The sequence below is a fragment of the Bradyrhizobium sp. STM 3562 genome (assembly GCF_045571435.1).
In the GTDB taxonomy this organism is placed as follows: domain Bacteria; phylum Pseudomonadota; class Alphaproteobacteria; order Rhizobiales; family Xanthobacteraceae; genus Bradyrhizobium.
Window position 1 is genome coordinate 2,739,719 of the sequence record NZ_CP120694.1, and the last position, 230,686, is coordinate 2,970,404.

A 230,686-nucleotide genomic window follows, 5' to 3' on the forward strand; every position below is an offset into this window, starting at 1 on the left:
CCGTTCCAGGGCGCGTCGCGTAAGCGAGAATTGGGTGTCAGGCTCCGGCGCACCAATCCACGAAATTAGTCCCAGGACTGTTCCAACCAAACCGCCACTGGGGCCACCGAATTCGGGGTCCTTTGTCAGCTCCAGAGTGTGGATGATGGAAAGAGCAATCTTTTCAGATTTCAGGATTTCGACCTGGCTATCCATAATCTGCGCTGCCGATGCAACATCTCCTGATTGTGTGGACCCATCGCTTCGTTTCGGTTCGACGAGAAGCACCGCCTCAGCGGTAAACTTGGGGGTTGCAGTAGCCAGATACAGCAGTGCGATGGTGACGCTTAGGATCGGAAAAAATAGCAGAATTGGCGCCTGGCGGCGGACGAAGGCCTTCGATGCCACGACGAATTCGGCCAGAGAAAGAACGTTCCCTGGGGCGCTTCGGTGATTTATGAGATGACTGTCTTGTCCAACGTGCAGCATATTCGGAATCGAGGACAGCAGCTTCAGGTGGACCTGCCGGGAGACGACAATGCGCTCCCGAAAATGTCGCCTCACGCGTTGCCGTATCGCTGACGGAGTACTTGTCTTCTTTCAAACTCTCAATATGCGTTCATGTAGACCTCCCTGGAAAAGAGCGTGAGGAGGAGGATGCGTAGATCGAGAAGAAGCGACCAGTTGTCGATATAGTATAGATCATGCTCGACGCGACGTTGCATCTTCTCCAGGGTATCGGTGTCGCCGCGATACCCGTGGACCTGAGCCCAACCTGTAATGCCGGGCTTGACATTGTGGCGACGGGAAAATGACGAAATTAGCTTAGAGAACGCTTCGTTTTGCGCGGTCGCATGTGGACGGGGTCCGACGATCGACATGTCGCCGACCAGGACATTGAGCAACTGCGGAAGCTCATCGATGTTGGTGCGGCGCAGGAGGCGTCCCAATCGGGTCACGCGTGGATCGTGTCGGGTGACCGGTTTGAAATTGTCGCCATCCTCCATCACGGTCATTGATCGGAATTTCAGCACGCGAATGGGCTCGTTGTTGTAGCCGTGCCGCGTCTGTCGGAATAGGACCGGCCCACGGGACTCGAGCTTGATTGCGAGCGGAACGATGACGAAGAGGGGGCTAACCAAAATAAGGCCGACGATTGCAGCCGCGAGATCGAATGCTCGCTTAACCGCTCGGTTGAAGGGAGTCAGCGGGGAACGGAAGATGCGCATTGTCACCATGTCGCCGAACTGAGTAATCCGCGACACCGCCATCAGATCAAGAGATCCCACAGGGACGACGTGAACATCGACTGGCAGGTCTGATAGAGCGCTGGCAAGGGCGAGTGCGGACGGAACATCCTGTTGCGAAATCAAAATGATAATGTCATCTGCTCGGAGGGGCCGACAGTCCGCGACGAGTTGGCAGGCATCGGGGGGCACTTGGATAGCGCCGGGGAAGGCAGGGAGTGAGGGGCAGGTGGTGACGGTCGGAAATTCGAACGAGTGGATGGTCCGAATGCCAGTGGCCATCGCCCGAGCGGAAAAATGCGAACAATGGCCCGGGTCTCCTATGAGAATGACGCGCCTGGCGTCGACCAGACCCGACGCAATGGCGGACTGCAGCAATGAAAACCACATTGCCCGTGCGCAGAGGACTGCGAAACCGACACTCACAGCTTGAACCATGACGCTGGCGCGCGAGTAGTCTTCGGAGATTTTCAGAAGGAATGTCGTCGAGAGAAAGCAAGAGAATACCAGGAAGACGCCGCTGGCGCCGTTCCATAGGAACACGTGGCGCGGCTGCGTTTGAATCCGTGAATATTGCCGGAGCCCTATAGAAACGAGCAGATCTAGTGTGGAAATCAGAAGCGATTCCGGAATGTACTTGGCGGGATCCGGCGATTGCAGCAGCACCATGCGATGATAAAGGACGGCAGCGAAATAGGCCGCAACGGTTACGAGTAGAAACTCGGTAGTCGCGGCCAATACTAATAGGACAGCCAATCGGCCCCTACCGACGCGTGCTGGAGCTGCCCTGCCGAGATCGACCGAGTGTGCCGGAAAACTGGTAGAGGCTGGCAAATTGGTAAGGGACGCGTAGCTCATAGCACTCTGCCACCCAGCCACTCCGTCTCGCTAGCCAAATCAGTAGCATTCGGATCACTGGCTGAGAATTGGCAATAAATGGGTAGAGTATGAGGGGTAACTACGATGGTCCGTTGAGCCGCGGGAGTGTGGGATTAAAAATGGTAGACGCAATCAGTTTTGCAGCTCGCCTGTCTGGACGGTTGCTCGCAGGGTAGCGATATCGATGCGCTGCTTCCCGCGGACCGACTTGGAATTCACCCGCTGACTACGTCCGTAGAGGAAGTTGCCGACATGCCGAACTCAAGTCTGCGGAATTCTTTCCATATCGATGCGATCGGAAATGGCCTGGGTCGTTGCATCAAATGGTGCTTGGTGGCCGTTGGCCTGACAATTTCCGCCAACCAAGCAAAGGCCGAATATCAAGTAAACATCGGAGATGTGCTGGAGGTTGCGGTGGCGGGCGTGCCGGAGCTACTGCATCGTGCGGCCGTCCAAATCGACGGGAACGTTTCGTTGCCGCTCGTCGGAACGCTTCCGGTGGCCGGCCTGCCCCTATCGCAGATGCGTGCCAAAATCCGGGCTGCACTGGCGAGCAAGGTGTTTCGCCGCAGGACGCCAGATGGCCATGAGACCGTCATCATGATAGACGCAGATGAGGTCACGACGACCGTGGCGGAATACAGGCCGATATACATTAATGGGGACGTGTCGAAGCCGGGTGAATATCCTTATCGTCCGTCCATCACCGCACGGCAAATCGTCGCTGTGGCCGGCGGCTACGATATCATGCGCATCAGAATGAATAACCCGTATCTCGAGTCGGCAGACTTGAGAAGCGAGTATGGATCGCTTTGGACAGAGTTCGCCAAAGAACAGTCGCGTATGTGGCGCATCAAAAATGAGCTCGGAGAAGGGTCGCAGATCAGTCCAGGCGTTCTGAGGGACGTGCCCATAGCTCGCTCCGCGATTTCGGAAATCGTCAATGCAGAAACGGAATATTTGAAGACGAAGCAGAGCGACTATCAGCGGGAAAAGGCGTTTCTTCAGCACGGCGTCCGAGAGGGGGACAACGAACTCAGCGTTCTATCAGAACAGAAGAAGAAAGAGGAAGAGGGATTTCAGTCAGACCTCGAAGAACTGCAGAAAGTGACTGATCTCTTCAGCAAGGGTTCCTTGGTCAGCCCTCGCGTTACCGATGCGCGTCGCGCGGTGCTGCTGTCCTCAACTCGGAAGCTACAGGCCGCTGCTCAGCTGATGGTTGTCAGAAAGCAACAGGACGAGCTCACCAGAAAGCTGGAAAAGCTCGACGATCAGCGGCGGCTCGACTTGCTCCGTGAGCTACAAGACACCAGCGTGAGGCTGAACGAAGTTCGCGAAAAGCTACAGAGTGTCGGCGAGAAGCTTCAGTACACTGCGATGGTGCGATCACAGCTCGTACGAGGAGCCGTCAATAAATCGGAAATTGTCATCTTTAGAAAAGGTGAAAAAGGGCAGGAACGGGTTATCGCAACCGAAGATACCGAGTTGCAACCCGGTGACGCCGTCGAGGTCACCCTAGGATATCAGCAGGGTCCTGACGTGCCTCCGCGAACACTAGGCAGTTCGAACATCCCATCAGGAATAGGCCGGACCGACGCGGCCGGGGACGATTCAATGCGCGTCGGGACCAGGTGACGAGGCGTGCGCTACTCGGGAACGGAATGCTGTGGCGATATAAGCCTCATCGGTTGGCGTTGTTGCAATTGCGGTGAACTCATGCTGTCGAGCAATCTCGAGGCCGCTGGCCTCGCGGGCTGGACTCCTCCTCGATCCGAAGCTTCGTGAGCGTCATCCAGGGACCACGGGCTGAGGGCTGATCTGGTCGGCTAGGAAGATCTCGTGGAATGATTTGTCACGAGGTCACCATGTCAAAGGATAGTCGTAAGGATGGCGATAAGGATAGGCATACGCCTATCCTCGAGGACGGCTCCGACACACTGCAGCGTGTCGAGATCATCACCGGGACCGGCCGGCGCCGCGCTGGTCGACCGATGCGAAGGCGGCGATTGTCGCGGAGAGTTTTGCGCCGGGTGCAAGCGTGTCCGCGGTGGCACGACGACACGACATCAGCCCAAGCCTGTTGTTTCTGTGGCGTCGTCAGACAACGCGGGCGAAGGTCGCGGCGTGCGGGGACGGAGCCGTGCCACCTGGCTTTGTGCCGGTCGCGATCACCGGCTGCGGAGGCAAATTGCCGTCGTGCGAGGAGCAGGCGGCGATCGAGATCGAGGTCGGCGCGGTTCGCATCCGCGTCAGGGGGAGGGTCGACCGGCGGGCGCTGTGCGAGGTGCTGGCGGCAGTCGGGACGGTTGGCCGATGATCGGGCTGCGACCCGGGTTGTCGATCTGGATCGCGACGCAGCCGGTCGATTTCCGTCGCGGCATGGACTCGCTTGCGATGCTGGTGAGCGAGGCGTTTGGAGCCGATCCGTTCGACGGCGGACTTTACATCTTCCGCTCCAAGCGCCGAGATCGCGTGAAGATCCTGACCTGGGACGGAAGCGGCCTTGTCCTTTACTACAAGAGAATCGAGGGGCAGTTCACCTGGCCGCCGATCAAGCAAGGCGTCATGCCGCTATCTCATGCTCAGCTCTCGGTGCTGCTCGATGGCTCAGACTGGAAGCGTGTGCCGATGCGGGTTGTGGATCAGCCAGCACGAGCTGGTTGATCCGTATCAAAGTAGTTCGTCACTCATGCGGAGCTGTTGTAGAACCACTCTGCATGAGTGATTTGCCTTCCGATCCAGCATTGCTTCGACAAACCGTGACGACGCTGTCGTCACGGCTTGCGGCGTTGTCGGCGGAATGCAGCACGCTTTCGGCCGAGCGTGATGCGGCGATCGCCCAACGCGACGCTGCAGTCCAGGAGAACGACAAGCTTCTGATGATCCTGTCCCAGTACCAGCGCACGATCTTCGGTCCCCGCTCCGAGACACTGGATCCCGGACAACTGTCTCTCTTCACCATCACGGCACAGGTGGCTCGTGCCGCCAACGACGACGTGACCGGAGGCAGGCTGCCTGACGGAGCGGAGGGCCGTGGAAAGCGACCGGCGCGACGCAACCGGGGACGCTCCCGGAGCATTTGCCGCGCATCGATGTCGTGATCGATATCGAGAGCCACATCTGCCCCTGCTGCGGCGAGCGGCTGCACAAGATCGCGGAGACCGTCAAGGAAGCCTTCGACGTCATTCCGATGCAGTACCGGGTCAAGCGCATTGTGCGTCCGCGGTACGGCTGCCGGGGATGCCGCCAGGGTGTGCTGCAGGCACCCGCGCCGGCCCAGGCGATCGATGGCGGGATGGTGACGGAAGCCTTGCTGGCCCACATCGCGGTGATGAAATACGGCTACCAGCTGCCGCTGTATCGGCAGGAACAGATGTTCGCCGCGCAAGGCATCACGCTCGACCGGCAGACGCTGGCCTCGTGGATGGGCCGCGTTGCCTGGTGGCTGAAGCCGCTTCACGCGCTGTTGCGCGACACGATGATGTCCTATCCACGGCTGTTTGCCGATGAGACGCCGCTGCCGGTTCTCGATCCCGGCCGTGGCAGGACCAAAGTCTGCCAGTTCTGGGCAATCGCCATCGATGACCGGTCGTGGGGCGGCCCGGCACCGCCGGCGGTGGTCTACGTGTTTGCCGAGGATCGCAAGGCGATCCGCGCCAAGCAGCTGTTCGGGGACTACCACGGCATCCTGCAGGTCGATGGCTATGCCGCCTACAAGGGCCTGATCAAGAGCGGCGGCCGTCTGATGCAGCTGGCGTTCTGCTTCGCGCATGCGCGGCGGAAGTTCTGGGACGTTCACGTCGCGACCAAGTCGCCGATTGCCGCGGAAGCGCTGCAACGGATCGCGATGTTCTACGCTATCGAGGATCGCATCCGCGGTCTGCCGGCGGCGCATCGGGCTGCAGTGCGGCAAAGCGATACCAGGCCGTTGATCGAGGACTTCAAACCCTGGCTCGAGGCGCGGCTGCTGGAAGTCTCGAAGAAATCCGGTCTGGGCAAAGCCATCCGCTACACCCTCAACCACTGGGACGGCCTGACGCGCTTCATCGATGACGGACGCATTGAAATAGACAACAATACGGTCGAGCGCAGCATCAAGCCGATAGGGCTTGGAAAGAAGAACTATTTGTTCGCGGGCAGCGAAGGCGGCGCCGAGACATGGGCCATTCTCGCGTCGCTCATCAACTCGGCAAAGCTGCAAGATATCGACCCACGGCACTATCTGACCGACGTTCTTGAGCGCATCGTCTCTGGACGCACAAAGATCAATCAGCTGCACACGCTGCTGCCGTGGAATTGGAAGGCCGAGCGCGATGGTTCGGAGACAAAGCTCGCCGCCTGATCAGTTCGACGGCAGAGCATCTGGAACTTCCTGCGCGTCGCTGGTGTCGTCATAGATTTCCTCGCGGATCACGCGCAGCGTCACCTCGTGTAGATAGACTTGCAGCGCCCTCTCCAGCTCGGTGAACTCCGGCAACAGAATCTTGTCGACGAAGCCCCGCGACGCGCGGACCATCACCGTGTTGCGTCGCTGGCGGTGGTAACGAAACGGCCGTAGCCCGTACCGGCGGCAAAGCGCCAGAAACAGATGCCGCGACCATTGGTCAGGAAGTGAGAATTGCTGCTCGATCGGCGGATCGTGACGCGCCAGCTCCTCGACCCGGGCGCGCACCCGCTGCAGCGCAGCTTCCGCCGCAAGGCGCTCACCAGCAGTTCCAGCACCCACGAACAACGCCTCGATCTTCCGAAGCTTCTCGCGCAGCTGAGAATCGCTGGTCATTCTGATGCCCCGTTGCCCGCTCCAACCCGGGATCACCCCATCACCGCGCAACGGTAGCGTCAATCACCCTGACTGCGCTATCCAGAGCATTCCGCGCTAGTCAAGGCCGGACACGGCGATCCTCCCATGACGCTCACGAAGCTTCTCGGCTATCGTCCACCGCCATCGCTGCTTCGGACTGGGTAGAACCGCAACCGTCGTCACGTTCGCTTACGAGGCCACTCCGCGCCAGATCTTGTCCTCGCCGAAAGCCTACTTAGCTGCTCGCTCTGGTCACGTCGCTCTTCATCGACCGATATCACTACTGAACGACTCCAAGCAACTTTCAGAAGTTGCTAGAGCCAATGAGCAAGGTTGCCTGAGCGTAGCGATCCTCGACTACTTGCTAAACCGTACCGTGCCGGCAGCCTTTCCATTAATGACATTGCGAAGCGGATGGTCGTTGATGCGAACTATCTCGAGCTGATCTATTTCATGACGGACGACGCGTAACGGTCCCGGTAGCTCGGCGATCGCGCCGCTGGATTTCGGAAGGGACGTGCCCACCTCGGCGATTGTGGGCGGAAGGCCCTTGTCCATCGACCGTGTCAGAGAACCGTTGTTCATCGCCCAAATAGCCGCCTGAGTCCGGTTCTGAACCCGGATCTTGCGAAGGATCGCCTTGACGTGAACCTTCACGGTCGCTTCGGCGATATCGATCTTGCGCGCAATGCATTTATTGGTGTCACCCTTTATCAAGCAACGCAATATCAATTGTTCTCTCGGCGATAGCTGTGGCGCGGTTGAATTCTCTGCGGTCGTGCGCCCCTTCGCAAAGGGAATAGCGCGGTCGTTTTGGCTCTGCGCCCCAGTCTCGTTGGGAGGCGGAGAGCCGACTTCGCGAACGAACGAGAGCAAGGCCGGTGGGAAGATTGTTTGGCCCAGCATCACAAGCTCGATGGACTTTACAAATGCATCGCACGTCGCGACGTCGACGAAATAGCCGTGTGCGCCTGCCCGAAATGCTGAGAGCAATTCGTTCAACCCATAGTGATCGGCCACGATCGCGATGCGCGCATTCGGGTACTGCTGGCGGACAAGTTCAATCTGTTCGAGAGTGAAATCAAAGTCTTCACCAGTATGGATAATAAGAAACAGCGGCTGGTGTTGTCGGAGCGCGATCGGGATCAGATCACGCGCGCAGGTTACGGACGCCTGGATACGGAAGTTTTCGGTGCGCAAAATTTTTGAAAGCCCTTCTCGAAGCAAAACACTTTTTCCGATGAGTATAGTCGCAAAAGACTGCCTCCTCCGCATGATAACCCTCCCAGCCTGCACGCAATTAAAATCTCTCCGGACCGTTTAAGTATACGGCTCTTCCGATTTGACGTAATGATTTGTCGACGGCCTAAAATCTTGATGTCGAGATATTCAGAATGTTCAGTCCGGGATCTCTATCTCTAGATCTTTCATGAATCCATTTCGGTCTGACCGTCGAAGCGTCTCCTGGCCTTTGTGAACGTTTTTGGGAGATGTTAAATTCGAATTCCCGATCTCCCTATATATCTTAAGTTATATGCGACCATTGGTAGTAGCGCTCTCTGAGCTGGCGTTAACGAGATGCGAGCCTTGCTTTTTGATGCCAAGTCCGACTGCGGAACAAGCGGAGATCGGTAATAGAGGACATTCAACAGCAGCCGGCCCAGACCAATCGTGCGCGCCAACCCGTATTGGGTCAAGATTGCATGCTATTTGTGTATTTTTAAATTTCGGGTGTAGGAAACCTGCGTGAACGAGCGGTGTTTCACTAAGGGGCATGGGTTGAGGACCGCCCATGCATTGTGTCAGCGTAGTGATTGCGGACCGTCATCCTGTGGTTCTGCTCGGTTTGACCTACGCACTCGGCGCAGGGAGCGGTTTCAAAATTGTTGCGCGTTCGACTGACGGGACAAGCTGCATAGAAAACATTCGGCGTTTGATCCCCGACGTCGCAATTTTCGACATCTCGATGCCGGGTCTGACGGGATGGGAAGTTCTCGCCGCCGCAAAGTCCGAGAGCCTACCCACTCGGCTTGTTCTTTTCACCGCATCGGCCGGCGAGCGCGAAATTGCCATGGCCGCCGCTGCCGGCGCCCACGGTGTCATTTCCAAGGATGTGACGCCCGAGAGTCTGGTGCAGTCGTTGCGCCAGGTCGCGGATGGTCAGAGGCAGCTACCGCTACGGCCCTCCAAGCAGGTGGTATTCCGTGAGCAGGGAAGGGTCACGATTTCGGAGAATGTGCTGACGGTGTTAACAGACCGGGAGCGTCAGATCATGCGTCTAGTGTCCGAAGGATTGTCGAACAAAGAAATTGGACGCAAATTGAACATTACTGACGGGACTATCAAAGTCCATCTTCATCACATGTTTCAGAAGCTTGACGTCAGCAACCGGACAGTGCTGGCGGCGCTCGCCATCTTGACAGAGCGGAATGTTGAATAGATTGCGGCGCTCTAGAAGCTCCGCTCGGCGGCACAGCATGGCGCAGTCATTACCAATAGCGGTCGCGGATCCAGCAGCAATGCTTCGGCTTAGGTGGTCACGCCGGTCGTTCACGATCGCAGCGACCAACTCCTGATGTGCATCCAGAGTTGCCGCCCGCCTCCATGACAGGCGCAAGGCGTTGACTTCCCTTCTGCGACATTTCGGACAATCGCCAAGGTTGCATTGAACAAAGCGAACGTGCTAGAGACGTATCGGGTCACGAGCGCACCGGTCGCGGTGCGATATAAGGGGGCAAGAAGACACCGCTTTCATGAAATGATGGCTATTGGGCTTGGAGATTCGGCGCTCCCATTATCACTTGGTGTTAATCGCGGCCTCGCTAGCTACGGATCGGATGGTCGTGGACTTGCCCTTTTGTCTCGCGACTAGATTCTAAAATCATTGAGTCGTCTTCCCGATCTTAACTGCGCAACCAGCCAACGGGGCTGCTTGCCTCTACCAGCCCAGGTTTCTGAGGGGCGATCAGGATTGCGATATTTTGGGAGTACAGGCGGGTATGGCCGACGCCCTGCCGCTCGACCGCCCAACCGGCTGAGGCGATCTTCAAGCACCAATTTCTCCTGTTGGATTCTTTGTTGTAAGATCTTGGAAATCTCGACGTGCAACTTCCACAATTTGTCAATACTTAACCGCTCTAGTTCGACTGGTTTCATGACAATCACTCCATCATGATCCCAAGCACGATGACGACACGATTATATGCCAAATTATATTTCATTTAATCCGGATGAGCCTTGGAAGCGGAAGTCTTCCCTGCGCAAGATCTTTGAAGGTCCTTGTCGGAGCAAAACAGTTTTGAGTGTGGTCGAAAGACGGCCTTCGCATGGTACCCCTCCCAGCCCGCACGCAATCCGACGCTCGCGAGGCTTTCTGCAGCGCCTCCGAGTTGGCGTCATGATTTGCCAATGACCTAGAATGTTGATGTCGAGTTATTCAGGATCTTCGGTCCGTGTACCCCCTAGACCTTGCATGAAACCGCTTTCGTCGGAACTCCTCGCGGCTGTCCGTCGAGCCTTTTTAAATTCGAATTTTCGACATCTCTATATAGCTTAGGTTATATGCGGCAATATTGCGCGCTTATCGAAAATCGATGCCAGAATGGCCAGACAATTATGTAGCCTCGGTTTGGTGGTTTGAGCCATTGTCTTGGCCGGCGCCGAGGCGAACTGCGTGAGGTTCGGTTCAGGCTGTCGGTGTGTCCACGGGCATCGCCGTGAGTAGCAATCGTGCGCAACTGTACGAGAGATGAAGGAGGCGATTCGGGCTCCGCAGGCGGGTGTTGATCTCAGGCCACTGAAGCGGGTGCGCCCAAAGTTATGGTGGCGAGCATTGCGGAAACTCCGGGATGAGATTGCGATAGGGACGATCGAAACGCTCGGCCAGATAAGCGTGCCAGCAAAGGCACGCGCCAGGGAAGGCCAGGATTCATTCCCATTTGCGGAGGTCGCCCCGTAGTAGCAAGTCTCTCCCATGAGGTCCAAACATGCCCAAGATGCGCGTTATCCAGGTTCCGAAAATGGAAAAGAGGGCGGGTGGTTCGAGTTGGTCGAGCGGGAGCTGCGCAAACATCTACGGTTGAGATGCGGCTCAAAGCGCAGGCATGTGGATTTGTCAAAGGGACGATATCGCCAACAAGGGGCTGCTTCCGTCGGTGCTCTATTGGACCGTACCCGCCACGAAAGTCGCAGGCACCATCGACGCGGGTCGGTAAGGGCGCTGGAATGTCGGTACTTACGTTGGCTGATTTGGAAGCCACTACGGTATCAACCCTGCCGCCGCGCGGGAATCCGGTGGATTGCCGCAATTTGCGGATCCAGGCGCCAACTAAGACGGCGGTTACTTCTGAGGTTACGGTAGCCCGGTTGGATGCGCTAGCGTCGATTGCCGACGAATTGTCGCCGGTGGCGGCCGTGCCGCTGCTCTTTGCCGACGTCACCACTGAAAGGTGTTGCTGACTGTTACTAGTCGTCCGTTAAGAAGCCCATTTGAGCGCGGTTGGGGCGGCGAGCAGTCGCATCAAGGCGTTCAAGATCAAGCGTAGCAGAAGGCTAAGCCAGGCGAGGACGAGGCGGAGATTGTGGCCGACGGCAGAGAGGATGACGTTGGCCGCATCGCCCTCGCGGCCCTTGAGATAGCAGCGGCCGAGTTGACCGTCGGTCTTCATGTGTCCGATCACGGGCTCGATGGCTGAGCGGCGCTTGAGCTCGCGTTTGATTGCGCCGAAGACGCCCCGCTTCTGGCCGGAGATGAAGACGCGGCGCGGGTTTTCGGTTTTGTGGCCGCGATAGCCCTTGTCGACATAGCCGCGCTCGATCGCGCAACCGGTGAGCTTCTCGGTGGCCTCGATGACGTCACCGAGCGTGTGGCCGTCATATGGGTTGCCCGGCAGCGCCTGGGCGTGCAGCACAAACTGGCCGCCCGGAGCGCGGGCGTTAGTGGTCACGATCGAGGCTTTGACGCCGAACTCATAAGGCGCCGAGGCCTTGCCCTTGCCGATGCATTCGACCTCGGGCGCGTGGAAGGAATAGAGCTTCCAGCCACGCTGGCGCTGCTCCTGGGAGCGGATTTGCGCGGCGCGCAAAAGCGCCTGCTCGAAGGCAGCCTCAAGCTCCGACTGACCTCCGATCTTACGGCGGATGTCGCGGATAAGCCGGCCGAGCCAGGTTCGCAAGCTGCGCAACTGCCGACGATGGCGCTTGAACTGCTTGGCGTGGGCATAGCGCCCGGCCATCATCGCCGCCCGCTTGGCGATACGCAGATAGGACTGCCGCAGCCGCACGCCGTGCGCGCGTGCCAGCCGATTGAGGCCCTTGATCGCCGCATGGACGAGCTTGGCGTCGGTCGGGAAGGTGATGGCCTTGGGCTGAACGGTGGTGTCCACCGTCACCCGCTTCAGATCGCGCGTCCGCAACGCGCCAGTCTCATGCGCTACCCTCAGGCTCTCGGCCAGCAACAGCTCCAGTTTGCTACCAAGCCGCTTGCGCCAATGGCTGAGGCCGGAACGCTCGTGCGGGAACTCATGCTGGAAAAATCCAAAGCCGGTGAAGTGCTGGAAATACGGGTCGTAGACCCAGCGCTCGCAGACGCCTTCGTCGGACAAGCCGTAGATGTGCTTGAGCAGCAGCAGCCCGATCAGGAAGCGGCTCGCCACGCCCGGCCGGCCCTTGTCGCTGTAGAGCGGTGCGATCTCGCGATCGATCCAATCCCAGTCGATCTTGGCGCCGAGCTGCACCAGCTCGTGCTTCAGATTGATGATCTGATCCAGCCTGGCGCGAAACAGATCGCCTTCCGCTGTCGGTTCCGACTTTTTCGGTCGCATCGGTCCCCTCCGCTGCGACCACAGAATCATGCCCGGCGATTCGAGGGAATCTCGAAAACGAAATTGCAAGCTTTCGAGGCCTCAACCCTCGAAAGCTTGCAATCTCAAAACCGCAACCGGCGCCAAAAACCGATTCCCGCTCAACGGCCTCGGCTCATTTTCACGGACGACTTACTAGGATGATGCAAACGAGGCTCGGTTCTGCGTGGTGATGATCATGGGGCATGATCCGGAAAACTGGGAGATGATGCTCAATCAGAAAAAGGTGCGATGACGAGCCAACCCAATCTCATCGGGCCTAGCGCGCCGTTGGTCGCGGTATCTAGTTCCGCCATCAATCTCTGATAAGGGTCCAAGAGCCCCAATTGGCCGCCGCGAGCCCTTTCGTCGGCCTCCGCGGCAATAGATTCGGTATTGCCAGCGACGACCTCAAAATGGCCCTTGTCGCGAACTGCGGCCATTGGGCCCGCGATAGCCAATCCCGCACAGGCCCCCAGGTGTCGACCTTCCGGAGTGCTTTCGGCGCCATTTCTGATGAAGAGAATTCTCTGGCTCTCATGCGCGAGCGTTCGCTCCGGCGAGACGATACAAAGCGCCCGCTGACCAACCTAGGAAGGAACGCCGTTTCGTTCGCGTATCGTGTCGAACGATCGAACGATCGCGTACGAGACCTGGCCTGAACCGGTCCGGCCGGCAGCGGCAAGCGCACGATCCGCCAGCTCATAAACCTACCACTCTACCTTCACCGGTTCCTGTGCGTCCCTCGATGAGGGAATACGCCTTACCTACTTATTTCCGTATTCTACCGACCTTTTATTTCGGGTCTCGAAGTTGCAAAATGCAAAGCGCTCCTGACCCATGTTTTGTATTTTCTGTCATTTTTGTCAGTGAGGTAAACCAGTGCATAGTCGTGGAGAGCTTTACAACCGCTCAAGTATTCTGCGCCAAACGCTTAGCGAGCTCATCAAACAATTGACGGAGGTCGAGATGCTGCGAGGGAAATTACTTGCAGCGGAGAGGAGAGGGACCGGCGAAAGGCAAACAGTCCCGGCGTGCACAAAACCGACTGCTCGTCGAAAGGGCTTGAGGTTGATCGGTCGATAGCTCCGATCTGCCCTAGCAGCAAGAGAGTAGGACGAGGCGCAACGTTTAATGTGCTTGCCGCCTGCGGTGCGCGCGCCATATCCAGACGACCCACGACCGTGAAGTGCCAAGCGATGTCCGGATTTAACCTGACATATTGCCTCAGATGACATGTTGCCGAAGCGGATCTTGCTTTCCTTCTGGATGAGCCCCCTCGCGAGTCGGAGCAAGCCGCTTGCGAAGCGACGTCCATTGTTGATGCTTGAGTAGTTCTCCCCAGAGGTGCCGTTTGAACTGGGGCCGGACGAATCTCGCGCAGCACATCCGTGACGGCGTGTCGCCGCCGATCAAGGACCTCGCTGTCAACGGTCCGAACCGGCTTTGGACTCCGATATCACCTATGTTGCTGTCGTGGGCGGCTTCGCCTATGTCACGGTAACGCCTGATGCTTGGTCACGTCGCGCTGAAGAGCTGCCTCACGCGCGATTAGCAGAAGCATGACCGCGCGGGCGCGCACCGAACTGCCGCCTCACGACAGGCAAGTCGTCCGGTAATATTTGTAGCGAGGCAATACGGGGCTAACTTTCATTCGGCTCGAAAGTAAGCGCGTAGGTCACCCCACGTAGCGGATGATGTTCGATTGTCAGAGAATCTCCTGGTGATTTGTCCGAGGAGTTCATGAGAGCGAACATATGTCTGATAGCAAGAATTTCGAAGTTATTATGGCTACAGCTGAGCGGCTTTCGGTCAGTCCTGGGCGGAGCTACCGCACCTGGTCGCGGGAGGAGAAGGAACGGATCGTCGGGGAAACGTTTGCACCGGGAGCGAACGTTTCGGCGATCGCGCGCTCCCACGGGCTCGATCCATCGCAGTTGTTTGCGTGGCGACGCAAGGCGCTAGCCTCGGGGCTGGTTGCGCCAGCGTCTGGGGCGCGAGCGCAGGCGGTCAAGTTCGCGCGGTTTGAAGCCGTGGCGGGCGAAATGCTGGAAATTGTCGTCGGCGATGTTGTGGTGCGCATTGGCGGAGAGGTGGAGGCAGAGCGGCTTGCCACCGTGATCCGGGCGGTTCGGCAGGCATGATCCCGGCGGGTGTTCAGGTTTATGTGGCCAGCACGCCGGTCGACTTCCGCAAGGGAGCGATGGGGCTGATGGCGCTGGTGCGGGATGGTGGCATCGATCCGTTCTCAGGGGCGCTCCACGTCTTCCGCTCGAAACGAGCGGACAAAATCAAGATCGTGTGGTTTGATGGAACTGGGGTTTGCCTTTTTGCCAAGACGCTTGAGGAAACAAAGTTCTGCTGGCCGAAGATTGCGCCGACCCGAGTGCAGCTGAACCACGCGCAATTGCTTGCCCTGATCGACGGGCTGGACTGGACGAAGGTACGTCCGGTGGCGATAAAGCGCCCGGAATCGGTGGGCTGACGAGCTGCGGCGAATTGAATCAGGGTGCTGAAAAGTTTGGGAGATTGGCGGCGACTCTGCTGTGATGGCGGCGATATGACGACGCCTGATGCAGAGCTTCCGACGACCCTTGCCGAAGCCCACGCGCTGATCCTGGCCTTGGCCGCGGAGCGGCAGGCGATCGAAGCCGAGAACAGCCGCATCGCCTCCGAGATTGCAACACTGACTGCGGCCAACGCCGATCTTGCTGCGGTCAACCAGACGGCCGACGCGCGGATCGTGGAGCTGACGGCGATTGTGAAGATGTTGGAGCGCACGCTTTACGGCACGCGCTCGGAACGCTTGCGTAGCGACACGCCGAGCGATGAGCAGATCGCCTTCGTATTTGACGAGATCGCCACCGGCGTGGCGGCCATTGAAGCCGAACTGGCCAAGGCAGGCGGCCCGGACAAGCCGAAACGCGCGCCGCGGCCGCGCAAGGAGTTCGGCGCGCATCTGGAGCGGGTGGAGATCGTCATCGAGCCCGAGGTGCCCCCTGGTTGCGAGGGGTTGGAGAAGGTCCTGATCGGCGAGGACGTGTCGAAGCGCCTGGACGTGACGCCGGCCAAGTTCCGCCTGATTGTGACGCGCCGCCCGAAATACGCGTATCGCACCCGCGATGGCGTGGTTCAGGCGCCAGCGCCGCCGCATCTGATCGAGAGCGGCCTTCCGACCGAAGCGCTTCTCGCCCATATCGCGGTGGCCAAATATGTCGACGGGCTGCCGCTCTACCGGCAAGAGGCGATACGCGCGTGACGGCGTCGATCTCGACCGATCATTGATGGCGCAATGGATGGGCAAGGTCGGCTTCGAATTGCAGCCGTTGGCCGACTACGTGCTGGAGAAGATCAAGCAGGGCGAACGGGTCTTCGCCGACGAAACGACCCTGCCGACACTCGCTCCCGGATCCGGCAAGACGCAAACGGCCTGGCTGTGGGCCTAGGCGCGCGACGATCGGCCATTTGGCGGCATCGGTCCACCGATGGTCGCTTATCGCTTCGAGGACAGCCGCAGCGGCGAATGCGTCGAGCGCCATCTGGCGGGCTTTACCGGCATCCTGCAGGTCGACGGCTATGCCGCCTACAATCGGCTCGCCAGGTCAGCGGGTGCCAACGAGGAAGTGAGGCTGGCAGCGTGCTTTGCCCACGTCAGGAGACGGTTCTACGAGCTTCACGTCAACGAGAGCTCGCGCCTGGCGACCCAGACCGTCACCACCATGGCCGGGCTGTGGGAGATCGAGGCCGACATCCGCGGCCAGGATCCTGAGACGCGGGTGAAAGCGCGCCAGGAAAGGTCCGCCGCGATCGTCGCGGCGCTGTTCGATCTGTGGGACAAGGAGCTGCCGCGCCTGTCGGGCAAATCCAAACTCGCCGAGGCGATCCGCTACGCCACATCCAGACGCGCCGCGCTCGAGCGCTTTCTAAGCGACGGCCGTATCGAGATCGACTCCAACACCGTCGAGCGGGCAATCCGACCGCAAACCATCACAAGAAAAAATGCGCTCTTTGCGGGTAGCCATGGCGGCGGCCGGACCTGGGCGACCATCGCCACGCTTCTGCAGACCGCGAAGATGAATGATGTCGATCCGTACGCCTGGCTCACGCAAACTCTCGAACGGATCGCGCAGGGCTGGCCGATCTCTCAGATCGATGCTCTCATGCCCTGGCACTTCAAAGCCTGAACGGCCTCAGCTTCGCGCTTACGCTCGAAATCGGGGGGTTTCGCCTTTGTCCGGCGGAATTTTGGTGAATTCCGGCCGCGTCACAATTTTCGGACTTTTGTTTTTGCCCGTTTCGCAATGTCCGTCAGATTGTGGCGAGCTCAATTTATCTGCCCGCACCCATTCATGAACTCGCGCCCGCACCTTAGAGAGTGTTGGTTTTGCTCTCAGTGGTCGATGCGGAAGCCCATATTGGCGTTGTGAGAAAGGTCCATGCCGTGACATAATGCGATAGAGCCTCTCGGGGCAAGCAACGCGCCTCATCTTAGGAATGTAGTAATGAATTATGCGTTTTGAGTGCCACGTTCGCTTCCAGATGAGAGGGGTTTTTCGTGGAAAGCAATACCTTGAAATCGATGTCGATCGATGAGCTCTGGAATCTTCACGAGCAGGTATCGTCGTTGTTGGCTCGCAGGATATCGGAGGAGAAAACCAGGCTCGAGGAACGCCTGCGCAAGATCGAAACGGCGTCCGACATCGTCAAGCTGGATCGCGAGCGTCGGCCATACCCGAAGGTGCTTCCGAAGTATCAGAACCCGAAAAATCCGGCCGAGATCTGGTCAGGGCGTGGCAAGCAGCCACGCTGGTTCAAGGCCCAGCTCAAGGCGGGGAAGAAACCCGAGCACTTTCTGATTGATCGATCCTCGAACCAAAGGCGCGGGGTAGGGCAGTAAAGTCATCTGTCAATGCCGCTTCCAATCTCCCCAGATGTGCCGAAGTAAAATTCCCCAGATGGGCGGCGTCTCTGTGATCAGCCGGCTGGATGGTGATCCTTGGCTCCAGCTTTGGATGGTCGACCGCGGCTGCACGGCGGCTGGCCGGGATTGGCGAGTTAAGCGGACGTGCTCGGGCATGAGATCAGCATGCTGTCGCAGCCGGTAAGCTTGGTCCTTCGATCTGGATGGCGGCGGCGTGGTGAAGGAGCCGATCGAACAGCGCCGTAGCCACCCCATTCGGCGAAGCCACGATCAGAGGTGAGGATCATGGCGCCGCGCTCATAGCGAGCGTTGACGAACTGGAAGAACAGATTGCCGCCACCGGGCATGACGGGCAGGTATCCGATTTCGTCGACAATCAGCAGCGAGGTCGGGCACAGGAAGCGGATCCGCTCGCGCGGTTGCCCCTCTCGTTCGGCCTTGGCGAGAGCGCTGATGATGTCGGCAAGACTTGCAAAATAGACGCTGCGACCGGCCTTCACAGCCTCTACGCCGAGGGCTGTGGCGAGATGGCTCTTGCCGGAGTGGATCACCTCATCGCGGTCGACAAACTCGAGCTGGGCCAGCGCGAGAATGCAAGTGCGATCAAGCGACGGCTGGAACGAGAAGTCGAATCCTGCGAGCGTCTTGATAGTCGAGAATTTAGCCATCCGCAGTGCCATCTTGATGCGGCGGTTCTCGCGAAGTTCCTCGGCGAACAAGGTATGGACGACCTCCAGCGCAGTGGCTTCGCCGCGCTCGAGTTGACGCACGGTTTGGTCCAGCACCTCCAGAGCTCTCGGCATCTTCAAGCCGACCAGGGTCTTGCGGATCCGGTCGAGGATGGACGGTACGATCTCGATGGTCACGTTCATAGCCCGTCTCCCTGACCAGCCAGGTGCCGGCCGACGGCCTGATAGAAGTCGAGCGGGCGGGCAGCGACGACATCGCCGGTGCGCAGGATCAACACTGGTGTGTCGCGACGGAGATCGGTGATCCGCGGCACTTTCCGATGCCCCGCGGTAACCCGGCGCTGATGGCGGCCCTCCAGCACGGGGCGCGTGGCGATCAGAGCCCCGTCTTCGAAGATCTGAACTTCATTGGCGAGCGTATGCAACTTCCGGCTCGTAAGCGTAGCTTTGCGGCCCTTTTGATTGGCGCTTGACGTCTATTTTGATCGTAGCTTGTGCCGGCGTGGCTTCCAAATTGCGGGCAAAGAAGTTGACGGCGGCCTCGAGCGCCTTCCGGTCGACGACGTTAAGCGAGGCGTCGATGGCGTCGATCTCGCCGCGTTCGATGCCGCGCAGGGTGGCATCAAGGATTTCCAGCGCGCGCGGCATTTGCAGGCCGACGAGACGGGTCCTGATTCGCTCGACGAGGGAAGAAGCACTCATCACACGACCTCCTGGGCTGCCAGGCGGCGGCCGACGGCCGCGTAGAAGTCCAGCGAACGACGCGTGGCGTGGTCACCGGCTCGCGTGAGAATGATTGGTTCTACATTGCCTGAGCGGCGTCGGCCGAAGCTGGCGAGCTTGCGATGCGCAGGATCGAGCCGCTTCTGGCCACGCTCTTCGAGCGGAGCATGGCTTGCCACCAGCACGCCGGCCTCGAAGATGCGGATTTCGTCGGCAAGGACATGGACGTCGAAGATCCGCCGCCGCGTCGTGTCCGGCAGGCTGTAGAGATTGCCGCCGACACTCACCATGCCTTCATGCGAGGCCCGTCGCTCCAGTCGCAACACCGCCCGATAGGGCGCGCTCGGCAAGGCTTGCAAGGACACCTTTTCCTCGGCGAAAGCCTCGTAGACGACCCGACGGGTCGTGGCATGCACCCGCGGATTGGCGACCGTATCCAGCCAATGGCGGAGCTGACCGTTGAGGTCGTCGAGATTGTGGAAGACGCCGCCAAGGAAGAAGTCCTCGCGGATGTACCCGGAACGGCCGCTCGACCTTACCTTTGGTCTTGGCCCGATAGGGCCGGCAGGCTCTCGGCTGGACGCCATAATGGCGAGCGAGATCGACGAGTGCGCGGTTGTAGACCACGAGCCCGTCAGGGTTCTCGCCGAGGACCGCGGTCTTCATCCGGTCGTAGAGGATCTCGCGCGGAACGCCGCCGATCGCCTCCAGAGCGGCGATATGACAGCGCAGGACCGTTTGCCAACCCTGATGGACAACGAAGCGCGCCCAGATCAGCCGTGAGTAGCCGAGCACCATCGAGAACAGCCAGACGATGCGCTTGACCCCTGGCTCATCGACGAACTCGACCTCGAACCTGGCGAAGTCGACTTGCGCCTGCTCACCCGTTGGCATTTCAAAACGCACTTCGAAGCCCGCCAGCCGGGGAGGCCGCAGCTCCCGCACGCGATCGCGTACGACGGTGTAGCCGCCAGCGAAGCCGCGGTCCTTGAGCTCACGCCACAGCCGCACGGCCGTGAGCGCGGGATAGGCCGTCAGTCGTTCGCGCAAATAGGTTTCGAAGTGATCGACGATTCCTGGCCTTGTGCCCGCTTTTTGTAGACCGGCGGCTCCAACCCTTTGGCGATTTAGGCCCTGACTGTCTTTCGATCGACACCAAGTTGCCGGCGATGGCGCTGACCGACAGACCTTGACGATGCAAATCCAGGATCATGACAAGTTCCCCAAGTTTGATCACCGCGCCCTCCCTCCCGCCTGCAGGAGGAGCGTCAGCGATTCGGCGCGCCGGCCGACCGTCCAGGGCATGCCCTGGACGGTCGGCCGTCACGAAAACTGGGGAATTTTCAAATGCCATAAGTGGCGAGAATTACTGCGCCACTCACACCTTCAAATCATCCGGCCAGTGCTTTCGGCCCCCGCCAGCAGACACTTCGATACGCGGCGACAACGGTCGTCTTATGTCGTCCGAATGGTCGTCCATTAAGAGCATCCTTTCCGAAGATGACTCTTCTAGCGGTGCTCGCAAATCTACGCACAAACCACCTGAAGGGCCGCGGGGCCACGCTTACTCCGGGTCGCGTCCGGAACACTGTAGAGATTGCCGCCGACGCTCACCATGCCCTCATGCGAGACCCGGCGTTCCAGCTTGGGGACCGAACCGAACGGGGCCAGCGGCAGCATTTTGAGGTGAGCCTTCTCCTCGGCGAAGGCCTCGTTGACGACGCGCTGGCAGGAAGCTGGAGGATTTCCTTGTCCCCAGTTCTCCTTCCATCGCTGGACGGCCCAGCAAGGTAAAAACTGTGAGCTGAAGTTCCGGGTTGTGTGCAGAGCCCGCCGCTCGCGCGTACAAGCTAGCGCAAACCCCATCGCAGAGATCTGCGTTGCCGATCAAGCCGCGGCCCTCCTCGTGCGAAGGAAGGGGATGGCAGCAATACGCGTTTGGGCTATCAACGCGTGCAGTTGAGGCAGTCTTTTCCGAGCGGGCCGTTCAGGACCTCAGGTCGGTCTGAGCAGATTTTCGAACGCCGTCGGCCTTCCTGAACGCCCCAAAGGGGGCCGCATCAATGGCCTTGGCGTTATCGTCCTGTGCGCCGCAACACGGTTCGCGCCGAGCGTCGGGACCTGCGGAAGATGTACTTGGATTCGGCGTCAGAAAAAAATGGAAACTTCCGATTCGGCTTGAACCGAATAACCCTCTCCGTATCCTAACAACATACTAGTTCTTTTGCCTCTTGAATATAGTTTGCTTCCCCCCGGGGCTGAAAATGCGGAAGATTGGCGATTGTTCTGATGATCCTTTTGATCGCGGGCTTAGGCATTCGCTGAGCGCGATCAAGGAGGCTCATATTCGGCTGCATGGGATGACCAGTGTTTCGACAACGGCGACTTCGCTCGCTTCGCAAATCGCGCTCTGCGACGTCCTGTTGATCGAAATCTCCGACATCCGCAGTAGCCTTGCCAAGGATATCAAGCACACGCTGGAAGTCCGCAACAAATCACCGGTGACATGGCGGTAATTGGCGTGCCTCATCAGGAGCGCTGGTCTCATCGAAGCTTCTCTCCAGCCTCATCTTCAGTTTCGGCAATCCGGAATTCCTCGAGCTGGCGTCCGGACTGGAGCGCAGCGACGAGCCACCTAGGCTGCTTGCCTCGACCTGACCATGTCTCTGTTGGCGAGGACGGATTAAAGTATTTTGGCAGGACTTTCGGGTATTTGCGGCGTGGCCGGTCACTTCCTGTCGGTTCACCCGAGGGAATTGCCGGCTCACTCCTCTGCTCAGCGCGGTTCAGCTGCGCGAGGCGCTTTTCGAGTTCGCGCTTTTCCGCGCTGATCTTCTCTGCGAGTATCTCTGTCAACTGCTCGTGCAGACGCCAGAGCTCGTCAAAGTCCATAGCCTCCAGGTCTAATTTACGCATCGCACTCTCGTCATTACCAGATTTACGATCTGGCCGGAGTAAGCTCGGCTGCGAACGACGTGTTCAGACCAACGGGGGGGGACGGGAATAAGGAAGTGGCCGCCATTTAAAAAATCCCCCAAACCAAAAATATGGATTTATCTTTATTATTATCTCGGTTATAATTTAAATGGTGTCAAGCCAAGTTCATTTATTTGTAACATAAAAAGATGTTGGCCGCGTCAATGGCCTGTTCCGACTGATTAATTTTGGTCGGTGCGTTGCGTAGGGGAAACGAAATGGATTTAATTGAAATCTCTCTCTGTCGTCTTCACGATAGTGTCAGCCGTTTTATTGGTCCTTCCGCTGCGTTGCGGGACGTCCAGTCCCTGAAAATGCAGATCGAACTTCGGCAACTGGCCTTGAGAGACATTGCCGCTATTCGTTGCCGGTTGCGCCCATTGCTTGGCCGTCAGACGCAGGAGCCGCGTCGCCGGCTCCGGGGCAGACGCGTTGGGCGGGTGCGTCAGGTTCCCGGTCAGGTTCGCGGTTGAGGGACTCTGATTCGGTTCCCTCCGGTCGTGCGAGGACGACAACTTCAGGTGGTGTGTCGAATGCGGGGCGCCTGGTTGTGTCGATTTTCTGGCGCGCGGTGTTTTGACGCTATTTTAAGCCGGGGTGCTGCTGCTATACTCTTGATTAATCTCGGACATGGACATATGACAGCGATTATAAGGGAAGGTACCGCAAGGCTGCAGCATGTCGGCGAAGCAACCCCAATTAGAATCTATGTCCCTGGATGATCTCTGGGCTCTGCACGAAAGAATTACCGGGATTCTGTCGGCTCGGATCAAGGCGGAAAAGCACGAACTGGAGAAGCGGCTCGCTATTCTCAATCGCGGTATGGATGTCACGGTTAGTGCCGGCGAGCCTAGGTCAGTTGGCGAGAAGCCTCGGCGGAAATATCCGAGAGTGCTACCGAAATATCGCAACCCGCAGACCTCCGAAACCTGGTCGGGGCGCGGAAAGCGGCCGCGCTGGCTGGTCGCGGCAATGAAGTCCGGACATAAGATCGAGGAATTTCGTATCAACGAGAATAGCGCGAGCAGGGCACGCCAGAGGGCCTGATTCGAGCGATTACGCGCTAATGGGCGGATTCATTCCAGGCGCCAGCGCGCCAGCTCCTGCTTGTTCGCCTTTTTGCGCTGCTGCTGGTAATGGAGCTTGAACCTCGGAGCCGTTTAAGGCGATATAAATCTCGCAAAGCGCTTCGATCGCACGATCTTCTTGGAATGGCCCTTTCCGTCGTTTGTAAGTGCCGACGAGTAGGTGCAGAACTACTTCTCCACAGAAGATTGCTGCGCCCGCGCGATCTCGAAACCAGCTTTTGGAATACTCCCAAACGCCCAGCGGTTCCCGTTGTGCGCGAAGATCGTCACCACGTACCCATCTTGATAATGAGTTGGATGGCCTCGGACCTGATCCGACGGGCGTACCGACGCCGGTAACGATTTGGTCGGCCGCCCGGGCCCGGTGAAGATGCAAGACCGGCGGTGGATCCTTGTCATTAAGTCGGCATGTTGCCGGTTCAGGAACGGCAGGATTCGTCAGCGGCTTTCGGGGCAGTTCTCGTCGGCAGGTTGAGTTCCGGGTTGTTTTTATTTAATTTTAAATATAAAAAATAAATCCAAAATTTGGAGGAAACAGATGTTTTCAATTCTAAAAGTTGTCCTCATCCTGCTCGCGGTATCCGGGATCGCGACGGCTGGCTATGTGTTTTATAACGCGGCCCTTTCACCGGATCACTGGGTCTATCAAGGTGGTTCACCGACGAACTGGAAGGATGGGGGTGTTCATGGCGCGCCCGGTCCCATTGCCGGCGCGGGACTCTCTGGCGTCGCTGTCGCCTACGGCGTCTACCGGCTGATAAAGCGCCGTCGCAATTCGGCTTGACCTATTCAGGTTTCGAACGGTCTGGATCTTAGCGGCGGTCCGTGCGACCATTCCTGGCACGCTGATCAACCGCGTCGTCGCCTCTTGTTGCTGAGAGAAACCATTCCCTGAAGGAGATACCGATTAAGCCCTCCGGCGAAGTGGATGCACGCCGGATGGCAGGTTGTCCCAGGTTGGATCAGAAGCGCAGTTCGCTCCAGGGCAGGTGCTCGGCATTGCACGACGAAACGACAGCAATCACCGGCGGAATTTGTTTCACGAGACCGAGCTCGCGAAGAAATCGGGACCAGAGATAGGTGGCGGTCGTAAGATTCACCGGTTGCTCGTTATACACCGTTCCTCGAAAAACGTAGGAGATATGGTCGTTCGACGCTACTATACGTCGGACGAGATCCGTCTCGAACCCAAGCGGTGAAACCCTTGCCACCCACAAATGGCAGGAGTCCGAGGTGGCCTCAATGATGCCGGTGGACTCAACCGACTTGTCTGTGACCGAAGCCTCAAACTGGTGATCATCCAAAAACTTGAGAATTGCGTTGCTGATGTCGGTCGGAGTCCCGGGCTTGATCGCGAACTTCCATGCGATCGTTGGCAGAAGCACCAGGATGACAAGCCACTTAAGGCCAGGAGATCGCATCATCCTTCACACCCCAGAAGCTGATTCCCACGATGAGACCCAACGTCGCGATGTTTACAATGCTCTCACCCAAAGGGTCGTGAAGTGCGTCGTAATGCGAAAGGCTCAATCCCATCACACTAAGGCGCAGCACGTTTACGCCGACCACGCTCGCGCAGGCCAGGAAGCACCAGAGAAAGTCTGACGGACTTGGTTTATGCCGCGTCAATTGGCTAACCGTGACCCAGCAGAGCAGGGCCAGCGACATGTTGGCGAGCGACGAGCACCTCTCAAATATCACCAATGTCCCGGAATGATCGGCAAATTCCAGCATGTTTCCGGTTCTGTGCGTGTCCAGCATCCATGCGACAAGCGATGCGTCCGCCATCAGAATTGGCTTGGCGAACAAATAAAACAACATTCGACTCCAGAGCATCGGCACAGTCGTGGCAAGGAGAATAACCGCACCTCGGCGCCCTGAGTCGTCGAAGTTGGCAAAGATCAAAATATAAAGACTAAGAGCGGTGACGGCTGCCCAAGCCAGTGCCGCAACTGGAAGGGTGACAAGCAACAAGAGTACGGCGCCAACCGCGAGGTCGGCCGCGCGGATTTTGCCTGCCGTGCTACGGAGCACGAGCCCTATGCCCGCGATGCAAGAGGCAAGGACGATCGCGCTGATGTCGAATGTACCGAGAGCGGCATTTGCCCATCCCCTCAGATCGGCCGACGCAACGATCTTCCCTGCCAAGCCATTGGCGCAGCCTATGATAAAAAGGCCTGCAAAGAACTCGGCTCGAGACAATCGCATCTGAAGACTTGGGCGCTTGATGCTTTCGCGTATCCACGCGTGAGAGCCGAGAAGTGAACGCCTCCGGTTGCTCATTGGGAAATCCCGAAGCGCGACTGCGCAAGTTGTACCTAGTAGGCGTTGCGTCCGCGCAGAACCTCGATTGGAGTTTGAAGCAAGATCGCAAGATCAAGCCCGAGGCTCCAGTTGTCGATATACCAGAGATCATATTCGACACGTCGTTCGACGAACGCCGGAGTTGGGGTCGGCCCTCGGCATCCGTGTATCTGCGCCCAGCCAGTCAGACCGGGTTTGACACGGCGGCGGAAGGCATAATTCCGGACGATCTTGTCGAACTCACCGTCCTGCGCGACGGCGTGAGGCCGAGGTCCCACAAGAGACATGCTGCCGTCGAGTACGTTGAGTAGCTGCGGTAATTCGTCGATACTCGTCCGGCGCAGCCACTTGCCGATGCGCGTCACGCGACTGTCGCCTGGTCTGGCCTGAGTAATTGATTGGCCATCTTCCAAGACGACCATGGTGCGGAATTTGTAGATGCCAAAGCTGCGGCCGTTGAACCCGCAACGCTGTTGCTTGAAAAGGACAGGTCCGCGTGAATCCAGCTTGATGGCAACAGCGACTGCTGCGAGCAGCGGCGAGAGCATGATCAAGGTCAATCCCGCGCCAAGCAGGTCAGTGAGCCGCTTGGCCGCGCACTCTACGAGAGAAAGTGGTTCGCGCTGTAGTTCGACGCATATTGCGTGCCCTAGGCCCCGCGTGGGTCGCTTCAAAATCTCCGACGCCACCCCGATGGGGACGAAGACCACAGGAAAGGGCAGAACCCGCAAATCGGCGACGAACTTCCGCAGCTCGTGCCACCTATTGGCATCCGCCTCCAGGACAATCTCCTCTATATCCGAGCCGCGAATATGTTCGATGACACGGGAACTGAATCGTTTGCGGTAACCCGACCCAGCGTGCGGCGGCGGCAAACTGAAGCATCCGGTGATTGAGAACCCGAACGTCGCCAGGGCCTGCGCCAAGCCGGAGTCCTGCGATTGCGAACGGTCGGTGATGAGGACAACCTTGCCGCCCGCAAATTTTCTGCCGCTGAGACCCTTCATGATCAGAGCTCTGATCGCGGCTCGGTCCGCGATCAGCAGGATGAACCCAAGCAGGATGAAAATGAGATTGGTTCCATGGAAGAGCTGCTGGCCGAAGTTGAGCGCACCCACCGCAGCGGCGAGCAGAAGGAGCGCGAACGTCCAAGCGAGGCCAGCGACGCGTATCTGGTCACGGAAAACCAGGAGTTCTGTCGGCTTGTATCTGCCGTAGATCTTTAGCAAGGAAACGAACAGCGACGCCACCACAATGGCCGAGCCGAGGGCTTTGCCGACATGGGCCAGGGTCCCGCCATCGTCAATCGGATATAGCAAGGCGGAAAGGAGGCTGGCCAAAAGGATCGCGGCAAGGTCGATCGAGATCGCAAGCGTCTCGATCGAGCGATATCGGATCGGCCATTTTTGCTCGGGTTGTAGGCGAGGAGCAAAAGTGCGAGAGACGACCTCGCTTGGGACGTTCACTGCTGCATGGCGGCTGACAAAATTCATCGTCCGAACCGGCGCGTGAGGATAATCCGTGCATTAAATAAATTAGAACTCTATTAATCTACATTTAATAAATCAAGGCCATCATATTCCCGAATTAAAGTTTGTGACGGAAATAATTTTTGATCTTTTTCGGCTTTCCGCCGCCGCTGACGCAAGCCGCTTTTCGGGAGGGCCCATGTCGGCTCTGATCCTCTATGTTGTCGTAGGACTGATCGCTGGCGCTCTTTTCCGCGTCCAAACACTGGTGGTCTTGGCCGCTTTGGTCTTCTGTGAGGACCTGGTCTCTTTCATCCTCAGTGGCAGCTCTGATGGCCTGGTGCGGCTGCCGACGAGCCAATGCGCTCTCCAGACCGGCTATGGTGGCGGCCTGTATCTCCGCAGCGTCTTGGAACGGGCGGGACTATTGCCGCTCACCCATGTCCACGATCGCAAAGCCGCCATTCCCGGTGAAGACGAGATCACGAGCGACGCTATCGGCTAGGAGGCATGCGCATCTTCCCAATATTCCTCCCAATCTCCCTGGAGCGTGATGATCCCACGGTTACGCTCTTCGGCTCATGGAATAGAGAGGGGGGGTTGCTTTCAACTATCCCCTTTTGTTGAAACTCGTTCTCATGGCGCTCGCCTTGGAACCGGAGAGGCCATAATGAACGTAGTGGCTATCGCTGTAGTAATCGCTGCAGTAGCTATCGTAGCGGGCCATGGCCTTGATATCGGTCTTGTTGAGGACCGTTCCGATCAGGCACTCACAGATGGTTGGCGCGGTGTGCAGGGCATGTTGGACGACGTCAATTTTCGTGCGTCCCCATTCGACCACCAGAATGAACGAGTCGATGAGCGGAGCCGTCACGCGAACATCGACGAGCGGCGTCAGCGGCGGCAGGTCGACGATGATGTAATCATAACTCGCCCGCAATCCATCGAACAGGTTGCGGATGGCGTCATCCGCAAGGATCTCGCTGGTATGGAAGAGGGGGCTCCGCAACACGGCCGGGAGAAATGCCAGATTGGTCTTGGGATCTCGCCAGAGGGTTTCCTCCACTGAGTGGGTGCCGTTGAGGACTTCGACGAGGCCGGCAGAGGCATCAGGAGCAAGGCTGGCGGAGAGCGACGGATTCCTCAAATCGCAGTCGACAATGAGGACCTTCTTGCCGCTGTGCCCGATAAGCTCGGCGAGTGAGGCAGCAATCGTAGTCTTGCCCTCATTCGGGAGGGCCGAGGTGATACCGATCACGTGATTGGAACCTCTGCCGGGATTGAGGTCGATCGCGAGCTTGATCGAGCGGATTGCCTCAACGAAGCGCGACAAAGGCATGCCAACAATGGCCCGGTGAACTGCCGAACGGTTTGAAAGCAGGCGGGGCCCCACCTCGTTACAAGAATTGCGTGAAGAAACGGTCTGCTTGGTGACATTCAGATCACGGAGCCGGGGCACCAGCGTCAGGCACGGCAGATCGAGCGTGCCCTCGAGCTGCGTGGGCGTCCGAAAGACGCGGTCCATTATCTCCCTGAGGAAGCCCAGGCCGATTCCGAACACGAGGCCGCCAATCGCGCCGAATGCCATGACGAGATGCGGCTTTGGCTTGCTCTTATTCTGCGGAGGTGAGGCGGGAGAGATCACTCGCGTTTCCGAAACAGGAAAGCTCTCCTGCTGCATCGAGCCCATGTAACGCTGCAGGAAGGTTTCATACAGGTTGCGCAATTCCTTCGCCCGGGTTTCCAGCTCCCGTATCGTCAGCTCGGCGGAACTCGTTGAGCGGGACTGAGAGACTGCGCCGGCCAGTTGTCTTTCAACGTCCTGCTGCTTTTGCTTGGCGACCTCGAGCTCGCTTCGACTGATCTCTGCGAGCCGTCTGACCTCGTCGAGAATGGACGTGCGAAGCTGCTGCATCTGCATCCGCAGATTAACGACGGCCATATGGTTATGTCCGAACCGGGCCGACCACTCACTCTCGCGCCTTGCTAGTTCGAGATATTGTTGGCGGAGATTGGTGATAATTGGGCTGTTCAGGGTGTCTACGCTCGCCGCATCCAAGGTCCCGATGGTTTGCGAGTTCTCTGAATTGACGCGAAGGATTGCTTCGTAACGGTTCAACTTGGCCAGAATATCGGCGGATTGCGCACGAGCTGCCACCAATCGGCTGTTGAGGTCTGTGATCTGCTGGTCATCGATCGGCTTTCCCCCTGGCGACACGATGTTGTGCTGGGATTTGTAGGCGCTGACGGCGCGTTCGGCTGCGAGCGCCTGCTCGCCAAGGGCGCGAAGCCTCTCCTGCAGCCAACCCGTTGCGCTGCGATTGGCTTCGGACTTAGCGCTTACGAGGTCGGCGATGTAGGCCTTGGCAATTGCATTGACGATTTCGGCCGCCCGTTGGGCTGTACTGGCGCTATAGCTCAACTCGATCACATTGCTGACACTCACCCGGCCAACTCCGAGCCTGTCTTGAAATGCATTGATCACTGCTTCGGGAGGTTGGTCAGGAGTGCTCGATTGTGGGCGCTCCGGAGGAGGCGCAATCCAGACGCGAAGCTGGTGCAACAACGATAGGAGCGGAGATCCAGGCCGGTTTAAGTCGGGATCATTTGCCAGGTCGAGCTTATTGATAACGGCGACTGCGATGCCCCTCGATTTGAGGATCTGAAGCTGCGTTTCAATCTGGCTGAGATCGAAGGTTGGCTCCGCGACCAGCGACTGTTGCTGGACGAATTGCGCCTTGTTGTTGGCAAGCAGGATCTGAACCTGAGCTGTATAGGTCGGCGGAGTGATCTTTAAGTAGATCACGCAGCCCGCCATCGCGAGCGCGGCAGTGAGGATGATCACCAGGTATTGACGTCTAAGGAATCCAAGCGTGAAGTTGACAAGAGCGCCGACGCCATCTTCGGTCTGACTGCTCAGTGCTCCGCCGTTGGACGACATAATCGCTCTGTCGGTCTGCAGTATATTCCTCTGAAGCATTGGGTGCTCGCTTGCGCCGCTTGTCAAACGCGTTCGGCCGCGGGCCCGGCCAAACCATTAAGGACTGCCGAATGTCGATCGACGCTCCGGCAGATACTCTCTTGCATTTAATAGAAATATATCCGATAAAATTGCAGGTGTCCAAATTAAATATACGATGCTTAATTTGATCGAGCGGTGTCGATAGACCAATCCCTGGAGATGCTGCCCAGCCTGCCATGCTCGATCACGGAACTTGTTTTTACCGGAATGTCGTTGCGGACGTATTTAATGCGAATTTAAAACCCGCCGCGGTGCGCACGGGAAGTCGTGTCCGCCATGGTCCGATGGCGCGCTGACAGAGGCATTGCTGATGCTGGACTGCGATCTTTGGCGATCCTCGACGTCAAACCGATCAGGACGAGGCGGCTCTCAGGTGATCACAGATACTTTTGTGAGAGATTTCAACGAGCTGATCTGCCGGCGCACGGCACTCACCCATTTTCGGCAAGCGCGTCGAGGTGGAGTCGGAGCGCGAAGGGGACGTGCGGCTGCTCGTATGCGTAGCCTTTGCGCGAACAGGCATTCGTGTCTCGACCAATAGGTCGAAGGAGGAGGCCGATGTTGAAGGGAATCGTTTTGGCGGGCGGGAGCGGAACGCGGCTCTATCCAATCACACACGCGGTGAGCAAGCAGTTGCTTCCGATCTACGACAAGCCGATGATCTATTATCCGCTCTCGACTTTGATGCTGGCCGGTATCCGCGACATCCTTGTCATTACGACGCCTGCAGACCGGTCCCAGTTCGAGCGGCTTCTGGACGATGGCAGCCGGTGGGGCATCAGGCTGAGCTACGCCGAACAGCCGCGTCCCGCAGGCCTTGCCGAGGCCTTCATCATCGGAGCCGATTTCATCGGCGGCGACCGCGTGGCCATGGTGCTCGGTGACAATATCTTCTTTGGGCACGGCTTGCCTGAATTGCTGGCGCGGGCGGTCCGTCGCGAGGAAGGGGCCACGGTGTTCGCCTATCACGTCCGCGACCCCGAGAGATATGGAGTGGTCACTTTCGATGAAGCGGACCGGCCGGTGCGGATCGATGAGAAGCCGAAGAACCCGGTCTCGAACTGGGCCATTACGGGTCTGTATTTCTTCGACAATCGCATCGTGCGCTATGCCCGGCATGTCGAGCCCTCGGCGCGGGGGGAACTGGAAATCACGGATCTTCAAATGCGTTACCTTGCGAGTGATGCCCTTCACGTCGAGCGCATGGGTCGCGGCTTTGCCTGGCTCGATACCGGCACGGTCGAGTCGCTGATCGAGGCGGCGAGTTTCGTCCAGACGCTTGAAACCAGGCAGGGGATGAAGGTTGCGTGCCTAGAAGAAATTGCATTCAGGCAGGGATTTATCGATCGTGATCAGGTGATGGCGGCGGCGAGGTCGTTGGTAAAGACCAGCTACGGCAGATATTTGGTCGAGATTGCCAGCTCGTCCTCGCGCGTCGAGGACAAGAAAGCGGTCATGTCGCGGGCTGTCGTTAAATAATTTAAATTAAATGAATTGACCTTTGATTTAATACGGTATTAAATATTTGAAGGCCGGTTCGAATAGAGGGCTTTGCCATGTTGAGACAGAAGCCAGATGCATTGTTCGATGCGAATGTCCAGGCTCTGTCGTCTTCGGAGGTAAATTATACGCTCGATGATTTGGCCGTTACGGTGACCGGCTTGCCGCCTGCCGGTGCGGTGCTGAAAGCGGACGGCCTCACGCAGGTCGCCATTGGCGATACTCTGACGGCTGCCGAGCTTGCCGAATTGAGCTATTCGGATCCGTCCGTTGAGGTTGGAAGGTCGACACCCTGGCAGGGCGCGCGCATCTATGTCCCACGGAACTTCGGGCGCCTGCCGCTGTCGCTGTTGGCCGATCTTCCCAACGGTTTAACCGCTGATAGCACCATCGAGATTGCGGAGTTGCCGTCGAACGGGTCGCTGTTCCTGGCCGACGGAATAACGGCCGTTGCTGGTGGTCAGGCGATCACCGCCGCCCAATTGTGTGGATTGACGTTTCGTCCGAACGCCAGTGCGTGCGGTCAGATTTCGTTGCTGCGCTATCGCAGCTTGGACCAGACATTGACCGGAGAGGTGCTGCTGGTTGTTGGTCCCGACGCGCCCTGTCGGGCCTCTGCAGCGTCGGATGCGGCTGACAGCGTCGGCTCCGTTACGCCCGTGGCCGTGGCCTTGCTGCTGGAAGCGGGTCTTTCATCTGTGAACTCGACGGCCGCATCGGCCGCCGTCGATCCGAGCGATGTGATCGCCCAGCATGCGCCTGGGCGAGCGGATGTTTGGGCCAAAGTCGCAACCCAGATCGCTGATCGGCCGGCGGCGGCTGTGCGTGACGGGATGGGCCCGGCGGATATCGACATTTCGGCTTCGACGATTCTCGCACATTCCGCAGTCGCCGGAGCCGAGGCGACCGGTTCGACCGAACCGGACACCAATTTGCCGCGACACCATATAGGTTCGAGCACGCCTCCGGATTTGGTGAGCCCGAAACCCGCGTCTCTGATACAAAGCCTCGATTTAGTCGGACCCAAATTGGTGGCTCCGGCACAGAATAACCCTCAGTCCGCTACGGGCGGTTCAGGCTCTTTCCAAATTGCAAACAATGCCGTCCTCGAGATCCGAGGCGCCTCTACGGCAACGGTGACTTTCGCTACCAGCAATGGTGAGCTCATCCTCGATCATTCGGCCAATTTCCACGGTGTGATTGGAAGCGCGTCGCCCACCACACCGCTTTCGCCGAACGATCTGATCGACTTGAAGGACCTCGCGTTCACCTCGTCGATGTCGGCGTCCGTCCACTATGATAGCGCCACAAACATCAGCTCAGTCGATTTCAGCAACGGCTCCAAGACCATCACGCTGCAGTTCTCCGGTCAGGATCCGAACTGGATTTTCGCGAGCGATGGCCAAGGCGGAACTCTTGTCGCCGATCCATCCAACACTAATCCCATCTCGCTCGAGAACTCGCTGCCGGGGACGCCTCAGAGCGTTTGGCAGATCAGCCCGGGCCAGGATTCCACGAAGCTCGAGGGATTCACGACTGCGATCAGTACCAACGTCGGTGGTACGGTGCAGTTCAAGATCGATAATCTGACGGGTAACCCGAACTATCAGATCCAGATCTACCGGCTCGGATATTACGGTGGAGATGGCGCGCGCCTCATCACCACCCTGCAGCATACGACATCGGTCGTCCAGCCTGCGCCGATCACCAATCCTGCGACGGGTGAGGTCGACGCCGGCAACTGGAGCGTCACCGATTCCTGGAATATTCCCAGCACTGCTGTTTCAGGTGTCTATATCGCGAACGTGGTCCAGGGCAGTCAGGTTTTCCAGATTCCGTTTGTCGTGAAGAATCCCAGCTCCACGAGCGACATCGTCTTTCAAACGGACGACGAGACCTGGCAGGCCTACAACGGGTGGGGCGGCGCCAATCTATACGGCGGAAACGGCCCGTCCGCCGGTGGTCCGCAGGGTGGAGCCGGGGCGGCCTATGCGGTCAGCTACAATCGTCCCATCACGACGTATGACAGCTCCGGTGCCGAGTCGGGGGTGCAGGATACCGTATGGGGTGCGGAATATTCGGCGATCTATTGGCTGGAACAGAATGGTTACGACGTCTCGTACATTTCCGGCATGGATACTGCCACCAACGGATCTTTGCTGCTTAACCACAAGATCTTCATGGATGTCGGCCACGACGAGTACTGGACGGACAGTCAGGTCGCGAATGTCCAGGCAGCGGTGAATGCCGGCGTCAATCTCGCATTCATGAGCGGCAACGAGATCTTCTGGCAAACGCAGTTCGCACCGAGTATCGACGGCAGCAACACCGCCAATCGAACGCTCGTCACTTATAAGGACAGTCATTTCCAAAAGTTGGTCAATCCGAGTGGGCAGGGGACCGGTTCGTTTGAAGCTCCGACCAGTTGGGGCGGCGCCGGTATGCCGTCAAACGCGCTGACCGGCACTGTTTTCCAGGTTGACCAAGTCCCCAACCTTGCGGCGATCACGATTCCCTACGGTCAGACCCTGCTTCGGGTCTGGCGCAACACCAGTGTTGCCAACACGACGCCTGGCCACACCGCAACATTGTCGTCAGATCTTCTTGGTTATGAATGGGATTCCGCTCCGGACAACGGCTTTCAGCCCATCGGTCTCGTAGACCTCTCCTCGACGACCCTGACGACGTCGGGGTCTTACAATACCGAATTTGGCAACATCGATACGTCCGGCACCGCAACGCATAACCTCGTCGAATACCGCGACCCTGTTAGCGGCGCTCTCGTTTTCGGAGCGGGGACGGTGTTCTGGTCGTGGGGCCTTTCCAATCAAATATTCGGAACAAGTTGGGGAGGCTCTACGCCGGACCTGAACGTTCAGCAGGCGACGGTGAACCTGTTCGCCGACATGGGAGTTCAGCCGACAACGCTGCAAGCGAGCCTTAAGATCGCAACTGCATCGACTGATCACACGGCGCCCACGTCAACGATCTCAAGCGTCTCCAGCACCAAGCCCGTCGAGGGACAGTCGGTCACAGTTACGGGCACTGCTACGGACAGTGGTGGCGGCGTAATTGCGGGCGTCTATGTCTCGACAGACGGTGGGAAGACCTGGCACCCTGCAAGCAGTCCGGTCGGCGCGGCCAGCGAAAATTGGAGCTACACTTTTAATGCGCCAGCGCCCGGGACGTATACGATCCAATCGCGCGCCGTTGACGACAGCATCAATCTTGAGACGCCCGGTTCGGGCGTGTCGTACACCGCGGCGCCCTCCACAGCGCTGAGCCTATTTAGTGCGAGTGCGACGCCTGCTACGGCGGACGCGGCTGATAAAAACGCGGTGGAAGTTGGCTTTAAGTTCACTTCAAGCACCAACGGTCAAATCACCGGGATCCGCTTCTATAAGGGATCGACGAACACCGGGACCCATGTGGTCGATCTGTGGAGCGCGACCGGTACCTTGCTCGCGACCGCCACGTCCTCTAACGAGACCGCCAGCGGCTGGCAGCAGGTCAATTTTTCAAGCCCGGTGAACATCACTGCAGGCACGACCTATGTCGCTTCGTACCATATGACGAATGGCGGATACTCGGATACGCCCTACTATTTCGACACCCTGCAAAACCCGACCAACGGATCCCTCTCGGCAATAGCGAGCGGTCAAAACGGGCTTTTCGCATATTCATCCGGCAGTGTTTTTCCGAACAATGTTCCGTCGACGGGAGATAATTATTGGGTCGATGTCGTTTTCAACGACTCTAGCCAGAATCCTCAAGTGAAGAACGTCGGCGGCTTCACGGTTGCCGAGAACGGGACTTTGACGATCGCCGCGTCGACGCTGCTGGCTAATGCCACTGATCCGAAGGGCCTGCCGCTATCGCTCGCGAGCGTCAGCAACCCCGTCAATGGGACGGTAAGTTACAACGCCAGCACGCAAACGGTCACCTTTACGCCAAATGCCGGATACGCCGGTGCGGCAGACTTTACCTTCACGGTTTCGGATACCAGCGGCGCCACAGGATCTGGCCAGGCATCGATCAATGTAACCTATCCGGTTTCCGCGCAAAGCCTGTTCGGGACCAACGATACGCCGAGCCAGGTCAACTCCAATGACTCAAGTGCTGTTGAGCTCGGCGTCAAGTTTACCGCATCTACAAGCGGGTACATTACAGGGATCCGCTTTTACAAGGGATCGGCGAACACCGGGCCTCATATCGCGGATCTGTGGAGCTCGACGGGAACGCTGCTGGCGACGGCGAATTTCACCAACGAGACCGCAAGCGGGTGGCAGGAGATCAATTTCGCGAACCCGGTGTTTGTCACCGCCGGTACGACATATGTCGCTTCATATCACACCGCCAGCGGCAACTATTCGGATAGTCCAAATTATTTCGCAAACCCTGTGGTCAACGGCGAGCTGACCGGCACTAACGGCGTGTACGCCTACGGTACGAACCAGATATTCCCGACCAACAGCTTCAATTCCACGAACTATTGGGTCGACGTCGTCTTCAACGGAACGGCTAAGGCGATTGCCAATGGCGACAGCGGCTTTGTGGTCAACAAGAATGGCTCGATATCGATCGCGGCCTCGACGCTCCTTGCCAACGATACTGATACGGCTGGCCTACCGATCTCAATCGCGAGTGTCGGCAATCAAACGAATGGGACGGTCTCCTATGATCCCAACGCGAAGACCGTGACGTTCGTGCCTACGGCCGGATATACCGGGCCCGCGAGCTTCACATATACGATCAGCGATACCGGTGGGAGCACAGCCTCGGCTGCCGTCTCGCTTTTCGTCAATGACCCCTCTGCCGAGACGCTGTTCTCCTTGTCTTCCACCCCGAGCATACAAAACGTGAATGATGCAAGTTCGGTGGAGCTGGGGGTGAAGTTCACCGCCGACGCGAGCGGAGTGATTACCGGCCTCCGCTTCTACAAGGGGGCACAGAATACCGGAACGCATGTTGCGGACCTCTGGAGCTCAAACGGGACGCTGTTGGCCACCGCGACCTTCAGCAATGAGACGGCGAGCGGCTGGCAACAGGTCAATTTCGCAACACCGGTGAGTATCACCGCTGGCACGACTTATGTGGCCTCGTACCACACAAGTGGCTTCTACTCCATGGATTCCAATTATTTCACCAGCCCGGCGGTGAGTGGTGACCTGACCGCGCAAGCGGGCGTCAACGGAGTCTACAGCTACGGTTCGGGCAGCATCTTCCCGGCCAATACTTCGGGCAATGAGAGCAACTATTGGGTCGATGTGGTTTACACCAAGACTCTGTTGCCTCCAGTCGCCCATGACGACAGCGGCTTTGTCGTTGGCGAAAACGGCTCGATCACGATATCTGCGTCGACCTTGCTCGCGAACGATACCGACCCCAACGGGCTGACGATGTCGATCAAGAGCGTCAGCAACGGGAGCAATGGCAGCGTCAGTTACGACCCGAATTCGCAATCAGTGACCTTCACGCCAAGCTCCGGTTACACTGGCACGGCGAGCTTCTCCTATTCGATCACCGACAGTGGGGGAGGGGTGGGGTCGGCCAACGCCTACCTTCTCGTCAACGATCCGACGACGGCCAGCCTGTTCAGTCCGACGAGCACTCCGAGCATCGTGACTGCGAACGATTCCAACGCGGTCGAGCTTGGCGTGAAATTCACTTCCTCGCAGAACGGGCAGATCACTGGACTGCGCTTCTACAAGGGGCCGCAGAACACCGGAACGCATGTTGCCGATCTCTGGAGCTCGACTGGCACGCTGCTGGCGACCGCAACGTTTACCAACGAGACGCCGAGCGGGTGGCAACAGGTGAATTTCGCGACGCCGGTCGCGATCACCGCGGGCACAACCTATGTGGCCTCCTATCACACCAACACCGGCGAATACTCCGTCGATCCGAATCTGTTCGCGACGGCGCTCACGAACGGTCCTCTGACCGCTCCTTCCAGCTCGAGCAGCGGCGGCAACGGTGTCTATGCATACGGCAGCTCGAGCCTCTTCCCGACCAACAGTTTCAACTCCTCGAGCTACGGGGTTGATGTGGTCTTCAAGCCACAGCTCGCTGCATAGAGGTGACGGAATGCACGCTGAACTCTATACGGATGGAGTGGACGAGATCACGGTCGGCGGCTCGATCGTTCGGGTTGATCTGGTCACACTTTCTCCGACAGAACGCGACGCCAACAACGCGCCAAGGCGGGTGCTCTGCCAGCGCCTGATCTTTTCGGTCGAGGCCTTCGCCAATTCGGTCGACGTGATGCAGAATGCTCTTCAGGGATTGGTGGACGCCGGCGTGGTCCGGCGCAACCAGCCGAGGACGCCGCCCGGATCGTCACCCACTACGTTGTCAGCCGAGCGCGGTCCGACAACTCCGACCACCCCTCCACGGTCTCCGAATGTCTCAAGCAATTTCCGCTGAGATCGAGGTCGCCGCTGCCGCGGAAGCGCCGCCCTCGACGCCCGACGAAGCGGGTGCGGTCCCACGAACGGCACTCGATTGTCTATCCAGGATCGCCGCCCACCATGGCATCGACCTACCGGCCGAACGCCTGCAGCACGCCTATGCGCTCGATGGCAGCCCGATTTCGCTGAGCCTTTTGCTTCGCATGGCCAAGGAAGCCGGCCTGCGTGCCCGGGGCACGCGGATTGACTGGGGCGCATTGTCCCGGCTGGGCGAGGCCTATCCGGTTCTTGTGCAGCTTACGAACGGAAACTGGATCATCGTTCTTGGCGCTGGGCAAGGACCCGATGGCGCGGAGGCGGTCAATGTCTTGGATCCGTTGGCCGATCGTCAGGACGAGCCGCTTTTCGTTGACCGGGACCTGTTCTGCGCGCGGTGGACCGGAGACGCGATCCTGATCAAGCGGGAGCGCCCGTCATCCGAGGGCCGGAGGTCTTTCGGCCTGCGCTGGTTCGTCCCGGAATTGCTGCGTCAATGGCGGCTGTTCGCCGATGTCGCCATTGCGGCGGTCCTGCTCTACGCGCTGGGCCTCGCTCTTCCGATCTTCTTTCAGCTCGTCATCGACAAGGTCCTCGTTCACGAGAGCTTCACCACGCTCTACGTGCTCGCCGGCGGGGCGACCACCGCGCTGGCGTTTGATGCGATCTTCGGATTTCTGCGCCGCTACCTGCTGCTCTATGCAACCAACAAGGTTGACATAAGGGTAGCCACCAAGACCTTCGGTCACCTGCTCGGTCTTCCCGTAACGTTCTTCGAGCACATCTCGGCCGGTGTCCTGGTCAAACATATGCAGCAGGCTGCACGAATCCGCGAATTCCTCACCGGCCGGCTGTTCCTGACCACGCTCGATGCTCTCTCGTTGTTCGTCTTCGTGCCCGTGCTGGCGCTCTATAGCGTCAAACTGACATGCGTGGTGCTGGCATTCACCGGCGCAAGCGGACTCGTTGTCGTGCTGCTGATGGGGCCGTTCAGACGTCGCCTGTACGATCTTTACCAGGCGGAGGGCGCCCGCCAGGCCCTTCTGGTCGAGACCGTGCACGGCATGCGCACGGTCAAGTCGCTCGCCATGGAACCACGACAGGGCAAGGTCTGGGACGATCGCTGCGCGCAGTCGGTGACCATGCGTTTCGGCGTCGAGAAGATTTCCGCCGGAGCTCAGGCGATCACCGGATTTCTGGAGAAAGTGATGACGCTCGGGATCATCTCCCTGGGCGCGCTCGATGTCTTCAGCGGCGAAATGACCATAGGTGCGCTGGTCGCCTTCAATATGCTTGCGGGCCGCGTCTCGGGGCCCCTGGTCCAGCTCGTGACGATGGTCCACGAATATCAGGAGGTTGCGCTTTCGGTTAAGATGCTAGGCGAGGTGATGAACCAGAAGCCGGAGCGCGATGGCAATCGCGACGGACTGGCTCCCGAGGTGGTGGGCAAGATCGAGTTCGAAAATGTCTCGTTCCGCTATGGGCCCGATGGCGCGCCGGCGCTCGATGATGTTTCCTTCTCGATCGCTCCAGGCTCCATCTTCGGGATCGTCGGGCGGAGCGGCTCCGGCAAGACGACGCTGACGCGGTTGATCTCCGGGATGTATCCGGTGCAGCAGGGCTTGCTGCGCATTGACGGCTACGATTCCCGGGAGCTCGATCTCGTGCATCTGCGCCGGAATCTCGGGCTGGTTCTTCAAGACAATTTTTTGTTCCGTGGCACGGTTCGCGACAATATCGCCTGCGTCAAGCGGGATGCCACGTTTGCCGAAGTGGTGCGGGCGGCTCAGCTTGCAGGAGCCGACGAATTCATCGAGCGGCTGCCGCGTGGGTTCGACACCATGCTCGAGGAGAATGCTTCGAATCTGTCGGGCGGGCAGAAGCAACGGCTCGCAATCGCGAGGGCGCTCATTGTGAACCCGCGTATTCTGATCCTCGATGAGGCAACTAGCTCGCTCGATTCCGAGAGCGAGATGATCATTCGGCGCAATCTGCGCCGCATCGCGGAGGGGCGGACCGTCATCATTGTCTCGCACCGCCTCTCGATGCTGTCCGACGCGAACCAGATCCTGGTGATCGATCGGGGGCGGATCGTCGATGTGGATCATCATGATCGGCTGCTGTCGAAATGCACCATTTACCGCCATCTTTGGAATCAGCAGACGAAGCACATCGCATGACAACAGCAGACGGATCGCGTGCTGATGCGAGCGCCGATGGCCGCCGAGCCAAGCTCAAAACGGTCGAGCGGCGTCGGAGGCGGCTGTTCAGACCTGCCGCCCGGCGCCCGGATGTGGTGAGGGAGTTCCAGTCTGACGCGATCGAGATCGAGCAGCAAACGCCTCCGCGGGTGGCGCGCTTGACCCTTTACTGCGTTGTCGCGCTCATTCTCGCGGCGATCGGCTGGGCGACAGGTTCGCAGGTCGACATGATCGTCACGGCGCAGGGCAAGCTGATCACCACACATCCCAATCTCGTCGTGCAGCCACTGGAGACCTCGGTCATCCGCGAAATCCACGTCAAGGCTGGCGACCGGGTGAATCAGGGGGATCTGCTGGCGACCCTCGACCCGACATTTTCCCAGGCAGACCTTGACCAGTTGCGCAACAAGGTTGCCGTTTTTGATGCGTCGATCAATCGGCTTCGGGCCGAGCTGGATGGCCGCGAGTACGCAGCGGCTGACCCTGCAAATGCCGAGCAGGCCCTGCAGCGCAAGATGTTCCTGCAGCGGAGGTCGTCCTACGAGGCGCAGATGCAGAATTATGATGCGCAGATCGCATCCGCGCGCGCCAACCTGAAGACTGCGCAAGACGAGGAAGCGGTTTTGGTGCAGCGGCTCGAAACCATGAGGTCGATCGAGACCATGCGCAGCACTTTGATGGACAAGGAGGTTGGCTCGAAGCTGAACCTGCTGCTCTCCCGCGATGCTCGGCTGGAGGTCGAAAGCAATCTGGCGCGTGTCCGCGGAAATATTGCGGACTACAAGCATCGCGTCGACAAGTCCCAGGCGGACCAGAAGGTGTTCGCCGAGGACTTTCGCAAGACGGCCTATCAGGATCTGGTCGAAGCGCTCGCCAAGCGAGACAGCGCGGCGGAAGACCTCAAGAAGGTGGAGCTCCGCCGTCAATTGATCGCTTTGAGGGCGCCGGCCGACGCCATCGTGCTGGAGATCGCCAATCGCACCGTCGGTTCGGTGGTTCGCGAGGCCGAGACGTTGTTCGTGCTCGTCCCCCGTGATGTGCCGCTGCAGGCAGAGGTCAATGTCGAGGGCAGGGACATCGGCCAGGTGGCGGTGGGCCAGCCGGTACGGATCAAGTTCGAGGCGTTCCCGTTTCAGAAATACGGGACCGGATCCGGCGCGGTCCGCGTCATCAGCCAGGACTCATTTTCCCCAGATCCCAAGAGCGAAGCCGCGCGCCATACCGCGCCATACTATCGCGTTCTGGTCGACCTGACCGATACGCATCTTCGGCTGCCGGAGGATCGAGTCCAGTTGATCCCCGGCATGGCGGTCACCGCCGAACTGAAGGTCGGGCGGCGCAGCGTGATCTCCTATTTCCTGTATCCGCTGCTTCGTGGTTTGGATGAAAGCATCCGCGAGCCGTAAGAGTTGCGAGGCGCAAGCGCCCCGCGCCATCGGACCGGCTATTCAACCGGCGAGGAGAGGCGCATCGCGGTGAAGTGTGGTTTTTGTCGCGACGAAATCCGTGAGAGAGCCGACGGTCTCAAGGATGTCGCCCGTAAATTCGCTGCCGTCGATTTCGAACCCGAACTGCTCCTCGAGTGAGGTGAGCAGTTCAAGGACCGCGAAAGAGTCAAGCTCGGGCATACTGCCGAACAAGGCGGTCGACCGATTGAGCGTGCCGGCCCGGTCCTCGATGCCGAGTGTCTTCACGAGAACTGCTTTGACGGCGTCAAAGGTACGATCATTGATGTCCATTTTGTCTTCCCATTTTCGAATCTATATAAGCACTTCGAGCGGCGGCGGGTGTCCAAGGAAAGCGGTGGGGCTGGCGGTGAGCCCATATGCGCCGGCCTGAAACAGGACGATCAGATCCCCGATTTCGGCGCGCGGCAGCCTGACATTGTCCCCCAGCAGGTCGAGAGGCGTGCACAGGCAGCCGACGACGGTCACGGCTTCGCCCACATCTTCACAAAGGCGGTTTCCGACCGCAATCGGATAGTTTCGCCGGATCACCTGCCCAAAGTTACCGGATGCAGCGAGTTGATGATGTAGGCCGCCGTCGACCACCAGATACTCACGCCCTCTGGATTCCTTCCGATCGACAACCCGGGTAACATACACGCCGCACTCGCCCACAATGTAGCGGCCGAGTTCGATCACCACGCGTGCCTCGGGCAGATTCGGTTGGATCGCGGTCTCGAGCAGTTGCGCGAGGTTAGCCCCTATGGCGCGCAGGTCCAGCGGCTGGTCCTTGTCGAAGTAGGGGATGCCAAAGCCACCGCCGAGATTTACGTAACGGACCGGTGGGGACTTGTCGGCCAGCCGCAGTATAAGGTCGACGGTCCGGCGCTGAGCCAGGCAAAGGAAATCTGCGTTCAAGTTCTGCGAGCCGGCAAATACATGGAATCCAAGAAACTCGACATCTGCGGCCGCGAGATCGGCGAGTAACGACGGCACCTTTTCCGCGTCGATCCCGAACTGTTGCGGTCCGCCGCCCATGCGCATACCGGAGCCTTTGACCTCGAAATCGGGGTTCACTCGTATCGCTACTCGCGGGCGCAGCCCCAACCGCCCGCCGGCCTGGACAATTCGGCCGGCCTCCGTTGCCGACTCGATTTCAATGGTGACCCCGGCCGCGACGGCTTGTGTGATGCTTGCTTCGTTTTTCCCTGGACCGGCAAAACTGATGTTTGCCGGCGGCAGCGGCGTGTCCAGTGCCGTCCGCATTTCGGATGCCGACGCGACATCGAAACAATCGACCTGTGTGGCAAGATGCTGGACCACCGCCGGCATCGGATTGGCTTTGATGGCGTAGCTCAGACGGATTCGCGGCGGCAAGGTTGACCTTAGGAGTTTGACCCGACCGGTGAGCAAGGCGCGGTCATAGGCAAAAAAAGGAGTCGAACCCACCCGCTCGGCGAGCCTCTCGAGCGGGACGCCGCCGACGGCAAGTTGGCCATCGATCTGGCCAAAAGCGGCTATGGTTGGTCGCAAGGGCAAGACGCGAACTCCTTCCTCAGTGCGGCGCGGTCAAACTTGCCGTTTGGAGACCGCGGAATTTCATTTTGAACGACCACGATTGACGGCACCATGTAGAGCGGCAATCTGCGCTTCATCGCGGCGATCAGCGCGGCGTGATCGAGTCCGCCCGATCCGGCCGGGCTCGCGATGAGCAGGATGCGTTGACCGAGGGTGGCGTCCTCCACGCCGAGGGCGACTGCATCCCGCACGAGCCCGGTCGCGTAAGCCTCCTCCTCTATTTCCGTCGGGCTGATCCGATATCCTGATGTCTTGATCATCTCGTCCTTGCGTCCGACGAAGTATAAAAAACCATCTTCATCGGAGACGACAGTATCGCCGGACCAGACCGCGATCTCCGGCGTCCGCCAAGACCCATCTCGGCCCGGCGCCGGTCGGAATCTTACGGCCGTGCGGTCTGGGTCGTTCCAGTATCCCATTGCAACCAGCGCGCCCCGGTGAACCAGTTCGCCTTCCTCCCCCGGACCGCAAGGTCTGCCATCGGGCCGGACCACAAGGATCTCGGCGTTCGGAATGGCCTTGCCGATGGAGTTGGGTCGGCGGTCGATCTCGGCGGGGTCGAGATAGGTGGAACGGAACGCCTCAGTCAGGCCATACATGAGATACGGCTTGGCGTGCGGAAAGTGGCTCCGCAGCTTGTCGAGGACAGGCTTGGGCATTTTACCGCCGGTGTTCGCAAAATACCGTAGGGTCCCCGCAGCTTCGGCTGTCCATGGCAGATCGGCGATCTGAATCCAAAGGGGGGGCACGCAGGTCAGGCCTGTGACGCGGTGCCTCGTGCACAGCCGCACAACGTCGCCCGGCAGCAGATAGTTCATGAGCACGACGTGCGCGCCAACACTGAAGGCGGTGGTAAGCTGGCTAAAGCCTGCATCGAAACTCAGTGGGAGTGCGGCCAGGATCACGTCCTCGGCAGTGTTCTCCAGATATTGGCCCACGCTTTCAGCGCCAACGATCAAGTTTCGATGACTGAGCACAACGCCCTTGGGCTTGCCCGTACTGCCGGACGTGTAGAGAATCGCCGCCATGTCGAGATCGATGCCATTGTTGCGCAGGGGAGCGGGAGGCTCGACGTCCGGCCGCAGCGGCCAGCCGTGCAGCCTCTTGTCACGCGGTGGATCGTTCCCGTCGATCGCATCGACCACCAGGATGTGCTGCACGGTAGGGCACGCAGCGAGCGTTTCGGCGAGCCACTCCAGCCGTTCCGACGAGGTGACCAGTACCCGCGCCCCGCAGTCGTTCAGGATATGTGCAACCTGGTGAGATCGCAGGACGGGATTGATCGGCACGAAGGTGCCGCCGGCCAGCGACGTCGCGAAGATCGCCGCGACCGTCTCGATGCGCTTTTCGAGGAAGACGGCCACGCGTTCCTCTCGTTGAAGGCCGAGCCCGGCGAGCTTGGCCGCTACGCTGCAAACCTGGGCCCACAGCTCGGCGTAGGTCAGCGTCGCGTTTTTAAACGTCAGCGCCGGCGCCGCTCCATGCGAGATGGCGCGATGCTGAAGCAGGTGGTGCAAGCAGGTCCTCATCGGCATCTGTCCAGTTTCCACATCGGCTCGTTGTCACCAGGCCACGCAGGTGAGTTCGCTGTAAAGGTCATCGATCTGATCCGGGCGCAGGCTCGCGCTCCGATACATCTTCGGTCTCGGCGATTTCAGCATGACCGATGGGCGAGGACGGGCGCCCACTATGCGCAGCTCCGCCAGCGTTACGGGAATTCCGTGCCGAAGCAGCAGGTGCCGAAAGATGTACCTGGCCACGGTGCGGAATAGCGCTCGGTTTCCGACATAGAGAATTGAGGCAAACAGCGGGAGATTCTTCCGTCGCACCCTCCGGAAAATGGCGTAGCAGGCTCCGCGGCCTTCAACGGCGACCACGACGTGGTGCGTTGCGTTCGCCCGCGCATGGTCGCGGTAAATATCCAGGTCACGACCGGACAGCGCGCGCTCAATCTCCTGCGGCTTGGTTAGCACGCGGACCTGCCTGGACCACGCTGGCCACGGCAGATTTGGCACCAACGCGGTCGCCACGTCGAGGTGAGAGAACTTAAGTCGGGCGTTGAGTGGGATCACGCTTCCGCTCGGCGACAGATCGGTGAAATGATAGCCCTTCTGCGCCAGAAGCGCGTTTAGCAGCAGCAGGCTATACGAACGGTATTCGTCGAGAACGCACCACGCAGCCAGATTGCAGAAGCGCTCTATTCGGCCCTCTATCTCCCGCTCGGAATAGAACGCCAAATACGCGCCCACTATTCCTGCGCGGACACGTAGGAAGAAGCCGTGGTTCGGCTGGTGGCAGGGCCACGGTGGGATGATCGCGGCCTCCCAGTCAGCCGCCGCAAGGCGCTTGTTCAATTTGGCGTGCAGAAACTCGGCCACCGCATGCACATCCGCAGCCGTTATCGGACAAAGCTCCACGGCCCTTGCTGATCTGCTCAATGACCACCTATGCACGGATCTTGTGGCTCTCGACGAGACGATTGCGATGCGTGGCTCGAGATCGATCGCGTTTTCTCAGCTTCCTCTTCAACGAAGATGCTCGCGAAACCCATGCATAAGCGCCATTGTACTTCAGGAAGTATTCCAGCCGCCCATCAAACGGATCCACCTTTACCCGCCCTCTCACGAATGCCGAGCTCGCGGCATCAATGGGCGTTGGCATAGTGGTGAAAACGTAGTCGTAGCCGGCCTCTCTGCACAATTCGACCGTACCCGCATCGTGGTCGCCATACGGAAAGGCGAAGAGCCGAACATCTCGTGTTGTCAGATTCTGCAATTTGACCCGCGAGCCTTGTATCTCCGTTCGGGCGTCGCTCGGGGCGAGTTGCGAGAGACGAGGATGGCTGCAGCTATGGGAGCCGACCGTCACCAGTGGCGAGGGTAGCTTTGCTATCTGTTCGGCCGACATGATCGTTTCCTGGAAATCCGGACTACCAGGCTCCATTTGCCAGGTGGGAGGGCTCCCCAAAGGGCCGACAGGCACAAAAATTGTCGAATGAAAACCTCGCGAAGCAAGCTCCGGCAACGCGTTGTGGGCAACGCTGACATACGCGTCGTCAAATGTGATTGCGACGTTCGGCTTGTCCGAAGGCAAGCTTCCGCGGTGACACGCCGGCCACACCCGCGCTCTGCGCTGCAGCGATTCCATCTGGCGTACGAAATTCGGTCGATGCACGAGTGGTATTCCGTGATAGTACAACACAACCAGTTTGCGTTCCGGCGAGCCGCCCGACAGTTGCAGTGCGAAGCGCCATACCTCCTGTGCGATGTAATAAAACAGGCTTATGGTCAGCTTCGCAAACTGCTTCGTGCCTGCTCGAACGGAGATATGTCTAGTCACGATCGCTACTCGCGTAAGAGGCCAAACTTTGCTTGTGCTCGCTCGGGCGCACATTGGGTCCGTCCCGCATTGCAACCGGGCCGCGCGCAAGTGGCGGTGGCCGGGAGGCTCTCGACGAGCGGCCTGCATCTGCCTTAACCCTTAATTTGTCTCCTATATCAAATTAAATAATTTAAATCCAGTTTAATTTCGAATATTTAATATCGCGGTTCCCCGAGGCGCGCAGGACGGCCTTGCCGAAGTACCGCCCTCAGGCCGCGATGGTGTCACCCCCTAGGAAAGCAAAAGCCTACAATAGGTGCGGATTCAGGCTTTTCGCCTTGACGGCCGCAGGTCGTTAATAGGCCGGGGCTATGGGTTGGCCTGCACGCGGACCATTCACCCAGGCGTTATTTCTCCAGAGATTGCCCGTCCTGGTGCTCGACCAGTAGGAAATCGATCCATACTGACCTCCTTTTGGCGTGATCTCGGTCGAGAACCTGTTGTCGAGCACCTGGATGTTCGTTGTGTCGGCGCCGCCGCCATAGAGCGTGTACGAGCCGCCCGCCAGCCAATTGTCCTGGATCGTGACGTCATGGATGCCAAGACCTTCTTTCATGAAGATCGCGGCGGTCGAATCCAGAATGATGTCCGTAATCGTATTGTGCTTGATGAGCAGCGAGCCGCCTGACGGAGCTGCCCAAACATAAATCCCCTGCGTGTGTGCATCGGCGTACTTCGCCAGGTCGTGAATCCAGTTATCATGGATATAGCCCTGGGCGACATCGATGCCGTCTTTGAAGCCCGAAATGTTGCTGTATCCGACTTCGAGCGAACCCGTGCCCTGCGTGCTAATTCCATATGGGTATCCGCCGTCGGCAGCCGGGCCTTGCCCCGGAATGCTCTCCACCGTCACGTGCAGGATCTTCAGTCCGGTGGCATTTGGCTTGGTCGCGCCATATTTGATGGCCCACCAGATGCCGGTCGTGGCGGTGACCCTGGAATTCTGGATTGTCACATTGTTCGCTTCAACATCAATGCAGCCGGTGACGTGCAGTGCATCGATCACCGTGTTGTCGTTCGAAACCACTAGGCAGCCGTCGTCCGTCTGCCGGCTGGTCAGGGCGATGTCTGGGGGCACGCCGGTGTTGCTTGCGTCGGGATAGCCACATGTACTGTATTTGGGTGGGGTGCACGAGGGGACGCTCGACGCCGCCAGCGTCGTCGCGCTCAGGCTTGCGGACTGCGAACTGTTGCTCCTCATGGTGTCGCGTGCGGAAAGCGCGGTAGATGATGCCCGGCCGGCCGCGGCCGGTGGAGGAATGATGTCGCGTCTTCCTGCGTCACCTTTCTTGTAGGCATATGCCCCAGCATCAATCGGCGGCTCGCGAGCGCTACCGGTGATGTCGGCCGCGGGAGCGCCGGTCATGGCGCCGGCGCCAATGGCCGGCGAGCCGGCTTTGGGACGAAGATCGAACGCATAGTTCGCCGTATCGAACTTGACCACGGTTGCCGCCGGATTGGAGGCGACCACGTTATGGTCCTGCGTGAAACCCGTGCTGGGATAGCGGTACGACCCGGCCAGATTGTTGCGCACGATGTTATTGACGGGAAGGGCTCCGGTCTTCGAAGCAAAGACGCCGATCCACGGAACACGGCTCGGATGATCACCGAACACGGTGTTATTGATCAGCGTGGCATTGGTTGCGCCATAAATCGAAATTCCGTGCCAATGGTTGGTGACGACAACGTTGTTGATGACGCTGTAGTTGTTCCATCGCCCATCGAACTCGGTGATGCCCTGCGTATCAGCATTGGGGAATGGAAGATTAGGGTCGGTTTGGTTGATCCCGATATTCCCGTCGATTGTAATATCGTGATAGACGCGGTTTGATAAAGTGAATGCCTGGATCATGTCGGCATGGTTGCCGTCACCAATATCGTGGAAGTTGGTGAGTCGATTGCCGCGAATTATGATGTCGCTTGCAGTGACCTGCATGCCATCGTCGCCGATATTGTTGATCGTGTTTCCCTGGATAAGTGCATGATCAGCATTTGCGAGAATCCCCCACCGGATGTTCTCGATATTGTTGTTGAGGATCGTTGTGCATTGACCGTTGATCGATACGGCCAGGCTTGAATGGTTCTGCCAGTCTGTCCGCGTCCAGGCTCGCACATCCGGCTGTGAAAGGATGTGGTTGCCGACGATGATGTTGTTGGACGCGTTAGGGCGGATGTTCACGAGGGTAGAGCCGGGGCTCTCTATCGTCAGATCTCTGATGATCCACTTGGATCCAGTGATATTGACCGAACTGATCACCGGTGTGGCGCCGCTATCGGCGGCGATCGTGATGAAATCGAAGTTGCTTCCGCTCAACCCGATCGAGCCATGATCGCCGCTGCGCAGGTAGACTGTGTCGCCCGCCCTGATCGTGCCATTGACGAAGAGCCCGGCTCGGATCACCGCTGAAAGCGTGCTCCACGGCGCCTCCGTGGAGCCGCGGTTTGCCATGCTGCCCACGGACGGGTCAACGTAGAACGCGTGGCCGGTTGCCGCGGTGGGAGCGATGCAGGCGCTTGGCGCGGGGTAAATGCCGCGATCATCTGCGGCGGAAAGCAGCGCGGCCCCCACCGAGAAGAAATATATCGAGAGACTTATAAGAAATCTGTTTATCATCGAGCCTGTTCAAGTGCCGCTTCAAGAGCTCTTGTGGCGACAAGCGCGCGCTTCGACCAAGCTTGCGCGTATGCCGGCGAAGATTCCTAAAAGATTCCAGCACGTACCCCAGAAGTGAACGGTGAATCCGAGAAACACGGCAGCAAAGGTGACAATACCGAGAGCCACCGATAGACGTCCTTCTTCGCGCGAGAGATAAGGCGAGCGATCGAGTGAACCACCGAAGTAGGTGCCGATCATTGTAAACAGGACGAGAAGAGCGGTCGGTATTCCTAGCACCATCGCAAGTCGGAGCCACATCGCGTCAACGCTCTCGCCTGCCAGGCCCGCTGTTTGCCAATCCCAGGCGGTCTTCAATCCCATTCCGAAGAAGGGAGACTGCAGCACCAGGGGAGTAACCGCCTCCCATATCGCTTCCCGATACCAGCCTGTTTCGTTGCTAATTCCCGAAAGCTTGAGCAGGGTCGCAACCGGGTTCGATGAGGACATGAAGAGAAGCACGGTGGCGAGCAGGCACAGTGTGCCAAGCACCTTCCATCTGGCGTGAACCCGGTAGGTAACGTAATAGAATGTAACAATTGTGAGAGACAGGGCGTAGGCCATCAAGGGTCCCCGCGCCTGCGAAATAATGATCCCCGCGAGCGCCGCCAGCGCGACGCTCCAGCCGAGCAGGCGCGAGGGAAAGGTGCATAGTGCGATTGTTCCGAACCAAGCACAGACTGCGCCGAACAGAATCGAGTGTTCGAGCGGACCCATGGCGCGCACAACGCCGTTCCTATACATCGTATCGGCGTGCACTGCTTTTGCCCACTCATAGCCCGGCGATGAATAGCCGGTGATCGCTTTTGCAAACTCGTAGCAGAATAGTCTGTCGGTGAGCGGATCGAGTGCTGCAAGAGCCACGACGACGAGGGTCAGCTTGCACGCGAATGTTATCAGCCGCACGCTACCGTCTAACGGACCCAAATGGTGCCGGAATATCCAATACGTGCCGGTAAACTCCAAAGCCATGATGCCACCGCCCTTGAGTCCATCGACCGGTCCCTCCACGATAGTCGCGGCGATGATCATCCACAGCCCGGCGGCGAGGGCAAAGAGGTCTGAAGATACGAGCGTCCCGCGAGGAAATTTCTGGAAATACTGCGCAGTGGCGCGGATGGTGAGAACGATGATGAGCACCCGGGCCACCGAGAGCCGAAAGTCACCTATGAAGAACGACAATCCTTCGGGCAGGAACAATGCAGCGATCAGCCACTTCAGCGCGGTCTCACTGCCGCTCCGCGTAGCTGCGCGTGACTGGCGTGGCTTAACTGCGGTCCAATGCCCTGGTGCTTGCAGACGCGCTGCTATGGGATAAAGCTGGGATTGCCTCTCCATTACGACAAGCACTCCTGATCCCTGACACGGTCAAGCTGTCGAGGACCCATTTCGCGATCTGTGGCCACAGGACCGATCACGCCTTATGCCTCGTCGACCTCCGCCGCTCGCCTCGAGCGCCCGCGCGACGGATGAGGGAGATGACTTTCTCAGGTGCCGCCGCGTAAACCAGTGCCTTGTAATAATGCGAATCGAAGGGATGCAATTGGGCGCATTGCCAGGCCGTCTTCAATGCGCCCCACCGATTGCATCGGGTCCGCTGATCCAGGACGCTCGCTATGAAATGGGCGGCCAGGTTATTATCTAGTACACTGTTTTTGGATTTTGTCGATGCACGCTGAGGGAAAGCGCGATCGTATTCGAGTCCCCGTCGCATACATGCGTCGCGTAGCGCGCTTTGTACCGCCTGTTCGCGCTTGGTTGGGTCGCGTCGTGTGACAGAGGTGTTGACAATACGATAGCTGTATAGGCACTCGCCCAGCACCTGCATGGGGTGTTGTTCTCCCACCCTCAAGATGTAGTCTACCGCCTCGACGAACGGCAGGCTGGGTTCGTATCTGAAATCTCCGACGAGCGACATGCGAAATATCCCGGTAGGATCGTGCGCGGGCATTCGGAATGCTTCGATATCTCGTCTGCAATCGTCGATGCTTTTGGAGGGAAAAGTCGGCGCCAGTGTCCTCTCGTCCATGATCAGATCGTTTCCACAGAAGACCGCCGCGAGCTCAGGGTGCTTCAACAGGACGGCGACCTGCTTTTCGATACGCGCGGGATGGCTGATGTCGTCACCATCTTGGATCGCGTAAAACTCTCCGCGGACGAGATCCAACGCGCGATTGAGTGCGACGGGGCGCGTAGCATTTTGTTGACGCCGGATCCGCACGCGAGGGTCGGTCAGCAAATCCGCAACCGAGGCAAAGCAGCCGTCGGTGCTTCCGTCGTCGATAATGATGATCTCCAGGTTCTGGTAGGTTTGCGAAAGCATGCTTAGCAGCGATGGACGCAGATACTGTCCTGCGTTGTAGACACACATGATGACCGAAACCAGAGGCGACGCTGGTGCGTCCGATGGATTTTCATCAAGCGGCTGCAGATGCGCTTGCGCAGCGCTCCCCGATTGTGATCCCACCAAACGCGGCGGCTCCCCTGGACGTCGATCGCCGGAAGGCTCGACCGGCGATCGACGCCAGTGGCTCATCGCGAGAATTTGGGTGGGGTCATTGGGCGACATGGATCGATATCCTGGCTGATCAAAGTTCATGCCTGTGATTGCAATGCCGGGCCTCCGCTCCGGCGATGGCGCCGGTAAGCTCGGGCAAGCGCGGGGCTGGCGGTTCGGCGTGCGGCGGCGAGTTGCGGCGCGCGGCCGGCCTCCAGGCGCGGAAAAAATGCCGCAAGACATCATCAACGGCTGCGCGGACGAGTTGGCGGCCATCACTGACGTAGCCGCGCCGGATAAGTCCGATACCGCAGCGGAACCCCTGGCGGGCCATAGTGCGCGTCGCCAACGCCCTCAAAGCGCGAGAGTTCGTTAAAAGGTCAGCGTATTCGTCGAAGAAGCTGTCGAACGCTTGCTGTCGCTGCGTGTAATCCGACACCAGCGTTGCAAAATAGGTGTTGGACATCGCGTGCGCGTGCTTTCGATAGATTCCCTGAACTGCATCGATGCGGGCGATTGAACCGGATGCGGCAAAGCGAAGCCACATCTCCATGTCGCCACTGTGGGGGAGTGAGTCCCTGTAGCCGCCGAGTGTCTTCTGAACGCTCGTGCGTCCGATCGCAGTTGGCGTGGGAACGAGATTTGACGCAGTTGCACAGATCTCGCCGAGGAGATCGTGCCGGGTCCAGGTATAGCCGGGTTTCGTTGGGATAGCGGGCAGTGGTTGATCGTCGTACCAGGGGATACACTCGCCATGTGTGAGCACGACGTCCGGATGTTCGTCCATGATCTCGACGGCCCGCTCGAGTGCCCCCGGGACGAGCAAATCGTCGGCGGACAGCAGCAGGAAATAATCGGCTGATGCCCAGGCGATCCCTTCGTTATAGGTTTTGATGTGCCCCTTGTTGCGAGGATGTGCTATCACGCTGACGCGCGGATCGGCCCCGGCCAATGCCGTCGCCACCGCGAGGGAATCGTCCGTGGAAGCGTCATCAATGATGAGGATGCGAAGGTCATCCACAGACTGCCCAAGAACGCTTCCCACGCATGAGTTGAGGAAACGCCCGTAATTGTAACAGGGGACAACGACGTCGATTTTCGGCATCTGCGATGCGCTCCAGAATCAATTCGAGCCTCGGTGAGCAGCGCCAGTCGTTTGGAAGCCTCGCCCTGCGCCGGCTGCGAACCGGGTTAGCTATCAAGCTCGGCCAGCAGAACGTCGACGACTCGGTCCTGATCGTTCTCGCTCATCTGTGAATAGATAGGCAGCAGGATCGAGCGATCCTGTGCGAGCTCGGACTGGCGCAGGCCGTGACGCGGCGCCGCGTCTGCGTAGGGAGCCTCACGGTGCGAGCACATGATGCCGCGGCGCGTCGCAATGCCTCGGTCCAGCAGGTGCTGCATCACCGTTCGCTGGTCGAGCCGGTCCGGCAGACGGACGCAATAGCTCTGCCAGTTGGACCTCGCCCAGGGCGGCTCAAAAGGTAGTCGCAGGCCATCGATATTGCCAAGCAGCTCAGCATAGCGGGACGCAAGCGCCCGACGGTGTCCGATCAGCTCAGCCAACCGCTGAAGCTGCTTGCGCCCGACCGCGGCCTGAATATCGGTCATGCGATAGTTGAAGCCGACCACGAGATAGTCCTCGAATATCACTTGCGGCGAGCCATGTCTCACCGTGTCCGGGACGCTCATGCCGTGCTGGCGTAGCAGCCTGAATTTGCGATCGAGCTCTGCATCCCCGGTGGTCAGCATTCCTCCCTCGCCGGTCGTGATGACCTTGCGCGGATGGAAGGAGAAGCACGCGATCGTTCCGTGGGGTTTGCCGATCCGTTCCCAGGCGCCATTCATCCGGATTTCGCTGCCCGCTGCACAGGCGGCGTCCTCGATCAACACCACACCATGGCGAGCCGCCAGCGCGGTCAGTGACGAGAGATCGCAGGGCATTCCCATCTGGTGAACGGCGATGATGGCGCGCGTTCGCGGCGTGATCGCTTCGGCCACGAGCTCAGGATCGATATTGTAGCTGTCCGGGTCGATATCCACGAAGACCGGCGTGGCCCCGGAATACCTGATGCAATTGGCCGTGGCGATGAAGGAATGGCTTGCGGTAATGACCTCGTCGCCTGGCCCGATGTTCAGTGCCGCCAGGGCGAGGTGAAGCGCGGTGGTGCAGTTGGATACGGCGCACGCGAACGGTGCACCGACCAACGCGGCAAACTCGCGCTCGAATGCTGCGACCTGCGGGCCCTGGGACACCCAGCCGGATAGCACGGCTTCGCGCGCCGCATCGGCCTCGTTTTCTGAAAGAGAGGGGAGTGCGATCGGGATCACGATGCTGTGGCCTCTTCTTTCCGGGGCGCAGCGAGCGAGCTTCGCTCGGCCCGCCACCACTTGACGAGATCAGTCAGCCCCTGCTCGAGCGCGATCGTCGGACGAAAGCCCAGCAGGCGCTCCGCCTTTCCGGTCGATGCGAGGCGACGAGGGACCGGGTTGACCGAGCGCTCCGGCGCGAACTCCGGAATCAGGCCGCGACGACCCATGACTGAGGCAAGGGCGGTGGCAAGCTGCAGCAGGCTGGTCTCTGTTCCACTCGCGACGTTGAACACCTCGTCGCTTATCTTTGCCTTGGCGCCGAGGATATTTGCCCTGGCGACGTCGCGCACGTGCACGAAGTCCATCGTCTGCTGCCCATCGCCAAAGATGATCGGGGGCAGGCCTGCGTCCAACCGTTCCATCCAGCGGATCAGCACTTCGGTATAGCGGCCGTGGATGTCCATGCGATCGCCATACACATTGAAGTATCGGAAGGCGACATAGTCGAGGCCGTGCATGTCATTGTAGGCGCGAAGCAGGCCTTCATTGAAGGCTTTGGCCGCACCATAGAGGGTGCGATTGTCATAGGGATTTTGCCGCTCCGTCGTCGGAAACTCTTCCGCCATGCCGTATACCGATGCCGAGGAGGCGGCGATGACCTTCTCGACATCGTGCTTGGCACACAGCTCGAGCAGATCGAACGTAGCGTCCACCATCACTTCCATGGCGAGGCGCGGTTCGGCCGCGCAATGAGTGATCCGCAATGCGGCCTGGTGAAAGACGATGTCGGCGGTCTTGACCAGCGGCTCCATCAACTTGCCGTCTCGGATATCACCCAGAATGAGTCGTACCGGGCCGCGCGCCAGAGCACGGCGGAGATTTTCCGGTCGTCCCCTGACCATGTTGTCAAGCGCGACGATTTCGATGCAACCTTCATCGCACAGCAGATCCACGATATGAGAGCCGATGAAGCCGGCTCCTCCAGTGACCAGAACGCGTTTTCCTTTCAGATCAGCCAAAACGCCCTCCTTTGATTGGGCTTCGAACAAACGATCTCCAAGGAGTCGGGCCGCCGTTCTAATCGACCTAGACGGCTTCGACGAGCGCCGCTCTCTCCAATTGTGTCACCACCTCAGCGACGTTCTCCGGCGTAAGCTCCGGATAGATCGGAAGCGAAAGAAACGTGCCGGCCAAGTGCTCGGTCACGGGAAAATCGCCGGCGTGATAGCCCAGATTCGCATAGGCCTTCTGGAGGTGAACGGGCACCGGATAGTGAATGCCCGCGCCAATGCCGCTTTTTTGCAGCGATCTCAGCACTTCGTCACGGCCTGACAGTCCGATTGCATAGACATGGTAGACGTGCCGAGAATGTGCAGGCGGTTGAGGCCGCGCGAATTCACACTTGGCCAGGAGACGATCGTAATGCGCAGCTATCGCTCGGCGCGCTTCGGTCCAGGATTCGATGTAATCCATCTTCACATTCAGCACTGCGCCCTGGATACCGTCCATGCGGTAGTTGTAGCCGGGCAGCACATGATCGTATTTCGCCGCCTGTCCCCAATCGCGTAACAGAGAAAGCTTGTGCACTAGGTCGGGCCGATCGGTTACGATCGCGCCGGCCTCGCCATAGGCTCCCAAATTCTTGCCGGGGTAGAAGCTGAAGCAGCCCAGATCACCGATCGAACCGGCGCGGCGGCCTCTGTATTCTGCCCCGTGCGCTTGTGCTGCATCCTCGATCACAACGAGCCCGTGTCGACGAGCAATCGCCATGATGGGGTCCATCTCTGCCATCAAACCGTGCAAATGGACGGGCAAAATGGCCTTCGTCCGCGGCGTGATGGCAGCTTCGATCAAGGCGGGATCCATCGTCCAAGTCACGGGATCAACGTCGACGAAGACCGGTCTGGCGCCGCTGTAGAGGATCGCGGCTGTCGTCGCGACAAAGGTCATGGAAACCGTGATCACTTCATCGCCGGGTCCGACTCCAGCCGCGAGCAGCGCCAAATGCAGCGCCGAGGTCCCGCTATTGACTGCACGGCAGTGGCTGACCTTGCAGTAAGCGGCAAAGCGATCCTCAAACCTGGTCACCTCCGGCCCCAACACGAACTGTGCGCTCGCCACCACGCTTGCGATTGCTTCATCGACCCTTGGCTTGATCTGCTGATACTGAGCCTTCAAATCCAGAAAAGGTATCAAGGCGCCGGCCCTATCTTTTAAATGTGAAATATTTTTAAACTGGTCGTATTTAAAATTAAATATCGGAAATTAACAAGGGAAAATTACCTTCCATCTCTGATCTGCGTTAATTCGTGAGGATCAACCGTCTTGGGCTGCGAACTCGCGTTGCTGGGCTGCTTTTCCTGCGGCTTTTGCGGTCGAGATCACTCTGGCAGGCACCCCCGCCACGACCGCACCCGGCGGCACATCCCGCGTCACAACGGCGCCGGCGCCAACCGTTGCTCCGGCACCGATCGTGACGCCGCAAAGGATCGTGGCATTGGAGCCGATGGATGCCCTCCGTCCGACACGCGTGCACTGCAACGCCCAGTCGGCGGCTCCCTGCAGCCGCCCGTCGGCCGTGGTCGCCCTCGGATATTTATCGTTAGTGAACATCACGCCGTGGCCGATGAAAACCTCGTCATCAATGGTCACGCCCTCGCAGATGAAGCTATGCGAGGAGACTTTGCAGCGCGCTCCGATCTGGGCGCCAACTTGGATTTCGACGAAGGTGCCAATCCTCGTCTCGTCTCCGATCGAACAGCCGTAAAGGTTGACGAGGTCCGGGTGAAATATCCGCACATCGCGACCGAGTTGCACGTCCTTCGTCATCGGCATCTTCAATCTCCTTTACGACAGTGTCACAGTAATGGACGCGACGGCCGAAGCCCCGGAGCGTTTACGGCGAGGCTGGCAGCTGCTTGAGAAAGATGATCCAGCAATGGATGTCCCGTGAGCGCCAGACCAAGCCACCAGCAGACGAGGAAGGCGACGCATGCCGAGATCAGGCCAACAAAGGGTAGCAACATCCCCGCATCAATCAGCGCCGCGCAACCGGCTGCGCCGCAAGCGCTCAAGGCGGTGACGGCTCCGCTCTTCAGAAGCGCGTTGGCAAGCTCTCTTGGTGTGATCGCGAGACGCCGTCCGATGAAATAAATGGCAACAGAGGCTTGGAAGGGCAGCGTCAGCAGCGCGGACGCCGCAACCGCCTGCACGCCGAAGAACGAGGCACATAGAATGACCAGCAGTGAGGGTGGGAGCGAGATCAACGACGAGGTCAGTGCATCCTGCACCCGTCCGCTGGCGACAAGCACGGGGTAGCTCAGGCAGGCTGCAAACAATGCCATGTTTGCGATGCAGAGAACGCGCACCAGCGGAACGATATCAAGCCAACTCTCGCCGAGCCAGATCGCAATGATCGATCGGGCCATGACCGCGATAAAGGCGAGAAAGGGCCATTGTACTGCCGCAAGGAGCTGGACCGCCTCCAAATAGACGTTCTTCAGACTCGCGCCGGCTTTGTTTTGCGCAACGATCGCCGGCATGATCACCGGGTTCAGGGCTTGCATCACCAGCTTATCGAACACCTGGGTGATGCTGAGCGCGCGGCTGTAGAGGCCGACAGATGCAAAATCAAGGATCCTGGCCAGGAACAGTTGAGGCGCGAGATTATAGAAGACGTTAATGACGCTTACGCCACCGGAATAGAGGCCGAAACTGAGGACGTCGCGGTATTCTCGAAGCGATGGACGGAACGTGCCGACATCACGGTGCCAGGCGACCAACAAGATCGTAAGCAAGGCATTGGTGGCGATATTGCCCAAAATAAGCGCCATGGCGCTGAAGTTCAGCATTGCCAGAATGATTGAGGCCACGGCTCCCATCGAATTCGCCGCAAGATTGCAGACCGCGAGTTTCCCAAACTGCATATCGCGGCGAAACAGCGCCGATACCGTCCCGGAGAATGGAATGAGCAGAAAATTGAGCGCAGATGCTGCAATGCCGGTTGAGAGGCTGTCTTGCTGAAAGAAATGTGAGATGAGGTGCGCGGATGCGAAGAGGACCAGCCCGATCGCGACGGAGAGTCCCAGCGTGATGGTAAAAGCGGTACGGATAGCGTCGCGCGACAGCTCCTGCTTCTGAATCAGATAGTTGGGACCGCCAAAGTCTTGAAATGAGGCGGTTATCACCGTAGTGAGGGCACTGATAACCGCGAAGATTCCGAACTCCTTGGGAGACAGCATCCGCGACAACACGGCGGTGACGAGAAAAAAAAGCACCAAGCTCGCGTAGCGTTCGGCCGCGGAGAAGAAGATTGAACGTTGTACGGAGCTCATGGCGGGGGCGGCGCGTTAAATGAGGATTGGGAGCGGTGGCCCGCAGCTAGGCAAAAGCCCTGGCGAGTTGGGGAATTTTGCGCTGCTGCTTCAGCTCAACGGGCTTGCCTTGATTTATGATCGAGCGCGACGCCGCTTCCAACACCTCGATGACCCGCAGGCCAGACGTGCCGCTGGAAACCGCCGGCGCGCCAGTGTGCACGCATTCGATGAAGTGCTCGACCTCGGTCTGTAACGCCTCGGTTGTCGAGATGTGCGGCGCCCACATATCACCGGCGCGATATCCGATACGGAATTGATGAGCATCCTCGGACGGCGCATTCAGGGTTATGCCCCTGTCGTAGACCTTTATTTTTTCAGTCGGCTCGAGGTCGTCATAGACGATCATCTTCTTACTGCCGCCGACAAAGGTCTGCCGCACCTTGATAGGTGAGAGCCAGTTCACGCTCACATGGGCGACGCACTTGCTCGCAAAGAACAGCGTTATGTGAGCCATGTTCTCGGGGGAGCCGGCCACATGGCACGATCCAGTCGCCGAGACGGTCACCGGGTCTTCGTCCATGATGTATTGGATGATGGAGATATCGTGGACCGCGAGATCCCAGATCACATTGACGTCGCTCTGGAATAGGCCGAGGCTGGAGCGGGTGCTATCATAATAGTAGACCTCGCCGAGTTCGTCCTGGAGCACGAGTTCGCGGATCTTTCGGACGGCCGGCGTGTAGAGGAAGGTGTGATCCACCATCAATGTTAATCCGCGGCGATCCGCCTCGTCGACGAGGCGACGGACCTGTTCGGACGTCTGAGCCAGCGGCTTCTCTACGAAAACATGCTTTCCGGCCTTCAACGCGGCGAGCGCCAGCTCAAAGTGAGTATGGACAGGTGTTGCGATCGCCACGGCATCAATATTTGGATCGCGCAAAAGGTCGTCGAAATTGGATGTGGTTGCGATCTCGGGATGGCGGCGTTTACAGACGGCCAGCTTGCCTGCATCAAGGTCGCTAACCCCGACAACGCGCGATGATTCATTGGTTGCAAAATTCCGGACCAGGTTGGGACCCCAGTATCCGTAGCCAATAACGCCGACTTTCATCTCGTTCGACATCTCTACACCATATAATTCAGTGAAAAATCATCTCGGCTCGACCACGCGAGCAAAATGCCAGTTAAGAGCGCCGCCTCAGTTCTGGCGGATGATGAACAGGTGCGGTTCTTCATTCGGGTTCGCGTCCGACAAAATGGTAGACGAGGGCTGCCCTGGCGGCCGCAGACCTCTGCCGATTCCGTTGATCACGCTTGATGACGGATAGAACGAACCAGGCAATCATTCGCACGAAATTCGAGACGATATAGATCATCTTCGCCAGCCACCACGCGGCGAGCCCCAGATTTTTCCGGTGGTAGATCATCGAGCTCTTCTGGAGCTGAACGAACATTTTCTTGCTAGCTTGCGAGGTGCTCTTTGCGCCGCCGTCCAGATGGACAATCTTGGCGCATGGCGTGAAGACGCGTCGCCATCCAGCCTTGGCGAAGCGATAACACCAGTCGGCTTCCTCTCCATAGACGAAGTAGGATTCGTCCATTAACCCCACCTCGGCAATGGCTTCGCGTCGCACGAGCATGAACATGCCGGTGACGACATCGACGTCCTGCTCGGTATTGCGGTCCCACCAGCTAAGCTCTGGCCGACCAAAAAGGCGCGAGCCGGGAAACAGCCTGGACAGGCCCGAGAGCGCGAGAAACACATTCAGCGGGTTTGGGAACGAAAAGCCCGTCGGCGAGATCCGGCTCTCGTTTTCGAGCACCTGGCAGCCTACGACGCCGATGTCGGGACGGACATCAGCGTAACGAACGCAACGGGATATGGCGTCATCGAGGACAAGGGTGTCCGGATTAAGCAAGAGAACGAAGCGCGCTGAAGCCAGCCGCATGCCCTGGTTGCAGGCGGCCGCAAATCCACGGTTTTGTGGATTTGCGATCAACTTGACCGCTGGAAAATCAGCTCGAACCATCTCGGCCGAGCCATCGTGACTGTTGTTGTCGATGACGATGACTTCGAATGAAGCCTGCCGCGTTTCGTTGAAGACGGAGTGCAGGCAACCTCGCAGTATCTCGCGGGTGTTCCAGCTTACGATGACGACGGATACGTCCAATTTGCTCGGATGCGCCGAAGGCGAGAATCCCGTTCGGTGCAGGCCAACGAGCGTGTCGTCCTCACATCGAGCCAGCGACAAAGAGTGCCCGCAATTCTGCATCTGCATGTCAAACAACCCACGCCGAAGGGGAGCCGTGATCGAAATGAATCTGGCCGGTCTCGATAAACGTCCGGATCGCCAAGATGAGACCCGGAGAAGCCTCGGCGCCCAGGCGCGCTGCGTTATCGGAGGCTTCCATCTGGTCCAGTTTCTCGACGAGTTCGGTCTGGTCGAAAGCGACCTCAATGCGTCCTTGCTCGGCGAAACGTTTTGCCGTCGCAACCTGATGATCGTTTCGGTGTTCGCCTAGGCGCGCCAGGCGCGGCATGACAATGATTCGTTTTCCAAGTTCAAGAGCGGTGATGATGGAGCCCATGCCTGCGTGGGCGACGACAAGCTTTGCCTGCTCCACGCATTTCCTGAACTGAGCCGGATCGATAAATCGTTCGACGTGGATATGGCCGGCCCGATAGTCCGACGGGCCGATCTGCGCAAAGACGTTTGTTTTTCCGCGCGCGCCGGCCCACTCGTCCACGGTGCGGATCAGACGATCAAACTGGACCTGTGTGCCGACTGTCACGAAGATCATAGCACGGATCCTGCGTAATGGGGGCCTCCGGGGCGGGCGAGGTGAGGCCATTGGGTCAGCCAGAGATCGGCGCAGCGACCGACCCAAGCTCCGGACATTGAGAGCTGTTCAACGTTGGCGATGCTATCGAGCCAGATGGTTCGCGCGCCAAGTATTCGGCCAAGCTGCAGGGCGATGTACCCCGGAGCCGCACCGGTCGAAACGACGATGTCCGGCCTCTCCTTCCAGATGATGCGGCTGAGCCTTTGCGTGCTCTTTATCAATCCGATCTTGTCCCAGCGGTTCGCATCATTGACCACATAGAACCTGTGGTCTGGCACTTGCTGACGATACGACTCGTGCACCGTTATGAATGCGACTTCGCACCCCTCGAAGGCGTGTTTGATGCGAAGCAACTGTACCCAGTGTCCGCCACCGGAAGACACCGCCAGCAACTTCGGGTGCTTCGGTGCGCGTATTCGGTCTCCCACCAAGGCGCTGTTATGGAGCATCGACAACCCCTCGCGATCCGGCCAATCGCTCCGCGGCTATCGGGAAACGATCTCCACCGCCGCGTGGAGCCGGTACCCTCGCCATCGGAAGTTGCTCAAGATCGAAGGTGGATTTAATGCATTTAAAATAAAAATGGAAGCGTTATTTGGAAAATATAATAGTAAGATATTTAATTGATCGGCAGAGAACGAGTGCGGATCGATCCGGGAAGGGCAGGTCCATTCACTTGCGTGCATCTGCAGGCAGCGCGACGCGGGACGTATCGTCCCGCTGCCAGGTTGAACAGCGGCTCCGAGAGCGGCGAAGGGCTCGGACGCGGGCAAGGACATTGACGCAGCAATAGATCAATAGTCCCGGCCACGAATGGAGCTCGCGGAGCAGCGCGAGAAGCGAGCGATTGTTGGTCTCACCTTTATTGACGAGGAGCTCGGGGAATCGATTGGCTACTTCGCGCGTCCCGGCATAGGCGCGGCTCCTGATCTTAATCAGTTGCCCGAGCGTGCGTGGCGGATAAACTCTAGATTTGACACTCGCGAGGGTCTCCCGTTCGTCCGGCTTGAACTGCAGGCGAACAAAGGTGTCATCGGCAATTACATCGGGAAATTGAGTGAATCGCTTACGGCCGGCCTCGGACAAGGCGTATACGCCGGATCCGCCGATCCCCTCGCGGGAGGAGGGTAGTCTGAATCGGATACCAAAATATTTCCGGACAGGCCAAGAACAGTCAGTCAGATCGATGTCGGGCGTCGGAGCCACGGCCAAGACGTCGTTCCGCTCAAGGCGGCTTGCGAGCTTGCGGATACTGTCGAGAGAAATGAGGATATCGGCATCAATATAAATTCGGGGAAAGCCATTGGATAGCTGATCTCCAAGGTTCAGGGCGTTCGTTTTGCTGGCGATCTCCGACTCGATAACGCGAACCGTTGGACCAAATTGACGGGCAATGGCGGCCGTTTGATCCGTGCACCCGTTGCATACGACGACTATGCTCAGTTCCTCGGAGCCTGCCCCGTTGACCCAAGGCCGCAGGGTCCGGGCAATGACCGAACCCTCATTGTGCGCGGGTACAACAATTGAAATCATATGGTCGGATAGCCGAAATATTGTTATATTAATGCGCCTCAAAATAGAAAAATAAATAAATAACGCAAGTGCCAGCTTTAAACTTCGCTGAGGGCTACTAAACGGATCTCGCATTTTTGGTACAAAATCGCCGGCGCGGAGGAGCCTCCATGATGCTCATCGGAAATCACGTCTTCGAGCGCTTCAATAATCTTCGCTGGGAGGCCCAGCTTGGCATATCGACGAGAGGCATTGTTAAGGTCGATAAGCCGGATTCCTGGTATTATGCCACCATCAATTATTCGATCATCTATAAGGTCCTTCAGCTCTTGGCGCTACAGCGTTCGGATACTTTCGTGGATGTTGGTTGCGGGAAGGGAAGAGTGTTGTGCTGCGCGGCGCGACAGCCGTGCAGGAAAGTGGTCGGAGTCGATTATTCGGAGGATCTTTGCAAGGAGGCTCGCAACAATGCGCAACGCTTGCGTGGTGCTAAAGCGCCCGTGCTTGTGCAGAACGGGCTGGCGGAGGATTTCGACTACACGGACGCGACGGTCCTGTTTCTATTTAATCCCTTTGGCGCCTTAACGCTCGACGGCGTGCTCCACAAGATCGATACCGACCGTGGCCAACGCCACGTTCGCTTGGCGTTTGTTAATGCCTCTGCGGACCAAGATAAGGTCTTCGCTGCGCATTCCTGGCTCGAACGCTACTGTTACTGGGATGTCGAGCGGGGTGGCGGCCATTCAGTGTCGTTCTATCGGCGGCAAGGAATAATTTAAGAGACCTGTTAAACCACGGTCGCCGAACTGCGATGCGAAATAGCAGCGGAGCGATCCGCAGGATATGGTGTCTGCTTTAATCTGGTGCCCATCATCCTTTTCGACTTTCGCCGACAAAATCGGAAATATCTCAAATTCCGATTTTTAAAACGAAAACTCATCATCTCGCGTGTTGCTGATTGCGGAGCGCAGGAGAATCGAGACATTCTCGATGCGTTCGCGAGACTCAGTGTTGCGGAAATGCTGCAACGGAAAAAATCCGTTTGCCAAATGTGTGGTGCGCTCTCGCTAGCGTTCTCTGATGCTTCGTGCTGCGCGATTTTGATAACGCTAACTGCGCCCGTAGCTTAGAGACTGAATGGGGGGCTGCGTTTTCTAGTCTCTTCCTCTCAGAACGAGACGAGTGTGGTTGGAGGTGAGCAAAATGATCCCAACTAGGCCCATGTGTCGTCCAAAAAAAGCCGTCGCCGTTGGCGCATGAGTCTCTCGCCGCGCGCGTTCAGCGAGAGCTGCAATCGCGCCGAAATCACAGGAAATATCCCCATTCAAAAAGGAGAGGTGCATTGGTAGCGACGATCTTGGCTGGATATCCTGACGCCACGACAACAGGCGTTCCTGCAGGGACGACGTTGACGCCGCATAACGGCGATCTCGTCATCACCACTGCGGGAGCTGTGATCTCAGGCCTTGATATCAAAGGCACGGTTTACGTCGAAGCTCCCAATGTGACGATCGAGAACTGCCGCATTGATGCGAATGGCGGCTACTACAATATTGATGCCGGCGCGACGAACAATGCCAGCGGCCTCAAGGTCACGAATTGTACGCTGCTGAACTCCGCCGGCGGGAATGTTAATGGATCGAACATCCTGTGTACCGGCGCCACCATCACCGGCAACGACATGTCTGGGATGTCTCACTGCATTTCGTCTGACGGTGGGAATCTGATCCAGAACAATTATATGCACGACCTGAATGGCACCCCGGACGGCCATTACGAGTGCATCTACATCGGCGGTGGCGCTCCTGGCGACACCATCAACCACAACACGATGATCTCGTTCGATACGGCTGACGTCTTCATGAAGACGGACTACGGTCCGGTCAACAATTGCGTCGTTACCGACAACCTGATGCTGCAGCAGACTCCGGTGCCGGTCGCGGGACTGCATACGACATCCTACAACATCTACCTGGACAACACCGGCGCAGGCATGAGCGGCAATGTTGTCTCCGGCAACATCATGCAGAAGGGTTATTACGGTTACTCCTCGGTCACGAACGCCGGCGTGAACTGGCAGAACAATACTGATATCAGCACCGGCCAGACCATATCGGTGGACGGTACACTGTCGTCGGCGGCGCCGACAGGGTCGAGCGCGCCGGCCGCGCCGGTCATCAGCTCGTTCTCGCCCGATAGCGGCGTTAGCGGCGATGGGATCACCAGCGCAAACAAGCTTGACCTGAAGGGCACCGCGGCTCCCAACAGCACCGTCACCGTGTACGACGGCGGCGCCAAGATCGGCACAACGACGGCAAGTTCGACAGGCTCCTGGGATTACATCACCTCCGTGCTAACCGACGCCAAGCACATGCTGACGGCGACGGCGACCGCGAACGGTCAGACCAGTGCCGCATCCGCGGCGCTGAGTGTGACGGTCGATACCCATGCGCCGGCCGCGCCGGTTCTGACCAGCGCTACGGTTGACAATACCAATCACGTTTTGCTGGCTGGAACAGCCGAGGCGAACAGCAGCATCACAGTCTATGACGGGACAACGGTCGTCGGCACGGGCACGACGAGTTCGAGCGGGGCTTTTAGCATCACGACGAGCGTGCTGTCTGGGGGGACTCATGCTCTCACGGCGAAGGCCACCGACGCCGCCGGCAACATCAGTGCTGCGTCGCAGGCGCTCGATCCCGTGATCGGGGGGACGACGACACCAACACCCCCCGCGACTTCGCCGGGTGCTCCGAAGATCGTCTCGTTCTCGCCCGATAGCGGCGTTGCCGGCGACGGGGTCACCAACATCAATAAGGTGACCGTGAGCGGCACTGCCGAAGCGAATACGACGATCAAGGTGTTCGACGGTACGACGCAGATCGGGACGGCCACGGTCGACGGCAACGGTCAATGGAGCCTGAGCACGCCAGCGCTGAACGACGGTGCGCATCACCTGACGGCGACCGACACGGATTCGTCCGGTCACACCAGTGCAGCGTCCGCGGCGCTTTCGGTCACCGTTGACACGCATGCGCCGGGTGCGCCGACCATGGCGGCCTACTCGCAGGCTGGCTCGACCGTCGGCAGCACGACCACCCTCAGCGACCTCGTCCTCAAAGGAACCGCGGAGGCAAATAGTACGATCGACGTCTTCGACGGCGGCAAGCAGATCGGGACCGCCACCACCAGCAGTGGCGGGAGCTGGAGCTTCGATACCGGCCACCTTGCCAATGGCAGCCATAACTTTACGGCCAAGGCTATCGACGTTGCCGGCAACACCAGCGCCGCCTCCGCCGCTGACGCAGTGACGGTAGCGACGTCAACCATACCGACCCCGCCGTCCTCGACGAAATCGATCGACTTCACCGATGTCTCCGAGAACTGGAGCAACCATTCCGCCACGATCAAGGGTACGGCCGACGCCTACAGCCACGTCAAGGTCAGCGACGGCAATACGGTGCTCGGCACGGTTACCGCGAATGCGAAGGGCAACTGGAGCTTCACCACCTCTCCCTTGTCCGACACGTTACATACGTTCAAGGCCCAGGAGGTCGATAGCAGCGGACACGTGGTCGCGACGAGTTCGGGCGCGGCGATGCTTGCCGGGAGTCACACGAGTGTCATGACCGGGACTGGCGGTAATGACTTCATGTACAGCAGCACCAGCCAGCTCAACGACACGTTCGTGTTCGACAGCAATTTCGGCCATTCCACTGTGCAGGGCTTCACGGTCGCTGGAGCGGGACACGACACGATCCAATTCAGCAAGAGCGTGTTCGACAGCTTTGCCGATGTTCTGTCTCACGCGTCCCAGGTTGGCCATGATGTCGTGATCTCAGCGGGGAACGATACGCTCACGCTGACGAATACGAAAGTGAGTGCTCTGAACAGCCATGACTTCCATTTCGCGTAGTCGAGGCGTTCGGCGGTACGGAACGACTTGAGGACGAGGAGCAAATCTCAATCTGCCTTGGGGGTCGGTTACTCAACAAAGGCATGGTTCAGGGGCGAGTGCCATGACTGATTTTGCGCGGGGGGAAGAAATCCCCCCGCTTGGACATATCGAAGAAATCGAGAACTCGAAGCTGACGGTGTTCAAGTTCGCCGTGCGTCCTCTCGCGGAGCGTGCGCTGCGGGAGGTGTCGGGCTGGACCGAGTGGACGATAGAGGCCATTCGACAACGGTTGTTCTCGGGCCGGCCTCGGTCGGCGGAGGACTACGCCGAGCCGCGATCCGAGATCGCGACGTTTCTGAACTCGTGCCGCCGAATATTCTGGGCCCTCGCGGCGTTCAGCGGCTTGAGCAATCTGCTGATGCTCACCGGTTCGTTCTTCATGCTTCAGGTTTACGACCGCGTGTTGCCCGGGCGCAGCATCCCGACGCTGATTGCTCTCTCGGTGCTGGCGATCGTGCTCTATCTTTTTCAGGGCGGACTCGACCTGGTCAGAAGCAGGATCGGCGTGCGCATCGGCCGGTACTTCGACGAGAAACTCGGAGGCCGAGTATTCGATGCTCTCATTCGCCTGCCGTTAAAGACGCGAGGCGATGGCGACGGCCTGCAGCCATTGCGTGACCTCGACCAGGTCCGCAGTTTCCTCTCGGGCGGCGGACCGACCGCGCTGTTCGATTTGCCGTGGATGCCGGTCTATCTCGGGATTTGTTTCCTGTTTCATTTCTGGATCGGTGTGACCGCTCTGGTTGGCGCGCTGGTGCTGGTCGCAATCACTATCCTGACTGAAACGCGAACCCGAGGACCGGCGAAGGCGTCTTCACGTCTGGCGGTCTCGCGCAGTGCATTGGCCGTCGAGGGGCGGCGCAACGCCGAAGTCCTGCAGGCCATGGGAATGAGGCATCAAGCTGCCTCGCGCTGGCAGGAGGTCAATCGCAAGTACCTCGCCGCTCACGAACGAGCCAGCGATATCGGGACCGGATTCGGTGGGCTCTCGAAAGTGTTTCGTTCGATCCTGCAGTCGCTGGTTCTTGCGGTTGGCGCCGTTCTCGTCATCAATCAGGAATCCACCGCCGGGATCATCATCGCGGGATCGATCCTGACGGCCAGGGCACTTGCGCCGGTGGAAATCGCGATCGCAAACTGGAAGGGATTTGTCGGTGCACGCCAGTCCGGTGCTCGGCTCGATGAACTGCTGAAGCTCCTGCCTGCAGAGGAGGAGCCGCTGGCCCTTCCGGCGCCCACCAGGGCCATCGCTGTCGAGCACCTCGCGGTCGCGGCACCGGATTCGGACAAGCAGATTCTCGCCGACGTTTCGTTCCATCTGCAGAGCGGACAGGCGGTCGGGATCATTGGTCCAAGCGGATCCGGAAAGTCGACGCTGGCGAGGGCGCTCGTCGGCGTCTGGCCGCGGCTTCGCGGCAAGATCAAGCTCGACAACGCAGCCCTCGAGCATTGGTCGCCCCAAGCGCTGGGAAAGCATATCGGCTATTTGCCGCAGGATGTCGAACTGTTCGCAGGCAGCGTGGCGGTCAATATCGCGCGTTTCGATCTGCACGCGACGCCTGAGCGGGTGCTGCAAGCGGCGCGGGCCGCCGGCGTGCACGACCTTATCCTTTCATTTCCCGACGCCTACAGCACTCGGATCGGGGAAGGCGGAATGGCCCTATCGGCCGGCCAGCGGCAGCGCATCGGGCTTGCGCGCGCCTTGTACGGAGATCCCTTTTTTGTGGTCCTTGACGAGCCGTCGTCGAACGTCGATTCCGAGGGGGAAGACGCTCTCACCGAGGCCATCCTGCATGTGCGGCGCCGCGGCGGTATCGTGGCGGTCATTGCCCACCGTCCAAAGGCGCTGGACGGCGTCGACCATGTCTTGGTGATTGGCGACGGCAGCGCGCAGTCGTTTGGACCAAAGGAGGAGGTTCTCAGAAAGGTGCTCAGGCCTGCCCATCCAGGTCCACTTAAAGTTGTGGCGAACAGCCAGGGAGGCGGACGATGGACCGCGAGGTGACACCCGCGCTGCAATCAATTCAGCGCTACATCGTCGTTGGCATGATCATGTTCGGCTGCGTGACCTTCGGCATCGGCGGCTGGGCCGCGACATCGCAATTGTCAGGCGCGGTCATCGGGCAAGGTGTTGTCGTCGTCGATTCAAGCGTGAAGAAAGTTCAGCACCCAACGGGGGGGATCGTAGGAGAGTTGCGTGTGCGCGAGGGAGATCGGGTCAATGCCGGGGACATATTGATCCGGCTCGACGAGACCCAGACGCTCGCAAATGCCACGATCGTCACCAAGAGCCTGGACGAGCTCCTCGCTCGTCAGGCGCGCCTGGAGACCGAGCGTGATGGCGCCGATCACGTGACATTTCCAAAGGCATTGCTGGAGCGCACCAAAGACAACAATTCCGATGCTGGTCGCGCCATCGCTGCGGAGACCAAGCTGTTTGATCTGCGTCAACAGGCGAGGGGCGGGCAGAAGGCGCAACTGAAGGAACGCAGCGCGCAACTGCAGGACGAGATCAAAGGCTATTTGGGACAGCTCGACGCCAAGCAGAAGGAAGTCGACTTGATCCATCAAGAGCTCGAAGGCGTGCGCTCGCTCTGGCAGAAGAACCTCGTGCCCATCAGTCGGCTTACTGCTCTCGAACGCGATGCTGCCCGCCTCGAAGGCGAGCGTAGCCAGCTAAGCGGCATGATTGCCCAGGCGAAGGGAAAGATTGCTGAGATTGAGCTGCAGGTCATCCAGATTGACCAGGACCTGCGAACGGAGGTCGGCAAGGACTTGATCGAAACGCGCTCGAAACTATCCGAGCTGGCTGAACGGAAGACCGCAGCGGTGGATCAGCTCAACCGGATCGATATCCGGGCGCCTCAATCCGGCCGCGTCCACGAGCTCAGCGTCCATACCGTTGGCGGCGTGATTGCGCCCGGTGAGCAGATCATGCTGATTGTACCGGATGCGGACGCCTTGGCCGTCGAGGTCAAGATCGCGCCACGGGACATCGATCAGGTTTATGTCGGCCAGGTCGCGACGATGCGGTTTGCCGCTTTCGACCAAAAGACCACGCCCGAGGTCGAGGGCGAGATCAGCGTCGTCTCTGCAGACATTACGCAGGATCAGAAAACCGGTACCAGCTATTACACGGCGCGGGTCCTGCTCAAGCCGGATGAACTTGCAAAGCTCGGCTCTTCCAAGCTGGTGCCGGGCATGCCGGTTGATGTCTTCATCAAGACGCGCGGGCGGACCGCTTTGTCTTATCTCGTAAAGCCCTTGCGAGATCAGGCGGAGCGCGCCTTCAAGGAGCGTTGAGTCCAGTCGAGAGGAAACCGCGTCATCCTTTGCTGGGTCAGCGCCCCTCCGCCAGTGGTGGAAGGAGCCTCACCCGCCAGCCTAAAGCTCGAAGACATTTAATATGGACATTTAATTTGTCCTATTTTAAATGTCGGAGGGTCGGGCTGCGGGCGGGCATAGCTGTCCGATCGAATTGACCAGGTCGTCAGGGCTCCCCTGGGGATGCTGATCTGCGGCCTCGAGATGGCCGGCCAACGCGATGGGATAGAAGGAGGCAAAGCCTTGAGTTAGACCGCAATTGCTGCAACGGCCTCGCCGGATGTTAGACCCCGCATCAACCGGGGAAATCAATTTGAACAATGCCTCAAAAGAGGCGACATCGGTGCCGAGCAGCCAAACGCATATAAGTTGAAGGTACATTTCATGCTGTCCAATACTCCCTCAAATTTTTCCGAACAGAAGGTCGATGAATGGTTGGCGCTGGCCCGAGAGTTCTTGCGCATACTCGCCCTTCGCAAGAAGGACCAGTTCGACCGGAGGGTGTCGGTCGGCGATCTTCTCACCGAGCGGACAGACAATGCTGCCGCTTACGGTTTTGGAGAGGGAACGACCATGTACGACAACGTGCTCGTGCGAGGTGACGTCAGGGTCGGTCGAAATACATGGATTGGACCGGGCTGCATTCTGGACGGGTCGGGCGGGGTCCTGGAGATCGGCGAGTGGTGCTCCATTTCCGCGGGCGCGCAGATCTATACGCACCATACCGTGCAGCGCTCCATCTCGCTCGGAGAAAAGCCGATCGACTGCGCTCCGACAAGGATCGGCAACGGCGTCTACATCGGCCCGAACGCGGTCATTCAGATGGGCGTGACTGTCGGGGACCGGGCAATCATAGGCGCAAATTCGTTCGTCAATCGGGATGTCCCGCCGGGCGCAAGGGCATTCGGGTCTCCGGCGCAAATCAGGTGCAATTGAAAAACTGTGAGCGGAAGCAGCGCTGAGGCGAAATTAAATCACTCGCCAAGCAAGCTAGCCTTCCAGTTTCCGACCATTGCGACGAACCGGCACTAAAACAGAGCGATCAGCTATCTACTGTTCGGTAAAGCGGATGCTGGGCTTCCTTCGCGTCGTATCCGATTCGACTTCAGACCTTGGACCTTTTTTTCTGATCTGATTGTTTTGAGGCGGACGCTGGTTTTTGAGTCGAGGAATAGATCAGGTTTCGATAACCGAAAGACAAAACGTTGCGGCTGATCAATCCCAGAAAATAGCCGCCTTGCAGGATTGCTTGCGAAGCCGCGACCACCATCGCCGTATCCCATAAACTGTAGCGATTTGAAGCCGCGAAGATGGTCGTGGCGACAAGCACCGAGATCGTGGCGCCAACGATAGACTTCAGCCAGAAATGTTGTCCAATAATCCAGCCCAATGCTGCTAGCGTGATGGCGGCATATATCAAGCTGCCCTCCTTGCTGCTATATATTTAATTCTCCATTTCTGGATTGAATTGGATTATATTAAATAAGTAGTATTAAATTTGCAAGGTCGACCGCCGCGTCGGTCGCAACGTCCAGATTGAGGGCACAAGCAGATTTGTCGAATGGGGCTGTATCGCGGCAACCGGCAGCTTGTGTCGCCGGACTAGCGACAGCGGTTGCGGCGCCCAGGGATCCTTCCAGCCGAGCCTGTCTCAACAGGTGACATGGAAGGCGAACCGAGAGCACGTGGGTCTGCTCCGTGCGAGCTCGTCGAGATAGGCGTTTGCCCGAAGACCGGACGCGCAGCTTTGCGAGGCGCAGAGCGCGATGGGACGCTCGGCTGCCTGCCCGGCGGAGGTGCCGAAGCCGGCTAGCCAAATCAATCGGACCAGAGAGCGATACAAGATGGCAGCCTCCCAAGCGCTGGGGCTCGTCCCGCCTTCGCGGCGCCTGGCGGCCGCTACGCAGGCCAGGGGCCCAACGCGCGAGGGACCGCGAAGCGCCGCCGCCGCGGATCGGCAAGTCCGGCATGCTGGCGCGGAAGGGCGATGCGCCCGCCCACACATTGCACGGCCGACTGATCTCTCTTAAACTTGTTGTGTTCCGGGGCTGATTTGTCGCTGGGGCGCCGCTGTCCGGGCCCTCTGTCCCGCGTTTGGGCCTTGAGCGACGAATCGTGGATAAGCTCCTGTCCTATTCCGGAGGCACGAGAAAATCGGGATCTGTTCGTTGAGCGCCTATTCATGACCGAGGCTCCGTCAACGGATTCATCGTGCGACCGCGAACGGACCATTCTCACCACCGACATCGTGGGCAGCACGGCGTTGCTGCGTCGTTTCCCAAACGACATGCTCGCGGCCATGGATCTGCACGATCAGATCCTGCACGCGGCGATCCGCCGCCATGCCGGCGATCCCTTCAGAAGCACCGGCGACGGCGTGCTGGCAGCCTTCGACCGGCCGCTGGATGCCGTGCTGGCCGCGATCGAGGCGCAACGCGAGATGCGCCACGTCAATTGGGGCCCGACGGGGCGGCTCCAAGTGCGGTTCGGCATCCACACCGGCGCGACGCGTTCGCGCGGCGAGAAGGATCTTTTTGGCCCCGCGCTCCCTACCGCGACGCGGCTGCAGAGCGCCGCTAATGCCGACCAGATCCTGCTGTCGGATGCCACCGTGCGGAGGCTGGCCGCCGATCTCTTGCAGACGCCCTTCCAGTTGGCCGACCTCGGCGAGCATCACTTCAAGGGCATCGAACCGATCCGGGTTCACCAGGTCTGCGCGACCGATCTGCCCAACACCTTTCCGCCGATCGGCGGCAAGCGGGAGTCCGCCAGCGGCAATTTGCCGGCCAATCTCAGCTCCTTTCTCGGCCGTGAGCGGGAGCTGGACGAACTCGCCGCGCTGGCGCTGGACTCGCGGCTGCTCACGCTGGTCGGTCCGGGCGGGATCGGCAAGACGCGGCTTGCCATCGAATTTGCAAGGTCGCTCGAGCCATCCTTCTCCGGTGGCGCCTGGCTAATCGAGCTCTCGGCCCTCGAACGCGATGGCGATGTTTGGCCAGCGATCGCGGAGGCCCTCTTGATCCCGCCGTCGCCCGGCGTGCAGCCGCGCGTGCAGGTGCTGGAGCGCCTGCAGGACGTCCGTGCGGTTCTGGTAATGGACAATTGCGAGCATGTGCTCGACCCCATCGCCAACGCCGTCACCGAGCTCGGCTCGGCCTGCGGCGAGCTGTTCCTGATCAACACCAGCCGCGGCACGCTGGGAGTTGAAGGCGAGGCGGTCTACGAGGTCCCCTCGCTCGATTCCGGTGCACAGGACCGCTCTGGACAATCGGCGGCCGTCCGTCTTTTCATCGAGCGTGGCCGGCTCGCCAACCATCGCTTCCAGCCGGGTGCCCAGGACATCGCGACGATCGCGCGGATTTGCGCCGGCGTTGATTGCATTCCGCTCGCGATCGAGATCGCGGCCGCCCAGCTCCGTCACCGGGCGCTCGAAAATATCGAAAGCGGCATCACGAGGCCGCTGGATCTGCATGCCGGCGGCCCCCGGCGCCGCGTCGGTCGCCACCGCACGCTGCGCAATACCCTCGAATGGTCCTACGAACTGCTCGATCCCAACAGTCGTCAGGTGCTTCAGCGCCTCTCGGTGCTGTCCGGCTCGTTCCACGAGGAGCAGGCGCTCGCGATTTGTGCAGGCGACATGGCCAGTGAATTCGACGTGCTGCGCGGCATCGACGAACTGACCGAAACCTCGCTTTTGCACCGGGACGCCGGCAATCAACAGCGCCTGCGGATGCTCCAGACCGTGCAGGCTTTTGGACGGGAGAAGCTCGACCAGAGCGGTCTTTTGCAGGCCGTGGAGGCCCGCCACGGCGAGGTCTACGCCGCGCGCGTCCGCAAGCTCGGCGAACAGATCGCGAGCATCCATGAAGCCAAGGCGACCAATGCGATTTATGACGATATGCCTAATTTGCGGGCAGCCTTCGACCGCGCCATCACGCGCGATCTGAAGCTGGCGGCCGAGCTCGCGGTACCGCTGTTTCTGTTCAACTATTGGCACCGCGGCGCCGAGACCGGCAATTGGTATGAGCGGATCATGACGCGCCCCGGCGCCGACAAGCTCGAGCAGATGCCGATCCTGCTCGCGGGTGCCGCCGGCCACGCGTTCCATGACGAAGGCGACCAGGCGAAGGCTATCGCCTTCGTCGAACGCGGACTGCAGGCTGAAGCCGCGGGGATGCGGCCGAGCAGGGGCTGGCTTTGCCATGTGCTGGGTCAAATGGCCCAGTGGGCGGGAGACCCGAAGGCCTGCATCAAACATCTCACGGCGGCCATCGCCCACGCCCAGGCTGCGGAAAATCTTCCCTGCGAGGTCATGTCGCTCTGCATGATCGCCAATGTCAGGGCGCGCACCGGGGATTCGGAGGGCGCGGCAGGCGTCGTCAAGCAGGTCAGCGACATCGGCCAGGCGGTGTTGCCGCCGACGCTGATGGGTTACATCCATTATGCGCGCGGCGGCATTGCCGAGGATCCGCGCATCGCCATCGACGAGTATGAAACGACCGCCGAGTGGGCCAAGATGGCCGGCAATCACCTCGGCGTTCAGCGCGTCAAACAGCTCATCGCCGACTTGCGGGCGGCAAATGTCCCGCCGGCCGAAGCCCTCGACATCCACATTCGTTCGCTGATGGAGCTGCCGAGCCACGGCACCACCTTCTACACCTGGCTCACCATCCGCTCGCTGATCCTGCCGCTTGCGGGACTTGCCGCCTATGAGGAGCTTGCCGTCCTTGCCGGCGCCCTCAAAACATCGCCGCTCAAGCTCGACCGCGCGGCACGCGACGCTGTCACAAAAGCGAGGGACAACCTCGGCGATAATCTGTTCGAAACTGCAGCCGCGCGTGGATCAGGCTTTGACCCGACACAGGCGCGCAGGTACATCATAGAGGCTTGGCGGCGAATGACCGCCGCTCGGTCACAGGCGGACGCGGCGAATCCTTAGAGCCGCTCGCCGTTCGTTCGTGGGGGAGGGGGCATGGACGATCCATCGTTGGCGCGCGCGCTGGTCGACGCCGTCATTTCAGACTTTCCGGATCATGAGCCCGGCACCCGGCCGATCCACACCATCGGCATTGGGGTGGAGGGCTATTTCGAAGCCTCCGACGTGGCGCGAAGCTACTGTATCGCAGAACATTTCGCCGCACAGCGCGTTCCGGTCTCGGTGCGCTTCTCCAACGGCTCGGGCAGCCCCAAGCAGCACGACGGATGGAACGACGTACGCGGAATGGCGACGCGCTTTCACCTCAAGGACGGCGCCGCGACCGATCTGGTCGCAATGACGCTGGGCGAATTTTTCGTACCCACCGTGAAGGATTTCTTCGACTTCACCAAGGCCGCGCAGCAGACACCGGTCGCAAAAGAATCGCCGTGGCGGAAAATTCTCGACATGCTGCAGCTCAAGATCCCGCTGAACGATCCCTATGCTGGGCAAAGGGCAAGCGGCGATGCGGGCACGCTGGCTTACGCCAACAAGCACAAATTCGCTCAGCTAAGCGTGTTTCAGGCGGGCTCGATCGGCGCGCCCGTGAGCTATGTGCGCGCGGCCTATCACGCCGTCCACACCTTCATCGTGACGGGTTCTGACGGCGTGCGCCGCCCGGTCCGCTTCTCCTGGAAGCCGGTAGCCGGGGTCCGCAACACCGATCCCACCCAGCCGCCGGCCGACAGCTATCTGCAGGAGGAATTGCGCGAGCGGCTCAAGCAATGGCCAGCCCGCTTCCTGCTGATGATGCAGATCGGCGAGACTGGCGATGTGCTCGACGATCCGACCCAGCCCTGGCCGGCGCACCGCATTCGCGTGATCATGGGCACGCTCACCCTCACCAAAGTGGCCGAGGATCAGCAGGCGGCCGGCGAGCGTATCAGCTTCAATCCGTGGCGCCTCGTGTCAGGCATCGAGCCGTCCGACGATCCCATTCTTCACGCCCGCAAGGGGGCTTACGAGGATTCGCGTCAGCGGCGCGGCGGCACGGCTTGTCCTTTCAACCGGAGTTAAGGTGATGGCGGGGGATGCGACCTGGTTTGAGCGATTTGTCGACGGGCTTCCCGACACACGCTTTATGCAGTTCGTAGCGGCGAAAATCCTGGTGCCGTTCTGGGCCTGGCGTACGCCGGTGAAGCCGCAGCCCGGTGGGCCCCGTTATGGGGTGCAGCCCGGCGACAATGTCCAGCGCATGATGAACCTGATCATGCCGCTGAAGGAGAAATCGCCGGTGGGGCGTGCCAAGGCTGCGCTCGCGATTGCGGCGAACAAGGACGAGATCTACGCGGGCCTTGACAATGTTGGCACGGTGCATTTCGCGCGCTTCGTCATCGTCGGCGACAACATCTGCATGTTCTCGGTCTATGACGGCGACTTCACCAATTACATCCGCGACTTCATCGCCACCATCGGCAGCGTGTTCGATGATGTGGTGAGACTTGTCGAAGGCGGCGAGGACGTCATTCCCTCCGAGGAGAACGTCGAGAAGTTCATCGATTGGGTGCACGCCCACGATCTCTATCAGGTTTCGGATCTGGCAACGGATATTCTCCGCGACCAGGAGGCGGTCAATGGCGAGACCGCCGCAACCGGCGATCTCCGCCTGCTGCCGCGCGACCTGATCCTGCAGCTCCGCGTCAATCCCAACGTATCCTTGGGCAGTGGTTACCGCGCCTATCCCGGATATTCCGTGGCACAGGTGCGCCGGCAATTCGGCATTGGTTGGTGAGCGCCATGTTCAATGCCTCTGACGTCCAGGGAAATATTTTGCGCGGCTACCGCAAGCCTCGCGTGCGGCATCTGATCCTGGAGGTCGCTGACGCAAGCGAGGCGCGTGCTTGGTGCGGCGCCATCGTCTCGGGCGGCGGCGATCGTCCGCAGGTCACGACGCAGGCTCCGTGGGAGAGCAAGCCGGTAAGCTGCTTCAACATCGGCATCACCTTCCAGGGCTTGCGCACGCTCGGCGTGTCCGCTGAATCGCTTGCGACTTTCCCGACCGAGTTCGTCGAGGGGATGCCCGCGCGGGCCATCAAGCTCGGCGACGTCGGAGAGAGTGCGCCGAACCGATGGCCGGCGCCGTTCGACAAGCCGCAGGCCATTCACTTGATCGCATCGATCTATGCCGATGATGCCGCCGAGCTCGATCGCGTCCAGAATCAGGCTCTGCGGGGAGGCGCGTTCAAGCTGCTCGGCAAGCGCGAAGGTTGCAACTTCGATGGCGACTACGTTCACTTCGGCTATCGTGACAACATCTCGCAGCCGCGCTTTGCCGAGGTTCACGACCCCGACAACTATCCGGACGCGCAGCCGATGGCGCCGCTCGGCACGGTGCTGCTCGGCTATCCCAATAATTTCGAAGGCCTGTTCTGGCGGGTGCCCGCGCCGAAAGCGCTTGGCCTCAACGGCACGTTCAACGCGTTTCGCGTGCTCGAACAGGACGTGGCGGGTTTCGAAGACTATCTCACTGTATCAGCCAAATATTTGTTGTCGCACCCGCAAGTCGACGAATTGCTGCCGCCGGGTGACGAGGCAAAAATCGGGGCGGGGCTGTCGCGGGAGGGCGCCTTGCGCGAGATTGTTGCCGCGCAGATGTGCGGCCGCTGGCGCAACGGCGTGCCGTTGGCGCTGTCGCCGGATACGCCGGAGCATCCGGAGCCGCCGAACAAGTTCGATTATGACGCCGCCTCGCGCTGTCCGTTTGGCGCCCACATCCGCAGGACCAATCCGCGCGGCGGCCAGATCGTTCAGCGGGTTGCCAACCATAGCCGCCGCCTGGTTCGCCGCGGCATGCCCTACGGGCCGGCTTACGATCCCGCGAACCCCGATACGGCGAGACAGGAGCGCGGCCTCCTCGGCAACTTCATCGGTGCCAGCCTCGGTGCCCAGTTCGAGGCGATGTGCTGCGATTGGGTCAATGTCGGCCTGCAGGACCCACGCGTGACCGGCTCGAACGATCCCCTGATCGGCGCCAACGAACCCGAGACGAGCTGGTTCGACCTCCTGCTCAAATCCGGCGCCACGATCCGGTTGTGCGGCCTGCCGCGTTTTGTCCAGACCAGAGGCGGGGCCTACACCTTCCTGCCGAGCATCTCGGCCATTCGTTACCTCGGCTCGCTCCGCAAGTAGCAGCCGAGGCATCGGCCGTGCGCGAGCATTGATGCTCTCGCAGGCTTCGTTGAACTTCGCTGCGATCACCCAAGTTCGATCAAATCTCTGGCAACGGTGGCCGCTGCTGCCGCGCGTGGCATGCCACTTGCTTGCATACGGGGATGGCGCGCCCTGCGCCATTCAAAGAATAGCCCGTCAAGGGCCGCACAAGCCATCTCAGACATGCCTCCGACATAAGCCTCAGGGAGCTTTCCAATGCCGACACATCTCACGCGGCGCCAAGCCCTCGTACTTCCCGCCGGCATCGCCGCCGGCAGTCTCATCGGCCGCCGCGCATTCGCCGCCGATCCTATCAAGATCGGGCTTGTCGCGGCACTGTCCGGCCCGTCCGCGAAATCGGGCGAAGGCATCACCCGCGGGCTCACAATCGCGATCGACGAGATCAACGCGCGTGGCGGCGTGCTTGGGGGACGCATGCTCGAGATCGTGCGCCGCGATGACGAGTCCAATCCGGCCAAGGGGCAGACGGCGGCGCGCGAGCTGATCGACAAGGAAGGCACCGTCATCCTGTTCGGCGGCATCGACAGTCCGGTGTCGCTTGCCATCGTGCCGGTTGTGAACGTCGCGCATGTACCGTTCATGGGCGTCTGGGCGGCTGCGACCAACATCACCCGCAACGGCGCCAATCCCAATTATGTGTTTCGCGTCTCGGCGGTCGACGTGCTGGTCGACCGTGCGCTGATCAAATACGCCGCCACCACCTTCGGCTCCAAGACCCCGGGACTGATGCTGGTCAATAATGGCTGGGGCGAGTCCAATCTCGCCGGCCTCACCGCGGCGGCGCAGGCCGCCGGCATCAAGCTCGCGGGCGCGGAAAAATTCGACGACAAGGACGTCGACATGACGCCGCAGCTTCAGCGCCTGCGCAATGCGGGTGCGGATTCGGTGATCCTGGTCGGCAACGCCGCGCCCGGCGCCCAGGTCGTCAAATCGCTGCAGCGGATGGCGTGGGCCGTACCCGTGGTCTCGCATTGGGGCATCTCTGGGGGCCGCTTCCCCGAGCTCGCGGGCTCCTGGGCGGGCAAGGTGCATTTCATCCAGACCTACAGCTTTTTTGGCAAGCAGAACGACGTCGGCAAGCGCGTGCTTGCGGCGTTGATGGCAAAATACCCTGACATCAAGGGGCCGGGCGACATCACCCCGCCGGTCGGCGTCGCCAATGCCTATGACGCCATGCAGCTCACCGCGCTCGCGCTCGAGAAGGCCAGATCGACCGACGGGGAAAAACTGCGCCAAGCCTTCCTGGCGATCGACAGCTATCAAGGCCTGATCAAGACCTACAGGAAACCCTTCACCGACGAGAACCACGACGCACTGACCGAAAACGACTACGTCATGGTTCGTTACAAGGGAGACCAGATCGAGCCGATCGCGGGCTGACGCGATGCTGGCGACCGCGCTTGTATCGGGACTCGGTCTCGGCAGCATCTATGGCTTGATCGCGCTTGGCTTCACCCTGACCTTTGCCGTCTCGGGCACGGTGAATTTCGCGCAAGGCTCGTCGGTGATGCTGGGCGCCGTCCTTTGTTACGTGCTTGCGATCGGAATGCATTGGCCGATAGCCGTGGCGGCGCCGGCGGCGCTGCTCGTCTGCGCGCTGTGGGGGCTTGTCGTCGAACGCGTCGCGGTCCGGCCTTTCGTCGCTCGTGGCACCAATTCCTGGCTGATGGCCACCGTCGCGCTCGGTATTGTGCTCGACAATCTCGTGATGGGGCTCTTCGGCAAGGAGCCGCGCGCGATGACCTCGCCACTCGCCGACGATCCCTGGGTAATCAGCAAGATTGGCATCTATCCGCTCCAATTGTTGATCCCCACGGTCGCCTTGGGGCTGGCCGCCTTGGTTCACCTCGGCATGACCAGGACCGAGCTGGGCTTGCGCTTGCGTGCCACCGTCGATCATCCGGACGCCGCGCGGCTGATGAGCATCGACGTGACTGCGCTGATCGCGTTGACCTATGCCGCGGCAGCGCTGCTCGCCGGGATCTGCGGCATCCTGATCGCGCCGCTCTATAACGTCGCCTACGACATGGGGACGCTGTTCGGCATCAAGGCCTTTGCGGTAGCGATCCTCGGCGGCCTCACCAATCCCTGGGGTGTGGTGATCGCCGGGCTCGGCTACGGCCTCGTTGAGGCCTGTGCCACGACCTGGCTCGGCTCCTCCAGCACGCAAATCGTGACATTCACGGTCGTCATTGCGGCACTGGCGCTCCGCCCGGCAGGATTGTTCAGCCGCGAGACCAGGGTGCGGGTATGAGGGCTGTCCCGCTAGTGATGGCCTTCGTGGTGTTCTTGGCGCTGGCGGTCGCCGTGGCCGCCATTTGTTTGCTCGCGCCCGGCTACTATGCCTATCTCTTGGGGACACTGGCCACGACGGCGCTGGTCGGTATCGGCCTGAACGTCCTGCTCGGGCTGGCCGGCGAGGTGTCGCTTGGGCAGGCCGGATTCCTGGCGCTCGGCGCTTATGGCCTTGCCATTCTCACGACCAAGGCGGGCTTGAGCTTTTGGCTGGCGCTGCCGCTTGCGGTGCTGCTGGTCGCCGCCATTTCCGCGCTGCTGTCGATCCCAGCGCTGCGGCTGACCGGACCGTATCTCGCGATGGTCACGATTGCTTTTGGCTTTATCATCGAGTCCGTGTCAATCGAATGGCGCGATCTGACCGGCGGCGCCAGTGGTCTGAGCGGAATTGCGGCGCCGTTCGGTACCGGAGGTACGGCTCTCCTGGCCTGCGGCTTCTGCGCTGCTGCATTGTTTGCCTTTCATCGCTTGGCAAACAGTCGGCTCGGTCTTTCGATACAGGCGAACGCCGCCGCGCCTCTTGCCGGGCGTAGCATCGGCATCAATCCCGTGCCGGTGCGCACAGTTGCTTTCGTACTCGCCGCGGTAGCGGCCGGGCTCGCCGGTGGATTGCAGGCTGCGCTCACCGGCTTCATCGCGCCGAGCTCGTTTCCGTTCTCGCAATCGATCCTCTTTCTCCTCGTCGTGGTCGTGGGCGGTGCGGGCCGTACCATGGGCCCGCTGATCGGTGCCGCGATCGTTGCGCTGCTGCCCGAGCTGTTGTCCGGCCTCGCCGAGTATCGCCTGCTGGTGTTCGGCGCAGCGCTGCTGATCGTGCTCTGGCTTGCTCCGGGCGGCGCGGCCGGCGCGTTGGCGCCACTGCTGACGCGGGGACGATCCATGGCCGCCACTACGGCGAATGTCGATCTGGCGCTCGCTCACATTACCCGTCCGCACAATGCGCTCGCGGTTGAAGGCGTGCGTGTCGCGTTCGGCGGCGTCGTCGCGGTGGCGGGCGTGGATTTGAAGGCGGTTTGCGGGTCCGTCACCAGCGTGATCGGGCCGAACGGTGCCGGCAAGACCACGCTGCTGAACCTCATCAGCGGCTTCCAGGCGGCCGATTCCGGCGCGATCAAAGTCGGCGAGCGTGTGCTCACGGGCAAGCCCGCTCATGACATCGCGCGAAACGGTCTGGTGCGCACCTTCCAGACGGCGCAGCCGTTCGGCACCCTCACCGTGCTCGACAATGTCCGCCTGGGTTTGTTGCGCGGCGCTTGGCGCGGCGAGGCGAGGGCGGAGCTCGCGCGTGCGCTGCTTACCTTGGTCGGCTATTCCGGCTCCGATGACCGGCTGGCCGGCACGCTGTCCCATGTGGATCGACGTTTGCTCGAGATCGCGCGTGCGCTCGCAACCAGGCCCGACGTGCTGCTCTTGGACGAGCCGGCGGCCGGCCTCGACGCGGCGGACACAGCCAAGCTAGGCGGGCTGTTGCGGCGTCTGGCGCGCGCTGGGCTCGCCATCGTGCTGGTCGAGCATGACATGACGCTGGTGATGTCGGTGTCCGACGAGATCCTCGTGCTGGATGCAGGTAAGCGCATTGCCGCGGGCCCGCCGGCGGTGGTGCGCGCAGATCCTGCCGTCAAAGCCGCCTATCTCGGGGGAAGGGCGAACAGGCCCCCGCTGGCGCAGCGCGCAGCCGGCGCCGCCGTGATCGAGGTTAGCGAACTCAGCGCCGGCTACGGGCCGCTCGCGGTGCTCGATCGAATCAGTCTCAAGGTCGGCCGTGGCGAGACCGTCGCCGTGCTCGGACCCAACGGGGCCGGGAAATCGACATTGATGAAGTCGCTGAGCGGCCTGATCCGTCCCGTCGCCGGCCACATCGCGTTCAACGGCGCGGAGGAGCTGGCGCAGCTTCCGGCGCATCGTGTCGCGCGCGCGGGCCTCGTCCTCGTGCCCGAAGGCCGCCAGGTGTTTCCGCGCCTGACGGTTCTCGAAAATCTTCGGCTTGGCGCGGTTAGGCGCGGGGACTTCGATCCTGCCGAAATCGAAACCATGCTGGCGCGTTTTCCGCGGCTTCGTCCCCGGCTGCACACCGCGGCGGGGCTGTTGTCCGGTGGCGAGCAACAAATGCTTGCGGTCGCGCGAGGTCTTCTCGCCCGGCCGGACATCCTCCTGCTCGACGAGCCGTCGCTGGGACTTGCGCCTGCCGTCGCTGCGGAATTATTCGAGCAGTTCACGCGATTGCGCGACGAGGGCACGACGTTACTGATCGTGGACCAGATGGCTGATCATGTGCTCGCCATCGCCGATCGCGGCTATGTGCTCGGACATGGTGAAGTGGTGATGCAGGGCAGTGCCTCGGAGTTGCGTAACAGGATGCTGGACGAGGCCTATCTCGGCGCCCATCAAGCGGTGGTGAACTGATGGACCTTGTCATTCGAAACGCCCGCGTGCTGCTGGACGGCGACATTCGCCCCGTCGATATCGGCATTGCCGGCTCGGCCATTGCGGTGATCGCATCGCATCTCGACGCCGATGCGCGAGCGATCGACGCCGAAGGCTGCCTCGTCGTTCCCGGAATGATCGAGACTCACATCCATCTCGATAAGACCTGCATCCTCGACCGTTGCCGGATCGAGGAGGGGACGGTCGCGGAAGCGGTTCGCGAGACCGCGCGCGCCAAGCGCAGCTTCACGGTCGAAGATATCTATGCGCGCGCCCGCACGACGCTGGAGCGCGGCATCTCGCATGGCACGATGCGCATGCGCACCCATGTCGAGCTTGATCCTGGCATCGGCATGATCGGATTCGAGGCCATCAGCCAGCTCGCGCGCGACTACGCCTGGGCCGTGGATCTTGAACTGTGCGTTTTCCCACAGGAAGGATTGACCAACAATCCCGGCACCGAGGAATTGCTGATTGAGGGCCTGCGCCGCGGCGCGCGCACAATCGGCGCGGCGCCCTATTTCGACAGCGATCCGCGTGCTCAGATCGATCGCATCTTTGCTATCGCCCGCGATTTCGATGCGGAGATCGACATGCATCTCGACCTCGCCGACAGCGCGGATGGCATGCAGATCGAATATGTCTGCCGCAAGACAGAGGAATATGGCTGGGGCGGTCGGGTCGCGGTCGGACACGTCACGCAGATGTCGCTGTTGTCGCGGAAGCGTTTTGCTGCCATCGCGACAGAGGTCGCCAATGCTGGCGTCGCTGTGACGGTGCTGCCCTCGACCGATCTGCATCTGATGGGCCGTTCGCATGATCACGCCATACCGCGCGGCGTGGTCCCCGTGGAGCCGTTGCGACAAGCGGGTGTAACCTGCTCGATTTCAACCAACAACGTACTGAACCCGTTTACGCCCTATGGCGACGGCTCGCTGATCCGCATAGCCAACCTGTACGCCAATGTCTGTCACGTGTCGCGGCCGGGCGATCTGGCCGGCTGCCTTGACATGATCACGACCAGTGCCGCGCGGCTGATGCGTCTGGACGATTACGGGATCAGGGAAGGCGGCCCCGCCGATCTCGTGTGCCTCGATGCAGGTAGTGCTGCCGAGGTCATCTCAGCGCTCGCCCAGCCTCTCTGGGGCATCAAACGTGGTCGGCCGTCGTTCACGCGACCACGCCCAGTGCTGCATGTGCCGGTGAACTAGCCAGATTCCCGACACAAAATCGTGCCAATGCCCGGCAAACTTGCGACGACGTCAGGTCGCTCGAATCACGGCGGTTGTGCCGATTCGACGCTGTAATTTTTTGAATCAAATCGTGTCCGGTTAACCGTGTGAACATTCGCCACATGTGTGACGACGTGGTAGGAAGCGGTCGGGGTGGTTTGGGGCCAGATTCCAGTGGGGGTTAATTAGATGAGTTCCAGGGGGACCGGAGCGGAGATCAAGGCCGGGCCGAGGCGCGTGCTGCGCGTCGGCGTCGTTGGCGCTGGCGTGATGGGCACCAATCATGCCCGCGTGCTGGCGGGCTTGCCGGATGTCAGCCTCGTCGGCGTGGTCGATCCCTTGCCGGCGCACCGCACACGCGCCACCGATCTCACCGCTTGCCGCACCTTCGAAAATCTCGACGATCTGATCGCCGAGGGGGTCGATGCCGTCACGATCGCGGCGCCGACGCATCTGCATCACGAAATCGCGCTCGCCTGCATCGCGAAGAAAATCGACGTGCTCGTCGAAAAGCCGATTGCCTCGACGGTGGAGGAGGGCCGGGAAATCGTGGCGGCCGCGCGGGCTGCCGGCGTCACGCTGATGGTGGGACATGTCGAGCGCTTCAATCCGGCGGTCGCCGCGGTCAAGCAGGCGATTTCGGGCGAGGACATTCTCTCCATCGCGATCACCCGCGTCGGACCGTTTCCACCGCGGATGTCCAATGTCGGTGTGGTCATTGACCTTGCTGTTCATGACATCGATCTGATCCGCTGGTTCACCGAGTCGGATATCATCGAAGTGCAGCCGCAGCTCTCCAGCGCGGTCGCCGAGCGCGAGGACATCGCGCTCCTGCAATTCCGCACCGCCTCCGGCGTGCTCGCCCATATCAACACCAACTGGCTGACGCCGTTCAAGGCTCGCAGCGTCACGGTCGCGACCCGCGGCAAATATGTCATGGGCGATCTCTTGACGCGCCAGGTCACCGAATGTTTCGGCTTCAAGCCGGACGGCAGCTATTCCATGCGCCATCTGCCGGTCGGGCACGACGAGCCGCTGCGGGCCGAGTTGATCGCCTTCCTGCACGCGGTGCGCGCAGGTGCCGCGCCGGCTGTCACCGGCGACGAGGGCGTGGCCAGCCTTGAAATCGCCACCCGCTGCCTGGAAACCTCGGCCAAGACCGCCGCCGCGCCCCCGGTGCGCAAGGGGCCGCGCCGCGTCGTCGTCGGTTGATCCGGGCATGGTCCGGACCCGGCGGGTCGCGCCAACGCAAAGCGGGTAGCGGTTTTTGTGAAAGGACCACGCTCCAAAGCTAACAATGTCCCTCTCTCAGCCTGTACAAGAGTCCATGAACCAGCATCTGCGCCCCTCACCCATTCCCTTCATCGATGTCGCCGCTCAGCGCCAACGGCTTGGCAAGGCCATCGACGAGGCGGTGTCGCGCGTGCTCACGCATTGCCAGTTCCTGGGCGGTCCGGAAGTGACTCAGCTCGAGGCCGACCTTGCCGCCTTCTCTGGCGCCAAGCATGTGGTGACCTGCTCCAGCGGCACCGATGCGCTTTTGATGGTGCTGATGGCCAAGGGCATCGGTCCGGGCGACGCTGTGATCTGCCCGTCCTTCACCTTCTGCGCGACGGGGGAGACGGTCGCGCTCACCGGGGCGACTCCGGTGTTTGTCGATGTCAACGAAGAGACCTTCAACATGGACGCGGCTTCGCTCAGGCGCGGTATCGTCACAGCCAGGAAGAATGGTCTCAAGCCGAAGGCGATCATCCCCGTCGATCTCTTTGGCCAGAGCGCGGATCACGATGCGATCGAGGCGATCGCCAATGACGCGGGTCTGTTCGTGCTCGACGACGCCGCGCAGGGCTTTGGTGCCAGCTACAAGGGCCGTCGCCTCGGCACGTTCGGGCTTGCGACCGCCACGAGCTTCTTTCCGGCGAAGCCGCTCGGCTGCTTCGGCGACGGTGGCGCCATCCTCACCGATGATGCCGACCTCGCCGCAGCCTTGCGCAGCGTCCGCGTGCACGGCCAGGGCACGGACAAATATGACAACGTGCGGCTTGGTCTGACCGGTCGGCTCGACACCATGCAGGCGGCGATCCTGGTCGAGAAGCTGAAGATCTTTGACGACGAGATTGCAGCCCGCAACAAGGTCGCCGAGCGCTACGCGCGCGGGCTCGGCAATGTCGTGAAGGTTCCGCGACTCGCGCAAGAGTGCACGTCGGTCTGGGCGCAATATACGATCAGGCTGCCGAAGGGGCATGATCGCGATGTCTTCGCCGCGGCCTTGAAAGCGCAGGGCATTCCGACCGCCATTTATTATCCGAAGTCGATCCATCAGCAGACCGCCTACCGGCACTACCCGGTCGCCGAGGGTGGCCTGCCGGTCAGCGAGGCCCTTTCGGCCGATGTCATCAGCCTGCCCATGCACGCCTATCTCGACGAACCGACCCAGGACCGCATCATCGCCGCGGTGCGCGGAGCGATTTCGGGCTGAGTCCACGAGTTCGGTTTACCTCTCTCCAGCGGGGAGAGGCCGATTTGCTCCTGCCGATGCGACGCATCGTCCGACGCAAACCAGGTGAGGGGCGTCGCACCGTCGAGGGACCGTAACCCCTCACCCGGCGCTCCGGCCGGCCTCTCCCGATGGGGAGGTAAGCCACGTTCTTCGCTTCAAAGTCCTCCCCTCATGCTTTAGAAGCGGCGCATGCTTGGGCGTATTTTCACGGTCGGCGGCTACACCCTGCTTTCGCGGCTGACGGGGTTCGCGCGCGACATCATGCTGGCAGCGATCCTTGGCGCCGGCCCCGTGGCGGACGCGTTCTTCGTGGCGCTGCGGCTGCCCAACCATTTCCGTGCCATCTTTGCCGAAGGTGCGTTCAACGCGGCCTTCGTGCCGGCCTACGCGCATGTGCAGGGCGAGCACGGACAGGCCTCGGCCAAATTGTTCGCCGACCGCATCTTCACGCTGCTGTTCGTTTCGCAAATCGTGCTGCTCGTACTCGCCATGCTGTTCATGCCGCAGGCCATGAGCATCTTGGCGCCCGGCTTCACCGAGGACGTTGCACAGCGGAGCCTCGCGATCGAGCTGACGCGGATCACCTTTCCCTATCTGCTCCTGATCACGCTGGTGACGCTCTATGGCGGCATGCTCAATGTGATGCATCGCTTCGCCAGCGCGGCGGCCGCGCCGATCTTTCTCAATATCTCGATGATTGCGACATTGGCGCTGGCCGCGTTCTTTCCGGGCGCAGGTCACGCCGCCGCCTGGGGTGTCCTGATTTCCGGCTTCCTGCAATATTTCTTGCTGGCCGGCGATCTCGCAAGGCACGGCGGGTTGCCGCGCCTTGCGCGCGTCAGCCTCGACGAAGACGTGCGCGCCTTTTTTGCCGCCCTCGGCCCGGCGACGCTCGGCTCGATGGGCACGCAGGTCGCGCTGTTCGCCGATACCATCATCGCGACGTTTCTGCCCGCAGGCGCCTTGTCGGCGCTGTATTACGCCGACCGCCTCAACCAGTTGCCGATCGGGGTGATCGGCATTGCCATCGGCACGGTGCTGCTGCCGGAAATGTCGCGGCAGATCACCGCGCGCGACGATGAGGGCGCCATGCGCTCGCAGCGTCGCGCCTTCGATTTCACGCTCCTGTTCTCGGTGCCCTTCGTCGCGGCCTTCCTGACCGTGCCCGACGTGATCATGCGCGCGATGTTCGCGCGCGGCGCCTTTTCCAAAGCCGATGCCGCCGCGGCGGGCGCGACGCTGGCGGCCTATGCGATCGGCCTCATTCCCTTCGTGCTGATCCGCAGCGCGGTTGCGACCTTCTACGCGCGCAAGGACACCGCCACGCCGGTCAAGGCAGCGTTGATCGGGGTCGCCATCAACGTCGCCCTGAAGATCGCGCTGGTCGGTGCGCTCGCGCAAATCGGTCTTGCGCTCGCGACGGCCGTCGGTGCCTGGACCAATCTTCTGCTGGTCCTCGGCTTCGCCGTGCGGGCAGGCTATCTCGAGCCGGACCGTGCACTGCTGCGATCAATACTGAAATTCGCGTTGTCCGGCATCGTGCTCGCCGCCGCGCTCTGGCCCACGGCGAAGTTTGCTGCAGCGCATCTTGCGCTGCACAGCTTCCGCGACGAAATCGTGCTTCTGCTGCTGATCGCCGTCGGGTCAGTGGTTTATGTCGGATGCGTTCTGCTGCTATTTGGCCTTAAATGGCTGCGCTCGTTGGTGCGCGGCTGACGACGAAAGGGATTTGCGCTGCCCCGCGATCCGCTGCAATATGGCGCAACCTTAGAGATAAAAAACTGGAGTTAGAATGGCTGCTCCCATCAAATTCGGCGTTGGCCAAAGCGTGCTGCGCAAGGAGGATGACGCGCTGATCCGCGGCAAGGGCCGCTACACCGACGACACCGCGCCACAGGCTGCGCTGCATGCGCTCGTTCTGCGTTCGCCCCATGCGCATGCCTCGTACACCATCGATATTGCCCGCGCGCAGGGCTTGCCGGGCGTCGCCCTGATTCTCACCGCCGAGGATGTCCGGGATCTCGGTGGTCTGCCGTGCCTGTTCAATTTCGAGGTCGATCCCTTCACTGGTCCGCCCTATCCGATTCTCGCGAGCGGCGAGGTGCGCCATGTCGGCGATGCCGTTGCCTTCGTGGTCGCCGACACCATCGATCATGCGCGCGACGCCATTGAGGCCATCGAGATCAATTGGACGCCGCTGCCTTCGGTGACCGGCGCGATCAATGCGCTGAAGCCGGACGCGCCGCAGGTCTGGCCCAGCCATCCCGGCAACATCCTCTACGACGTGCCGATCGGCGACAAGAAGGCGACCGATGAGGCCTTCGCGAAGGCGCACGCGGTCGCCGAGATTTCCATCGTCAATCCGCGCGTCGTCGCAAGCTTCATGGAGACCCGCGCGGCGGTCTGCGAATACGATGCCAAGCGCGACCATTTGACACTTACGGTCGGCAGCCAGGGCAGCCATCGGCTGCGCGACATTCTCTGCCAGAACGTTCTCAACATTCCCGTCGAGAAGATGCGGGTGATCTGCCCCGACGTCGGCGGCGGCTTCGGCACAAAGCTGTTTCCCTACCGCGAATATGCGCTGCTGGCGGTCGCGGCACGCCGGCTGAAAAAGGCGGTGCGCTGGGCGGCCGATCGCTCCGAACATTTCATCGCCGACGCGCAGGGGCGCGACAACATCACCACGGCGCGCATGGCGCTCGCCGAGGACGGCAAATTCCTTGCCATGGATGTCGACCTGGTCAGCGACATGGGCGCGTATCTGTCGACCTTCGGGCCCTATATTCCACATGGCGGCGCCGGCATGCTGCCGGGCCTTTACGACGTCCAGACCTTCCACTGCCGCGTGCGCACCGTTTTCACCCATTCGGTGCCGGTCGACGCCTATCGCGGCGCGGGCCGGCCCGAGGCCGCTTACGTGATCGAACGGCTGGTGGACGCGGCCGCGCGCAAGCTCGGCATGACGCCGGATGCGATCCGCAAGAAAAACTTCATCCAGCCGCGCCAGCTCCCCTACAAGACCGCCACCGGCAAGGTCTACGATTCCGGCGATTTCGCCGCGCATATGAAACGTGCGATGGAAGCCGCCGATTGGAAGGACTTCCCCAAGCGCGCCAAGGCCGCCAAGAAAGCGGGTCTGGTGCGCGGCATCGGCATGTCGAGCTATGTCGAAATCTGCGGCACCATGGGCGAAGAGACCGCCAATGTGCGGCTCGATCCGAACGGCGACGTCACCATCCTGATCGGCACCCAGTCGAGCGGGCAGGGGCACCAGACCGCCTACGCCCAGATCGTCGCCGAGCAGTTCGGCCTGCCGCCGGAGCGGATCCACATTCACCAGGGCGACACGGATGAAATCGCCACCGGTCTCGGGACCGGCGGCTCCTCCTCCATCCCCTCCGGCGGCGTCAGCGTCGACCGCGCCACGCGCGAGCTCGGCAAGAAGCTGAAGGTGCTCGCGACCGAAGCGCTGGAAGCAGGCGTCGGCGATCTCGAGATCGCGGGCGGCGTGGTGCGGGTGGCCGGCACCGACCGCTCGATCGGCTTCGCCGATCTCGCCAAGCGTCCGGGCGCCGACCCGAAGAAGCTCACCGGCAGCGCAACCTTCTCCAGCGCCGACGGCACCTATCCCAACGGTACCCACATCGCGGAGGTCGAGATCGATCCTGCGACCGGCATTATCAGGATCGTCAATTACGTGATCGTCGACGATTTCGGCGTGACGCTCAATCCGCTGCTGCTCGAGGGGCAGGTGCATGGCGGTGTGATGCAGGGGATCGGGCAGGCGCTGATGGAGCAGGTGCTCTACAGTCCGAGCGACGGCCAGCTCATGACCGGCACCTATATGGATTATGCGCTGCCGCGCGCAGCCGATGGTCCGTCGATCCACTTCGAGACCCACAACATCCCCTGCAAGACCAATCCGATGGGCGTGAAAGGTGCGGGCGAGGCGGGGGCGATCGGCTCCTGCCCCGCGGTGGTCAATGCCATCGTCGACGGGCTGTGGCGCGAATATAAGATCGAGCACATCGACATGCCGGCGACGCCCGAGCGGGTCTGGATCGCGATCCGCGAGCATCAGCGCCAGCACAGTCTGTAAAATTCACGTCTTCCGTGGCGGAATAAAACGCCGCGGCGGGGTTCTTCAATAAGCCGCGATTCTGCGCGAGCAGGATCGCGGTATCGTTTGCAGTCAGCTTTTGCGCGAAGGAGAAGTCGTCGATGAAACGGACAGTTGTGGTGGCGGGGGCCTTGCTCTTGGGCATCAGCGCGGTGATGGCGGATCAGAAGCTCGCCGTCGAGCAGGACAATCTGATGCGCTCTCAGGGCAAGAGCATGTATGTGATCATGGGCAAGATGGTCAAAGGCGAAACGCCGTATGACCAGAAGGCGGTCGACGACGCGCTCGCCCAACTCGAAGGCGACGTCAAGAAGATCGCGACCACCTTTGCGAACAACCCGAAGGAAGACGTGGTCGACGCGAAGTTCGGATCGTCGCAGAAGATCTGGCAGAACAAGGCCGATTTCGATTCCAAGATCCCGCCGGTGCAGAAGGCGATCGCCGAGATCAAGGGCAAGATCAACTCTCTCGACGACCTGAAAGTGGCGTTCAAGTCGATCAACGACCGCTGCACCGATTGCCACGAGACCTATCGGGTGAAGCTGAAATAGCGAAGAGCGCGGAGCGGCTGATACCGAACACAGAAATGAAAGAGGCGAATGCACGATGCATCCGCCTCTTTTTGTTTGTTCAGCTACAGCAGTTCCAGAGCGGGACGAGTGCCTTCAACCAGGCCCGTCATTGCGAGGAGCGAAAGCGACGAAGCAATCCAGACTGTATCCGCGGACAAAGTCTGGATTGCTTCGCTTGGCTCGCAATGACGGCGGAGCCCGCGCTCTCCGATTCGCTCAGCTCGGCGGATGCTCTAAGAGGTGTCCGCCTGGATTGGACCAACGCACGCACCATCTCAAACCGTCATCCCGAGGTGCTTGCCACCAGGGCCGCGCGAAGCGCGGCCCGATGACAGGCTCCGCGAGTCCCAAAAGATGAGCGGCCCCCGCTGCAGGACCGGGGCCGTTGCCCTTACGGCCCCGGTTCGCGGCCTCCTCGGGGTGACGGGGATAGTTGGACGCCTGCTTCGACTTGCATGAACAATGCGCGATCGAAACTGCGCCGTCACATTTACTTCGTCACCTGACCGCGGATTTCGCCGCCCGGATTGGCCGCGGTGTGAACGTTGACGTAGTACTTGCCGGCCTCGAGATCGGCGGCCTGCGCATCGGTCAGCGTCGCGCTGCCTTTGGCCGGGCTTGATGTCGCATTCGGGATCGCCACCGCCACGCCGGCATTTTTGCCGGCCTCAGCGGGGCCGTGGAAGTGCGCAGCCGTGGCCGGTCCCGTCAAGCCCGAATAGGTGAGCGTCCAGCTCAGCTTCTTGCTTGCGGGATCGTAGTCGATATCGGCAGTGCCCGTCCCGGTGCTGGTCGTGGGCGGCACTTCCGATTTGCCGTCCAGCGTTGCCTTGAATTTCTCCGCGCTGGCCGGTCCGGCAAGAACGATCACCGCTGCGAATGCAAGCGCAGCAAACATGGCTTTGGTCATGGCTCTCTCCCTTTTTTCGACGTCGTGCCGCTTTCACAACAATGATGGTTACGCGTTATTCCCGCAACCCGCCGCAACATTTGAAAATTTTTCAGCCAATCTATGGCTGGAGTATAGCACTTACCACCCATAAACTCGGTTCAATATGACGAGTTGGTGATGCAGCGACGAATGTTCCTGGCCACGCTGCTGCTGGCGGTTGTGGCGTTCGGATTTTACGGCTGGTTGACGGCAGCGCCGCTGCAACTCGCGGTCACGGCGCCTGCGTATACCCCGAACGCCGCCAACGGCGAAATCATCTTCAATGCCGGAGGATGCTCCTCCTGTCACGCGGTGCCGAACCAGCCCGATCGGCTCAAGCTCGGCGGGGGACTAGCGATCCCGTCGCCCTTCGGGACGTTCTATGCGCCGAACATCTCACCCGATCCGGCCGACGGCATCGGGCGATGGAGCGAGGGTGATTTCGTGACCGCGGTGATGAAGGGCCTTTCGCCCGAGGGGACGCATTACTTTCCGGCCTTTCCCTACACGTCCTACGCGCACGCCAGGGTGCAGGACGTTCGCGATCTCTTTGCCTATCTGAAGACGCTTGCGCCCGTGCCGGGCCGCGTGCGCGATCACGACGTGCCGTTTCCGTTCGACATCCGTCGCAACATCGGCATCTGGAAATTGCTGTTCATGGACGGCAAGCCGTTCTCACCCGACCCGTCGCGCTCGGCGCGCTGGAATCGCGGCGCCTATCTCGTCAACAGTTTCGGGCATTGCGCAGAGTGTCACAGCCCGCGCAATTTTCTGGGCGGCATCGTCAGCGCGCAGCGTTTCGCGGGTGGCCCCAATCCGGAAGGCGAGGGCTGGGTGCCGAACATCACGCAGAAAGGTCTTTCCGACTGGAGCGAGAAAGACATCGCCTATTTTCTGGAAACGGGCGAAACGCCCGATGGCGATAGCGCCGGTGGTTCGATGGCGCGCGTGATCAAGAACACCTCGCAGCTACCGGCGGACGATCGCGCAGCGATCGCGGAATTTGTCAAATCGTTGCCGCCGGTCGAAGGCCCGCCGCGCCCGCCCAAGAAGCCCGCGAGCGAGGGGTGAAGGTCCAGAGCGGAGTCGGTACCGTTTGAACCGATGTGGCGGTCGCGCCGTTCACCTCGCCCCGCTTGCGGGGAGAGGTCGCATCACATCGAGAGATGCGATGCGGGTGAGGGGGACTCTCCACGAGTCCGAATGCGTGGATAGAGCTCCTCACCCCGACCCTCCCAGAACGAGCTTTGCTCGTCGCGGCCCCGCGAAGAGCGGGGAGAGTGGAAGCTAAAGCCTATCGACAGCCTTGAAGGTGCCATCCGGTTGAATCACGGTCAGGTACACCGCCGCCGGCCGCTCGCGTCGCTTTGCGCCGAAGGTGAAAATGGTGCCGCCGATATCGAATTCGCCGATCTCGTTGATGATGCGCAGCATGTCGGCGCGGGTGGGGTGGGGGCCAGCCATCTCCAGCACTGTGCCGGCCAGCCGTCCGGACAGATAGCCCTCCAGCGAGAGGAAGCCGGGTGGCAACGCGGGATCGAGGTCCCGTAGCGCTGCCCGATAATCGGCGACGAGCTTCAACCGCGTATTCCAGGGAAACGGCACGACCTCGGAAACGATCACGCCCCGCCCTTCAGGCCCGAGCTCCTTGGCGAGCGCATCGGCGCCGACAAAGGAAATCGCGACGAAGGTCGGATTGAAGCGGCTGCGATGCGCGAGCTTGATGAACTCGGCGCAGGGACCGTAGGTCCCGACCATCACCACCGCCTCGGGCTCGGCACGCTTGATCGCCTTCAAGGCCGCGCCGACCGCTCTTGTGTTGCGTTCGAACGTGCCTTCCGCCACCAGTTCGAGCCCCCGCCGCGCTAGCGCGGCCTTGACGCCGGCGAGGCCATCGCGGCCAAAGGAGTCGTCCTGATAGAAGATCGCGATGGTCTTTAAGTGGAGGTCTTCCGTCAGATGCTTGATCCAGGCTTCGGCCTCGGCGCTGTAGCTCGGGCGAATATTGACGACATTGCGGAATTCGGAGGCACGCAAGAATTCCGCGCCGGACAGCGGGCCGATGAACGGCACATTCTTCTCCGCCGCGATCGGAACCGTCGCGATCGATGTCGGCGTGCCGACCGCGCCGATCAGCGCGAACACCCGGTCCTCGTCGATCAGCTTTACGGTCTCGGCGACCGAGCGGTCGGGATCATAGCCATCGTCGCGGCTGATCAACTTGAGTTTGCGGCCGTGCACGCCGCCTTTGGCATTGATCTCCTCAAAGGCCGCGAGAATGCCCTGCCGCATGCCTTGCCCGAGCGCCGAGGACGGACCTTCGAGGGCGGCGGCCTGGCCGAACAGGATCGTGTCGGCGCTGATGCCGACCTCCTCCGCGCTTGCGGAAAGCGGAAACTGCACGGCCGCGAGAAGCGCGAGACCGGCGATCGCGAACAGTGGTGGCCGCATGATGTGGGTCTGACGCGATGAGGTGTGCTTGAGGTTGGTGGCAAGGCGGGCTGCAGGATATGTCCGCGGTGTGAAGAGCCGGCTAACCGATCGCATTCAATTCGTCCGTATGAATCCGGAGAAACGTGCATTTGTCGCCTTGTACGAGCGGAGATTGTTAACTAAGGCGCTAGGCCCGCAACCGTAGAAACCCCGATTTTTGGAAGTTCTTAACCGCGCATCATGTCGGATTCCTCCCGACGGTGGGAAAGCCGTTTTGGGGGCCGCTTTGCAGGTCGGACGAGACGAGGAGCCAGGGGACCAGGACCGGGACGATTGCCGCTTCGACGGCGGCATCGAACGCCGGCGCGCGCCGCCCTCGCGCGCGGGGCTGTATCGTCCTGCGCTGATCGCGGCCGCGATCGGCACACTGCTGTCGCTGGCCGGCGTGTTTGCCGTCGGCCAATGGGAAAATCGCGTGGTCCGCGCCGAGTTCGAGGGTCTCGCCGAGACCCAGGCGATCACGATCCAGAACGGCGTCAACGAATATGTCGGCCGGCTGATGACGCTGCGCACGCTGTTCGAATCCGCCAACGAGGACATCACCCGCAGCGAATACGAGACCTTCAGCCAGCGCTTGTTCGAGGATCATCCGGGCCTCATACGCGTGGCCTGGGTGCCGCGGGTCGAACGCAGGGAGCGCGCCGATTACGAGGCCGCGGCGGTCGCCGATGGCCTCTCCGGCTACCGGATCAAATCCTTCGCCGACGGCGCGCCCGTCCCCGAGCAGGATGAGTATTTTCCCGTCTACTTCTCCACCGAACCGAAGACCTCCGTGGTCTACGGGCTGGACTACTGGACCTTTCCCGAACGGCGCGCCACGCTGGAACGTGCGCGCGATAATGATCTCGTCGCGGTGTTGCGCACCCGCCTTTACGAGACCAGGAACGGGGCCAACCCCGTCGGCGTGATGGTGGGCGTACCGGTCTACGCCAAGGGAACGTCGCGCATGACGACCGCCGACCGCCGGCGCAATCTGAACGGCTTCATCGTCGGGATGTTCGATCTGCCGCGGCTATTGCAGACGATCCGCGCGACCGGGGCAGCGAGCCCGGCAATCGCTATCCATGTCTATCCGTCCGATTCCGCCGAGGCCACGGCGTCCACACCGCCGTCCCGGCCCGACTTCTCCACCGAACCTGAGCGCAAGCGGGCAACGGATGGGCTGCGCTGGTCGACTGCTCTGAAGATCGGCGACGTCAATTGGCAACTGCTTGCCGTTCCAGCAAGCGGCGGCGAGCTGATGGAGAACCACTATCGGGCGCTGGCCGTGTTCGTCGCCGGGATGCTCACCACGATCTTTCTGGCCATCTATCTCGGCCTGTCCAGCCGCAATTCGCTGCAGCTTTCGCTCGCCAACCACCGCGTACTGGAGCTCGCGCAGACCGACATACTGACCGGACTGCCAAACCGCGGCTTCTTCCTGGAGCGGCTGCAGGAGAGCAACGCTTCCGAAGCCGGCGGCGGTTTTGCCATCCTGTTGCTCGATCTTGACCGCTTCAAGAACGTCAACGATTCCCTGGGCCATGCCGCGGGCGATGCCCTGCTGCGGATGGTGGCGCAGCGCCTGAAGTCGACGCTGCGCTCACGCGACGTGCTGGCGCGTCTTGGTGGCGATGAATTTGCGGTGATCCAGGGCGGCGCCGACGACCAGCGCTCGGCCTCGCTGGATCTCGCCAGGCGCATCTCCAAGCTGATCGCAGAACCCTTCCAACTCCTGGGCCACCGCGTCGAAATCGGCACCTCGATCGGCATTGCACTCGCGCCGGAGCATGGCCGTCACCAGGAACAGCTCCTGAAGAAGGCCGACCTTGCGCTTTATCGCTCGAAATCGGCGGGCCGTAACTGCTACACCATCTATGACCAGGCGATGTCGGCCGAGCTCGAGGCCCGCAACACGCTGGAGGGCGATTTGCGCGACGCCATCGCGCGCTGCCAGTTCGAGGTGCATTACCAGCCCTTCTACGACGTGGAGACGGGGCGGCGGCGCGGCGTGGAAGCGCTGGTGCGCTGGCGCCATCCGGAGAAGGGGCTGATCCCGCCCGACCAGTTCATCCCACTCGCCGAGACCACGGGCCTGATCGTGCCGCTCGGCGAGTGGGTGATCACGCGCGCCTGCGATGACGCGACATGCTGGCCCGACGATGTGAAGGTTGCGGTGAACCTGTCGCCGGTCCAGTTCAAGCAGGCCGAATTGTTCGACGTGATCCAGCAGGCGCTGGAAAGATCAGGGCTGAAGCCGGAGCGGCTGGAGATCGAGATCACCGAATCCGTGCTCCTGGAGCAGGCCGCCGAAAACCACACGTTCATCGACAAGCTCAACAGCATCGGCATTTCGCTGGCGCTGGATGATTTCGGCACTGGCTATTCATCGCTGCGCTCGCTCACCGCTTTCCCCTTCGACAAAATCAAGATCGACAAGTCCTTCATTGCCAATTTGAGCGAGCGGCCGGAAAGCTGTGCCATCATCTCCTCTGTCGTGACCCTGGCGCGCGGGCTGGACATGTCGATCACGGCGGAAGGTGTGGAGACGGACGAGCAGCTCGCGCATCTGCGCTCGCTCGGCGTGAACTTCGCGCAGGGCTATCTGCTGGGACGCCCGATGCCGATCGGGGCGCTGGAAGAGCATCTGCAGATCGGTCGCGGCGAGCGCGACGCGGCTTGACCAAGGATTGATCCGCGCTCGGGGACGACCGTGTGCTTGGATCAAGCGCTACAACGGCGCGGCGGCTTAAAGGGACGAAGCCAATCCGAGAGATGCAACGGTATACTCGCCCGCTTGTGTCAGCCCTGTTGCCGTATTTGGTTCCCTGTACAACCTCAGCGGCATGCGGTCGCTTCCCAATCTTAACAAAAGAAACTACTCTAGCCGCCATTTCGGAAATTCAAATTCGATTGGGTGCGGGCATTCATACTTGCAGGGAGTATTCAAAATGTCAGCCGAGGAAAGACGAGCGAAGGAAAAACCCGCGAAGGAAAAATCAGCCGACGAAAGACCGGCTCAGGCAGCAGCGGGGGAAAAGCTGGCGCGGGAAGTAGCCCCGGTAAAAATCCCGGAGGCGATACCGGCGGAAGCAAGATCAGTCGACGCGAAACCAGGTGAGACAAGAGCAGTTGAGGTAAGACCACCCGAGCGAAAACTGAAAAGGGCGATTACGCTCGGTGGTGGCGGGCCGGCTGCAGGACTGCACATTGGCGTTCTGGACGCCCTTGCCGCCAAAGATATAACCTTCGATGTTTGGGCGTTGTCCTGCATCGGCGCATGGGTCGGCATTGTTTACAATCAGTTCGACCAGAAGGAAGTCGCAAACAAGGACAGACCCGAAAAGACGTATCAGTTCTTTAGGGATGGCGTCTTTCGCGACGATGAAAGCTACGAACACTTCCCCATAAATACAGTGTTCGGGCCGGACTGGGGCAGTATCCGCAAGGCATTGAGCACCTTCGTGAGGGAGCCCAGCAACTACAACGATTTTATGTGGGATCCATATAAGGTCTTGGAGGCCTACCAGAGCTCCATGTCGTTCCTGCTTGACCGGATGCCCGACAAGAAGGACGGGAAGACGCTGAAGAAATGGGACAAGGGCGACATAAATAAATGGATTCTCAATGAGGTGATGGCGCCCAATCCCTTCGTCCGTTATCTGACGTCGATGATGTATCTGTCCAATGTCACGGGCTTGTCCAGGATCAATTATCCGGACAGCGAGTTCATGAAGGGCATAAACTTTGCCGAGCTGAAAAAGTGTAAGTCAACCATCTTCCACAACGCCTGGAATCTCGACGATCAGAGGCTCGCGTTGTTCTGCAACCGTCGGATGGAAGATCCAGAATACGTGGGGGACATCACCGCATCCACGTTATGCGCCTGTTCGGCTCTCCCGTACATCGAAGAAACCGTGAAGATCGGGACAAAGACGTACTGTGAGGGCGCTCTCGTTGATACGGTAAACTTCGAGAGTCTGCTCCAGGAACATGGTGATCTCGACGAGATATGGGTGAGCAGGATCGTAGATACGAAGCAAATCCGAAAACCAAAGAATCTTCACGACGCCCTGGCAAATCTTTGCCAGTTGTTTGCCGCCACTGTCGGTGAAGATGACGTCAGGCTGTTCAAGTACCACGTCAAATACGACGGGCCTCGCAAGTGGACTGGCACGGTCGTTGAGATCCATGTGCCCGCGCATATCAATTTCAAATGGAATCACAGCAATCTCGATCATGGACGAGCCTTGGGGAGGGCTGCAGCGGAGGAAGCAATCGCGGCGTATCAAGCAGCCGGCAAGAAGTTCAAGGAAGAAAACCTAGCTGTGCGGTTCATTAACGAGAATCCGGCGAGGGACAAGAAGGTGCGTGCGCGCCTGACTGAAGTTCTTGGGCGAGCGGGAATAAATAGAAACCGGCTGATAGAAGCGATACAGACGGCAAAACCCGACATGGATCAGCAGCTTCTGTTGCAGAAAATTGGCTGGTGGGTCGATGCCGAGGGCCAGCGGCTCGAGCCGAACGGCAAAGGTGAATTTCCGGACGGCGCGATCCCGTACGCCATCTTTGCACTCAGCAATCCTGACGTGAGAAGGCAATATAACGTGCTTGCCCCAGGTCCTTCCTTGGACCGACTGTAGTCGAGCTCACCGCAACTGATCGAGCACAGCCTTTGCTTGCTTGAGGTCCTGCGTCTCGAATCCTTCGGTGAACCAGCCGTAGACCGGCGCGAGGAGATTGATCGCTTCCTCGCGCCGGCCACGCTCCATCCACAACCTGGCAAGATCGACCGCGGCTCGAAGTTCGAGGATCCTCGCATGCTGGCTTCTTGCGATACCCAAGGCCTTCTGCAGCAACTCGGCGCCGTCATCCGGCGCATCGCAGAGGATCATCGTGCGCGCCTTCAGCCGGCACAGCTCGGCCTCGAATATCCGCTCGCTGCTGCGGCTTGTCGTCGTGAACCCCTGCTCGACGACGGCTAGCGCAGTCTCGTATTCCTGACTCAGCAGTAAGGCAGGACACAACAATACATAGAGGGCCGTGATACCTAGCTGGTAACCCGCGCCACGATGTTCATCCATGGCGGCGCGAATCTCCTCGGTGGCGCGGGACGATGGATTGAGCAACGCGACGCATATGCCATGGACCGCGCGCGCCAATCCGCGCCACTGGCGGAACCCGTGCTCCTCGCAGAGGAGGCGACAGCGCTCCGCATGCCGCTGCGCCATCGGTATCTCGCCGCGAAGCAGGTGGACGACGGAAGCATAGTAGCAGGCATAGGCTTGCGAATGGGGATGGTTGATCGCGTCAGCACGTTGAACTGCGGCATCGATACGCATGATCGCGGAATCGATATCGCCAAGCAGCCACAGCACCCATGACATCAGCGCAAGGTCGGCTACGCCGGCATCCTGGCCGGCCGCTCGCGCGGCTAGTCTCTCTGCCTCACTGCTTGCCTCGAATTCCGCGACAGCGCGTTCGATGGCCGCGCGGGCGTCAACAAGGCGTCCCATGAAAAGACGAATCATCGCCTGACCGCGGGTCGCGTTGAGCAGCGCCGCCCGGTCGCCGCGCGCTTCAGCAAGATGAAGCAAGGCGGCGATGGTTTCCTGGGCGACCGGCAATTCGCCGCGCATGACACTGGCGGTGGTCAGCCAGAACATCACTTGCAGTTGCTCGGGGGGATCTCCGAGGCGCTCGCATAACTCGCGCGCACGCGTGAAGGTCGCCACGGCCTTGTTCGAGGCCGGTCCCTGGGTCGCGATCAGGCACGGCCCGAGCGCGACCTGGAAATCAAGCTCCAGCCGGTCCTTTCGCGAACCCTCGGGCAGATGGGAGCAGGCCTCGATGCCCCGCTCCAGATGTACGATAGCTTCGAGATTGGCGGAGCGCATGGCCGCCTTCTTGCCGGCCTGCAGCCAGTATCCGGTGGCCTTCTCGAACAAGCCCGACTCGGTGAGGTGATGCGCGACGGTCTCGGGTTGAGCTTCGACGATCTCTGGGAAGCGCCGCTCGAACGCGTCCGCGATCGTGGCATGCAGCGCCGCGCGCCGACTCTTCAACAGGCCCGAATAGGCGGCATCGCGCACGAGCACATGCTTGAACGTGTAAACCGCCCTGGGGATCTCGCCGCGGCAGAATATCAGCTCCGATCGGACCAGTTGGGCGAGCGCTTCCTCAAGGCGATCCGCAGGTAGGCCAGCCACAATGCTCAGCAGTTCGTAGGAGAACTCGCGGCCCACCACGGCGCCGATCTGGGCGACCTCCCGCACGGGGGCGAGGCGATCCAGCCTTGCCATGAGCGAAGCGTGTAACGTCGTCGGTATCGCCATCGCGGGCAGCGGACGGTTGAGGACATAGTGGTCGTCCCGCTCCTCCAGCATCCCGGTTTCGAGAACGGTCTTGGTCAGTTCCTCGACGAACAGGGGCACGCCATCGGTACGGGCCAGGATCTGGTCCATGACCTCGGCCGGCAGCATCTTGCCGGCCGTGACCCGCTCGACCAACGCCGCCCCGTTGCGTCGGTTGAGGCGCGTCAGCGAGACGGTCGTCACATGCGCATGCCCCGGCCAGGGCGGCATGAATTCCGGTCTCGCGGTGATGAGGATCAGCGCCCGAAGCTGCGGCACCCGTTCCATCGTCAGCGTGAGCAGCTCCAGCGACGTCGGATCCGCCCAATGGGCATCCTCAAAAATAACGAAGACGGGCTGACGCGCCGTTAGGGCCTCGAACTGAGTCAGAAGAGCGGCAAGCGTCACCTCCTTGCGCCGCTGCGGGGTCATCTCCGGGGCGTGATAGCGATCACTGGTCGGCACCGACAAGAGGTTCGCTAGAGGCGGCACGACCTGCTCCGGGGCCGCCCCGGAGCGCACGAGCAATGCCTCGAGCTTTGCGAATTTCGTCTCCGGCAGGTCGGTTCGCTCGAACCGGGCGGCCCGGTCGAGCTGACGAATGAAGGGGTAAAGCGCGCTGTGGGTGTGATGCGCCGAGCAGAAATGGCGCACCGTGATGTGGGGCTCGGTGTCCTTGAGCCGTTCTTCGAGCGCCAGGGAAATGTGCGACTTGCCGATGCCCGGCTCGCCGGTCAACACCACCACGCTGCCCTCGCCACGCACGGAATTGTGCCAGCGGCGCAGCAGCAGCTCGATTTCCTCGTCCCGGCCGATCGGCGGCGTCAGTCGAGCTTTGTGCTGCGCCTCGAAGCGGCTTTCCGCGCTCGTAGCACCGAGCGCTTCCCAGGCCGGCAGGGGCTCCGCCCAGCCCTTCAGCATGACGGGGCCGACATTGCGACATTCGAAATGACCCTCGGTCAATCGGCGCGTATTCCCGCAGATCAGAACCGATCCGGGCATCGCCAGCGACTGCAGCCGCGCCGCCAGGTTCGGCGTCTCGCCAATGACCGATTGTTCCTTGGCCGCGCCTTCCCCGGTGAGATCGCCGACCACCACCATGCCGGTCGCGATCCCGACCCGAACCTGAAGCGGGGTGCCGATGTCGGTCTTGAGCTTCGTGACCGCGTCGACCGAGGCCAGTCCGGCGCGTATCGCCTGTTCGGCATCATCCTCATGCGCCCGGGGGAAGCCGAAATAGGCGAGCACGCCATCGCCCATGTAGCGGGCGATGACGCCCTCGCTCTTCGCGATGACATCGCTGATGCAGGCGTGATAGGCGCCAATGACCGCACGCAAGTCTTCGGGGTCAAGACGGGCCGACAATGCCGAGGAGCCCACCAGGTCGCAGAACATCACCGTGAGCTGGCGCCGCTCGGCGCCGTTCCGTGGTGCATGGGCGGTGGCTGTTTGCGCGGCTTGAGGGGCTTGCCCCCTCAGTTCGGAAATGGCGCGCAGCATCTTGCGCCGATGTCCCAGCAGGACGCCGAGGTCCTTGAGATCCTGCTCCGTCAGATCGCCAAGGACCGACAGATCGATCGCATTTTCGACGAAGCGCTCGGCGTATTCACTCAAGCCGATCGATGCTAGCCACTCCGCAATCGGTGTCATGGCGAACCTATGGCCCGGGTCGCGACAATAGCAACGTTTATACAGCATGCGAAGGCCCTCGGCTCCTCAACGGCCGTTACAACAGGCTCCTTGCCGTGCCCATGATAGGGCGAGACGAGGGCGGCAAATGTGAGCAGGTTCGCAATTGCGGCAAAGGATACCGCTGCTGCGGTATTCGCGCCAGCTTAGCTCGGCCGCGGAGAGCCCGACGCGGCCTGAACAAGAAGGCCTTGTGCCGCAGAAGCGTCAGACCCTGACAACGCACGGTGCAGCCCCAGCACCACACTTCCGCGCAACCCACGGTTGTTTCGGCTCTTTGCGAGGTCGTGGCCGGCGGCGTTGAGCGAGGTGACCATGGCGGCCTTAACTGGGTCCAAAGGCCTTGAAGGTGATGATGGTGTGGGTGTCCTGGATGCCGGGGAGCGTCTGCACCTTCTCGTTGACGAAATGGCCGATGTCGGTGTCCTTGTCGACATAGAACTTGACCAGCAGGTCGTAATCACCGGCGGTGGAATAGATCTCGGAGGCAATCTCGGCTTCCGCAAGCGCGTTGGCGACGGCGTAGGACTGGCCGAGTTTGCACTTGATCTGAACGAAGAACGGAACCATCGCGATCGCCTCCTTGAGAATTGCGGCCCAGTATAGCGGGCGCAGCGAGCCGGGTGCCGCCTCGTCGGGCTGGGACACGCCGCTCAAACTTGCTGTAATCCGCTCCCCGCGCTAGGACAAGCCATGATCACGCCCGTCGCGCTCACGATCGCCGGCTCGGATTCCTCCGGCGGCGCCGGCATTCAGGCCGACCTGAAGACCTTTGCCGCGCTCGGCGTCTATGGCGCCTCCGTGATCACGGCGCTGACCGCACAGAATACGCGCGGCGTCGCGGCAATCCATCCGGTGCCCGCAGACTTTGTCACGGCGCAGCTCGAGGCGGTGCTCGGCGATCTCGACGTCGGGGCGGTCAAGATCGGGATGGTGGGCGCGCGCGCGACCATTGAGGCGATCGTTGCTGCGCTCAAGCGCTTCCCGCCAAGGCGCGTCGTGCTCGATCCCGTGATGATCGCGAGCTCCGGCGAGCGGTTGTTGCCGGCGGATGCCGTCGACGCATTGCGCACCAAGCTCATTCCCTGCGCTAGCATCATCACGCCCAACCTGCCGGAGGCGGCCGTATTGCTGAGCGAGCCGGTCGCTTCAAGCGATGCAGCGATCGAGTGCCAGGGCAGGCGGCTGTTGTCGCTTGGATGTCCCTTCGTCCTGATCAAGGGCGGACATGGGCATGGCAACGAGAGCATCGACTATCTGATCGCTGCCGACAGCACGCTGCCGCTTTCCGGGCCGCGCATCGCCACCGTCAATACCCATGGGACCGGATGCACACTCGCTTCCGCCATCGCCGCGGGACTCGCCAAGGGCGAGGACATGGCGACTGCGGTCCGCAACGCCAAGGCGTTCATCGGCGGCGCCATCGCCGCGGCCGACCGCTTTGCGGTCGGTCACGGCCATGCACCGGTGCATCATTTCCACCGCTTCTACTGACTGAAGGAGACGCGGCGCGCGAGACGAAGCGGCAGGTCCTGATTCCGCTTGAGCTCGGACCCGTGCCCTCATTGCTTCTGCTGCTCCTGAGGCCTCGGCGAGGCCTCGGCAGCGCCGTAGAGACCGGCGGCGATGGCCTGAGCCATCCGCAGGTGCCTCAGCACGACCGGCAGGATGTCGGACGCGAAATTCTTCAGCTCCGCATTCTCGCCCGAGCCGATTTCATATTCCAGGAGCTGTGCCGCCTTCTGATGATCGATCATCTGGCCCTGGATGTAGGCGCGGTCGAACTCGGCGCCGCTCGCTTGCTCAAGCTGCCTACGCATGGCCGCGTGTTCTGCATCGAGCCCGGCGGGCAGACGAATCCCATCCGCTTGCGCGAGCGCCGACAGGCGGTCATTGGCGCCGCCGTGGTCCTGGATCATCTGCTGGGCAAACTCCTGCACCGGGCGGCTTGATGCCTTTTGTGTCGCGAGCCTCGCCATGTCCACTTCCGCCGCACCGCCGATCGCCGCTCCACGGGTGAAGGTCCGGTCCGCCACATTGGTCTGGCGAGAGGCAGGCACGCCGGGGGCGGATTCCTTGGTGCCGGGCGCCATGCCGGCCGGATTGCCCGGCGCCGGGCCCGCCGGGTTGGTCGACTGGGCCCATGCCGGCGCAGCAAGTGCCAGCATCAGCAGAGCTGTGAGCAGCGTGACGGCGGGAAGACGGATCATTTCAATCTCCTTCTGCTGCATACGGTGTCTCGCCGCAATTCACAGCGTGAGCATGTAGGCGACCAGCGAATCCTTCTCGTCCTGCGAGAGCTTCAAGCCCAGCACGAGGTTGAAGAACTCGACCGTATCGGCGAGCGTCGGCAGCCGCCCGTCGTGCATGTATGGCGGGGAGTCCTTGATGCCGCGCAGCGTGAACGTCTTGATTGGTCCATCCGGCAGCATCACCAGGCCATTGACGGTCTGGCCGATGTCGTAGAAGCGCTCGAGCTTCAAATCGTGCATGTTGTTGTCCATGAAGGACGTCTGCGGCACATGGCATGCGGCGCAGCGGCCCTTGCCCAGGAACACCCGCTCTCCGGCCAGCTCCTGCTGCGTCGCTTTGCTGGGATCGAGGCGGCCGCTTGGATCGAGCTTCGGGGCCGGCGGGAAATCGATGATGTTCTGCATCTGCGCCATCATCGGCACCTGATCGAAGCGGTCGGGCAGGTTCACGCCCTTGCGCTGGGCGCTGACGTGGTCGCCGTTGAAGTACGCGGTGCGCTGCTCGAACTGCGTAAAATCCTCGACCGAGCGCAGCGAGCGCTTGGAGCCGTGGATCTGCTGGTTGAACAGGCCACGCAGGCTCACCGTATCGAGGCGGAAGCGCGCCGCCTGCGGCCGCACGTCCGGCGTCTGGTGGAAAGCCGCATTGGTGTGGAAATTCGCGTGGCAGTCGAGGCAGGTGACGCCGAGGCTCTGGTCGGCGCTCTTGCGATCCTCGGTCTGGTTGAATTCCTCTTGCGGGAAGGGCGTGAGCAACAGGCGCAAGCCTTCCATCTGCACCGGCGTGAGAATGCCGACCATCAATTGGTAATAGTTCTTGATGGTCAAAAGCTGCCCGTGCGAGACGTCGCCGAGCTCGGGATGGCTCGTGAGGAAAATCGGCGGCGGGAACTCCGGCGTGAACCGGTCCGGAAGATCGAAATCGACGTCGAAGCGCCTGATGTTGCGCCCCTCCTGCCGGTTGATCTCGTCGATCTGATTGTTCGGGAAGACCTGGCCGCCGGTCGCCTGCTTCACATGCGGCAACGGCATGAAGCCTGCGGGCAACAGGCCGCGCTCGCGGATCTCATCCGGCGTCATCGAGGAGAGACTGTCCCAGGTCACGCCCGCCGGCAATTTGACGCGGACGCCGCCCTGCACGGGCTTTCGCCCGCCTGACATCATCACATTGGGAATCGGGTGATCGGACAAATCATAGCGTTGCTCCAGAACTGCACGCTGGCGCTCCATCACCTGCGGTTTCTGCGCCTCGTCGTTGGCCTTGACGACGTCGAGCGGCAGCGTCGGCAGTGGCCTGTAGGTCGCATCAGGCGGCAGGGAATCGGCGAGGGCGGCAGCCGCGAGCACAGCCGCGCCGGCCAGCGGAAGAAAGAGTGTGAACTTTTTGGACACGACGGCCTCCGAATTCGGGGCACGCGGGAGTATGCTGCACCCCCCGTGCAGATGCGGAGGCGAACGCCGGGCATTTTTGTTTGTTCCTATTTTTTCGCTTCGTCAGCGCGATGGTCGATCTGGACGGTGGCGGTCATTCCGGCGGCGAGGACGACGCCCGGCGGGAGAGCGTCGATATCGATGCGGACAGGAATGCGCTGTGCCAGGCGAACCCAGGTAAAGATCGGGTTAACCGTAGCGATACCCTGATTGTTGGGCTGCGCATTTGGAACGTTGATCGCGCGGGCGATGCTGTTGACGTGGCCACGCACGATCTGATGATGGCCCATCAGCTTGATTTGCGCGGGATCGCCGACCTGGACCGAGGTGAGGTTCGTCTCCTCGAAATATCCGTCGACCCAGAACGAATTGCTATCGACGACTGAAATTGTGTTCACGCCGGCATTTACGTAGTCACCGGTCTGGGCCAGGAGGTTCGTCACATATCCGTCGACCGGGGAGAGGATGCGCGTGCGCTCGAGATTGACTTGGGCCTGGCGGAGGAGGGCTCTCTGTCGCGCCAGCGTCGCCTTGGCCCCCAGCTTCTGCGCCTTCAGCAGTTCGACTTGGCGCAATACCTGGTCGAGACTGTCTTGTGCCGAGCGCAGCGCCGCTTCCTGCTCATTGAGCTGCGAAGCGGACTGCTGTGCATTCTGAACGGTGCCCGATCCATCCTTCGCCAGCGCCTCATAGCGCTTGGCCTGCTGCTGCGCGAACACGAGCGCAGCTTGCTCGCGGTCGCGCTGGGCCGTGCTGGCCCTGATCTGTGCTTGCTGAACATCGATCTGCGCTTCGATGCTGTGCACGCTTGCTTGCGCCTGTTGCACCGCCGCCTCGGCCTGACTGACGGCAATGCTATAGTTGGTCGGGTCAATCGTCATGATAAGATCACCCGTGCGTACGTATTTGTTGTCGACGATGTTCAGTTCGACGATGCGCCCTGACACCTCCGGCGCGAGTGTAACAACGTAGGCTCGCACGGTGCCGTCACGCGTCCACGGCGTTCCGTCATAGACGCGCCACATCGCCCAGCCGAGCGCGCCAGCAAGCGCGACCGTTGTCGAGGTCACGAGAACCGGAAGGATTTTCTTGTGGGGTCCGGCGAATGCGGAGGAGTCCGGCGGAAGGAGCAGAGCCGCGTCGTCATCCGCCGTATTGCTATCTCTTTCAGTGACAGTCATGACGCGGCCCAAGGAGCGACGAGCAGGATCCAAGATGAGAGAATGATGACGTAGACGGCGAACATGAACAGAGCCGGATGCCAGACATGTTGCGGCCAGTTGAAGCGACTGAGAATGCGTCGCAGCGCCATCGTGAGCAGCCACGCTGCAATCATGATGGGCGAGATGGGGGCAACGTAGACGCCGAACAGGTTGATTTCGGCAAACCTCATCGAACCGCTCCTGCGGGCAAGCGGGAAGCAGGTCTGGAGAGCGCTTCGGCGAAAGCCAAAATATGACCCCGCGCCCGCAGCGCCGTGGCGGTCTCTGTGCCGCGAGCCAAGGCAGGGCGATGCTCAAGCTGATGCAGTTGTGAGATTGCGAGGGCGTTGTTTCCCCGCGCGAAGGCCTCGAGCGCGGCGCCGAACTCCGCCGCAATGCCAAGGCGCGGAGCCAGGCCTTTAAGGCCGATGATCCTCGTTCCCGTCGATAGCGCGATCAGCAACCGCTCGCGCAGCAGCGGTTCGGCCTCATCGGGGAATGCTGCGAGCCTGGCATAGGTGCGGCGCTCCCAATCCTGTCGTCGTATCGAGCGGGGCACGATCGCAAGTCGGCGCAGGTCCTGCAGCGTAAGGGCGAACAGGCGACGCGCGCGCTGCGCTGGCGAGAGTGGCGGCAACAGGCTCAGCGCGAGCGGCGCGAGGATGCAGCCGGCCATGATCGGCAGGGCGGAGTTGTAGAATTGTCCTGGGTCGTAGCTCATCTGATTGGTGGGCTGGATGAGCGGCATGAAGAGCACAGCGACAACGGTGAGCACGAGCACGGTTCTCATGTCCTGGCTGCGGGCCAAGCCGAACCCGACAGGAACGACAAACAGGCCGATGGCAACGCAAAACGCCGGAAAGATCGAGAGGGCGGGCAGCACTGCGAATTTCATGATCGCCGCGCAGGGGATGACCGCCGCGGTACCAAGCGCAAAAGCCAGGGCGCCTCCGTAGGCCAGATCGCCTCTGGGCGCGACCAATAAGAGTACGATCGCGGCGAACACCATTGCCGAGCCGCCGTCCGGCCACGCGGTCACGATCCAGAACAGCGCGGCAGCACCTATCGCGATGAATGCTCGGATGGCGTTGATGAAAGCGGGTTTCCAATCGGCGATGCTCATCGGCGGGCCGGGCGGTATCGGGCGAGAACGGTCGGAGACGTTGACGAGCAGAGCCAGCCCGTCGAGCACGTCCGATATACCGGCGAGGACCTTGGCCGTCTCGTCGGCGAGCAGCCGCTGCGAGGGCGTCCGGGAAGGATTTGCGAGCAGGGCGCGCACCGCCTGCTCGCAAAGTTGGCGCAGGGCGATCGGGTCGCTCATGCAGCTTTCCGGCGAGCCCGAGGCCGATTGGAGCACGAGCGGAACGTTGCGCAGGACGGCCGCGACGTATTGTCGGTCCGCCTCGTCGCCCAAGCGATTTAGATGTGTCGCAACTTCGCGCCAGCCGTCCAGCGCCCGGAACAGGCCGCGGACGCCCGCTTGCAGCGCAGAACGGCGGGCGCGCACATAAGCGGATTCTCCGATCGCCTGATCGATCATCGGCTCGACGGCGATCATGCGTCGGGCAAACTCCCGCTGACCCTCGCGCGTGTCGAGCTTGCCCTCTCCTCGCAGCGTGCGAGAAAATTGGGTCGCGATCTCTGCGGCCAGATCGGCGAATGATGTCGCCACGCGGGACCTTGCGCTGCCGAAATCTGTTCCGGCGAAGACAACGGCGGCGCTTGCGATCCCAATGCAAATCGTGCTGGCGCGGGAGACCGCGAGCAGGAAGACGTCCGAACTAGCGCCGCCCGTCGCGCCGAGCGTATCGGCGGCGATAATCACGGCCGTGTAGCCGGCGAGCGCCGCGGCGTAGGAAGCGAAGTTGGGCAACGCGGTGGCGAGGAACGCGCAGGTTGCAGCCCAGAGAGCCAGGAGGCCGAGAAAGGCGATCCGATCCTGCGGAAAGCAGGCGGTCAGCACCACGATCATGCCGGCACCGACCACAGTGCCGACCATCCGGAACCAGGCCTTGCGCAGTGAGGCCCCGAGCTGCGGCTGCGATACGATCGCCGCGGAGGCTCCGGCCCAAGACGGATTGTCGAGCTGGAGCCAGAACGCGATCAACAGCCCCAGACAAAGCGATAGCCACAGTCGGGCTCCGAAGAAAAATGGCGCCCCTGCGGCGCTCACCGCATCGGTCAAGCTCCGGCGGAATCCGGACAGGGCCGCGCTCGCGAACATGCCAGGACCGTAGCCAAGTCAAATCGAGCGGGTATTTCCCAAGCGCAGTCTTTTTTTGATTTCGCACGCCGCCCCCTGCGCAAGCACAGCTACGGTGTGCCGGTGATCGAAACGGCGGCTTGACGAGCCTGTCGATCCCGCCATTGTCCGCGATGTCTTGAGCTCACTCTCGGAGAAGCTGTGATGACCGCGGCCGAACGATCGCAATTGGTCCTCGCTTTCGCGAGAACGCTCTATGTCAACGGACAAGCCACGGAGCAGACGATCGGCGCCGCGGAGAAGCTCGCACGCGCGCTCGACCTGCGCGCGACGATCTTGCCGCGCTGGGGCGTGCTGCAGCTCCTGGCCGACGACGAGCAGGGCACTCTGACGGCCCAGGTCGCGGCCGATCCTGCCGGCGTCGAGATGGACCGCGTGGCGTCCGCGATGCGTGCCGTCGACGCCGTCGAGGCGGGGCGGCTCACGCCCGATGCCGCGATGAGGCGGATCGGAGAGATCTCGCGCGCGGCGCCGGCGCCGACATGGCTGTTCGCGCTCGCCGCGGGCGCAGGCGCGGTGGCGCTTGCGGTGATTTTCGGCGTTCGGCATGTCCCGGCGGCGGCCTTGATCTTTGTCAGCGCGGGGGCCGGCGCATTCCTGCGCCGCGCCGTTGGCCGTCTCAGCACGAACCTCTTCCTGCAACCGTTTGGCGCAGCGCTTCTCGCCGGCGTCATCGGCGCGCTGGCAGTCCGGTATGATCTGAGCTCGTCGTTGCGCCTCGTTGCGGTCTGTCCGTGCATGGTCCTGGTGCCGGGTCCGCATGTCCTCAATGGCGCGCTCGATTTCATCAACGGCCGCATCGCCCTTGGCGCCACCCGCTTGACCTATGCGGCGCTGATCGTGCTGGCGATCTCGGTCGGACTGCTGCTAGGACTTGCACTGCTGGGTGTCTCGCTGCCGGCCGATCCTGCGGGAAGGGCTGTGCCACTCTGGCAAGACGTCATCGCCGCCGGCGTCGCCGTAGCCGCCTACAGCGTCTTCTTTTCCACGCCGCTGCGCATGCTGCCTTGGCCGGTTGTGGTGGGCATGGTCGCCCACGCTTTGCGTTGGCTTGCGCTGACGCAGTTTGGCCTTAGTGCCGCGACCGGCGCCTTGATCGCCTGCGTTGTGGTGGCACTGATCCTCACGCCAGTCTCGCGGCGAACGCACATGCCGTTTGCCGCGATCGGTTTTGCTTCCGTGGTGTCGATGATACCCGGCGTCTACCTGTTCAGGATGGCGAGCGGGCTCCTGCAAATCGCGAGCGGCACCCAGCCGACGCTCGAACTGCTCGGCGCAACGATGGCCGACGGATTGACCGCCGCGATCATCATCCTGGCAATGAGCTTCGGCCTCGTCATCCCAAAGATGGCCATCGACCGTGTCAGCGATCGCTTTGCGTCGGGCAAGTCATAGAAACCAGCATCGCTGGAGAGCTGCGGCGTGCTCCGGTCCAAACCATGCATCTCCGATCGTGGCTTGGATATCCTACGTTAAGGCCGGCTGCCCAATTCTCGGGCAAAGTGACTTTGTTCCTCATTTCGTTTGCGGCGACCAAAGCGGCCGCGGGGCGGTTCCGATGCGGATGTACCATCGCGGCCACTCACACCGTGGCAGCTCAAAGGAGGTGCGCCATGCTCGCCGAAAAGTTCTTTCTTGTCCTGGAAGCCCTCATGAAGAGCCGCGAGTATCCCCACGGAGGAAGCCCTAGCGGCAAGAGCGGCTCACCTCACGTGCCAATCGAGGTGAAAACTGGGCGCACGGAAACGCCAACGGCTTAAGTGTGCAGTGCAATCGCACGTTAGACCAGCTGCGCATTACGGTCGCGGAACCGAAACTTTCCTAACCCAGGTGAATTTATCTTGCGGGGCTTGCAGAGCGTGGAGACGAGCCATGCAGCTTCCGTCCTGGGGTGACCTGTTCCTCGCCTCGGCGGTCACAGGCGCCGCCTTCCTGGTCGAGATCGGAATTTTTCTCCTGTTGGGGGTGATCTGAAACAAGCGCTCAAACCTAGCCTTACGAGCAGCCTTTGACGTTGCTGCACTTGCCCGATCGCGATGATCCTCTCACCGAGGTCGTCGCGAAAAGGATATCCCTGCAGAGATGTCCAGGATGGCGATGAAGGAGCTTGGCAACGCGCGCTGCTCAAGCGGCCTGGAGCTTCATCTTCGCGCTGAGGTGCCCCTCGTAGGAAGTCTCACCGCGGACCGGCTTGATTGGCCGGCTCGCCCTTCGAAGCCGAGCAGGCGGGATATCTTTGCTCCCGCCTCTACCACAAGCTTCGCGAATTCGGCGACCTTCTCCTCATTGACGCGGGCACTCGGCCCATAGATCCCGACCGATCCAATCACGCTGCCCCGATGATCGAAATAGGGAGCGGATGCCGCCACCGCCCCGACAAAGATCTCGCCGCGGCTGATGGTGTAACCTTTTCTCTTGGCGGACCGCAGGGGCTCCTCGAGCTGCGCACGAGCTTCTTTCGGCAGCCGCTCGAGAAACTCGGCCTGGCGTTCAGGATCCATGAAGGCGAGCATCGCCTTGCCGGTCGCGCCCTGGGCCAGCGTCAGGGAATCGCCGATGCCCCGGCTGATCGATAACACGTGCCGGCTTTCGTATTCGAGGATACAGATGCCACGATCTTCCTCGATCCGAAATAGCGCCGCCGTCTCACCCGTCCTGTCGCGCAAGTCCTCAACCACCGGCCGGGCCACGTGGACGACATCGAGCGCCTTGAGCCAGACATGGGCGAGGCTCATCACGCCATGGGCGAGACGAAACCGCTGCGGATCGCCTTCGGCCTCGATCAGGCCGCGCGAAGCCAAGGTGTGAAGCAGACGGTAGAGCGTCGGCCGGCTCAAGCCTACTCGCTTCTGCAGTTCGACGACGCTCATCAGCGGCTGCTCCACCGTGAAGGACTGCAGGATCGCGATGGAGCGGTCCACGGCGCGGACGCTCGTCATCCCTGCATCTTCGACTTTGGATTTGCGTGGCTTAGCCATAGCGCCTGCTGACTGAAAGCGTGGGCCTTCGACTCGCGTGGCAGACTAGCGAAGGGCTGCGCGCCGATACAGCGAAAAGCCTGCAATTCCCGAGCCGATCCGCAAGCTTTGCAACCGCGCCACATCTCACCGTTGCGTCCGCTGTGCCGCGTCGACGGACGCCCCTTGCCTTGGCCTCGTTTTCATGGAATCAATTTATGAGAACGATGTCCATACAATGGACACACAACGGGGAAGGAGATTGGCGATGGATCTGCCAGGATCCGGAACGACGCGCGTGCTCGGCCGCGCCGTCCTGGTTTCGCTCGCGCTGATAATTGGCGCCGCGCTGGACGAAGCCGAAGCAGGAGAGCCGGCCATTTCAGACGGTGTCGTGAAGATCGGTGTCTTGGGCGACTACGGCAGCGGACGCGATCTGGGCGGTCCCGGCTCCGTCACTGCAGCCAGGCTCGCCGCCGAGGATTTCAAAAATCAGGTGCTCGGCAGGCCGATCGAGATCATTTCCGCCGATCACCAGAACAAGCCCGACATCGCCGTCGGCATCGCCAAGAAGTGGTTCGACCTCCAGCATGTCGATGCGGTGACCGATCTCGCCGTGAGCTCGGTCGGGCTCGCGGTCGCCGCGCTGGCGACCCAGAGCAATCGATCCGCACTCGTCTCGGGGGCGGCGACCTCGGACCTGACGGGACCGAATTGTTCTCCCGTCATCACGCATTGGGCCGACGACACCTATGCCTTGTCGGCTGGCCTGGTCAGGGAAGTGAGCGCGCGCGTGGCGAAGGACTGGTTTTTCGTCGCGGTCGACTATTCCTTCGGAAGCTCGATGTTGAAGGACGGTACCAACGCGCTGAATGCGAGCGGAGGCAAACTGGTCGGCAGCGTGCGTTTTCCCTTCAACACCACCGACTTCTCGTCATTCCTCCTGGCGGCCCAGGCTTCGCGAGCCAAGGTGATCGCACTTGCAAGCACGGGCGCCGATACCGTCAATGCGGTCAAGCAGACCCATGAGTTCGGTCTGCAGGCGGGCGGACAGACCATCGTCGGCATGCTGACCTTCATCGCGGACGTGCATGCGATGGGTCTGAAGACCGCAGAGGGTATGTATGTCGCGTCCCAATATTACTGGGATGACGACGAAACCAGCCGCGCCTTCGCGCAGCGCTTCTTTGCGGTTGAGAACCGCATGCCGACCAAGCTGCAGGCCGCAACCTACGTGGCCGTCCGCCACTATTTGAAGGCCATTCAATCGGCCGGAACGGATGACACCAAGGCGGTCAATGCAGAGATGCGGCGGCTTCCCGTCGATTTCTTCGGCCGCCCGGCACGCATCCGTCCCGATGGTCGCGTGATCTACGATCTCTCGCTCTATCGCGTGAAGTCACCGCGCGCGAGCAGGTATCCATGGGATTATTACGAGAGGATATCGACGATCCCCGGTGATCGGGCTTTCCGTCCCGAAGGCGAGGGCGGATGCAATCTCGGCAAGTCCTGACGCGAGATGCGTCCCATCATCACGAGCAAGGTCAATGAACAGGAGATGCGCCCCATGACGCAGAAGGATATCGACGGGCTCGTTGACGTCAAGAACGGCTTCATCAGCCGCGAGCTGTTTGTCGACGCCGACATTTACAAGGAGGAGCTTGGCAAGCTGTTCACCCGCGCCTGGCTGCTGGTCGGCCACGAGAGCCTGGTGCCGAACCCTGGCGATTTCTACACCTCGCGGATGGGCGAGGAGTCGGTCATCCTCTGCCGCGACAAGAAAGGCGAGATTCACGTCTTCCTGAACTCGTGTCGTCATCGCGGCATGAAAGTCTGCCGCTATGAGCAAGGCAACACGTCGCTGTTCACCTGTCCCTACCATAGCTGGACCTACACCACCGACGGCAAGCTGCAGGGCGTTCCGCTCTACAAGTCACTCTATGACGGCGTGCTGGATCGCGAGGCCAATTCCCTGGTCTCGGTCGCAAGGCTCTGCAATTACAAGGGTTCGATCTGGGCGACGTGGGATAAGGATGCGCCGGACTTTTTGACGTATCTCGGCGATGCCAAGGCCCATCTTGATCAGGCGCTGGACTGCCGCGACGGGCGCGAGGGCGGCTCCGAGGTCATCGGAGTGCACAAATGGGTGTTTCCGGCCAACTGGAAGTTCGCCGCGGAAAACTTTCTCGGTGACACCTATCACAACCCGAGCCACCGTTCCGTCGATCTGATCGGGATCGGACCAAGCGCGGTCTCCGGCAAGAAGGGCCGGCGCGACAATGAACTCGAACACGCCCAGCACGTCTGGATCAGTTTTCCGGCCGGGCATGGCGTGCACAGCGCGATCCAGCCCGAGGCGAACGAATACGTCGAGTCGTTTCTCGACAATCCGGTTCTCGAGCAATATTTCCGCCATTGCTACGAGGAACGAAAACGGCGCCTGGGCGATGGCGCGCGCCTGATGCCGTTCGTCGGCACGATCTTCCCGAACACCTCCTATCACGGCCGGCAGCCGCGCGGACTTTGCGCCTGGCATCCGCACAGTCCGACCTCGACGGAAGCCTGGCGCTTCTTCCTGGTCGACAAGGACGCGCCGTCGGAGGTGAAGGACTATCTGCGGCACTATTACATGCGCTATTCGGGACCGGCCGGCATGACCGAGCAGGACGACATCGAGAACTGGCTCTATGCGACTGCCGCGAGCACGGGGACCATCGCGCGCCGCTATCCCTTCAACTATCAGCAATCGATGGGAGCCTATACGACCGATCATGCGCTGGGAGGCGAGCTCAGTCTGCAAGTCACAGAGCAGATCGCGCGGGGCTTCTACCGGCGCTGGGCCTCCTACATGCGCGACGCGGACTGGGGGGAACTGCTCGGCCTTGCGGCCGGCAACAGGGAGGCTGCCGAATGAGCGCAGCCGCAAAAGTCGTCATCGTGACCGGCGGCACGTTCGGGATCGGCCGTGCGATCACACTGGGTCTGGCCGGTCGAGGGCACAACGTCGTGGCCTTCGGGCTGGAGTCGCCACAGGCTTCGAGCATTGCCCAGAGTGCGATACCCGGCCTGCGGCAGGAACTGGAGCGCCAGGATTTGCAGGCCGACCTGCTGGAAGCGGATGTATCGTTGGCGGCTGATGTCGAGCGGGTGGTGAACTTCACTCTTGACCGGTTCGGCCGCATCGACGGTCTCGTCAACAACGCTGCGATCGGCCCCCTGGGCACGGTCCTCGACACCGACGAGGCGCTGTTCGACCGGATCATCGCGGTCAACCTCAAGGGGCCGTACCTCACCTGCCGCGCCGTGCTGCCGCACATGATCCGCCAGGGTGGAGGCTCGATTGTCAACATCGGCTCCGGCGCGGGCTGGGGAAAGCCGAACATGGCCGTTTACTGCGCCAGCAAAGGCGGGCTGGTCGCGCTCGGAGCCGCGACGGCGTACGATTTCCTGCATCATCGCGTGAAGATCAACACGGTGATCCCCGGCGGCGGAGGCATCGTCAGCGGCATGAGTCTCGGCCGCGCCGGCGGCGATCGCAGCAAGGTGGGTATCGGCGCGCCCGGCACCGCTGCCGGCCGACCGGCGACCGGTGACGACATCGCAAACGTGGTTGCGTTCCTGCTGTCTCCCGAAGCGGAGGCGATCTCGGGAACCGTGATTGACGTCGGCTGCTTCGCGCATCAGGGCGGGCCGGTCCCCGCGAAGCCGGCTAGTCGGTAACACTCAGATCTTAGGAGGAGCAGATGAGCAGCGCTCTCACCCAGACAAAGCCGTTCGCCGCCCAAGAGCGTGCGGGCAATCCCTCGATTGCGCGCACCGAGCGCTATTATCGCCTCAAGGCGGATGTGGAGGATTTCTACTATTACGAGGCGGATTTGCTCGACGCTCGCCGCTTCCGCGAGTGGCTCGATCTTCTGACCGAGGACATCAGCTACTTCATGCCGATCCGGCGCAACGTCAAATTTGGCCAGCATGAGGCGCGCGAGAACACCAAAAGAGGCGAGGGCATCAGTTGGTTCGACGAAGACAAATGGACGCTGACCAAGCGCGTGGATCAGATCCTCACGGGCGTGCACTATGCCGAAGAGCCGCTTTCGCGCATCACCCACATGGTGACCAATGTGCAGATCAAGGACGCGCGCCCGAATCTCGACCAGGCTGAAGAGCTGGATGTGGCGAGCCGTATCCTCGTCTACCAGAACCGGGTCGAGTACGAGACCTACACCCTGGTCGGAAGGCGGAACGATACGCTGAGGCTGGTCGAAAATGGCTGGAAGGTATGCCGCCGCGAAATCATTCTCGAGCAGAACATTCTGCTCGCCAAGAACCTGACCATGTTCTTCTGAGCCGCGGGAATCGCATCCATGATCGACATTCTCGCTCTCAAGCCCGGCGATCGATTGCAATTGCGCGAACGCATCCTCGCCGAGGTGACGCAGAACATGGAGGATGGCATGTGGGTGGAGGTCAGATATCTCGAGGCTCCGAACGAAGCGGACAAGGGCTTGATCGAACTGTGTCACGCCCAGGACATCGTTGCGCTTCTCGACGGCTCGCAGCCCGTTTGACGGGAGGGACAACCAGTCCGATGCTTCGATACGAATATATGCCCAGCGATTTCAATCCGATGTTTCTCATCCTCGGCGATGGCGCTGATCTTGCCGCACTCTCGGCAACGCTGCGGCGCTTTGCGCGTCGCCCCGAAAAGATCTCGCTGACCGAGCAAGCAGGTACGTTTCGGCCGCGGACGCCACTGGCGATCGTTCCTGCCGACCGGGAGTTTGGATTGCGCGCAAGCGGGCAGGAGTTTGCCTGGCATCTCAATCGATGGCAGGCGCAAAATATCGCCGAGCGGGTCGACGCACTTGCCTCCCCGGAGGCCAGGTCCGGTTCCGACATCTTCGAGATCGGAAGCGAGGGCGAGATTCCGGTCAAGGTGTCGCGTGGCGAATTTACTGACGATTTCCTGATCTCGAAGCGCTAGCGCATTGACCGACCAGGCTGCAGAGCCGGACAGAGCGGCAGCCCCGCATCACTGTGTCCGCATTGAACCGTTTGGGTTCAGTCGTAGACACAATGTCATCTGCAGTTCTTCTCCGTGAGATTCCATTCGTCCGGGAGGATCGTCATGAGCAGTGACGTGGTTCGCCAGGCTATTGATGAGGGAAATCGCAAATTCGGTGAAGCGGTAGCCCGCAAGGACTATGCGGGGCTGGCCGGACTCTACACCGAGAGCGCGCGCGTGATGCCTCCCGATGCGCCGATCGTCAGTGGAAGACCGGCGATCGAGGAGTTTTGGCGGACGGCCGCGAACGCACTTGGGATGACCGGCGCTGCCCTTAAAACCGTCGACCTCGAAGTTGTCGGCGATGCCGCCTATGAGGTGGGCGAGGCCGAACTCAAGCTTGGCTCGGGGCAAGCGAAGGTCAAATACCTGGTGGTTTGGAGAAGAGATCGCGACGGCACATGGCTGCTGCATCGGGACATCTGGAACACCATGGCGCCCAATTAGAGCCGGCCTGAGATCAGGCGGTTCGCCTCTCCGCTATAATGTTGTGGACAAAATGCGGTTAAGGTCAGCCGGCGCGGGCCTTCGCGGCCCAAGCGCCGTAAGCTGATCGCGCGCGCGTGCGCGTGACGATTTCATGACTGCGACTATTCTCCGTCTTTGCATCATTTCATTTCGCAACCTTTTCAGGGGAATACAACGTGGCCACTCCACGGGACCTTGCGGATCGCCTTGCCGGCAACAAAGACAGCAGATTCATCCGCGAACGGCTGACGCTCGCCTTGCGGGAAGCCCGCGCGCGGGTGCGGCGCGAGTTCAAGGCCTATCCAAGCCACGATTATCTGACAGAGATCGAGAGCTGGCGGGAATTGCCAAATGGCTTGGTCGAGTTCACGCTCAAGCGCCTGCGCGAAGGTGAGGGCGGGAACGGTTGGTAGGGCATGATCCGGAAGCGTGTATAGCGGTTTTCCGAAGAGATCATGCTCAATCAAAGAGCTAACGCGCGATGAGGATTCAACTCAATCTCGTCGCGCTTGAGCCGAACTGCCAAGGTTCAGACGTCCCGCGATTCGCCCGACGGGCGGAATCGTTTGCAGAGCGGGGCGCTGCCCAGCCTCCCCACTCATGAAATCGCGTGCGCGCAAAAGCTGATTTGTTGAGCCGCTTCAATCTGATTTGGGTCGTCCAGTCGGTTGCGTAAAAATATTTCTCTTTCGTTTTTTCAGAAATTGATGGTTACTTGCGCCATCCCGCCTTGATGAGGGGCGTATCGCGATCGTCACGAACGTTGGGACGGGATGCGGTGGACGTGGACGTGCCGATGGACGAGCGGCACATTCGCGGACGGCGAAGCCGTGTGGTCCTGGCGCCCCAAGGCTGGCGCTAAACTCGCGGGCGGTGCTTCTCGCATCGCGCTGATGACGGTGACAACAAAGTCTGGCTCACCGGGGAGAGCGCGGAGTAAGCCGTAAAACCACTGCGCAGGGAAGGCCGGACGTGTCTCCGCCGTACCTGTGGTCAACGCCCCGCGCATTTTTTTCGCGCGGGGGCCATGGGTGTGGCGAGCACCCGGCCTTCCCTGCGCCCTCTGCATTTTGGAGAGGGTGGTCGGTTGAGCAAAACTCGGGCGAATGCCGTCGCGAGAACGTCGATTTGCGTCCTCGTCGTTGGCTGAAAACTGAATGGACGCTTTCGCGTGCGCAGCCCCCGCGAATTCGATCGCCTCGCCCGCTTGCGGGGGACCGCATTGCTACGGAATGCCGCACATTGTCGCTTGATTGTCGCACGGGCCTGCTATCGCGGCCCTAGGGCTACGGACACTCGATTCGAACAAGAAGCGGCCGACGGCAGCCGCCGGGGTGAGAGGCACATGGGTGAACCGGGCCTCGTTCGTCATGGCATTGTCACAGGGATCTGTTAGGGGCGCGTTCATGGGAAGTGACTCCTTAAGTGAAGAGGGCGCGGAGCGGCGCTTTCGCACTTTGTTTATCTCCGATGTTCACCTCGGAGCGCGCGGCTCGCAGGCCGACAAGCTGCTCGATTTCTTACGCAGCCACGACGCCGACACCATCTATCTGGTGGGAGATATCGTTGACGGCTGGGCGCTGAAATCGAGCTGGTACTGGCCGCAATCGCATAACGATGTGGTGCAGAAGCTCTTGCGCAAGGCGCGCAAGGGCGCGCGCGTGACCTACATCCCCGGCAATCACGACGAGTTCCTGCGCAACTATTACGGCACGCATTTCGGCGGCATCGACGTGGTCGAAAACACGATCCACACCGGCGCCGACGGTCGTCGCTATCTCGTCATTCACGGCGACATCTTCGATCTCGTCGTGCAGAACGCGCGTTGGCTCGCCCATCTCGGCGACAAGGCCTATGACTTCGCCATTCAGATGAACAGGCTGGTCAACTTCTTCCGCCGCATGTTCGGCGTGCCCTATTGGTCGCTGTCGCAATGGGCCAAGCAGAAGGTCAAGAACGCGGTGAACTATATCGGCGCCTTCGAGACCGCGCTCGCCGCCGAGGCGCGACGTCACGGCGCCGATGGCGTGATCTGCGGCCACATCCACTTCGCCGTCATTCGCGACATGCAGGGCATCCGCTACATGAATTGCGGCGACTGGGTCGAAAGCTGCACTGCGCTCGCCGAGCACGAGGACGGCAGCTTCGAGATCATCACCTGGACCGATCCCGCCGGCCGTGTCGCGCCGGTGCCGCAGATCGCGGCGCGCGCCGCGTAGGCGAAGGAGCCAGATGCGCATTCTGGTCGCGACCGACGCATGGCACCCGCAGGTCAACGGGGTCGTGCGGACGTTGACCATGATGGCGGAGGCGATCAGGGCGTTGCAGCACGATCCGGAAAAGTGGGAACCGGTTTTCCGAAACGGATCATGCTCAAACAACAAGGTCGAGGTCGATTTCCTCACCCCGGAAACCTTTCGCACCTTTGCCCTGCCGAGCTACCGGGATTTGCGCGTTGCCTTGCCTCGCCCCGCCAAGGTCGCGGCATTGGTGGCGGCCAGCCGGCCCGATAGCATCCATATCGCCACCGAGGGGCCAATCGGCGTCCTGGTGCGACGCTACTGCCGCAAGCACCGCCTGCCGTTCACGACGAGCTTTCACACCCGGTTTCCCGAATATGTATCGGCGCGCGCGCCGGTTCCGGAGTCCTGGGTGGAGTCCTGGGTCTGGGCCAGCTTGCGCTGGTTTCATGGTCCGAGCCGGGCGGTGATGGCGGCAACGCCGGCGCTCGCCAGCGAGCTGCGCGAGCGCGGTTTTCGCAACGTGGTGCTGTGGCCGCGCGGGGTGGATACCAAACTGTTTCATCCGCGCGACGTCGATCTCTGCCAGCCGCGGCCGGTGTTTCTTTGCGTCGGGCGCGTTGCGGTGGAAAAGAACCTCGAGGCCTTCCTGGAACTCGATCTGCCCGGCACCAAGGTGATCGTCGGCGACGGGCCAGCGCGGGCCGCGCTCGAGCAGAAATACCCGCAAGCCGTATTTCTGGGTGCGCGGCAGGGCGAGCGTCTGGCGGAAGTCTATGCCGCTGCGGATGTTTTTGTGTTTCCCTCCAGGACCGACACGTTCGGCCTGGTGCTGCTGGAGGCGCTCGCGAGCGGACTGCCGATTGCCGCTTTTCCGGTGAGCGGCCCGCGCGACGTCATCGGCGATGCGCCGGTCGGGGTGCTTGCTGAAGATTTGCGTGAGGCCTGTTTGGCGGCGCTCAAGATTCCGCGAGCAGCCTGCGTCGAATTCGCGGCAAAATACACGTGGGAAGCCTCCGCGCGCGCCTTTATCGACCACATGGCCTATCTGCGCGTCGTCGATATGGACGGCGATGCGGCGGATTGGGCGACCGACCATCCGCGCTTTGTCGCCTGACCGGACAGGCGGCTTGCCGGCGGTTGGGCTTGCGGTAAAATACCGAGATGACCCATATGCCCTCTGTCCTGCCGGTCAGCTCTGCCGATGTCGAGGCGGCTGCCGCCGTTGTCGCCCCGTTTGCGGTGCGTACGCCCTTATTGTCCTTGCCCGTGCTGAACGAACGGATCGGAAGCAAGGTTTTTTTGAAGCCGGAAATGCTGCAGCGGACCGGCTCCTTCAAATTCCGCGGCGCTTTCAACAAGCTGTCCTCGATACCGGCCGACAAGCGCGGCGGCGGCGTGGTGGCTTTTTCGTCCGGCAATCACGCGCAAGGCGTGGCCGCCGCGGCGAAGATCCTGCATATGCAGGCGACCATCGTCATGCCGGCCGACGCGCCGCTGTCCAAGCGCGAGCGCACTAAGTCTTACGGCGCCGAGGTCGTGCTGTATGATCGCGATCGCGAGGATCGCGAGGCGATCGCGCGCGAGATCGCGGGCAAGCGCGGTGCGACGCTGGTCAAGCCCTATGATGATCCCTTCGTGATCGCCGGGCAGGGGACCGCAGGCCGCGAGATCGCCGAGGATATGGCCACGCTTGGCCTCAGCCCCGACATCGTGGTGGCGCCGGCCTCCGGCGGCGGCCTGATCGCTGGCGTTGCAACTGCGGTGAAGGCGCGCTTCCCTTCCGCCGAGGTGATCGTCGCCGAGCCGGAGTCGTTCGACGATCACAGCCTGTCCTTGCGCGCGGGCAAGCGCGAGCGGCATCATGCCGAGGGGCGGACGATCTGCGATGCGTTGATGGCTGCGATCCCCGGCGAGATCACCTTTGCGATCAACAGCCAATTGTTGTCGCGCGGGGTGGTCGCCTCCGACGCCGAGGTCGCCGCCGCCGTCGCCTTTGCCTTCCACGAATTGAAGCTGGTGGTCGAGCCCGGCGGCGCCATCGGCCTCGCCGCGCTGCTCGCCGGCCGCATCGACGCCAAGGGCAAGAACGTGGTGGTCGTGCTCTCCGGTGGCAATGTCGATGCGGACATGTTCGCCAAGCTCGTGGCTTGAGCGGGCCACAGTGACTTCAGCCACGACGGAGTCGGGCTCGAGAGGTAAGCCGCCGACGGGCCTCAGGAGAAGAACGCGATTTTCTCGGCTTGGCTCATGCGGCGGATCGGCGCCAGCGGGTCCGTTGCCGCCTTTGGTCGCTGCAGGATGCCGTTTGCGATGATGGTCGAGCCGAGCGATGGCTCCGGAGCAACCGGCGGCGCGGGTTCAGGTAGAAGTTGCATGGCCTGCAACGAGGATTGGGCCATCTGGGATGGTGGAGGCGCTGGCTCTGGAGCATGCGCGACGACGGGTTCGGCTACCGGCGGCGGGGTCGTGGTCGTATATACCTCGTCCGCCTCGGCGGTGGGTTCGGGCGGAAAATCATCGATCGGATCGGGGGCTGCCATTTCGATGGCGACCATCTCCAGCACAGCCTCATCATGTGCGTCGGCGGCTTCCGTGCTGATCTCCGGATCTTCCTGCTCCGCCACGGCGATATCAGCCGGTGCTTCCGCCTCGACGCTCTCCACTGATGCATCCGGCTCGGCGATCATGGCTTCCTTGGCCGGCGCTTCGGCCGGCACTTGCGGTTCAAGGAGGCCAGTGTCGGCGCGGGGCTCCACTGCTACCGGTCCCACCTCCAGCTCGGTTGCTGCAGGGGGCGGCTCGTTCGCACTAGCTGCAGCCGGTGCAACCGCTTCACCGGCATCGTGTGGCGCCTGATCGCTCTGGCCGACCTCATCGAGCTTGCGCCTGATGAGGTCGAACGCGGCGGTCACAGCCGCACCGGCGTCCGCCTCGCCGATTCGTGCGCAGCTCGTCTCGATTGCGGCGAGCTGGGAATCGATCAGATCGCAAATGCGGCTATCGGCGCCGATCTCCCGCCAGCGCCAGGAGATCTCCTTGATGATGCGCGTCCCCTTATGGATGGGCGTCAGATGCTCGTCCAGCCGCAGGCCTGCAATGGCGGCCGATGCCGCCTCACTGGCCTGATCCACCGCGCTCCGGAGTACAGCCACGGCCTCGGCGAGCCCGTCATTACCTGCTCGCTCCTCCTGTCGCTGCGCCAAGGACTGCTCGATTCGCGCCACCGCATCGAGCACCATCGCCGTATCGGCATTGCGGTTACGCTTGGCATATTCGCCGAGAAACCAGCGGCCGCGTGAAGTCTCCATAAAGGCTTCCCGGATCGCATCGTAATCCGCCTCGCCCGGCTGGACCGGGCGGGCGGCGATCGGCGAGAGGGCGAATGCTTCATCGGCCATGGCAAACTCGTTCGCGCAAATCAGTGCGCGTTCCTGTAACGATCACCACGATATCGACTGAATCGCAATTGAATTGATGCCGACCGAATCACAAATCCCCACCGCAGCAGACAAAGCCGCCCGGCGTTTCGCCGCGCGGCTGGCGTTATTTTACGGCGCATTGTTCGGGCTGACGGGCACCGAACTGCCGTTCTTCCCGATATGGCTGAGAGCCGTCGGCATCGATCCGTGGTGGATCGGGATCATCAGCGCCGTTCCCGCGGTCACGCGATTCACGACGCTGCCATTTGTTACCAGCTTCGCCGAAAAGCGCCACGCGTTGCGCGGAGCTCTGATCGCAACTGCCACGGCTTGCACCCTCGGCTTTGCGATCACTGGAACGCAGCATCGGACGATAGCGGTTTTCCTCGCTTTCGTTGCGACCGCCTGCGCATGGACGCCGATGGTCCCGCTGACGGACGCTTACGCGCTGCGTGGCGTTGTCCGCCATGGCATCGATTACGGCCCAGTCCGGCTCTGGGGATCGGCGGCTTTCATTTTGGGTGCGCTGGCTTGCGGGCTCGTGATCGACGTCATCGATCCGCGCCGGCTGATCTGGATTATCGTCGCGGTGGCGGGGCTCGCCGCGCTGGCCAGCCTTGCGCTGCAACCGCTGGACACCCCGCCTCAGGCTGCTGCAACCCATCCGCGCGACCATCGCTTGCTGCGTGATCTTGGATTTCTCGCCATCATCGTGGCCTCGGCCCTGATTCAAGGCAGCCATGCCGCCTACTACACCTTCTCCGCCATCAACTGGCAGGCGCACGGACTTGGCGGCTTTACCATCGCCGCACTGTGGGCGTTGGGCGTGTTGGCCGAGATCGTCGTGTTTGCGACCTCGCCGCGATTCACGCTTGCCCCTTCGATGCTGGTGATAATCGGCGCGCTTAGCGCGGTGGCGCGTTGGTCGATCACGGCTCAGGAGCCGCAACTCATACTGCTAGCGCTGGTCCAACTCGCCCATGGCCTGACCTTCGGGCTGACTCAGGTCGGCACCATGGAGCTGTTGGTACGCCATGTGCCCTTGCACATGATGGCGAGAGGGCAGGGCTATTACACCGCCTGCAGCGGCATTCTCAGCTCATGCGCTTCGATCGTGTCGGGCGCGATTTATGCTCATTACGGCCAAGGCGTTTATTATCTGATGGCCGCCATGGCAGCCTCGGGTGCCATGCTGATGTGGCTCGCTCGGCATCGCTTAACTCAGCCCCACAGCGCCGCATCCGGCGGGTAGACCAGACTGCCATTATAATGCAGACCATGATCGCGGTCGCGCGCCAGCAGCAGCGGTCCGTCGAGATCGACAAAGCGTGCCTGTGGCGTCAGCAGCATGGCCGGAGCCATCGACAGCGATGTCGCCACCATGCAGCCGACCATGATCTCAAAGCCAAGCGCTTGCGCGGCGTCGGCCAGCGCCACGGCTTCGGTGATGCCGCCGGTCTTGTCCAGCTTGATGTTCACGGCATCGTAGCGGGCGCGGAGAGCCTCCAGTGACGTCCGGTCATGTACGCTTTCATCGGCGCATACGGCGATCGGCCGGCGAATGCGCGCAAGCATCTCGTCCGCTTGCGCGGGGAGCGGCTGCTCGACCAGAGTGACGCCGGCCGCCGCGCAGGCTTGCAGGTTTGGCTCGAGCGTGGATGGCGTCCAAGCCTCGTTGGCATCGACGATCAGCTCGCAATTGGGTGCGGCCTTGCGCACCGCCGCGATTCGTTCCGGATCACCTTCGCCGCCGAGTTTGACTTTCAGCAGGGGCCGATGCGCTGCTTTGGCGGTGGCCGCGGCCATCGCATCGGGCGTGGCCAGAGAGATCGTGTAGGCGGTCGTGCAGGCGGTTGGCTGGCATCGGCCGAGCAGAGTCCAGGCGCGCTGCGCGTTGCGCTTGGCATCCAGATCCAAAAGAGCGCAGTCCAGCGCGTTGCGAGCCGCGCCCGCCGGCATGGCCGTCTGCAAGGCGTCGCGGGTAAGCCCGTGCGCAACCGCTTCGCTCATGGACTCGATTGCCGCGAGTGTCGCCGCGGGAGTTTCACCGTAACGGGGATAGGGGACGCACTCGCCGCGCCCGGTTTGGCCGCCAAGGCTTATTTCCGCCACAACCGTCACGGCCTCTGTTTTCGCGCCGCGGCTGATAGTGAAAGAACCCGCGATGGGAAAGCGTTCGATTCGCGCGACCAGCGTTGGAGATTGAGCGGAAGTCATTTAAAACTATGATGAATTCTGAACCGCGCTGTTGCTCGGCGCGACCGACTATGGCTGGGAAAGGGCGCCTTCGACAAGGCGATATCGAAAGGGGACGTGGGACTTCGTCTATGGGTTCCATGCAGAACGGGGCGGGAGCACGATAATTTGAACGCAGACCCGACATTGCAGCGGATCGCGCGCGACAATGCGCTTGCCCTTCAGGCAGCCGGCTCTTGGACCGCCGGTTTCGCGCCCGCCCTGGAAAAGATGGTTGCCGAGGCGGAAAAGCTCGCCGGCAGCCGCTCCAATATCTCCATCGACGTTTCGCAGGTTTCCAAGCTCGATACGTTCGGCGCCTGGCTGATCGAGCGGCTGCGCCGCAGTCTGACCCAAGGCGACATGGAGCCGCAGATCGCCGGGCTTTCTGTCGATTATGCAAGCCTGGTCGAGGAAGTGCGGCGGGTGAAGTCGGCACCGGCTCCCGAGACCACGCAGGTGACCATCTCGGGGATGCTCGCCCAGATCGGCCGCACCGTAGCCGGCATCGTGGGCACCATCGTCGGCCTTATCGACATGCTGGGCGCGGTGCTCGCCGCCAGCGCCCGCGTCCTCGTCCACCCCAGGAGCTTGCGGCTGACGTCGACCGTGCATCACCTCGAACAGGTGTGTTGGCGCGCGGTGCCGATCATCGTGCTGATCACCTTTCTCATCGGCTGCATCATCGCGCAGCAGGGCATTTTCCATTTCCGAAGGTTCGGCGCCGACATCTTCGTCGTCGACATGCTTGGCGTATTGGTGTTGCGCGAGATCGGCGTGCTGCTCGTGGCGATCATGGTCGCGGGCCGTTCGGGCAGCGCGTATACCGCCGAACTCGGCTCGATGAAAATGCGTGAGGAGATCGATGCGCTGCGCACCATGGGGTTCGATCCGATCGAGGTGTTGATCCTGCCGCGGATGCTGGCGCTGATCATTGCGCTGCCGATCCTCACTTTTCTCGGCGCGATGGCGGCGCTCTATGGCGGCGGGCTCGTGGCCTGGCTCTATGGCGGGATCGACCCCGAAGCGTTCCTGTTGCGTCTGCGCGATTCAATCTCGATCAATCATTTCACGGTCGGTCTCGTCAAAGCCCCGGTCATGGCGGCCGTGATCGGCATCGTTGCCTGTGTCGAGGGCCTCGCGGTGCAGGGAAGCGCCGAGTCGCTCGGCCAGCACACAACAGCCTCGGTGGTGAAGGGCATCTTCTTCGTGATCGTCATGGACGGCGTGTTCGCAATCTTCTTCGCCTCGATCGGGATGTGAGCATGGCGCAACCTGCTTCCAACGTGGTGCAAGCCCCAAGCGAGGACATCATCCGGGTCCGCGACATCACTGTGCAATTTGGCGGCACGCGCGTCCTCGACGGGCTCAATCTCGACGTCAAACGCGGCGAGATCCTGGGCTTCGTCGGTCCTTCGGGCGCCGGCAAATCCGTGCTGACCCGCACGATCATCGGGCTCGTGCCCAAGGTCAGCGGCAGCATCGAGGTGTTCGGCGTCGATCTCGATGCTGCCAGCAGTTCGGTGCGGCGTGCGGTCGAGCGGCGCTGGGGCATCCTGTTTCAACAGGGGGCGCTGTTCTCTTCGCTCACCGTGCGGCAGAACATCCAGTTTCCGGTCCGCGAATATCTGAAGGTCTCGCAACGGCTATTGGACGAGATCATGGTCGCCAAGCTCGGGATGGTCGGCTTGCGACCGGAAGTCGCCGATCGCTATCCATCGGAGCTTTCCGGCGGCATGATCAAGCGCGTGGCCTTGGCCCGCGCGCTCGCGCTCGATCCGGAACTGGTGTTTCTGGACGAGCCGACCTCCGGGCTCGACCCGATCGGCGCCGGTGACTTCGACGAACTGGTCCGCACGCTGCAGCGTACTTTGGGGTTGACTGTTTTCATGGTAACCCACGATTTGGACAGCCTTTATACCGCTTGTGACCGTATTGCCGTCCTAGGGAGCGGCAAGATCATCGCCGCAGGGTCGATGGCGGACATGCAGGCTTCGCAGCATCCCTGGCTGCGGCAGTATTTCCACGGCAAGCGCGCCCGCGCTGTGATGGGATAGTTTATCCGTGAGCGACCGGAGAAGATGTTGATGGAAACGCGGGCGAATTACGTCCTGATCGGATCGTTCACGCTGGCGGTGATTGCGGCGGCCTTCGGCTTTGTCCTTTGGTTTCAGAGCCTGCACACCACCAAGGCGCGCGCGCCGCTGCGTGTGATCTTTGAGGGTCCAGCGGCGGGCTTGCGCAACGGCGCGAGCGTGAATTTCAATGGTATCAGGGTAGGCGAGGTGGTCTCGGTCAAGCTCGACAATCCGCGCCGGGTCGTTGCGCTCGCGATGGTCGAGAACTCAGCCCCGATCCGGAAGGACACGCTCGTCGGCCTCGAGTTTCAGGGCCTCACCGGCGTGGCGGCGATTTCGCTGAAGGGCGGCGCGGAGGCGGCGCCTCCGGTTCCGCTCGATGAAGATGGCATTCCCGTCCTGACCGCCGATCCGAACCGGCTGCAGGACGTCACCGAGGCCATTCGCGGCACACTGCAGAACATCAACAAGGTCGTCACCGACAATCAGGAGGCGATGAAGAACTCGCTGCAGAATCTGCAGACGTTCACCGCCTCGCTGGCGCGCAACTCCGAGCGGCTCGACAATGTGATGGCGCGGGTCGATGGCGTGATGGGCAAAGCGGACAACCTGATGCTCGGCCTCAATACCCTCGCCGGAGGCAAGGAGGGCGGAGAGCTCTATCAAGCGGTGAAATCGATCCGCGAGCTTGCCGAGGATTTTGATAAGCGTTCCGGCGCGCTGATGATCGAAGGCCGCAAGACGCTCGGCGACATCAGCCGCGCGGTGAACAATTTTGACCGCAACCCGACCCGGGTCATTTTCGGCGCGAGCAGCAGCAGTAGCAGCAATGCGCAAGCCTCTCAGCCGCCGCCGTCCGCCGCGGCGGCGAACGAGAGGCGGCGGCAATAGCGCAAGCGGATGTCGAGCGGCGAATAGCGAAGAAGATCGCATCGGCCGTGGGGCTCGCCACAAACAAACGGAGGCCGAGAGGCCTCCGTTTCTATTCGGGGATCCCGAGTTTGCGATTCCGCAATTCGCCGCTCAACCCAGCCGCCCCGCGGCGTGCGCGAGGAGGGTATAGACCAGCCCGGTGTCCGAGGTGAGATGGCCGCTCAGCGCCTGCGGATTGCGGTCCTCGCGGGCGACGTCATCAAGCAGCCGCTCGAACTCGGCGATATAGCGATCGACCGTCTGCTTGAAGCTGCGGTCGGCCCGATATTTGCGGGCGACCTCATCGAACGCCTTCTGACCCGCCGGCGTATAGAGGCGCTTGGTAAACACCTTGCTCTCGCCGCGCTGGTAGCGATCCCACATGTCGGCGGCGAGATTGCGGTCCATCAGGCGCCCGATATCGAGCGACAGCGATTCCAGCGGGTTGCCGCCGCCACTTTGCTGGGGTTGCGGCGGACGGCCGCGCGGAATGTCGCGGCTGGGCGCTGCGGTATTGTCGGCGCGGTTCAAGAGCTCGGAGAGCCAGCCGTCGCGCCCCTGATCCGAAATCGCAGGGCTGACCGGCGGGGCCTCGGTGCGGCGCGAGGGGGTCATCCCAAGGTCCGGCGGCGGCAGCGTGGAGGCGCTTCCGGCATCGCGCATCCGCACCTCGCCTCGGCTGCCGCCGGCTGCAACCATCGGCTCGTCCTGCCGCTGCACGGTCGTGGGCCGGCTTTGGCTGATCACGTCGAGCCCGCGGCCGTGTTGAGCAACGATCCGATTGAGCTCCGCCAGCGCCTCGATCTGATCGACGATCACCTTGCGCATTTGCGCGGTGCTTTCGGCGGCCTCCTGCGGCATCTCCAGCACGCCCCGTCGCAGCTCGTTGCGCGTGGATTCGAGTTCGTTGTGCATCTCGGCGGCCATCTGCTTCATGCTGGCGACCAGGTTGGCGAATTTCTCCGCGGACTGCTTGAACATGGAATCCGCTTCTTCCGTGGTCGTCCGGTAGATGTCGTGCATGGCTTCGATGGTCTGGCGGTGCTCCTCTTCGGAGGCCTGGCGCACCGCCTCGAACTGCCGCGTGATGGCAGCTGAGCCCGCGCCGGCCGTCTCCGCCACCACGCGCGCGATGTCGCGTGCGCGCTCTTCGGCGGCCGCCAGCGATTCATCCAAAAGGCTGGTGAAGCGCGAGAGCCGCTGATCGAGGTCTGCGGTGCGCAGATCGATGGTCGTGACCAGCGATTCCAGCGTAGCCTTGCGTTCGGCGATAGAGCCTGTTGCGCTGCGGTTGCTTTGCTCGACCACCGCCGCCGCCTCCATCAGCGCCCGCCCATGGGCGTCGAACTGGCTGGAGAGGGCGCTGAGGTCCTGCAGCGCTCTCGATGTCTTCTCGTTGAAGACGTTGAGCTGATCTTCCAGCGTCTGCGTCGCGGTGCCGTTCTGGGCGGTGACGTCGTTCATGGCCGAGACGAAGTCGGCCACCCGCGTCACCAGCGCTCGCTCCAGCGAGTTGAGATTGTCGTGGGCACCGGTGAGGACCTCCTGCAGCAGGATGTTGCCTTCGCGCAGCCGCTCGAACAATGCGACCGTGTCGGTGCGCAGCATCTTGCTGGTTTCCTGCATCTCGGTCACGGCCGCGATCGAAACCTGGCGCGATTGATCGATCGCCGCCCGCGAGGCCTGTTCGAGGTCCTTCAGGGACTTGTTGAGCGCGTTGGTCGCCAGCTCGCCCGCGGAGGTGATGGTGCGCGCGATCTCGGCGCCGTTGCCCATCATCGACTGCGAGAAGGAATGGCCGCGGGTCTCGATCGACTTCAACGCCTCCGACGTGACGCGGTCGACCTCGAGCGCAAGCTGATTGGTCTTGCCGGCGATGGCTTCGACCAGCAGGCCGCGCTTGGCGTCGATGATCTGCGCCAGGCGATCGGACTGCTGCTGAACGTAGCTGACGATCTCGTCGGTCTTTCCGGTCATCACCGAACCGAAGGACGAGCCCGCAGCAAGAACCGAACGCTCGATTTCCGCCGACGTCGACTTCATCCGTACGCTGACCTCGTTGGAGGCGGCGATGAGCGAGTTCTGCGCATTCAGCGTGCTGGTCTGGATGCTGTCGGCGCTGTTGGCCGTGGCCGCGCCGAGCACGCGCTCCATTTCCGAGGAAATGGCCTTGATCTGAGTTGCCGCATCCGCCGAGGTGGCCGTAAGCGAGCTCTGCGCCTCGCGGGCACTGTTGAGAATGGATGCCGCGGTATCCGTGCCGACCGCGGAGAGGGTGCGCTCGACATCCACCGCGAGCGATTTGACGTGATCGGCGGCTTCCGAAGAGGCGTTGACCAGGATCGCCTGGGCTTCCCGTGCGCCGCCGGTGATGGCCTCCGCGGCGGTGCTTCCCACCACGGTCAGCGCGCGCTGCACGTCCGTCGTCAGCGTCTTGACGTGGTTGGCGGCCTCCGACGAGGCCGCAATAAGTGTCGCCTGGGCTTCGCGCGCGCTCGAGGAGATGGCTTCCGCGGTGCTCATTCCCGCCGTTGTCAGCGAGCGCTGCACCTCGGCCGTCAGAGCCTTGACGTGGTTGGTCGCTTCGGACGAGGCAGTAATGAGCGCGGACTGCGCCTCGCGCGCGCTCGTCGAGATCGCCTCCGCGGTGGTGGTTCCCGCGGTCGTGAGCGAGCGCTGGACGTCGGCGGTGAGCGATTTGACGTGATTGGCGGCATCCGCTGAGCTGGTGACGAGCGTGGTCTGCGCCTCGCGTGCGCCGGCGAGAATGGTGGCTGCGGTCGTCGAGCCCGCCGCGGACAGCGTCCGCTCGATATCCATCGACAGCGTCTTGATCTGGTTCGCGGCTTCGCCCGAAGCTGTGACCAAGGTCGATTGCGCCTCGCGTGCGCTGCTGAGGATCGAGGTCGCGGCCCCGGTGCCGATCGCGGTCAGCGCCCGTTCGACCTCGGAGGAGGTCAGTTTCAGTTGGGCTCCGACGTCGGAGGAGACCGCGAGCAGCGATTGCTGGGCGGCGCGGGCGCCGGTCTGGATCGTCTCGCTGGTATTGACCACGAGATTGGTGAGCGAGCGCTCGGCATCCTCGACATGGGATTTGATGCTGCTGGACAGCAACTCCGCGCGCGCCGTCAGCTCCTCGCTCGCTTGACGGCCGCTGGTCTCGATCCGGCCGGCTACGGCCTCGACGCGTGAACCGAGCAGATGTTCGAACTGCGCCACGCGCATGTCGATGTCGCCCGCGATCGCGCCGACCCGGGTCTCGATGGCATCACGGATTTCCTGGAAGCGCGCGCCCACCGTGTCGGTGAGCTGCGCGCTGCGGCCGTCGATCGTCTCGGAGATGCTGTTGATGCGCCGGTCGATGGCTTCGATCGCCTGCGCCGTTCCCGAGGTCAGCGAGGAGGTGAGGTTGCTCAGGCGGGAGTCGATCGAATAGATCACCTGCGCGGCGCCGTCGGTCATCGACGAGGACAGCAGGCCGATGCGGCTGTCGATGGTCTCGGTCACGGATTGCGCGCGCGAATCGAAGGACTGCTCAAGCAGCTTCAGGCGCCCGTCGACGGTGACATCGAACGATTTGATCTTGCTGTCGAGCGACGTGTCGAAGCTGGTGAACTTGGCGTCGAGCGAGCCGTCGAGCTGCGCAACCTTGCCGTCCAAGGACGCATCGAAGTGGGTGATCTTGCTGTCGAGCCAATTGTGGAGGCTTGCAACGCGGCTCTCAATGCCGGTCTCGAACTGCGCCAGGCGCTGATCCACGGCAGCGGTGATCTCGCCGCCGCTCGAACTCACGCGTGTGTCGAGATTGTCGACATAGTTCTTGAGCGATTCTGAAATGTCCTGCGTACGCTGGCCGATGCGTTCGACGATCTCGCCGCCGAAGGTTTTGACCGTACGATCGAACTCGGAGATGTGACGCGTGATCAGCGCGCCAAGCGTGCCGCTATCTCGGGCGAATTTCTCGGCGAGCTCCGCGCCCTGGTTCTTCATCAGCTCGTCGAACGCGCTCATCTGCAGCGAGAGGGTACCATGCGCGCTCTCGCTCTGGCTCACCACCTTTGCAACCAGCGCATTGACGGTGGCATCGAGTGCTTCGCTTGCCTTTTCGCCGCTGGAGACGACATGACCCGCGAGTCGCTGGCCGGCATCGTCGATCTTGCTGACGAGATCGTTGCTGCGCAGCTCCAGTTCCAGAAGCAGGGAGTCGCCGGAGTTCTTCAGCGAATCGTGAACCTGCTCGGTACGTTCCGAGATGCCGTCGATCACGGCGGACGAGCGTTGCTCGAACTCGGCCGTAATGCGGTCGATCCGCTCGTTCAGCATGTCGTGGACGCGGTCGGCCAGGTCGACGAATTCGTCGTGCACGTGGCCGGTCTTGAAATTCAGGCTGGTGGTGAGCCGCTCGCTCGCGTCGAGCACCGCGCGCGTGGTCTCCGCGCTTGCTTCCTCGAGCCGGTCGAGCAGGTCGCCGCCGCGCTCGCCGAGCGCCAAGATCATGTTGTCCCCGGCATTGCTCAGCGCGGCCGTGATGTGCGCGCCCCGTTCCTCCAGCGCGCTGGTGATGCTCTTGGCGACCTCGTCGACGCGCGAGGCGATGGCATCCGAGATCAGCGCGATGTCGTGGCGCAAATCGATCTGCACGCCGGAGATGGCGCTGCGCACCTGCTCGGCCTGGCCGACCAGATTGTCCCGCTGATGCGCGATGTCCTGCAAAAGCGCGCGAATGCGCACTTCATTGTCGCTGTAGGCGCGCTCGAGCGCGGCGACTTCGTTGGCGACGAGGGTCTCCAACTCGCCGGCACGCGCGATCGCGCGCTCGATGCCGTCGCCCATGGCGGCGACTTCGCGGCGAATGGCCTGGCCGACGGTGACCATGGAGTCGCTCGTCGTGCCCTCAGGTTCTGAGAAGCGGATCGCGACCTGCGCCATGGATTGCGCGATCATTCGCAGTTCCTGGCCGCGCCAGGCAAGGGTCGCGAGGAAATAGACCAGCAGGACAGGGGCAAAGAACAGGGCCGCGAGCCCCGCCAGAATCAATACGCCCGTGGAGCCCTGGCCAATCGCGGCATGCAGCGAGGGCAGGAAGCTGAACGTCAATAGTCCGCAGCCGACGACCCAGACACCCGCGAAAATGGCGGCGAGCGTGTAGGCGCTGCGCGCGGGCCGGCCCTTCTGGATGGCCTGCAGGATCTGCCCGATGGTTTCGCGGTCATCATTGGCCGGCCGGCGGGGCTGGCGCACCTCCTCCATCGGCTCGAAGGCCGCACGGTCGGTGCTTGGGCGCGGGTCGAGGCCGCCCTCGGGGAAGGGGGGAGCCCCGGGCTGGACCGTCTGGTCCTCGGTGCGGGCGGGGGCGCGTGAATCGTCCGATTTGTCGGTATCGTTAATATTTAAGGCTTCCTGAATGGCAGAAAGCGCGACTTCGGTGGGGTCTTTGACCTTCTTGGGGTTGTTTGCCATGTTCAGTCTGAGCCCTCATCTACTAGACGCGTCCGGCGAGCCTGCTTAAGCGCCCCTTGCAAGCCCCCGGGACGGTAATACGCTTCGCGCGGCACCAAAGCGCGGCCGGCGGCCGGCTTGTCCACTGTGTTGGGCGCGCATCCTATTGGCTGAGCGAGGCGAAAGAAATGGCCGCGATTAATACAATCTTAATCATCGTTAACAGCAATTAGCCATAACTTCCTAAGAGCCTTCGGACTTCCTAACAGCCCTAAGCGGATTGCGGCGGCTTTTGGTCAAAACCGCGGCGGTGGCGCGGCGTGTAGCGAAACCCACAGTTAACGATTGGCATGCTTGGCTTCGCCAAGTCCGTTCCGGGCGGGGACCGGGCGGAGCTTGTCCGAGGGCCCATCATGCCGCTTTCGCCACCGCGGATCGACCAGATCCCATCCCCGCCGCTCGCGCCCAGCGACGATCCGATCGACATCGCGCATCTTAAGCGGATGACGCTCTCCGATGCCGGGCTCGAGCGCGAGGTGCTTGCGATGTTCTTGCAGCAGACCGCGCAACTGCTGACCAGGCTGGCCACACGGCCCGCGGATGCTGCCGCGCTCGCGCATACGCTGAAAGGTTCGGCGCGCGCGATCGGCGCGTGTCGTGTCGCCGTCTGCGCGGCCGCCCTGGAGGCGGCGATCCGAACCGGCGACGATCCGGCCCAAGCGCTGACCGCGCTCGACCAGGCGGTCGCAGAGGCCTGCGCCTCAATCGAGGCGATTTTAGCGTCCTCCTCGGCTAGCGCGGACCGGAACGACCCGTTATAGGACTGCCCGGACCTCATTGACCCCTGGCAGCACGAGCGATCATGGCGAAGATTACCTTTGTCGACCATAACGGCGAGAAACGCACTGTTGAAATCGAGAACGGCGCAACCGTGATGGAAGCGGCCATCCGCAACGGCATCCCGGGGATCGAAGCCGAATGCGGCGGCGCCTGCGCCTGCGCGACCTGCCATGTCTATGTCGACGAGGCCTGGCGTGAGAAGGTCGGTCCGCCCTCGCCGATGGAAGAGGACATGCTGGATTTCGGCTTCGACGTGCGGCCGAACTCGCGCCTGTCCTGCCAGATCAAGGTCAGCGATGAGATCGACGGCCTCGTGGTGACCACGCCGGAGCGGCAGGCCTAACACGACGGCTAGAGTTCCGGCTGCACGATCTCGACGCCGCGCCGCAGCCAGGGCTGAAAATTCCTGACGATCTCCGCCGTCAGCGGTGTCGGCTTGCGCGTCCTCTCGTCGATCAGCACCGTCACGGCCTGCGCCGAGGCGACGCATTTGGCTTCGCTGAACACCACCTGGTCGAAGGTCACCGAGGTGCGGCCGAATTTTGCAACCCCAAGCCCGAGCTCGATCCGGTTCGGCCAGCGCAGCTCGGCGCGAAAGTGGATGTCGAGCCGGACCATGATCCAGGCGAGCCCGTCCGGCATCAGCCCGTAGGAGCGGTCTTTCATCAGCGTGACGCGGCCGATTTCGAAATAGGTGGCATAGACGGCATTGTTGACGTGCTGGTTGGGGTCGAGATCGGCGAAACGGACATTGTCGGTCAGCCGATAGGGGAAATCCTCCAGGCTAGGCGTCGAATCGAGGCGGGTTGGCGCGTTCACTTCATTGATCTCCGTCATTTTGCGGCTCTTACAGCCGAGTTATCCAAGCCCAGCAAGTGGGTTGCGGGCAGGCGGGGACGGCATTTATGCCTTTCCTGGGAGGCGGGCGTTGGCTAGACAATCCAGGCTCCAACCGTCCCGATAAGCCTGCCCGGCATCCGTTCCGAGCGCGGCCCAACCGAAAAGAAGCGAGATGAGCGAAGCGATCAAAACCGATGTGCTGATCATTGGCGCAGGTCCTTGCGGACTGTTCGCCGTGTTCGAACTGGGCCTGCTCGACATGAAGGCGCACCTCGTCGACATTCTCGACAAGGTCGGCGGGCAGTGCGCCGAGCTCTATCCGGAGAAGCCGATCTACGACATCCCCGGCATCCCCTTCGTCACGGGGCAGGGGCTCACCGATGCCTTGATGGAGCAGGTCAAGCCGTTCCATCCCACCTTCCATCTTGGCGAGATGGTGGAGAAGGTTGAGAAGATCGGCGATCCCGCTTTCCGCGTCATCACCGATGCCGGCAAGGTGTTCGAGTGCAAGGTGATCGCGATCGCGGCCGGCGGCGGCTCGTTCCAGCCGAAGCGCCCGCCGGTGCCGGGCATCGAGGCCTATGAGGGCAGCTCGGTGTTCTATTCGGTGCGCAAGATGGAGCAGTTTCGCGATAAGGACATCCTGATCGTCGGCGGCGGCGACTCCGCGCTGGACTGGACGCTCAATCTGCACCCGATCGCCAAACGCATCACGCTGTTGCACCGGCGCGACGATTTCCGCGCGGCACCGCACAGCGTCGAGCAGATGCGCGCGCTCGTTGCCGCGGGCAAGATGCAGCTTAAGATCGGCCAGGTGACCGCGCTGCAAGGCGAGGCCGGCAGGCTTGCCGGCGCCACCGTCAAGGGCAACGACAACTCGGTCGAACAGATTGCTTGCGATACCATGCTGCCGTTCTTCGGCCTGACCATGAAGCTCGGCCCCGTTGCCGATTGGGGGCTCGAGCTCGAGAACAATCTCATTCCGGTCGAGACCTCGGCCTTCGAGACCAGCGTGCCCGGCATTTTCGCCATCGGCGACATCAACACCTATCCCGGCAAGCTGAAGCTGATCCTGTGCGGCTTCCACGAGGGCGCGCTGATGGCGCAGAAGGCGCACCGCTACGTGTATCCGGACAAGCGGCTGGTGTTTCAATACACCACCTCGTCGTCGAGCCTGCAGAAGAAGCTCGGCGTGAGCTGAACCCAACCGAATTGTGACGCGCTGCTCGCACATTACATCATCGCAAGGTTCCGCCGCGGCACTGGAACCCTCCTCGAAATGGCCGTAGTCTGCGACCATTGAAGGCCGCCATTTCAATTTGTGGATTGGTCAAGGTGAGACGATGATGATGCGGAACGTGCTCTCCACATGTCGACTGTTGCTGGCACCCGTTTTTGCGCTCGCGATCCTTGCGGGCGGCGCACTCGCGGCTCAGGCGGAGCCTACCGCCGCGGGCCTGTGGCAGAAGGTCGAAGACGGCAAGCCGGTGATCTACGTCCTGTTCGTCGATCATAACGGCGTCTTCGAAGGCGTGATCGCCAAGACGTTCCCGAAGCCGGGCACGGAGGTGCATGAGGTCTGCTCCAAATGCACCGACGATCGCAAGAACGCGCCCGTCGTCGGGATCTCCTTCATCCGCGACATGAAGCGCAACGGTCTCAAATATGAGAACGGCAATGTGCTCGATCCGCGCGACGGCAGTGTCTACCATGCCAAGATGACCTTGAGCCCCGACGGCCAGGAACTCACCATGCGCGGCTATCTCGGCATTGAGCTGTTCGGCAAGGATGAGACCTGGTACCGCCTGCCTGACACGGCGATGGCGCAGGTCGATCCCGCCATCATCGCGAAATATCTGCCCGCCCAGGCGGCCGCTGCGATGAAGCCGCCCACAGTCGCGGCCGGAAAGAAGATGGTGCCGACGCATTAGCGGCTACGATTCCGATCAAACAATCTGGTCATTACGGCGCCTGTTGATCCTTATGGTTCGAGACGGCGCGTTGCCGCGTCTCGAAGGATGGAAAGGTGAGAATGTCGACATGACCTCTCATTCTCGCGGCGCCGTGCGCCCGAGCTTTGCAAGAATGATGTCCCTCCAAGAAGTAGAGGGCGCAGGAAAGACCGGGTGCCCGCTGCACCCACGGCCACGCGCAAAAGAGTTTGCGCGAGGCGCGCGTTGACCACAGGTACAGGCGGATACATCCCGGCCTTCCCTGCGCAGTGGTTTTACGCCTTACTTCGGGCTTTCCTCGGTGAACCAGGCTTGATTGCCACCGTCGGTTCGCGTGATGCTTCAGACCGCATCGTCGCGACCTTAGCGCCTGCATGGGTGCGCCAGGACCACACGACTTCGCCGTCCGCAAAAGATGCTGCACGTCTCCAGCACCATCGCGGCCACCGCATTCCGCTCCGCGTTCGTGACGACGCGTAACGCCCCTCATGTCGGCGCGGAACGGCTGGGAGTAATCATCAATTTCTGAAAAAACGAAAGGGGAATATTTTTGCGATCAGACCTGGACAGGCCAAATCAGCTTGAGGCGACTGCCGAATTTGGCTTTTGCGCGCAAGCGCTTTTAGAGGCGCTTTGAGCCGCGCGAGTGATGCGCCGCAGAGCGAATTGAACAGATTCGCCCGGCGGGCAAAAGCACGGGGCGCGCGGCTCCAGATTCCGGGTTCGCCTCTTCGAGGCGCCCCGGAATGACGGTGTTAACAACGAGGATGGCCAGGACGCGCCTACGCTAAGGCTTTGGCGGGTGCGGCAAGCCCCGGCCATCAGGAGTTGAGAGTGGCTGCGCCCTTACTGCGACAGCTTCACGAAGTCCGGGAACTTCAGCTTTCCTTCCGCGATCGCCTTCGGCCAGACCGTGACCTGCTTCTCGTTCTGCCATTGGAAGACGAGACCCGTCACGTAGCCCGGGCCTGATTTGATGCCGTGGGTGAACTCGTCGTCCTTGCCATAGAATGCGATGCGGCCGATGGTGCCTTCGAAATTGGTCTTCTCCATCTCCGCGACCAGCTTGTCGGGATCGGTGGAGCCGGCGCGCTGGATCGCTTCCGCGATGATGTAGACGTCGTCATAAGCCGTGTAGCCGGTATAGGCCGGCGGCGTGCCGAACTTCGCCTTGAAGGCCGCGGCGAACGGCTTTGTCTTGGAGGTCACCGCGACGTCCGGCGTCGCGACCGCGAGCGATGGCACGCCCTCGGCGGCGCCATTGGTGTCCTTCCAGAAGGTCGGGCTCAGCGCCTGCGCGCTGATGCCGAACATCGGGACCGGCACCTGCTGGTTCTTCCATTGCACGGTCGGCTGCACGCCGACATGCGAGATGCCGGTGACGATCACGTCCGGCTTCTTGTTCTCGATGTTGTTGAAGATCGGCGTGAAGTCGGTGGTGTCGGGCGAGAAGCGGACGTGTTCGACCACCTTCAATCCCGCCTTCGGCAGGCAGGCCTCATAACCGACATCGAGCGGCTTGGTCCAGGCCGCGTCCTCGCTCATGATCGCGGCGCTCTTGAACTTGAGATTATCGACTAAAAGATCCTTGGCCGCATCGCACACCAATTGCGCCTGCGCCGCCGACGTCAAATAACCGTGAAAGACGTATTTGTACTTGTCGTAATCATTGTGGATCGCCTTGGTGATCTCGTTGGATGCGGCGCCCGGCGTGATCAGCGGCAGCTTCAGCCGCGCCGACCAGGGCTCCAACGCAAGCACCACCTCGCTGATGTAGCTCGCGATGACGGCGCTCACCTTGTCCTCATTGGCGGCGCGCTGAAAGGCGCGCACGGAATCCGCCGAGGACGAGTGATTGTCGTAAGTGACGATCTCGATCTTGCGCCCCAAGATGCCGCCCTTGGCGTTGATCTCGTCGGCGGCGATCTGCGCGCCGCCTGGCGTGGCCGCGCCGGCGATCGACTGCACTTCGGCAATCACGCCGATCTTGATCGGCTCGCCGGATTGGGCATGAGCGGGGGCCGCAAGCCAAATCGCGGTGGCGGCAAGCAGGCCGGAACTGAGCCCCGCCATGCGGGTGGATGGATTCATCGGTTTCTCCCTTGAGATTTTTCTTTGTAAGTTCGCGGCCCGACAATGAACCGTACCGCACCGCAAGCCTACGCCGCGCGGGCGCGGTTTGGGAAGCCGTCCAATTGCCAATGTCCGTTGCAGGACATGCGTGGAATGCGTCCATCCGCGAACTCGGCTGCGGCTTCGCTTCGGCGTGCTCGTTCATGGAAAAGGGCCGATGAAACCGGCTTTTGCCTCCAGCGAAGGAATGCAACAGCTCAGAGCGCGCTTGCCGCGGCGCCGGATGAATACGCGGTCGGTGGTGGCCTGTGCTTCACGCGTATCTTTTCGCAGTGCGGAGATCGATCATGAACGGCCGTTCATGGAACGGCTGGGGCCGCGGCTTGTTGATCATGCTCTCATCCACAAGGAGGAGGTCTGCCATGAAGTCTTTGATCGTCGCACTTTCGGCAGCCGCGCTCATCACCGCGTCGCCTGCCGCTCTTGCAATGGGGACGTCGGGCAAGACGGCGCACCAGATGCACGCCAAGAGCGCCAAGAAGGCACATACGGGCGCGTCAACGCAAGCCAAGGGAATGGGGCAACAGGGCGCTCCCCAACCGGGTCAGACCACTGGCTCAAGCACGAAGAAAGGCTACTGACGGCTAGTTTGAGACGTCCGATACTCACAGCCGCCGCTCAAGCGGCGGTTTTTTTGCCGGCGTTCCGCCAGGTGAGTCTCCGGCCAGAACCGATCTGAACTCCGGGCTACCGCTGCACCGGCGCGGTTGCGATCGGGGCTGCCGGCTCCGAGACCACGTCCGGCACGACGGCGTCGAGCTGCAGGGCGCTCGCGGCTGCGGGCAGGGCCGCATCGGCCATGGCGGCGTGGCCTTCGGCCGAGGGGTGGACGGCGCCGCCATAGACCGCCGACAACACGCCCCAGGTCGCATCATGGATGTCGGACGGCTGCATCGATGGCGGCAACCCCTGTGGGAACGTCATGGCCGCGAAGTAGCTGTCGTTGGCATCACGAATCCAGCGCGCGCGGGGCAGGTAGGCGCGGTATTCCGCAGCGCTATGGCCGCACAGCATCGGCTGGCTTGGAGCCGTGACGATGTCGGGATCGAAACTCTCGCCCTTGGGCGAAAAGCAGGCGCGATCGAAGGTGGGATCGCTGTCGCCGCGCGCGCAGAAGCCGTGATCGGTGAAGGCGGGCTGATGCGCATCCACGAAGGTCATGCGGTCGGCGGCGGGATCGCGGCAGAGCACGCCGGACTGGCAGGTGGCGAGCGCCTTGAGCTGCGGCAGGAATTCGTTTTGCACATAGGCCGAGACATCGGCGAGCCGCTGCGGATCGGCGTTGAAGGACGGGTGAATGTCGAAACCGGCGCGGCCGCCGGGGCAGGGCGTGCCGCCTTGAAACAGCGCCGGATTGGCATAGGCGGTATAGATGACATGCGAGAGATCGCCGACCAGCGGCTTGAGCGCGTCGCGGAGTTTCGCAAAGCCGCGCGGCAGGTCGCTTGCCAGTGCCGAGCGTGAGTCGTCGATGCTCGCCATCACGCCGATACGGCGAAACAGCTCGCGCTCCGTTGCGGTGTCGACGATCACATCCGCGACCAGGCCGGAGAAGTAGATGTCGTTGGCGCCGATCGAGAGCAGCACCAGGTCGAGCTTGCGATCGGACTGGCGGCGCTGGGCGGCGCCGAGTGCCTCGCGCAATTCCGCGATCTGGCCATTGACGCCGGTCTGGCAGGCGGCGGTCGACCGGTTCGGCGGGCATTCCCGGGCGCGTTGGCTGCCGAACAGGCCGTTGGCAATGGTTGCACCGGTGCAGGCGAGCGGCAGGTAGGTCACCGCGATATGCGGGTATTGCACGGCGAGCGCCAGCGCGGTGCGGGTCTGGTAGCTGTAGAGCGAGCGATGGCAGGCCGGGTTGAACCAGAGCGCGGCGTGCCGCTGCCAATTGGAGAGCGTGTCGGGCGCCTCGCAGGCGCGCCCGCCTTTGTAGCCGGCCCGGCTCGGCCGGTAATATTGCTGTCCCGCCGTGCCCAGATAATAGCGGAAGCAGAAGCCTTCGTCGGCGAGCGCAACGGGCCGGTCCGGATTGCCCTCGCCGGACGCGATGCTGTCGCCGAGGCCGGCGATCAGGACATCGCGCACCTTGATCACCGTGGAGATGCGCTGGGGGGCGTCCTGCCCGCTGGCGACGTCTACGGTCGCGACTGTCTGGGGGCCGTAGCGGACGCGGAGATTGACCGGCTCGGCGCAGTCGAAGGTCGATTGCTGCGGGCCGTCGCCATCATCGAATGACCAGGCGCAGGTGGCGCCCACCGGCACCGCGCCGGTGAGGCGGACCGTGATCGCATGATCGATCGGCGTCAGATAGCTTTCCTTGACGTTGTCGCGCGTACAGGGCTCGCTGACACGGCCCAATTGGTCGATGCAGAGCCGGTTCACCATGTTGCGCGCCCAGCCGCGGCCATCGCTCTGCAGCTCGAGCGCGTCTTCGGAAGCGAGAATGCTGCGGTCACGCAGCGCCTCGGCATGAAGCTGGAAATCGCGCTCCTCGCGGAACAGGCGGAAGCGGTTGCGCACCTCCCAGGAAATCTGCATCGGGGCGTCGGTGACCAGCCCCTGCGCCCGTGAGTGCGGTGCGGGCGAAAGTGCCAACGCACCCGTGATCACCGCTCCGGTGAGGATGGCGCGAAGGAGAAAACGAAGCATGGCGCGTTTAAGGGTACAGTTGGGGCGGAAATAAGAGCACCGCCCAACTCCAGGTTGACGTGCGCGTCAGCCCCGCAAATTCAGCCGCTTGACCCGCTGCGGCACCGGGGCCGCAGTCCTGGCGGAAGGAGCGGATGGCGGCGGCCTTGAAGCGGAAGATGCCGACGTCCCGTTCAGCCTGCGCCGTTCCTGCCAAGGCACCACCACGTTCATCCAGAGCTCGCGCGCTCCCATTATCGAAATCGCGGTACCGAAGGGAATCACGAAATAGAGAACGCGAAACACCAGCAGGGTCGCCAGGAGCTGTTCCCGGCCGAATTGCGGCAGCGCGACCAGCATCGCGGCGTCAAACACGCCGATGCTGCCGGGCGCATGGCTGGCAAAGCCGAGCAGGGTGGCCAGAATGAACACCACGGCGAGGGACAGGAAGTCGATATGCGGCTGCGCCGGCATCAACAGATACATCGCGGTGGCGCAGAAGGTGAGGTCGACGACGCCGATCAAAATTTGCACGAGGGTGAGCCGGGCCGACGGCAATATGACTTTCCAGCCGTTTTGCCCGAGCTCGCGCCGGTTCTCGCCAAGTGCGAGCCAGCCGAAATAGGCGAAGATGGCGAGCACGCCGCCGGCGCCGATCAGCCGATTGACCGCTTCCGGCAACTGGTCCATGGCGGAGGCGGCGGATGGGTGCAGCACCATGCCAATGCCGAGGACGAAGACATTGCCGAGCCAGAAGGTCAGGCCGGACAGGAAGCAGATTTTGGCGACATCGATCGCGTTCAATCCGTAATCCGAGTAGATCCGGAAGCGGATCGCGCCGCCGGTGAAGACCGTGGCGCCGATATTGTGGCCGATCGAGTAGCTCGTGAAGCTGGAAAGGGCCGCGATCCGATACGGCACGTGCTTCTTGCCAATCGTTCGCAATGCAAAAAAGTCATAGAAGGTCAGCGTACAGAACGCCCCGATGACGCACAGCGCCGCAAGGGCGATGTGGCCGCTCGGTATTTCGGTCAGGGCCGTCAGGATCACGGCGGCGTCGACGCCTTTGAGCGTCCGGACCAGGGTCGTGATCGCAAAGGCAATGATGAAAAGGCTTGCCGCGATCCCGAGCCGTTTCCAGCCGATCCATTTCTTGAAACCGTGCCCCAGCGCGGTCAGCAGTCCTTGCATTCATCCTCCCGGCAGGGCGGCAAAAGTCGGTTACCACCACTCGAAACCATCAGTCGAAGGGGATTAGTTCCCTTAAGACAAAAAGTGCGTCTTGTGCAGCCCTTGACAACGGCAGGTTCGCTCTCCGCTGCTCAAGTCAACCAAGCCTGGTAAATATGTCCTCAGTAGGAAGTGTCGAGGCTGGCCGCGTCGAGGCGCCACAGGCAGGCACGTTATACCCTTACTTCTCCACATTCCGAACCCCGGCTGTTTTGGCCGTTCCCCGGAACATCCGCACGATCCGCCGGTTAGCGCAACGCCACCGAGAACAAGAGCATCAAAGCGCGCAGGGGGAGCGCGAAAGGCGTTGCGCGCGCATGTTCGCACACAAGCAGAAGGATCCACGCAATGGGATTGTTTACCCGAGACATCAAGACCATGAACGACCTGTTCGTGCACCAGTTACAGGACATCTATTATGCCGAACAGCAGCTCGTGAACGCGCTGCCGAAAATGGCGGAAAAGGCAACGGAACAGCAGCTCAAGCAAGGCTTTCTGACCCATCTTGAGGAGACCAAAGAGCATGTGAAGCGGCTCGAGCAGGTGTTCCAGATGATCGGTACCCAGGCGAAGTCGATCGATTGTCCTGCGATCGACGGCATCATCAAGGAGGCCAAGGAAACCGCCGGCGAAGTCGATGACAAAGCGGTGCTGGATGCCGCGCTGATCAACGCCGCCCAAGCGGCCGAGCACTACGAGATCTCGCGCTATGGCAGCCTGATCGCCTGGGCCAAGCAGCTTGGCCGCAACGATTGCGCCAGCATTCTGGTGAAGACGCTGGACGAGGAGAAGGCAACGGACAAGAAGCTGACCTCGCTGGCCGAGGGCAAGGTCAACCTGCGCGCCGCGAGCTGATCTCTCGGTAAAGATACGGATTGAGACAAAACGCCGCGCAGGGCTCCTGCGCGGCGTTTTTCGTCTGTCGTGAGCCGATTTGTTCGGATCGAAGCGATGATCGCAGTCATTCGCTCGGTCGATAGCGCCAGCCGAAATAGAGCGCCGTCAGCGCGAAAATGCCGATCATCGCGGCAAACGCGAGGCTGGCGGCGGTCGATCCGGCGAATGTGGAGATGACGCCGATGCCGATCACAGGCAGTGCGTTACCCGCGAAGCCGCAGATGAAATAGCTCGAGACGATTTCGGCGCGCCGGTCTTGCGGGGCGATCTGGTTCGCCACCTGCAGGCTGCCCCGATAGCCGAGTCCCGCCGTCACGGCGCACACGGCGGTGGCGGCGATGAGGATCAGCATCGATCGTTCGAGCTGCGCGGCGACCAGCACGGCGACGCTTGGCAGCATCAGCGCCAGCGCTGTCAGCATCGCGGTTCGGCTGGAAAGCGATTGGGTTATGACGATCGTGCCGGCGACGACCACCGCGAGCTCCAGAAAGATCGCGCCGGCAACCGCGTGATTGCTCACCTGCAGGTGCTCGGCAAGGAGCGTGGGCGCCAACGCGGCGTAGAAGCCGACAAGCGCCATTGCACCGAAGCCGGTGACCGCAGGCGCGACGAACTGGGCGCGTATCTCGGACGGCACCGAAACGCGCGGCCGGATCGAGATGTCCCGTATCGATCGCGCCGGTCGGGTGACGGTTTCGGGAGGAAGCCACAGCAGCGCCGCGATGGCAACGAGCGCCACCAGATAAACCACGTAGGGCAACTGCAGGGGCCATGGGGCGTATTCGGCCAGCAGGCCGGCGAGGAGTGCACCGATGCCAAGGCCGGTGAAGTTCGCGCTGGTTGCAATCACCGTGGCGCGGGCCTTGCTCTGCTCTCTGATCAGCTCTGCAAGCCATGCGGTTCCGGTTCCGGCGCCGATGCCGATCGCAAGGCCGCTCAGGATTCGCCCTATATAGAGCGAGGCAATCCCGCGGGCGAACAGGAACACCAGCGCGCCGACGATCGCAAGGCCCATGCCGGCTATAGCCATTGGCCGACGGCCGACCTGGTCGGAGAGGTGCCCGAACAGCAGCAGCGCGCCCAGATTTCCGATCACATAGGCGGCGTAAATCAGCGTCAGCGAGATCTGCGAGAAGCCGAAGGCCTGCTTGTACATCACGTATAGCGGCGTGACGACGGTGCTGCCGGCGAACAACGCGCCGATCATGGCCGCGACCATTGTGATAGCTGCCGAGGGGCCAAGTTCGATTCCTGCATGCGACCGCGCGAGGCGAGAAGTGTCAGCGGATGTCATCAGGATTCTCCGTGGCTGGGCGAACCACATGCACAGAACTCGAAGCTGTGTGGCGCGTTCCCGCAATGAGCGGGCGCGAATGCCACGCAAAATGAGCGCTGCGGGCTCAAGCTAGTCCAGGGCGAAGAGATTGTCCTGCAAATGCAGAAACACTTCGACCAAAAACGAAGCGTCCTAGCAAAACGCAAGCCTATATGCCGCGTTCGTCCCGCAGATTGAGGTGAATTATGCGAAGTGCATTGTTGAACCTGCGTAGCTGTGCTTCGGAACCTGCGGTGCAACCCTCGCGCCTCTCCGGTTCGCTGACACTTGCCGCCATGAGTCTTGGCTACGCCGTGGTGCAGCTTGACATCACCATCGTCAACACCGCGCTCGCCAGCATCTCGGCCTCGCTCGGCGGCGGCGTCTCCGAGCTGCAGTGGGTCGTGAGTGCCTATACGATCGCCTTTGCCGCCTTCATTCTGACGGCAGGCGCGCTCGGCGACCGCATCGGCGCAAAGCGCGTCTTCATGGCAGGTTTTGCCATCTTCACGCTGGCCTCGCTCGCCTGCGCGGCCGCGCCGAACGCGGCGTTTCTGATCGCTGCGCGGTGCGTGCAGGGCTTTGGCGCGGCGATCCTAGTGCCGAATTCGCTGGCGCTGCTGAACCACGCCTATGCGGATGAGAAGGCACGCGGCCGGGCCGTCGGCCTTTGGGCCGCCGGCGCGAGCGTGGCCCTGACCGCGGGTCCCTTTGTCGGCGGCGGGCTGATCGCGCTGGTCGGCTGGCGCGCGATCTTCCTGGTCAATCTGCCGATCGGCCTCATCGGGCTGTGGCTGACCTTTCGCTATGCCGAGGAGACGACGCAGCATCCGCAACACGAGATCGATCTGCCGGGCCAACTCGCCGCGATCGCGGCGCTAGGGAGCCTTGCCGGCGCGCTGATCGGGGGCGGCGCGCTCGGTTTCGACAACGCGTTCGTCGTCGCGGGCTTCGTCAGCGCCGCCGTCATCGGCCTGTTGTTCGTCCGCCGAGAGGCGCGTGCAAGCCAGCCGATGCTGCCGCTGTCGCTGTTTCGGCATCGGATGTTCGCGACCACCGCGCTGGTCGGCCTGCTCGTCAATGTCGCCTATTACGGCCTGATCTTCGTGCTCAGCCTTTATTTCCAGGAGGTCAATGGCCTGTCGCCGTTCGCGACCGGCCTTGCCTTCGTGCCGATGCTCGGCGCGGTGCTGCCGGTCAACCTGCTGGCGCCGCGCGTGGCCGAGCGGATCGGCGCGCCGGCGACGATCGCGGCCGGCGCGGCGCTGTCGGCCGCCGGTTGTCTCGCGCTGCTCGGGATCGCATCCGGCACGAGTTATGTTGCGATGTGCCTGCAGCTCGTCGTGATAAGCTGCGGGCTCGGCCTCCTGGTTCCGCCGCTGACATCGACCTTGCTCGGCAGCGTGGAGAAGTCGCGCTCGGGCATTGCCGCCGGCGTTCTGAACGCGACGCGCCAGACCGGGAGCGTGCTCGGCGTTGCGCTGTTCGGCTCACTCGTCGCAGCACGCGGCGCCTTCATTGCGGGTGCGCACGCTTCGCTGATGATCTCGGCCGCGGTGCTGTTCAGCGCGGCAGCCGCGATCTGGCTCGCGGCGCGATCGGCGCACTAGCCCGCACGAGCGGGTTGCTCAAGCAATCGTTCACCATTGCCCGAACGAAGCCGTCGCCATTAACCAGATCGTATCGGGCTCTGCGCTTGCTATGGCCAAGAGGGGCGTTGGCCGTAGCATGTACAAAGTACTAACCTGTTTGAGCACGGAGCATGACTGGCGCCTCGTCGCGCTGGCAGGTGCTGTCTGCTTTCTTGCCAGTTGTGCTGCGATCAGCCTGTTCCAGCGCGCCAGGTCCTCCCAGGGCTCGAGCCGCCTCGCTTGGCTGGCGCTGGAGGCGGCCGTCTCAGGCTGCGGCATCTGGGCCACCCATTTCATCGCTATCCTGGCCTACGATCCCGGCGCGGGCGCGGGCTACAGCATCCGCGTGACTGTGCTGTCGCTGTTATCCGCGATTCTCATCACAGGGTTCGGTTTCGGCATCGCGCTCTCCGCGGCGCGGCAGTCGCACGCCATGATTGGCGGCGCCCTTGTTGGTCTCGGCGTCGCCGCGATGCACTACACCGGCATGCTGGCGCTGGAGCTGCCGGCGTGGATCAGTTGGGATATTGGAACGGTGGTTGCCTCCATCGCGCTGGGCAGCGTATTCGGCGCCCTTGCGCTTGCGGTCGCGACCGGTCGCGAAAACAGCCTCCGCAACCTGATCGCGGCGCTGCTGTTTACGCTTGCGATCGTATCGCACCACTTCACCGCCATGGGCGCCGTGACGCTGATCCCCGATCCGACGCTTGCCGGCGATGCATTGTCGATCTCGCCGACCATGCTCTCGTTCCTGGTCGCGGGAGCCACCCTCGTCATTCTCGGCATCTCGCTGCTCGCCGCATCGATGGATCGCCGTGCCAAGCGGGCGCTGGGCCGGCAGAAAGTGCTGCTCGACGGCGCGCTTGAGAACATGTCGCAGGGGCTGTGCATGTTCGATGCGGAAGGGCGCATTCTGCTCTGCAACGAGCGCTATCTGAAAATGATGGGGCGCGGCGATCTGAAACTGGAGGGGCGGCTTTTGCTCGATGTCCTGCGCGAGCTCAAGGCGGCCGGCCGCTGGGAGGGCGAGGCGGACGAGTTTGTCGCCAACCTGATCACGGAAGCGCGCAGCGGGCGGGTGGTGACCAAGGTGATCGAACAGCTCGGCCGATCGATCCGGATCGTGCACCAACCGATGCAGGGCGGCGGACTGGTCGCGACTTACGAGGACATCACCGAATGGCAACGCGCGCAGGCGCAGATTTCCCATATGGCGCGTCATGACGCGCTGACCAATCTGCCGAACCGGACGCTGTTCCGCGAGCAGCTCGAACAGGCGCTGCGGCTTGCCAAGCGCGGCGATCAGCTCGCGGTGCTCTGCCTCGATCTCGATCACTTCAAGGACATCAATGATTCCCTGGGCCATCCGACCGGCGACGCCTTGCTGATCGAGGTCGGGCGCCGGCTCAGCCAATGCATCGGCGAAGGGGATACGGTGGCGCGGCTCGGCGGCGACGAATTCGCCATCGTGCAGCTATGCGGTGCCGGCGAATCCAATCCGGCGGTGTCGCTGGCGAGCCGCATCGTCGAGGTCATCGCCGCACCCTACGATATCGGCGGCCACCAGCTCCTGATCGGCGTCAGCGTCGGCATTTCGCTCGCACCCGACGACGGCAAGAATCCGGACGAGCTCTTGAAGAAGGCCGATCTCGCGCTCTACCGCGCCAAGGCGGACGGCCGCGGGACCTATCGCTTCTTCGAGGCCGGCATGGACGCCCGCGCCCAGGCGCGGCGCCTGTTGGAACTGGACCTGCGTGCGGCGGTGTCCCGTGGCGAGTTCGAGATGCACTATCAGCCGATCCGCGATGTGCTTGCGGATACGGTCGTCGCTTGCGAAGCGCTGATCCGCTGGAAGCACCCGCTGCGCGGCTGGGTGCAGCCCGCCAGTTTCATCCCGCTCGCAGAGGAGACCGGGCTGATTCTCCCGATCGGCGATTGGGTGCTGCGGGCCGCCTGCAAGGACGCGATGGAATGGCCGGCCGACATCGTTGTCGCAATCAATCTCTCGCCGGTGCAGTTCAAGAATCCCAACCTGCTGGCCTCGGTGATGGCGGCCCTGGAGTCGTCGGCCTTGCCGGCGCATCGGCTCGAACTCGAGATCACCGAATCCGTGCTGTTGCAGAACAGCGAGGCCACGCTCGCGACCCTGCACGCGCTGCGCGCGCAAGGCGTGCGTATCTCGCTGGATGACTTCGGCACCGGCTATTCGTCGCTGAGCTATTTGCGCAGTTTCCCTTTCGACAAGATCAAGATCGATCGCTCCTTTGTGGAGGAGCTGACCTCGCGCGAGGATTCGATGGCGATCGTCCGTGCGGTCACCGGGCTTGGGCGCAGCCTCGGAATCGTGACCACGGCGGAGGGCGTCGAGACCATGGGACAGTTGGAAGTCCTGCGCCGCGAAGGCTGCACACAGGCGCAAGGCTATCTGTTCAGCCGGCCGTGTCCCGCCCACGAAATGAAGCGAATGCTGGTCGCGGGACGGGAAAGCGCCGTGGCTTGAGCTCGCCTCTTCGCCTGAGCATGCCCTAGATCCCGCGTAGCGCGAAATGCGCGCCACAAAACGCCATCACCGCGCCGAGGCAGAGCGCGGCAAGGCCGGCCAGCACGCTAGACATGGTCGGGACCGGTGACGGCGCGGACGCCGCTTGCCCGGCGCCCGCCAGCACCAGCACGCCGACCGCGATCAGGAACTGCCGCATCCGCTCCGGCAGTTGCCCCGAGGCCGCGCGGTGCATCAGCATTGCGACGAAATAGCCGCTGGAAAAGGCGACCGTCGCGATCAGCCACCAGGCCACCGCCGATCCCGCCGGCATGAAGCCGCGCGGACCGGTTCGCCAGAGCCCGCCGAGATCGAGCCCGTAACGTGCGCCCAGCATGTGCACGGCGAGCGCCAGCAGCACGCCCGAGACCAATGCGCCGGCGAGCACCAGGTGACGTGGAAAATAGGTCGCTTCAGCCATGCGCCATTTGTAAGGTAAAGCGGAGCTGCGCCGCAAGGCGACGCGCTTGATTCTTTGTCGGAGTCGTTATTGCAGAAAGCCGCGATCAAACCCGCGCCAGGCGCTCCGTCGATTCGTTACGCCTATAAGGCCTCGCTGATCGGCGCCGCGCATCAATTCGAGCTGACCGATGCGGGATCGGGCTGGCGGCTGGCCGGCAGGTCGGGTGCTTGGGCCTACGGCGATATCGCCGCGATCCGGCTGTCCTTTCGCCCGGTCTCGATGCAGGCGCATCGATTTCGCGCGGATATCCGTCACATCGACGGCGGGCGCATCACGATCCTCTCCACGAGCTGGCAGACCTCGGCCTTGATGGCGCCGCAGGATCAAGACTATCGCGCCTTCATGCATGAGCTGCATGCGCGAATGGCTGACGCAGGGAGCCGGGCCGCGCTGACCGGCGGCTTGTCGCGCCAGACCTATGCGGGTGCGCTGGCGCTGATCGCCTTGCTCGCGGTCGCGATGGCGGGTCTTCTCGTCCGCGCCCTCGCCATGCGCGAATTTGCCGGCGCGGCCTTCATCGTCGGCTTCGCCGCCCTGTTCGCCTGGCAGGTCGGCGGCTTCATCAGGCGCAACCGCCCGCTCGCTTATTCGTTCGACCGGATCCCGGAAAGGCTGCTGCCGTAAGCCGGCAACACGCCGAGTTCAGCTCTGGCTCGTGATTGCGAGGAGTGAACGCGACGCAACAATCGAGAGTGTATCCGTGGAGAGACGCTGGATTGCTTCGCTTGCGCTCGCAATGACGCCCGCAGGTTGCGCGCGTGTCTCGAATTCACCGACTGCCGTAAGCAGGCGAGCGGCTTCTATTCCGTCGAGTCAAAATCCTCTTCGCGCGTGTTCAGCACGCCCGCCAAGGTCTGCAGTCCGGTTTCTAGCTGCTCGATGGTCGGCGCGCCTAACGCGAGACGCGCCGCGTTGGGGGCGTGTCCCGGCGCGACCGCGAAGGTCGTCGACGGTGTCAGGGCGATATCGCGGCGGGCCGCCGCGGCGACAAAGGTTTGCGATCGCCAATGCGAGGGCAGCGTCAGCCACAGATGGTAGGATTTGGCGTTCGCCTGGATCTCGAAGCCGGACAGGCATTTGGCGGCGAGTTGCTGACGCTTCGTCGCATCGATGCGCTTGAGCCGCGACAACTCCGCCACGGTGCCGTCGCCCATGAGCTTCTGGCCGGCCGCGAGCGCATAGCCGCCGGCCGTCCATCCGCCCGATCGCACCGAGGCCATGATGCTTTCGCGCAGCCGCGCCGGTGCGACAATCAAGCCCAGCGCCAGTCCCGGCGCGACCTTCTTGGAGAGGCTGTCGAGCACGATACAGGACTCCGGCGCCATTGCTGCGAGCGGCGTGGCGTCGTCGTCGAGAAAGCTGTAAACCGCATCCTCGATCACCGGCAGGCCGAGCTTGTCGACGACACGCAGCAAATCGGCGCGGCGCGCGGGCGGCATGGTTATCCCTAACGGATTGTGAATGACGGGTTGAATGTAGAGCGCGGAGAGCCGCGCTTCACGGTGCGCCTTCTGCACGGCATCCGGGCGGACGCCATTTTCATCCATCGCCAGCGGCACCAATGTGATCCCGAGCCGCGCGGCGATGCCCTTCACGAAGGGATAGGTCAGAGCTTCCACACCGCAGCGTCCGCCGGTCGGCACAATGGCGGCAAGCGCCGCCGCGATACATTGCTTGCCACTGGCCGTGAAGACGATTTGGTCCGGATTCGGCGTCCAGCCGTTGCGTGCGAGAAACTGCGCGGATACCGCACGTGCCGCGGGCGTGCCGCCGCTGGCCGCCGGCCGCAGCGCGACCTCGAGCGTGTCCGGCCGCTCCAGCCCCTGCAAGCTCTTGGCGATCATCGCCGATTGCGTCGGCAGCAGTGGATAGTTGAACTCGAAATCGATGCGCGCGCCGTGTGGATCAGCCGGCGCGGCAAGGCCACGGCGCCTGTCACCGGACACGAAAGTGCCGCGGCCGATTTCGCCGACCACCAGTCCGCGGCGCAGCAGCTCCGTGTAGACGCGGCTTGCGGTGGAGACCGCGATCTTGCGCTCATAGGCGAAGCTGCGCTGCGGCGGCAGGCGATCGCCGGGCTTGAGCGTGCCGCTGGCGATCTCGGCGGCAATGACATCGGCAAGCCTCAGGTAATCAAACTTCGACATTATTGCACCGAGAGCAATGTTTTTCTTGCACCGAGACATTTACGAGATCATCTAGGCGGCATCAAGCCGCGTTTGCACCGAGGATTGCGCATGTGATCCGAGGTCAATGAAGGCGCAGGGGCCGTGCACCGGCGCTTGCGCCGACGGCATCGCTTTGCCTTGCGCGGTGACGAGCCGGAGAAGAAAAGTGTCGATGACATCCAGAGCCGCAGCCGGATCCGCGCGCGGTGACTCATTCAGCAAAATTCTGCGATGGCTCGCAGGATGGCTGCAGGCAATGATGACTCACTCGCACCGCCGCGCCACGATCAAGGCGCTGCAGGAGCTGGACGATCGCGAGCTCCGCGATATCGGGCTGTTGCGTTCTCAGATCGAGGATGTGGTCAACGGCAATCTCAGGCGATGGCCGAGATGAAGGCGGTCGGCTGTTTGGGCCGGCAGGCGCAGCGGCAGTGCGTCACAACGACGCAAGCTCTCCGTAACTCATTTGCGAGAACGCAGCAAAAGCAGTGCATTCCATCGAGGCCACGCGGCTCTTGGGCGGATCGGCGCGATGTTGGGATTGGTGCTCGCTCCAGAACGGCTGCGCCAGTTTCCGTAACGGCTGTGGGATCAGCAATGCCCCGATTGACTCCGGCTTCGCCAAGCTCCTAGATGATCACGACGGTTCCCCTCACGGGGATCAAAAGGGAATGCGGTGCGGGGTCTATCCCTCATGCCGCGGCTGCCCCCGCAACTGTAAGCGGCGAATCTTTCGTCACACGCCACTGGGAATCTCGGTCCTGGGAAGGCGACGCAAGGTTAGGACCCGCGAGCCAGGAGACCTGCCGTCAGCCGTGGTCACACGCGAAAATGTCGGTCGGGGAGTACAGACATTGTTTTCACTTGGCGTAGCCTGATGATGCGCCGGTGAGGCCTCGTTCGCTGTGACGTGCCACTGACGTCATGCCGAGGTCCACTCGTGTTCTTCGTTGCTTTTGTCGCAAGGCGGCTGCGCGCCGGCCTGCTTGCCTTTAGCTGCCTTATTCCAGCTCTGCCGTTGGGAATTTGTTCTGCAAGACGCAGCAATCCCATTCGCCCCACGTCCCACCCACACTTACGGTCAACCCACTTAAAAACAGCCGTTCCGTCGGTCGTTCACAGCACGTGCTGTAATGTTATAGCATTGCACGTAGGGGGATACAAAAAAAGAAGAAATGGGACGGCACTGGCGGACCGCGCATGGTCGAGGCGAGATCTCGTTCGCTGTGACGTGCCACTGCCGTCATGCCGAGGTTTACCCGTGTTCTCTGTTGCTTTTATCGCAAGCCGATCGCGTATCGGCTTGCTCGCTTTTGACGTCCTTGTCCCAGCTTTGCTGTTCGGGATTTATCCTGCCAAGGCGCAGCAATCCGATTCGGCTCAGATCTTGCCGCCGGTCACGGTCAGCCCGTCGCAAAAACCCGCGGTGAAGCCGGCTCGCCCTGACGGCAAGCGTTCAGCCGGAGCCTCGCGGTCGCAGCCGAAACCGGCGGCAGCACCCAGCGCTGCGCCCGCAGTTGCATCATCCGGCGCCTCACCATCGACGCTGCATTTGACCCGGCAGAATACGAGCGGAAGCCGTCTCAACCTCACGCCGCTGCAGACCCCCGCCAGTGTCGAGACGATTGCGTCGCAGACCATCGAAGACCGCGGCCAGCACAATGTGACCGATGCGGTCGCCCAAGACGCGGTAGGCTTCACCGCAAGCCCGGCTCCCGGCAATGGCGGCCTCTCGTTCAGCACCCGCGGCTTCACCGGCAGTAATTCGGTGATGACGCTCTATGACGGCACACGCCTCTATGTCGGCGCCGGAACGGTGACGTTTCCGTTCGATACGTGGTCGGCGGATCGCATCGAGGTCATGCGCGGGCCGGCTTCGGTGCTCTATGGCGAAGGTGCGATCGGCGGCATCATCAACGTGATCTCCAAGAAGCCGATCACGACGCCCTATAACGACGCCGAGGTGTCGCTCGACACCAATATGACGCGACGCCTTGCGGTGGACAGCGGCGGGCCGATCAATCCGAACGTCTCCTATCGTATCAATGCCAGCGGCAACATGTCGGATGGCTGGGTCGACCGCGACAAGACATCGAATCTGGCGATCTCCGCCGCCGTGCGGGTGCAGGCCGCCGACAATCTCGCCTTCACGCTCTCGAACGACTATGGCGATCGGAGCCCGTCGCGCTACTTCGGCACGCCGCTGATCAACGGGGCGATCGACGACGCGCTGCGGTTCAAGAACTACAACGTGCTCGACAGCGCGATCCGCTATCAGGACAACTGGACCCAGTTCAAGACCGAATGGGACGTCGCGGACGGCATCAGTGTTCGAGACACGCTCTACTACCTGACCAGCCGTCGGCACTGGCGCGATGTCGAGAACTACACCTGGAATCCCCCGACGCAGTTGATCAATCGCAGCAGCTACATCGAGATCTTCCACGACCAGGATCAGGTGGGCAACCGGATGGACGCGACGTTTCGCGGTCACGTGCTGGGCCTTGCGAATGAGCTCGTCGCGGGCTTCGACGTCAATCGGGTGGATTTTACCCACACCAACAATTCCCCCTATGGCGGCGCATCTTCGGTCAGCCCGTATGGCATCGACATGGGCTCGTTTTGGGCCACGCCGACCCCGACTACTCCCGGCTACAATGCGATCGTCAATCAATATGCGCTGTTTGCCGAGGACCGGCTGTCGCTGACCGATCAGTTGTCCGTCGTGAGCGGCGTGCGGCTGGACCGCCCCGAGGTCGACCGTACCGACTACAGAACTCCCGCGAACAGCTTTGAAAGCTCGCTCTCGGGTACGAGCTGGCGCACCGGCGTGGTCTATACGCCGGTCACGGATCTCGCATTTTACGGGCAATATGCGACGGCCGTCGATCCCGTCACCAACCTGATCTCACTGTCCGCCACCCAGAAGACGTTCCAGCTCGCCACCGGCAAACAAACCGAGGTCGGCGTCAAGCAGTCGTTCTGGGGCGGTCGCGGCGAATGGACGCTGGCGGGCTATCAGATCATCAAGAACAACCTGTTGGTCCCAGATCCCAACAATCCAGCCGGCCTGGCGTTGCAGGTTGGCCAGCAATCATCGCGCGGTGTCGAGGCCTCGATCGGGCTGGCGTTGAATGACGGCTGGCGCGTCGATGCCAATCTCGCGCTGCTGCGGGCGCGATACGACACTTTCAGCCAAGTGGTGAGTGGGCAGATCGTCAGCTACGCCGGCAACGTTCCGATCAACGTGCCGGAGCAGGTCTCGAACATGTGGCTGACCTGGGACTTCGCTTCCAACTGGTCCGTCTATGGCGGCGTGCAGATCGTGGGCCGCACTTTTTCGGACAACGCCAATACCCAGCTTCGCCCGGCCTATACCGTCGTCAATGGCGGGCTGCGCTGGAAGCCGGACGAGCGAACGACGGTCGCGCTTCGCGTCTACAACCTGTTCGACACGATCTATGCCAGCTCGGCGCCTTATGCCGGGCAATGGCTGCTCGGGATGCCGCGCACGGCGGAATTGTCCGTCAATGTGAAGTTCTGACCATGCACCGTACGCTGATGCGGAAAGGACGGCGATCGCTTTATATCGTCCATCGCTGGATCGGCATCGCGACATGCCTGCTGTTCGCGATGTGGTTCGTCTCGGGCGTGGTCATGATGTACGTAGCCTTCCCGCAGCTCACGGATCGGGAGCGCTGGGCGGCGCTGCCCTCGATCGCCTGGGACCGCGTGCTCGTGGCCCCCGATCGCGCCATGGCCATCGCCGGTCTCGCCAGCTATCCGCGCGATCTGCGTCTCGTCATGTTGGACGACGCGCCGGTCTACCGGCTGCTGGACTGGGATGGCGCGCACAAAACGATATCGGCAGTGGACGGTCGCCCGATCGACGGCATCACGCCCGAACAGGCGCTGGCGATTGCAAGGCATCATCCGCATGCCGTGCATCCGCAAATGATCGGCACCGTCGCGCGCGATCAATGGAGCGTCACGGCGCGCTACGATCCGCTCCGGCCGCTGTTTCTGGTGTCACTCGGAGACGCGGAGGGAACCGAACTCTACGTCTCGGCGCGGACCGGCGAACTTGCGCTCGACACCACGCGAGTGGAGCGGATTTGGAACTGGCTCGGCTCGATCCCGCATTGGATCTATCCTAAGGTTCTGCGCCAGGATGGGGCAATCTGGCGGCAAGCGGTGCTCTGGATATCCGGGACTGGCCTTGTGGTCGCGGTCACCGGTTTCTGGATCGGCGTCCTGCGGCTGCGGTTGCGCCAGCATCATGCCCGCGGCCCAGTCACGCCTTATCGCGGCTGGATGGCCTGGCATCACATCGCCGGGCTGATCGGCGGCATCTTTGTCCTGACCTGGATCTTCAGCGGCTGGTTGTCGCTCAATCCTGGTGACTATTTCGCGTCCCGAGGCCCGACCCGCGACATGGCCGTCCGCTATGCCGGGCAAGATGCGCCGCGGATCGTCGCAAGTTTTCAATCGATGCCAGCGCTAGGGGCGGTCGAAGCCCGCTTCGTTTGGGTCGGCGGCCATCCGCTGATGGTGCTCACCGATCGTGATGGCCACCAGACCACGGCCGATCCAGCAAGCGGCGTTGGGACGATGCTTTCCGACGATGAGATTTTTGCCGCCGCGAGCAGGTTGTTGCCGCGCGCCGCGATGACCATGCGTGTGCGTTTGCAAGAGTTCGACGCCTATTGGTATCCGCACCACGGCGAGCGGCTCTTGCCGGTGTTGCGCGTCGGTTTTGACGACACCGCTCAGAGCTGGTTCCAGATCGATCCGCGCAACGGCGACATCCTCGGCCGGACCGATAGCACCCGGCGGGCTTATCGCTGGCTGTTCAATGGCCTGCACAGCCTCGATTTTCCGCTGCTACTACGCCACCGCCCGGCATGGGACATCGCGGTTTTCCTGTTGTCGCTGATTGGAATGATCGTGTCGACCAGCGGCGTGGTTATAGGCTGGCGACGGCTGCGCCGCGGCTCGGGTCCGAGGAAGACCAAATTTCACGCGACTAAGGCTCTTGGCCAGAGTCATCTCCCACGAACATAGGCAATGCTCGTTGCGATACTTCGCGGCGGATCGGGCGAACCGTGTAGAGCTGAAGTCCGATTCTCTGCAACTTCGCGGCCTTCGCCGCGGCTGCTGTCATCGCGGTCGCCGCAGCGGTGCTTGCCAAGAAATCGCGTCTGCTCAGGGGCATCGACGAGTTCGACCTCGCCAGGAAGGATCGCATCTCGCGTCGATCCTCAGTGCGTCTTTCGATTCCAGCGCCGCTGCTGCGAGCGCGAATTATCTCGGCGATTGCAGCACGACGCCGTAGCGCCGGTATATTCGCTCGATCGTGCCGTCCGCCTGCAGCCGTTCCAGGGCTTGATTGATGGCATCGCGCAGACTGTCGTCGGGGCGCACCATGCCGACGGCGACGTTCCAGTTGAGGTCCGCCACGCTCTCGTCGCGGTCGAGGATGCGTAGCGCCTTGTCCGGATGGGTCAGATTGTAATAGCTCGCCATGGTTGGCGTCACCGCCGCCGCGTCGATCTCGTGATTGGCGAGCGCGTCCAGGCTGTCGACCTCGAACCCGAAGGTCGATGTCGGCACGTGCCGCTGACTGATGACCATCGCCGCGACGGAGCCGACTTGGACCCCGACCTTGGTGTGGGCGTCGAGGCTCTTGAACGACGTGAGCTTGCTGTCGGTTGGCACGGCCAGCGCGACGCCGGTGCGGTAATAAGGCTTTGATATCCGCAAATTGGTCTCGCCTTGCGCTTCGCGATCGGCGATGACGTCCAGAACGATGTCGCAGCCGGCGCTCCGCATCTGGTACTGCGTGATGATCCAGTCGAGCCGCAGCGAGACGCCGAGCTCGTGAGCGAGGGCCCGTCCCAATTCGACCTGAAATCCCGGAGGGTCGCCCGTCTTGCTGGCGAAGGGAAGCGAGTTGGGATGGGCGCACAGCCCGATCTCGCCGTATGAGCGGATGGCATCGAGCGATCGCGCCCGCGTCGCCCCCATCAGCGCTATGACGAAGGTGACGACCATGAGCGGGAGGATTCTTGTCATTCCAGGTCCCTTGCGCGAACGGATTTGCACGCGCCGCCTCATCCTTCGCGCGGCTTCAGTGAGCGGATGTACTTGATGATCTCGTCGATCTGCGCATCGGTGAACATTCCGCCGAAGGCAGGCATCGCGCCCGGCTTGCCGTTCTTGATGCGGTTGCGAATAAACTCGTCGTCCCGCTGTGTGTTCATGAGCTGCGGTCCCTTGCCGGCCGCGCGGCCGCCATCGGAGTGACACCAGCCGCAGGTGGTCGCGAACAACTGCTCGACGTCCACGGGTGCGTTCTCGGACGGAGGGGCGGGGGGCTGCTGAGCGCGCGCCGGCACGGCGCATCCCAGCAAAGTTGCTAGCAGCACCGACGGCACGGCCATGATGCCAAGGTTCGATTTCATGAAGCTCAGGTCCATTTAAAAAAGCACATCAGGACGTGGAACGGCACGGGGAGGGACCTTGTGTCCGCTCCCCGGCCGGTATCGCGGCGATCGCCCTACTTCAGGCTGTAGACAACGAGCGCGCCGTCGTCGCGCGGCATGCTCTTGTAAACGCCGCCGAAAGTCGGCGCATAGTCGTCCGACGCCATGCCGCCGAAGCCCGCAACCACCGCGATGTATTGCTTGCCGTTGACGGCGTAGCTGATGATGCCGCCTTGATGGCCGGTGCCGTCGGAATGGTTCCACAGCTCGGTCCCGCTGTCGGCATCATAGGCGTGCACGGTGCCGCGCGAGTCGGGCACGAACACCAGATTGCCTCCGGTCGACAGCACGCTGCCGAGCGGCGGCTCGGGGAAGCGGACTTCCCACTTCTTGGCGCCGGTGATGGGATCGCGCGCGTCGAGATGGCCGTAGATCTCGCCGCTAGGCGGCGGCGCGATCTTGAAGTCGGCGCCGATGTTGAGCTGGGCCTGAGGGGCAACGATCGGAGTCGTCTTCATGACCTCGAGCGTCATGCACCATTCCTGCCCGAGCTTGTAGTAGAGGCCCGTCTTGGGATTGTAGGAGCCGGAGTTCCAGCTTACGCCGCCGGAAATGTGCGGGCACAGGGGCTCGGAGACTTTGCCGGCCGTGAAGTCGCGACGGCCGATCAACTCGCCTGTCTTGGGATCGATGTTCTTGACGAAGTTGCTGTTCTGCGTGATCCGCCAGACGTTCTTCAGACCCAGATTGCGATCATAGACGAAGATGTATCCGCTCTTGTTGGGATGCACCACATACTTCTGCCCGTCCCGATCGAGCATCACGAATTCGCCGACCGCGCTGTCGAAGTCCCACGCGTCGTGCGGCAATTCCTGATGATAGAACTTCAACTTGCCGGTATCGATGTCGAGCCCGAGCACCGAGGAGGTGTAGAGGTTGTCGCCGGGACGCGCGCCCTGCGTCTTGTAGTCGGGGCCCGACCAATCATAGAGCGGCGCCGGGTTGGCGGTACCCCACAGAATGGTGTTGGTCTCCGGATCGTAGGTGCCGGGCATCCAGCCGCCGCCTCCGCCGGTGCGCCAGGAGTCGCTGCCCCAGGTCTTCATCGCTTCGTCGGTGCCGGCAACCGTGAGGAATTCCCATTTCTTCTTTCCGGTCGCTGCGTCGACCGCAAAGATCGGCCCGCGGCCCGGCCATTCGCCGCCCTGCGCACCGATGATGACGGTGCCCTTGGCAAATAGTGGCGCGCCGGTGAATCCGACCGTCAGCTTCTGGGAATCGATCAGCTTGGTGTCCCACGCGACTTTTCCGGTCTTCATATCGAGCGCGATCAGCCGGCCGTCCATGGTGCCGACATAGACCTTGCCGTCGCCGATCGCGACGCCGCGATTGTAGGGAGAGTGGGTTTGGCGCGCGATCAGCGCCTCATCCAGTTCCGGGAAATAGGACCAGATCACCTCGCCAGTGGCGCCGTTCAGCGCAAACACCCGGCTGTAGGAGCCCGTGTAGTAGAGGACGCCGTCAGCGACCAGCGGCATCGACTGCAGGCCACGGGTGGACCGTCCCGGAATATGAATCCAGGCAACGCTGAGGTCGCCGACATTGCCGGTGTTGATCTGGGCCAACGGACTGTAATGATAGGACTTGTAGGAACCGTGATAGGTCAGCCAATCATTTTGACCACCGGCTTCGATGCGCGCAGTATCCACCGATTGGGCAAAGGCTGACGGCGCAGCAAGCGTCGCGGCCACGGCAACAGGTAAACAAAAATAGCTCCACCATGTCTTCATAGCGACTTCCTCCCATTTCGCTTTTTGCACTGCTCACTGCATTGCCTCAACGCGCGGCACATGATCGCTGGTCGCTGCGATCGTGTGTCGCGCGCCGGGACAATTCCGGCTTCCTCTTGTCAGCGGAGGCTCGCGCGTCCTCAGCCATTGGCCGCAATGGCGGTCTGGCGAGCGCGGAGCACTCTTCGGGGCGAGGTTCACGCTTGTTGCGCTACGATGCGTATACCGATTGGCGCATCGCACAATCGGCCACCGACGTCTCGTCCGCGCGCGTAACGTACTTGCAGCCATCACGTCCAACTGCCTCCCGGCCCCGAATAGGCTCCTCTGCAGCGAGTTTAGGCTTGCTTGATTGGCATCATGACGCCCGAATGTGGCGAGACGGCGCCGATCTCCATTCACCTCGCGTGGTCATCTCTCTAATGCCGCACCACCAGCACCGAACATTTGGCGTAGCGCACGACGTGGCCGGCGTTGGAGCCGAGAAAATAGGTACGCATGGCCGGCCGGTGCGAGGTCATCACGATCAGGTCGGCGCGGATGGCGGCGGCCTCTTCCAGGATCTCGTGGTAGATGCCGCCCTGCCGCACCACGCTGGAGATGCGGGACGGCTCGATGCCGGACTCGCGCGCCACGATCGCAAGGGCCTCTTCCGAGGCCTGGCGCTGCTGGATGTCGAAATCCGCCGGCACATATTCGGCCAGCATCACCGGTGTCATCGGCAGGACATTGAGCAGCCGCACAGTACCGGTCCAGGTATTCGCCAGCGTGGCCGCTGTGGCGATGGCGGGTTTCGCCAGATCGGTGTCGGCGAGATCGATCGGCACGAGGATGGACTTGAACATCTGCGCCTCCGTATGTGCCAACCAGACTAGCACGAATGGAGCGCAGGTGTGCTCCGCGTTTCGAGCATGATGCGGAAAAGTGGATGCCGGTTTTCCGGGACGGTGACGCTCCATGAAATCCGGGTGGCGAAGCCGGCTAGTCGCTCGAGGCCTGCTTCAACAGTTTGGGGCTGACGAAGAGTACGAGCTTGCCGCGGTGGAATGCGACGTCGTCCCAATCCACGGTTGCGAAGTCGAAGATGGCAAGGCCAGCGGTCGGTAGATTGTCGGTCAGCGCCTTGCGGCCCGCAGCATCGCCGCCACCCGCGAGCGCCAGCGCCAGCTCGTGCATGCCCGGATTGTGCCCGACCAGCATCAGCCGCTTCGGATCGGAGACGGAGGCCATGCGAATGGCGTGCAGAAGCTCGGCCGCGTCGGCGCCGTAAAGTTCCGGGACCGATTCCACCTGCGGCGGCGGGACCAGCCCCTTCATGGCCGCCCAGGCGATGTCCCAGGTCTGCTGGGCGCGCACGGCCGGCGATACGAAGACGCAATCCGGGAACGGCGGATGCCGGCCGATCCAGCCGCCGATCTCGGCGGCGTCGCGCAGGCCGCGATCGTCGAGGCGGCGGTCCTGATCCCGGCCCGACGGCGCATCGGATTCAGTCTTGGCGTGACGCAGCAGCATCAAACGGCGCATGGGCTTAAGATCTCGATTCGGTTCGGCCCGATTAATGTACAGGCCGTTATCTAGGACAAGGTGACAAGGACGCGAAGGCTACTTAAGAAAACGACATGAACGAGACCTCGACAACCCCGACACTTGCCCCCGACATTGCCGCGCTGCAGGAGCGGCGGCGGCTGACCTTTGATCTCGATGTCGACATCTGCGTGGTTGGCGCCGGCCTCGCCGGGCTGACGGTCGCGCTGGATTGCGCGCGGCTCGGGGCAAGCGTCGCCGTGCTCGAAGGCCGTCATGTCGGTTGGGGCGCCTCCGGCCATCAACTCGGCACGGTGATGCCCGGTTTCAGCTTACCGCTCGGCGACTTGATCGAGCGGGTCGGTGTCGAGAATACCCGCGCGCTTTGGAGGCTCTCGAAGGAGGGGGCCGAGTATATTCGCGCCTATGCCACCGAAGAATTAATGCCGGGCATCGGCTTCAGCGAGGGCGTGCTCGAGGTGTCCAATGTCGATGCCGGCGATCGGCTGATCAGCCGATTGCAGATGCTGAGCGAGGATATCGACCCGGAGGTGGAGGGCTGGCAGGTCGATCGCGTGCGCGAACAGCTCAAGACCGACCGTTACTTCGACGGCGTGTATTATCCAAAAGCGTTCCAGATCGATGGACGCAAATATCTGTTCGGACTGGCGACACTGGCCCGGCGCGCGGGCGCGCGCATCTTCGAGGACACGCCGGTCGTCAGCATCGATTCATCAGGCGTTCGCAAGCGCATCGTCACGCCCTCGGCGCGGCTGCGCGCCGGCCACATCGTGCTGGCCGGCAACGTGCATCTGGGGGCCACGGCACGGCGGCTGTCGGCGACGCTGTTGCCGGTGTGGCGCTATGCCGGCGTGACCGCGCCGCTCGGCGAGCGTCTGGCCGAGGCCATCGCCTTCAAGGGATCGGTCGTCGACAGCGACGGCATCGACCATTTTCGCGTGGTTGGTGGCGACCGCCTGATGTGGGTGAGCCCCGAAACCACCTGGGCGGCGCGGCCGCAGCGCTTTGCCGGCGCCATCCAGCGCCGCATCCGAACTATCTTTCCGAAGCTCCGTGCGGTTGAGATCGCACAGATGTGGGGCGGGGCGGTTGGCCAGACCGTGCATGGCATGCCGCAGATCGGTGAGCTGCGCAAAGGTCTTTGGGTGGCAAGCGGTTTTGGCTGGCAAGGATTGAACACCTCGGCCATTGCCGGACTGCTGATCGCGCGCAGCATTCTGTGGGGCGACGAGCGCTGGCGGCTGTTTTCGCCCTTTGAGCTGGTGTGGGCCGGCGGCCCCACAGGCCGGGTGGCGGGCTACGCGGTCGGAGTGTGGCGGCGAGGGAGATCGGCGGCGGCCGGCGCGCTGGCCCGTCATCGGGAGCGCGTGCGGATCCAGGATCGGCTGCGCGAGGGGCGGATCGCCGAGGCCAATCGCCAGGCCGGGGAGCGTTCATCGCCGCGGCGCTCCCGGTCGGCAGTCGTCCGCTCCGGGCAGCCGCGCCCTGCAGAACCGCAGCGCAACGAGGTCGAGGGGACATAGGGGCATTCGCAGCGCCACGTGCGGCGCTCGCACGAATGTGAGAATCATCGGTGCGATCGGGTGTAACTTCCGGCGCGGCGCCCCGTATTTCACCGCGAAGAGATGCGGATTCCTGTACTTGCGGAGACCCCGATGCCTGACCGCCGCTTTCTGCTGACCTCCGTCGCCGGCCTGTTCGGCCTTGCAACATTGCGCTGGCTGCAGACCTCGCCGGCGCGCGCCGCCGAGAAATTCGAAATCGAAAAGACGGACGCGGAGTGGCGCGCCCAGCTCACGCCGCAGCGATACGAAATCCTGCGCAACCAGGGCACCGAGCGTGCGTGGTCGAGCCCGCTGTTGAAAGAGCACCGCAAGGGGACCTTTGCCTGCGCCGGCTGCGACCTGCCGCTGTTTTCCTCCGACACCAAATTCGAGAGCGGCACCGGCTGGCCGAGCTTCTACAAGCCGCTGGACAACGCGGTCGGCACCACGGAGGATCGCACCTTCGGCATGGTGCGGACCGAAGTGCATTGCCGCCGCTGCGGGGGTCACCTCGGCCATGTGTTCGATGACGGGCCCAAGCCCACCGGCCTGCGCTACTGCATGGACGGCCTCGCGCTCGTGTTTCACCCGGCCGCGCCGTCCGCGACCTGAGATCATTTTGCGTAAATTTTTTCGCCTGGTTGGTTCGCCTCGTTCGTTCAACGGAGGCGAACTGCTCGTCGCCGCTGGCTCAAAGCCAGGGCGCTTGTTTGCGTGAATAGCTTGCCGGTTGCCCGGCAATAGTTGCCCGCCCGGCAATTCCGCGCCGGTTCGCGGACGGCTGTCTTTTGCCTAAGCCTCTGATGTGAGGGCATTTTCCAATCTGGCACAACGCTTGCGATGGTTTTCACGGATCGCGGCGGGGCGCGCGCCTCGCCGAAGGAATCGAATGTGGAGACAATCGTATGGGTATCTTCGACGCATTGAATACGTCGGTCAGCGGCCTGCAGGCGCAATCCTTTGCGCTGCAGAACATCTCCGGCAACATCGCCAACGCCTCGACCATCGGCTACAAGGGCATCGGCACCAGCTTCGAAGATCTCATTCCGAACGCTACCTCGCCGAGCAAGCAGGTTGCCGGCGGCGTCACCGCCTTCTCGCAGTCGACCATCACCACCCAGGGCACAGTTTCGACCTCCACCGTCGCCACCAATATGGCGATCAACGGCGATGGCTTCTTCAATGTGCAGAAGCCGACCTCGATCACCGACAACCAGCCGGTGTTCGACGGCGTCACCTACTACACCCGTCGAGGCGATTTCCAGATCAATGCCAACGGCAACCTGGTCAACGCCGCTGGCTACTACCTGATGGGTTACACGGTCGACCCCAAAACCGGCAATCCGACCGGCAACGTGCCGCAGGTGCTGCATTTCGACAACAACTTCATTCCGGCCCAGGCGACGACCGCGGTTCAATACGCGGCGAATCTTCCGAAAGTGCCGAAAACGCTGGCCAGCACTTCGGGGCTGGCCGGTACGATTACGGCGGCGGGCGGTATCAATCCCTCCGACTTCGCTTCCAATCCCTTGCCGGTCGGTTCGCCGGCACCGCCGGTTGACGCGTCCAAGACCGGCACTGCATTGACGAACCAGGCGGGGAACCCGGTTACTGCCAACACAGCACTCTCCGGCACAGCCGGAAGCGACTCGCTGTCGTCGGGCTTCGCTGCTGGCGACAGCATCACCGTCAACGGCGTCACCATCAATTTCGTCGCTACCGGTGCTACGGGAAACCAGCTCAACATCACCGACAATGTGCAAGCGCTGCTCAACAAGATTTCAGCGATCACCGGAGGAGCGGCTAGTATCTCGGGTGGCAAAATCACCCTGCACACCGGCACCGCGCAGGACCTGAACATCTCTGTCCCAACCGGTGCCACGGCCAACTCCACGACTGCCCTCGGGGCGCTCGGCTTCGGCGCACCGCCGATCACGCAGGCGCGTGCGCCCGGCACCAATGTCGGAACGGGTGTCGTTACCGCCAACGACCTGACCGCCTTTACCAACGAGTCCATCAGCGGCGGCGCGGTGACGACCTACAACGCGGCGGGCACGCCCGTGAACCTGCAATTGCGCTGGGCCATGACCGACAGCGCATCACTGGGTGCCGGCCATCAGGACACCTGGAACCTGTTCTATCAGACCAGCACCACCGCGACAGGAAATCAGACGGCCTGGGTCAATGTCGGCACGAACTTCGTGTTCAACGCCAACGGCGCGCTGGTCTCGCCTACGGGCTCGGCGATCACCATTCCCGGCGTAGCCGTGGACGGGCAAGCCCTGGGCAATCTCACGATGAACATCGCCTCTGGCGCATTGACGCAATATGCGAGTTCGAGCGGTGCTGCGACCATCAACCAGATCCAGCAGAACGGCTTCGCCGCCGGCCAGTTGCAGTCGGTCGCCATCGACAACAACGGCATCGTGGTCGGCACGTTCTCCAACGGACAGAACGTCGATCTCGCCGCGGTGACGCTGTCGCACTTCAATGGCACCAACTACCTCAAGGCGATGGATGGCGGCGCTTACGCGGCCACCACCGAGTCGGGGGCGGCGATCACGGGCGCCTCGGGCAAGATCAGCGGCTCGTCGCTGGAAGGATCGAACACCGACATCGCCGACGAGTTCACCAAGCTGATCGTGACCCAGCAGGCCTATTCGGCGAACACCAAGGTGATCACGACGGCCAACAGCATGGTTCAGGACCTCCTGAACGTGCTCCGCTGAGTTGGATCGGCTCAATTCTAGAAGTGACGTAGCTTAAGGCAGGTAAACAAGATGGGTTTAGGCTCGGCTCTTGCCACCGCGATGGCTGGTTTGCGCAGCAACCAGGCGGCGCTCTCGATCATATCGTCGAACGTCGCCAATTCGCAGACGCCCGGTTACGTCACCCAGAACCCGACACAGGTCGAGCTCGCGAGCGGCGGTTACGGCTCCAGCGTCCAGACCACCGGCGTCAACCGCCAGCTCGACATCTTCATCCAAAGCCAGCTCCGCACGGAGACTTCGGGGGCAGGGTATGCCAATCAGATGGCGAATATCCTGTCCCAATTGCAGACCGTGTACGGCAATCCCGGCGGCGACGGCACGCTGGAAACGATGCTCAGCAATTTCACCAGCGCGCTGCAGTCGCTGTCCAGCAATCCCGGCGACCAGTCGGCGCAGAAAGTGGCGCTCTCGGCGGCCCAGTCGCTCGCCGCGCAGTTGAACACGACCACGCAAGGCATCCAGACCCTGCGCACCAATGTCGATCAGGATATCGGCAACTCGGCGGCGCAGGCCAACACCTACATGAGCCAGATCGCGGACATCAACTCCCGCCTGCAGGGCTTGAGCCCGACCGATCCGCAGGCCGCAACGCTGATGGATCAGCGGGACAACGCCATCAACGAGCTCTCCAAGCTCGTCGACGTTCGCACCGTCACCGACTCCTCCAACCAGGTCAGCCTGTTCACCAATTCCGGCATCCAGCTCGTCGGCGGTGGGCTGGCGTCCTCCTTCGTCTACAGTTCGGCGGGCGTGCTCAACGCGAACGCGCAGTACAATAGCGATCCGACGAAATCCGGCGTCGGCTCGCTCAACATCAGGCTGCCCAACGGCGCCAACATGGATGTGGTCGCAAACAACGTCATCAGCTCCGGCCAGATCGCGGCCGACCTGAAGCTGCGCGACCAGACCCTGGTGCAGGCGCAAACGCAAGTCGACCAGCTCGCGGCGACGCTGTCGAGCGCGGCGTCCGACCAGACCACGGCCGGCACCCAGGTGACGGGAACGCCGGCCGGCTTCGACGTCGACACTTCGAATATCCTGCCGGGCAACACCATCAACCTGACCTATACGGACGCGGCGACCAAGACTCAGCACCAGATCTCCATCGTCAATGTGAAGGATACGACCGCGCTGCCGCTGCAGAACGCGGCCAATGCCAATCCGCAGGTCATCGGTGTCGATTTCTCGGCCGGCATGGGCACGGTGGTCTCGCAGCTCAATGCGGCGCTTGGTTCCAATAACCTGCATTTCTCGATTGCACCGCCCCCGGCATCCGCTTCGACATTGCGCGTGACGGATGACGGCACCGGGAATGCGACCGTCAATGCGGCATCGACGACCACCACCGTGCAGTCGTTAACGGCAGGCGTTCCGCAGCTTCCGCTGTTCACCGACGGAGCCTCGTTCTATACCGGAGCGATCTCGGGAAGCGGATCACAGATGACCGGCCTTGCGGGCCGCATTTCGGTGAACACGGCTTTGCTCGCCGATCCCTCGAAGCTCAGCACCTACAGCACATCGCCGCCGACCGCCGCGTCCGACAACACGCGCTCGGATTTCCTGTTTACGCAGTTCACCACGGCGAACTTCAGCTATTCGCCGCAGACCGGGCTCGGTTCAGCGGCCGCGCCGCTGAAGGGCACGGTCGGCAGCTACCTGCAGCAATTCATCAGCCAGCAGGGCAACGCCTCCACGCTCGCCAACCAGTTGCAGCAAGGTCAGAGCGTCGTCGTCTCCACGCTGCAGCAGAAATTCGACTCCACCGCCAAGGTCAATATCGACACCGAAATGTCGAACCTGATCCAGGTCCAAAATAGCTATGCCGCGAATGCTCACATCATGTCGGTCGTGCAGAGCATGATGCAAACCTTGCTCCAGGCGCAATTGTAGGGCGTTTAACAATGTCGATCAGCAGCATCAATTATAGTTCGTCTCTGCTCGGCCTGTCCGTGCAGAACATCAACAATCGGCTCAGCAATCTCTCGACGCAGTTGTCGACCGGGGTGAAGTCGACCGACTACGCCGGCATGGGCACCAACGAGGGCTTCGCGGTCGCGGCGCGCTCGCAGCTTGCGAATATCGCCTCGTTCAGCGACACCATGACGGGCGTCACCACGATCATCAACGCGGCCAACGCCGCGCTGCAGTCGCTCTCGACCACCGTCGGCCAGGTGAAGAGCGAGGCGGCGGCCACGCCGCAAAATCTGACCAGCTCGGGCCAGACCATCGGCCAGCAGAACGCGCTGGCGCAGCTTTCCGCGATCGTCGGCGTGATGAATACGCAGGTCGGTAGCCGCTACATCTTCTCCGGCAGCGCCATCAATACGCCGGCCATGGCATCGGCGGACGACATCCTGAACGGCACCCCCACCCAGGCCGGGCTCAAGCAGGTGATCGCCGAGCGGCAACAGGCCGATGGCGCCAATGCCCTTGGCCGACTCGTGATCAGCCCGTCGGGAACAATGCCGATCCAGATCTCCGAGGATGGCTCGCCCTTCGGCTTGAAGCTCGCCGCGGTCTCCTCGTCGTCGCCCAATCCCAACACCACGGTCTCCGGACCGTCCGGCTCGCCGCCGTCGATTTCGATCAACATGACGGCGAATCCCAATCCGGGCGATCAGATCAGCCTCACCTTCAAGCTGCCCGACGGCACGAGCGAAAGCATTCAGCTCACCGCGAGCAGCCTCTCGCCGCCGCCGGCCAATGGCTTCAGCATCGATTCGACGTCATCAGCGAACACGTTCGCCAATTTGAACGCCGCGCTGAACAGCTCGATCGGCAAGCTTGCCAACACCTCGCTGTTTGCGGCGTCAGCCGTGGTCGCAGGGGACGAATTCTTCAACACCACCACTGCGATCGGCAACGCCGCCCAAAACCAGGCCGGTGCGCCAATTACAGGCCTCACAGCCCTGTCCGGGACTGCTCCTGACTCGCTGACCACCGGTTTTGCGGCCGGCGACACCATCACCGTCAATGGTCAGACGCTCAAGTTTGTCTCGGGCGCCGCGAGCGGCAATAACGAGATCAGCACCAGCGACAACGTCCAGACGCTGCTCTCCAAGATCCAGACGCTCGAAGGCACGACGACACCCTCGACCGTCAACGGCGGCGTCGTCACGCTGAACGGCAACGACGCTTCGAAACTGTTGGTGACGAGCTCGAACCAAGCGGCCTTCGCCGCGCTCGGCTTCTCCGGCGGCACCGCGACCGCAACGCCATTGCGGATCGTGCCGCCGCTTTCCTCGGCCACGCGCCTCACCAGCGGCGCGGCCAACACTGTTGCCTGGTACACCGGCAATTCGGAGCCCGGCTCGGCGCGCTCCGCCGCAACCGTGCGCATTGATTCCGCGCAGAGCGTACAGTTCGGCTCACAGGCCGATGAAGAGGCAATCCGGCGGGCGGTGCAGAACATCGCCGTCTATGCCGCAGTCTCCACCCCGCCGGGCGGCCCCAATGCGGGTGCGATTGCGCCCTTGAGCCTGCGGATCGGCGCCAACCTGACCCCGCAAACCGGCCAGCAGACGATTTCCGACATCCAGACCGAATTTGCCACCGCGCAGACCACGATGAAGGATGCCCAGGCGCGGCAAAGCCAGGCCAAGACCGCGCTGCAGAACCTGATCTCGGACACCGAGGGCATTTCGCAGAACGAGGTGGCGGCCAAGATCCTGTCGCTGCAGACCAGCCTACAGGCCTCCTACCAGACCACCGCGATGCTGTCGCAGCTCAGCCTCGTCAAGTTCTTGCCCACGGCATGATCGTTAGAGCGGAGGAGCGTGGTTAGGTTTTCGTTAACCACGTCTCTTTACTGTTTGGTCAGAAGTGCGGGGGACCGCCGCTTTTGGAGGCGCTGATGACCGACAAGATCCACCTCGTGGTCGCCACACCCTGCTTCGGCGGGCAGGTTTCAAGCATCTATGCCAGCTCGATTTTCGGCCTGCAGCGCGCGGCGCGCAGCATGTCCAATCTCGACTTGACGGTGCATATGCGTGATGGCGATGCGCTGATTACCCGCGCCCGCGCCAATCTGGTGACGCTCTTTCTTAACGATCCCACCGCCACCCACCTTCTGTTTATTGATGCCGATATCGGGTTTACGCCGGAGCAGGTGTTCCGGCTCATCGAGTCGGGTGCCGATGTCGCGGCCGGCGTTTATCCGATCAAGCGGGTCAACTGGGACAAGGCGAAGCGAGCGATGGACGCGGGCCGGCCGAACCTGCCGGCCGCCTCGCTCGATTACGTGCTCGAGATCGACGATCCCGATCACGTCGTGGTGGTGAGCGGATTTACCCGCGTGCGCTACGCCGGGACGGGCTTCTTGATGGTCAGGCGCCATGTGCTGGAAAGAATGTGCGCGCATTATGCCTCGCTGCAGTTCTTCCGCGAGCATTCGCATGATGCCTTGGCCGGCAGCCCGAACCGGTTCGCGCTGTTCGAATGCATGATCGACGGGGCGAGCGGCACCTATCTCAGCGAGGATTTCGCCTTCTGCAAACGCTGGACCGATATGGGCGGCGAGATATGGGCCGATCTCGACAGCCGGCTCGATCACGTCGGGCCTTCCGTGTTTCACGGCAGCGTTGCCTCGCAATTCGCTCCCGCGCCTGTCGTGGCCGCAGCGGCGGATGCGGCTTGAGAGCTGGCTGATGACGTCGGCTGTTCCGAAGTTGCAGACGGCCGAAGCGTTCGGTTTAGATCCCTTCCGGGAGGACGTCGCGCGCGGCATGCGCGATCTGTTCCGGCCGCTCGACGATCTCCTCACGAGCGGCGGCGATCCGCGGCTTGCGCTCGATCCGGTGAGCCGGCGCAACCAATATGGCTGCGGGGCAGGGCCAGCGCCGGAAATCTGGAATTTCGCTTCAAGCACGGCATCTCCAATTTCGGAGCGGGCCTATGCGCGCGCGGGCGGGGCGCGCGAGGCGCTGATGCGCTCGGCGATCGAGATCGGGCTTGAGGCGGCGTATGATGTGCGGATGGAGGAGATCCGCGCCAGGCTGAAGGCGCTGCTGCGGCTCCCCGCGCGCGAGGTCGACGTCGTGTTTGCTCCGTCGGGCACCGACGCGCAACTGCAGGCGCTGTCCGTCGCGCGCGCACGGCTCGGGTCATCGCCCACCACCATCGTGGTCGGATCGGATCAGACCGGCAGCGGAACCGCCTTCACCGCGCGCGGGCGGCACTTTGGCGCGGTCACGGCAGCCGGGCGGGCGGTCCGCAAGGATATGCCAATCGCGGGCCTTGCCTGCGATGCCATTGCGCTGCCATTGCTCGATCGGGCAGGGGCGTTGGGCCCGCGCGCGGATATCGATATCGCGGTGCTGGAAGCAGTCGCGGCGGCAACCGCCGGCGGCGGGAGCGCGCTGCTGCAGATCATGGACAGCTCGAAGCTCGGCTGGCGTGCGCCGAGCGAGGCATGCCTTGCCGAGATCGGCCGACGCTGGCCCCACAAGGTGCAGGTCGTCGTCGATGCCTGCCAGATGCGGCTCGGCCGCGGCCGCATCAAGACGTATCTGGATCGCGGCTACATGGTGCTGATCACCGGCTCCAAATATTTCGGCGGGCCCGCCTTCTCCGGCGCATTGCTGCTGCCGGCTGCCGCCTCGCGCGTGCTCGCGCGCAATCCCAAGGTTGCGTCCGGGCTCCTCGATTACACCAGCCGCAGCGACTGGCCGCGAAGCTTGAAGGCGCTGCGCAGCCGCCTGGAAAGCCGAAGCAATCTCGGCCAGTGGCTGCGCTGGGAGGCTGCACTGGACGAGATGGCGGCCTACTACGACATACCGGCTGCGTTCCGCCTCCATGCGACCAGGGAGCTGCGGTCGGGAATCGAGGACCTGATCATGCTCTCGCCCGCGCTTGGCGCGATCGGCCGTTCGGTGCAGGCGACGATGGCCGAGGACGAGGAATTTTCGGAGCCGACCATCTTCCCCTTTTTGGTGAAGGGGAAGGGCGGTGCGCTCTCGGCAGACCAATCGCGCCGGCTCCATCGCGCGCTCGCGCGCGATATGAGCGCGATGCCCGGCCTCAGCGCCGCCGACCGCGAGATCGCCGCACGCCCCTGCCTGCTTGGGCAGCCCGTCGAACTGGCCGGACCGGCCGAACAATCTGTCGCGGTTCTGCGGCTCTGCGTCGGCGCGCGGCTCATTGTCGAGGCATGGTCGCCCGATCCGGCGACGGCCCGGCGCAATATCGAACGCACGCTTGATCGCATCGCCGAAGTGGTGGCGAAGATCGAGCTTTTGCTCGCGCATCCGGCGAGCGCAAAACTTGTGGAGTCTTCACATGGAGCCTAGGTTTCTCGAGCTCTCGGAGGCGGCGCGCCAGGATTGTGCCGACCGTATCGGGCTCGCCAAGCTCGCCAAGATGGCCTTTGACGGCAGGGATCTCCGGTCGATCTGGCAGGACCTGATCGGTCGCGTGCTCGACGGCTCGGCCAATGCCGGCGAGGCGCTTGACCTGTCGCTGATCGCGCAACTGCTCGGCGACAAGCAGACCGGCCTTGCCATGCAATATCAGGTTCTGCTCGAGCACCGGTTGTTCCGCTCGCCCTGCGCATCGGCGCATGCGCATCTTCGCGTGCTGGCGCTTGCGGCTGCGACCGACATGGGCAGCAACACGCCGATCGAATTCCTGCTGGAGGAGTCCGGCATCGAATTGATGATGCTGTATGTGATCCCTGAAGCGGAGCTGCCGGTCCCGCTGCCGGATCATGACGTCGCGATCGTGATCGCCTCCGATTCCGAAGACTGCCGCGAGGCGCTGCGCAAGATCGAGGCTGCTGCACCAGGCTGGCCGCGGCCGCTGCTCAACCCGCCGAAGCTTGTCGGCAATCTCGATCGCGACAAGCTGCACCGCATCTTGCGCGGCATCGAGGGGCTGGACATTCCCGCAACCGTCGCGGTCACGCGCGAGCAAGTGTTGCAGGCAGCGAAATCGAAAGACGTGCTCACGACTATTGCCTCAGAGCTCGCTTTTCCCTTGATAGTGCGGCCACGCGGCTCGCATGCCGGCGTCGGCCTTGCCAAGATCGACAACGGCGCCGGGCTGCAGCGCTATCTCGATGGTCGCGACGAACAGGAATTGTTTGTGTCGCGCTTCGTCGACTATTCGAGCGAGGATGGCCTGTTCCGCAAGTACCGCGTCGTCTTCGTCGAGGGAAAGCCCTACGCCTGCCACATGGCGGTCGCCGACCACTGGGACATCTGGTACCTCAACGCCGGCATGTCGGCGAGCGCCGAAAAACGCCTGGAGGAGGAGACCTTCATGCGCACGTTCGACATCGGCTTCGGGCGCCGGCATCGGACTGCGCTCGCCGGTGTCGCCGAACGGATCGCACTGGACTATTTCATCATCGATTGCGCGGAAAACAGGGACGGATCGCTGCTGATCTTCGAGGCCGACAACACCGCCGTCGTCCACAACATGGATCCGCCGGCGATCTTTCCCTACAAGGCGCCGCAGATGCGCAAGATCTTCGATGCGTTTGTCGCGATGCTGGAGCGCCGCGCGGCGCAGGCGCGGGAGCGTGCGGCATGACCAGGCTGCTCCGAGAGACACAACTTCAATCCGATTCGAGCGAGACGCTTGATCCGCAGGACTGGGACGCCATTCGCGCGCAAGGTCATCGCATGCTCGATGACATGATCGATTATATCGCGTCCGTTCGGGAGCGGCCGGTGTGGCAGCCGATCCCGGATGCGGTGCGGGCGCGCTTTCGCGCCGCCCTGCCGCGTCAGCCGTCCGATCTTGCCGAGGTCTATCGCGAGTTCACCGATTTCGTCGCGCCCTACGCGACCGGCAATGTCCATCCCGGCTTCATGGGCTGGGTCCATGGCGGAGGTTCGGCGGTCGGCATGCTGGCGGAGATGCTGGCGGCCGGCCTGAACGCCAATCTCGGCGGCCGCGATCATGTTCCGATAGAGGTCGAACGGCAGATCGTGCAATGGACGCGCGAGATGTTCGGCTTTCCGGAAAGCGCCAGCGGCATTTTCGTCACCGGTACTTCGATGGCCAATCTGATGGCGGTGCTGGTCGCGCGGACGGCGGCGCTTGGCAAGCTGGCCCGACGGCACGGCATCGGCAACGAAGGCAGCTTGTTGACCGCCTATACGTCGAAGGCCGCGCACGGCTGCATCAGCAAGGCGATGGACATCTCCGGCCTCGGCAGCGACGCGCTGCGTTGCATCGGCGTCGACCAATGCCATCGCATCGACGTGGCAGCCTTGCGTGCGCAGGTCGAACGCGACCGCGAGATCGGCTTCAAGCCCTTCCTCGTGGTCGGCTCCGCCGGCACCGTCGATATCGGCGCTATCGATGATCTCGTCGCCCTTGCCGCGTTCTGCCGCGAGGAGAACATCTGGTTTCACGTCGACGGCGCGTTCGGCGCGCTCGGAGTTCTTTCGCCCGCGCTCGCGCCGCTCCTGGCCGGTATCGAGCAGGCCGATTCCATCGCGCTCGATTTTCACAAATGGGGGCAGGTGCCCTACGACGCCGGCTTTCTCCTGGTGCGCGACGGCGAACGTCATCGTGATGCCTTCGCCGCGCCCGCGGCCTATCTGCGGCGGGAAACGAGAGGGCTGGCGGCGGGATCGCTGTGGCCTTGCGATCTCGGCCCCGATCTGTCGCGCGGTTTCCGTGCGCTGAAGACCTGGTTTACGCTGAAGACCTATGGCGCCGAGAAGCTCGGCGCCGTCATCACCAGGTCTTGCGCGTTGGCCGGCTATCTGGAAGCGCGCGTCCAGGCCGAACCGCGGCTGGAGCTACTGGCACCGGTCAATCTCAACATCGTCTGCTTCCGCTACCGCGCCGAGGACGCCAACAAGGTCAATGGCGAGATCGTCATGGACATCCAGGAGTCGGGGATTGCGGCGCCGTCGACCACGCTGCTGGACGGACAACTCGCAATCCGCGCGGCCATTGTCAATCACCGCACCGATACAGGCGACATCGATGCGCTGCTTTCGGCGGTGCTGGAATTCGGTGCCAGACGAACGGCCGGCGAGCTTGTGAAGGTCGAGGCGCCGCCGCTCGCGATGTAGAGCGTGAAGCGCGTCCTTCGGCGTCATTTCGAGCGTAAGCGAAGGAATCCAGACTTTCTCCGAATTTCTCTTGTCGCCCCGGCGAAAGCCGGGGCCCATACCACAGGCTTGAGTTGCTGTGAAAGGCTGGACCCCAGCCTTCGCGAGAACACCTGCCTGTGGTTATGGGTCCCGGATCGCGCTTCGCTTGTCCGAGACGACAGCGGAGTACGATGCAGTATCGATTGCTTCGTCGCTTGAGCCTGTTATCGGGGGCCGCGGTTCGCGCGGACCGTTGGCTCCTCGCAATGATGATCGGAATTGAAAAAGTGCGGCCGCTCAGGCGGCCGTATCGACGTCGCGCAGTTTCTGGCTGGCTTCGTGCAGATCCCGAAGCTGCTTCTCATAGGCAATGAGCTTGCGGGCTTCCTTGAGCGCCCGGTAGAGATCGCCGCTCAGAATGTTGTTGTTGATCTCCTCGATGATCGGCCAGGCGCTCGGCACGGCGGTGACGATCTCGCGCACCAGGTTGAAATAGGTGCCGTGATTGTTCTGCGGATCCGGCGAAATGTACATCAACTGCACTGCGAGATAGACCAGCTTCGCCGCCGTATCGGCGGTCTCCGGCGTCATGATGTCCTTTTCGCGAAGGATCGGAACGTTCTCGCCGTCGATCAACAGTCGGGCGCGCTGGTCCGTGTTGGTGATGACGCAGGATCCGACGATGATCCGCTCGTGCGGCTTCAGCTCAACCTTCAGGGCCATGCCTGTTCTCCGTGCGCTTCTCGAACGAGCCATTGTCGCAGCGTAACGGCTGCGGGTGCAAAATCAGGCGGATCGTTGCCGATTATGGTTAACGGCGGGTAAACGGCGGTCGGTCGGCCGCAAAAACGCAATCATATCAACGTGAAGCTCGATCGGACGGGAACGGGGGAAAGGCCACTCGGGATGTCACGCAGGCAGCAGCGAGAACGGAGACGCGATTCCATTTCACGCTTTGTTAGAGAGCTTGGCTCACGTTCCCCGGGCGCCTCGATCAATAAGGGTCGGGGTTTGTTTGTTACCAGAAAGGTAATCATCACAATGTCCGGAATTGTTCTCTCGGCATCGGTTCGCCAGAACCTCCTCTCTCTCCAGTCGACCGCTGACCTGCTCGCCACCACGCAAAACCGTTTGGCCACGGGTAAGAAGGTCAACTCCGCTCTCGACAACCCGACCAACTTCTTCACCGCCCAGTCGCTCGACAACCGCGCCAGCGACATCAACAACCTGCTCGACAGCATCGGCAACGGTGTGCAGGTGCTGCAGCAAGCCAACGCCGGCATCACCGCGCTGCAGAAGCTGATCGACTCCGCGAAGTCGATCGCCAACCAGGCGCTGCAGACCACCGTCGGCTATTCCACCAAGTCGAACGTCTCGACCACGATCGCGGGTGCGACGGCTTCCGACCTGCGTGGCACCACCACATTCGCGAGCGCGGTCGCGAGCAGCAACGTGCTCTATTCCGGCGCGGCCGGCGGCACGAGCGCTGCGACCGGCGGCAAGACGCTGGGCGCGACGGCGGGTACGGATACGGGAACCGTGATCAACGCTGCCACCACCGCTGCCAGCCTGTTGAACGGCACGGCGGTGAGCGACGCGAAGGCCGGTGTTGCCGCGGGCGATACCATCACCGTCAACGGCCACACCATCACCTTCGAGGCGGGCGACGCTCCGGCCACCGCTCCGGCGGGCTTTACCAAAGTCGCTGCAATTGCCAACACGACGACCGGCAACGTCTACACGGATGCCAACGGCAATGCGCAGATCTTCCTGGGATCCACCGGCTCGGCTTCGATCGGCGACGTCCTGACCGCCATTGACATTGCAAGCGGCGTGCAGAGCAACGTGTCCGGCACCTTGACGCTGAACGGCGGCCAGGCCGCTTCCACCGTGACCAGCGGCGGTTTGGTGCTCAAGAGCTCGACCGGCGCTGATCTGAGCATCACCGGCAAGGCCGATACGCTCAAGGCTCTGGGGCTCACCACGGCAACCGGCGGAGGCAATGCAACCGTCACTGCGGCCCGTGTTACCAGCACCAGTTCACTGGGTTCGCTGGTCCAGGACGGATCGACGTTGAACGTTGACGGCAAGGTCATCACGTTCAAGAATGCGCCGACTCCCGCGTCCACGGCAGTTCCCGCGGGCTCCGGCGTCAATGGCAACCTCGTCACCGACGGCAACGGCAACTCGACCGTCTATCTGCAGTCGGCGACCGTCAGCGACTTGCTGAAGGCGATCGACCTCGCCACTGGCGTTCAGACGGCCACTATTACCAATGGTGCGGCCTCTGTGGCCACCGCGTCCGGCCAGACTGCGTCGTCGATCAACGCCAGCGGTCAGTTGCAGATCTCGACCGGCGTCAATGCCGACCTGTCGATCACCGGCACCGGCAACGCGCTCTCCGTGTTCGGCTTCGCCGGCAACACCGGCACCGCGACGGCGTTCACCGCTTCGCGTACCTCCGGCGTGGGTGGCATCAGCGGCAAGACCTTGACCTTCACCTCCTTCAACGGCGGCACGGCGGTCAATGTCACCTTCGGCGACGGCACCAACGGCACGGTCAAGACCCTGGATCAGCTCAACCAGGCGCTGCAGGCCAACAACCTGTCCGCGACGATCGACGCCAACGGCCTGCTGACGATCTCCGCCAGCAACGACTACGCGTCCTCGACGCTGGGCTCGGTTGCCTCCGGTGGCGCGATCGGCGGCACCATCACCAGCACGCTGACCTGGTCGACTGCGGCAGCCCCTGTGGCTGACTCGGTTGCGCAGACGGCGCGCGCGAGCCTGGTTTCGCAGTACAACAACATCTTGACCCAGATCACCAGCACGGCGCTTGACGCTTCGTTCAACGGCGTCAACCTGCTCAACGGCGATCAGCTCAAGCTGGTGTTCGACGAAACCGGCAAGTCGAACCTGAACATCACCGGCGTGACCTTCAACGCGGCGGGTCTTGGCCTCAGCAACCTCGTGAACGGCGTCGACTTCATCGACAACGCCGCCACCAACAAGGTGCTGACCAGCCTGAACACGGCTTCGAGCACGCTGCGCTCGGAAGCTTCCGCGCTCGGTTCGAACCTGTCGGTCGTGCAGATCCGTCAGGACTTCAACAAGAACCTGATCAACGTGCTGCAGACCGGTTCGTCCAACCTGACGCTGGCCGATACCAACGAGGAAGCGGCCAACAGCCAGGCGCTGTCGACCCGTCAGTCGATCGCGGTCTCCGCGCTCTCGCTGGCCAACCAGTCGCAGCAGAGCGTGTTGCAGCTCCTGCGCTGATTTCAGCAAAGGCTACAGACAATCAAGGCGGCGGGGCTTCGGCCCCGCCGTTTTTATTTTTCGCGATCGAGAGGAGGGCTTTGGTCCCGGGATGCCCGCATTAACCGCCGGTTTACCGTCCTGCTTAAGCGCCCATTAACCTTAATTTAAAGGACAGGCCCTACAAATCTGCGCAAGCCAGTCCATCAGATCGGCGAGGGCCGATCGAATTGTTTGTGCATTAACAGGAAGACCGCCAATGTCCGACATCGTTCTCTCGGCCGCAGTCCGCCAGAACCTGCTCTCGCTGCAGTCGACTGCCAACCTGCTGGCTCAGACGCAGGAACGCCTTGCGACGGGTAAGAAAGTCAACTCGGCCCTCGACAACCCGACCAACTTCTTCACCGCCCAGTCGCTCGACAACCGCGCCAGCGATATCAGCAACCTGCTCGACGGCATCAATAATGGCGTGCAGGTGCTGCAGCAGGCCAACGCCGGCATCACCGCGCTGCAGAAACACATCGATGCGGCGAAGTCCATCGCCACCCAGGCGCTGCAGACCACCGTCGGCTATTCCACCAAGTCGAATGTCCAGGCGACAATTCCCGGCGCGACTCCGGCCGACCTGCGCGGCACCACGAGCTATGCAAGCGCGATCGCGAGCAGCAACGTGCTGTACGCCGGTGCGGCTGGCGGCACGTCGGCTGCGACGTCAGGCTCGACGCTGGGCGCTACGCCGGGCACGGTCACGGGCACCGCCATCAACGCGGGCACCACTGCGGCCAGCCTGTTGAACGGCACGGCGGCGACCGACGCCAAGGCCGGTGTTGCCGCGGGCGATACCATCACCGTCAACGGGCACACCATCACCTTCGAAGCGGGCGATGCTCCGACCACTGCTCCGGCGGGCTTTACCCAGGTGACTGCGATTGCCGGCAAGACGACCGGCAACGTCTACACGGATGCCAACGGCAACGCACAGATCTTCCTCGGATCCACCGGCTCGGCTTCGATCGGCGACGTCCTGACCGCGGTTGACATTGCAAGCGGCGTGCAGAGCAACGTATCCGGCACCTTGACCCTGAACGCCGGCGGCGGCCAGACCGCGTCCAGCGTCAATGGCACCGGACAGTTGGTACTCAAGAGCTCGGCCGGTGCCGATCTGAGCATCACCGGCAAGGCCGATACACTCAACAAGCTGGGCCTGACCAGCGCGACGGGTGGCGGCAATGCAACGATCACTGCGGCCCGCATCACCAGCGGCACCACGCTGGGCTCGCTGATCCAGGACGGCTCGACGCTGAACGTCGATGGCAAGGTCATCACGTTCAAGAATGCTCCGACTCCCGCGTCCACGGCCGTCCCGGCGGGCTCCGGCGTCAACGGCAACGTCGTCACCGACGGCAACGGCAACTCGACGGTCTATCTGCAGTCTGGCACTGTCGGTGACGTTCTGAAGGCAATCGACCTCGCCACCGGCGTGCAGACGGCGACCATCACCAACGGTGCGGCCTCCGTGGCCACGGCGGCCGGCCAGACCGCCTCGTCGATCGGCGCCAGCGGTCAGCTCAAGATCTCGACCGGCGTCAATGCGGACCTCGGGATCACCGGGACCGGCAACGCGTTCAACGTGCTTGGCCTCGCCGGCAACACCGGTACCGCGACCGCCTTCACCGCCGCGCGTCTCTCGGGGGTCGGCGGCATCAACGGCAAGACTTTGACCATCACCTCGTTCAATGGCGGCACGCCGGTCAATGTCACCTTCGGCGACGGCACCAACGGCACGGTCAAGACTCTGGATCAGCTCAACCACGCGCTGCAGGCCAACAATCTGACCGCGACCGTCGATGCCAATGGCGTGCTCACGATCACGGTCTCGAACGACTACGCGTCTTCGACGCTCGGTTCCTCGCTGGCGGGTGGCGTGATCGGTGGCTCGATCACGAGCTCTCTCACCTTCACGACTCCGCAGCCGCCGGTGCAGGATCCCGTCGCGCAGACGGCGCGTGCGAACCTCGTCAACCAGTACAACAATATCCTGGCGCAGATCGATGCGACGGCGCAGGACTCGTCGTTCAACGGCATCAACCTGCTCAACGGCGACACGTTGAAGCTTGTGTTCAACGAGACCGGACGCTCCACGCTCAGCATCAACGGCGTGACCTTCAACTCGGCCGGCCTCGGGCTCAGCAACCTCGTGAGCGGTGTCGACTTCATCGACAACGGCGCAACCAACAGGGTGTTGACGAGCTTGAATGCCGCTTCGAGCTCGCTGCGATCGGAAGCCTCCGCGCTTGGTTCGAACTTGTCGATCGTCGAAATCCGCCAGGATTTCTCGAAGAACCTGATCAACGTGCTGCAGACCGGCTCGGCCAACCTGACACTGGCCGATACCAACGAGGAAGCGGCCAACAGCCAGGCGCTGTCGACCCGTCAGTCGATCGCGGTCTCCGCGCTCTCGCTGGCCAACCAGTCGCAGCAGAGCGTGTTGCAGCTCCTGCGCTGATATCGCGTCACCCAAGAGACGCAAACGAAACGGCGGGGCGACCCGCCGTTTTTGTTTTGTGTGTTGTTGTGCGCAGGTCGTTGTGCCGCGCGTCTTTTGCGCGATCGCTCGGTATTGATTCAAAAGATGTGCGCACGCGCATCGACAGTACATCTACGGAAATGGCCGCTAACCATATTTTAAAAGCGACCAAGTACACAGACGAGGCGGTTTCATCGCGATTTAAGCATAAGTTCTGGGGTTGTGAATGTCCAACGCTGCTCAAGCCTACGCCCGCACGTCGCAAACGACGGCTCCACCTAGAGAGATCGAGGCGCAGGCTCTGCTAAAGGCGGCCAGGCAATTGCAGGAAGTTCAGGCGAACTGGGCCGGTCCCGACAAGACCATGCACAAGGCGCTGATGTTCAATCGTCAATTGTGGACGATCTTCATGAGCGCGGCGACGTCCGCCGATAATCCGAATTCCGTCGAGGTCCGCCAGAACATCGCCAACATTGGCGTGTTCGTCATGAAGCAGACGCTCGACATGCAGATGAATCCCGATCCCGCGAAGTTGAAGTCGTTGATCGAGATCAACTGCAATATCGCGGCAGGGCTTTCGGGCCGCGCCTGATGCCGCGGCCTTCGTGATCACCGAAAGCCAGTGCAGTTGCCAAGCTAAGCGAATCGAGGAAGCGTACGGTCAACCTCCAGCGTCATTGCGAAGCGCAAGCGAAGCAATCCAGACTTTCTCCGCGGATGCAGCCTGGATTGCTTACGCCTACGCGCAAAGGCGCCTCGGCGCGGGACTTCACGCCTCGCCATAGCTCGCGCAGCGGGCGACGGCGGATCGTCGCTTTCGCTCCTCGCAATGACGGGTCTGACTGAAGGCGCTGTAACTTGATCCGCGACTGCTCTACTGCTGATGTCGAGCGTCTCGCCGGTTCTTACGCCGAGAGATCGGTGGGAATGACGCGCGGCGGCGAATCCTTCGCCAGATCGAGAGCGTGGAAATAGGCGCGACGACGCAGCACCGTGTCGTCGGGATATTGCTCGACGACCTCATCGGTATCGCGCTTCACGACCTGATAGACCATCGAGGCGGCTGCGCGGTCGAAGTAGGCCTGATGCGTCACGTCCGGAAAGCCCGGGCTCTGCGGGTCGTTTTGAACGTTGGCGCTGCCGTCGGCAGCGGTGACGGTCTGGCTCGCCGGCAATTGGGTCGCGACCGCGTCGCTCACCGCCTGGCTCTGAGGCTGCACAATTGGCGATGGGGCCGGCGCACCCACCGGCCTGATGCTGAAATCCGTACTCATTGCACCCTCCTGGTGCTGTGTACCCCTTTAGAAACCAATACAATTCCAACCAGTCCCGCCATGCAATATGGCCGGGACCTATCAACGTTCTGTTAGGGAATATGGTGAACGCGCGGCTGGCCGCCGCAGACCAGTTTTAGATGAATTGTCGGTAAAGGGCGGACGCCTGCTGTCGTTAGGCGGCAAGCGCGAAGTGCGCGGTCACAGCGAGCGGCTGACCGACAGCGGAGTGGTGTGACGCGGCCCGGGTGCGGTACGCCGCCCCTGCGCCGTATAGGTGTTCGGAATGTTGCGACGCTGCATCTCGGCGTTGACGCCGCGCACGACGTTTTCGGAGACCGCATGGGCAGTCGCGAGCACCGTGAGATTGACCTGCAGCATCGCGCGGAAAGTGTCGTGATGGCGATGCAGCGTTTTCAGCAGATCAGGCGCCGAGCGCGACATGAATTTCTGGCTCGCCTTGAGATTGCCGACGGTGCTGACATAACGGCGGGACAATTCCGATTTCTGATTTCCGAATGTCATGGCCTGGCGTAGCTGGCCGGCGCGGACGAGTTCGGTCTCCCGTTCGATCACCCCGAGCAGCGCGCTCATGACCTCCATCAGCTCGTCCGCGAGCTTGCGCGCCTCCTCGGCCGTCGCGGCCGCGACATAAGTGGAGGGCGCTTCCTTGGGTTGTGCATTTGCGTTCATCTGAAAACCCCCGTCAGCTCGTGCGTTTGGCCTGCTGCAGGATCAGCGTTCGGTAGACCTCGCTGGCAATGCCGACGCCGCCGGCCTTGGCGAAGGATTGCGAATATTGCTCGGTCAGCATCGAACGCCAAACGCCGGTGCCTACCGTGTCGCCGAATGGGCCTTCGCCCTTCAGCCCGTTCGTCATCTCTGCGAACATGGAGTTGAGGAACATCGCTTCGAAATCCGTGGCAGTGGCCTTGGCTTTGGCCTGGGCCTGCGGCGAGACTTTCGTGAGGGCGGCTGCGAACTCGAAGTCCGGCCGGCTGTTGAGCACGGGGGTGGTGAAATTGCCGGCGGCGGGCGAGGAGGTCATGGTGCTGGCCTGCATCACATCACCTCGATGTCGGCCTGGATCGCGCCTGCGGCCTTGATCGCCTGCAGGATGCCGATCAGGTCGCGCGGCCCGATGCCGAGCCCATTGAGGCCGTCGACGAGCTGCTGCAGCGAGACACCGTCTTTCACGACGGCGAATTTCTTGCCGTCCTGGGAGACGCTGATGTTCGTGCGCGGCGTCACCACGGTCTGGCCGCGCGAGAACGGATTGGGTTGGCTCACCTGCGGACTCTCGGAAATCGTGACGGTGAGATTGCCTTGCGCCACCGCGACCGTGTTCACGCGGACGTCGCGGCCCATCACGATGATGCCGGAGCGCTCGTCGATGATGATCTTGGCGGCGAGATCGGGATCGACCTGCAACTGCTCGATCTCGGTGAGGAGCGCCACGACATTGCCCTTGAATTCCTGCGGGATCGACAGCTCCACGGTTGAGGGATCGATCGGTTCGGCGCATTTGACGCCGAGGAAGTCGTTGACTGCGGCCGCGATGCGTTTCGCCGTGGTGAAATCGGCGTTGCGCAGTGCCAGCCGCACGTTGGGCAGGCGGTTCAGCGCAAACTCGATCTCGCGCTCGATGATCGCGCCATTGGCAATGCGCCCGACCGTCGGCACGCCGCGCACGATCTTTGCCGCTTCGCCTTCAGCCTGGAAGCCGGAGATGGCGAGCGAGCCCTGCGCGACCGCGTAGACGTTGCCATCGGCGCCGAGGAGGGGCGTGACGAGCAGGGTGCCACCCTGCAGGTTTTTTGCGTCGCCGAGCGCGGAGACGGTCACGTCCATGCGCGTGCCTTGCGTGGCGAATGGCGGCAGGTTGCCGGTCACCATCACGGCGGCGACGTTGCCGGTGCGGATCGTCTGCCCGCGGATGTTGACGCCCATCCGCTCGAGCATCGCCTGCAGCGACTGCTTGGTGAAGGGGATGTTGTTCAGCGTGTCGCCAGTGCCGTTGAGGCCGACGACGAGGCCGTAGCCGATCAGTTGGTTCTGCCGCACGCCCTCGATATTCGCGAGATCCTTGATCCGCGATGTGGCATGGCACGCTTCGGCCGACAGCAGCAGCGCCGACAGCGCGGCACAGGCCAGCCGAAAGAATCGTATCCGACGGACGCTTTGCATCCTGATGCTCCCCTCGAACTTAACTGCCGGATCGCTTCGCCACTCCCATAGCGTTGCGGTCCGCCCCTTACCAATGCGAGCGGCGTGCCACGCCTTGGCTAGGGGCTATTTGATTGAAATTTCGACTGGATTTTTGCCGGACCACTGCAAGCCGGCGTTTGCCATCTGGCGTGAAACTGCCGCCTCCCGGCAGAATTTGCCGGGCTGTTTACGCTCCCTTAACCATAAATCGGCCAAGCTCTGCCTGCGATCACAGGGGGCAGACCATGCGCGTTTATGGACCCAACGGCGCGACGCTGGGCCCGCCTGCGTCGACGGCACGCAAGACGTCCTCCGGCGGCTTTGTGCTTCCCGAGGAGGAGATGGCGACGGCGCAGGAGACGCGCGCACCCGTCGCGCCGCGCACCACCGCGGGTATCGATGTCCTGCTCGCGTTGCAGGGTATCGAGGAAGATCCGGTCGAGCGGCGCAAGCGCTCGGTCCAGCGCGGCAAGGGCGCGCTCGAGGTGCTTGACGACCTCAAGCTCCGCCTGCTCTCCGGCAATCTCGACCAGTCGATGGTGGGCCGTTTGCGGGATGCCGCCACCAGCTTGAAATCCTCATCCGGCGATCCCGGACTTGACGCGGTGCTGTCCGAGATCGAACTGCGGGTCGAAGTCGAACTCGCCAAGGCGAGCCAGCACTGACCGGACAGTTCCGACCGCGTCATGCCGCGTTCGCGTGGTGCTGCGCATCATAACGGCGCTGCGCCGCCAGCACCTCCTTCAGATTTCGCTCCGCCCAATCGCGCAAGGGATCGACCGCGGCCGCCAACGTCTTTCCGAGCGGCGTGATGGAGTACTCGACCGTCACGGGCACGGTTGCGATGGCGCGTCGCTTCACCAGCCCGTCGCGCTCCAGACTCTTGAGAACCTGGGAGAGCATCTTCTGCGAGATGCCTTCAATCGCGCGGCGCAACTGATTGAAGCGCAAGGGCTCTTCGCGAAGCAGCAGCAGGATCAGCACCGCCCATTTGTCGCCGACGCGGTCGAGAATCTGGCGGGTCGGGCAGGCGGCCGAATAGGCATTGGGGGTTTTCATGGTGGAATACTCTGACGATGATTTCGGAGAGACGCCGGCTAGCGGTCTGGACGAACTGCTTCGGCAAGTCGACTGGCACGTTACTCGCGCGTTACCAGGTGATCCCAAAGTGCGTTCTTAACACCTGAATTCTTTACGCTATCTAGTCGCCATTGGTTACCTCGCCAACTGAAAGCCGTAAAGGAGTTCCTCATGAAAATCGCCGTTGCCGGTGCCTCGGGAAGGGCCGGATCCTGCATTACCACCGAGCTCGCGCGCCGTGGCCATAGCATGACCGGGATTGCCCGCAATCCGGACAGGATCGCAAAACTGCCCAATGTGACTGCCGTCAGGGGTGACGCGTTTAACCGGGCTGAGCTCGCCAAGCTGTGGGCCGGCCATGACGCGGCTGTGAGTTCCATTCACTTCCTCGCCAGCGATCCTGAGGCCCTGATCGGGGCGGCGAAGGATTCGCGCGTTCCACGCTATCTCGTGGTCGGGGGTGCCGGCTCGCTCGAAGTGGCCCCGGGTGTCCGGCTGGTCACGACGGCGACGTTTCCCGCGGAATACAAGGCCGAGGCCGAGAAGGGGGCGGCGTTTCTTGACCGGCTGCTGCAGGAGAAGGAACTGAACTGGACGTTCCTCTCGCCCTCGGCCCTGATCGTTCACGGCGAGCGGACGGCCAAGTTCCGGCTCGGAACGGACCAGCTCTTGACCGATTCGGCCGGAAAAAGCTGGATCACGTTCGAGGACTTTGCGGTCGCCATGGCTGACGAAATCGAGCGCCCGGCCCATATCCGCAAGCGCTTTACGGTAGGGTATTAACGCCCCCGGGCGGCCGGCCCGCCGGGCCGGATAGATTTGCCTGTGCAAGGGCTTGGGGCAGGGCGGCCGGCTGTCACGGAAAGATTGTCTGTCACAAGGCGCCGCTATATAAGGCCGCTCGCGAGAGGAACCCTCCCCTCGCGCGGCGCCGCAAAGGCGCGGCGCCTGCAGGTAGAAGATGGGCTGGCCTTGGAAAAGTTTAAAAACTACAGACCTTCCGAAAAAGAGCCTTTCATGAACGAGCGGCAGCGCGAATATTTTCGTGCCAAGCTGCTGGCCTGGAAAGACGAGATCCTGAAGGAATCGAAGTTGACCCTGCAGGCGCTGCAGGAGGAGAACGTCAACCACCCCGATCTCGCCGACCGTGCCTCTTCCGAAACCGACCGTGCCATCGAACTCCGCGCCCGCGACCGCCAGCGCAAGCTGATCTCCAAGATCGACGCCGCGCTGCAGCGCATCGAGGACAACACTTACGGCTATTGCGAAGAGACCGGCGAGCCGATCTCGCTGAAGCGGCTCGAAGCCCGCCCGATCGCAACGCTGTCGGTGGAAGCGCAGGAGCGCCACGAGAAGCGCGAGAAGGTTTACCGGGACGAGTAGGGCGCTCGTTCCCTGAGGCTCCGCTTGCCGGCCGACCGCCGGCCGACGGGCATTGGTCGCGTCGCACGTTAGCTGAAGCTGAGCGGCGGCCACTTTTTTCTTCCAAAACAATTCTCAAGCCGAACTCGCTGCGGCGACGTTTGAGCCGCCTCGTGCATTGCGCGCGCCCCGTCCGTACGCCTGCCACCAGCTCAACAACTCCTTGAAGGCCGGCAGAAGGGCATAGGCGGCGTCGGTCAATTGATATTCGACCCGCAGCGGCTTTTCGGCGAACGCGGTCCGGGAGATGAGGCCGTCCTGCTCGAGCTCGCGCAGGCGCGCGGTCAGCATATGCCGGCTGACGCCGGAAACCGCGCGGCGCAGGGCGCCGAACCGCACGGCGCCGTTGCTCAGCGCGAACAGGATGTCGAGTTTCCATTTGCCGCCAAGGGCGTGAAGCGCGCGCTTGAAGTGAAGCAGCAGTTGAGGATCGCTGGTGCAGTCATCCGCGCTGGTCTCGCAGGCCATGCTGGTCATCTTTTCCATACCGGTCCGAAATTTCATCCTACTTGCCGCGCCTTACATAGGTGCCCAGATGCGCGCTGTGCAGGTCCGCCCGATGCCGCGGCGGTTTCGAGGGAGAGATTTCGACGATGAGCACGGTTTTGGTGACGGGCGGGTCCGGCTTTGTCGGCGTGCATACGATCCTAAGGGCGCTGGAGGCGGGGCACACGGTGCGCACCACCGTGCGTCGGCCGGAGCGCGAGAGCGACGTGCGCGCCATGCTGCGCCAGGGCTTTATCGACAACGGCGGCGTCGAGCCACCCGACCGGCTTTCCTTCTTCACCGCCGACCTCACCGGGGATGTCGGCTGGCGCGAGGCGGCCGAGGGCTGCGACTATGTCCTTCATGTGGCTTCGCCGCTCCTGACCTACGTGCCCGAGGACGAGAACGATTTGATCATGCCGGCGCGGGAGGGGACGCTGCGCGTGCTGCGCGCCGCGCGCGAGGCTTCCGTGAAGCGCGTCGTCCTCACCTCCTCCGCCGCGGCGATCGCCTACGGCCACCCCTCGCGCGAAACACCGTTCGACGAGACCGACTGGACCAATCTCGAGGCCGTCGACGGGCAGCCTTACGCCAAATCGAAGACGCTCGCCGAGCGCGCGGCCTGGGAATTTGTGGCGCGCGAAGGCGGCGCCCTCGAGCTGTCCGTCGTCAATCCCACCGCCATTTTCGGCCCCGTGTTGGGACGCGATTTTTCCGGCTCGATCGACATCATCAAGGCGTTGCTCGACGGCGCGATGCCGCTGACCCCGCGCATCTATTTCGGCCTGGTCGACGTGCGCGACGTCGCCGAGCTGCACTTGCGCGCCATGACGAGCCCGGCGGCCAAGGGCGAGCGATTCATTGCGGTGGCCGGCGAGACCATGTCGATCCTTCAGGTCGCGAAGGTGTTGCGGGCGCGTCTCGGTGCTGCCGCGCGCCGGGTGCCGCGCTTCCAGGCGCCGAACTGGCTGATCCGCCTCGCCGCGCTGCGCAACCCGATGGCGCGGGCGAGCCTGCCGCTGCTCGGCAAGGTCAGGCGCGTCAGCGGCGACAAGGCGCGTCGGCTGCTCGGCTTTGACCCGCGCGGCAACGAGGAGATGATCGTCGACACCGCAGAGAGCCTGATCCGGCTCGGTCTCGTCAAGCCGTAAGCCTGCTGCCTGCGCGCTTGCCACGCGCTGGGCGGGGTGCTCAACTGGCGCGGGAGCGGGATGGCTTTTCTTGAGCGTCGTCCCGCTCCAGCGCTTTTGTTCGAGCACGATCTCGGCGCGAACGCTTCGCGATCGGTCGCGATGCCAAACCGCCGCCCATTTTGCCGGATCATGCTGTCGAGCACGCGCAAGCACGTGAACCGGAGGGACGCGCGATGGACAGGGTCGTCGAGGCCGCGAAGGTGATCGCCGGCGCGCGCCGGGCGCGTGAGAAGCTGAAGCCGCTCCCCGCCAAGATCGCGCCGCGCGACGAGGCGGAGGGCTACCAGGTGCAGCGCGCGGTGCATGATCTCCTGCTGCCCGAGAGCGGCGCGCTGGTCGGCTACAAGATCGGCTGCACTTCCAACGTGATGCAGGAATATCTCAATATTCCGCATCCATGCGGCGGCGGCGTGTTCGAGCGCGGCGTGCATCGGAGCGGGGTGAAGCTTGCGGCCTCCGATTTCGTCCACGTTGGCGTCGAATGCGAGATCGCGGTGGAGCTTTCGCGGGATCTTGCCGCCGGCGAAGCGCCGTTCACGGCCGAATGGGTGGGGGAGGCGATCGAGACCTACATGCCCGCGATCGAGATCGTCGACGATCGCTACGAGCAGTGGGAGACGCTGGGCGCGCCGACCCTCGTTGCCGATGATTTCTTTGCCGCGGCTTGCGTGCTGGGCGAGCCGGTCGGCCGCTATGCGGCGCCGGACGTGCGCGAGGTGGCCGGGCGCGCGCTGATCAACGGCGCGGAGGCGGGGGCGGGCCGGGGTGCCGACGTGCTCGGCCATCCCCACAACGCACTCGCCTGGCTCGCCAATCATTTGGCCGCCGAAGGCAAGAGCCTGCACAAGGGCCAGATCGTGCTGACGGGAAGCCTGGTGAAGACCGTGTGGCTCAAGCCGGGCGATCGTGTGGTGATGGAGCTGGCGGGGCTGGGGAAGGTGGAGGCGGAGTTCGCCTGAGGTGGGGGAGGGCTGATCCCGTTCTCCGCCGACATCGTGCCGACAGGCAAGCGACACACCGCACTCCCACTCTCCTCCGTCATGCCCGGGCTTGTCCGGCCATCCACGTTTGGGCCACGTCAGGGAAGGCGTGGATGCCCGGGACAAGCCCGGGCATGACGATGTCAGTTCGATGGCGCCCCACGCCACAAATCCAGATGCAATTTCCAAACAGCCAGCAAGACATACACCAAGGCACAGGCCCACATCCCCGCGGCGCCACCAGCGCCCGAGCCATGCCCGAAGCTCGTCCCTCCAAAGAATAGAGGGCGCAGGGAAGACCGGATGCCCGCCAGGCACCCGTGAGCCCTCGCGCAAAAAGGTTGCGCGAAAGCGCGAAGACCACAGGTGAAGGCGGAATCAACCGGCCCTCCCTGCGCGATGGTTTACGGCTTACTCCGCGCTCTCCCTGGTGAACCAGACTTTGTTGCCACCATCGCCGGCGCGATGCGAAAGCATCGCCGCCAACTTAGCGCCAGCCACGGGGCGCCAGGACCACACGGCTTCGCCGTCCGCGCCGAATGCCGCTCGTCTGCCGGCCCCGTCGCGTCCACCGCATTCCAACCCACGTCTCGTGACGATCGCGATACGTCCCTCTTGACGGATTGGAACAAAACGAGAACATAATGGAGAGGTGTTTGCGAGTCAAGCTTGCTGTGATGGTAACGTATATGGTACCATATGATCCGAATTGAGGAATACGTCTCCGGCGGCCTGAGCCCTTTCCGGAGATGGTTCGACGGTCTTGATGCGCAGGCGGCCGCCATCGTGACCATTGCCATCGAGCGTCTTGCCGAGGGCAACACCTCGAATGTCAAGCCGATCGGCGAGGGGGCTGCCGAACTCAGGATCAATCGCGGTCCGGGCTATCGGGTCTATTTCGGTTGGGATGGCAAGGTGCTGGTCATCCTGCTAGGCGGCGGCACCAAACGACGACAGCAGGACGATATCGATGCCGCGCTCCACCGCTGGCGGGACTACAAGAAACGCAAACGCGATGAGAGATGATGTCATGCCATTGACCCGAAATTTTCGCGACACGGTGCGCGCGCGGGCAGAACGCGATCCCGCTTTTCGTGAAGCGTTGTTTCAGGAGGCGGTAGAGGCCTTGCTGAAAGGCCAAACCGATGACGGCCGCGCGGGCCTGCGGACCTATATCAATGCCACGATCGGGTTTGAGCGCTTGAGTGAAGTAACTGGCCGTCCGCAAAAGAGCTTGATGCGCATGTTTGGGTCGGAGGGGAATCCAACGGCTGAGAACCTGCTCGGAGTCATTCGCGTGCTGCAGGAGGAGACGGGTGTGCGTCTTGAGATACGGGCGGTGACAGAGGCGGCGTGAGGGCAGCGAAATGAAGATGGTGACCTTAAGCGGTGGCAATGTTTTTGCGGACCTCGGATTCGCCAATCCGGAGGGAGAGCTTCTTAAGGCAAAACTCGTCCGCGAGATACGCAGGGTCATCAAACGGCGGAAACTCACGCAGACCAAGGCGGCGGCTCTGCTTAGACTGAAGCAGCCGGACGTTTCAGCGCTTGTTACCGGCCGTGTCGGCAAGTTCTCCATCGATCGTCTGGTTCGCTGCCTGGATCGGCTGGACTACAAGGTGGATGTGGTCGTGCGTCGATAGACCCGGCCTGCGGGGGCACACGCAATTGCGAAAGGCTCGCCCTAGCGAGATTGAGTTTTCCTGACGCGACGAAGGCAGGCGGAGGCTTATGAGCGCTTCGTCCGATCTCGTGCTTGCTATCAACAAACATCATGTGTCGCCGGAGCTAGAGGACAATCGGCCGATGTCCTAACGCGACCAACGGGCCGCGGTGATAGTGATGGCGCCGGAGTCTCAGCGCGGTGGGGGGAGTCCATAGTCAAAGGAACAGCAAGTGGATATCCCGCGAATGACATTCCTCAGATCGCAACACAGTGTGCGCACTGGCGCTCGAGAGGGCGGCGGAAAAAATCGCTCACATGAAGAGCCGATAGTCGAAGACATCATCGACAATCTGCGGGACCTGTTTCACAACGTCAAATAGCTGCGAATAATCGCGTAGCTTATGCCGACGTAGGCTTCATCCTTATCAAGTTGCGCAAGCTTCCAAGGTATGCCGCCTCCCTTTGCGTATAGAGCCACGCTGATGCCCCAAAGTACATTAGCGCGGCAACGACGCTCAAACGTTAGGTCATTGACTATCTGCACAGGAAGGTTCAGGCGGGCCAATATTGCCTTAATGTAGTCGTGAAGGTCGAAGCCATTATACTCGAACGCGTCGCTCCACGCCTTCGGCAGATACATCAAAAGCACATCGTACGACGCCCTCATTCGGATTAGGCCATTGAGCGCCTGTAGAATGGTATCGGCTATACCCAGATCGCGTATTCAGAGTGAACGAGACTGGATACTTTGTGTTCTGAAAACATGATACTTGGGCATTGCGGCCAGTGCCCACGGGCCCAACAAGTAGAGTGATCCACGCATCTAGAAGACGGTAGGCAATGGAATTCCAGCGGCGGAGCTTTTTGGCTCTAAGGAACTCTGTCGCCAATTCGCGGGTCGCAAGTGGGGTGATCCAAATGTCGGGCCGCATCATTGGCCAACCTAAGCCATTGCGCACTTCTAGCCTCAGCGACACACACTCGGCCCAAAACGTCTCAGCAAGCTTTGGGACGGGGCCGTTCAGCGGCGTGTTTCGGCTTCCCAAGGCCTCACGCATCGGGGTGAGCAGAGCGTTTCGACTTTCGCGATGATCGATGACGACATACCACCTCCGGTCTTTGCGCCTGCTCGAGGGGTGACCCAAAAGAGCCGTGTGGAAAGGCGTTCGCCTGACATACGGCCGAACGAAACATACTCATGACATTTTGGTCGCGACCGCTGTAGCCCGAGACAATCATCCCGAAGCGGGTACTTGCAGCAAGAAAGCTCTTTTGTATCTCTCTATCGTTAGCGGTGAGGTCAAGAGGCAGATTTTTTATGCTACGAAATCTAAAGTCACCGTGGACCTTTGCGTAGATCGGATAACGCTCGCCGTTCAGAGCATCGAGTACTGCGTAAGAGCCTTCTAAATGGAAAGCTGCAAGCGATTTGCCTGTCACGAACGAGAACGCTCTTTCTATGACTTCATCGAAGTTTGAGCTGAAGATGACACGACAAAGTCCAGCGCTAAGCATCCCCGCCAGTGTGCGGTGTCCATATTAAGCGAGATTTTGTCTGGGCTAAGTACTTCCGAGAGATATCGTTGCTGCTCGGCTAGATTGTCGGCAAAACTAAGAGAAAAATAGAATGAATATTCGTCCGGCGTTCCGGCGGAAGGGAAGCCTTTGCTGTCCATATAATTCTGAAGCTTCTCGCGAACCGCATTGTTGTTGATGTTGTATGCGCGCACATCTTGGTTTTCGCGGAGACAGTAATAGCGTCGTTTCAGGTCCCAAATAATATCTGTCGCTGTCGGCATCCCAGCAGTGCGTGATGCTCCTGCGCCGAGAAACCACATCATGTGAGGGAGCAGAGGCGCCGCGTAGCGAACGAATTCCAACTCACTGTAAGTCGCAGTAGGCATGTCAGTTTCGCGCAAACCACTCCAATCAAAGGTACCATAAGTTGTGATGTTCGCGACCTGCTGGCGCACAAAGTTGTGGAAAATGGCTCATACCCGTAGCGATTTAGCCTTGCCGCTTACCGATTTGACAGCGACGAGGCTCGCTCCCAAATACGACAACGGCCTCCGGCAGGGGAGCTACCGGAGGCCGCGTAGAACACCGCTTTTCGCGCCTAGGTTCGCGACTAGCGATGTGGGAGCTCGGTGAAGGGTGGGGTGGTCGCGTTGCTCTTGCTCCGGAAAACTAAGTCTCTCTCCCGGGTCTAGCCCCCTCCCTAACCCTCCCCCGCATCCGCCTTCGCTAAAGCTTCGGTGGACAAGAGGGGGAGGGAAAATCTGAAGGTTAGAACGGCAGCAGCACGTCCATGACCTGTTGACCGTAGCGGGGTTGCTGGAAGTCGGAGATCTGGCCGCGGCCGCCGTAGGAGATGCGGGCCTGGGCGATCTTTGAGGAGTCGATGGTGTTGTCGCTCTGGATGTCCTCGGGCCGCACGATGCCGGCGACGATCAGTTCGCGCATCTCGTAATTGACGCGGATCTCCTGCTTGCCTTCGACCACGAGGTTGCCGTTCGGCAGCACCTGGGTGACGACGGCGGCGACGTTGGTCTGCAAGCTCTCTTGGCGCTGGATCGTGCCCTTGCCGTCATATTGCGAGGTCGAGTCCGTGGTCAGGATGCGGCCGGGCAGGATCTTGTGCGCCTGCGTGATCGTCTGCGCGCCGATGAAGTCGGTGATGCCAGAGTCCTCTTTGCCGGTGCGGTTGCGCACGGTCTCGTTGGCGAAGTTCGCCTGGTCGGTGATGTTGACGGTCACCGTCAGCAGGTCGCCGATCTGGTGCGCGCGCTGGTCCTTGAAGAAGGAGCGCGAGCCGTTGCGCCAGAGCGAGTTCGGATTGTACGACACCGTCTCGGGCTTTGGCATCGGCATCGACACCGGCTTGTAGCCCGGCTGCGCCGTCGGGTTCTCGATCGCGTTGAGCTTCGGCGTCTCGCCGATCTGCGACAGGCGATCGACTGCCGAACACCCTGTCACGGCCGAGAGGATGGAGAGTAGCGCCACGGTACGAAGCAGACGGGAGCGGCCGGCTGCGGCCACATGCGGCAAGGGACTGGACTTCGACATGAACTTTACTCTGGCTTGACGGGGGCTTGCGGGTTGGAGCTGCCGTCGGCGACGGAAACGGGGGCGGGTTGCGTATCGTTGGAGGAGATCGCCGACGTGTCGGAGACGTAGACTGGCGTCGGGGTCGCGACCTGGACGGTCACCTGGCCTCTGCCGGTGACGACGCCGGTCACCGTTCGCTTGGACTGCGGGTTGAGCACGTTGACGAGATCGCCCTCGGTGCCGGAGTCCAGCGCCTTGCCGCGCGTCGTCAGGTAAATCCCCGCGGTCTGATAGATCACCGTCACCGCCTGGTCGCGCTGCACGAGGTCGGGCTTGGCGAGATCGGTGACGCGCAGCGACTGGCCGGCGCGCATCGCGCGGCGCATCTGCATGCCGAGCACCTGATCGCGCACGGCAGGATCGGTGCCGACCTCGGCCTTCGGCCGCCGCTGCACGATCACGTCGGAGGCCTTGAGCACCTCGGTGCGCTCGACATTGCGGGCGAGCACGGCGGCTTCCACCGTCTCGATCGCGATGCCGGTGTAGCGGAGCTGCGTCGCCACCGTCGCGGCATCGTTGGCGATCTCGAAGGTGACGTCGAAGCGGCCGCTGCGCGGGTCGATGCGCGCCGCCGTCGGCTCGAGCGTGCCGCTGTTGGAGGCCTCAAGATGCAGATCCTGCAGGTCGCGGTCGAAGGTGAGCGAGATGTTCTCGGCCTCGCCCAGCCCGCCGCGATGCGCCAGCGCCTGCGCCACCGCGAGCTGGATGTCCTTGGCGGCGATGTTGCGGGCGAGCCGCGTCACCGTGACATCCTTGACGTCCCTGGTCGTGACGCCGATCACCTGGTGCTGGCGCAGCACGTTCAGAACCTGCGCGACGGGAAGCGTGCCTGTGGTGCCGAGATCGGGCGCGCGGTAGACCGCGATCTGCGCGGCCACGCCGGCGTTCTCGACGAGGTCGCCAATCCGCACCACGTCGCCGGCGACGCTGACATTGGCGCGCAGCACCGGCGGCTTGATGGTGTCGTCGATGGTCTGCGCGAGCGCGGGCGTCGTGGCCGCAAACAGCGCGGTTGCGAAGAGGACGTTGCGAAGTTTCATGGCTCAGCCCTCCCTTACCTGAACAGCGCCGAGGTGGATTGCATCATCTGGTCGGCGGCGGTGACGACCTTGGCGTTCATCTCGTAGGCGCGCTGGGCGGCGATCAGGTCGCTCATCTCGGAGACGACATCGACATTGGCCTGCTCGAGGCTGCCTTGCGTCATGGTGCCGTAGCCCTGCGCGTCGGCGAGACCGTCCTGGGGCGGACCGGAGGAGGGCGTCTCGATGAACTGGTTATTGCCGACCGGCTGCAGGCCGGCCTTGTTGATGAAGCGCGTCAGCCCGATCTGGCCGATGATCTGCGAGGTGGTCGAGCCGGGCAGCGTCACCGAGACCTGGCCCTGCTGGTTGATGGTGATGCCGCTCGCATTGTTCGGGATGGTGATGGTCGGCTGCACCGGGTTGCCCTGGGCGGTGACGATGCGGCCCTGGTTGTCCATCTGGAAGGTGCCGTCGCGGGTGTATTGATAGGTGCCGTCGGGCATCAGGATCTTGAAGAAGCCTTCGCCGGTGATGGCGAGGTCGAGATCGTTGCCGGTCTGCGACAGCGTGCCTTGCGTCATCGAGCGCGGCGTGCCGACGGTCTTGACGCCGCCGCCGATGTCGATGCCGATCGGCAGGATGGTGTTCTGGTCCGACGCTTGCGCGCCGACGCGGCGGATGTGCTGATAGATCAGGTCCTGGAACGCCGCCGTCTGCTTCTTGAAGCCGGTGGTGCGCAGGTTGGCGATGTTGTTGGAAATGACCTGGACGTTCAGCTCCTGAGCTGCCATCCCGGTCGCTGCGGTATGAAGAGCCTGCATGCTAGTTCTCCTTCACTCTCGCGCGCGTCAGTTCGGGATTTCGGCGAGCTGGTTGATGGCGTTCTTGTGCAGATCGCTCTGCTGCTGCAGCAGATTGGCGATCTGGGCGTAGGTGCGGGACACCTCGACCATCCGCGTCATCTCGGCGACCGAGTTGACGTTGGATTTCTCGAGGTAGCCCTGGCGGATCGTCGAGGTCAGGTCGGGCTGGGCGTCGGCCGGGTTGGCCGCGCTGTAGAGATTGCCGCCGTCCTTGGTCAGGCTCTGCTGCTGATCGGCGAAATTGACGATGCGCAGCTTGGAGCGGATCGAATCGGCCGGCGAGTTGGCGTCGACCACCGTGACGGTGCCGTCGGCGGCAATGTTGATGTCGTGCTCGGTCTGCTGGAACACGACCGGACCGCTGTTGCCGAGCACGAGATCGCCCGAGGCCGTCACCAACTGGCCCTGGGTGTTGACCTGGAAATTGCCGTCGCGGGTGTAGCGCTCGCCGGCCGCGGTTTGCACCACGAAGAAGCCGTTGCCGTCGATAGCAAGGTCGAGCGGATTGCCCGTCTCCTGCAGCGAGCCCTGGCTCATGTCGCGGTAGGTGCCGCGATCCTGCACATAGGAGACCCGGCGGTCCCTCCCGACGAAATTGTCCTCATGCGCGCCCGAGGTGAGAAATTCCTCGAACAGCGGCTGGTCGGCCTTGAAGCCTGACGTGTTGACGTTCGCGATGTTGTTGGCGATCACCGCGAGCTGGCGCTCGAGTGTCGTCTGCCGCGAAAGTCCGACGAGAAGCGCGTTCTCCATCGGTGGTTCTCCCCTTCCGTAAAGCAATCCTTAAAGAACAGCTCTCCCAAGCCGCTCTTTCGGACCGTGCTGAACCCGTCCGGCTCTCCCAAACCGGGAGGGTTCGCTCATCCCTTGAGCGAATGCCGTGCCAATTCGGAAAGTGCTGGATCTTTAAAGGGTTAGGCGTTCGGCAGGGGTATTGCCGACGCGGCAGAAAGGTCTTGTTGACCATATTTGCCCGGCAAGTTTTTCCTAGTCGCCACCCAAATGAAAGGAACCATTAACCATTCTTACCTAGCGTCAATTTCGTTGAGAGCGCGTGTTCGCGCTGGGGGCCTTTTCGTTCCGCGTCATTCAAGCCTGCTGGCTGCAATTCCGCTCGTCGTCGAGACTATGGGCTTTGGGCGGGTCATGGCAGAGAACGAACAGGCGGAAGGCGCGGGTGAAGGCGCCGTCGCATCGACCAGGGGCAACAAGCTCAAGCTGATCATCCTGGTGGTCGGCGTGCTCGCCGTCATCGGCATTGGCGCTGCGGGCTATTTCTTCTTCAGCCATCACGGCGAGAAGGAGGAGCACGCGGAAGCGCCGCCGCCAAAGCCGCCTGTCTTCATCGAGGTGCCGGACATGCTGGTCAACCTCTCGGCCGCACCGGGCGAACGCGTGCAGTATCTGCGCGTGAAAGTCGTGCTCGAGGTGAAGGAGGACAAGCAGGCCGAGGCGATCAAGCCGTCGATGCCGCGCGTCACCGACATCTTCCAGACCTATATGCGCGAGCTGCGCGCCAGCGACCTCACCGGTTCGGCCGGCCTGTTCCGGCTCAAGGAAGAGCTGACCAAGCGGGTCAATCTGGCGGTCGCGCCGACCCAGGTCAGCGCGGTGCTGTTCAAGGAAATCGTGGTTCAATAGAGAAGTTCGGATCAGACGATCATGGCGGGCAACGATCCGGTCGATCAGGATGCAATTGCGGCGGAATGGGAAGCCTCGCTAGGAGCCGAGGATCCCGTTGCCGCCGCGGAAGCCGCGAGCGCCAACGAGCTCACGGAATCGATGGCGCTGCAATGGGCCGCGATGGTCGAGGACGGCAGCCGCGACTTCGGCGGCGGCAAGAACGGCGGCGAGCGCGTGCTGTCCCAGGAGGAGATCGACAACCTCCTCGGCTTCACCGCCGGGGAGGTCAATCTCGATGACCATTCCGGCATCCGCGCCATCATCGATTCGGCGATGGTCTCCTACGAGCGTCTGCCGATGCTCGAAATCGTCTTCGACCGCCTGGTGCGGCTGATGACGACAAGCTTGCGCAATTTCACCTCCGACAACGTCGAAGTCTCGCTCGACCGCATCACCTCGGTGCGCTTCGGCGACTACATGAATTCGATCCCGCTGCCCGCCGTGCTCTGCGTGTTCAAGGCGGAGGAGTGGGAGAATTTCGGGCTCGCCACCGTCGATTCCAGCCTGATCTATTCCATGATCGACGTGCTGCTGGGCGGCCGGCGCGGCAATTCGCTGCTGCGCATCGAGGGCCGGCCCTACACCACGATCGAGACCAATCTGGTCAAGCGCTTGATCGAGGTGGTGCTGGCCGACGCCGAGCAGGCGTTCCGGCCGCTCTCGCCGGTCACCTTCTCGATCGATCGCCTCGAGACCAATCCGCGCTTTGCCGCGATCAGCCGTCCCGCCAACGCGGCGATCCTGGTTCGGCTGCGCATCGACATGGAAGACCGCGGCGGCAATGTCGAGCTGCTATTGCCTTATGCGACCATCGAGCCCATCCGCAACGTGCTGTTGCAGATGTTCATGGGCGAAAAATTCGGCCGCGATCCGATCTGGGAAGGGCATTTCGCCACCGAGATCGGGCAGGCCGAGATCGCCGTCGACGCCGTGCTGTATGAGGCCGACATTCCCCTCAAGCAGTTGATGGCGCTGAAAGTGGGCGACACGCTGCCGCTCGACATGCGTGCCGATGCCACCGTGGCCGTGCGGTGCGGCAGCGTCACCTTGACCGAGGGGCGGATGGGGCGGGTCGGCGACCGCGTCGCCATCCGCGTCACCCGGCCGTTGCGTAAACCCTCTACCACTCTCGCGATGTTCGAGAGGGCCGACGAGCAGAATAAGATGATGGAGGCCCAATAATGAGTCCTGTTTTGGGTTTGACGATTGAAACGCTGGTGGCGGTGCTGCTGGTGATCACCATTGCCTACTGCATGCTGCTGAACAAACGCCTGCAGCGGCTGAAGGCTGACGAGCATTCGCTCAAGGCGGTCATCGCCGAGCTCGTCACCGCGACCGAAATCGCCGAGCGCGCGATCGGCGGCCTCAAGCACACCGTGCGCGACGTCAACGAAAATCTCGGCGTGCAGCTCAGCGCGGCCAATGAGATGTCGGATTATCTGAAGAAGCAGCTCGCGGAGGCCGATCACGTGGTGCGCCGGCTGTCCAAGATCGCGCTTGCGGCGCGGCCCTCGACAGCGGCAGGCGAGCCCGTGGATCTCGCCCCCCCGGCGGCTGCGCCGGCTCCGACGCCGGCCCCGGCGCCGGTGAGTGCGGCGCCCGTAGCTCCCGTCGCCGCGGTGGCGCCCGCGCGGATCTCGAATGCCAAGGCGGTGGCCGCCGCGGCGCAAGCCTTTACTGAACGCAGGAGGGCCGGTGGCCTTGCGGCATGAAATCGTACCGTAACATTCGCGTCATTCCGGTCGTTGTCGTCGCGGTTGCCTGCCTTGCGGTGCTCAAGATCGCAGGGCTGTTGCTCGACGGCGGCTATGTGTTCGATTATCAACCCCAGCCGAAGAAGGCGTCCTGGGCGCAGGACAATCTGAATTTCCCCGGCGGTCCCAAGCAGGACGCCGACATCACCGGTTCGGTGGCGAAGCCGAAAGAGCCGGAGAAGAAGTCGGAGGAGCCGAAGCCCGAGGCGCCTGATACGGCGAAGCCCGACGGCATCGTCTATCATCCCGAGGAGAACCAGCAGGCCGTATCGCCGTCGGAGCGCGCCATCCTCGAGCGCCTGCAGGCGCGCCGCCAGGAGCTCGACACGCGCGCCCGCGAGCTCGAGATTCGCGAGAACCTGCTCAAGGCCGCGGAGAAGCGCATCGAATCCAAGGTGGAGGAGATGAAGGCGGTCGAATCGCGGATTACCGCGGCGAACGAGCAGAAGACCGAATCCGACAATGCGCGCTTCAAGGGCATCGTCACCATGTATGAGAGCATGAAGCCGAAGGACGCCGCCAAGGTGTTCGACCGGCTGGAAATGCCCGTTCTGATCGAGATCGCGTCACAAATTGCGCCGCGCAAGATGTCGGACATCATGGGGCTGATGCAGCCCGAGGCGGCCGAGCGGCTCACGGTGGAATTGGCGCGCCGCGCCAGCGGCACCAAGGCAGCCGCCGCGGCCGATCTTCCCAAGATCGAAGGCAAGGTGCTGCCGCAACAGGCCAACTGAGCCAGCATAGGTCTCGCGATATGTTTGCTCGCGTGTTGTCCTGGCATGTTTAACAAGTCCTTAGTTGCGAGGCTCTAGAGTCAAGAGGCCGAGCGGCGAGGGCGGATCCGCTTTCTCCAAAGCGGATCCCTTGAACTGAGAGACAAGTGGGAATGGCGCGAACGGCTGTCGCTGGATTCTGGTTGCTCATCCGCGCCGGCGCGCGGAGCGCGTTGCGCTGGCTTGGCATTGATGTTGGCCTCGGTGTTGCCGTCCTCTGCGCCGGCATGCTGCTGCTTAATCTGACGTCCCCCGCTGCCGCGCAATCCGATCCGGTCAGAGGCGAGGCGACGTTCGCTGCCGCGGACGGCTATGCGCGCCTGGTATTCAAGTTCGCCGAGGATGTCGGCACTGAGGTGACGACGGCCGGCAACATCGTCGTCATCAGGTTCGAGCGCCCGGTCGACATCCCCGTCGAGAAGATCGCCGAAGCAGTGCCCGACTATGTTTCGATGGCGCGGCGCGACCCTGACGGCACCGCGATCCGCTTGTCGCTGTCCCGCAAGGTTACGCTCAACACCATGACGGCCGGCGAGCGGGTGTTCGTCGATTTCCTGCCCGACGGTTGGAACGGTCCGCCGCCGAGCCTTCCGCTCGAGGTGGTGAAAGAGCTTGCCGAGCGCGCGCGCGTCGCCGAACGAGCGCTCCGCATGCAGCGTACCGCGGCTGAAACCAAGAAGCGTCCACCGATCCGCGTCCGCGCCCTGATGCAGCCGACCTTCGTCCGTTTCGTCTTCGAGATGCCGGACGGGGTCGGCGCCTCGTCAGTGCTGAACGACCAGAAGCTGACGCTCTCGTTCTCATCCTTGCTCAGTTTCGATCTCGCCGACGCCAAGCTGGCCGCCCCGCCGAACATCGCCTCCATTACGCAGCGCACCGAGGGTGATTCAACCCAGATCGAGATCGCACTGATCGGCGATGTCGACGTCCACTCTTTCCGCGAGGACAAGAACTACAACGTCGACGTCGCCTTCCAGCAGGCGGATAAGCCGAAGGCGCAACTGTCGGTCACGGGCGTGCGCGCGCCGCCGGATTGGCAGGTGCCGGCCGCGGCTCGGCCGACCGCGGCAGAAACTCCGGCAAAGCCACAGGCCGGCGAGGCTGCGCCTGCAAAGGCCGAGCCGGTCGCCGCACCGGCAAGTGTTGATACGAAAAGCGAGACCGTCGCTCCCAAACCGGACGTCAAGGCCGAGATCAGGACAGAGCCGAAGAGCGAGCAGGCGGGCGCGCTGGGAAAGATCGAGGGCAAGGGCGAATCGGTTGCGAAGCCGCAGGCCACGCCCGAGAGCAAGCCGGAAGCAGCGCCGGCTGCGGCGACCGCGGCCGAGAAACCGATCGAGCCCGCGCCGGCTGCCAGGACCATGACCGAGACGGCGAACGCTCCGAGCCCGCCGGCGGCCATCATCAAGCCTGCAGCCGCTGACGTCGCGCCGAAAGCCACGCCCGCAGCGCCACCGCCGGACAATGCGGTTCCTGCGAAGCTGGACGCCATCCGCGACAGCGACGGGCTACGCCTGACCTTCAGTTTCGCCAAGGCCACCCCGGCCGCGTCGTTCCGGCGCGGCGATACGGTCTGGCTGGTGTTCGACTCCAGGCAACCGATCGACGTCGAGCCGATCCGCGCGAAGGGCGGGGCCATTGTCGGTGACGTCAGCCGCATGGCGCTGGACAAGGGGCAGGCGATCCGCATCCGCCTCAACCGTCCGCAGATGCACACGCTGAGCACGGATGATTACGCCAGCGGCAGCAAATGGACGCTCACCTTTGCCGACAAGGTGCTGGCGCCGCCGCAGCCGCTGATGGTGGTGCGCAACATCACCGATCCCGCGCACGCCAATATCGCCGTGCCCTTCGCCAATCCCGGCGAAATGCACCGGATCACCGATCCCGATGCGGGCGACACGCTTCTTGTGGTGACCGGGCTCGCGCCGACCCGCGGGCTGATCAAACGTCAGGACTTTGTCGACCTGATGCTGCTCGATACCGCGCAGGGCGTCGTTGTGCGTCCGAACTCGGACAGCGTCGTCGTCGAGGTTGCGCCGGACAAGGTTATCGTCGGCAAGCCCGGTGGGCTCACCATCTCCTCGGTTGACGTGTCGGCCGAGCGCGCGGCGACCGCAGTGCGGCCGATCTTCGATATCAGCGAATGGCACAAGAACCAGGCCGGAGATTTCCTGCCGCGCCAGGATGCGCTTATTGCGGCAGCGGGCACCGCCGAGCCGGAACAGCGCGCGCAGGCGAGGCTCGATCTTGCGCGCTTTTACATGGCGCGCGGCCTCTATGCTGAGGCCGCGGGCGAGGCCGCCTTCGCGCTCGCCGACCCCACGCCGAGGATGGACGAATCCGTCGTGCGAATGGTGCATGCGATCGCTTCGATCCTGATCAATCGGCCGAACACGGCGCTGAAGGATCTCGCCAACCCAGTGGTCGGCAACAATTACGACTCGCAACTCTGGAAGGGCCTCGCCTACGCCAAGCAGGGCAAATGGGCCGATGCGCGCGAGAAATTGAAGAACGTCGAATTCGCGATCGCTGCGCTGCCCGTCGAGCTGCAACGTCTCGTCACCATGGATGCGATGCGCGCTTGCCTCGAAGTGCGCGACTTTGCCGGCGCCGCAAAGCGCCGGGCCGAGCTCGAGGTCGTCGGCGTGCCGCCCGAGATCAAGCCGATGGCCATGGTGCTGTATGGGCGGCTTGCAGAAGCGCTCGGGCAGGAGAGGGATGCGCTCGACGATTACGGTTTTGCAATCGCCTCATCCGACCGCGCCGCGGCCGCCGAAGCGATGCTGCGGCAGGTCGCGCTATTGCAGAAGCGCGACGAGATCAACCAAGCCGATGTCCTCAAGCAGTTGGAAACGCTTTCGGTGACCTGGCGCGGCGACTCGATCGAGGTGCAAACGCTGGCGAAGCTCGCGAAACTCTATGGCGATGCGGCGCGCTACAGCGACTCGCTTGGTGCGGCCCGCATGGCGACCAGGCTTGACCCGAACTCCGAGGCGTCACGCCAGGCGCAGGATGCGGCGCAGGCGCTGTTCTCGGACATCTTCCTCACCGCCAAAGGTGACGAGATGCCCCCGATCGACGCGCTCAGCCTGTTCTACGAGTTTCGCGAGTTGACGCCGATCGGCCGCCGCGGTGACGAAATGATCCGCCGTCTCTCCGACCGGCTGGTCGCGGTCGACCTCCTGGATCAGGCCGCGGAACTCCTGCAATACCAGATCGACAAGCGCCTCGAAGGCGCGGCGCGCGCACAGGTCGCGGCCAAGCTCGCCATGGTCTATCTCACCAATCGCAAGCCGGACAGGGCGCTCACCGCGCTCAACTCGACCCGTATCGCCGATCTCAACGGCGAGCTGCGCGCCCAGCGGCTGCTGCTGGAGGCGCGGGCGCAGAGCGACATCGGTCGCCACGACCTCGCGCTCGACATCATCTCCAATATCAGCGGGCGCGAGGCGATCCGCCTGCGCTCCGACATCTATTGGGCGGCACGGCGCTGGCGCGAGGCCTCCGAGCAGATCGAGCTTTACTATGGCGACCGCTGGCGCGACTTCAAGCCGCTGAACCCGGCGGAGAAGGCGGACGTGATCCGCGCCGTCGTCGGCTACGCGCTGGCTGAGGATGCGATCGGGCTGGCACGCTTTCGTGAGAAATACGTGCCGCTGATGAGCGGCGAGGCGGACAAGGTCGCGTTCGACATCGCCAGCAGGCCGGCCGCCTCCAACAGCGGTGAATTCACCGAGATCGCCAAGATGGCGGCGAGCGTCGATACACTCGACGGCTTCCTGCGCGAAATGAAGAATCGCTTCCCCGACGCCACCGCCTGGACGCCGCAGAGCCAGAAGGCCGATCCCGCGCCAACCGGTTCGCTGCCGCAGATCGTCGGCATAAAGCGGGCGGACGCGTCAAGGTAGGCAGCATCCTATCGACAGCCGCGCATGAAGGCGGCAAGTTGCCTTCCGACAATGCCGGGAAGGAAGCCACTATTATGAGCAAGCCAGTCAAGACCGAGGCCGAACTTGTCGCGATGGCCAGGGCGGAATTGAAGGTTCACGCCGATTGCCCTGATGGGATGACGATTGCCGTCATCAAAAGCGACGATACCTGGGAGTTTCGTGCCTCAGCCGATGAGGCCACCGCGGCAAAGCCCGGCTATCCCGAATGCGTCGCCATGCTGGTGCAGATCGGGGACCATTTGAGCAAGCAGTATGATCTGCAGGAATAGGACGTTCTGTGACCTCCTCGTCATTGCGAGCCAACGGGTCGCGCAAACGCGCGCCCGATGACAGGCTCCGCGAAGCAATCCAGACTGTCTCCGCGGATACAGGCTGGATTGCTTCGTCGCTTCGCTCCTCGCAATGACGGGGGAACAGCCGGGCCTACCCGCCCCCGTAGCTCTGCACCAGGCTTCCCGCAACGAGCGACCAGCCGTCGACCAGCACGAAGAAGATCAGCTTGAAGGGGAGCGACACTACCGCCGGCGGGAGCATCATCATGCCCATCGACATCAGCACCGAGGCCACGACGAGGTCGATGATCAGGAAGGGCAGGAACAGCAGGAAGCCGATCTCGAAGGCGCGTTTCAGCTCGGAGATCATGAAGGCCGGCACCAGGATGCGCAGCGACATCTCTTCGGGCGTTGGCGGCGCCGGCTCGCCGGAGAGATCCATGAACAGGCGCAGATCCTTTTCGCGCACGTTCTTCTGCATGAAGGCGCGCAGCGGCACAGAGGCGCGCTGCAAGGCCTCTTCCACCGTGATCTCGTTGGCGACCAAGGGGCGGATGCCGTCGTCATAGGATTTTTGCAGCACCGGTCCCATCACGAAGGCGGTGAGGAACATCGCCAGCGCAATGATGACGGAGTTTGGTGGCGCGGTTGCCGTCCCCATCGCGGTGCGCAGCAGTGACAGCACCACCACGATACGGGTGAACGACGTCATCATGATCAGGATCGACGGCGCGATCGAGAGCACCGTCAACAGCGCGATCAACTGGATGGCGCGCTCGGTGACGCCGCCATTGCCCGGGCCAAGATTGATGCTGACGTCCTGGGCAAACGCAGCCGTGGCCAGCGAACCGGCGGTGATCAGGACAGCAAGGAATAAAACTCTACGCGGGAAGCTCGGGAACCTCACGAAGACGACTTCGGACGGCCCAGCAATGAGGCCATCTCGTCTTCGAGGTTTTCAAAACTGGTCTTGGGCGAGGGGGCAGGCGCCGGCGGGGCCGGTGGCTCGCCGTTGCGCGGGGCGCCGCGCGGCGCCGGCTCGGGCGCCACGGGAGGCGCGGTGTCGGCGGCAGGTGCGCTGCTCGCAGGCCGACGCAGGGCCGCCTCCAGGCGCTGTGCCATTTCGGCGAGGTTCTGGTCGGCATTCTGCGGGGGCGGTGGGGCCGGCGGCGGGGGTGGTGGCGGAGGCGGCGGTGCGGCGCGCTCGGGCGCGCGAACCGGCGGCATTTTTGGCGGTTCGGCCTGGCGGGCCGGGCGCGGCATCAACGGTTCGCTGCGCGAGGCCATGCGCGGGATCACCGGCTCAGCTCGCGGCTCAGCCCTCGGTTCGGCGCGCGGCGGCTCAGGCCGCAGCTCCGGCCGCACCTCGGCCCGTCCGCCCAGAGGCTGCTCGGGGGCGAATCCGGTCAGCGGTTCGGCGCGGCGCTCGGGCGCCATCGGCGCGGGACGGCGCAGTTCCTCGGCGAAGGAGGGGCGCACCGGGCGCGGCGGTTCCGGCATCTGCGGCTCCGCAGGCTCAAAGCCTTCGGCGCGCGCGGGCTCGCCTTCATTCCAGGCGGCATCCGGCAGCGGCGCGATTCGCGGCGGTTCGGGGGCGATCATGCCCGGCCGCTGCGGCAACTGATCACGCGCCGGGCTTGCGCGCACGATGTTGGACTCCACGACGATATCGCTCGGGCCGCCGATCATCAGGAGATGCTCGATGTTGTCGCGCCGGACCAGCACCAGGCGCCGGCGCCCATCCACGGCGGCGGCGTCGATCACGGCCAGCCGCGGCATGCGGCCGCGATTCGGATTGGCACCCAGACGATTGCTCGCGAATCGACGCACCAGCCAAGCGGCGAGGCCGATCAGGACCAGAACCGCCACGAATGCGAAGAAAAAGGTGAGTGCCTGCATTACTCAGTCCCCGGCAGATCGCGCTTTCATCAAGCTCTTCGTACGCAACGCGGTCAAAGCGGCGAACGACGCCTGAGATCGAACCCGTTAATCCCTTACGGCAAAAGCTGCCGCCCCAAAAGCCTTAATATCCCATGAATCGGTTGGACCAAACGACTTCTTGGGATGTGGATTGGAGCGTGCCGGTGCGCTTAATGCAGCACAGTGGAGCAAAATGCACCCGAATTCGTCGGCCCCAAGACCCGGACTGGGAACTTTCTGCCCAGGCGGCCCGCGCATTTTAACCAGCCGTTAACCATGCGCGCGGCAAATTCTTCCCACCTGCTGGACGACCCCGCAGGCGAAGCGGAGCGGCACGATGTCCATCAGCGATCTTCCGACCCTGTCGGTGCTGCGCACCAAGATGCAATGGCATCAGGAGCGGCAGCGGATCCTTTCGGAGAACGTCGCCAATTCCGATACGCCGGCCTTCAAGCCGCGTGACCTGATCGAACCCAAATTCGACGAGGCCGGCTCGACCGTGGGCTCCATGGGCCAGCTTCCGCTGACGCTGACCAGCACCAGCCATATCGCTCCCGCCGATGGCGGGACGACGAGCTTCGACCAGAACCGCAAGGCCGGTTTTGAGACCCGGCCCGCCGGCAACTCGGTGAGCCTCGAGGAGGAGATGATGAAAGTTTCCTCCAATCAGATGGACTACGCGGCCGTCACCCAGCTCTACAGCAAGAGCCTGCAGCTCCTGAAGATCGCGATCGGCAAGAGCTAATCGGCAAGAGCTAACGGCGCACAAGAAGGAAGGCGATCATGGCCGACAACGGAAGCGACTTCACCCGCTCGATGGGCATTGCCACGTCGGGGCTGCGGGCGCAGTCCGGGCGCATGCGCGTGATTTCGGAAAACATCGCCAACGCCGATTCGACCGCGCCCACGGCCGGCGGCGATCCCTATCGCCGCAAGGTGCCGACCTTCTCCTCCGCGCTTGACCGCACGCTCGATGCCCACGTGGTGGCCCTTGGTCAGATCATGCCGGACCAGTCCGCGTTTCGCGTCAAGTATGAGCCGAGTAATCCGGCGGCGGATGCCTCCGGCAATGTCAAATATCCCAACGTCAATCCGCTGATCGAAATGACCGATCTGCGCGATGCGCAGCGGTCATATGAAGCGAACCTGAACGTCATCACCGCCACACGTCGGATGATCCAGCGCACGCTCGACATCCTGAAGGCTTAATAAGAAGGAACGAGACAATGGCGTCACCAACTGTTGCTGCGAATGCGTATGCGAACCTAGCCCGCGTGCTCGATACCGGCGGGTCCAGCAAGGGAAATGCCTACGCCAATGCCCGCATTCTCGATGCCGGCGGGGCGAGCAAGTCCGCCGACGGCGGCCCTTCCTTCAGCGCGGTGCTCAAGGACGCGATCGGCAGCGTCATGGAGAGCGGCCGCAAGTCCGACGCGCAGACGGTGGCGATGGCCAACGGCAAGGCCAATGTGATGGACGTCGTCACCGCGGTCGCCGAGACCGACGTCGCCGTGTCGACCCTGGTGTCGGTGCGCGACAAGGTCATCCAGGCCTATGAAGACATCATGAAGATGACGATCTGATGCTCGTCATTGCGAGCGAAGCGAAGCAATCCAGGGCCGCGGAGAGACGCTGGATTGCTTCGTCGCTTCGCTCCTCGCAATGACGAAAGATGCGGCGGAGAGGAATCGGGCGGAGCGCAATCAAATGACCGGTGCTGAAACTCTCGACGTGGCGCGCGACGCCATCTGGACCATCGTGATCGTATCGGCGCCGCTGATGCTGGTCGGACTGGTGATCGGCGTGATCGTCTCGTTGTTTCAGGCGCTCACGCAGATCCAGGAACAGACACTGGTGTTCGTGCCGAAGATCCTGGCGATCTTCGCCACGCTGCTGCTCGCGCTTCCCTTCATGGCCGATCACTTGCACAGCCACATGATGCGGATCTCGTCGCGAATCATCGGCGGCTGATGCAGAATGCGTGAACCATGCGCATCGACATCTCCTGGCTGCCGGCACTCGCCGCCGCCTTCATGCTGGTCTTCGCCCGCGTGGGCGCGATGGTGATGCTGCTGCCCGCGCTCGGCGAATCCAACATCCCGATGCGCGTCAAACTGTCGATCGCGCTGTTGCTGACTTTGATTCTCCTGCCGCTGCACCAGCACTCCTACCACATCGACCTGCAGTCGGTGGCGGCGCTGCTGGTGCTGATGCTGCATGAGATCGTGATCGGGATCGTGCTGGGGGCGACCGCGCGCGTGACGCTGGCGGCGCTGCAGGTCGCGGGCTCCGTGATCGCCCAGCAGATGGGGCTCGGCTTCGTTTCCTCGGTCGATCCGACGCAAGGCGAGCAGGGACTTCTGATCGGCAATTTTCTCACCATGCTCGGGGTGACGCTGTTGTTTGCCACCGACACCCATCACCTGGTCATTGCCGCGCTCAACGACAGTTATTCGATCTTCGCGCCGGGGGAACTCGTGCCGAGCGGCGACGTCGCCTCGCTCGCCACGCGCGCCTTTGCTGCCGCGTTCAAGCTCGGCCTGCAGCTCTCGGCGCCGTTTCTCGTGTTCGGCCTCGTCTTCAATATCGGGCTTGGGGTGCTGGCGCGGCTGATGCCGCAGATGCAGGTCTATTTCGTTGGCGTGCCGCTGTCGATTCTCGCGGGCTTTCTGATCTTTGCGCTGGTGCTCGCCGCGATGATGGGGACGTTTCTCGATTATTTCAGCGGCGTCATGCACGGGATGATGCCGCTGAGGTGAGTGCGCACTGGAATGAAAGGGTCTGCTGGTGCCCTCTTTGCGAAGTTCGCTTAGGGGGCGCTACGGGGGATTGCGAGCTTCGCAACGAGGGCACTAGATGGCCGAGGAAGACGACACGGACAAAACAGAAGACCCCACGCAAAAGCGTCTCAACGAGGCGGTGGAGCGTGGGGATGTCGTCAAGAGCCAGGAGCTCAACACCTGGTTCGTGATCGCCGGCGCGACGCTCGTGATGTCGAATTTCTCGGGCTGGATCGGCGACAGCATCATGATGCCGCTGCGCAACCTGCTCGCCAAATCCTGGGAGATCCGCACCGACGGCCCCGGCCTGCTCGCGCTGGCCAAAAGCCTGGAATTTGCCGTCATCGCCGCGATCGGCGTTCCGCTGCTGTTGCTGGCGCTCGCCGCGATCGCCGGCAACATGGTGCAGCATCAGTTGGTGTTTTCCGGCGAGCCGCTGAAGCCGAAGCTGTCCAAGATCTCGCCGGCGTCCGGGCTCAAACGCATCTTCGGCAAGCAGGCGGCGGTCAATTTCGGCAAGGGCCTGTTCAAGCTGATCGCGCTCGGCACCGTCATGATCATGATCCTGTGGCCGGAGCGGCTGCGGCTGGAGTCCTTCGTCCGGCTGGACCCGGCGGTCCTGCTCGGCATGACGCGGTCGCTGACGCTGCATCTGATGGGCGCGGTGGTGGCGTTCCTCGCCCTGGTCGCGATCGGCGATTACCTGTTCCAATACCGCCAGTGGTTCGAGCGGCTGAAAATGTCGCGGCAGGAAATGAAGGAGGAGTTCAAGCAGTCCGAAGGCGATCCGCATGTGAAGGGGCGCATCAAGCAGCTCCGCGTCGCGCGCATGAAGAAGCGCATGATGGCGGCGGTGCCCAAGGCCTCCGTGATCATCACCAACCCGACCCACTATTCGGTGGCGCTGCAGTACAACCGCGGCATGTCGGCGCCGGTCTGCGTCGCCAAGGGCGTCGATCACCTCGCTTTCAAGATCAGGGAGATCGCAAGGGCTCACGACATCCCGATCATCGAGAACGTGCCGCTGGCCCGCGCGCTGTATGCGACCGTCGAGGTGGACGCGGAGATCCCGGTGGAACATTACCACGCCGTTGCCGAGATCATCGGCTACGTCATGGGGCTGCGGCGGACCCTGTCCGGCCGGCGGGTATGAGACGGCGGCTACGCGGAAAAAGCCGGAAAAACCGCTGATAATGGCTTGACGGGCTTGCGCGTGCAGGCCCGATTCAGGCACTCCAGGAATCGGCGCGCGGCGTGCGCGTCTTCGTGATTGCTTTAGGGCGCATCGTTGCAAGCCATGACCGCCGAATTCGATAGAGATGCGTCCCGGGAGCCGGCGAGCCTGCCCGAGCCGCCGCGGCGCAGCGGCAGCATCGTGCTGGTGCTCCTGGTTGCCGGCGCCTTGGTGGCGGTCGCAGTCGCCCTGATGACCATCGGGAAGGCCCAGGCGCAGCCCTATATTCTCGGGCTGCTGGCGCTGCTCGCCATGCTCGGCCTGTTCAACCTGTTCGCCTTTGCCGCCGGCATCATCCGCTTCGCCGACCGCTCCGCCGACGATCCCGTGATGAGCCGGATCGCCGATCATGCCTTCGATGGCCTCGCGGTCACGGACTCGCGCGGCCATGTGGTCTACTTCAATGCCGCCTATCTGGCGCTGACCGGCGCCACCAGCGCGCAGGACGTGCGCCCGGTGGAGCGGGTGTTCATCGGCGATCCCGACGTCTCGGAAGCGGTGTTTCGCCTCCTCAAAGCGGCGCGCGAGGGCAAGCGGCAGCAGGAGGAGGTCAGGGTCGCCAGTCCCGATGGCGGGCATGGCCGCTGGCTGCGCATGCGCGTCCGCCCGCTGGGTTCGGGCAAGCGGGACGCCAAATATGCGGTATGGTCGGTCGCCGACATCACGCGCGACCGCGAGCGCCAGGAAGACGTGTTCCAGGAGCTGCGGCACGCGATCGAATATCTCGACCACGCCCCTTGCGGCTTCTTCTCGGTCAACGCCTATGGCGAGCTCGCCTATGTCAACGCGACGCTGGCGAACTGGCTGGACTACGACCTCGCCGAGATCGGCTCCGGCGGCCTCGTACTCACCGACATCGTCTCCGGCGACGGCGCCTCGCTCCTGACCTCGATCGTGGCCGTGCCCGGCGAAGTGAAGACAGAGGTGTTCGACATCGATCTGAAGATGCGCACGGGCAAGACCTTGCCGGTGCGCATCTATCACAAGCTCGCCTTCGGCGCCGACGGCGTGCCGGGTCCGTCGCGCACCCTGGTGATCAGCCGCGCGCGGGACGAGCGCGGCGATCCCGAGCGCGCCGCCGAGGTGCGCTTCATGCGCTTCTTCGATCACACGCCGATGGCGATCGCCACCGTCGATCGGGGTGGCGCCGTGGTGCGGGCCAATGCGCGCCTGCACAAGCTCGCGCAGAGCCTGAACCTCGACGGCGTCGTCGGCAAGCCGATCTTCCGCGCGGTCAATTCGCGCGATCGCCAGCTTCTCATCGCGGCGATTAACCAGGCCGCCGAAGGGCAGGGCGACATCGCGCCGGTGGACGTCATGCTGGAGGGCGGCAAGGAGCGCTGGGGCCAGTTCTTCGTCACCACGGTGGAAGAGGGCGAGCGCGACACCGAAGCCGCGATCGTCTATATGCTGGAGACCACCGAGCGGCGGGCGCTGGAGAACCAGATCAACCAGTCGCAGAAGATGGACATGGTCGGCCAGCTCGCGGGCGGCATCGCGCACGACTTCAACAACGTGCTCTCCGCCATCATGATGGCGAATGATTTCCTGCTCAACGCGCACAAGCCGACCGATCCGTCGTTCCAGGACATCATGCAGATCAAGCAGAACGCGACGCGCGCCGCCACATTGGTGCGGCAGCTCCTGGCGTTCTCGCGCCGCCAGACCTTGCGGCCGCAGGTGCTCGATCTCGGCGATGCGCTATCGGATCTGCGCATCCTTTTGCAGCGGCTGATCGGCGAGAAGGTGAAGCTCGATCTCGTGCACGGCCGCGATCTCTGGCCGGTGAAGGCGGACGTCTCGCAGTTCGAGCAGGTGATCGTCAATCTCGCGGTCAATGCGCGCGATGCCATGCCTGACGGCGGCCGGCTGACGATCAAGACCGCGAATGTGACCGCCGAGGAAGCGGCGCAACTTGCCCACAAGGGCATGCCGGCGGCCGATTATGTGCGGATCGACATTTCGGACACCGGCACCGGCATTCCCGCCGACATCCGCGAGAAGATCTTCGAGCCGTTCTTCACCACCAAGGAGGTCGGCAAGGGCACCGGGCTCGGGCTCTCGACCGTCTACGGCATCATCAAGCAGACCGGCGGCTTCGTCTATGTCGACTCGGAGGAGGGCAAGGGGACGATCTTCCACATCTTCCTGCCGCGCCATCAGGCCGAGCAGGAGGCGCAGGCCGAGCCGCATGCGGAGGCCTCGTCCGGCAACGGCGCCGTCAGGGAGCAGGGCGGAGCGCCCAAGCCGCGCACCGATCTCACCGGCCAGGGCACGATCCTCTTGGTCGAGGACGAGGAGGGGCTGCGCTCGCTCAACGCCCGGGGCCTGCGCTCGCGCGGTTACAGTGTAATCGAGGCGTCGAATGGCATCGAGGCTATGGAGGCGCTCGACGAGAAGAACGGTGACGTCGATCTCGTGGTCTCCGACGTGGTGATGCCGGAAATGGATGGGCCGACCCTTCTGAAGGCGATGCGCGAGCGCAATCCGAACGTGAAGATCATCTTCGTCTCCGGCTATGCCGAGGACGCCTTTGAGAAGAGCCTGCCGGAGAACCAGCAATTCGCCTTCCTGCCCAAACCGTTCACGCTGAGCCAGCTCGTCGCCGCCGTGAAGGAGACGATGGCGCCGCAGTGAGGGTGCATTTGAAATGCCGCCGTCGTCCCGGCTTTCGCCGGGACGACGAACGAGCCGGTTAATGACGGTAAAAAGAGACCATCCCCGCGACGCAGGGCCGCAGCCGTGAACCCCAATACCCGCTTTCACTTTCGGGGGAGTCTGCCCATTTTAATGGCGCTTCCCCCTTCAGGGGCTTGAGAGACAACATGAATTTCACGAAATCCACGCGCCGCGCCGTCCAGGCGATCGCCGTGCTCCTGGCGCTCGCGGTTCCGACCCTGTCGGCCGTGGGGCCGGCCGACGCCCGCATCGGCGGCGGTTTCTCGTCGGGTTCGCGCGGCTCGCGCAGCTTCTCGTTGCCGCCGAGCACGTCGACGGCGCCCGGCACGGCGCAGCCGTTCAACCGCAGCTTCAGCCAGCCTTCCAGCCCCTCGTTCAGGCCGGGCATGGGCGGCGGCTTCTTCAACCGGCCGGGTGGCCTGTTGGGCGGCCTGGCGGCCGGCTTCCTCGGCGCCGGGCTGCTTGGCCTGTTGTTTGGCGGCGGGCTGTTTTCGGGCATCGGCGGCTTCTCGTCGATCCTGGGGCTTTTGCTGCAGCTCGCGCTGATCTTCTTCCTGGCGCGATGGGCGATGAACTGGTGGCAGCGCCGCAGCACGGCGCAGCCGGCCTATGCCGGCGCGGGCCTGGGCGCATCGCCGAACATGCGCAACGCCATGGGCTTCGGCTTGGGATCGTCCAGCACCCCGCTGCAGATCGGGCCCGCCGACTATGAGGCGTTCGAGCGGCTGCTCAACGAAACCCAGTCCGCATGGTCGGACGAGGATATCGGCCGGCTGCGCCGGCTCGCGACACCCGAGATGGTCTCGTTCTTCGAGAACGATCTGCAGGAGAACCGCGCCCGCAACCAGATCAACAAGGTCTCCGGCACGAAACTGCTGCAGGGCGACCTTGCCGAAGCCTGGCGTGAGGGCGACACCGATTATGCAACCGTGGCGCTGCGCTTTTCCATGATCGACCGCATGCTCGACCGTGCAACCGGCCGGCTGGTGGGCGGCGGCGAGCAGCCGCAGGAGGCGGTTGAAGTGTGGACCTTCGTCCGCCCCCGCGGTGGCGACTGGATGCTCTCGGCGATCCAGCAGACGAACTGATCCCTTCCGTGACCAAGTAACAGAAGGCGCTGCGGCCAACGCCGCGGCGCCTTTCGTTTTTTGCGCGGCGCGGCCCTTTGCACCCGTGCTATTCCTTCCCAAAGGCGAACCCGTGCGCCCGCTCAGCGTTGTCAGCCTTGGCTCTCGCGAAGGAACATCCATGCGTTACGAACTCTATTACTGGCCGGAGATTCAGGGGCGCGGCGAATATGTCCGCCTTGCGCTGGAAGATGCCGGTGCCGACTACGTCGACGCCGCGCGCGAGGGAAACGGCACGAGCGCCATGATGAAGCTGATGGACGAGACGCGCGGCACGCCGCCCTTCGCCCCGCCGTTTCTCAAGGCTGGCAAGCTCGTGATCGGGCAGACCGCCAACATCCTGCTCTATCTCGGTGCGCGCCATTCCCTGGCGCCGAAGACGGAAGGCGGAAAACTATGGGTGCACCAGCTTCAGCTCACCATTGCCGATTTCGTGCTGGAGATTCACGATACCCATCATCCGCTCGGACCCTCGCTCTATTATGAAGAGCAGCGCGCCCCGGCGAAAAAGCGCACCGAGGAGTTCTGGAAGGAGCGGGTGCCGAAATATCTCGGCTATTTCGAAAGTCTGCTCGAGGCGAATGGCGGCAGCTATGTGACCGGGCGCAGGATCACCTACGTGGATCTCTCGCTGTTCCAGATCGTCGAGGGGCTGCGCTATGCTTTCCCCAAACGCATGAAGGCGTTCGAGGATGACATTCCCGGCCTCGTCGCGCTACGCGACCGCGTCGCCGCGCGGCCGAACATCAAGGCGTATCTCGCAAGCGACCGCCGCATTCCCTTCAACGAGAGCGGCATCTTCCGGTATTACAAGGAGCTGGACGGCTGAAGATTGCCGCCGGCGCGAGGAGGCACATGCATCCGCATAACAGCAAGAAAATCGACGACCGCGCGATCAGAGCGGCTGAAGCGGCGCTGGCAAACCGAGCGATCACGTTCCGGGTTCCATATCGCGCGGGGGCCGTCGCATTTTCCGAGCTTCCGCTGCGGAGCATGATGCGCGATAGTCCGCGAGCCTCGTCGCGTCGCCGGCGCGAGGGAATGTTGCAAGGAGATGCCCAATGCGTGAGGGGACATATCGTCGAAAGAACGAGATGGATACCGCAACAGCAAGCGCTCATCTGCCCGGTCTCGACATCGACATTCTCCACCGGCAATCACCGAACGGAGATTACGAGCAGATCTCGATCAATCTTCGGGCAACGCCGTCCTTCGAAGCGCTCGGACGCTCTTTCGAGCCAGCCGATCCCTTCACGTTTTGGGTGCAGGCCGCGCGGTTGATGTGGATGCCGTGGCTGCTGACGGCGCAGACGATGATGCTCCCAAGTGGCCGGCCACGAACACTCCCTCCGTCGCCAGCCCCGAGCACAACGGGCAGCGGCTAGCGAGCCAAACGATCAAGGAGCGGAGAGAACTTACGACAGCGCCAGGGCAGGCGGGCCGCACTTCACCCCACTCACACCGGCGCTCGATATTCGGCTGCTTCCGTTTCGTCGGCGGAGCCCGCGCCCAAAAGGTTGAAAAGCGGCGTCAGGACGACGGTCAAAACGAGATTGACGATCACCGCGTATAACGCGGCGTAGCCGGGAAAGCTGAATCCGGCCACGGCAAGCGTATAGGTCGGAGCGAGGTTCGCTGCGATGAACATTGCGGTTCCGGTCACGATACCCGCGGCCCAGCCGATGAGCAGCGCCCATTCGTTGAACCAGCGGGTGTAGACACCAAGCATCACGGCGGGCAGCGTCTGGATAATCCAGATGCCGCCGAGGAGCTGCAGGTAGATTGCAAATTTCGATGGCAAGAACACGATGAAGGCCAGTGCCCCGAACTTGACGATCAACGACACCCACTTTGCTAATTGCGCCTCCTGCTGGTCGGTGGGCGCGCTATTGATGAATTCGCGATGGATGTTGCGCGTATAAATGTTGGCTGCCGCAATCGACATGATCGCCGCGGGCACCAGCGCCCCGATGCCAACCGCCGCGAAGGCGATCCCGACAAACCATGACGGGAAGCTATCGAGGAATAATGCCGGTATCGCGAAGTTGTTGCCGAACTGCTTGAAACCGGCAGCGAACTCAGGTCGTTCGCCGACGCCGGCAGCAATGGCGAAGAAACCGACCAGCGCAAGCAGGCCGAGCATGAACGAATAGCCTGGCAATAGCGCCGCGTTGCGGCGGACGGCGCGTCCGCTGCTTGCGGCCAGGATGCCGGTGATGGAATGCGGATACAGAAAGAGCGCAAGCGCCGATCCCAGCGCCAGCGTCGCATAGGCTCCGTATGCGCCGGTCGTGTTGGGGCCGGGAGTAGCGAGCAGCGTTTTCGAGGCCGGTATGGCCGCGAAGATCTTCTCAAACCCGCCGAGCTGGATGGGAATCGCGATGATGGCGGCGAACGCGGTCAGGTAGATCAGAATGTCCTTGACGATGGCGATCGAGGCCGGGGCCCGTAGCCCGCTCGTATAAGTGAAGGCGGCGAGAACGATGAAGGCGATGACCAGCGGAAGGTCGCCGCGATAGCCGGTGCCGGAGATACCCATAGCGCCGATCACGACCTGCAACCCCACGAGCTGCAGCGCGATATAAGGCAATGTCGCGACGATCCCGGTGATCGCCGTCGCGAGCGCGAGCCAGCGATTGCCGAAGCGCCCGCGGACGAAGTCGGCGGCGGTAATGTAGTTGTGCCGGTGACAGACGTACCAGAGGCGCGGAAATACCATGAAGAGAATGGGGTAAACGACAATCGTGTAGGGCACCGCGAAAAACGCAACGGCGCCGGCCCCGAAGGCCAGCGCCGGAACGGCAATGAACGTGTAAGCCGTGTAGAGGTCGCCACCGATCAGGAACCAGGTGATGAGAGTGCCGAAGCGGCGGCCCCCGAGCCCCCATTCGTGCAACAGGTCGAGATCGCCCTTGCGCCAATGCGCTGCTGCGAAGCCCAGCCACGTAATGAAGGCAAACAGCGCCAGGAAAATGATCAAGGCGGTCCAGTTGATCTCCTGCACGGCACCCTCCCAGGTGGTCTCCTCGTGATCGTTCTCTCCTTGCGTAACGTTGGCTGCAAGCAGCGCTAGTCGTCAGTTGCGAAGTGGACGGCTGCGGTCAGGATGGCTCCGATGATGACCCAGAGAAGCTGGTACCAATAAAAGAACGGAAGGCCGATCAAGGTCGGCTCGGCCTTGTTGTAGAATGGCGGCCAAAGGACCGCGATGAACTGGATGAGAAAGAGCAGGTGCCACCAGCTCCATCCGGAATGTCTGCGGTCTTGCTGGTTCATGTCTTCACCCAATGGTCTGTCAGGCGTGCTCCTCGGAAATGTCCTTATTGGTGTAGTCCGGCAGCAACGCGGTCGACGCGATGCTGACAATCGCGCAGAACAGGATGTATGCCGCGATCACGTAGCCCGTTCCGTACATTGCAAGCAGGGCTGTCGCGATCAACGGGGCCGGGCCGCCGGAAATCACCGACGAGAGTTGATAGCCGATCGAGGCGCCGCTGTAGCGCAGGCGCGGCGTGAAGCATTCCGCGATCAGGGCGGCCTGCGGACCGTACATCAGATCGTGCGGGACGAAGGAGAGCACGATGCCGAGAAACACCAGGACCGGCACGGTTGTGTCCAGCATCGCGAAATAGATGAAGCCGAATATCCCTGTTGCGACGGCGCCGATGATGTACATGCGCTTGCGCCCGATGTGGTCCGACAGGTGTCCGGCGAGCGGGATCGTTCCCAATGAAACGATGCCGGCGCAGATCAGCGAGGTGAGTAGGAAATCGCGCGAGATATGCAGAACCTGGGTCCCATAGGCGAACACGAATGCGAGATAGATGTAGGCGGGCGCCTGCTCGGCCATCCGTGCCAGCGCAGTGAGGACGATCGTCCTCGGCTGGCGCTTGATCACCTCAAGGACGGGAACGCGCTCGATGCGGTTTTCGGCAACGATGCGTCGGAACGCTGGGGTCTCAAGAATGCCCAACCGGATATAGAGGCCGATCGCGACCATGACGATGCTGAGCATGAACGGGATACGCCAGCCCCACACCAGGAACTGGTCGCCGGAGATCCGGCTGAACACCAGCACCGCGATGTTCGCCAGCAACAGTCCGCCCGGACCGCCGAGCTGTGGCCACGACGTAATGAAGCCGCGGTGAGCATTGGTGCGGGCCCACTCCATCGACAATAGCACCGAGCCGCCCCACTCGCCGCCGACGCCGACGCCCTGAATGAAGCGGATGACGGTCAGAATGACGGCGCCCCATATGCCGACGGTTTCGTAGGTCGGCACGAAGCCGACGGCGAAGGTCGCAAGCCCGGTCAAAAGCAGGGTCGCGATCAGCGCCCCTTTGCGGCCGATGCGGTCTCCGTAGTGGCCGAAGATCGCGGCCCCGATCGGGCGGGCGATGAAGCCGACGGTGTAGATGGCAAACGCCTCCAGCACGCCGACAAGAGGGTCGGATTTCGGGAAGAACAGCTTGCCGAAGACGAGGCCGGTCACCGTGCTGTAGAGCAGGAAATCGTACCATTCGATGGTCGTACCCACGGTGCTCGCGATAACGGCACGACGCAGTTGGGCGTGGTGATCGGTTTCCGACAAGGCATCAGACGTGACGTGAATGGTCGTCATGGGGCTCCTCCTCGGCCCTCCCTTGACGAAGCTTGCGTCGCTAAACCTTGATCCCGTTTTCTTATAAAGCGGCGCGCCAGCGCGGATCGCAAGAAAAGGGCTCAACACCTCGACATCTGCAAGTGACGAAAGTCTCGGCGATATCTGACTGCAGGACTTGATCCTTCGCGAGAGGCCGGATCAATTGGTTCTTAGTCGTAATTACGCAGACGCCTCGGGCTGCATTGCGCAAATCAGGGTGTCGTCGATTGTAAGTGTTGCGATGCAACCGCCGACATGCCGCGGAAGGCCGGATTGCCGGAGGTGTTACGGGATTGAGACGTTCGATTCTCGAGGCAGCTTTGCCAAAGATCGCCGTCGCTTCGATCTGTCTGCTCCCTGGACAGCGGTAACAGGTTGCGTCGGCGGACATCGGGCGAGGCGGAGCGCAAGCCGGTTTCGGTCGCCATGACAATGACCGTGTCCCACTACCGATTCCGTCCATCGATCGGCGTCATCGTCAGCTTTGAAAGCTCGATGCCGTCGATGCAGCTCACGTTGAGCGCCACCACCTCGGTGCCATCAGGCTTTTGGCCGCGCGCGAACACGTCGACGCCGCACTCGCTGCAGAGCTGATGCCGGATCGCGCGCTTGTTGAAGAGATATTCACGCAAGACGTCTTCGCCGGCGCGAAGCTGAAAGCTCGTCGGTGCTACGAACGTGAAATGCAGCCCCTTCTTGGTGCAGATCGAGCAGTTGCATGCGGTCACCATCGAAAGATCCGTGGTGCATTCGAATCGCACCTGGCCGCAATGGCATCCGCCGGTGAACGTCCGCAAAACGGGCATGGCCTGACTCTCCGTAAAGAAGAAGCTGAGTTTGAGCGCCGCCTGGCGAGATGAATGCGGTGCGCCGGATCGGCAGTCTGATCAGAGCTTTCCCGCGAAGTCGTGGCGTTGACAATCATATAAGCGCTTACTTATATATTGATCATGACGCCCGCCGCGCAGCTCACCGCCGTGATGAAGACGCTTGCCGATCCCACCCGGCGGGCGGTGTTCGAGCGCATTGCGGCCGAAGGCGAGATTGCCGCGACCGGGCTGGTCCGGCGATCAAGGGTTTCGCAGCCGGCCGTCTCGCAGCATCTGCGCGCGCTGCGCGACGCCGGGCTTGTGACCGAACGCCGCGAGGGCCGCCACATCCGCTATCGCGTTGCACCCGGCGGGCTTGCGCCGCTCGTCGATTGGCTCAGCCATTACGAGAGGTTCTGGCGCGAGCGCTTTGAAAATCTTGAGAGGCTGTTGAAGGAGTCCGAGTGATGAGTGAGAGGCGCGCGATCACGGTCGAGCAGGTATTGCGCTATCCGCCGGAGAAGATCTGGCGCACCTTGACCACGAGCGAGTTGATCGGGAAATGGCTGATGCCGAATGACTTCAAGCCGGTCGTCGGCCACCGATTCACCTTCCGCACCAGGCCGATGGGTGATTGGGACGGCGTCGTGCAGTGCGAGGTCCTCGCCTGCGAGCCGCCGCGTCTATTGCGCTATTCCTGGAAGGGCGGCTCGGATTCCAATCCGGCCTATGGCTCGCGGCTCGACAGCGTCGTGACCTGGACGCTGACGCAAGTCGACGGCGGCACGCAGCTCCGCATGGTGCATGACGGCTTCATCTTCCCGGGCAATCAGTTTGCCTATGACGCGATGCGCCCGGGTTGGGGCAAGGTGCTGGACGCGATCGGACGCATCACCGCAGAAGCGTCCGAAAGCGGCTCGCGTCACGCCAATTGATCGACGCGCACACCTTGTCCGGGCGGCAGCGGCGGTGGTGGCGGCGGCTGATAGTTGCCCACGCTGCTGTTGCTGTTGTCGCCGGCGTTGCTGTCGGGCGATTTGGGCGTGCTGCTCGTGGTCGGGACGACCGCGGTCGATGATGCAATGCTCGAAGTATCCATTGGCAAGGTCCTGTGGCTGCCGCGGATATTGCAGCCGCACAGACGAACGCGCCATGAATCCAATCGCTAAAATGCGAGCGATCCGCGCGCGACAGCAGCAACACAATGAACGGGAGCCTCAGAACGCCGTATCGGACATGAGTTCATCCCCCGCAGCGGCTCGCAACGGCTCACTCGTTCACGCGCCGCGAGATCGTGATCGAGGCGTCGGCCTTGGTCCGGCTGCACCGCATGTCGAGTCGCCGATAGCGGGTTGAGGCGTCGTCACGGAAGAAGCCGAGCGCGCGCATGCAGCGGCTGGCGCCCTTGCGCATGTCGTCTTTCGGCAGCGTGAAGATGATGGCGGCAGCGCCGGCGACGAGATCGAGGAAGGCCGGCTTTGGCTTGCGCATTGGGGACCTCGCATAGAGCTGGTTGCTGAAATTCTTGCTCGAGCAGCCGAGCGAGAGCTCCTTGGCCTGCGGATGCGAAAGAAAGATCACGCCTGCGGCGGTCCTGCCGACGCCGAGCCCGTCGATGCCGTTCTTGAGCTGGCCGGCAATGTCGTCGCAGCGGTCGGCCCGCGCGGGCGAGGCCGCGAATGCCGCAAGCGAAGCAAGAGCGATGGCGAGCAATAGCGATCGGCGCAACGGTGGTCGGAATGTCATGATGAAAAAAGCCCCTTGGGTGCTATTGGAGCGTGAGCGGGTCCTTAGTGCAAGTGCATCCGCGCAACATTGCGAACGGCTGTATCGTTGCCAAGCTGTGTAGTCCTCGGTTTTGTAGAATGAAATGGGCCTGTAGACTGAGTGCTCGCGCTTCGAGCCGTTCTCACCCCAATGACAAATCGCGCGCCGTTTCCGTCAGGATTTTGAACATCTGATCGGGCGCAGCATTGATCACATCGTGCGCGCAGGTGACACTATGCACGGTCCAGGCCGGATCCCTCAGCAACCGCTGATATTGCGCCGTGAACGGCGTCGCCTCCCAACCGCTGGCATAGACGAAGATGCGCGGAATCGCTGGCGCCGGCTTTGTCAGGCGCAGCGCCTGCAAGAATGAGCCCAGCGGGTGAGGGCGGCAGCGGGCATCCAGCCGTTCGGGCGGCAGCACGCTCAAGCCGTCATGACGCGCACGGTCGATGGCGATCTGGCGATAGCGCTCGCCCGCCAGGTCCCACCAGGATTGCCCATCGTCGGGGACGAAAGCATCGAGATAGATCAGCGCCGCGATGCGTTCCTGCGCGCGATCGGCGACGCCGGCGGCGACCATCCCGCCATAGCTGTGGGCGCACAGGATCACTTCCGAGAGGTCCTCGACGGTCAGGAGTTCGACGACATCTCCGATATGGGTGTCGAGATTGATCTCTCCTGCGACCGGGCGATCCGCAAACTGGTCGAGCCCGCTTAGTGTCACCGCATGGGCTTCGTGGCCCGCGCGCTTTAAGCGCGCGACAAAGTCGGCACAGGCCCAGGGCCCGTGCCAACCGCCCGGAATCAGGACAAAACTAGCCATCGCGGTCCTCCCTGATTGCCATGCCGAAAGCTCAGTTGCGCCCGGCCGAGGTGGTGGTCTATCAGACCTCTCAAGACGCCTTCACGGCCCCTCAACCCACGAGCCACCCCATGAACGCCCCTACCGCCTTTCCCGACCAGACCAAGCCCGTTCCGCCCTACAAGCACACGCCGCTGTTCCCGCTGGGGCCGGACACGACACCCTACAAGAAGATCACAAGCGAGGGTGTGAGGGTGGAGAAGGTCCTGGGCAAGGACATGCTGGTGGTCTCGCGCGAGGCGCTGCGGGCGCTGTCGGAGGCCGCTTTCGGGGAGATCAACCATTACCTGCGGCCCGGGCATCTGAAGCAGCTCCGCAGCATTCTCGACGATCCCGAGGCCAGCGCCAACGACAAATTCGTGGCGCTCGACTTCTTGAAGAACGCCAATATCGCCGCCGGCGGCGTGCTGCCGATGTGCCAGGACACCGGCACCGCCATCATCATGGGAAAGAAGGGCTGCAACGTCATCACCGACGGCGAGGACGAGGCGGCGCTGTCGGAAGGGGCGCGTGACGCTTACCTCAGGCGCAACCTGCGCTACTCGCAGGTCGCGCCGCTCTCGATGTATGAAGAGAAGAACACCGCCAACAACATGCCGGCGCAGTGCGAGATCTACGCCGAGGGCGATGACGCCTACAAATTCATGTTCATGGCGAAGGGCGGCGGCTCCGCCAACAAGAGCTTCCTGTTCCAGGCGACGCCCTCGGTGCTGACCAAGGATCGGCTGCTGGCGTTTCTCAAGGAAAAGATCCTGACGCTCGGCACCGCGGCTTGCCCGCCTTATCACCTCGCAATCGTGATCGGCGGCACCTCGGCCGAGCTCTGCATGAAGACGGTGAAGCTGGCGTCCGCACGCTATCTCGACGCGCTGCCGACCCATGGCTCGGCCGACGGCAATGCCTTCCGCGACCTGGAGATGGAGCAGGAAATCCACAGGATGACGCAGTCGCTCGGCGTCGGTGCACAGTTCGGCGGCAAGTATTTCTGCCACGATGTGCGCGTCATCCGCATGCCGCGCCACGGCGCCTCGCTGCCGATCGGGCTGGGCGTGTCCTGCTCGGCCGACCGGCAGGTGCTTGGCAAGATAACGAGGGACGGGATCTATCTCGAAGAGCTCGAGCACAACCCCGCGCAATATCTGCCCGAGGTGGAACAGGCGCTCGGCGGCGAGGTGGTCAAGATCGATCTCACCCGGCCGATGAAGGAGATCCTGGCGACGCTCTCGAAATACCCGGTGAAGACGCGGCTGTCGCTGACCGGCACCATGATCGTGGCGCGCGACGCCGCGCATGCCAAGCTGCGCGAGCGGCTCGACCGCGGCGAGCCGTTGCCGGATTATTTCAAGAACCACCCCGTCTACTACGCGGGTCCGGCCAAGACGCCCGAAGGCTATGCCTCGGGCGCGTTCGGCCCAACCACGGCGGGACGGATGGATTCCTTCGTCGATCAGTTCCAGGCCGCCGGCGGCTCGATGGTGATGGTCGCGAAGGGCAACCGCGCGGTCGCGGTGCGCGAGGCCTGCAAGAAGCATGGCGGCTTCTATCTGGGCTCGATCGGCGGCGCGGCGGCGAACCTCGCCGAACACTGCATCAAGAAAGTCGAGGTGGTGGAATATCCCGAGCTCGGGATGGAGGCGATCTGGCGCATCGAAGTCGTGGATTTCCCGGCCTTCATCATCATCGACGACAAAGGCAACGACTTCTTCAAGGAGCTGAATCTGGGTTGAGGGAGTTTGCCCTGCCTCTCAACTCGTGATGGCCGGGCTTGTCCCGGCCATCCACATTTTTAGAAGCATGATCCGGGAAGGTGTGAAGCGGTTTTCCGAAAAGATCATGCTCAAACAAGAACCTAAAACGCGATGGCGATTCGACCTGATCCCATCGCGCTTTATCAGCGCTGCGAGCGAGGTGAAACGTGGATCACCGGGGCAAGCCCCGGCGATGACGGCTGAGTATGCGGATGCGGTGCGCTTACGCTCGCGTGCCCGTAAACGGAAAGCTGCCCATTGGGCCGATGCCCATTTCGCCGTTCATGCTGTCGCCGGAGACTTTTCCCGTGAAGGCGAGCGTCAGCGGCATCGGATTGGTGATGGAGACTTTCCAGGCGAGCTCGTCGCCGTTCACCGTGCCGTCGAAGATCTCGGCCGTATTGCCTTCTGCTCCTTGCGTACCCGTGAGCGTGCCGCCTGCGGTTTTCAGTGTCAGCGTCGCGCTGCGCTCTCCCATCGGCGTCGTCATGGTCAGATTCCAGTTCCCGTCCACGGCCATTTCGGTCTCCTCACTCCCGTTGTGCGCGCAAGCCGGACATGGCTTTTCCGAAGCGCAGATGCCGTTCGCCTATAGCGCATCTGGATGCGCCGGCCCACTGCATTGTCGCCGATTCAAGTGCCCATGGCGCGGGCGGCGCGAACGCGGCTGGTGACGATCATGCGGAAGACGACATATTGGATGGCGAAGGCCAGGACCTTCGCCGCGACCAGGACGACCGACACGTAGATGGTCCACAGCTTGAGGTCGCCCGTCAGTGCCACCGCAATGGTGCCGACGCCGAGCACGAACATCAACGCGGCCCAGGCATAGCCGGCGATGTTGACATAGTCGGGAATGGTCTCGCTCACCACTTGCGGCATGTAGCGCGCCATCCAGCCGCGCTTGAGCATGATCAGGCCGACGGCAAAATGGGCGATCGAGGGCTTTGCAAGCACGAAACGGGGATCATTGGTCAGGATGCTTGCGCCGCCCAGCACGATGACCAGTCCGATGCTGGCATAAGTCATGAAGTTGAGCTGCTGGCCCCTGATCCGCGCATAGATCACCTGGGCCAGCGACCCTGCGATCGCCGCGGCCGCGCCGATGATGACGCTGCCTGTAACGAGATAGACGATGAGAAAGACCAGCGCGGAAAGAAAGTCGGTGGCAAGCCGGACAAGCACGTCCTTCATCGTCTGTCCCCCCACGAAGATCGCTGGATCTTCAGTCAGTGTGCGGTCGGCACCGCCTCGGCGGGCGGCGTGCTGTGTTTCAACTTACGATAAGACGGATACCATTTGGTGAAATAAACCGCGCTGTTACGTGCGGCAAAAGCGATCACCAGGCTGGTCCAGATCGGCAAGCCCGGCACGTAGAGCATGGCGAGATTCGACAACACCATCAACAATGCGGCCGCGGTCCAGGCGCCGGTGATCATGTAATTGGCGCGCAGGAAGCCGGGCATCGCCGCGGTCTCAGGGTGCACGGATTCCAGCGCATATTGCAGCGTGAACGGGTAGCGGATCAGGATCGAGCCGGCCGAAATGGTGAAGATGCCGGTGTCCACCGCGAGCTTGACCTTCGAGCCGGCGAGCGCGGGGTCGATCAGCGCAAGGTAGCCGCCGATCCCGGCGAACAGGACCGCGCTTGCCGCGCCGAGGATCTTGACCGAGCGGCCGCGTGCGGCGTCGAGCAGGATGACTGCGAGGCAGACGGTTGCGGCCGCAAACACGCTCAGGAGCGCCGAGGTCACGAGCATCAGGGAGGCGAAAACCCCGTAGGGCGCGAGGATCAGGAAGATCGACATGAGCAGCCCCTTTTTCGGGCCAATCTTTACGTTGGCAAGATTCCTAAGGATCGGATGTGACAGTGTCAAGTCAAATCTTTACAGTGTAAAAATCCCGTGAACGGCGGAAGAACACTTCGTTGTCAGGCGGTTGGGCGGTGGCCTGGGACACTGCGAGCGCCTGTCCATTCGCGAGGCCTAATGGCCTTTGGCGACATGTTGGCAAAACTCTCCGCGAGCGAACAAAACAGTCGTAGCAGGTCGTGAATGCACCGAAATTGTCCGGCAAATCCCGCCAAGTGAGTTGGCAAGCTCGGCCAAAGCCGCTAAAGGTCCGCCCCCCTTCACATCACAATTTGAGCGTGACATGTCGAGCGCCCCGCCCGCCGTCTCGATCGGCGTCGATTTCGGCACCAGCAACACGGTGGTTGCACTGTCCACCGGGGACGGCCACGTGGAAGCCGTCCGTTTCGATCATGGCGGCCAGATGCACAGCGTCTATGTATCAGCCCTGTGTTTCTGGGAGGAACGGCCGGGCGCCGGGCTGCATCCGCGCGCCGAGGGGGGCCCGTGGGCGATCGAACAGTTCCTCGAAGGGCGCACGATTCATCGCTTCATCCAGTCGTTCAAGACTTTTGCCGCGAGCTCTGCCTTCAACACCACCCAGATCTTCCGCCAGCGCTACAAATTCGAGGACCTGCTCGCGGCGTTCCTGCGCACGCTGGAGCGCCATGCCGGCGACGGCTTCGATCTCGGCGCGCCGACCATCATGGTCGGCCGCCCGGTGCGCTTCGCCGGCGGCAATCCCGACGATGCGCTGGCCATGCAGCGCTACAGGGCCGCCTTCGACCGGGTCGGAGCAGGTCATGCACGCTATGTCTACGAGCCGGTGGGCGCCGCTTTCTCCTTCGCGCGCCAGCTCGAGCGCGACGCCACCGTGCTGGTTGCCGATTTCGGCGGCGGCACCAGCGACTTCTCCATCATGCGCTTCTCGCGCTCGGCCGGTGGGCTGCGCGCGGAACCGCTGGGTCATGCCGGCATCGGAATCGCGGGCGACACGTTCGACTATCGCATCGTCGACCACATCGTCTCGCCGCGGCTGGGCAAGGGCAGCAGCTACCGTTCGTTCGACAAGGTGCTGCCGATCCCCAATCACTACTACAGCAACCTCGCCCGGTGGCATCAGCTCGCGATGATGAGGGGCAACGGCGACCTGCGCGAGTTGCAGCAGCTCGCACGCACCGCGCTGAATCCGGATCCGCTGCAGGATTTCATCACCATCGTCGATCTCGATCTCGGCTTTTCGCTGTATCGCGCCGTCTCCGACACCAAGGTGGCGCTGTCGAGCCGCGACAGCGTCGATTTCCGCTTCCAGCGCGAGGGCATCGATATCGGCGCGACCGTCACCCGCGACGATTTCGAAGACTGGATCGCCGACGACCTTGCACGGCTCGGCGCAACCGTCGACGAGGTGCTGGTCAAGGCCGGCATCAGCGCGCAGGACGTGGAGATGGTGTTTCTGACCGGCGGCACGTCGTTCGTGCCGGCCGTGCAGCGCTTGTTCGCCGAGCGCTTTGGCGAGGAACGGGTCAGATCGGCCGATCAGTTCGAAGCCATCGCCTGCGGCCTCGCCTTGATCGGCCATACGTCGGACCCCGACCGCTGGACGGTGGCCGGGCAGGCCTGACGGCGAGGGCGGGCGCATGATGCCCTTAAGGTCCCCGCGGCGATCGTCGATGCGCGTAAACTCGCCGGTCATCTCGTCGGGAGGGGTTTGCGGGAAGCGAGTGGCTCAAATCTTTACAGTGTAAAAATCAGGTCGTATAAGGCCTGTCATGAAAAAGCAGGATCAGGCCCAGACCAAGAGCCCAAGCCGCCTCCGTCGCCCGGCCGGGCGCGCCGCGCCCGGGCGTGCGGGCCGCGCCCGTCGTGGCTCGCGCGCCGAAGCGACGCCTTACCACCATGGCGCGCTGCGCGATGCGCTGTTGCAGGCCGCCGAGCGCGTGCTGGAGCGCGACGGGCTTGCGGGCCTGACCTTGCGGGCGGTGGCGCGTGAGGCCGGCGTGTCGCACGCCGCGCCGACCCATCATTTCGGCGATCTCACGGGGCTCGTCAGCGAGCTTGCCGCCATCGGCTTCCGCCAGTTCAACGCGGCCATGGCGGCGGCTTCCGCCGTTGATGCGGTGCCGGCCGAGCGGTCAATGGCGCGCGCCAAGGCCTATGTCGCTTATGCGCAGGCGCATCCGGGCATGTACGGATTGATGTTTCGAACCGAGCGGCTGGATTATTCCAGGCCCTCGCTATGCGAGGCCTCGGAGGCCTCGTTCGCGGGGCTTGCCGGTGCGGTCGCGGCGAAACGCCAGGAAGTGATCGCGAAAGACGCGCTGACGCTCGACCAAGCGGCGGCCATCGCCCGCGCCTGGTCGCTGATCCACGGCTTCACCATGCTGCTGCTGGACGGTCGCCTGCAGGACATCCTGGATCGCCTGCCTTCGGGCACGGACGCCAGCACCTTGCTGGATACCATGCTCAAGATGACGATCCCGAAGCTTTAGCGTCGTATTGCAGCTCGACGGTGCCGCCGCCGTCCCGATCATCTTCACAAGCTCATTGGTTGCAGCGGCGCGAAACGCGCTGAAAATCGTATGGTTCTTGCGGTAGAGCGCGGAATTCAGCGGGTCGGTGCTAGCTCGGACATGTGCAAACTGGGGAAGGTCCAGCGGCTAGGACCCTGATACCTGACATTTGGCCGGAATCGTTCTAGAACAGCGGCTCGTTTCGACAGCCTTGCGCGTCACTTCAAAAACGTTGTCATGCCTACGATTTCACCGAACAAACCCTACCGTGTTGGCCGTTCCCGAACCGGACTTGGCCTCTTCGCCACCAAGCCGATCAAGAAGGGCACCCGGATCATCCGTTATTTCGGGCCGTTGCTGGATTCACGGAAGAAAAAAGATGACGAGGTCGAGAACAAATACCTGTTCGAGCTGACCAACCGCTGGACCATCGACGGCTCGATCCGCGAGAACATCGCGCGCTACATCAACCATTCCTGCCGGCCGAACGCGGAATCCGACGTGAAACCGCGTAAGCGCAAGGTGTTCATCCGCGCGATCAAGAACATCGACCCCGGCGAGGAGATCAACTACGACTACGGCACCGATTATTTTAAGGCCTATCTGAAGCCGATCGGCTGCAAATGCGCTTCTTGCGAGAAGAAACGGAAGAAGAAGCGCGCCGAGGCTCGTGCCGAACGGGCGCGGCTCAAGGCCAAGCAAGAGCGCAAAGCCGCGCGCAAGGCCGAAAAGCTTGCGAAAGAGCGGGCGAAGGCGCGCGCAAAGGCCAAGAAGACGAGCAGCAAAGCGAACGGCA

Annotated in this window: 194 protein-coding genes, 4 pseudogenes and 1 riboswitch (2 of these 199 cut by a window edge); of the genes and pseudogenes, 110 read left to right on the plus strand and 88 right to left on the minus strand. The window is 62.2% G+C overall.

Annotated features, from left to right (window positions below):
• On the minus strand, window positions 1–543 hold the 5' portion of the coding sequence (locus tag P6U23_RS12560; protein ID WP_407180069.1) for a glycosyltransferase. The gene continues 2,454 nt to the left of window position 1, outside the view; the window shows 543 of its 2,997 coding nt (coding positions 1–543); the start codon lies at window positions 541–543; the stop codon falls past the left edge of the window.
• Between the two features lie 44 nt (window positions 544–587).
• Window positions 588–1,964 (minus strand): undecaprenyl-phosphate glucose phosphotransferase, encoded by a 1,377-nt coding sequence (locus P6U23_RS12565; RefSeq protein ID WP_407180070.1) that lies wholly within the window; start codon window positions 1,962–1,964, stop codon window positions 588–590.
• Window positions 1,965–2,357: 393 nt separating this feature from the next.
• Here P6U23_RS12565 and P6U23_RS12570 point away from each other — a divergent pair, with 393 nt between their 5' ends.
• The 4 genes and pseudogenes from P6U23_RS12570 to tnpC (P6U23_RS12585) all read left to right on the plus strand — a co-directional run bounded on the left by P6U23_RS12570 (window position 2,358) and on the right by tnpC (P6U23_RS12585) (window position 6,447).
• Window positions 2,358–3,740 carry a polysaccharide biosynthesis/export family protein gene (locus P6U23_RS12570; RefSeq protein ID WP_407180071.1) on the plus strand — a complete coding sequence of 461 codons (1,383 nt, stop codon included), beginning with the start codon at window positions 2,358–2,360 and terminating at the stop codon, window positions 3,738–3,740.
• 370 nt (window positions 3,741–4,110) lie between these two features.
• Window positions 4,111–4,422 (plus strand): transposase, encoded by a 312-nt coding sequence (locus P6U23_RS12575; protein ID WP_407181434.1) that lies wholly within the window; start codon window positions 4,111–4,113, stop codon window positions 4,420–4,422.
• Window positions 4,419–4,769 (plus strand): IS66 family insertion sequence element accessory protein TnpB, encoded by a 351-nt coding sequence (gene tnpB, locus P6U23_RS12580; protein WP_407175594.1) that lies wholly within the window; start codon window positions 4,419–4,421, stop codon window positions 4,767–4,769. The genes P6U23_RS12575 and tnpB (P6U23_RS12580) overlap by 4 nt, the downstream gene beginning before the upstream one ends.
• Window positions 4,770–4,822: 53 nt before the next feature.
• Window positions 4,823–6,447, plus strand: a pseudogene (gene tnpC, locus P6U23_RS12585) (IS66 family transposase).
• On the opposite strand, the gene P6U23_RS12590 reads toward tnpC (P6U23_RS12585), so the two are convergent.
• Both P6U23_RS12590 and P6U23_RS12595 read right to left on the minus strand, forming a co-directional pair.
• Complete coding sequence (locus tag P6U23_RS12590) at window positions 6,448–6,885, minus strand: hypothetical protein (protein WP_074279456.1); 438 nt, start codon at window positions 6,883–6,885, stop codon at window positions 6,448–6,450.
• 378 nt (window positions 6,886–7,263) lie between these two features.
• A complete protein-coding gene (locus tag P6U23_RS12595) occupies window positions 7,264–8,181 on the minus strand; it encodes a LuxR C-terminal-related transcriptional regulator (protein WP_407180072.1) in 918 nt (305 codons plus the stop codon).
• 517 nt (window positions 8,182–8,698) lie between these two features.
• Between P6U23_RS12595 and P6U23_RS12600 the strand changes: the two genes are divergently transcribed.
• Window positions 8,699–9,346 carry a LuxR C-terminal-related transcriptional regulator gene (locus P6U23_RS12600; RefSeq protein ID WP_407180073.1) on the plus strand — a complete coding sequence of 216 codons (648 nt, stop codon included), beginning with the start codon at window positions 8,699–8,701 and terminating at the stop codon, window positions 9,344–9,346.
• Between the two features lie 428 nt (window positions 9,347–9,774).
• On the opposite strand, the gene P6U23_RS12605 is transcribed toward P6U23_RS12600, so the two are convergent.
• The 3 genes from P6U23_RS12605 to P6U23_RS12615 all read right to left on the minus strand — a co-directional run bounded on the left by P6U23_RS12605 (window position 9,775) and on the right by P6U23_RS12615 (window position 13,189).
• The gene (locus P6U23_RS12605) at window positions 9,775–10,062 is read right to left on the minus strand and encodes an H-NS family nucleoid-associated regulatory protein (protein ID WP_407180074.1); all 288 of its coding nucleotides are present in this window, start codon (window positions 10,060–10,062) and stop codon (window positions 9,775–9,777) included.
• Window positions 10,063–11,381: 1,319 nt separating this feature from the next.
• Entirely contained in the window at window positions 11,382–12,728 is a 1,347-nt protein-coding gene (locus tag P6U23_RS12610) for an IS5 family transposase (RefSeq protein ID WP_407179646.1), read from the minus strand.
• Between the two features lie 251 nt (window positions 12,729–12,979).
• Complete coding sequence (locus tag P6U23_RS12615) at window positions 12,980–13,189, minus strand: hypothetical protein (protein ID WP_407180075.1); 210 nt, start codon at window positions 13,187–13,189, stop codon at window positions 12,980–12,982.
• 1,344 nt (window positions 13,190–14,533) lie between these two features.
• On the opposite strand from P6U23_RS12615, the gene P6U23_RS12620 reads away from it, so the two are divergent.
• The 4 genes and pseudogenes from P6U23_RS12620 to P6U23_RS12635 all read left to right on the plus strand — a co-directional run bounded on the left by P6U23_RS12620 (window position 14,534) and on the right by P6U23_RS12635 (window position 17,643).
• Entirely contained in the window at window positions 14,534–14,890 is a 357-nt protein-coding gene (locus P6U23_RS12620; protein ID WP_407180076.1) for a transposase, read from the plus strand.
• Window positions 14,887–15,231 (plus strand): IS66 family insertion sequence element accessory protein TnpB, encoded by a 345-nt coding sequence (gene tnpB / locus P6U23_RS12625; RefSeq protein WP_407180077.1) that lies wholly within the window; start codon window positions 14,887–14,889, stop codon window positions 15,229–15,231. Before P6U23_RS12620 ends, tnpB (P6U23_RS12625) begins: the two co-directional genes overlap by 4 nt.
• A 75-nt stretch (window positions 15,232–15,306) precedes the next feature.
• A pseudogene (gene tnpC, locus P6U23_RS12630) lies at window positions 15,307–16,930 on the plus strand (IS66 family transposase).
• Between the two features lie 371 nt (window positions 16,931–17,301).
• Window positions 17,302–17,643, plus strand: a complete 342-nt coding sequence (locus P6U23_RS12635) for an H-NS family nucleoid-associated regulatory protein (RefSeq protein WP_407180078.1) — start codon at window positions 17,302–17,304, stop codon at window positions 17,641–17,643.
• A gap of 158 nt (window positions 17,644–17,801) precedes the next feature.
• On the opposite strand, the gene P6U23_RS12640 is transcribed toward P6U23_RS12635, so the two are convergent.
• From P6U23_RS12640 to P6U23_RS12660, 5 genes and pseudogenes are all read right to left on the minus strand, one after another.
• Window positions 17,802–18,539, minus strand: coding sequence for an ATP-binding protein (locus tag P6U23_RS12640; RefSeq protein ID WP_407180079.1), 738 nt, complete (start codon window positions 18,537–18,539; stop codon window positions 17,802–17,804).
• Window positions 18,536–18,781, minus strand: a complete 246-nt coding sequence (locus P6U23_RS12645) for a hypothetical protein (RefSeq protein WP_407180080.1) — start codon at window positions 18,779–18,781, stop codon at window positions 18,536–18,538. Before P6U23_RS12645 ends, P6U23_RS12640 begins: the two co-directional genes overlap by 4 nt.
• On the minus strand, window positions 18,762–19,061 hold the full coding sequence (locus P6U23_RS12650) for a hypothetical protein (protein ID WP_407180081.1): 300 nt from the start codon (window positions 19,059–19,061) through the stop codon (window positions 18,762–18,764). Before P6U23_RS12650 ends, P6U23_RS12645 begins: the two co-directional genes overlap by 20 nt.
• Window positions 19,058–20,316 (minus strand): annotated as a pseudogene (istA, locus tag P6U23_RS12655) (IS21 family transposase). The gene P6U23_RS12650 and the pseudogene istA overlap by 4 nt, the downstream one beginning before the upstream one ends.
• Before the next feature lie 326 nt (window positions 20,317–20,642).
• Window positions 20,643–20,816 (minus strand): annotated as a pseudogene (locus P6U23_RS12660) (IS21 family transposase); the annotation flags it as partial.
• A 623-nt stretch (window positions 20,817–21,439) separates the two neighbouring features.
• Between P6U23_RS12660 and P6U23_RS12665 the strand changes: the two are divergent.
• On the plus strand, window positions 21,440–21,595 hold the full coding sequence (locus P6U23_RS12665; protein ID WP_407180082.1) for a hypothetical protein: 156 nt from the start codon (window positions 21,440–21,442) through the stop codon (window positions 21,593–21,595).
• Between the two features lie 28 nt (window positions 21,596–21,623).
• Here P6U23_RS12665 and P6U23_RS12670 read toward each other — a convergent pair whose 3' ends face one another.
• On the minus strand, window positions 21,624–21,995 hold the full coding sequence (locus P6U23_RS12670) for an H-NS family nucleoid-associated regulatory protein (RefSeq protein WP_407180083.1): 372 nt from the start codon (window positions 21,993–21,995) through the stop codon (window positions 21,624–21,626).
• 738 nt (window positions 21,996–22,733) lie between these two features.
• On the opposite strand from P6U23_RS12670, the gene P6U23_RS12675 reads away from it, so the two are divergent.
• Entirely contained in the window at window positions 22,734–23,102 is a 369-nt protein-coding gene (locus P6U23_RS12675; RefSeq protein WP_407180084.1) for an H-NS family nucleoid-associated regulatory protein, read from the plus strand.
• A gap of 579 nt (window positions 23,103–23,681) precedes the next feature.
• Window positions 23,682–23,927: a hypothetical protein gene (locus P6U23_RS12680; RefSeq protein WP_407180085.1), complete on the plus strand. Its 246-nt coding sequence runs from the start codon at window positions 23,682–23,684 to the stop codon at window positions 23,925–23,927.
• A 178-nt stretch (window positions 23,928–24,105) separates the two neighbouring features.
• Here P6U23_RS12680 and P6U23_RS12685 read toward each other — a convergent pair whose 3' ends face one another.
• From P6U23_RS12685 to P6U23_RS12695, 3 genes are read right to left on the minus strand one after another with little or no spacing between them, the layout of a single operon-like run.
• The gene (locus P6U23_RS12685; protein ID WP_407180086.1) at window positions 24,106–24,567 is read right to left on the minus strand and encodes a hypothetical protein; all 462 of its coding nucleotides are present in this window, start codon (window positions 24,565–24,567) and stop codon (window positions 24,106–24,108) included.
• Window positions 24,545–25,426 carry a hypothetical protein gene (locus P6U23_RS12690; protein ID WP_407180087.1) on the minus strand — a complete coding sequence of 294 codons (882 nt, stop codon included), beginning with the start codon at window positions 25,424–25,426 and terminating at the stop codon, window positions 24,545–24,547. Before P6U23_RS12690 ends, P6U23_RS12685 begins: the two co-directional genes overlap by 23 nt.
• Window positions 25,427–25,461: 35 nt before the next feature.
• Complete coding sequence (locus tag P6U23_RS12695; RefSeq protein WP_407180088.1) at window positions 25,462–26,940, minus strand: exopolysaccharide biosynthesis polyprenyl glycosylphosphotransferase; 1,479 nt, start codon at window positions 26,938–26,940, stop codon at window positions 25,462–25,464.
• 175 nt (window positions 26,941–27,115) lie between these two features.
• Here P6U23_RS12695 and P6U23_RS12700 point away from each other — a divergent pair, with 175 nt between their 5' ends.
• Window positions 27,116–27,421, plus strand: a complete 306-nt coding sequence (locus tag P6U23_RS12700) for a hypothetical protein (RefSeq protein ID WP_407180089.1) — start codon at window positions 27,116–27,118, stop codon at window positions 27,419–27,421.
• A gap of 105 nt (window positions 27,422–27,526) precedes the next feature.
• On the opposite strand, the gene P6U23_RS12705 is transcribed toward P6U23_RS12700, so the two are convergent.
• Window positions 27,527–29,857 carry an AAA family ATPase gene (locus tag P6U23_RS12705; RefSeq protein WP_407180090.1) on the minus strand — a complete coding sequence of 777 codons (2,331 nt, stop codon included), beginning with the start codon at window positions 29,855–29,857 and terminating at the stop codon, window positions 27,527–27,529.
• Between the two features lie 639 nt (window positions 29,858–30,496).
• Between P6U23_RS12705 and rfbA the strand changes: the two genes are divergently transcribed.
• The 5 genes from rfbA (at window position 30,497) to P6U23_RS12730 (ending at window position 41,491) form a co-directional block, all read left to right on the plus strand.
• On the plus strand, window positions 30,497–31,417 hold the full coding sequence (rfbA, locus tag P6U23_RS12710) for a glucose-1-phosphate thymidylyltransferase RfbA (RefSeq protein WP_407180091.1): 921 nt from the start codon (window positions 30,497–30,499) through the stop codon (window positions 31,415–31,417).
• Window positions 31,418–31,494: 77 nt separating this feature from the next.
• Entirely contained in the window at window positions 31,495–37,515 is a 6,021-nt protein-coding gene (locus P6U23_RS12715; protein ID WP_407180092.1) for a DUF4082 domain-containing protein, read from the plus strand.
• 10 nt (window positions 37,516–37,525) lie between these two features.
• Window positions 37,526–37,864, plus strand: coding sequence for a hypothetical protein (locus P6U23_RS12720; RefSeq protein WP_407180093.1), 339 nt, complete (start codon window positions 37,526–37,528; stop codon window positions 37,862–37,864).
• The gene (locus tag P6U23_RS12725; protein ID WP_407180094.1) at window positions 37,842–40,064 is read left to right on the plus strand and encodes a peptidase domain-containing ABC transporter; all 2,223 of its coding nucleotides are present in this window, start codon (window positions 37,842–37,844) and stop codon (window positions 40,062–40,064) included. Before P6U23_RS12720 ends, P6U23_RS12725 begins: the two co-directional genes overlap by 23 nt.
• The gene (locus P6U23_RS12730; RefSeq protein ID WP_407180095.1) at window positions 40,061–41,491 is read left to right on the plus strand and encodes an HlyD family type I secretion periplasmic adaptor subunit; all 1,431 of its coding nucleotides are present in this window, start codon (window positions 40,061–40,063) and stop codon (window positions 41,489–41,491) included. Before P6U23_RS12725 ends, P6U23_RS12730 begins: the two co-directional genes overlap by 4 nt.
• A 42-nt stretch (window positions 41,492–41,533) precedes the next feature.
• Here the strand turns inward: P6U23_RS12730 and P6U23_RS12735 are convergent, their stop codons facing one another.
• From P6U23_RS12735 to P6U23_RS12825, 19 genes are all read right to left on the minus strand, one after another.
• Window positions 41,534–41,824, minus strand: a complete 291-nt coding sequence (locus tag P6U23_RS12735; protein WP_407180096.1) for an acyl carrier protein — start codon at window positions 41,822–41,824, stop codon at window positions 41,534–41,536.
• 21 nt (window positions 41,825–41,845) lie between these two features.
• Complete coding sequence (locus P6U23_RS12740) at window positions 41,846–43,069, minus strand: pyridoxal-dependent decarboxylase, exosortase A system-associated (protein ID WP_407180097.1); 1,224 nt, start codon at window positions 43,067–43,069, stop codon at window positions 41,846–41,848.
• On the minus strand, window positions 43,048–44,643 hold the full coding sequence (locus P6U23_RS12745) for an acyl-CoA ligase (AMP-forming), exosortase A system-associated (RefSeq protein ID WP_407180098.1): 1,596 nt from the start codon (window positions 44,641–44,643) through the stop codon (window positions 43,048–43,050). The genes P6U23_RS12740 and P6U23_RS12745 overlap by 22 nt, the downstream gene beginning before the upstream one ends.
• A gap of 27 nt (window positions 44,644–44,670) precedes the next feature.
• Entirely contained in the window at window positions 44,671–45,486 is an 816-nt protein-coding gene (locus P6U23_RS12750) for a hypothetical protein (RefSeq protein ID WP_407180099.1), read from the minus strand.
• Window positions 45,487–45,553: 67 nt separating this feature from the next.
• The gene (locus P6U23_RS12755; protein ID WP_407180100.1) at window positions 45,554–46,447 is read right to left on the minus strand and encodes a polysaccharide deacetylase family protein; all 894 of its coding nucleotides are present in this window, start codon (window positions 46,445–46,447) and stop codon (window positions 45,554–45,556) included.
• A gap of 337 nt (window positions 46,448–46,784) precedes the next feature.
• Entirely contained in the window at window positions 46,785–49,103 is a 2,319-nt protein-coding gene (locus P6U23_RS12760) for a right-handed parallel beta-helix repeat-containing protein (protein WP_407180101.1), read from the minus strand.
• A gap of 21 nt (window positions 49,104–49,124) precedes the next feature.
• Window positions 49,125–50,480 carry an O-antigen ligase family protein gene (locus tag P6U23_RS12765; protein ID WP_407180102.1) on the minus strand — a complete coding sequence of 452 codons (1,356 nt, stop codon included), beginning with the start codon at window positions 50,478–50,480 and terminating at the stop codon, window positions 49,125–49,127.
• 76 nt (window positions 50,481–50,556) lie between these two features.
• The gene (locus tag P6U23_RS12770) at window positions 50,557–51,711 is read right to left on the minus strand and encodes a glycosyltransferase family 2 protein (RefSeq protein ID WP_407180103.1); all 1,155 of its coding nucleotides are present in this window, start codon (window positions 51,709–51,711) and stop codon (window positions 50,557–50,559) included.
• 19 nt (window positions 51,712–51,730) lie between these two features.
• Window positions 51,731–52,744 carry a glycosyltransferase family 2 protein gene (locus P6U23_RS12775; RefSeq protein ID WP_407180104.1) on the minus strand — a complete coding sequence of 338 codons (1,014 nt, stop codon included), beginning with the start codon at window positions 52,742–52,744 and terminating at the stop codon, window positions 51,731–51,733.
• Between the two features lie 86 nt (window positions 52,745–52,830).
• Window positions 52,831–53,970, minus strand: a complete 1,140-nt coding sequence (locus P6U23_RS12780) for a DegT/DnrJ/EryC1/StrS family aminotransferase (RefSeq protein ID WP_407180105.1) — start codon at window positions 53,968–53,970, stop codon at window positions 52,831–52,833.
• A complete protein-coding gene (locus P6U23_RS12785) occupies window positions 53,967–54,962 on the minus strand; it encodes an NAD-dependent epimerase/dehydratase family protein (RefSeq protein WP_407181435.1) in 996 nt (331 codons plus the stop codon). Before P6U23_RS12785 ends, P6U23_RS12780 begins: the two co-directional genes overlap by 4 nt.
• Window positions 54,963–55,038: 76 nt before the next feature.
• Entirely contained in the window at window positions 55,039–56,148 is a 1,110-nt protein-coding gene (locus P6U23_RS12790) for a DegT/DnrJ/EryC1/StrS family aminotransferase (RefSeq protein WP_407180106.1), read from the minus strand.
• 120 nt (window positions 56,149–56,268) lie between these two features.
• Window positions 56,269–56,787 carry an acyltransferase gene (locus P6U23_RS12795; protein ID WP_407180107.1) on the minus strand — a complete coding sequence of 173 codons (519 nt, stop codon included), beginning with the start codon at window positions 56,785–56,787 and terminating at the stop codon, window positions 56,269–56,271.
• 23 nt (window positions 56,788–56,810) lie between these two features.
• Window positions 56,811–58,286: a lipopolysaccharide biosynthesis protein gene (locus P6U23_RS12800; protein WP_407180108.1), complete on the minus strand. Its 1,476-nt coding sequence runs from the start codon at window positions 58,284–58,286 to the stop codon at window positions 56,811–56,813.
• Window positions 58,287–58,332: 46 nt separating this feature from the next.
• On the minus strand, window positions 58,333–59,391 hold the full coding sequence (locus tag P6U23_RS12805; protein ID WP_407180109.1) for a Gfo/Idh/MocA family protein: 1,059 nt from the start codon (window positions 59,389–59,391) through the stop codon (window positions 58,333–58,335).
• A 109-nt stretch (window positions 59,392–59,500) separates the two neighbouring features.
• Window positions 59,501–60,439, minus strand: coding sequence for a glycosyltransferase family 2 protein (locus P6U23_RS12810; RefSeq protein ID WP_407180110.1), 939 nt, complete (start codon window positions 60,437–60,439; stop codon window positions 59,501–59,503).
• Window positions 60,440–60,548: 109 nt separating this feature from the next.
• Window positions 60,549–61,070 carry a glycosyltransferase gene (locus tag P6U23_RS12815; protein WP_407180111.1) on the minus strand — a complete coding sequence of 174 codons (522 nt, stop codon included), beginning with the start codon at window positions 61,068–61,070 and terminating at the stop codon, window positions 60,549–60,551.
• On the minus strand, window positions 61,067–61,561 hold the full coding sequence (locus P6U23_RS12820) for a UDP-N-acetylglucosamine--LPS N-acetylglucosamine transferase (protein WP_407180112.1): 495 nt from the start codon (window positions 61,559–61,561) through the stop codon (window positions 61,067–61,069). Before P6U23_RS12820 ends, P6U23_RS12815 begins: the two co-directional genes overlap by 4 nt.
• Before the next feature lie 223 nt (window positions 61,562–61,784).
• Entirely contained in the window at window positions 61,785–62,645 is an 861-nt protein-coding gene (locus P6U23_RS12825) for a glycosyltransferase (RefSeq protein ID WP_407180113.1), read from the minus strand.
• A gap of 149 nt (window positions 62,646–62,794) precedes the next feature.
• Here P6U23_RS12825 and P6U23_RS12830 point away from each other — a divergent pair, with 149 nt between their 5' ends.
• The 5 genes from P6U23_RS12830 (at window position 62,795) to P6U23_RS12850 (ending at window position 70,842) form a co-directional block, all read left to right on the plus strand.
• Window positions 62,795–63,403, plus strand: coding sequence for a class I SAM-dependent methyltransferase (locus tag P6U23_RS12830; RefSeq protein WP_407180114.1), 609 nt, complete (start codon window positions 62,795–62,797; stop codon window positions 63,401–63,403).
• A gap of 725 nt (window positions 63,404–64,128) precedes the next feature.
• Window positions 64,129–66,540, plus strand: coding sequence for an Ig-like domain-containing protein (locus P6U23_RS12835; protein WP_407180115.1), 2,412 nt, complete (start codon window positions 64,129–64,131; stop codon window positions 66,538–66,540).
• A gap of 103 nt (window positions 66,541–66,643) precedes the next feature.
• A complete protein-coding gene (locus P6U23_RS12840) occupies window positions 66,644–68,587 on the plus strand; it encodes a type I secretion system permease/ATPase (protein ID WP_407180116.1) in 1,944 nt (647 codons plus the stop codon).
• A complete protein-coding gene (locus P6U23_RS12845) occupies window positions 68,572–69,885 on the plus strand; it encodes an HlyD family type I secretion periplasmic adaptor subunit (protein WP_407180117.1) in 1,314 nt (437 codons plus the stop codon). Before P6U23_RS12840 ends, P6U23_RS12845 begins: the two co-directional genes overlap by 16 nt.
• Window positions 69,886–70,290: 405 nt before the next feature.
• On the plus strand, window positions 70,291–70,842 hold the full coding sequence (locus P6U23_RS12850) for an acyltransferase (protein ID WP_407180118.1): 552 nt from the start codon (window positions 70,291–70,293) through the stop codon (window positions 70,840–70,842).
• Between the two features lie 169 nt (window positions 70,843–71,011).
• Here the strand turns inward: P6U23_RS12850 and P6U23_RS12855 are convergent, their stop codons facing one another.
• The gene (locus tag P6U23_RS12855) at window positions 71,012–71,326 is read right to left on the minus strand and encodes a hypothetical protein (protein WP_407180119.1); all 315 of its coding nucleotides are present in this window, start codon (window positions 71,324–71,326) and stop codon (window positions 71,012–71,014) included.
• A gap of 762 nt (window positions 71,327–72,088) precedes the next feature.
• On the opposite strand from P6U23_RS12855, the gene P6U23_RS12860 reads away from it, so the two are divergent.
• From P6U23_RS12860 to P6U23_RS12920, 13 genes are all read left to right on the plus strand, one after another.
• A complete protein-coding gene (locus P6U23_RS12860) occupies window positions 72,089–74,845 on the plus strand; it encodes an ATP-binding protein (RefSeq protein ID WP_407180120.1) in 2,757 nt (918 codons plus the stop codon).
• Window positions 74,846–74,878: 33 nt separating this feature from the next.
• A complete protein-coding gene (locus P6U23_RS12865; RefSeq protein ID WP_407180121.1) occupies window positions 74,879–75,898 on the plus strand; it encodes a catalase in 1,020 nt (339 codons plus the stop codon).
• 4 nt (window positions 75,899–75,902) lie between these two features.
• Entirely contained in the window at window positions 75,903–76,613 is a 711-nt protein-coding gene (locus P6U23_RS12870) for a hypothetical protein (RefSeq protein ID WP_407180122.1), read from the plus strand.
• Between the two features lie 5 nt (window positions 76,614–76,618).
• Window positions 76,619–78,010: a Dyp-type peroxidase gene (locus P6U23_RS12875; RefSeq protein ID WP_407180123.1), complete on the plus strand. Its 1,392-nt coding sequence runs from the start codon at window positions 76,619–76,621 to the stop codon at window positions 78,008–78,010.
• 237 nt (window positions 78,011–78,247) lie between these two features.
• Window positions 78,248–79,432, plus strand: coding sequence for an ABC transporter substrate-binding protein (locus tag P6U23_RS12880; protein WP_407180124.1), 1,185 nt, complete (start codon window positions 78,248–78,250; stop codon window positions 79,430–79,432).
• A 4-nt stretch (window positions 79,433–79,436) separates the two neighbouring features.
• Complete coding sequence (locus tag P6U23_RS12885; RefSeq protein ID WP_407180125.1) at window positions 79,437–80,306, plus strand: branched-chain amino acid ABC transporter permease; 870 nt, start codon at window positions 79,437–79,439, stop codon at window positions 80,304–80,306.
• Window positions 80,303–82,750 carry an ATP-binding cassette domain-containing protein gene (locus P6U23_RS12890; RefSeq protein ID WP_407180126.1) on the plus strand — a complete coding sequence of 816 codons (2,448 nt, stop codon included), beginning with the start codon at window positions 80,303–80,305 and terminating at the stop codon, window positions 82,748–82,750. The genes P6U23_RS12885 and P6U23_RS12890 overlap by 4 nt, the downstream gene beginning before the upstream one ends.
• Window positions 82,750–83,982: an amidohydrolase family protein gene (locus tag P6U23_RS12895; protein ID WP_407180127.1), complete on the plus strand. Its 1,233-nt coding sequence runs from the start codon at window positions 82,750–82,752 to the stop codon at window positions 83,980–83,982. The genes P6U23_RS12890 and P6U23_RS12895 overlap by 1 nt, the downstream gene beginning before the upstream one ends.
• Window positions 83,983–84,192: 210 nt before the next feature.
• Window positions 84,193–85,215, plus strand: coding sequence for a Gfo/Idh/MocA family oxidoreductase (locus P6U23_RS12900; protein WP_407180128.1), 1,023 nt, complete (start codon window positions 84,193–84,195; stop codon window positions 85,213–85,215).
• 115 nt (window positions 85,216–85,330) lie between these two features.
• On the plus strand, window positions 85,331–86,482 hold the full coding sequence (locus P6U23_RS12905) for a DegT/DnrJ/EryC1/StrS family aminotransferase (protein WP_407180129.1): 1,152 nt from the start codon (window positions 85,331–85,333) through the stop codon (window positions 86,480–86,482).
• A gap of 210 nt (window positions 86,483–86,692) precedes the next feature.
• Window positions 86,693–88,219: a murein biosynthesis integral membrane protein MurJ gene (gene murJ, locus P6U23_RS12910; RefSeq protein WP_407180130.1), complete on the plus strand. Its 1,527-nt coding sequence runs from the start codon at window positions 86,693–86,695 to the stop codon at window positions 88,217–88,219.
• Window positions 88,220–88,295: 76 nt separating this feature from the next.
• A complete protein-coding gene (locus tag P6U23_RS12915; protein ID WP_407180131.1) occupies window positions 88,296–90,605 on the plus strand; it encodes a xanthine dehydrogenase family protein molybdopterin-binding subunit in 2,310 nt (769 codons plus the stop codon).
• 122 nt (window positions 90,606–90,727) lie between these two features.
• Window positions 90,728–91,177 carry a c-type cytochrome gene (locus tag P6U23_RS12920; RefSeq protein WP_407180132.1) on the plus strand — a complete coding sequence of 150 codons (450 nt, stop codon included), beginning with the start codon at window positions 90,728–90,730 and terminating at the stop codon, window positions 91,175–91,177.
• Window positions 91,178–91,688: 511 nt separating this feature from the next.
• Here P6U23_RS12920 and P6U23_RS12925 read toward each other — a convergent pair.
• The gene (locus tag P6U23_RS12925; RefSeq protein WP_407180133.1) at window positions 91,689–92,108 is read right to left on the minus strand and encodes a CHRD domain-containing protein; all 420 of its coding nucleotides are present in this window, start codon (window positions 92,106–92,108) and stop codon (window positions 91,689–91,691) included.
• Between the two features lie 159 nt (window positions 92,109–92,267).
• Between P6U23_RS12925 and P6U23_RS12930 the strand changes: the two genes are divergently transcribed.
• Window positions 92,268–93,200 carry a cytochrome c gene (locus tag P6U23_RS12930; RefSeq protein WP_407180134.1) on the plus strand — a complete coding sequence of 311 codons (933 nt, stop codon included), beginning with the start codon at window positions 92,268–92,270 and terminating at the stop codon, window positions 93,198–93,200.
• A 216-nt stretch (window positions 93,201–93,416) separates the two neighbouring features.
• Here the strand turns inward: P6U23_RS12930 and P6U23_RS12935 are convergent, their stop codons facing one another.
• Window positions 93,417–94,580, minus strand: coding sequence for an ABC transporter substrate-binding protein (locus P6U23_RS12935; RefSeq protein WP_407181436.1), 1,164 nt, complete (start codon window positions 94,578–94,580; stop codon window positions 93,417–93,419).
• Between the two features lie 268 nt (window positions 94,581–94,848).
• Here P6U23_RS12935 and P6U23_RS12940 point away from each other — a divergent pair, with 268 nt between their 5' ends.
• Window positions 94,849–97,284, plus strand: coding sequence for an EAL domain-containing protein (locus P6U23_RS12940; protein WP_407180135.1), 2,436 nt, complete (start codon window positions 94,849–94,851; stop codon window positions 97,282–97,284).
• A 268-nt stretch (window positions 97,285–97,552) separates the two neighbouring features.
• The gene (locus P6U23_RS12945) at window positions 97,553–99,244 is read left to right on the plus strand and encodes a patatin-like phospholipase family protein (protein WP_407180136.1); all 1,692 of its coding nucleotides are present in this window, start codon (window positions 97,553–97,555) and stop codon (window positions 99,242–99,244) included.
• Window positions 99,245–99,250: 6 nt separating this feature from the next.
• Here P6U23_RS12945 and P6U23_RS12950 read toward each other — a convergent pair whose 3' ends face one another.
• Together P6U23_RS12950 and P6U23_RS12955 are read right to left on the minus strand one after the other, a co-directional pair.
• Window positions 99,251–102,604, minus strand: coding sequence for an AAA family ATPase (locus P6U23_RS12950; RefSeq protein WP_407180137.1), 3,354 nt, complete (start codon window positions 102,602–102,604; stop codon window positions 99,251–99,253).
• A 363-nt stretch (window positions 102,605–102,967) separates the two neighbouring features.
• A complete protein-coding gene (locus tag P6U23_RS12955) occupies window positions 102,968–103,213 on the minus strand; it encodes an Lrp/AsnC ligand binding domain-containing protein (protein ID WP_407181437.1) in 246 nt (81 codons plus the stop codon).
• A 123-nt stretch (window positions 103,214–103,336) separates the two neighbouring features.
• Between P6U23_RS12955 and thiD the strand changes: the two genes are divergently transcribed.
• On the plus strand, window positions 103,337–104,137 hold the full coding sequence (gene thiD / locus P6U23_RS12960) for a bifunctional hydroxymethylpyrimidine kinase/phosphomethylpyrimidine kinase (protein ID WP_407180138.1): 801 nt from the start codon (window positions 103,337–103,339) through the stop codon (window positions 104,135–104,137).
• Window positions 104,138–104,205: 68 nt separating this feature from the next.
• Here thiD and P6U23_RS12965 read toward each other — a convergent pair whose 3' ends face one another.
• From P6U23_RS12965 to P6U23_RS12985, 5 genes are all read right to left on the minus strand, one after another.
• On the minus strand, window positions 104,206–104,853 hold the full coding sequence (locus P6U23_RS12965; protein WP_407180139.1) for a DUF4142 domain-containing protein: 648 nt from the start codon (window positions 104,851–104,853) through the stop codon (window positions 104,206–104,208).
• Between the two features lie 39 nt (window positions 104,854–104,892).
• Window positions 104,893–106,287: a cytochrome B6 gene (locus P6U23_RS12970; protein ID WP_407180140.1), complete on the minus strand. Its 1,395-nt coding sequence runs from the start codon at window positions 106,285–106,287 to the stop codon at window positions 104,893–104,895.
• Between the two features lie 86 nt (window positions 106,288–106,373).
• On the minus strand, window positions 106,374–107,519 hold the full coding sequence (locus tag P6U23_RS12975; RefSeq protein WP_407180141.1) for an HlyD family secretion protein: 1,146 nt from the start codon (window positions 107,517–107,519) through the stop codon (window positions 106,374–106,376).
• A complete protein-coding gene (locus P6U23_RS12980) occupies window positions 107,504–107,719 on the minus strand; it encodes a DUF1656 domain-containing protein (protein ID WP_407180142.1) in 216 nt (71 codons plus the stop codon). The genes P6U23_RS12975 and P6U23_RS12980 overlap by 16 nt, the downstream gene beginning before the upstream one ends.
• Window positions 107,716–109,716: an FUSC family protein gene (locus P6U23_RS12985; RefSeq protein ID WP_407180143.1), complete on the minus strand. Its 2,001-nt coding sequence runs from the start codon at window positions 109,714–109,716 to the stop codon at window positions 107,716–107,718. Before P6U23_RS12985 ends, P6U23_RS12980 begins: the two co-directional genes overlap by 4 nt.
• Before the next feature lie 222 nt (window positions 109,717–109,938).
• Here P6U23_RS12985 and P6U23_RS12990 point away from each other — a divergent pair, with 222 nt between their 5' ends.
• Complete coding sequence (locus tag P6U23_RS12990; protein WP_407180144.1) at window positions 109,939–111,189, plus strand: threonine/serine exporter ThrE family protein; 1,251 nt, start codon at window positions 109,939–109,941, stop codon at window positions 111,187–111,189.
• A gap of 746 nt (window positions 111,190–111,935) precedes the next feature.
• Here the strand turns inward: P6U23_RS12990 and P6U23_RS12995 are convergent.
• Entirely contained in the window at window positions 111,936–112,733 is a 798-nt protein-coding gene (locus tag P6U23_RS12995; RefSeq protein WP_407180145.1) for an IclR family transcriptional regulator, read from the minus strand.
• A gap of 286 nt (window positions 112,734–113,019) precedes the next feature.
• Here P6U23_RS12995 and P6U23_RS13000 point away from each other — a divergent pair, with 286 nt between their 5' ends.
• The 11 genes from P6U23_RS13000 (at window position 113,020) to P6U23_RS13050 (ending at window position 122,678) form a co-directional block, all read left to right on the plus strand.
• Window positions 113,020–114,264 carry an ABC transporter substrate-binding protein gene (locus tag P6U23_RS13000; RefSeq protein ID WP_407180146.1) on the plus strand — a complete coding sequence of 415 codons (1,245 nt, stop codon included), beginning with the start codon at window positions 113,020–113,022 and terminating at the stop codon, window positions 114,262–114,264.
• Window positions 114,265–114,318: 54 nt separating this feature from the next.
• Window positions 114,319–115,665 (plus strand): aromatic ring-hydroxylating oxygenase subunit alpha, encoded by a 1,347-nt coding sequence (locus P6U23_RS13005; RefSeq protein ID WP_407180147.1) that lies wholly within the window; start codon window positions 114,319–114,321, stop codon window positions 115,663–115,665.
• Window positions 115,662–116,471: an SDR family NAD(P)-dependent oxidoreductase gene (locus P6U23_RS13010; RefSeq protein WP_407180148.1), complete on the plus strand. Its 810-nt coding sequence runs from the start codon at window positions 115,662–115,664 to the stop codon at window positions 116,469–116,471. The genes P6U23_RS13005 and P6U23_RS13010 overlap by 4 nt, the downstream gene beginning before the upstream one ends.
• A 23-nt stretch (window positions 116,472–116,494) precedes the next feature.
• On the plus strand, window positions 116,495–117,097 hold the full coding sequence (locus tag P6U23_RS13015; protein WP_407180149.1) for a 3-phenylpropionate/cinnamic acid dioxygenase subunit beta: 603 nt from the start codon (window positions 116,495–116,497) through the stop codon (window positions 117,095–117,097).
• 18 nt (window positions 117,098–117,115) lie between these two features.
• Window positions 117,116–117,319, plus strand: coding sequence for a hypothetical protein (locus P6U23_RS13020; RefSeq protein ID WP_407180150.1), 204 nt, complete (start codon window positions 117,116–117,118; stop codon window positions 117,317–117,319).
• Between the two features lie 38 nt (window positions 117,320–117,357).
• Window positions 117,358–117,735, plus strand: coding sequence for a hypothetical protein (locus P6U23_RS13025; RefSeq protein ID WP_407180151.1), 378 nt, complete (start codon window positions 117,358–117,360; stop codon window positions 117,733–117,735).
• A gap of 144 nt (window positions 117,736–117,879) precedes the next feature.
• The gene (locus tag P6U23_RS13030) at window positions 117,880–118,263 is read left to right on the plus strand and encodes a YybH family protein (RefSeq protein WP_407180152.1); all 384 of its coding nucleotides are present in this window, start codon (window positions 117,880–117,882) and stop codon (window positions 118,261–118,263) included.
• Between the two features lie 197 nt (window positions 118,264–118,460).
• Window positions 118,461–118,697: a hypothetical protein gene (locus tag P6U23_RS13035; RefSeq protein WP_407180153.1), complete on the plus strand. Its 237-nt coding sequence runs from the start codon at window positions 118,461–118,463 to the stop codon at window positions 118,695–118,697.
• 993 nt (window positions 118,698–119,690) lie between these two features.
• The gene (locus P6U23_RS13040) at window positions 119,691–120,503 is read left to right on the plus strand and encodes a UDP-2,3-diacylglucosamine diphosphatase (RefSeq protein WP_407180154.1); all 813 of its coding nucleotides are present in this window, start codon (window positions 119,691–119,693) and stop codon (window positions 120,501–120,503) included.
• A 13-nt stretch (window positions 120,504–120,516) separates the two neighbouring features.
• Window positions 120,517–121,641, plus strand: coding sequence for a glycosyltransferase family 4 protein (locus tag P6U23_RS13045; protein ID WP_407180155.1), 1,125 nt, complete (start codon window positions 120,517–120,519; stop codon window positions 121,639–121,641).
• Window positions 121,642–121,697: 56 nt separating this feature from the next.
• A complete protein-coding gene (locus P6U23_RS13050; protein ID WP_407180156.1) occupies window positions 121,698–122,678 on the plus strand; it encodes a threonine/serine dehydratase in 981 nt (326 codons plus the stop codon).
• Window positions 122,679–122,740: 62 nt separating this feature from the next.
• Here P6U23_RS13050 and P6U23_RS13055 read toward each other — a convergent pair whose 3' ends face one another.
• Window positions 122,741–123,925, minus strand: a complete 1,185-nt coding sequence (locus P6U23_RS13055) for a hypothetical protein (protein WP_407180157.1) — start codon at window positions 123,923–123,925, stop codon at window positions 122,741–122,743.
• 76 nt (window positions 123,926–124,001) lie between these two features.
• Here P6U23_RS13055 and P6U23_RS13060 point away from each other — a divergent pair, with 76 nt between their 5' ends.
• A complete protein-coding gene (locus tag P6U23_RS13060) occupies window positions 124,002–125,198 on the plus strand; it encodes an MFS transporter (protein ID WP_407180158.1) in 1,197 nt (398 codons plus the stop codon).
• On the opposite strand, the gene dgcA is transcribed toward P6U23_RS13060, so the two are convergent.
• Complete coding sequence (gene dgcA / locus P6U23_RS13065; RefSeq protein ID WP_407180159.1) at window positions 125,168–126,163, minus strand: N-acetyl-D-Glu racemase DgcA; 996 nt, start codon at window positions 126,161–126,163, stop codon at window positions 125,168–125,170. The genes P6U23_RS13060 and dgcA overlap by 31 nt on opposite strands.
• 147 nt (window positions 126,164–126,310) lie before the next feature.
• Here dgcA and P6U23_RS13070 point away from each other — a divergent pair, with 147 nt between their 5' ends.
• The 3 genes from P6U23_RS13070 to P6U23_RS13080 are packed head-to-tail and all read left to right on the plus strand — an operon-like array spanning window position 126,311 to window position 129,150.
• On the plus strand, window positions 126,311–127,444 hold the full coding sequence (locus P6U23_RS13070) for an MlaE family ABC transporter permease (protein WP_407180160.1): 1,134 nt from the start codon (window positions 126,311–126,313) through the stop codon (window positions 127,442–127,444).
• 2 nt (window positions 127,445–127,446) lie between these two features.
• A complete protein-coding gene (locus tag P6U23_RS13075; RefSeq protein ID WP_407180161.1) occupies window positions 127,447–128,238 on the plus strand; it encodes an ABC transporter ATP-binding protein in 792 nt (263 codons plus the stop codon).
• A gap of 30 nt (window positions 128,239–128,268) precedes the next feature.
• Complete coding sequence (locus P6U23_RS13080) at window positions 128,269–129,150, plus strand: MlaD family protein (RefSeq protein WP_407180162.1); 882 nt, start codon at window positions 128,269–128,271, stop codon at window positions 129,148–129,150.
• A 132-nt stretch (window positions 129,151–129,282) separates the two neighbouring features.
• Here P6U23_RS13080 and P6U23_RS13085 read toward each other — a convergent pair whose 3' ends face one another.
• Window positions 129,283–134,631: a hypothetical protein gene (locus P6U23_RS13085; protein ID WP_407180163.1), complete on the minus strand. Its 5,349-nt coding sequence runs from the start codon at window positions 134,629–134,631 to the stop codon at window positions 129,283–129,285.
• Between the two features lie 392 nt (window positions 134,632–135,023).
• Here P6U23_RS13085 and P6U23_RS13090 point away from each other — a divergent pair, with 392 nt between their 5' ends.
• A complete protein-coding gene (locus P6U23_RS13090) occupies window positions 135,024–135,431 on the plus strand; it encodes an Hpt domain-containing protein (RefSeq protein WP_407180164.1) in 408 nt (135 codons plus the stop codon).
• A gap of 41 nt (window positions 135,432–135,472) precedes the next feature.
• Window positions 135,473–135,793 (plus strand): 2Fe-2S iron-sulfur cluster-binding protein, encoded by a 321-nt coding sequence (locus tag P6U23_RS13095; protein WP_024510467.1) that lies wholly within the window; start codon window positions 135,473–135,475, stop codon window positions 135,791–135,793.
• Window positions 135,794–135,801: 8 nt separating this feature from the next.
• On the opposite strand, the gene P6U23_RS13100 is transcribed toward P6U23_RS13095, so the two are convergent.
• Window positions 135,802–136,269, minus strand: a complete 468-nt coding sequence (locus P6U23_RS13100; protein WP_407181438.1) for an acyl-CoA thioesterase — start codon at window positions 136,267–136,269, stop codon at window positions 135,802–135,804.
• Window positions 136,270–136,462: 193 nt separating this feature from the next.
• Between P6U23_RS13100 and P6U23_RS13105 the strand changes: the two genes are divergently transcribed.
• Both P6U23_RS13105 and P6U23_RS13110 read left to right on the plus strand, forming a co-directional pair.
• A complete protein-coding gene (locus P6U23_RS13105) occupies window positions 136,463–137,491 on the plus strand; it encodes an NAD(P)/FAD-dependent oxidoreductase (RefSeq protein WP_407180165.1) in 1,029 nt (342 codons plus the stop codon).
• Between the two features lie 148 nt (window positions 137,492–137,639).
• A complete protein-coding gene (locus P6U23_RS13110; protein ID WP_407181439.1) occupies window positions 137,640–138,221 on the plus strand; it encodes a DUF2147 domain-containing protein in 582 nt (193 codons plus the stop codon).
• Window positions 138,222–139,088: 867 nt separating this feature from the next.
• Here P6U23_RS13110 and P6U23_RS13115 read toward each other — a convergent pair.
• Window positions 139,089–140,333, minus strand: a complete 1,245-nt coding sequence (locus P6U23_RS13115; RefSeq protein WP_407180166.1) for an ABC transporter substrate-binding protein — start codon at window positions 140,331–140,333, stop codon at window positions 139,089–139,091.
• Window positions 140,334–140,662: 329 nt separating this feature from the next.
• On the opposite strand from P6U23_RS13115, the gene P6U23_RS13120 reads away from it, so the two are divergent.
• The gene (locus P6U23_RS13120; protein WP_407180167.1) at window positions 140,663–140,956 is read left to right on the plus strand and encodes a hypothetical protein; all 294 of its coding nucleotides are present in this window, start codon (window positions 140,663–140,665) and stop codon (window positions 140,954–140,956) included.
• Window positions 140,957–141,062: 106 nt separating this feature from the next.
• Here P6U23_RS13120 and P6U23_RS13125 read toward each other — a convergent pair whose 3' ends face one another.
• Window positions 141,063–143,024, minus strand: a complete 1,962-nt coding sequence (locus tag P6U23_RS13125; protein WP_407180168.1) for a hypothetical protein — start codon at window positions 143,022–143,024, stop codon at window positions 141,063–141,065.
• A 66-nt stretch (window positions 143,025–143,090) separates the two neighbouring features.
• Window positions 143,091–144,194, minus strand: coding sequence for a YbhN family protein (locus P6U23_RS13130; RefSeq protein ID WP_407180169.1), 1,104 nt, complete (start codon window positions 144,192–144,194; stop codon window positions 143,091–143,093).
• Between the two features lie 387 nt (window positions 144,195–144,581).
• Here P6U23_RS13130 and P6U23_RS13135 point away from each other — a divergent pair, with 387 nt between their 5' ends.
• Window positions 144,582–145,088: a ferritin-like domain-containing protein gene (locus tag P6U23_RS13135; RefSeq protein ID WP_407180170.1), complete on the plus strand. Its 507-nt coding sequence runs from the start codon at window positions 144,582–144,584 to the stop codon at window positions 145,086–145,088.
• Between the two features lie 106 nt (window positions 145,089–145,194).
• On the opposite strand, the gene P6U23_RS13140 is transcribed toward P6U23_RS13135, so the two are convergent.
• A complete protein-coding gene (locus P6U23_RS13140; protein WP_407180171.1) occupies window positions 145,195–146,424 on the minus strand; it encodes an MFS transporter in 1,230 nt (409 codons plus the stop codon).
• Between the two features lie 317 nt (window positions 146,425–146,741).
• On the opposite strand from P6U23_RS13140, the gene P6U23_RS13145 reads away from it, so the two are divergent.
• Together P6U23_RS13145 and P6U23_RS13150 are read left to right on the plus strand one after the other, a co-directional pair.
• Window positions 146,742–148,055, plus strand: coding sequence for an MFS transporter (locus P6U23_RS13145; protein WP_407181440.1), 1,314 nt, complete (start codon window positions 146,742–146,744; stop codon window positions 148,053–148,055).
• A gap of 118 nt (window positions 148,056–148,173) precedes the next feature.
• On the plus strand, window positions 148,174–150,576 hold the full coding sequence (locus P6U23_RS13150; protein WP_407180172.1) for an EAL domain-containing protein: 2,403 nt from the start codon (window positions 148,174–148,176) through the stop codon (window positions 150,574–150,576).
• 25 nt (window positions 150,577–150,601) lie between these two features.
• On the opposite strand, the gene P6U23_RS13155 is transcribed toward P6U23_RS13150, so the two are convergent.
• Window positions 150,602–151,036: a hypothetical protein gene (locus P6U23_RS13155; RefSeq protein WP_407180173.1), complete on the minus strand. Its 435-nt coding sequence runs from the start codon at window positions 151,034–151,036 to the stop codon at window positions 150,602–150,604.
• A 69-nt stretch (window positions 151,037–151,105) separates the two neighbouring features.
• Here P6U23_RS13155 and P6U23_RS13160 point away from each other — a divergent pair, with 69 nt between their 5' ends.
• Window positions 151,106–151,702, plus strand: a complete 597-nt coding sequence (locus P6U23_RS13160; protein ID WP_407180174.1) for a hypothetical protein — start codon at window positions 151,106–151,108, stop codon at window positions 151,700–151,702.
• A gap of 176 nt (window positions 151,703–151,878) precedes the next feature.
• Here P6U23_RS13160 and P6U23_RS13165 read toward each other — a convergent pair whose 3' ends face one another.
• Window positions 151,879–153,225 (minus strand): PLP-dependent aminotransferase family protein, encoded by a 1,347-nt coding sequence (locus tag P6U23_RS13165; RefSeq protein ID WP_407180175.1) that lies wholly within the window; start codon window positions 153,223–153,225, stop codon window positions 151,879–151,881.
• Window positions 153,226–153,502: 277 nt separating this feature from the next.
• Here P6U23_RS13165 and P6U23_RS13170 point away from each other — a divergent pair, with 277 nt between their 5' ends.
• The 3 genes from P6U23_RS13170 (at window position 153,503) to P6U23_RS13180 (ending at window position 158,310) form a co-directional block, all read left to right on the plus strand.
• On the plus strand, window positions 153,503–153,640 hold the full coding sequence (locus P6U23_RS13170; RefSeq protein WP_407180176.1) for a DUF1127 domain-containing protein: 138 nt from the start codon (window positions 153,503–153,505) through the stop codon (window positions 153,638–153,640).
• Window positions 153,641–153,872: 232 nt separating this feature from the next.
• A riboswitch (cobalamin riboswitch) is annotated at window positions 153,873–154,072 on the plus strand.
• 507 nt (window positions 154,073–154,579) lie between these two features.
• Window positions 154,580–156,790 carry a TonB-dependent receptor gene (locus tag P6U23_RS13175; RefSeq protein WP_407181441.1) on the plus strand — a complete coding sequence of 737 codons (2,211 nt, stop codon included), beginning with the start codon at window positions 154,580–154,582 and terminating at the stop codon, window positions 156,788–156,790.
• A gap of 2 nt (window positions 156,791–156,792) precedes the next feature.
• Entirely contained in the window at window positions 156,793–158,310 is a 1,518-nt protein-coding gene (locus tag P6U23_RS13180; RefSeq protein ID WP_407180177.1) for a PepSY domain-containing protein, read from the plus strand.
• A 240-nt stretch (window positions 158,311–158,550) separates the two neighbouring features.
• Here P6U23_RS13180 and P6U23_RS13185 read toward each other — a convergent pair whose 3' ends face one another.
• The 5 genes from P6U23_RS13185 to P6U23_RS13205 all read right to left on the minus strand — a co-directional run bounded on the left by P6U23_RS13185 (window position 158,551) and on the right by P6U23_RS13205 (window position 163,045).
• Complete coding sequence (locus P6U23_RS13185; RefSeq protein ID WP_407180178.1) at window positions 158,551–159,321, minus strand: substrate-binding periplasmic protein; 771 nt, start codon at window positions 159,319–159,321, stop codon at window positions 158,551–158,553.
• Between the two features lie 38 nt (window positions 159,322–159,359).
• The gene (locus P6U23_RS13190; RefSeq protein ID WP_407180179.1) at window positions 159,360–159,725 is read right to left on the minus strand and encodes a c-type cytochrome; all 366 of its coding nucleotides are present in this window, start codon (window positions 159,723–159,725) and stop codon (window positions 159,360–159,362) included.
• 80 nt (window positions 159,726–159,805) lie between these two features.
• The gene (locus P6U23_RS13195; RefSeq protein WP_407180180.1) at window positions 159,806–161,521 is read right to left on the minus strand and encodes a pyrroloquinoline quinone-dependent dehydrogenase; all 1,716 of its coding nucleotides are present in this window, start codon (window positions 161,519–161,521) and stop codon (window positions 159,806–159,808) included.
• Between the two features lie 419 nt (window positions 161,522–161,940).
• Window positions 161,941–162,366: a universal stress protein gene (locus tag P6U23_RS13200; RefSeq protein WP_407180181.1), complete on the minus strand. Its 426-nt coding sequence runs from the start codon at window positions 162,364–162,366 to the stop codon at window positions 161,941–161,943.
• A gap of 136 nt (window positions 162,367–162,502) precedes the next feature.
• Window positions 162,503–163,045, minus strand: a complete 543-nt coding sequence (locus tag P6U23_RS13205; protein WP_407180182.1) for a SixA phosphatase family protein — start codon at window positions 163,043–163,045, stop codon at window positions 162,503–162,505.
• Window positions 163,046–163,140: 95 nt separating this feature from the next.
• On the opposite strand from P6U23_RS13205, the gene P6U23_RS13210 reads away from it, so the two are divergent.
• The 9 genes from P6U23_RS13210 (at window position 163,141) to P6U23_RS13250 (ending at window position 176,413) form a co-directional block, all read left to right on the plus strand.
• On the plus strand, window positions 163,141–164,589 hold the full coding sequence (locus P6U23_RS13210) for an NAD(P)/FAD-dependent oxidoreductase (RefSeq protein WP_407180183.1): 1,449 nt from the start codon (window positions 163,141–163,143) through the stop codon (window positions 164,587–164,589).
• Between the two features lie 132 nt (window positions 164,590–164,721).
• A complete protein-coding gene (gene msrB / locus P6U23_RS13215) occupies window positions 164,722–165,222 on the plus strand; it encodes a peptide-methionine (R)-S-oxide reductase MsrB (protein WP_407180184.1) in 501 nt (166 codons plus the stop codon).
• A gap of 293 nt (window positions 165,223–165,515) precedes the next feature.
• Window positions 165,516–167,339: a flagellar hook protein FlgE gene (locus tag P6U23_RS13220; RefSeq protein ID WP_407180185.1), complete on the plus strand. Its 1,824-nt coding sequence runs from the start codon at window positions 165,516–165,518 to the stop codon at window positions 167,337–167,339.
• A gap of 51 nt (window positions 167,340–167,390) precedes the next feature.
• Window positions 167,391–169,271, plus strand: a complete 1,881-nt coding sequence (gene flgK / locus P6U23_RS13225; RefSeq protein ID WP_407180186.1) for a flagellar hook-associated protein FlgK — start codon at window positions 167,391–167,393, stop codon at window positions 169,269–169,271.
• An 11-nt stretch (window positions 169,272–169,282) separates the two neighbouring features.
• Window positions 169,283–171,139, plus strand: a complete 1,857-nt coding sequence (locus P6U23_RS13230; protein WP_407180187.1) for a flagellar protein — start codon at window positions 169,283–169,285, stop codon at window positions 171,137–171,139.
• 95 nt (window positions 171,140–171,234) lie between these two features.
• Window positions 171,235–172,017, plus strand: a complete 783-nt coding sequence (locus P6U23_RS13235; RefSeq protein ID WP_407180188.1) for a hypothetical protein — start codon at window positions 171,235–171,237, stop codon at window positions 172,015–172,017.
• Between the two features lie 10 nt (window positions 172,018–172,027).
• On the plus strand, window positions 172,028–173,668 hold the full coding sequence (locus tag P6U23_RS13240; RefSeq protein ID WP_407180189.1) for a hypothetical protein: 1,641 nt from the start codon (window positions 172,028–172,030) through the stop codon (window positions 173,666–173,668).
• Window positions 173,658–174,911 (plus strand): RimK family alpha-L-glutamate ligase, encoded by a 1,254-nt coding sequence (locus tag P6U23_RS13245; protein ID WP_407180190.1) that lies wholly within the window; start codon window positions 173,658–173,660, stop codon window positions 174,909–174,911. Before P6U23_RS13240 ends, P6U23_RS13245 begins: the two co-directional genes overlap by 11 nt.
• Complete coding sequence (locus P6U23_RS13250) at window positions 174,908–176,413, plus strand: pyridoxal phosphate-dependent decarboxylase family protein (RefSeq protein WP_407180191.1); 1,506 nt, start codon at window positions 174,908–174,910, stop codon at window positions 176,411–176,413. The genes P6U23_RS13245 and P6U23_RS13250 overlap by 4 nt, the downstream gene beginning before the upstream one ends.
• A 318-nt stretch (window positions 176,414–176,731) precedes the next feature.
• On the opposite strand, the gene flbT is transcribed toward P6U23_RS13250, so the two are convergent.
• Complete coding sequence (gene flbT, locus P6U23_RS13255) at window positions 176,732–177,157, minus strand: flagellar biosynthesis repressor FlbT (protein WP_407180192.1); 426 nt, start codon at window positions 177,155–177,157, stop codon at window positions 176,732–176,734.
• Window positions 177,158–177,475: 318 nt separating this feature from the next.
• Between flbT and P6U23_RS13260 the strand changes: the two genes are divergently transcribed.
• The 3 genes from P6U23_RS13260 (at window position 177,476) to flaF (ending at window position 182,811) form a co-directional block, all read left to right on the plus strand.
• On the plus strand, window positions 177,476–179,713 hold the full coding sequence (locus tag P6U23_RS13260) for a DUF1522 domain-containing protein (RefSeq protein ID WP_407180193.1): 2,238 nt from the start codon (window positions 177,476–177,478) through the stop codon (window positions 179,711–179,713).
• 238 nt (window positions 179,714–179,951) lie between these two features.
• A complete protein-coding gene (locus P6U23_RS13265; protein ID WP_407180194.1) occupies window positions 179,952–182,198 on the plus strand; it encodes a DUF1522 domain-containing protein in 2,247 nt (748 codons plus the stop codon).
• A 247-nt stretch (window positions 182,199–182,445) separates the two neighbouring features.
• Window positions 182,446–182,811, plus strand: a complete 366-nt coding sequence (gene flaF, locus P6U23_RS13270; protein WP_024510431.1) for a flagellar biosynthesis regulator FlaF — start codon at window positions 182,446–182,448, stop codon at window positions 182,809–182,811.
• 313 nt (window positions 182,812–183,124) lie between these two features.
• On the opposite strand, the gene P6U23_RS13275 is transcribed toward flaF, so the two are convergent.
• From P6U23_RS13275 to P6U23_RS13290, 4 genes are all read right to left on the minus strand, one after another.
• A complete protein-coding gene (locus P6U23_RS13275; protein WP_407180195.1) occupies window positions 183,125–183,493 on the minus strand; it encodes a hypothetical protein in 369 nt (122 codons plus the stop codon).
• A gap of 201 nt (window positions 183,494–183,694) precedes the next feature.
• The gene (locus P6U23_RS13280) at window positions 183,695–184,186 is read right to left on the minus strand and encodes a hypothetical protein (RefSeq protein ID WP_407180196.1); all 492 of its coding nucleotides are present in this window, start codon (window positions 184,184–184,186) and stop codon (window positions 183,695–183,697) included.
• A gap of 13 nt (window positions 184,187–184,199) precedes the next feature.
• On the minus strand, window positions 184,200–184,556 hold the full coding sequence (gene flgJ, locus P6U23_RS13285) for a flagellar assembly peptidoglycan hydrolase FlgJ (RefSeq protein WP_407180197.1): 357 nt from the start codon (window positions 184,554–184,556) through the stop codon (window positions 184,200–184,202).
• On the minus strand, window positions 184,556–185,680 hold the full coding sequence (locus P6U23_RS13290) for a flagellar basal body P-ring protein FlgI (protein WP_407180198.1): 1,125 nt from the start codon (window positions 185,678–185,680) through the stop codon (window positions 184,556–184,558). Before P6U23_RS13290 ends, flgJ begins: the two co-directional genes overlap by 1 nt.
• Window positions 185,681–185,946: 266 nt before the next feature.
• Here P6U23_RS13290 and P6U23_RS13295 point away from each other — a divergent pair, with 266 nt between their 5' ends.
• Window positions 185,947–186,366: a flagellar assembly protein FliX gene (locus tag P6U23_RS13295; RefSeq protein ID WP_407180199.1), complete on the plus strand. Its 420-nt coding sequence runs from the start codon at window positions 185,947–185,949 to the stop codon at window positions 186,364–186,366.
• Between the two features lie 19 nt (window positions 186,367–186,385).
• On the opposite strand, the gene P6U23_RS13300 is transcribed toward P6U23_RS13295, so the two are convergent.
• A complete protein-coding gene (locus P6U23_RS13300; protein WP_407180200.1) occupies window positions 186,386–186,760 on the minus strand; it encodes a winged helix-turn-helix transcriptional regulator in 375 nt (124 codons plus the stop codon).
• Window positions 186,761–186,952: 192 nt separating this feature from the next.
• On the opposite strand from P6U23_RS13300, the gene P6U23_RS13305 reads away from it, so the two are divergent.
• Both P6U23_RS13305 and dksA read left to right on the plus strand, forming a co-directional pair.
• Window positions 186,953–187,564 carry an NAD(P)-dependent oxidoreductase gene (locus tag P6U23_RS13305; RefSeq protein ID WP_407180201.1) on the plus strand — a complete coding sequence of 204 codons (612 nt, stop codon included), beginning with the start codon at window positions 186,953–186,955 and terminating at the stop codon, window positions 187,562–187,564.
• Window positions 187,565–187,798: 234 nt separating this feature from the next.
• Window positions 187,799–188,164: an RNA polymerase-binding protein DksA gene (gene dksA / locus P6U23_RS13310; RefSeq protein ID WP_157450148.1), complete on the plus strand. Its 366-nt coding sequence runs from the start codon at window positions 187,799–187,801 to the stop codon at window positions 188,162–188,164.
• 114 nt (window positions 188,165–188,278) lie between these two features.
• On the opposite strand, the gene P6U23_RS13315 is transcribed toward dksA, so the two are convergent.
• Window positions 188,279–188,707 carry a winged helix-turn-helix transcriptional regulator gene (locus tag P6U23_RS13315; RefSeq protein WP_407180202.1) on the minus strand — a complete coding sequence of 143 codons (429 nt, stop codon included), beginning with the start codon at window positions 188,705–188,707 and terminating at the stop codon, window positions 188,279–188,281.
• Window positions 188,708–188,796: 89 nt separating this feature from the next.
• On the opposite strand from P6U23_RS13315, the gene P6U23_RS13320 reads away from it, so the two are divergent.
• The 5 genes from P6U23_RS13320 to P6U23_RS13340 all read left to right on the plus strand — a co-directional run bounded on the left by P6U23_RS13320 (window position 188,797) and on the right by P6U23_RS13340 (window position 192,505).
• On the plus strand, window positions 188,797–189,840 hold the full coding sequence (locus P6U23_RS13320) for an SDR family oxidoreductase (protein WP_407180203.1): 1,044 nt from the start codon (window positions 188,797–188,799) through the stop codon (window positions 189,838–189,840).
• Window positions 189,841–190,055: 215 nt separating this feature from the next.
• Entirely contained in the window at window positions 190,056–190,841 is a 786-nt protein-coding gene (locus tag P6U23_RS13325) for a 2-keto-4-pentenoate hydratase (RefSeq protein WP_407180204.1), read from the plus strand.
• Window positions 190,842–191,564: 723 nt separating this feature from the next.
• Window positions 191,565–191,888, plus strand: a complete 324-nt coding sequence (locus tag P6U23_RS13330) for a type II toxin-antitoxin system RelE/ParE family toxin (RefSeq protein ID WP_407181442.1) — start codon at window positions 191,565–191,567, stop codon at window positions 191,886–191,888.
• A gap of 4 nt (window positions 191,889–191,892) precedes the next feature.
• Window positions 191,893–192,219 (plus strand): transcriptional regulator, encoded by a 327-nt coding sequence (locus tag P6U23_RS13335; RefSeq protein WP_407181443.1) that lies wholly within the window; start codon window positions 191,893–191,895, stop codon window positions 192,217–192,219.
• A gap of 10 nt (window positions 192,220–192,229) precedes the next feature.
• Entirely contained in the window at window positions 192,230–192,505 is a 276-nt protein-coding gene (locus P6U23_RS13340) for a helix-turn-helix domain-containing protein (protein ID WP_407180205.1), read from the plus strand.
• 387 nt (window positions 192,506–192,892) lie between these two features.
• Here P6U23_RS13340 and P6U23_RS13345 read toward each other — a convergent pair whose 3' ends face one another.
• The 7 genes from P6U23_RS13345 to flgF all read right to left on the minus strand — a co-directional run bounded on the left by P6U23_RS13345 (window position 192,893) and on the right by flgF (window position 198,274).
• Window positions 192,893–193,168 carry a hypothetical protein gene (locus P6U23_RS13345; RefSeq protein ID WP_407180206.1) on the minus strand — a complete coding sequence of 92 codons (276 nt, stop codon included), beginning with the start codon at window positions 193,166–193,168 and terminating at the stop codon, window positions 192,893–192,895.
• A 410-nt stretch (window positions 193,169–193,578) separates the two neighbouring features.
• Window positions 193,579–194,043 carry an SIR2 family protein gene (locus tag P6U23_RS13350; protein WP_407180207.1) on the minus strand — a complete coding sequence of 155 codons (465 nt, stop codon included), beginning with the start codon at window positions 194,041–194,043 and terminating at the stop codon, window positions 193,579–193,581.
• Window positions 193,986–194,432: a hypothetical protein gene (locus P6U23_RS13355; RefSeq protein ID WP_407180208.1), complete on the minus strand. Its 447-nt coding sequence runs from the start codon at window positions 194,430–194,432 to the stop codon at window positions 193,986–193,988. The genes P6U23_RS13350 and P6U23_RS13355 overlap by 58 nt, the downstream gene beginning before the upstream one ends.
• A gap of 382 nt (window positions 194,433–194,814) precedes the next feature.
• The gene (flgH, locus tag P6U23_RS13360) at window positions 194,815–195,594 is read right to left on the minus strand and encodes a flagellar basal body L-ring protein FlgH (RefSeq protein WP_407180209.1); all 780 of its coding nucleotides are present in this window, start codon (window positions 195,592–195,594) and stop codon (window positions 194,815–194,817) included.
• Window positions 195,595–195,599: 5 nt separating this feature from the next.
• Window positions 195,600–196,676: a flagellar basal body P-ring formation chaperone FlgA gene (gene flgA / locus P6U23_RS13365; RefSeq protein WP_407180210.1), complete on the minus strand. Its 1,077-nt coding sequence runs from the start codon at window positions 196,674–196,676 to the stop codon at window positions 195,600–195,602.
• Window positions 196,677–196,690: 14 nt separating this feature from the next.
• A complete protein-coding gene (flgG, locus tag P6U23_RS13370) occupies window positions 196,691–197,479 on the minus strand; it encodes a flagellar basal-body rod protein FlgG (protein ID WP_024512729.1) in 789 nt (262 codons plus the stop codon).
• Window positions 197,480–197,506: 27 nt separating this feature from the next.
• Window positions 197,507–198,274 carry a flagellar basal-body rod protein FlgF gene (flgF, locus tag P6U23_RS13375; RefSeq protein WP_407180211.1) on the minus strand — a complete coding sequence of 256 codons (768 nt, stop codon included), beginning with the start codon at window positions 198,272–198,274 and terminating at the stop codon, window positions 197,507–197,509.
• Between the two features lie 393 nt (window positions 198,275–198,667).
• Between flgF and fliL the strand changes: the two genes are divergently transcribed.
• The 6 genes from fliL to P6U23_RS13405 all read left to right on the plus strand — a co-directional run bounded on the left by fliL (window position 198,668) and on the right by P6U23_RS13405 (window position 205,953).
• Entirely contained in the window at window positions 198,668–199,162 is a 495-nt protein-coding gene (fliL, locus tag P6U23_RS13380) for a flagellar basal body-associated protein FliL (RefSeq protein ID WP_407180212.1), read from the plus strand.
• Between the two features lie 21 nt (window positions 199,163–199,183).
• Entirely contained in the window at window positions 199,184–200,386 is a 1,203-nt protein-coding gene (fliM, locus tag P6U23_RS13385; protein WP_024512732.1) for a flagellar motor switch protein FliM, read from the plus strand.
• The gene (locus P6U23_RS13390) at window positions 200,386–200,916 is read left to right on the plus strand and encodes a DUF6468 domain-containing protein (protein WP_407180213.1); all 531 of its coding nucleotides are present in this window, start codon (window positions 200,386–200,388) and stop codon (window positions 200,914–200,916) included. Before fliM ends, P6U23_RS13390 begins: the two co-directional genes overlap by 1 nt.
• Entirely contained in the window at window positions 200,913–201,692 is a 780-nt protein-coding gene (locus tag P6U23_RS13395; RefSeq protein ID WP_407180214.1) for a MotE family protein, read from the plus strand. Before P6U23_RS13390 ends, P6U23_RS13395 begins: the two co-directional genes overlap by 4 nt.
• A gap of 152 nt (window positions 201,693–201,844) precedes the next feature.
• Entirely contained in the window at window positions 201,845–205,642 is a 3,798-nt protein-coding gene (locus P6U23_RS13400) for a tetratricopeptide repeat protein (protein ID WP_407180215.1), read from the plus strand.
• A gap of 74 nt (window positions 205,643–205,716) precedes the next feature.
• Complete coding sequence (locus P6U23_RS13405) at window positions 205,717–205,953, plus strand: hypothetical protein (protein ID WP_407180216.1); 237 nt, start codon at window positions 205,717–205,719, stop codon at window positions 205,951–205,953.
• Between the two features lie 154 nt (window positions 205,954–206,107).
• Here P6U23_RS13405 and fliP read toward each other — a convergent pair whose 3' ends face one another.
• Both fliP and P6U23_RS13415 read right to left on the minus strand, forming a co-directional pair.
• Entirely contained in the window at window positions 206,108–206,863 is a 756-nt protein-coding gene (gene fliP / locus P6U23_RS13410) for a flagellar type III secretion system pore protein FliP (RefSeq protein WP_407180217.1), read from the minus strand.
• Window positions 206,860–207,855 (minus strand): flagellar biosynthetic protein FliO, encoded by a 996-nt coding sequence (locus P6U23_RS13415; RefSeq protein WP_407180218.1) that lies wholly within the window; start codon window positions 207,853–207,855, stop codon window positions 206,860–206,862. Before P6U23_RS13415 ends, fliP begins: the two co-directional genes overlap by 4 nt.
• Before the next feature lie 358 nt (window positions 207,856–208,213).
• Here P6U23_RS13415 and flgB point away from each other — a divergent pair, with 358 nt between their 5' ends.
• The 10 genes from flgB (at window position 208,214) to P6U23_RS13465 (ending at window position 217,081) form a co-directional block, all read left to right on the plus strand.
• Window positions 208,214–208,621, plus strand: a complete 408-nt coding sequence (gene flgB / locus P6U23_RS13420) for a flagellar basal body rod protein FlgB (protein ID WP_407180219.1) — start codon at window positions 208,214–208,216, stop codon at window positions 208,619–208,621.
• A gap of 38 nt (window positions 208,622–208,659) precedes the next feature.
• Entirely contained in the window at window positions 208,660–209,085 is a 426-nt protein-coding gene (gene flgC / locus P6U23_RS13425) for a flagellar basal body rod protein FlgC (protein WP_407180220.1), read from the plus strand.
• A 17-nt stretch (window positions 209,086–209,102) separates the two neighbouring features.
• Window positions 209,103–209,459, plus strand: a complete 357-nt coding sequence (gene fliE, locus P6U23_RS13430; protein WP_407180221.1) for a flagellar hook-basal body complex protein FliE — start codon at window positions 209,103–209,105, stop codon at window positions 209,457–209,459.
• 124 nt (window positions 209,460–209,583) lie between these two features.
• A complete protein-coding gene (gene fliQ, locus P6U23_RS13435) occupies window positions 209,584–209,847 on the plus strand; it encodes a flagellar biosynthesis protein FliQ (protein WP_024512742.1) in 264 nt (87 codons plus the stop codon).
• Window positions 209,848–209,864: 17 nt separating this feature from the next.
• Window positions 209,865–210,635, plus strand: coding sequence for a flagellar biosynthetic protein FliR (fliR, locus tag P6U23_RS13440; protein ID WP_407180222.1), 771 nt, complete (start codon window positions 209,865–209,867; stop codon window positions 210,633–210,635).
• 97 nt (window positions 210,636–210,732) lie between these two features.
• On the plus strand, window positions 210,733–211,809 hold the full coding sequence (gene flhB, locus P6U23_RS13445) for a flagellar biosynthesis protein FlhB (protein ID WP_407180223.1): 1,077 nt from the start codon (window positions 210,733–210,735) through the stop codon (window positions 211,807–211,809).
• A 144-nt stretch (window positions 211,810–211,953) separates the two neighbouring features.
• Window positions 211,954–214,527, plus strand: coding sequence for a cell cycle histidine kinase CckA (cckA, locus tag P6U23_RS13450; RefSeq protein ID WP_407180224.1), 2,574 nt, complete (start codon window positions 211,954–211,956; stop codon window positions 214,525–214,527).
• 188 nt (window positions 214,528–214,715) lie between these two features.
• Window positions 214,716–215,657, plus strand: coding sequence for a Tim44 domain-containing protein (locus P6U23_RS13455; RefSeq protein ID WP_407180225.1), 942 nt, complete (start codon window positions 214,716–214,718; stop codon window positions 215,655–215,657).
• A 160-nt stretch (window positions 215,658–215,817) separates the two neighbouring features.
• Window positions 215,818–216,525: a glutathione S-transferase gene (locus P6U23_RS13460; RefSeq protein ID WP_407180226.1), complete on the plus strand. Its 708-nt coding sequence runs from the start codon at window positions 215,818–215,820 to the stop codon at window positions 216,523–216,525.
• Between the two features lie 232 nt (window positions 216,526–216,757).
• On the plus strand, window positions 216,758–217,081 hold the full coding sequence (locus tag P6U23_RS13465; protein WP_407180227.1) for a hypothetical protein: 324 nt from the start codon (window positions 216,758–216,760) through the stop codon (window positions 217,079–217,081).
• A gap of 71 nt (window positions 217,082–217,152) precedes the next feature.
• Here P6U23_RS13465 and mctP read toward each other — a convergent pair whose 3' ends face one another.
• From mctP to P6U23_RS13485, 4 genes are all read right to left on the minus strand, one after another.
• Window positions 217,153–218,700, minus strand: a complete 1,548-nt coding sequence (gene mctP, locus P6U23_RS13470; protein WP_407180228.1) for a monocarboxylate uptake permease MctP — start codon at window positions 218,698–218,700, stop codon at window positions 217,153–217,155.
• A gap of 65 nt (window positions 218,701–218,765) precedes the next feature.
• Entirely contained in the window at window positions 218,766–218,972 is a 207-nt protein-coding gene (locus P6U23_RS13475; RefSeq protein ID WP_407180229.1) for a DUF3311 domain-containing protein, read from the minus strand.
• 19 nt (window positions 218,973–218,991) lie between these two features.
• Entirely contained in the window at window positions 218,992–220,317 is a 1,326-nt protein-coding gene (locus P6U23_RS13480) for an MFS transporter (RefSeq protein WP_407180230.1), read from the minus strand.
• A gap of 467 nt (window positions 220,318–220,784) precedes the next feature.
• On the minus strand, window positions 220,785–221,144 hold the full coding sequence (locus tag P6U23_RS13485; protein WP_407180231.1) for a GFA family protein: 360 nt from the start codon (window positions 221,142–221,144) through the stop codon (window positions 220,785–220,787).
• A 144-nt stretch (window positions 221,145–221,288) separates the two neighbouring features.
• Between P6U23_RS13485 and P6U23_RS13490 the strand changes: the two genes are divergently transcribed.
• Complete coding sequence (locus tag P6U23_RS13490) at window positions 221,289–221,615, plus strand: ArsR/SmtB family transcription factor (RefSeq protein WP_407180232.1); 327 nt, start codon at window positions 221,289–221,291, stop codon at window positions 221,613–221,615.
• Window positions 221,615–222,082, plus strand: coding sequence for an SRPBCC family protein (locus P6U23_RS13495; protein ID WP_407180233.1), 468 nt, complete (start codon window positions 221,615–221,617; stop codon window positions 222,080–222,082). Before P6U23_RS13490 ends, P6U23_RS13495 begins: the two co-directional genes overlap by 1 nt.
• Here the strand turns inward: P6U23_RS13495 and P6U23_RS13500 are convergent.
• The 3 genes from P6U23_RS13500 to P6U23_RS13510 all read right to left on the minus strand — a co-directional run bounded on the left by P6U23_RS13500 (window position 222,070) and on the right by P6U23_RS13510 (window position 223,740).
• A complete protein-coding gene (locus P6U23_RS13500) occupies window positions 222,070–222,246 on the minus strand; it encodes a hypothetical protein (protein ID WP_407180234.1) in 177 nt (58 codons plus the stop codon). The genes P6U23_RS13495 and P6U23_RS13500 overlap by 13 nt on opposite strands.
• A 170-nt stretch (window positions 222,247–222,416) precedes the next feature.
• Window positions 222,417–222,893 (minus strand): hypothetical protein, encoded by a 477-nt coding sequence (locus P6U23_RS13505; RefSeq protein ID WP_407180235.1) that lies wholly within the window; start codon window positions 222,891–222,893, stop codon window positions 222,417–222,419.
• Window positions 222,894–223,056: 163 nt separating this feature from the next.
• Window positions 223,057–223,740, minus strand: coding sequence for an alpha/beta fold hydrolase (locus P6U23_RS13510; RefSeq protein ID WP_407180236.1), 684 nt, complete (start codon window positions 223,738–223,740; stop codon window positions 223,057–223,059).
• A 110-nt stretch (window positions 223,741–223,850) separates the two neighbouring features.
• Here P6U23_RS13510 and P6U23_RS13515 point away from each other — a divergent pair, with 110 nt between their 5' ends.
• Window positions 223,851–225,506: a fumarate hydratase gene (locus P6U23_RS13515; protein WP_407180237.1), complete on the plus strand. Its 1,656-nt coding sequence runs from the start codon at window positions 223,851–223,853 to the stop codon at window positions 225,504–225,506.
• A 244-nt stretch (window positions 225,507–225,750) separates the two neighbouring features.
• On the opposite strand, the gene P6U23_RS13520 is transcribed toward P6U23_RS13515, so the two are convergent.
• From P6U23_RS13520 to P6U23_RS13530, 3 genes are all read right to left on the minus strand, one after another.
• A complete protein-coding gene (locus P6U23_RS13520) occupies window positions 225,751–226,047 on the minus strand; it encodes a hypothetical protein (RefSeq protein ID WP_407180238.1) in 297 nt (98 codons plus the stop codon).
• Window positions 226,048–226,160: 113 nt separating this feature from the next.
• Window positions 226,161–226,721 (minus strand): inner membrane-spanning protein YciB, encoded by a 561-nt coding sequence (locus tag P6U23_RS13525; RefSeq protein ID WP_407180239.1) that lies wholly within the window; start codon window positions 226,719–226,721, stop codon window positions 226,161–226,163.
• Window positions 226,722–226,756: 35 nt separating this feature from the next.
• Entirely contained in the window at window positions 226,757–227,335 is a 579-nt protein-coding gene (locus P6U23_RS13530) for a hypothetical protein (RefSeq protein ID WP_407180240.1), read from the minus strand.
• A 346-nt stretch (window positions 227,336–227,681) separates the two neighbouring features.
• On the opposite strand from P6U23_RS13530, the gene P6U23_RS13535 reads away from it, so the two are divergent.
• From P6U23_RS13535 to P6U23_RS13545, 3 genes are all read left to right on the plus strand, one after another.
• Entirely contained in the window at window positions 227,682–229,001 is a 1,320-nt protein-coding gene (locus tag P6U23_RS13535; protein ID WP_407180241.1) for an Hsp70 family protein, read from the plus strand.
• A gap of 148 nt (window positions 229,002–229,149) precedes the next feature.
• Window positions 229,150–229,869 carry a TetR/AcrR family transcriptional regulator gene (locus tag P6U23_RS13540; RefSeq protein ID WP_407180242.1) on the plus strand — a complete coding sequence of 240 codons (720 nt, stop codon included), beginning with the start codon at window positions 229,150–229,152 and terminating at the stop codon, window positions 229,867–229,869.
• A 258-nt stretch (window positions 229,870–230,127) separates the two neighbouring features.
• Window positions 230,128–230,686 carry the 5' portion of an SET domain-containing protein gene (locus P6U23_RS13545; protein WP_407180243.1) on the plus strand. It continues 38 nt past the right edge of the window, so only the first 559 of its 597 coding nucleotides appear in the window; its start codon is at window positions 230,128–230,130; the stop codon falls past the right edge of the window.

What these genes read in the sequence shown, in the direction of transcription:
- P6U23_RS12570 (WP_407180071.1), top strand. Translation starts at nt 2,358, where the DNA reads ATGCCGAACTCAAGTCTGCGGAATTCTTTCCATATCGATGCGATCGGA.
- P6U23_RS13005 (WP_407180147.1), top strand. Translation starts at nt 114,319, where the DNA reads ATGACGCAGAAGGATATCGACGGGCTCGTTGACGTCAAGAACGGCTTC.
- flhB (WP_407180223.1), top strand. Translation starts at nt 210,733, where the DNA reads ATGGCCGAGGAAGACGACACGGACAAAACAGAAGACCCCACGCAAAAG.
- flgJ (WP_407180197.1), bottom strand. Translation starts at nt 184,556, where the DNA reads ATGCAGGCCAGCACCATGACCTCCTCGCCCGCCGCCGGCAATTTCACC.
- P6U23_RS13405 (WP_407180216.1), top strand. Translation starts at nt 205,717, where the DNA reads ATGAGCAAGCCAGTCAAGACCGAGGCCGAACTTGTCGCGATGGCCAGG.
- P6U23_RS12825 (WP_407180113.1), bottom strand. Translation starts at nt 62,645, where the DNA reads ATGATTTCAATTGTTGTACCCGCGCACAATGAGGGTTCGGTCATTGCC.
- P6U23_RS12845 (WP_407180117.1), top strand. Translation starts at nt 68,572, where the DNA reads ATGGACCGCGAGGTGACACCCGCGCTGCAATCAATTCAGCGCTACATC.
- P6U23_RS13055 (WP_407180157.1), bottom strand. Translation starts at nt 123,925, where the DNA reads ATGGCCGATGAAGCATTCGCCCTCTCGCCGATCGCCGCCCGCCCGGTC.
- flgF (WP_407180211.1), bottom strand. Translation starts at nt 198,274, where the DNA reads ATGGAGAACGCGCTTCTCGTCGGACTTTCGCGGCAGACGACACTCGAG.
- P6U23_RS13015 (WP_407180149.1), top strand. Translation starts at nt 116,495, where the DNA reads ATGAGCAGCGCTCTCACCCAGACAAAGCCGTTCGCCGCCCAAGAGCGT.
- P6U23_RS12600 (WP_407180073.1), top strand. Translation starts at nt 8,699, where the DNA reads ATGCATTGTGTCAGCGTAGTGATTGCGGACCGTCATCCTGTGGTTCTG.
- P6U23_RS13460 (WP_407180226.1), top strand. Translation starts at nt 215,818, where the DNA reads ATGCGTTACGAACTCTATTACTGGCCGGAGATTCAGGGGCGCGGCGAA.
- P6U23_RS12880 (WP_407180124.1), top strand. Translation starts at nt 78,248, where the DNA reads ATGCCGACACATCTCACGCGGCGCCAAGCCCTCGTACTTCCCGCCGGC.
- P6U23_RS12700 (WP_407180089.1), top strand. Translation starts at nt 27,116, where the DNA reads ATGTCGGCTCTGATCCTCTATGTTGTCGTAGGACTGATCGCTGGCGCT.
- P6U23_RS12705 (WP_407180090.1), bottom strand. Translation starts at nt 29,857, where the DNA reads ATGTCGTCCAACGGCGGAGCACTGAGCAGTCAGACCGAAGATGGCGTC.
- P6U23_RS13165 (WP_407180175.1), bottom strand. Translation starts at nt 153,225, where the DNA reads ATGTCGAAGTTTGATTACCTGAGGCTTGCCGATGTCATTGCCGCCGAG.
- P6U23_RS12725 (WP_407180094.1), top strand. Translation starts at nt 37,842, where the DNA reads ATGTCTCAAGCAATTTCCGCTGAGATCGAGGTCGCCGCTGCCGCGGAA.
- P6U23_RS13250 (WP_407180191.1), top strand. Translation starts at nt 174,908, where the DNA reads ATGACCAGGCTGCTCCGAGAGACACAACTTCAATCCGATTCGAGCGAG.
- P6U23_RS13090 (WP_407180164.1), top strand. Translation starts at nt 135,024, where the DNA reads ATGCCGCTTTCGCCACCGCGGATCGACCAGATCCCATCCCCGCCGCTC.
- P6U23_RS13190 (WP_407180179.1), bottom strand. Translation starts at nt 159,725, where the DNA reads ATGGACCTGAGCTTCATGAAATCGAACCTTGGCATCATGGCCGTGCCG.
- P6U23_RS12945 (WP_407180136.1), top strand. Translation starts at nt 97,553, where the DNA reads ATGTCAGCCGAGGAAAGACGAGCGAAGGAAAAACCCGCGAAGGAAAAA.
- flgG (WP_024512729.1), bottom strand. Translation starts at nt 197,479, where the DNA reads ATGCAGGCTCTTCATACCGCAGCGACCGGGATGGCAGCTCAGGAGCTG.
- P6U23_RS13245 (WP_407180190.1), top strand. Translation starts at nt 173,658, where the DNA reads ATGGAGCCTAGGTTTCTCGAGCTCTCGGAGGCGGCGCGCCAGGATTGT.
- P6U23_RS13300 (WP_407180200.1), bottom strand. Translation starts at nt 186,760, where the DNA reads ATGAAAACCCCCAATGCCTATTCGGCCGCCTGCCCGACCCGCCAGATT.
- P6U23_RS13180 (WP_407180177.1), top strand. Translation starts at nt 156,793, where the DNA reads ATGCACCGTACGCTGATGCGGAAAGGACGGCGATCGCTTTATATCGTC.
- P6U23_RS13325 (WP_407180204.1), top strand. Translation starts at nt 190,056, where the DNA reads ATGGACAGGGTCGTCGAGGCCGCGAAGGTGATCGCCGGCGCGCGCCGG.
- P6U23_RS13485 (WP_407180231.1), bottom strand. Translation starts at nt 221,144, where the DNA reads ATGCCCGTTTTGCGGACGTTCACCGGCGGATGCCATTGCGGCCAGGTG.
- P6U23_RS12870 (WP_407180122.1), top strand. Translation starts at nt 75,903, where the DNA reads ATGGCGGGGGATGCGACCTGGTTTGAGCGATTTGTCGACGGGCTTCCC.
- P6U23_RS12950 (WP_407180137.1), bottom strand. Translation starts at nt 102,604, where the DNA reads ATGACACCGATTGCGGAGTGGCTAGCATCGATCGGCTTGAGTGAATAC.
- P6U23_RS13510 (WP_407180236.1), bottom strand. Translation starts at nt 223,740, where the DNA reads ATGGCTAGTTTTGTCCTGATTCCGGGCGGTTGGCACGGGCCCTGGGCC.
- P6U23_RS13305 (WP_407180201.1), top strand. Translation starts at nt 186,953, where the DNA reads ATGAAAATCGCCGTTGCCGGTGCCTCGGGAAGGGCCGGATCCTGCATT.
- P6U23_RS12720 (WP_407180093.1), top strand. Translation starts at nt 37,526, where the DNA reads ATGCACGCTGAACTCTATACGGATGGAGTGGACGAGATCACGGTCGGC.
- P6U23_RS13000 (WP_407180146.1), top strand. Translation starts at nt 113,020, where the DNA reads ATGGATCTGCCAGGATCCGGAACGACGCGCGTGCTCGGCCGCGCCGTC.
- P6U23_RS12905 (WP_407180129.1), top strand. Translation starts at nt 85,331, where the DNA reads ATGAACCAGCATCTGCGCCCCTCACCCATTCCCTTCATCGATGTCGCC.
- P6U23_RS12860 (WP_407180120.1), top strand. Translation starts at nt 72,089, where the DNA reads ATGACCGAGGCTCCGTCAACGGATTCATCGTGCGACCGCGAACGGACC.
- P6U23_RS13150 (WP_407180172.1), top strand. Translation starts at nt 148,174, where the DNA reads ATGTACAAAGTACTAACCTGTTTGAGCACGGAGCATGACTGGCGCCTC.
- P6U23_RS12990 (WP_407180144.1), top strand. Translation starts at nt 109,939, where the DNA reads ATGACCGCGGCCGAACGATCGCAATTGGTCCTCGCTTTCGCGAGAACG.
- P6U23_RS13480 (WP_407180230.1), bottom strand. Translation starts at nt 220,317, where the DNA reads ATGACGACCATTCACGTCACGTCTGATGCCTTGTCGGAAACCGATCAC.
- flgC (WP_407180220.1), top strand. Translation starts at nt 208,660, where the DNA reads ATGGCCGACAACGGAAGCGACTTCACCCGCTCGATGGGCATTGCCACG.
- P6U23_RS13415 (WP_407180218.1), bottom strand. Translation starts at nt 207,855, where the DNA reads ATGCAGGCACTCACCTTTTTCTTCGCATTCGTGGCGGTTCTGGTCCTG.
- P6U23_RS13075 (WP_407180161.1), top strand. Translation starts at nt 127,447, where the DNA reads ATGGCGCAACCTGCTTCCAACGTGGTGCAAGCCCCAAGCGAGGACATC.
- P6U23_RS13235 (WP_407180188.1), top strand. Translation starts at nt 171,235, where the DNA reads ATGACCGACAAGATCCACCTCGTGGTCGCCACACCCTGCTTCGGCGGG.
- P6U23_RS12735 (WP_407180096.1), bottom strand. Translation starts at nt 41,824, where the DNA reads ATGGACATCAATGATCGTACCTTTGACGCCGTCAAAGCAGTTCTCGTG.
- P6U23_RS13185 (WP_407180178.1), bottom strand. Translation starts at nt 159,321, where the DNA reads ATGACAAGAATCCTCCCGCTCATGGTCGTCACCTTCGTCATAGCGCTG.
- P6U23_RS13265 (WP_407180194.1), top strand. Translation starts at nt 179,952, where the DNA reads ATGTCCGACATCGTTCTCTCGGCCGCAGTCCGCCAGAACCTGCTCTCG.
- P6U23_RS12890 (WP_407180126.1), top strand. Translation starts at nt 80,303, where the DNA reads ATGAGGGCTGTCCCGCTAGTGATGGCCTTCGTGGTGTTCTTGGCGCTG.
- P6U23_RS13345 (WP_407180206.1), bottom strand. Translation starts at nt 193,168, where the DNA reads ATGTATCTGCCGAAGGCGTGGAGCGACGCGTTCGAGTATAATGGCTTC.
- fliE (WP_407180221.1), top strand. Translation starts at nt 209,103, where the DNA reads ATGGCGTCACCAACTGTTGCTGCGAATGCGTATGCGAACCTAGCCCGC.
- P6U23_RS12885 (WP_407180125.1), top strand. Translation starts at nt 79,437, where the DNA reads ATGCTGGCGACCGCGCTTGTATCGGGACTCGGTCTCGGCAGCATCTAT.
- P6U23_RS13525 (WP_407180239.1), bottom strand. Translation starts at nt 226,721, where the DNA reads ATGAAGGACGTGCTTGTCCGGCTTGCCACCGACTTTCTTTCCGCGCTG.
- flbT (WP_407180192.1), bottom strand. Translation starts at nt 177,157, where the DNA reads ATGGCCCTGAAGGTTGAGCTGAAGCCGCACGAGCGGATCATCGTCGGA.
- P6U23_RS13170 (WP_407180176.1), top strand. Translation starts at nt 153,503, where the DNA reads ATGATGACTCACTCGCACCGCCGCGCCACGATCAAGGCGCTGCAGGAG.
- P6U23_RS12865 (WP_407180121.1), top strand. Translation starts at nt 74,879, where the DNA reads ATGGACGATCCATCGTTGGCGCGCGCGCTGGTCGACGCCGTCATTTCA.
- P6U23_RS12690 (WP_407180087.1), bottom strand. Translation starts at nt 25,426, where the DNA reads ATGAGCAACCGGAGGCGTTCACTTCTCGGCTCTCACGCGTGGATACGC.
- dksA (WP_157450148.1), top strand. Translation starts at nt 187,799, where the DNA reads ATGAACGAGCGGCAGCGCGAATATTTTCGTGCCAAGCTGCTGGCCTGG.
- P6U23_RS13200 (WP_407180181.1), bottom strand. Translation starts at nt 162,366, where the DNA reads ATGTTCAAGTCCATCCTCGTGCCGATCGATCTCGCCGACACCGATCTG.
- P6U23_RS12965 (WP_407180139.1), bottom strand. Translation starts at nt 104,853, where the DNA reads ATGATCCGTCTTCCCGCCGTCACGCTGCTCACAGCTCTGCTGATGCTG.
- P6U23_RS13320 (WP_407180203.1), top strand. Translation starts at nt 188,797, where the DNA reads ATGAGCACGGTTTTGGTGACGGGCGGGTCCGGCTTTGTCGGCGTGCAT.
- P6U23_RS13495 (WP_407180233.1), top strand. Translation starts at nt 221,615, where the DNA reads ATGAGTGAGAGGCGCGCGATCACGGTCGAGCAGGTATTGCGCTATCCG.
- P6U23_RS12680 (WP_407180085.1), top strand. Translation starts at nt 23,682, where the DNA reads ATGTTTTCAATTCTAAAAGTTGTCCTCATCCTGCTCGCGGTATCCGGG.
- flgK (WP_407180186.1), top strand. Translation starts at nt 167,391, where the DNA reads ATGGGTTTAGGCTCGGCTCTTGCCACCGCGATGGCTGGTTTGCGCAGC.
- P6U23_RS13515 (WP_407180237.1), top strand. Translation starts at nt 223,851, where the DNA reads ATGAACGCCCCTACCGCCTTTCCCGACCAGACCAAGCCCGTTCCGCCC.
- P6U23_RS12875 (WP_407180123.1), top strand. Translation starts at nt 76,619, where the DNA reads ATGTTCAATGCCTCTGACGTCCAGGGAAATATTTTGCGCGGCTACCGC.
- P6U23_RS13500 (WP_407180234.1), bottom strand. Translation starts at nt 222,246, where the DNA reads ATGGATACTTCGAGCATTGCATCATCGACCGCGGTCGTCCCGACCACG.
- P6U23_RS12610 (WP_407179646.1), bottom strand. Translation starts at nt 12,728, where the DNA reads ATGCGACCGAAAAAGTCGGAACCGACAGCGGAAGGCGATCTGTTTCGC.
- P6U23_RS13290 (WP_407180198.1), bottom strand. Translation starts at nt 185,680, where the DNA reads ATGCAAAGCGTCCGTCGGATACGATTCTTTCGGCTGGCCTGTGCCGCG.
- P6U23_RS12995 (WP_407180145.1), bottom strand. Translation starts at nt 112,733, where the DNA reads ATGACGAGCGTCCGCGCCGTGGACCGCTCCATCGCGATCCTGCAGTCC.
- P6U23_RS13350 (WP_407180207.1), bottom strand. Translation starts at nt 194,043, where the DNA reads ATGCTTAGCGCTGGACTTTGTCGTGTCATCTTCAGCTCAAACTTCGAT.
- P6U23_RS13130 (WP_407180169.1), bottom strand. Translation starts at nt 144,194, where the DNA reads ATGCAAGGACTGCTGACCGCGCTGGGGCACGGTTTCAAGAAATGGATC.
- P6U23_RS13295 (WP_407180199.1), top strand. Translation starts at nt 185,947, where the DNA reads ATGCGCGTTTATGGACCCAACGGCGCGACGCTGGGCCCGCCTGCGTCG.
- P6U23_RS12795 (WP_407180107.1), bottom strand. Translation starts at nt 56,787, where the DNA reads ATGCCGATGACGAAGGACGTGCAACTCGGTCGCGATGTGCGGATATTT.
- P6U23_RS13530 (WP_407180240.1), bottom strand. Translation starts at nt 227,335, where the DNA reads ATGTCGATCTTCCTGATCCTCGCGCCCTACGGGGTTTTCGCCTCCCTG.
- P6U23_RS13195 (WP_407180180.1), bottom strand. Translation starts at nt 161,521, where the DNA reads ATGAAGACATGGTGGAGCTATTTTTGTTTACCTGTTGCCGTGGCCGCG.
- P6U23_RS12915 (WP_407180131.1), top strand. Translation starts at nt 88,296, where the DNA reads ATGGCTGCTCCCATCAAATTCGGCGTTGGCCAAAGCGTGCTGCGCAAG.
- P6U23_RS12920 (WP_407180132.1), top strand. Translation starts at nt 90,728, where the DNA reads ATGAAACGGACAGTTGTGGTGGCGGGGGCCTTGCTCTTGGGCATCAGC.
- P6U23_RS13080 (WP_407180162.1), top strand. Translation starts at nt 128,269, where the DNA reads ATGGAAACGCGGGCGAATTACGTCCTGATCGGATCGTTCACGCTGGCG.
- flaF (WP_024510431.1), top strand. Translation starts at nt 182,446, where the DNA reads ATGTCCAACGCTGCTCAAGCCTACGCCCGCACGTCGCAAACGACGGCT.
- P6U23_RS13105 (WP_407180165.1), top strand. Translation starts at nt 136,463, where the DNA reads ATGAGCGAAGCGATCAAAACCGATGTGCTGATCATTGGCGCAGGTCCT.
- P6U23_RS12715 (WP_407180092.1), top strand. Translation starts at nt 31,495, where the DNA reads ATGTTGAGACAGAAGCCAGATGCATTGTTCGATGCGAATGTCCAGGCT.
- P6U23_RS12800 (WP_407180108.1), bottom strand. Translation starts at nt 58,286, where the DNA reads ATGAGCTCCGTACAACGTTCAATCTTCTTCTCCGCGGCCGAACGCTAC.
- P6U23_RS12980 (WP_407180142.1), bottom strand. Translation starts at nt 107,719, where the DNA reads ATGAGGTTTGCCGAAATCAACCTGTTCGGCGTCTACGTTGCCCCCATC.
- P6U23_RS13505 (WP_407180235.1), bottom strand. Translation starts at nt 222,893, where the DNA reads ATGACATTCCGACCACCGTTGCGCCGATCGCTATTGCTCGCCATCGCT.
- tnpB (WP_407180077.1), top strand. Translation starts at nt 14,887, where the DNA reads ATGATCCCGGCGGGTGTTCAGGTTTATGTGGCCAGCACGCCGGTCGAC.
- P6U23_RS13490 (WP_407180232.1), top strand. Translation starts at nt 221,289, where the DNA reads ATGACGCCCGCCGCGCAGCTCACCGCCGTGATGAAGACGCTTGCCGAT.
- P6U23_RS13095 (WP_024510467.1), top strand. Translation starts at nt 135,473, where the DNA reads ATGGCGAAGATTACCTTTGTCGACCATAACGGCGAGAAACGCACTGTT.
- P6U23_RS12695 (WP_407180088.1), bottom strand. Translation starts at nt 26,940, where the DNA reads ATGAATTTTGTCAGCCGCCATGCAGCAGTGAACGTCCCAAGCGAGGTC.
- P6U23_RS13520 (WP_407180238.1), bottom strand. Translation starts at nt 226,047, where the DNA reads ATGGCCGTGGACGGGAACTGGAATCTGACCATGACGACGCCGATGGGA.
- flgA (WP_407180210.1), bottom strand. Translation starts at nt 196,676, where the DNA reads ATGAAACTTCGCAACGTCCTCTTCGCAACCGCGCTGTTTGCGGCCACG.
- P6U23_RS13315 (WP_407180202.1), bottom strand. Translation starts at nt 188,707, where the DNA reads ATGAAATTTCGGACCGGTATGGAAAAGATGACCAGCATGGCCTGCGAG.
- rfbA (WP_407180091.1), top strand. Translation starts at nt 30,497, where the DNA reads ATGTTGAAGGGAATCGTTTTGGCGGGCGGGAGCGGAACGCGGCTCTAT.
- P6U23_RS13025 (WP_407180151.1), top strand. Translation starts at nt 117,358, where the DNA reads ATGCCCAGCGATTTCAATCCGATGTTTCTCATCCTCGGCGATGGCGCT.
- fliR (WP_407180222.1), top strand. Translation starts at nt 209,865, where the DNA reads ATGCGCATCGACATCTCCTGGCTGCCGGCACTCGCCGCCGCCTTCATG.
- P6U23_RS12595 (WP_407180072.1), bottom strand. Translation starts at nt 8,181, where the DNA reads ATGCGGAGGAGGCAGTCTTTTGCGACTATACTCATCGGAAAAAGTGTT.
- P6U23_RS12730 (WP_407180095.1), top strand. Translation starts at nt 40,061, where the DNA reads ATGACAACAGCAGACGGATCGCGTGCTGATGCGAGCGCCGATGGCCGC.
- P6U23_RS13010 (WP_407180148.1), top strand. Translation starts at nt 115,662, where the DNA reads ATGAGCGCAGCCGCAAAAGTCGTCATCGTGACCGGCGGCACGTTCGGG.
- flgB (WP_407180219.1), top strand. Translation starts at nt 208,214, where the DNA reads ATGTCCATCAGCGATCTTCCGACCCTGTCGGTGCTGCGCACCAAGATG.
- P6U23_RS12670 (WP_407180083.1), bottom strand. Translation starts at nt 21,995, where the DNA reads ATGCGTAAATTAGACCTGGAGGCTATGGACTTTGACGAGCTCTGGCGT.
- P6U23_RS12850 (WP_407180118.1), top strand. Translation starts at nt 70,291, where the DNA reads ATGCTGTCCAATACTCCCTCAAATTTTTCCGAACAGAAGGTCGATGAA.
- P6U23_RS12615 (WP_407180075.1), bottom strand. Translation starts at nt 13,189, where the DNA reads ATGGCCGCAGTTCGCGACAAGGGCCATTTTGAGGTCGTCGCTGGCAAT.
- P6U23_RS13355 (WP_407180208.1), bottom strand. Translation starts at nt 194,432, where the DNA reads ATGCCTACTGCGACTTACAGTGAGTTGGAATTCGTTCGCTACGCGGCG.
- P6U23_RS13115 (WP_407180166.1), bottom strand. Translation starts at nt 140,333, where the DNA reads ATGAATCCATCCACCCGCATGGCGGGGCTCAGTTCCGGCCTGCTTGCC.
- P6U23_RS12930 (WP_407180134.1), top strand. Translation starts at nt 92,268, where the DNA reads ATGCAGCGACGAATGTTCCTGGCCACGCTGCTGCTGGCGGTTGTGGCG.
- P6U23_RS13210 (WP_407180183.1), top strand. Translation starts at nt 163,141, where the DNA reads ATGAACGAGACCTCGACAACCCCGACACTTGCCCCCGACATTGCCGCG.
- P6U23_RS13535 (WP_407180241.1), top strand. Translation starts at nt 227,682, where the DNA reads ATGTCGAGCGCCCCGCCCGCCGTCTCGATCGGCGTCGATTTCGGCACC.
- P6U23_RS12745 (WP_407180098.1), bottom strand. Translation starts at nt 44,643, where the DNA reads ATGCCGATGAGGACCTGCTTGCACCACCTGCTTCAGCATCGCGCCATC.
- P6U23_RS13260 (WP_407180193.1), top strand. Translation starts at nt 177,476, where the DNA reads ATGTCCGGAATTGTTCTCTCGGCATCGGTTCGCCAGAACCTCCTCTCT.
- P6U23_RS12605 (WP_407180074.1), bottom strand. Translation starts at nt 10,062, where the DNA reads ATGAAACCAGTCGAACTAGAGCGGTTAAGTATTGACAAATTGTGGAAG.
- P6U23_RS13030 (WP_407180152.1), top strand. Translation starts at nt 117,880, where the DNA reads ATGAGCAGTGACGTGGTTCGCCAGGCTATTGATGAGGGAAATCGCAAA.
- P6U23_RS13455 (WP_407180225.1), top strand. Translation starts at nt 214,716, where the DNA reads ATGAATTTCACGAAATCCACGCGCCGCGCCGTCCAGGCGATCGCCGTG.
- fliM (WP_024512732.1), top strand. Translation starts at nt 199,184, where the DNA reads ATGGCGGGCAACGATCCGGTCGATCAGGATGCAATTGCGGCGGAATGG.
- P6U23_RS13280 (WP_407180196.1), bottom strand. Translation starts at nt 184,186, where the DNA reads ATGAACGCAAATGCACAACCCAAGGAAGCGCCCTCCACTTATGTCGCG.
- P6U23_RS13335 (WP_407181443.1), top strand. Translation starts at nt 191,893, where the DNA reads ATGCCATTGACCCGAAATTTTCGCGACACGGTGCGCGCGCGGGCAGAA.
- P6U23_RS12665 (WP_407180082.1), top strand. Translation starts at nt 21,440, where the DNA reads ATGACCAGTGTTTCGACAACGGCGACTTCGCTCGCTTCGCAAATCGCG.
- P6U23_RS13110 (WP_407181439.1), top strand. Translation starts at nt 137,640, where the DNA reads ATGCGGAACGTGCTCTCCACATGTCGACTGTTGCTGGCACCCGTTTTT.
- P6U23_RS12765 (WP_407180102.1), bottom strand. Translation starts at nt 50,480, where the DNA reads ATGGAGAGGCAATCCCAGCTTTATCCCATAGCAGCGCGTCTGCAAGCA.
- P6U23_RS13400 (WP_407180215.1), top strand. Translation starts at nt 201,845, where the DNA reads ATGGCGCGAACGGCTGTCGCTGGATTCTGGTTGCTCATCCGCGCCGGC.
- tnpB (WP_407175594.1), top strand. Translation starts at nt 4,419, where the DNA reads ATGATCGGGCTGCGACCCGGGTTGTCGATCTGGATCGCGACGCAGCCG.
- P6U23_RS12840 (WP_407180116.1), top strand. Translation starts at nt 66,644, where the DNA reads ATGACTGATTTTGCGCGGGGGGAAGAAATCCCCCCGCTTGGACATATC.
- P6U23_RS13395 (WP_407180214.1), top strand. Translation starts at nt 200,913, where the DNA reads ATGAAATCGTACCGTAACATTCGCGTCATTCCGGTCGTTGTCGTCGCG.
- msrB (WP_407180184.1), top strand. Translation starts at nt 164,722, where the DNA reads ATGCCTGACCGCCGCTTTCTGCTGACCTCCGTCGCCGGCCTGTTCGGC.
- P6U23_RS12770 (WP_407180103.1), bottom strand. Translation starts at nt 51,711, where the DNA reads ATGTCGCCCAATGACCCCACCCAAATTCTCGCGATGAGCCACTGGCGT.
- P6U23_RS12935 (WP_407181436.1), bottom strand. Translation starts at nt 94,580, where the DNA reads ATGCGGCCACCACTGTTCGCGATCGCCGGTCTCGCGCTTCTCGCGGCC.
- P6U23_RS13040 (WP_407180154.1), top strand. Translation starts at nt 119,691, where the DNA reads ATGGGAAGTGACTCCTTAAGTGAAGAGGGCGCGGAGCGGCGCTTTCGC.
- P6U23_RS13475 (WP_407180229.1), bottom strand. Translation starts at nt 218,972, where the DNA reads ATGAACCAGCAAGACCGCAGACATTCCGGATGGAGCTGGTGGCACCTG.
- thiD (WP_407180138.1), top strand. Translation starts at nt 103,337, where the DNA reads ATGATCACGCCCGTCGCGCTCACGATCGCCGGCTCGGATTCCTCCGGC.
- P6U23_RS13145 (WP_407181440.1), top strand. Translation starts at nt 146,742, where the DNA reads ATGAGTCTTGGCTACGCCGTGGTGCAGCTTGACATCACCATCGTCAAC.
- P6U23_RS12675 (WP_407180084.1), top strand. Translation starts at nt 22,734, where the DNA reads ATGTCGGCGAAGCAACCCCAATTAGAATCTATGTCCCTGGATGATCTC.
- P6U23_RS12815 (WP_407180111.1), bottom strand. Translation starts at nt 61,070, where the DNA reads ATGATCTTCGTGACAGTCGGCACACAGGTCCAGTTTGATCGTCTGATC.
- P6U23_RS12590 (WP_074279456.1), bottom strand. Translation starts at nt 6,885, where the DNA reads ATGACCAGCGATTCTCAGCTGCGCGAGAAGCTTCGGAAGATCGAGGCG.
- P6U23_RS12775 (WP_407180104.1), bottom strand. Translation starts at nt 52,744, where the DNA reads ATGCCGAAAATCGACGTCGTTGTCCCCTGTTACAATTACGGGCGTTTC.
- P6U23_RS13205 (WP_407180182.1), bottom strand. Translation starts at nt 163,045, where the DNA reads ATGCGCCGTTTGATGCTGCTGCGTCACGCCAAGACTGAATCCGATGCG.
- P6U23_RS12925 (WP_407180133.1), bottom strand. Translation starts at nt 92,108, where the DNA reads ATGACCAAAGCCATGTTTGCTGCGCTTGCATTCGCAGCGGTGATCGTT.
- P6U23_RS13140 (WP_407180171.1), bottom strand. Translation starts at nt 146,424, where the DNA reads ATGACATCCGCTGACACTTCTCGCCTCGCGCGGTCGCATGCAGGAATC.
- P6U23_RS12760 (WP_407180101.1), bottom strand. Translation starts at nt 49,103, where the DNA reads ATGATAAACAGATTTCTTATAAGTCTCTCGATATATTTCTTCTCGGTG.
- P6U23_RS12895 (WP_407180127.1), top strand. Translation starts at nt 82,750, where the DNA reads ATGGACCTTGTCATTCGAAACGCCCGCGTGCTGCTGGACGGCGACATT.
- P6U23_RS13155 (WP_407180173.1), bottom strand. Translation starts at nt 151,036, where the DNA reads ATGGCTGAAGCGACCTATTTTCCACGTCACCTGGTGCTCGCCGGCGCA.
- P6U23_RS13390 (WP_407180213.1), top strand. Translation starts at nt 200,386, where the DNA reads ATGAGTCCTGTTTTGGGTTTGACGATTGAAACGCTGGTGGCGGTGCTG.
- P6U23_RS13340 (WP_407180205.1), top strand. Translation starts at nt 192,230, where the DNA reads ATGAAGATGGTGACCTTAAGCGGTGGCAATGTTTTTGCGGACCTCGGA.
- P6U23_RS13540 (WP_407180242.1), top strand. Translation starts at nt 229,150, where the DNA reads ATGAAAAAGCAGGATCAGGCCCAGACCAAGAGCCCAAGCCGCCTCCGT.
- P6U23_RS12620 (WP_407180076.1), top strand. Translation starts at nt 14,534, where the DNA reads ATGGCTACAGCTGAGCGGCTTTCGGTCAGTCCTGGGCGGAGCTACCGC.
- flgH (WP_407180209.1), bottom strand. Translation starts at nt 195,594, where the DNA reads ATGTCGAAGTCCAGTCCCTTGCCGCATGTGGCCGCAGCCGGCCGCTCC.
- fliL (WP_407180212.1), top strand. Translation starts at nt 198,668, where the DNA reads ATGGCAGAGAACGAACAGGCGGAAGGCGCGGGTGAAGGCGCCGTCGCA.
- P6U23_RS13045 (WP_407180155.1), top strand. Translation starts at nt 120,517, where the DNA reads ATGCGCATTCTGGTCGCGACCGACGCATGGCACCCGCAGGTCAACGGG.
- P6U23_RS12955 (WP_407181437.1), bottom strand. Translation starts at nt 103,213, where the DNA reads ATGGTTCCGTTCTTCGTTCAGATCAAGTGCAAACTCGGCCAGTCCTAC.
- P6U23_RS13060 (WP_407180158.1), top strand. Translation starts at nt 124,002, where the DNA reads ATGCCGACCGAATCACAAATCCCCACCGCAGCAGACAAAGCCGCCCGG.
- P6U23_RS13085 (WP_407180163.1), bottom strand. Translation starts at nt 134,631, where the DNA reads ATGGCAAACAACCCCAAGAAGGTCAAAGACCCCACCGAAGTCGCGCTT.
- P6U23_RS13020 (WP_407180150.1), top strand. Translation starts at nt 117,116, where the DNA reads ATGATCGACATTCTCGCTCTCAAGCCCGGCGATCGATTGCAATTGCGC.
- cckA (WP_407180224.1), top strand. Translation starts at nt 211,954, where the DNA reads ATGACCGCCGAATTCGATAGAGATGCGTCCCGGGAGCCGGCGAGCCTG.
- P6U23_RS13220 (WP_407180185.1), top strand. Translation starts at nt 165,516, where the DNA reads ATGGGTATCTTCGACGCATTGAATACGTCGGTCAGCGGCCTGCAGGCG.
- P6U23_RS13135 (WP_407180170.1), top strand. Translation starts at nt 144,582, where the DNA reads ATGGGATTGTTTACCCGAGACATCAAGACCATGAACGACCTGTTCGTG.
- P6U23_RS13125 (WP_407180168.1), bottom strand. Translation starts at nt 143,024, where the DNA reads ATGCTTCGTTTTCTCCTTCGCGCCATCCTCACCGGAGCGGTGATCACG.
- murJ (WP_407180130.1), top strand. Translation starts at nt 86,693, where the DNA reads ATGCTTGGGCGTATTTTCACGGTCGGCGGCTACACCCTGCTTTCGCGG.
- P6U23_RS13230 (WP_407180187.1), top strand. Translation starts at nt 169,283, where the DNA reads ATGTCGATCAGCAGCATCAATTATAGTTCGTCTCTGCTCGGCCTGTCC.
- P6U23_RS12830 (WP_407180114.1), top strand. Translation starts at nt 62,795, where the DNA reads ATGATGCTCATCGGAAATCACGTCTTCGAGCGCTTCAATAATCTTCGC.
- P6U23_RS13120 (WP_407180167.1), top strand. Translation starts at nt 140,663, where the DNA reads ATGAACGGCCGTTCATGGAACGGCTGGGGCCGCGGCTTGTTGATCATG.
- P6U23_RS13050 (WP_407180156.1), top strand. Translation starts at nt 121,698, where the DNA reads ATGCCCTCTGTCCTGCCGGTCAGCTCTGCCGATGTCGAGGCGGCTGCC.
- P6U23_RS12820 (WP_407180112.1), bottom strand. Translation starts at nt 61,561, where the DNA reads ATGCTCCATAACAGCGCCTTGGTGGGAGACCGAATACGCGCACCGAAG.
- P6U23_RS12900 (WP_407180128.1), top strand. Translation starts at nt 84,193, where the DNA reads ATGAGTTCCAGGGGGACCGGAGCGGAGATCAAGGCCGGGCCGAGGCGC.
- P6U23_RS13275 (WP_407180195.1), bottom strand. Translation starts at nt 183,493, where the DNA reads ATGAGTACGGATTTCAGCATCAGGCCGGTGGGTGCGCCGGCCCCATCG.
- P6U23_RS13465 (WP_407180227.1), top strand. Translation starts at nt 216,758, where the DNA reads ATGCGTGAGGGGACATATCGTCGAAAGAACGAGATGGATACCGCAACA.
- P6U23_RS12685 (WP_407180086.1), bottom strand. Translation starts at nt 24,567, where the DNA reads ATGATGCGATCTCCTGGCCTTAAGTGGCTTGTCATCCTGGTGCTTCTG.
- P6U23_RS12805 (WP_407180109.1), bottom strand. Translation starts at nt 59,391, where the DNA reads ATGTCGAACGAGATGAAAGTCGGCGTTATTGGCTACGGATACTGGGGT.
- P6U23_RS13240 (WP_407180189.1), top strand. Translation starts at nt 172,028, where the DNA reads ATGACGTCGGCTGTTCCGAAGTTGCAGACGGCCGAAGCGTTCGGTTTA.
- dgcA (WP_407180159.1), bottom strand. Translation starts at nt 126,163, where the DNA reads ATGACTTCCGCTCAATCTCCAACGCTGGTCGCGCGAATCGAACGCTTT.
- P6U23_RS12640 (WP_407180079.1), bottom strand. Translation starts at nt 18,539, where the DNA reads ATGAACGTGACCATCGAGATCGTACCGTCCATCCTCGACCGGATCCGC.
- fliQ (WP_024512742.1), top strand. Translation starts at nt 209,584, where the DNA reads ATGACCGGTGCTGAAACTCTCGACGTGGCGCGCGACGCCATCTGGACC.